Below are 227657 nucleotides of genomic sequence, written 5' to 3'. Positions count from 1 at the left end.
CCGGGGGCGGCATGGTGACGCCGCTGGGCTTCGCGCACCTGGCGCAGACCTCGCCGAAGGAGCGGCTGGGCCAGACCATGGGGTCGGCCGAAGTGGGCCGTGAACTGGGCGATGCAGGCGGCCCGTTGCTCGTCGGGGCCATCGCCGCGGCCGCCGGACTCACGCTCGGACTGGCCGGGCTCGCGGCCGTCCTGATCATTGTCGCGTTGGCCGCGCTTCGGCTGCGCTAGCGTCGTACGCTACCTCGCATGGGAGCCTTCACCGTCGAGCGGTCCACCGTGATCGACGCACCGGCCGAGACCGTCTTCGGCCTGATCAACAACTTCCATGAGTGGCGGCACTGGTCGCCCTGGGAGGGCCTCGATCCCGCTTTACACCGCGACTACAGCGGCCCCGCCGACGGTCGGGGTGCCACCTACTCGTGGCGCGGCAATCGCAAGGCCGGTGCCGGTCGGATGACGATCACCGACTCGGTCGCGGGCGATTGCGTCGATATCGACCTCGATTTCGAGAAGCCGATGGCCGCGCACAATCACGTGCGCTTCGATATCCGACCGGACGGCGAGGTTCTCCGCGTCACCTGGACCATGACCGGTGTGACCACCGGCTTCTTCGCCCTGATCGGGAAGGTGCTGCCGATGGACCGGTTCGTCGGTCGCGACTTCGAACGCGGTCTCGCCGCCCTGAAGGCCCGAGCCGAGTCGACGTAGGCGGGCCTACCCCAGCGAGACCTCGGTGACGCCGGGGCGGCCGCGCAAGGCGTCGAATCGTCCGGGAACGCAACTGAACACGATCACTTGCGCCGACTCCCCCGCCGCGACCAACGCATCCGCCATCGCGCTCAGGCGGGTGGGATCACTGTGCCCGAGCGCATCGTCGAAGATCACGGGTGCGCCGTCGACGCCGTCCACGAGACGCGCGCACGCGAGCCGGCTGAGCACCCCGAGCTGCTCCTGCGCACCGCCCGAGAGTGATTCGAACGGCACCGTCACCCCATCGACGGTGCGCGAGGCGATCGTCAGATCATCGCCGACGGTGATGGTGAGCGGGTCTCCGAATACGGTGCGCCCCAGCTCTTCCAACGCACGTTGATACGGCGCCTGTACGCGCGCGCGGCGGGCGTCGCGGTGAGCGGTGAGCGTGTCGTGCAACAGCGCCGCTGCGCGGGCCCGCTCCTCGACAGAGGCCAGGGCACGCTCTGCATGCACGAGCTCCGACTCGGCGGCATCGAGCCGGTCTCGCCGGCCATCGGCCTGGAAGAGTTGCAGCTGCGCGGCCAGACCCGCGAGCTGCTCGCGGGCCTCGGCCTCAGCGGCGCGGGCCTGCTCGGCCTCGGCGCGCGCGGCGCTCAGTCTGGCCACGAAGCCCGCGGCATCGGCCTCCTGCGCCGACCGCTCGTGCTCCGCCAACTCGGCCGCGGCCGCCGTCCGTGCGTCGGCGGCAGCATCGGCGGCCACGGCCAGTGCATCGTCGTCGGCATCGCGGCGTACCCGGTCGAGCTCGGCGGTGAATTCCGTTGCTGCGCTGTCAAAATGTTGCAATCGGTCGGCCGCTACCTGTGCGTCCGTGGCGGCGCGGTGCAGCTCCTGATGCTTCTGTCCCAGCTGTTCGCGGGTCTGCTTCTCCTCGCCCCGGGAGGCAACCTCAGCCTGTGTGGCCTCCATGAGATTCCGTTTGGCTATCTCGGCGTCGGCGGCGAGCAGCTCGGGATCGACCGCGGCCTCCAATTCGACGATCCGCGCCGCGGACTCGTCGGCCTGGGCCCGCAGCTCGACGAGCGTGGACTCTCCGAGGGCATGCGCAAGTGCGATCCGGGCCTCCTGCAGTTCGACCTCGACCGCCTCGCGCTGATCGTGCAGCTCCCTGGCCTCGGCGGCGTCGGCCGCCCCGGCCTCGCGACACGCGGCGAGCACCGCAGCATGCGCGGCCTTGACCTCGGCGGCGGCGTCGGCGCTCTCGCCGCGCTGAACCACTTCGATACGCACCGCACCGGGCACCTCGATGGCGGTGCCGTTGCCGGCCACTACCTCGACGGGTTCCTCGCCGATCAACTTCCCGTCGACCAAGACATCGGTGAAACCCAACCGCTCCAGGCGCAGCGTGGCGGCCAGAGCCGAGAATCGGGCCTGCGCTCGTTCGAGCCGTTGCTCAGCGGCGCTGACGGCCTGCAGCGCCCGGCGGTCCATCGGGTTGCCCGCCAGCCGGTTCCGCGCATCCTCGACATCCTTACCGAGGAGCTCGGCCTGTTCGATCCTGCTGCGCAGCCGCTGGTACAGGGCGGCCTCGCGGGCGTAATCGACGGCGTACTGCGCCTGCGCCTTCCGTTCCCGACGATCCGCCGCAACCGCGGTCAGCTCGTGCACCGTGGTCTCCAGCCACGCCGCCTCCGCCGCGAGTACTTCCCGGTCGGCGAGGGCCTTGTCGCGGAGCACGCGGACGTGCGCGGCCCGCTCCATGGCCTGCGCCTGCTGGGCGATCAACCGGCGCCGGCGGTTCGCCGCCTCACCTGCCTGCTGCTCCCGCAGCGTTGCCGATTCCAGGATCGCGCGGGCGTGCGTGACCCGGGACTGCAAGCCCGCGATCCGCTCCTGATCGGCGGCGACCGCCTCGAGCGACGCCGATGCGGCGATCCGCCGCTCCACGATCCCGCCGAGCCTGCCCGACGCGCCTGCATGCTGCTCGACGACGAGGTCGACCTCCCGCAGTGCCGCCTCGGCCTGCTCGAATGCGGTACGCGCGGCGGCCTCCCGGGTACGCGCCACCGTGAGCTCGCCCGTGGGGCGACCGGTGGGTGTGAAATATCGCGCACGCTCCTGCGCGACGGCCTCGGCCAGCCGCTCGGCGCCGGGCTCGTCCTCCCCCGCGCCGCCCGACGCGGAGTCGAGCGCCTTGGCGAACGCGGCGCTGTCGCGCAGGGAGGGTTGTCCGGGGCCCGGGCCCTGGAGCACGGTGAGGGCGGCGAGCAGGTCGGCGTCGACGTGGGTGCGCATCTGCTCGGCCACCCAGGCCTCCGCGCTGCCGCCGGTCAACTGCTGCGGGGTGGGTTCGAGCACGGTGAGGGTGGTGCCGGGCCGGCGGTGGTACTGCTTGGCATAGATGAACCGGTACGGCCCGACCGTCAGCTCGGCCTCGACGAAGGGCCCGGCGTCGCGATGCGCAGGGCACACGGCTTCGACGCGCTGCGACTTCGACGTGGCCTTCACGTCCAACAGCAACTGCAGGGCCTCGACCATCGATGACTTACCGGCTTCGTTCGGGCCGTGCAGCAGGGTGACGCCGGTCTCGGCGAAGTCGATCTCCCGCTGCTCCACACCGCGGAAATCCTTGACCGCCAATCGGTGCAGCCTCATGTGGTCACCTCCGGCCGGGTGAGCCGGTAGAGCAGAGCGAGAGCCCCGGAGGCATCCGCAGCGCGGTCTCCCCCGCTGCGCGCGACACCGAGCAGTTCCTCGGCCGCCGCTGCGGCGGGACCGGTGAGGTCGAGCGATTCGAGTTCGTCGTCGCCGGGAAGTACCGCGAGATCGGTCTTGCGCTGCCACAGCTCGACAGCCGCGAACCGGGCGCGAAGAGCCTCCAGCTCGGCATCGAGTGCCGCTTTGGCGGCCAGCCCCACGGTGCCCGTGAACCCGACCTTGACCACCGTGCGGTCCTTATCCGGGAGCCCGGACAGGGCGGCCACGGCCGCCGTGACATCGCGGTCACCGGACAGCGGGTACTCGCGGGCGGCGAACCGCCAGGATCCGACCCGAACCGGTGTCACCTCGGCGGGGCCGCCGTCCTCGGGAACATCGACCACCAGGACCGACCCCGAATCGCGTTCCTTGTGGTCGAAATTGGTGACCTCCGGGGCGCCCGAGTACCAGACTCCGGGCCGGACCTCCGTGACCGAATGCCGGTCACCGAGCGCGACGTACCGCAGTTCACCGGCATCGAGCCGGGCGCCGACCGCGGCGATATCGATGAGGCGCTGGTCCTGTGCCCCCACCGGTAGGGCGCCTCCATGCCCGACGGCGATCCGGATCACCCCGGCCGCAGGTGCCTGTGCGGCGCCGACCGCCTCGGTGAGTGGATCACTCGCGGGATGCTTGGAGAACCAGGGCGCGGCGAGCAGCTCGACGCCGGGGCGGACCATGTGCACGCCCGGGGTGTCCAGCACGATCACGTTCTCGGGCCGGTGCCGCGCGAACACCTCCGAGGTGTAGATCGACGCGGCATCGAGCGGATCGTGGTTTCCGGGCAGCAGGTACACGGGGACACCGATGGTGGCCACGCGATCCAGGCTGCGGGCGATCACCGCCGGGGCGAGCCGGTTGTCCTCGAAGACGTCTCCGCAGACCACCACGAACTCGGCCCGCTGCTCGGCGGCGACGGCACCCAGCCGCGAGATCGCATCGAGCCGGGCATCGGTGAACCGTGCCTGCGCGTCGGCGTCGAGAAAGTGCCTGGTCATGCCCAACTGCCAGTCCGCCGTGTGCACGAAGCGCATGTCCACCCCCTCGCCGTCCGTTCGAAGTCGATCGCGCCCCCAAGGGTAGTGACCCGCACCGACAAGTTCCGTGAGCACGCCTGCGGCGAGCCGCCGGCCGTGCTCGCTGCCGGTCAGCGGGGTGAACGCAACCGGTCGTACAGCTCGGCCAGCTCGTCCTGGGCCTCCGCGACATCACCCGCCTTCGTCCCGGTGCGCCGCAGCGCCGAGCGCAGCAGGGCCGGGTCGAGCAGCGTCATCGGGTCGACGGGGCTCGGCTCGGGCAGGGCCGGCAGATCCATCCCGTCGCCGTAGAACGCGGCCGCCCCGGCGTCCCATTCCTCGACCGCAGACGGCTCCGTCGGCGTGTGCGGCGGAGCGCAGGGCGCACCGTCGGACCTGACCGGCGATTCCCGCCCGGACGCGGCCACCCTGGCGAGCAGGCCCGCGAGCGGCACCCCGGCGAAGTCGAGGATCAGGCTCGGGTCGAGATCGGCCGCCGCACTGTACTCGTAGGTGAGGGCGAGCGCATGCACGCACGCGCCGCTCTCATCCGGGCACGCGCAACTGACCTCCACGTCCGATGCGGTCTCCGGCAGCACCAACTCCCCCAGGGTGCGACCGAGCTCTCCCCGGGTCACCGCCAGCAGCTCAGCGGTGGCCCCCTGCGCGAGCAGCAACGAGATCACAGCAGCCGGATCACCCGGGATCCGCGCCAGGCTCACGCCGAACGGATCGAGCTGGCTGCCCTGCACCGTCGCGGTGACCGACGCCGGCACCACAGCCAGCGAGAACACCTGGTGCTCCTGGTAGAGCCGCCGCGCGTACTGCACCTTGCGGCGCTCGGTGATCTCCTCGCGCTGCGCGATCAGCCGTCGGGTGAACCAGGTGCCGCCCATCGGCCGCGCCGTATCGCGTGCCCTTCTCGCCATCAGCGGGCCACCGCGTCCTCGCGCAGGGCGATCAGCTCGTACAGCTCATCGTTGTTCAGCTCGGTGAGCCAGGCCTCGCCCACCTGCACCGTCATGTCCGACAGTTCCCGCTTGGCGGCGATCACCCCGTCGATCCGCTCCTCCAGCGTTCCCGCACACACGAACTTGCGCACCTGCACCGCCTTCGTCTGCCCGATCCGGAAGGCCCGGTCCGTGGCCTGGTTCTCGACCGCGGGATTCCACCAGCGATCCACGTGCACCACATGATTCGCGGCCGTCAGGTTGAGCCCGGTGCCACCCGATTTCACGGTGGCCAGGAGCACGGGCGCACCGTCGCCGGCCTGGAACCGCTCGACCATCGCATCCCGGTCACGACGCGGTACGGAACCGTCGAGTACCGGCACCTCGGCGCCGAGGAGCCCGCTGAGCCACGGCTGCAGCATCCGGGCGAACTCGGCGTACTGGGTGAATACCAGCGCCCGCTCACCATCGGCGGCCACGGTCTCCAGGATGTCGGCGAGCAGTTCGACCTTGCCGGAGCGGTGCTGCCCGCGGCGCAGCAGCGGCGAACCGTCGTCGAGGTACTGCGCGGGGTGGTTGCACACCTGTTTGAGCCGAGTGAGCGAGGCGAGGACGAGACCACGGCGCGGCATCCCCTCCGACCGGCGTAGCTCCTCCACCAACCGGTTCAGCACCGCTTGGTACAGGCCTGCCTGCTCGGGAGTGAGCGAGGCGCGGATCGTGAACTCCGCCTTCTCCGGCAGCTCGGGCGCGATAGCGGGATCGGTCTTCACCCGGCGCAGGATGAACGGTGAGGTGAGCGTGGTGAGGCGCCGCGCGGCGGCCCGGTCCTGTTCGCGTTCGATGGGCATCGCGAACCGGTTCCGGAAGGTGCGCGCCGATCCGAGCAGGCCCGGATTGACCAGGTCGATCACGGCACGCAGGTCCTCGAGCCGGTTCTCGACCGGAGTGCCGGTGAGTGCCACCCGGTGCGCCGCGGGAATCGCCCGAAGCGCCTTCGCCGCAGCGGTGTTCACGTTCTTCACGTGCTGTGCTTCATCGACCACGATGCGGCCCCAGCGCAGCGCCGAGAGCTGCTCCCGGTCCCGCGAGGCGAGCGCGAACGTGGTGATCACGATGTCGGCGCCGGCCACCGCCTCCGCGAAGGCCGCACCGGCCGCGCGATCGGCGCCGTGGTGCACCAGCACGCGCAGGTCCGGCGCGAACCGCTGTGCCTCGGCGGCCCAGTTCCCCACCACCGACATCGGGCACACGATCAGTGTGGGATCGACGGGGCCCGCCTCGCGCTCGTGGCATAGCAGCGCCAACACTTGGATCGTCTTGCCCAACCCCATATCGTCTGCGAGTACCGCCCCGATCCCACTGCGCCACAAGGTGACCAGCCATTCGAGTCCGCGCAACTGATACGGACGCAGTTGCGCCTTCAGGCCCGACGGCGGGGCCACCGACGCGGGCGCGATGGTGCCGCCCCGGTACACCGAGTCGAGCCAGCCGAGGCCGTCGACCGCGACCAGTGGCGCGGGCAGCGCGGCGGGGTCGGCGATCAGCCCGAGCAGATCGCCGAGGTCGTGGGCGGTGCCGTCCTCCTTGGCCCGGCGCTGTTCGCCGACGAACCGTGCCGCCTGCGCCAGGGTGCGACGGTCCGCACGGACCCACCGGCCGCGTACCTTCACCAATCCCGACATGGTGTTGGCCAGCCCGGCCAGCTCACTCGCGGTGAGCACCGCATCGCCCACCGCGAGTTGCCAGGCGAAGTCCTTGATCTCGGCGAGACCGGCCTGCACGGTGAGTGCGGTGCGGCCCGGCTGCTCCCGGCCGGCGAGTCGCAACGCGGGCCGGACCGTGGCGATCGAGGTGGGGAGCAGCACCTCGTAGCCCGCCTTGGTCAATCCCGGAGCACCCTCGAGGAACAGCGCTTCCGCTTCCTCGGTGGTGAGCAGGAAATCCAGTGAGCCGCGATCCTGACGCACTCGTTTCAGGGGCGGGTACACCGCCAGTGCCCGTGCCAGTTCGCTCGCCAGGTCATCGAGGTCGACGGGACTCATCCGCACCGGATCGGCACGCACGGGTGCGGCGCCGGGCACCCGGCGGCACACCTCCAACCGCCACGGCGCATCCGGTGGGGCGGCGACCGGATCGATCTCGCCGGGCCGCTTACCATCGGGCTCGATGAGCCGCAGCACCAGCAGCGTCTCGGCCGAGCGGACGCTGCCCGACCATTCGGTCCACGCGGCGGGGGCGCCCGCATCGGAGACCTCGCCCGGGGGCAGTGGCTCACCGTCGACCAGTGCCCGCAGCGAGGGCGCGGCCACCCATTCCCACGGCCCGTCGCCGAGGCGGTTGCGCGCGTAGCGATCGGTGAGTTCGGCGGCCATATCGAGGGTCGCGGCCAGATCGCCGCCGCGACGCAACGCGGCGGGCATCGCGGCGGCTGCCGTCTGCACCCAGGTACGCCACTGCACGGACTCCAGCGGCGCCCACCGCACGAGCCAATCGCCGTCGTCGCTGCGCAGCACCGGGGTCACGGCCCCGACCGCGACGAACCGTTCGATCGACTTCGCCACCCAGCGCAGGTACCGCAGATCGCCGGCGCCGTCGTCGGGGCCCAGCCGGTCGAGCAGCGCGGCGGCACGTTCGGGCCCCAGAGTCAGGACCGGCGCGACGAGCTGTCCGCCCGGCCCCGGCACCGTGGTGGATCGGCGGGGCTTGCGGTCACCGAGGACTGCGGCGACGGGCGCAGGCATGACGGCCGGGTCGGGTTCGGCGGTCGGCTCACCGAGGTCGTCGGTGAACCACAGCGCCAGCCCGAGTCCGGGCCGCCAGAGCCCGTGCGCGGCGGACCGGGGACGGGGCACGACTACTCCGCCACGACGCGGTACGCCTCGTGCCGATGGCGCAGACGGTGCCGCAGGTGTGCCTGCACGGCCGGCCATTCGTGGCGCAGGATGGAGAAGAGCACCGCATCGAGCAGAGCGCCGTTGCGGTAGCGCTTGTTGCTGCGCAGCACCCCGTCTTGTTTGGCGCCGAGCCGGGCGATCGCCTCCCGCGACTGGGTGTTCACCCACTGCGTGCGCAGGCCGATGCATTCGCAGCCCAGCGTCTCGAAGGCGTGCTGCAGGAGCAGCAGTTTGGATTCGGCGTTCGTGCCCGTGCCGTGCGCGGAGGCCCGGTTCCAGGTGTAGCCGATCTCCATGCGCGGCACGTCGGGGTCGATGTCGTAGTACGTCGTCATACCGAGCACGCGGCCCTCGGTGTCGATGGCGGTGAACGGGATCATCTGGCCCTGCTGCTGTAGATCGAGGCGGCGGTCGATCTCGGCCTTCAGGCCGGAGGGGGCCGGCACCGAGGTGTACCAGCGGTCCCACATCCGACCGTCCTCGAGCGCGTCGATCAGACCGTCGTAGTGGTCGTGCGAGAGCGGTGCGAGGGTGACCAGGTGGCCGGTCAGGGTGACCGGCCGCAGCGGTGTGGAGAAGGCCATGCAGCGGAGACTACGCGGCGTCGCCGACAACCAGCTTCGCGAGCGCCGAGCGCAGATCGTCGGGGATCGACGTGGGGCGGCGGGTGACCCGGTCGACGAAGACGTGCACGAACCACCCCTCCGCGGCGAGCCGCCACGTCGGTTCGGCGGCCGCCGCGCCGCCCTCACCGAAGAGCGTCACGGCGTACCTCACGCTGGAGCCGCCCAACCTGGTGACCGCGAGCCCGGCCTTCACCTGCTCCGGGAATGCCAACGGGGCGTCGTAGCGGCAGTGAGATTCCACACAGAGCCCGATGGTGGCGCCACCGTGGATGTCGAGCCCGCCCTCGCGGATGAGGTAGGTGTTGATCACCGTGTCGAAATAGCTGTAGTACTCGACGTTGTTGACGTGCCCGTAGACGTCGTTGTCCTTCCACCGGGTGGGAATGACGAGGGTGTACGGCTGGTCGTCGATGCTCGGCACGGCTCGCACCCTACGCCGCAGTGCGGTCGCGGTCCGTCCGGACGGGGAATGAATATGGCGACGCAGTGGTAACAAGGGGAGGAGAGCGGGGCCCGCTACGGGCGCCGCAGCTACGGAGGTCACCATGGCGAATCAGCCCGCCCCCATCGAGCCCAACGTGCCCGCCACCCGCGACGGCGGCGGCGTCCTGGGCTCTGTCATCGACCGGGCCGCCCGGCTCCAGGCACCCGCGGTCGCGAAGTACGTCGCGGGCCTGCGCGAGGCGCATCCCGACGAGAGCCCGGCGCAGATCATCGGCCGGATCGAGAAGCGCTACCTCCTCACCGTGACCGGAACGGGTGGCGCCGCGGGCGCGACCGCGGCGGTTCCCGGCGTCGGCACACTGGCGGCGATCGGCACCGTCGGCGCCGAGACCGTGGTGTTCATGGAGGCCTCGGCCCTGTACGCCCTGGCCGTGGCGGAGGTCTACGGCATCTCCCCCGAAGATCGCGAGCTGCGCAAGGCCCTGGTGCTGACCGCGGTGCTGGGCGAGGCGGGGCTCGGTGCGCTGCGGGCCACCGTGGGCGCCAAGAACGCCTCGCTGATGAACCTCAAGCGCAATCCTGCGCAACTTCCCGGCCTCAGCGGCCTGAACAAGCAGCTGATGAAGATGTTCAGCCGCCGGTTCCTGGCGAAGAAGTCGCCACTGGTCCTGGGCAAACTCCTCCCCGCGGGCATCGGTGCCGTGGTGGGCGCCGGTGGCAACCGGGTACTGGGCAAGGGCGTGATCAAGAACTCCCGAAACGCGTTCGGCCCGGTCCCCACGGCGTGGCCGACCCCTGGCCTGCGGGTGATCGACGGATCGGCCACGGAGGCGGGCGGTACGGCGTTACCGGAGTAAGCCGTCACGGGTTTAACCCGGTGGACTACCCTGGACCACGCAGATTTGCGCCGACTGTGATCCGGTTCGGCGCGGGCATGATACGACGATGATGAATCGAGGCGAGGACCTGCCGTGAGCAGCAGTTCTGTATCGGATTTCGGCCAAAACGAGTGGCTGGTCGAGGAGATGTACGAGCGGTTCAAGGCCGACCCTAATTCGGTCGACCCGAGCTGGCACGATTTCCTCTCCACGTATCAGCCCGGCGCCGCCGCGGCGAATGGCAGCGCACCCGCTGCGGCCGCAGCGCCTGCGGCCCCCGCCGCTCCCGCTCCGGCGGCCGCGGCCCCGGCGGTGACCCCGCCCGCGAAGGCGGCCGAGTCCACGCTGACGCCGGCACCGTCGAAGCCGGTCACTCCCGCCCCGTCGTCCCCCGCGAAGCCGGCGCCGGCGCCGAAGACTCCCGCCACGGCGGAGTTCCCGGCCGAGGAGGAGCACCAGGTGCTCCGCGGCGCCGCGAATGCGGTGGTCAAGAACATGAACGCCAGCCGCGAGATCCCGACGGCCACGTCGGTGCGCGCGATGCCGGTGAAGGTGATGTTCGACAACCGCGTGGTGATCAACAACCACCTCGCGCGTACCCGCGGCGGCAAGATCAGCTTCACCCACATCCTCGGGTATGCGCTGGTCCAGGGCGTCAAGGCGTTCCCCAACATGAACCGGCACTTCGCCGAGATCGACGGTAAGCCGAACGCCGTCACACCACCGCATGTCAACCTGGGCATCGCGATCGACCTGGTGGGCAAGAACGGAAGCCGCAGCCTGGTGGTGGCCGGCGTCAAGAACGCCGAGACCATGGACTTCGCACAGTTCGTGGCCGCCTACGAGGACATCGTGCGCCGGGCCCGCAACGGCAAGTTGACCGCCGAGGACTTCGCCGGGGTCACCATCTCGCTGACCAACCCGGGCGGTATCGGCACGGTGCACTCGGTGCCCCGTCTGATGGTGGGCCAGGGCGCGATCATCGGCGTCGGTGCCATGGAGTACCCGGCCGAGTTCCAGGGCGCCAGCGAGGAGAAGATCGCCGATCTGGGAGTCGGCAAGCTCACCACGCTGACCTCGACCTACGACCACCGCATCATTCAGGGCGCCGAGTCGGGCGACTTCCTGCGCTACGTCCACGAGCTCACCCTGAGCGACGAGTTCTGGGACGACATCTTCCGCACCCTGCACGTGCCCTACGAGCCCGTGCGCTGGCGTCGCGACATCCCCCCGCACGGCATCGACAAGGACGCCCGCGTTCTTGAGCTGATCGCGGCCTACCGGGCCCGCGGCCACCTGATGGCCGATGTGGATCCGCTGCGGTTCAACAACGACAAGCTCGAATCGCACCCCGACCTGAACGTGCTCACCTACGAGCTGACGCTGTGGGATCTGGACCGCACGTTCAACGTGGGTGGTTTCCACGGCGAAGACCGGCTCAAGCTGCGCAAGGTGCTCTCGGTGCTGCGCGACGCCTACTGCCGGCACGTGGGTATCGAGTACGCGCACATCCTCGAGCCCGAGCAGCAGAAGTGGCTGCAGGAGCGCGTCGAGGCCAAGGATTCCAAGCCCTCGGTCGCCGAGCAGAAGTACATCCTGTCCAAGCTCAACGCCGCCGAGGCCTTCGAGACGTTCCTGCAGACCAAGTACGTCGGCCAGAAGCGGTTCTCGCTGGAGGGCGCCGAGTCGGTCATCCCGATGATGGACGCCGTCCTCGATCAGGCCGCCGAGCACTCGCTCGATGAGGTCGTGATCGGCATGCCGCACCGCGGCCGCCTCAACGTGCTGGCGAACATCGTCGGCAAGCCGTACAGCAAGATCTTCACCGAGTTCGAGGGCAACCTGAACCCGGCGCAGGCACACGGCTCGGGTGACGTGAAGTACCACCTCGGCGCCGAGGGCAAGTACTACCAGATGTTCGGCGAGAACGAGATCACCGTCTCGCTGGTCGCCAACCCGTCGCACCTCGAAGCGGTCGACCCCGTGCTCGAGGGCATCGTGCACGCCAAGCAGGACATGCTGAACCCGCCGGAGGGCACGCACCCCGTCATGCCGCTGATGCTGCACGGCGACGCCGCCTTCGCCGGTCAGGGCGTGGTGGCCGAGACGCTCAACATGGCGAACCTCGACGGCTTCTCCAACGGCGGCACCGTGCACATCGTGGTGAACAACCAGGTCGGCTTCACCACCTCGCCGGAGAACTCCCGCAGCTCGCAGTACTGCACCGATGTGGCGAAGATGATCGGCGCGCCGATCTTCCACGTCAACGGCGACGATCCCGAGGCCTGCGTGTGGGTGGCCAAGCTCGCCGTCGATTTCCGCGAGCGCTTCCACAAGGACGTCGTGATCGACCTCGTCTGCTACCGCCGCCGCGGCCACAACGAGGGCGACGATCCGTCGATGACCCAGCCCGGCATGTACGACGTGATCGACACCAAGCGCGGTGTCCGCAAGTCCTACACCGAGGCTCTGATCGGCCGTGGCGACATCTCCACCAAGGAGGCCGAGGACGCACTGCGCGACTACCAGGGCCAGCTGGAGCGGGTGTTCAACGAGGTCAAGGAGCTCGAGAAGTTCCAGGCCGAGCCCGCACCGTCGATCATCGCCGACCAGCCGCTGCCCAGCTCGCTGGTGACCGCCGTACCGCTGGAGCAATTGCAGCGGATCGGCGACGCCTACGGGAATGTGCCCGAGGGCTTCACCGTGCACCCGCGCGTGGCCCCCGTGGTCAAGCGTCGGTTCGAGATGTCGCGCGAGGGCGGCGTCGACTGGGCGTTCGGTGAGCTCCTCGCGTTCGGCACCCTGCTGGAGGAGGGCCGCACGGTCCGCCTGGCCGGCCAGGACAGCCGCCGCGGCACCTTCACGCAGCGTCACGCGGTGCTGATCGATCGCCAGTCCGGGCAGGAGTACACCCCGCTCGACAACCTCGGCCCCGACGGCACCCCGTCGCCCGGCAAGTTCATGGTCTACGACTCGGCGCTCACCGAGTTCGCGGGCCTGGGCTTCGAGTACGGCTACTCGGTGGCCGACGAGTCGGCGCTGGTGTGTTGGGAGGCGCAGTTCGGCGACTTCGTCAACGGCGCGCAGTCGATCATCGACGAATTCATCAGCTCGGGAGAGGCCAAGTGGGGCCAGACCTCGGGCGTCACGCTGCTGCTCCCCCACGGCCACGAGGGCCAGGGGCCCGACCACACCTCGGCCCGTATCGAGCGGTTCCTGCAGTTGTGCGCCGAGGGCTCGATGACGGTCGCGATGCCGTCGACCCCCGCGTCGTACTTCCACCTGTTGCGCCGCCACGCGCTCGACGGTGTGCGCCGCCCGATGGTGGTCGCGACGCCGAAGTCGATGCTGCGCAACAAGGCGGCGGTGAGCCCGCTGGAGGACTTCACCTCGGGCAAGTTCCGTTCGGTGATCGACGATCCGGCCTTCGAGGTCGACGGCGGCAACCGCGACGGCGTGTCCCAGCTCCTGCTGGTCTCCGGCAAGCTGTACTACGAGCTGGAGGCTCGCCGGAAGAAGGACAACCGCACCGACGTGGCGATCATCCGCATGGAGCAGCTCTACCCGCTGCCCTCGCGGCGCCTGCCGGCCACGCTGGACAAGTACCCCAACGCGAAGGACGTGCGCTGGGTGCAGGAGGAGCCGGCCAACCAAGGTGCGTGGCCGTTCTTCGGCCTGGAGCTGCCGCAGCTCGACGAGCGCCTCGTGGGCATCAAGCGCGTCTCGCGGCGCGCCATGTCGGCACCGTGCTCGGGTTCGTCGAAGGTGCACGCGGTGGAGCAGGCACAGATCATCGACGAGGCCTTCGCCTGATCGAATGAATCACCAACGCAGGGCCGGTCTTCCCACGTGGAGGGCCGGCCCTCGCCATTGGCGCGGACCGCGCCGCTCAGCTCACGCGGGAATGTCGAGCCCGACGGCGCCTGCCATTCCGAGGAACATCGTGGCGAGATGGTCGACCACCTCGTCGCGGGTCATGTCGGCGAAGCCGGCGTTCTCGTCGAGCCACTGCACCAGGGTCTCCTCGACCACCGCGATCCAGCCGTGCACGGCGAGCACGAACCGGGTCGACCGTTCGATGCCGATTCCCTCGGCCTGATCGACGAACTGGTTCACGATCTGCTCGCGCACCGACTTCACCGCGGTCCGGATGCGCGGCTCGGACCAGCTGACGCCGGCGAGCATCGGCAGCAGGGACTGCCGGTTCTGCATGATGTGGTCGACGTAGGTCCCGAGGGTGGCTGTGAGGATCGGCATGACCTCGGCGATGTCTTCCGGGTTCTTCTCGGGCGTCGCCACCTCGCCGACGATCCGCGCCTGCTCCTCGACCAGGGCCACTTGGAACTCGAGCTTGGAATCGAAGTAGTGGAAGAGCAACCCGGCCGAGACTCCGGCCTGGCTCGCGATCTCCTCGATGGACACCTGTTCCAGCGCCTGGTGCTTGAGGCTCGCCAGTCCCAGGTCGATGAATTGCTGCCGCCGCGCTTGCGGGCTCAGTCGGGTGCGCTTACGCCCCATCGCGGCTGCCACGGACTTTCTGGTCACCTACTGAATCCTACTCAATAGGTCGTTGACATTTGCCGGTTCCCATCCCTACTGTCGAGTAAGAACGCCGAACTTCGGCGCATCAGTGCAGCTCAGCTTGGACAATGTGAGGATTCCACCATGAAGAGTTTCCGCGGCAAGGTCGCCGTCATCACCGGCGCCGCCTCCGGTATGGGTCGCGAATTGGCCCTGCAGCTCGCCGACGAGGGCGCCAAGCTCTCCCTGTGCGACTACGACCCGGCCGGCCTGGAGGAGACCGCAGAGCTCGCCCGCGCCCGCGGCGCCGAGGTGCACACGAAGGTCGTCAACGTCGGTGAGCGCGAACAGCTGCTCGCCTACGCCGACGAGGTCGTCGAGCACTACGGGACGGTCAACCTGCTCTTCAACAACGCCGGAATCGCACACCACGAGCCGGTCGAGACCACGTCCTTCAAGGACTACGACCGGGTCATGGACATCGACTTCTGGGGCGTGGTGAACGGCACGAAGGCCTTCCTGCCTGCCCTGATCGCCTCGGGTGATGCGCATATCGTGAACACCAGCTCATTGTTCGGACTGCTGTCGGTGGGCGGGCAGAGCGCCTACAACGCCGCGAAGTTCGGGGTCCGGGGCTTCACCGAGGCACTGCGCATCGAGATGCTCTCGAGCGATCACAACGTTGGTGTCACCTGCGTGCACCCGGGTGGCATCAAGACCGCCATCGCCCGTAATGCCACGGTCGCCGAGGGCAAGAACGCCGCCGCCACTGCCGAGTTCTTCGACAAGTACCTCGCCCGCACCTCGGCGGAGTCCGCCGCCGATACGATTCTCAAGGGCGTCAAGCGCAATCGCGGCCGCGTGCTGGTGGGCACCGATGCCAAGATCATCGACGTGCTGGTCCGCCTCGGCGGCTCCGCGTACGAGCGGGTGAACGCGCTGCTCGATACTCAGCTCAAGAAGTTCGTCTAACCCGACGATCCTGACAATGACTGCCGCCCCGCATGATTCATGCGGGGCGGCAGTCATTTCGGGTCAGTGCAGCGGATGATCCGCGGCCCACTGGCCAGTCACCTCGTCGACCGTCTTCTCCCCTGAGCGCACCTTCTCGACCATGGCCGCCAGGTCGATCGTGGTCAGTTCGCCCGCGATCGCGGATAGCCGCTTATTCTGCTGCGATGTGAGACCGTCGCGCCGGAACAGCGGAACCACGGCGCGCGAGGGCACCGCCCCGTCCGGATCGGCGACCTGATTCAGCTTCTGCGCGGCCGCCGACAGTGTGCCCAGTTGCGCGAGACCGGCCCGGCCGTCGGTGACCTCACGCGCAGCCGCCGCATCGTCGTCGACCACGGTGACCGGCCCGACCGCGCAACCGTAGCGCCCCGCGATGTCGGCAGGGCTACCGCGCGGGACCGCGACCGGCCCGGCCAGGCCCTCACAATCGCGCAAGCTCGCGGGTTCCCCTCCCGTGCGGGTGTAAAGCATCGGCTGATCCAGCGCGAGCGTCGGATCGCCCAGGCCGAGCCCTTCGGGAAGTACCGCGCTTACGGCGACGAACTGCGCATCCCACTGCGCCTTCGCGTCCTTGGTCTCCTTCTTCTCGGCAGCCGGCTGCGGAACTCCCGGCCGGTACCGATCCCACAGCGCTCCGGTGAGCGCCGGGGCGACAGTGACCTCGCCGCGCTCCACGGCCGCCACCGCGGCGTCGCCGGGTCCGATGCCGAGCCGGACCTCCACCGGTGTGCCGATGCCACGCAGCGCGTTCGCGTAGATCACCCCCTCGATCCGGGACGCGATGTCGTCGGCGGTCGCCAAGGTCACGGTTCCCGTGCTGGCGCGCGGCCCGAGATCAGAGGCGTCACCTCCGTCGGAGCAGCCGGCGAGGGAGGCCGCGAGCAGGGTCGCGGCGCCGAGGCGCAGGATCGGACTTCTCACGCCCTCTTTCTACCCGGCGCCGCGCGCAGGTGTGGCATCCGCCTGCCCGTGCGCACCGCGGACGCCGTTCGCCGGGTCTAATATCAGCGCATGCCCTCGATGCCGTCCCTACCCCGGGCGGGTACACCGCGCCGCGACGCAGCCGTTCCGCGGGTTCCCGTCCCGGTCGCCCGAGCCGTCGTCGACTGCGGTGTCTACATCGATGGGGAGCGCCTTCCCGGCCGGTTCAGCTACGTCGAAGCGATCGAGGAGGTGCGCCGCCGCGGTGAGGGGTACGTCTGGGTCGGCATGCTCGACCCGGATCAGCATCAGATGGACGAGGTCGCCAGAGTCTTCGGACTGCACCCGCTGACCGTCGAAGACACGCTGGTCACGCACACCCGTCCGAAGGTCGATCGATTCGACGACGCCCTGTTCCTCATCCTCAAGACCGTGAATTACGTGGGCCACGACCGCACCGACCCGATGGCCCGATTGATCGAGACCGGCGAGGTGATGGTGCTGGTGGGGCCCGATCATGTGATCACGGTGCGGCACGGCGAGCACGGCAGCCTGCGCCGGGTGCGCCGGAACCTGGAGAGCAATCCCGGGCTGCTCAGGTTGGGCCCGTCGGCAGTGATGCACGCCGTCGCCGATCACGTGGTCGACACCTACGTCGCCGTCTCCGATCTGCTGGAGGATGACATCGATCGGGTCGAGGAGGACGTCTTCCGTGCCCGGGCCCGCACCCAGGTCGACGAGATCTATCAGATCAAGCGCGATGTGGTGGAGCTGCGCCGTGGAATCCATCCGCTCTCACACGCGCTCAAGCGCCTCACCTGCGATTTCGACGATATCGTTCCCAGCGAGATCCGGCGCTACTTCTCCGACGTCATGGACCATCAGGCGATGGTCGCCGATCACGTGGAGACCTACAACGACGTACTCAGTTCACTGATCGACGCCGCGGTCGCCAAGATCGGGATGCAGCAGAACGAGGACATGCGCAAGATGTCGGCCATCATCGGTCTGGTCGCCGTGCCCACGATGATCGCGGGAATCTACGGTATGAACTTCGACAACATGCCCGAACTGCATTGGAGCTACGCCTATTACGCGGTGCTCGCCGTCATGCTGCTGGCCTGTCTCGGCCTGTTCATCACCTTCCGCAGGATCAAGTGGCTGTGACACCTCCCCTGCGGTGACCTGAATCGTAGGTACGCTCGGCTCATGAACCGGGAGCTGTGGGACCGGCGCGGCGAAATGTGGGCCCGCGGGAACGACGGTGCCCCTGCGCACGTCTGGGTGATGCGCAGCGCGTTCTTCGGTCTCGTTGCGGCGGCCTGGTCGACGTGGGGAGGGACGGCCACGCAGTACCTTCCGGAGAATCCGGTCGCGGAGTTCGCCGCTCGGTCGTCGACCGAAGTACTGCTTGCGCTCTATCTGCTGTACGCCGCGCGATCGAAACCGAAGGCCATCGTCGCGGTGATCGTGATCATCGCGAGCGTGATCGGGGCGAAAGTGGTCGGCCGGCTATCGACCCAGTGGACGATGGCCAGAATGAGCGAGCCCGGCTATGACGGGAGCGCCGATTGGTGGTCGGACCCGGTCTACTGGTTCATCATCGTCGCCACCGGAATTTTCAGCTACGTGTTCATCTGGGCGGCCTGGGGCATTGCACGGCGTCGAAGTTCGGCGTGGCTGTGGTCGCTGCCCGTACCCGCACTGTTCACCGTGCTCGGCCCCTGGGTGCTGCAGACGAACTTCGACTGGTTCATCGAAACGGGGTGGCGCGTCCAACTGGCGAATGTCGTCGTCGCCGTCCTCCCGATCACTCTGTCGATCCTGGCCGGTTGGGCCGCGGACGTGGCGTTCGGGACGCCACCTCCCGCACAGGTCGCACCCGAGCCGACCACACCTGCGGGCATGGCCGAGGTGCCGCAGTCCGCTCCGCAGGGCGTCGCCGCCGATCCGCTGTTCGACGCACCACCGGCCGACGATCCCCTCTTCGACGCCCCAGACCGGGACTAGACCTCGCGCGCCGCGGGCCGCCCAGGATCGGCCGGGTCGATACCCGCCTCGGCCCAGGCCTCGCGCAGTGCCGCGGCGCCCTTGAGCCGCACCCACGCCGCCTCGTTGGCGGTGATCGGGTCGGCGCGCAGGAATCGGACGGGCTCGCCGTCGCGCTCCAGATCCGGCACGGCCGACTCGCCCAGCAACACGGCCGTGAACGGCGCCCCCGCCCAGAGCGGGGTGCCGAGGTCGACCAATGCATCCGGAGCCAGCACGAGGCCCTCCACGGCGGGCGAGGCGGCCAGGATCGCGACGGATCGATGCACTCCGTCGAGCGCGGCGCCGGGTCCGTCGGCGGCGGGGCGCAGTTCGAGGATCACTTCGGCACGTGGTCCGTCCTCGACCGCCACGATCGCGTTGGGGTCGGTCATCGGGTGCCGCGAGCAGCCGAGGCTCGCGAAGGCGACGGTGCGCGCCCCGGATCCGATCCAGCGCAGCACCGTCATCGGCTCCAGGCCGAGGAAAGTCACCGATGCGGCGACGGGCGGCGCGAAGTCGCGCCCGTCGTAGTACGCCGAAAGGTGTGCCCGGACGTCGTCCACCACGGAAGTCACGGCTCCGATCCTACGAGCCCGCCGGGGTCAGAAGAATTGGCCCGGTTGCCAGGGCTTGCGGGTGGTCCGCTCCCCTACCTCGTCGATGATCTCGGGGCTCCACTCGTGGCTGCGCACGAGCCGGTACCGCTCGCACGAGACGAAGACGTAGACCTCGGCATCGGTGGACTGCGCCATGATGCCGGCGTCGCGGGCCATCGCCACGACCGGACTGAATTCGTCGCGGTACCAGCGGTTCGCGACGTCCTCCCGGGAGAGGTACTGCCCCGTCTCCTGGACCAGCCGGAATCCCCACGCCTCCACCGATTCCGCGAGCACCGAGTAGTCCCACGCGTTGGTCATGCGCACGCGGTCGCGCGCCTCACCCGTCAACGGCACGCGTTCGAGGAACAGCCGGCGATGATCCTTGAGCAGGAGGTCCGAGCGAACCGAGATCCCGTCCGCGCCTACCCGGGTCATCACCTCGGTGACGTAGGCGTCGATCGTGGCGAAGCCGCGGGCGAAGGCGATCGACACGCGGTGATGGCCGTCCACCACGAAGTACATGTCGCCGACCTTCTTCACCTCGATCGGCGGCATCGCTTCGCCGCGACGTTGGGCGGCGGCGAGCCGCTGCCAGCGGGCCCGCAGCGCGGGTGTGCGGGGACGGAAGTAGCGGTCGAAATCTCGTGTGCGGTCGACGCTGCCGACGATCTGTGCGGTGGGGACCACCTGCAGGCCGAGATTGCGTTCGGTGACCATACCGAGCGCGCCGACCACCTCGTCGTAGGGCAGCACATCGTTGACGTCGCCGGGGCGGCGTCGGATCCACGACGCGAGCCGGGCTATTTCGGCGCGGCGCCGGGAGCGTTCGAAGTCGGATCGGGCGTCCGCATCGGGGAAGCCGGTATCACGCGCCACGTCGTCGCTCCCGGATGGTGTAGGCCCCGGGATCGCCGGGGGTGATGTCGAAATAGGTGTAGCCCACCGTGTTCAGGACCGGCACGGCACCGATGGTGAGGTCGGGGCCGGGCCTGCCGTGCGGGTGGACATGCCCGTGCACGAACACCTGCGGTCGCAGTCGGGACACGAGCGTACCCAGTGCCGTGAAACCGCGGTGCGGGGAGTCGTCGCCGTCGCCGACCCCGGCTGCAGGAGAATGAGTGAGCACCACGTCCACCGTACGACGGCCCAGTCGCGCGGCCTGGCGCAGGCGCCACGCGCGACGCGCCAATTGTCCCTGCGTCCACTGGTTCGCGCCGTCGTGGTACCGGATCGAACCGCCGAGGCCCGCCACGGTGAGACCGGCCACGGTCACCACTCGCCCGTCGGCGTTGACCCCGCCGCGCGGACCCGGTGGTTCCGCGGGCAGCCCACCGCGGAGGTAGCCACCGCGGGTGCGGCGGAATCCGCCGTGATCAGGATCGTGATTGCCGGGCACGAAGACGCAGGGCACGCCGTAGCGGTCCATGAGCGATTCCAGGTACGCCCCCGGAAGGTCACCGGCGCCGAGAATCAGATCGGGTCGCAACGTCGTCGAGGCCAGGGTGAGCCCGGGTACCTCCTCGTCGCTGACTGCCAGAACGCGCACTGCGGTGTTACAGAGCCAGATTGGTGCCGGTGGCACGGTCGAACACGGAGATCTTCGCGGGGTCGTAGTAGAGCTCGACCTCCGCACCCCGGGCGGCAGTGGAATCGGCGGAGAGACGAGCGACCACCTCGTCGACACCGTCGAGCGGGGCGGCCTGCTCGCCCGGGCTCAGATCGGCGAGCGCGTCCACCCGCCCCGTCTCGGCTGGGACACCGAAGTGCACGAACTTATCCGAGCCCATCGATTCGAGGACGTCGACCTTGGCGGTGAACGTGAGTCCGCCGACCCGCTGGTTGGGATCGAGCAGGCGAGCGTCCTCGAAGTGCTCGGGGCGGATACCGACGATCACGTCACCGGTCTTATTGCCCGCGGCAGCGGCCTTGTCCGCGAGTGTGGGCGCGTCGAGTAGCAGGATCTCCCCGAGCGCGGTGTTGATCCCCACGGAGGTGAGCCGTCCGGGCACGAAGTTCATCGCCGGCGAACCGATGAAGCCTGCGACGAACAGGTTCGACGGGCGGTCGTAGAGCTCCTGCGGGGCGCCGATCTGCTGGACGTCGCCGCTCTTGAGAACCACCACACGGTCGCCGAGGGTCATGGCCTCGGTCTGGTCGTGGGTCACGTAGACCATGGTGGTGCCGAGGCGCTTCTGCAGCCGGGAGACCTCGGTGCGCATCTGCACACGCAGCTTCGCGTCCAGGTTCGACAGCGGCTCGTCCATCAGGAAGGCCTTGGGGCTGCGGACGATTGCGCGGCCCATCGCGACTCGCTGCCGCTGGCCACCGGAGAGTTGGCTGGGACGGCGGTCGAGGTGCTGAGTCAGGTCGAGGGTGCGCGCGGCGTCCTCGACCTTGGCGTTGATCTCATCCTTGCCGAGTTTCGCCAGTTTCAGGGGAAAGGCGATGTTCTCGCGCACCGTCATATGCGGGTACAGCGCGTAGGACTGGAAGACCATGGCGATGTCGCGGTCCTTGGGCGCCTTCTCGTTCATCCGCGCGCCACCGATGCGCAGCTCGCCGCCCGAGATGTCCTCCAGGCCCGCGATCATGTTCAGCGTGGTCGACTTTCCGCAACCCGAAGGCCCGACCAGGATCACGAACTCGCCGTCGGCGATCTCCAGGTTGATGTCGCTGACGGCGGTGCTGCCGTCGGGGTAGGTCTTGTTGACGTGGTCCAGGACGATGTCAGCCATAGTTTTGCTCCTTGAGTACTTTCCGACGTCAGCCCTTGACCGCGCCGGAGGTCAACCCGGCAACGATCCGTCGCTGGAAGATCAGCACGAAGATGATGATGGGGATGGTCACGATCACGGCGGCCGCCGAGATGGAACCGGTGGGGGTCTCGAACTCGCTACTGCCGGTGAAGTTCACGATCGCCACCGGAGCGGTGATCGACGCGTCCGTCGCGGTCAGCGACAGCGCGAACAGCAGGTCGTTCCAGCAGAAGATGAACACCAGGATCGCGGCGGTCACCACACCGGGCGCGGCCAGCGGTGCGATCACGCGGCGGAACGCCTGCGCCGGAGTGGCGCCGTCCATTTTGGCGGCCTTCTCCAGTTCCCAGGGGATCTCTCGGAAGAACGCCGAGAGGGTGTACACCGTGAGCGGCAGGGCGAACGTGATGTACGGCAGGATCAGGCCCGGCCAGGTGTTGAACAGCCCCACCTTCCGCTCGATGTTGAACAGCGGCGTGATCAGCGAGACCTGCGGGAACATCGCGATGAGCAGCGCCGCGCCCACGAACAACTTCTTGCCGGGGAACTGCAACCGGGCCACCGCGTAGGCGGCGAACATGCCGATGATCACCGCGATCACGGTGGAGATCAGGGCGATGCCGATCGAGTTGATCAACGGCCGGACGAATCCGTTGCCGGAGAAGATCGCGGTGTAGTTGTCGAGGGTCGGATTCTTCGGAATGAACGACCCGTCGCCGACCGTGGCGATCGGCTTGAACGACAGCGAGATGATCCACAACACCGGGATCAGCGCATACGCGATCACCAGCAGATCGATCGCGCTCCAGGCCAGCTTGCGGCCGGCGGTATTGGCAGCCATGTACTTTCCCCTACCGTCGATCGTCGGAGTCGGCGCCCGGCACTGCGGTACCGAAGGCCTTGACGAAGATGAATGCGATGATCGCGACGCAGATGAAGATCAGTACCGAGATCGCCGACCCCACGCCCAGGTTGAACGCCTTGAACAGGTTGTCGTAGCCCAGGATCGAGACCGACCCCGTCCCGTTGCTGCCGTTGGTGAGGATGTAGATGTTGTCGAAGATCCGGAACGCGTCCAGCGTGCGGAACAGCAGCGCCACCAGGATCGCCGGCTTCATCAGCGGGATGATGATCTTGGTGAGCCTGGTCCACGGTCCGGCGCCGTCGAGCGCGGCGGCCTTGAGCAGGTCGTCGGGCACCAGGGCCAGACCCGACAGCAGCAACAGCGCCATGAACGGCGTGGTCTTCCACACCTCGGCCAGGATGATCACGGCCACCGACGGCCGCTGCTCGGTGAGCGGTGCGGTGCCATCGGGCAGCAGGTTCGCCAGATAGCCGGTATCGGGAGTCCAGGCATAGAACCAGGAGAACGCCGCGACCACCGTGACGATGCCGTAGGGGATCAACACGACGGTACGCACCACCCCCTTGCCGACGATGGTCCGGTGCATCACCAATGCGATGGCCATGCCCAGCACGAACTCGATCACCACCGACACCACGGTGATCAACGTGGTCATGCCCAACGCCTGCCACCAGTAGCCGTCCTGCAGCACGGTGGCGTAGTTGCCCAGGCCCACGAACTCGTCCTGCCCGGGCGCGGCCAGCGACGACTTCTGCAGGCTCAGCCAGAACGCGTAGATGATCGGGTACGCCGTGACCGCGAGCATCACGATCGCGGCGGGCGCGATCAGCATCAGGCCCAGACGCTTCTCCGCCCGCTGACCCTCACTCGCGGGTGCGGGCTCTATCCGTTCGACGGTGGCGGTCGCTCCGGATGTCATGGCACCAGGCCCTTTCCATTCATGGCCTTCTCAGCCGCATCAGCGAGCCGGTCCGCGAGCTGTTCGGGATCCCACGCCCCCACCGGGGCGAGCGTGGCCTGGAGCAGCGTGGACATCGCCTGATACTGGGGTGTGATCGGCCGCACCGCGGCGGTGTTGTCCTGCAATTGGTCCCGGATCAGGGTGGCCATCGGGTAGGCCTTGCGGAACTCGGGATCGTCATAGAGCTTCGGCAGGACCGGTGGGGTACCGCCCTTGACGGCGTACTTCCGCTCGGCGGCCTCGTTCGTGAGGCAGGCGAGCGCCTCGAAGGCCTGCTTCTCGTACCGGGTGGTCTTCGAGACGGCGAAATTGATGCCGCCCACGGTGGTCTTCGCGGGCTTACCGGGGATCACCGATGGGAAGGGGGCGAAGTCGAATTTCTGCCGGGTCAGGTTGTTGATCTCGCCCAGCTGCGCGACCGTCGGCTCGGGCGGATTCTTCTCGTCCTTGGGAGGATTGAGCAACGCGTCGTACTTGGTGAGCTCGGGCAGGAACGGCACCGAGCCCGCCGCGGCGTTCTGCTTGACGCCCGCGAAAACGAAGGGCCAGTTGACTTGGAAGATCGCCTTGCCCGACTCCATCGCCAGGCGCGACTCGCCCTCTTTGAGCTGGGTGAACGATGGATCGCGGCCGGGCGCAGTGGCCACGGCCTTCATGATCGAGAGCGCCTTGACCGTGGCGGCGCGGTGCTCCGGGGTGTCGGTGAGCGTCACCGTCTTTCCGTCGTCGGCCACCATCCGGCCACCGGCGCTTTCGAGCAGCGAGTTGAACCACACCACCACGCCCTCGTACTGCGCGGCCTGGGCCTCGATCTGTGTCGGGCCACCGAGTTGACCGGATTTCTCCGCGTATTGCACCACCTGGTCCCAGGTGAGCTTGGGGACACCGGGGCCGATCTTGCGGCCGAGCACCTTTTCCAGCGCGTCCTTGCGGTACCAGAGCAGTTGGGTGTTGGTCCAGGCCGGCGCCGCGTACTGCTTGTCCTGCCACATGGCGGTCTTGAGCGGGCCCGCGAGCACGGTCTTCTCCGCCGTCCGGGTCAGATTCTCGGGCAGCGGGAGAATCCAGCCCGCCTCCGCGAACTCCGCGGTCCAGTTCACGTCCAGCCCCATCAGGTCCATGGTGCGGTCGTTACCGGTCACCCGACGGGCCAGTTGCAGGCGCTGATCGTCGGCGCTCTTGGGAAGGGCGTGGCCGACCACGGTGTACCCGCTGGTCGAACAGTCTCCGGCCACCTCTTTGACGAGGGTGGCGCCGTCGGCGGGCGCGTACACGTTGAGGGTGACGCCGTCCTCCTTGGCCCCGCAGCCCGCCAGGATCGTCACCCCCATGGTGGCGGCGATTCCGGCCGCAGCCAGCTTCGCGGTACGCCCAGGGGCGAACCCTGATCTCGGTCCGGTGCTCACGCTCCGCCTCCTTATGCCGCCCCCGACCGGAGGCGTCGCAGACGAAAGTTAGCGGACGCGAGCGGTGAGGTGAACCACATTCGGCATTATCGTGCCAGATCGGGCGTCCGGATTGCGCAGAGCCCGGGAATCGCCCGACGGTGCCGTCACCCTGCGGTGTGCGGGGCGACGGCGGGCGGCTGTGCCAGTCGCTGCAGAACCTCACTGAACTCGGCGTCCGGATCGACCTCGATCCCGATCCCGCGGGCGGCACCGTCGAGCACGAACCAGGTGATGTCCGTGAGTGATTCGACTACCTCGGCGCGGGTGAGATCACGAACCCGATCCTCGCCGCGCACCCAACTCGTGAGGGTGGACTCCACCATCGTGAAGACGACGAACGGCACGGTGACGAATCCGGTGGCGTCGCGGCCGGTGAGCGCCGAGATCCCGTCGATGGTGGCGTGCGCCCGCGTCACGATGCGCTGTTTGAGATCGCTCATCGCGTCCGGAGCATCGGGGGCGGCATCGCTGGGCCCGGAGCGCAGCAGGTCCACCAGGCGAGGGTTGTCCTGCATCCACCCGGCCGCCGAGGCGACGGAACGGCGAAGGATCTCCCGCAGAGTGCCGGTGGAGACGTCGAGGTCGGCCTCGAGTTCGGCGGCGAAGGTATCGACGACATAGCCCCGCAGTGCTCGCGCCAACTCATCCTTACTCTTGAACTGGCGGTACACCACCGATTTCACGAGCCCGGCGCGCTCTGCGATGCGCTGCACCGCGATCGGAGCACCCGGTTCGGATTCCTCGACGAGTTGGGCCGCTGCACGCAGGATCAGATCGCGCCGCTGCGAATTGTGCGCACGCCAGCGCAGTTCGTACCCGGAGCCGGGTTCCTCGGTGGGCGTGGCCATACCGGCCGATGCTACGCGCCACACAAGCGCGCGCATCGGCCTTGATCACGCCGCCTGCGCTGGGCGGGTGGGTTCGCCGCGGTAGCGGGCGTGATGGCCGTCGATCTTGAGCAACTTCCAGATCCGCCGACCCGTCGGCGTCATCAAACCGAGGTCGTCGGCGAGGGCACGCATCTCGGCGAAGTAGTCGTTCAACAGAGCGCGGGCGATAGGGCCGCGCCAGAAGGCCTCACGCCTGACCTCGCGTGGCACGTCGAACAGCTCGAAGAATTCCTTGGGCGGAGTGAAGATCTCGCCCACCAGCCAGCGCATCGCGAGCGGGAAGGCCAGCGCGCAGATCCGCTTCTGCCGCTTCGTCATCCCCTGTAGATGCGCGTGCAGGAATTCGTGCGCGAAGGTGATGTGCCGGGCCTCCTCGGCGACGTGGATCTGCATGGTGCGCAACACGAGCGGCGGCAGTTCACCGCCGTGCCGCATGATCGCCTTCTGGTAGTGGTCGATCGGCTCTTCGCCGCCGAGAATGCCCATGAAGAGGATCACGTGGGCGTAGCCGCCCAGCACGCCGATCATCGGCGACGCGCGGCGGAATCGCTTGCGCATACCGGGCACGTCGACGTCGATGCGGTTCACCAGCTCCTGGAACATCTGGATGTGGTTGCACTCCTCCGTCATCTCGTGGAGGCAGTAGCGGAACTCCGGCGACTTGTTCGGGAGCTTCATGATGTATTGCATCATTCCGCGGATCAGGATCGATTCGAAGGCCGCTCCCACCTTGATGGTGTTGGCCATACGCCACTTCCCGATCTCGATCTGGCGCTCCAGTGGCAGGTCGCGGTACCACCGGGTGGCACCGAGCGAATCGAGAGTGGGCGGCAGCACCCAGCGCGGGTCGTTCGGATCGAGGCGGAGTTCGGGCGATTCCCAGTCGATATCGAGGTACGGATCGAATCGACGGTGCACCGATCCGTCGGACAGGTCGGCGAGGGTGTCGACGTACCCCTGGTCGAATGCGGTGGCGCCGGTGCGTCCCAGGATGTCAGCCATGAGAGTCCTCCTTGTGATTCCTATCACCTCCTCGCAATTTAGCAGGACTGTTGGACCCGGTAAATAGTTTCGCCGCGATCTGCGCCGCAACGACGAACGCCGCCCCGCCACGACTACGTGGCGGGGCGGCGTCATCGACCGCTGGTGCGGTTACTGGATGTTGAGGCGGGCGAGCATGTCCCGCGCCTGCTCCGCATGGTGCGGATCGCACAGCACGTCGTAGCGACCCGCCACGAGCTGCATCGTCGACGAGAAATCGCGAGTGCCGCGCGAAGCGGCGTACGGCACGGCGGTCGAGATGAGGCCGAAGACCACGCCGCCGATCACACCGGCGATCACGGTGGTCGCAAGCTGGCCCATCACCAGGCCGACGAGCAGACCGAAGAACAGGCCCAGCCAGGCACCGGATCCCGCACCCGCACCCAGCACGCGCCCCCACGTGAGACGGCCCGTGATCCGCTCGACCTGCATCAGGTCGACGCCCACGATGGTCACGTTCTGCACCGGGAACTCCTGATCGGAGAGGTAGTCCACGGCGCGCTGCGCCTCGGCGTAGGTGGTGTAGGAGCCGATCGGCCAGCCGTTCGGCTTGGTCGGGAGCCTCCGCCCGCCGGCACCTCCCGGCTGGTTCTGACCCCCGGGCCCGGACAACGGATTGGACATTTCGGCGCCCTCCTTCGTATGTGACGTCGGAATCGAAACTACCCTGAAGACCATGTCGGCTGTCTCCAGAGTATTCGTGGCGCGGCTCGCGGGCCTCCCGGTGGTGGGCCCGGACGGTGAATCCATCGGCCGAGTTCGAGACGCCGTGATCGGTCTACGGTCCGACCGGAAGGCACCGCGCGTCCTGGGACTGGCCGTGGAACTCGCCAACCGCCGCCGCATCTTCGTCCCGATTCTCCGCGTGACCAGCATCGAAGCAGCCGCGGTGACCCTCAATACCGGCTCGGTCAGCCTGCGCCGCCTGCATCTACGTCCGGGCGAGGCGCTCGTACTGGGGCAGGTGCTCGGTACCCGCGTCCGGGTCGACGAGCCCGGTGAGAGCTACGACGGTGCCGACGCCTCCGTCGTGGACGTCGGCATCGAGCAGACCCGGACGCGCGATTGGGTGGTGCACCGTCTCGCGGTCCGGGTACGCGGCCGGGGACTGGGCCGACGGGGTGGCGTCCACGTCGTCGATCTCTCGCATGTCACCGGTTTCACGACCACGGCGATCACGCGCACCGACCAGGATGTGGCGGAGGCGCTGACCATGTACGACGATATGCGCGCGACCGACGTGGCCCAGGCGTTGCGCGAGTTGCCGACCGATCGCATGCTCGCGATCGCCGCCGCGTTCGACGACGAGCGACTCGCCGACGTCCTGCAGGAGCTCGGCACCGACGATCAGACCGAGGTGATCGCGCACCTGTCCAAGGCCCGCGCCGCCGATGTTCTCGAGGCGATGGACCCCGACGATGCCGCCGACCTGCTCGGAGAGCTCCCGGTCCGGCAGCGCGAGGAACTACTGACGGTGATGGACCCCGAGGACTCGGGCACCGTCCGGCGGCTGCTCACCTTCTCCCCCTACACCGCCGGCGGCATGATGACGCCCGAGCCGATCGTGGTCACCCCGTCGACCACGGTGGCCGAGGCGCTGGCGCGGGCCCGCAACCCCGATATCACGCCGGCGTTGGCCAGCATGGTGTTCGTCGTACGGCCCCCGACGGCCACCCCCACAGGCCGCTACATCGGTGCGGTGCACCTGCAGAAGCTCCTGCGCGAGCCACCCGCGGATCTGGTGGGAGGCATCGTCGACACCGATCTGCCGAAGCTCAGTCCCGACGATCCGCTCGGTGACGTGACCCGGTATTTCGCGGCGTACAACCTGGTGGCGGGTCCGGTGATCGATGCGGAGAACCACATGTTGGGTGCGGTATCGGTGGACGACCTGCTCGACCACCTGCTGCCCGAAGACTGGCGCGACGAGGACGAGAACCGCGTGGAGGAGGCCCGATGACCGATCGCTCCCGGCTCGATACGCCGCGGCTCAATCGCAGCATCGGTCTCAACCTCGGCGAGGACATGATCGGCCAGGGCGCCGAGCGCGTCGCCCGATTCCTCGGTACCGGAAGGTATCTCGCGATCCAGACGGTGATCGTGGTGGTATGGATCGCGATCAACGTCAGCTGGGTGGCGTTCCGATTCGATCCGTATCCGTTCATCCTGCTCAACCTGGCCTTCTCGACCCAGGCCGCGTATGCGGCACCGCTGATCCTGCTGGCCCAGAACCGGCAGGAGAGCCGCGACCGGGTCTCGCTCGACGAGGACCGGATGCGCGCAGCACAGACTAAGGCGGATACCGAATTCCTTGCCCGCGAACTCGCTTCGGTACGACTGGCCGTCGGCGAGGCCGCCAGCCGCGATTACATCCGCCGCGAACTCGACGACGTGCACGAGAAGCTCGATGCACTGACGGCCCTGCTGCAATCGCTGGAGCATTCGCAGCACAAGCCGAAGGAGAAGTCCCATGCGCCAGACTGATCCGCGCGAGCTGCTGTATCCGGTGCTACCGCCGCAGACCTACCGGGAACTGGGCATCGCACCGCCGCCGCCACCGCGCACCGCGTACGGGCAGGGCGGTCCGGTGTCCGCGTCGGGTACCCCCTATCTCACCGGGAGCGCCGTGACCGGCGGTACCGCAACCTATCCCGCACCAGCCCCTCCTGCGGCACCGGTCGGCAGACAGGTTCCCCCGTACCCCGGCCCGGTGCGGCCCGCACCATCGGGCACCGACCGGACGATCTGGATCATCGTGGGCGCCACCGCGATGATCATCGCGATCATCGTCGGCGCCACGTGGATCATCCTGTCCTCCCGGGGAGGGGACGACGAGGCGCAGATCCGATCCGTCATCCAGGCCGAGACGGACGCGCAGAACAAGCGTGACCTGAATGCCCTCATCGCTACCCGCTGCGCGACGGATCAGGCTCTCCTGCAACAGCAATTCACGCAACAGACCTTCGCTGCAGAGGTCGACTCGCTGATCGGGCCGGGCGGCAGTTGGAAAGTGACGGTGAAATCGGTGGCGGTCGATGCCGGCTCCGGCACCGCGACCGCGGAAGAGACGATCGAGCCGGTGGGCCAGTCGGTGTCGCTGCCGCAGACCATTACTGACACCGCCACCCTCCGGAAGGAATCCGGAGGGTGGCGGGTGTGCGTCAGTTCGGCGACGGTGCGCTGATCAGTAGCGGTAGTGCTCGGGCTTGTACGGGCCCTCGACGTCGACGCCGATGTACTCGGCCTGCTCCTTGGTGAGCTTAGTGAGGGTGCCACCCAGTGCCTCGACGTGGATCTTGGCGACCTTCTCGTCGAGGTGCTTCGGCAGGCGGTAGACCTCGTTGTCGTACTCGTCGGGCTTGGTCCACAGCTCGATCTGCGCGATCACCTGGTTGCTGAAGCTGTTGGACATGACGAACGACGGGTGACCGGTCGCGTTGCCCAGGTTCAGCAGGCGGCCCTCGGAGAGCACGACGATCGACTTGCCGGTGTCACCGAAGGTCCACTGGTCTACCTGCGGCTTGATGTTCAGGCGCACGGCGCCCGACTTCTCCAGGCCCGCCATGTCGATCTCGTTGTCGAAGTGGCCGATGTTGCCCAGGATCGCGTGGTCCTTCATCGCCTTCATGTGCTCGAGCAGGATGATGTCCTTGTTGCCCGTCGAGGTGATCACGATGTCGGCGTCGCCGATGGCCTGCTCGACGGTGACCACGTCGAAGCCGTCCATCAGCGCCTGCAGGGCGTTGATGGGGTCGATCTCGGTGACCTGCACGCGCGCGCCCTGGCCCGCCAGGGACTCGGCGCAGCCCTTGCCCACATCGCCGTAGCCGGTGATGAGCACCTTCTTGCCGCCGATGAGCACGTCGGTGCCGCGGTTGATGCCGTCGATGAGGCTGTGGCGGGTGCCGTACTTGTTGTCGAACTTGCTCTTGGTGACCGAGTCGTTGACGTTGATCGCCGGGAAGGCAAGCTCGCCTGCGGCGGCGAACTGGTACAGCCGCAGCACGCCGGTGGTGGTCTCCTCGGTGACGCCCTTGACCGACTCGGCGATCGTCGACCACTTGGTGGCGTCCTTGGCCAGCGACTCGCGCAGCAGGGCCAGGAACACCTGGTACTCGGCGCTGTCGGCGTCCTCGTCAGTGGGCGGGACGACGCCCGCGGCCTCGAACTGCGCGCCGCGCAGCACCAGCATGGTGGCATCGCCACCGTCGTCGAGGATCATGTTGGCCGGCTCGTTCGGCCAGGTGAGCATCTGCTCGGCGCACCACCAGTACTCCTCCAGCGTCTCGCCCTTCCAGGCGAACACCGGCACACCCTGCGGCGCCTCCGGAGTGCCGTTCGGGCCCACCACCACTGCCGCAGCGGCCTCATCCTGGGTGGAGAAGATGTTGCAGGAGGCCCAGCGCACCTCGGCGCCGAGCGAGGCCAGCGTCTCGATCAGTACCGCCGTCTGCACCGTCATATGCAGCGAGCCCGAGATCCGAGCACCCTTGAGCGGCTGCACATCGGCGTACTCACGACGCAGCGCCATCAGTCCGGGCATCTCGTGCTCAGCCAGACGCAGCTGCTTGCGGCCCGACTCGGCGAGCGAGAGGTCCGCAACCTTGAAATCGATTCCGTTCGCCGTATCGGCGGTCAACGCAGTAGTCACGTTCCCCAGGCTATCGCTACCAGTGTGTTCAGCACCCGCCGCCCCGCTGCTCGACGCGGGTACGTGCGCCAGATTCCCGCTCCCGATATGCCTTCCCGCTCCCCTCACAACGGGGGCGGGAAGCCGAAACGGGAGCGGGACGACGATCACAGCGGAGAAGCCGCGGTAGACAGTCTGCCTACCGCGGCTTCGTCCACGAACGGCCTACCGCGGCTTCGTCCACGAACGGTCAGTCGGCCAGCGACTCGATGACCTCGCCTCGCTCGCGGCGGCCCAGCACCGAGTGGTTCTTCGAGTAGACGAAGTAGACGATCACGCCGAGCGCCATCCACACCACGAACCGGAACCACGTCTCCAACGACAGGTTGAGCATCAGCCAGCCGCAGGCGAGCACAGAGAGGATCGGCACCAGAGGTACGAGCGGGGCACGGAATCCGCGCTTGAGGTCCGGGCGCTGTTTCCGGAGCACGATCACGCCGATCGACACGAGCACGAACGCGAATAGGGTGCCGATGTTGATCAGCGAGGCCAGCTCGCTCAGCGGCACAAGACCGGCGAAGACCGCGACCACGACGCCGACGCCGACGGAGATCCGCACCGGGACACCTCGATCGGAGGTCTTGGCCAGCTGGCGCGGCAGCAGGCCGTCCCGGGCCATGGCGAACAGGACGCGGTTCTGGCCCATCAGCAGGACCATCACCACGGTGGTCAGGCCGGCCAAAGCGCCGATCGAGATGATCGTCGCGGCCCAATCGACCCCGTTCAGGGAGAACGCGTAGGCGAGGTTCTTCTCCTTGCCGTTGCCCGCGCTGGTCGCCAGATCCTTGTAGCTCGCCATACCGGTCACCACCACGGTGACGGCGATGTACAACACGGTGACGATCGCCAGCGACCCGAGAATGCCGCGCGGCACGTCACGCTGCGGACGCAGAGTCTCCTCCGCGGAGGTGGCGACGATGTCGAAGCCGATGAACGCGAAGAACACGATCGACGCGCCTGCGAGCACGCCGTACCAGCCGTAGGTCGACCCCGATCCGCCGCTGATCACCTGGAACAGCGTCGATGACCAGGAAGCCCCGCTGCTCTCACCGGGAACCGACTCGGGGACGAACGGGCTGTAGTTGGAGCCCTTGATGTAGAAGGCGCCCACCACGATGACGAGCAGCACCACGGCCACCTTGATCGCGGTGATCACTGCGGAGACGCGGGAGGAGACCTTGGCGCCGAAGGTCAGCAGCACCGTCAGCACCGCGACGATGAGCATCGCGCCCCAGTCCACCCGGACACCACCGATCTCCACGACCGGTGCCGCGGTCCCGAACACGGTGCCCACGTAGCTCGACCACCCGCTCGCGACGGCAGCCGCAGCGATGGAGAACTCCAGAACCAGGTCCCAGCCGATGATCCAAGCGGCGAATTCGCCGAAGGTGGCGTACGAGAATGTGTAGGCCGAGCCTGCCACCGGGAGCGTGGACGCGAACTCGGCATAGCAGAGTGCGGCGAGCCCGCATGCGACGGCCGCGATCACGAACGACACGGAGACCGCGGGTCCGGCGAAATCGCCGGCGGTCGAGGCACCGACCGTGAAGATGCCCGCGCCGACGACGACCGCGACCCCGAAGATCGTCAGATCCCAGGCGGTGAGCTGCTTCTTCAAGCGGGTGCCGACGACTTCGGTATCGGCGATGGACTGCTCCACCGTTTTGGTGCGCAGCAGCGGGTTAGACATGGGGTTCTCCCTCTCCGATTCCCGAACGTAAGATTTAGATCAAACACCACACCAGCCCCATCGCGCGACACTTTGCCCAGCGCACGACCTGGGAAACAAGAAAGTTAACCACACAAGTTACTCCTCGGTGTTACCGGCGAGTACGCGAAAGTCGTTGGCGTACTGGCAAGTAACCCTTACCGTCGGGCCTATGACCAAGACATTCGCGCACACCACCGATCAGACCGTGGCGCAGCTATTGGGCATCGTGGAGGGCGGCGACGACGTGCTGCTCACCCGCGATGGCAGGCCCCTCGCTGTGCTCACCGCCGCGATCCCCGCTCCCGAGGCGGTCTCGACGATGCAGACCTTCGACATTCCGGAGGCCTTCTACGAGAACCTTCCCGGCTACTGACCCCGGCGAGGCCCCGGGCCTAGTGGCCGCCCACCAGCGTGCGGAAGAACTCCGCCGCCGGTGAGTGCGCGGTCACCACGACCCCGGGATCCGATGCGGGCATCCACAGGCCACTACCGGCGGCGATGTCCACAGACCGGCCCGCACTGCGCACCGTGATCGTCCCGGCGGTCACCACGAGCAGCTGCGGGCCGCGTGCGTCCAGCTCCACCGACGCCGCGCGCTTGAGCGCTGTTCCATCCAGCCGCACCCGCGAGACACGGAACTCCGGCGCGGGCGTCGCGAACACCACCTCCGGTCCCACCACCGACGTGGTGGGCGCCAGCTCCGCGGGCTCGCGCGGGGCGAAATCCAAGACCCGCAACAGTTCCGGGACATCGACGTGCTTCGGCGTGAGCCCGCCACGCAGCACGTTGTCCGAGTTCGCCATCACCTCGACCGCGGCGCCACTGATGTAGGCGTGCAGATTCCCCGCCGCGAGGTACAGCGCCTCGCCGGGCTGCAACTCGATCCGGTTGAGCAGCAACGCAGCGAGTACCCCCGCATCGTCCGGGTAACGCTCCCCCAGCGTGAGCGCCAGCTTCGCCTCGCCCCGGAACCGGTCGGCGCCGGACTCCAGGTAGCGCACGCAGCCTGCCAAGACCTCGGGCACCAGCGAGGCCAGTGCGGGCTGCGGAAGCGTGATCCAGGTGGTCACCAGGGCGCGGAGGCCTTGCGAATCGGGCTGCCCGGCGAGCAGGCCCAGGTAGGTGTCCAGTTCGGGTACGGCCAGGGCACGCAGCAGTTCCATCGTGGCGGCCGGATCACGGAAACCGGCGAGCGCCTCGAACCGGCTCAGCGCGACCACCACCTCCGGCTTGTGGAAGGGATCGCGGTAATTGCGTTCGGGATCGTCGAGCGGAATGCCTGCGGCGTTCTCCCGAGCGAAACCCTCGCGCGCCTGCTCCGCGGAGGGATGCGCCTGCAACGACAACGGCTCGTCGGCCGCCAGCACCTTCACCAGGTACGGCAGGGTATCGCCGAACTCCGCTCGGCACGGCGCGCCGAGTTCACCCTCGGGGTCACCCGAGATGGTGCCGAGCAGATCCGTACCGTCGTCCAGCCGAGCCGGGTCGGCGGGGTGCGCACCGAACCAGAGCTCGGCTTCGGGATGATTCGACGGCACGGGACGGCCCTGCATCGCGGCCAACACCGTGCGCGAACCCCACGCGTACGGACGGATCACGCCCTCGACCCGCTGCATCACGCCTCCCCTGTCAGGCGCCGGTACACCGACGCGAGATCGAACCGTACCGCCAGAGACAGCAGATCGGTCGCCTCGACGCGTGGTGATCGTTCGCCCGCTTCTGCGCCGTCCTCATCGATCGGCAGCGACTCGACATCGGGAAGCGCGCGCATCCGCGCCGCCACCTGCGCCGCGCGATCGCGCACCGTGAGGATCAGCACCCGCAGCGGTACCTGCGCGGCGGGACCGTCCAAGAACGGGTCGTGGAACAGCGGGTCCACCGTGCTCGCGCCGAGCGCGCCGCCCGACGGTGCCGCGGCCAACTCGGGCGTGGCCAGTTCGACGTCGGCGAGGCCGACCGCGGCCACCACCTGACCGCCGAGCGTGAGTGCCTGCGATGCCGCATGTTCCGCGATAGCCAGCCCCGCGGCGGAATCTGCGGTGAGCGCCACCCTGCGGCCCGCGAGCCGTGCGGCGAGCTGCTTGGCCGGATTGGTCTCCAGGCCGCGATCGGGGTGCCCACGCAGCGCCTCCTCGTCGAGCGCGTCCGCGAGGGTGAACAGGTACCCACGGCCGGGCTCGGCGTCCTTGTCGGTGCCGCTGAGGCGGCCGATCACGGCCAGTAGCGCTGCGGCCACACCGACGAAGCCGAACCGCTCGGGCACCCGGAGCCGCGGGGAGAGATCGATCGCGCGACCGGCGGCCGCCTCGGCCACCGGCCCCTCCATGGGAACCGCTACTACCACGGTGGCTCCGCGACGGGCAGCGACGGCGATCGCCCGCGCCAGCACCAGATCGCCTGCGTCGAAGCCGCACACGATCACCACGTCGAGCGCGCCCACCCAGGGCGGCAGCTCGGTGGAGCGGACCAGCGGTACGTCGAGCCGACCCGCGGTGAGCGCCTCCACGAAGCCGGCTGCCGCCGCGGCCGGCCCGGCACCACAGACCACCACCACGGCGCGCGGCGCGAATCCGTCGAGTGGGGCGAGCGCACCGTCGTCGACCAACGACGCGACGGCCCGTACCTGGGCCCCGCCGAGGGCCGCCGACCGCAGATGTCCACCGACATCGGCGGCGATCAAGCCGGCGGGGTCATCGAGATCGGCCACCTCGGTCACGGTCTCCTCCGTCCTCGCCCGTTCGGAGTCAACACGCGTTTCCTTCCGCTCAGGCGCGCACAATCGCCAGGATGCGCTCGGTCAGCGCCTGCACCTCGTCGGGCGTGGCGGCCTCGACGTTGAGCCGCAGCAGCGGCTCGGTGTTGGACGCGCGAAGATTGAACCAGGCACCCGAATCCAACTGTACCGTCACGCCGTCCAGTTCATCCGTGCTCGCAGTCTCGTCCCGGAAGGCGTCCAGGACGGCCCGGGTGCGCTCGGCCTGATCGGCCACCGTCGAATTGATCTCTCCGGATGCGGCGTACCGGTCGTACCCGCTCATGAGCTCCGAGAGCGGCGCCGGTTGCTCGCCGAGGGCGGCCAGCACGTGCATCGCGGCCAGCATGCCGGAGTCGGCACCCCAGAACTCGCGGAAGTAGTAGTGCGCGGAGTGCTCACCACCGAATACGGCACCGGTCTGCGCCATCTGCGCCTTGATGAAGGAATGCCCCACGCGGGTGCGCACCGGGGTACCACCGTTCTCGACGATGATCTCGGGCACGGCCTTGCTGGTGATCAGGTTGTGGATCACGGTGGCGCCGGGGTTCTTCGCGAGCTCCCGCTCGGCGACCAGAGCGGTCACGGCGGAGGGCGAAACGGGCGCGCCCTTCTCGTCGACCACGAAGCAACGGTCGGCGTCGCCGTCGAAGGCGAGGCCGATATCAGCGCCCTGCTCGACGACGAACTTCTGGAGGTCGACGAGGTTCTTCGGATCGAGCGGGTTGGCCTCGTGATTGGGGAAGCGGCCATCGAGCTCGAAGTACAAGGGCCGCACATCCAGTGCGTCGACGGGGCCGAGCACGGACGGCACCGTGAAACCACCCATCCCGTTGCCGGCATCGACGGCCACCCGCAAGGGGCGCGAATCGGACAGATCCACGAGCCCCCGGAGGTACTCGCCGTACTCATCGAGGACGTCCCGCTCACTGATCCGGCCGGGCGCACCATCGAAGCCGGGCACTCCTTCGGCGACCTGCTCGGTGATCTGCCGCAGACCGCTCTCCTGCCCGACGGGCTTGGCACCGGCGCGGCACAGTTTGATGCCGTTGTACGCGGCGGGATTGTGCGAGGCGGTGAACATCGCGCCGGGGCAATCCAGCAGCCCGGACGCGAAATACAACTCGTCGGTGGAGGCGAGACCGATGAGAGTCGCATTCACGCCCTGCGCGATGGCTCCCTCGGCGAAGGCGGCGGACAGCGACGGCGAGGAATCGCGCATATCGTGCCCGATCACGATGTCGGTGGCGCCCTCGGTGCGCATCAGGGCGCCGAACGCGGCACCCACGTCACGGACGAAGTCCTCGTCGATCTGCTCGCCGACCAGACCGCGCACGTCGTACGCCTTGATCACAGCCTGTACCGACTCCAGCGGTCGCACCACGCCTTCGATCCTCCTCATATCGGTCGCACCCGGGCATCACGATGTGCCCGTGCGGACGCTTCACCCTATCGGTTCCGCCGGACACCAGTTGCAATCCGCAGGACGGGCCCTAGTCGACGGGATCGGGCAGCACCCGCAGATGACCCCGGCGCCCGGGGCGAGCGGCGTGCTTCGGGGCGCCGGCGGAACCCTGTCCTGCCGGCGGGACCTGGCTCATGCCGTCGTGGACGGGCCGCATGGCGCCGATCGGTGGGAGCGAGCGGGCCGGAACGTCACCACCGGGCACGTCGACCACGGGGCGTGGGCCGCGTTCGCGGGCGAGACCCGGTGCACCCTCGCGAACGGTGTCGGCGAGCGCGGTGAGGTCGTCGTCCAGGGCAGCCCCGCCCACCGAGGCGGCGCTGTACGCAGGGAGGTTGCGCAGCATCTCCCAGCCCCGCGGCGCAGTCATCCGGCTTGCGTGAAAGTCGCAGAGGTCCCAGGAATGCGGCTCACTGGTGGTGCCCAGGGGGCCCAGCACCGCGATCGACTGGCGATAGTCGAACGTCAGCGTGGCCACGGCGTGGTTCCTGCAGCCGGGGCGGCAGCACTGACGGACGGGGTTCACGAGAAGAAGGTTAACGCCTGTCGCGGGGGCCGGTCGCCTCGACACACCGCACGACGGTGCCCGACCGTCGTGACCGGGAGTCCGGGCCTACACTGAGCCGACGATGAGAGCACGGGTGGACCGGCGCGCACGATTGCGGCAGCGCGTCGCGAGGGATCGCCGCGACCACGGACTACGGGCGCCGCTGGTTCCGCGGGGCCTGCCCGCGTATCGGACCCGGGCCCAGGATTTCGATGAGGTAGTGCTCGACGCCTACGCCGAGATCGACGGTCTGTGGCACGACCGTCTCACCGACCTCGATATCGCAGTCGACGACGTGCCCGGCATCCTGCCGCGGGATCCGGATTCGGTGTCGTGGCCCGACGAGGTGGAGGCGGACGGACCGATCCCGTTGGCGCGCTTGGTCCCGGCGGGGATCGATCGGCGCGGAAATCACACCCGCGCGCGGCTGATCCTGTTCCGCAGGCCGCTCCAGCGACGGGCGAAGAATGATGCCGATCTCCTCGAGGAGATTCTCGCGATCCTGGTACACCAGATCAGCGATTACCTCGGGGTCACGGAGGAGACCCTGCTCGCCGGCCCGGACTCGATGTAGCGGACCGGCCGAACCGGGATCGTCAGATGATGCCGCGCTTGAGCTTGCGGCGTTCACGCTCGGAGAGACCGCCCCAGATGCCGAAGCGCTCATCCTTGGCGAGGGCGTACTCGAGGCACTCGTTGCGCACCTCGCAGCCCAGGCAGATGCGCTTGGCCTCGCGGGTCGAGCCGCCCTTCTCGGGGAAGAAGGCCTCGGGATCGGTCTGCGCGCACAGGGCGCGGTCCTGCCACTGATCCTCGATAGCCTCGTAGAGTTCCTCGAAACCCGTAGGCACCAGAGACAGATGCGCACGGCCGGACCCACCGGAGAAGCTTTCGAACGGTTCACGATGAGCGTCGATCGTCATCGGCCCGCCTCCCTCGTTGCTTTCGTGGTGTTCGTTGGTGTTTCGGTTTCTTCTGGTGCCCGCCGCCGATGATCCCGCAGCGCTGAATGACACTGTTGTGATTACACACGCGTAGGTCCGCCACGTCAAGCTGAACCCGAAAATTAGCTAATACCACCCGGTGAGCCCGAAACCAGACCTCGACACGAGGTAGAGATGTAATCCGCGTCACACCACGCCGGCGACTACCCTCGATGCGGTGAAGGTGACGGTGCTGGTGGGCGGTGTCGGCGGTGCGCGATTCCTGCAGGGTGCGCGAGAACGCTTCGGGATCACCCCGTTTCCCGGGAACGATGACGACACGACACGCGAGCACACGGTCACAGCGGTGGTGAACGTCGGCGACGACGCCTGGATGCACGGCGTCCGGATCTGTCCCGATCTCGACACCTGCATGTACACCCTTGGTGGCGGTATCGACACCGAGCGCGGTTGGGGCCACAAGAACGAGACCTGGAACGCCAAGGAGGAGCTGGCCAAGTACGGCGCCGATCCCGATTGGTTCGGCCTCGGTGACCGCGATCTCGCGACGCATCTCATCCGCACTCAGATGTTGTCCGCCGGGTATCCCCTCACCGAGGTGACGGCCGCACTGTGTAACCGATGGCAACCGGGGGTGCGCCTGCTGCCGGTGACCGATGCGCGGCACGAGACCCACGTGGTGATCGCCGATCCGGAATCCGACGACGGCGCCCGGCGCGCGATCCACTTCCAGGAGTGGTGGGTGCGATACCGCGCGAATGTCGACACCTTCGGCTTCGCCCAGGTGGGCGGCGGTGAGGGCGCCCCGGCCGGAGGAAAGGCACAGGTCACCAAGGCCGCCGTCGCCGCGATCGAGGATGCCGACGTGGTCTTCCTGGCCCCGTCGAACCCGGTGGTCTCGATCGGCGCGATCCTCTCGGTGGGCGGGGTGCGCGCCGCGCTGCGCACCACGTCGGCGAAGGTGGTCGGTGTCTCCCCGGTGATCGGTGGCGCCCCCCTGCGCGGCATGGCCGACCGATGCCTGGAGGTGTTGGGCATCGAGACCAGCGCCCAGGCCATCGGCGAGCACTTCGGTGCGCGCAGCGGCAACGGCATCCTGGATGGCTGGCTGGTGGCCGAGGAGGATTCCGGCGTCGCGATCGACGGTCTCCCCGTCGCGGCGATCCCCCTGCTGATGAGCTCACCGCAGGCCACGGCCGCCATGATCGACGCCGGCCTCGGACTGGTCGGCCTGTGACGCGCCCCGAACGCGATCACGGTGCCGCCGCGCTGGAGATCCTGCCGGTGTTCGGGATCGGCGAGGTCCGCACCGGAGACGATGTGGCGCAGGTGATCGCGGATGCGGCGCCGTGGCTCGCCGACGGCGATGTCGTGGTGATCACCTCGAAGATCTTCTCCAAGTCCGAGGGCCGGGTGCTGGCGGCGCCATCGGACCCGGACGAGCGGGATGCGTTCCGCCGCCGCCTGATCGCCGAGGAGGCTGTACGCGTACTCGCCACCAAGGGGCGCACCTGGATCACGGAGAACAAGCTGGGCATCGTGCAGGCAGCATCGGGGGTGGACGCCTCGAACGTGGCCGCCGACACCGTCGCTCTGCTCCCCGAAGACCCGGACGGCAGCGCCGCCGCGGTGCGGGCGAATCTTCGCGAACGCCTCGGCGTGGACGTGGCCGTGTTGGTCACCGACACCATGGGGCGTGCCTGGCGTACCGGGCAGACCGACGCCGCGATCGGCGCGGCCGGGATGGAGGTGCTGCACGGGTACGCCGGCGCCGTCGACGCGTACGGCAATGATCTGGTGGTCACCGAGATCGCCGTGGCCGATGAACTCGCCGCCGCAGCGGATCTGGTGAAGGGCAAACTGGGCGGTGTCCCGGTGGCCGTCGTCCGAGGTTTCCAGACTCGCTCCCCCGCAGCCGATTCACCGCTCGGCACCGCCCGCGGGCTGGTGCGCCCCGGCGAAGACGACCTGTTCCACACCGGTGTCGAGGCCGCCCGGCGGCAGGCACTGCTGCTGCGCCGCTCGGTACGTGCTTTCGCAGACGAGCCGGTTGCCGAGGAGGAGATGCGCGCTGCGGTGGCCGAGGCACTCACGGCGCCGGCGCCGCACCACACGCATCCCGTGCGGTTCGTCTGGGTGCGCGACCGCGCCCGCCGAGCGGCGCTGCTCGATGCCATGAAGGCCGCCTGGTCTGCGGATCTGACGGGCGACGGCCGATCGGCGGAGTCGGTCGCGAAGCGGGTGCGCCGCGGCCAGTTGCTCTACGACGCACCGGAACTGATCCTGCCGTTCATGGTGCCCGACGGCGCTCATGACTATCCCGACGCTCGCCGTACCGCCGCCGAGGAGACCATGTTCACGGTGGCGGTGGGCGCCGCGGTGCAGTCACTTCTCGTGGCGCTCGCCGTGCGCGGAATCGGCAGTTGCTGGGTGGGGTCGACCATCTTCGCCGCAGAGACCGTCCGGGAGATTCTGGACCTGCCCGCGGACTACCGGCCCGCCGGCGCCGTGGCCGTCGGCTATCCGACCGAGCCCGCGACGCCGCGCGAGCCACTCCCACCTGGAAACATGCTGATCGAAAGGTAGACCCCGGAATGTCGTTCGCCTCACTGCACGCCTCGGCCGTCGATGCACTCGCCCGCTTCGATGCCCGGACCGATGCCGACGACGCCCTTCGGCACACCATGCTCGCCTTCCTGGATGCGCAGCCGAGGGGATGTGCGCGGGCCAATGTGCCGGGGCACATCACCGCCTCGGTGGTGATCCTCAACGAGGCCCGCACGCACGTGGTGCTCACCCACCATCCGCGCGTCGGTGAATGGCTGCAATTGGGCGGCCACTGCGAAGAAGAGGACGCCTCGCTTCCGGGGGCGGCGCTCCGCGAAGGACTCGAGGAATCCGGGCTGAGCCGGCTGTCCGTCGAAGAGGATCTGCTGACCCTGCACACGCACCCGATCACCTGCTCGCTGGGCAAGCCCACCCGGCACCTCGATCTGCGGTTCCGGGCGATCGCACCCGGCGCGGGCGTCCCCGAGCTGGCGATCAGCGAGGAGTCGAACGATCTACGATGGTGGCCCGTCGACGCCCTCCCCGACTCCGCCGAGCGCACCACCGTGGCGCACCAGGTGCGCGCCGCCCTCGCCCGCGGCTGATCAGACCGGGCGGGAGGCGCGATCCCCCGCGGACGGGAAGTCGGCCGAACGAGCGACATCCGCCCACGTTTCGACCGCCGCGGTGCCACTGGTGTAAGCGGCAAGGAGGCGGTCGACGGCCTCGGCCCCCAGAGGTAGTCGCAACGGGACCTCGGCCGACGCAACGATGTCGGCGATGATGCGCGCAGCCCGCACCGGGTCGCCCTCCTGGCGTCCGTCGACGCCCGCGAGATCGGCAGCGACCCGTCCCACGGTGCTCGCGTACACGCCGGACTGCTCCGCGAAGCCCAGGGACCGAGTGGTGTTGAAGCCAGTGCGGAACCGTGACGGTTCGACCAGCATGACCCGGATCCCCAGCGGCGCCACCTCGCCTGCGAGCGCCTCGCTCCATCCCTCAAGTGCGAACTTGCTCGCCGAGTATGCGCCGACGCCGGGAAACGACAATCTTCCACCCTGACTGCTCAACTGCACGACGGTGCCGTATCCCTGGGCCCGCATGCCCGGAAGTACCGCTCGGGTGAGGGCGGCAGCGGCGAAGAAGTTCAGCTCCAATTGAGCGCGGAGATCGCTCATCGAAACCTCCTCAGCAGCACCGCAGATCGCGCGTCCGGCATTGTTGACCAGGACGCCGACCTCGCGGTCGCGCGCGATCATCACTGCATGATCGACTCCCTCCTGCTGTGCCAGGTCGGCCTCGACCACCTCCACGCGGCCCGGGTTCGCGGCGACAAGATCCACGACCCGCGAGGAGTCGCGCACAATGGCGATGACGGTGTGCCCCCGCGCCAACACCTCTGCCGCGATATCGCGCCCGAATCCCTGCGAGGCGCCGGTGATCATCCATGTCGTCCTGTTCGTGGTGTCCATGTCGTGGACGCTAGGACTTCGAGCGCGCTCCAACGCAAGCACAATTCCGTGGAAGACGGCTGTCGGATCGGGATACGGTCACTCCATGAAGCTGCCGATCGCCGTCCCCTCCGCCGGCGACCGGGTCCAGGTGTCGGCGCTCTCGCGGCGCGAGGACCTGTTCGCCGCGCTCGACCACGCCGCGGTGTGGCAGCACATCCCCGGCGGCGCTCCCGAGACACCCGAGGTCATGGCGGAGCGGCTCAGCGGCGCGGGCCGGCAACCGCTGCTGATCGATCACACGGGCACGGTGCTGGGCACCTCGTCGTACCTGCTCGACCCGGCCGATCCCGGCGGGATCGAGATCGGCGCAACGCTTCTCACCCCGGACGCCTGGGGAACCGGGATCAACTCCGCGGCGAAGGCACTGATGATCGACGCCGCCTTCGCCGCCGGGGCGCAATGGGTGCAGTTCCGGACCGACGAACGCAACGGGAGGTCCGCCGCAGCCATTCTCAAACTGCCTGGGGCGGTGGAGATCGCGTCCCGTCGCGAACCGCACATCGTCCGCTCGGACGGCACCGTCCGCACCAGCCGAGTGTTCCGGATCCCGCTGCGCCCGGCGTGATCAGGCGGCCGATGTCGCGCTCGGCCGCAATGCACGGATCAGTCCGGTATGGAGTTTCCGCCGACGTCACCGGCCGTTTCATGCGGTTACCGGACATTGCGAGTGTTTCGCGTCCAGCCGGTTCCGCCTGATCCGCCCGAACCGGCAGCAGCACGCGAGAAGAGGAGACCGAAACGTGGACGATGCGCTGGTGCTGGGAGTCAACGGGACGTTGATGCGTGGGCTCGACCTCAACCGGAATCTGCTCGATGCCGGGGCGCGGTTCGTGCGCGAGACCCGCACGGCGCCGATCTACCGCCTGCCGGCCGGGCTCACGATCGGCAGATCGTCCTCGACGACGACGCCGAGGTTCTCGGTGTGATCGGCGGCCTTTCCTCGTCGCGGGGCAGCGCGAGATCGCCGGCTACGACGGGTGGCGGCGCTATCTCGCCGCCATCCGTCCGGGGAGTGCCTGAGCCGCATGGCTTCCCGGGAAGGCGCCATCCACCTTGATCGGTGGATCACACCAGCGATTGTACGAGCACCATAGCGCCGATAGCAGCTATCGCCAGACCAGACACAAGGCGTAAGCGGCGCTGCGCACTCACGCTGGCCAACCGCTGGACGGCGGCTGCCGCCGTCACCGAGAGGAAAGCCAGCCAGACAAAGGCAACAAGCGCGTCGATTACTCCCAGCATCATGATCGATCCAAAGTCCAATGCAGGGGCGTACTGTGGCGCGACCAGCAAGAAGAACAAGCCGACCTTCGGGTTGAGCAGGCAGGAGACCAAGCCCATCGTGAGCGCTGACCTCTCCGCTCGCGATCGCTTCTCCTCATCCGCCTCTGCCGCAAGAGGAGCCCGGGCCAGCTCGCTGATTCCCAGATAGACGAGGTAGACGCCACCGAGAACGTGTAACACAGTGACGAGGCCTGGCCGCGACGAAATAAACCCAGCGAGGCCGAATCCGACCGCCATCGCCCAACAGAGAGACCCGGCCGACGAGCCCACCGCGACCATGACTCCCGCTCGGGGCCTATCCAGCGAAAGACGGAGAACCAGTAGAGAGTCCGGCCCCGGAACTATCGACAGCAGCAAGCACAACCCGGCGAACGTCAGCGCGGATTGCATTGTCACGATCAGCCGCCTGTCGTAATCCCTAACAGTTCCGCATGGTTCCGGACTTCACGACGTGCCGCAGCCAAGTCGTCCATTGCTAGACCGGGCATGACAGCGTCAATATAGTCGCTCATCGCCGCCTCCCGATCTATCGTGTCATGCCCTCGCCACTTCATCGCAACCCTCTTGTGCGCGCCTCGATCCGGCAAAACCATGCCGATTTCTTCCGCCGCCGCGAAGGCAAGGTCCGGGTTTATCAGGTACTGATAGTCCCGAGATCCAGGTTCTGGCGACAAGACTTCTACATCTAAGGATGCGATAGAATCTGCGCCAGACTCTAGTAGCGCTTTCATCGAGTCAACGTTCTCGCGTAGCATAGAGGAATCCATCCCGATGTGCCCAACCACGAACCCCACTTTCAGAACGAGGTCGTTGTTCTTGGCCGTTCGCATCGCGCGCTCGTTGTGCTTGAACATCTCCTCCGCGCGATAGCACGAGGTTCGATCGCTCGGGGGTGCGAGCGGCTTGCGCATCGCTTGCAACGACAAGGCAGTACCCGCGTCTAGCCCAACCATGAGTTGGCGTACATTAAGCGCCCTTAGGTTGGCGGCGTTACGTTCATTCGAGAGCCCATCGGCGCGAGCATATCCAACCATGACCGGCCGGTCACCCTCGTCACGATGTCGCCACCACAACGGGGGCTCGTTCGCCATGTCGCCAAGCAGACGGCCGAACGTCAGCGGAAGCTCATCCGCCGTCAAGTAGAGATAGTCGTAGCCGTGCTCGTCCGCGTGTTCAACCGTCTTCCACGCTTCCGCCGCAGATTCTACCGAATTCCGCCACAGCCCGCCGTACTGAATGGAGCAGAAGCTACACGCATCGTTACGCGCAAATTTGATACATCCCCTCGCAAATTCCACCGGCGTACCCGACCGTACTCGGCGGCCAGTGAGGCGTTCAAAAGTAGGAACAACCCTTCGTTCAAAATTGTCAGCATACAGAGACGTATGATCAAAATGCCTGTCCACCAGATCGAAATTGATATCCGTATAGATACCTTCCGGCCTCGCCTTGTTGATACTGACAACTTCTGCCGAATCACGGTATATCAATGACGGAAATCGCTCCGGTTCGATCGAGGTACCACTCGACAGCGCGCAGATAAACTCCGTGAACGCTCCGATTACTTCGTTTCCAAAGAAGGCGAAATCAATGACATCGGTTTGAGCATCCATGCATTCGCGCGGCAACGCCGTTAGATAATCATTCCCAAAAATGGTGACAACATCCGAATTTGCAGACTTAACCTTTCGCGCTAAACACAAGCCTGCTTCGTACGTCGCGGTAAGCGCACTGACGCAAAGCGCGAGCGTCCTGTCGGCGTGATCCACGACAAAATCGGCGATCACCGACCAGTCAACTACCGTTCCATCGAGATATACAGCCTCTACGCCGGGCACTTCCTCTATCGCCGACGCCAAGGTTAGGGCCCCGAGGTTGGGGAAGTCCGACCAATCAGTGTGCTCAATCGGACTCGTCACGGTGCATGCCGCGCCGTCCAACACCGTATTGGAGTTCGGAGGGCTTACTACAATCACCAGCTTCTGATCCACGGTACCTCCCAACCGGATCAGGCCCGGTGCCGGGAGCTCGACGCAGGGCTGAATCGTTACTTACGTCACATATTGATTGTGCCTCTGGCGATCACACCTGTCCAGCCTTATGCATCCTCGCTACGGCAGGCTCACGACGGCGAGCATGGCGCAGGCCCGCATGCCGTGTCGAGGTCGTGGCATCTGCGCAAGCCGCGACAAGTCCCCTGCCGGGCGACCTCAGCCGATCCGGATTCCCTTGCCCACGGTCACCACACCGCCGGCGGACACGTCGAAGCGTTCCCGCTCGCGGTCGAGGTTCACGCCCAGGATCTGGCCGCGACCCACCACTACGTTCTTGTCGAGAATCGCCTTGCGCACCACTGCACCGGGCTCGACCCGCACACCGGGCATCAGCACCGAGCCCTCCACCGTGGCCCCGTCGCCGATCGTGACGTTCGCGCCGATCACCGAATTGCGCACCGTCGCACCGGAGACGATGCTGCCGGCACCCACCATCGACTCCTGCGCGAGCCCGCCCCGGGCGAACTTCGCGGGCGGTAGGTTGTCGTTCTCGCACCGGATCGGCCACTGCCGGTTGTAGAGGTTGAAGATCGGGTACACCGACACCAGGTCCATGTGCGCGTCGTAGAAGGCGTCGATCGTCCCGACATCACGCCAGTAGCCGGCATCGCGCTCGGTGGCTCCAGGCACCTTGTTATCACTGAAGTCGTACACCGCGGCCTCGCCGCGGGCCACGAACGCAGGAATGATATCGCCGCCCATATCGTGGTCGGAGTCGGAATTCTCCGCGTCCGCGGTGATCGCCTCCACGAGGGCTTCGCGACTGAACACGTAGTTGCCCATCGAGGCGAAGGTGACGTCGGGATCGTCCGGGGTGCCGGGCGGATCGGCCGGCTTCTCCAGGAACTGCGTGATCCGGCCCGACTCGTCGGCCTCGATGCACCCGAAGGCCTTCGCCTCGGACCGAGGAACCCGGATACCCGCCACGGTGACTCCCGCCCCGGACTCGATGTGCGCCTGCACCATCTGCGACGGGTCCATCCGGTACACGTGGTCGGCGCCGAAGACCACGATGTATTCGGGATCGTCGTCCGAGATGAGGTTCATCGACTGGAAGATCGCATCGGCGCTGCCGGTGTACCAGCGCTTCCCCACTCGCTGCTGCGCGGGGACCGGGGTGATGTACTCGCCACGGAAACCGAACATGCGCCAGGTCTGGCTGATGTGCCGATCGAGCGAATGCGACTTGTACTGGGTGAGCACGCACAGTCGCTGATAGCCGGCGTTCACCAGATTCGAGAGCACGAAGTCGATCAGCCGATACGAGCCGCCGAAGGGCACCGCAGGTTTCGCCCGGTCTGCGGTCAGCGGGTAGAGGCGCTTACCCTCTCCGCCGGCGAGGACGATTCCGAGGACGCGCGGCTGTCTGCTCACGAGTGCAACGCTAACCCGTAACCGCGGGCCTGTGCAGGGTTCCGCGCCGTTCGAGACGAGCACCACCCGCGCACGACGAATCGCAGGCGGCCGGACTCCGAAGCGCAGGGAAACAGTGGACCGGTGCTGAGACGAACCGGGTGCACCCGGGCACGGCACCCTCTACCGTGGGCGCATGCGCGTTGCGATGATGACCAGGGAGTATCCGCCGGAGGTGTACGGCGGAGCGGGAGTACACGTCACCGAACTGGTCGCGCGGCTTCGTGAGCTGTGCACCGTGGACGTGCACTGCATGGGTCAGCAGCGCCCCGGCATGCAGGACGTGGCCGTCGCCACGCCCGACCCCGAACTCGGCGGGGCGAACACCGCCCTGCAGATGTTCTCGACCGATCTGCGGATGGCGGACGCGGCGCAGGGTGCGGACGTCGTGCACAGCCACACCTGGTACACCGGGCTCGCCGGACACATCGCCGGGCAGTTGTACGGGGTGCCGCACGTGCTCACCGCGCATTCACTGGAACCGCGGCGCCCGTGGAAGGCGGAACAGCTGGGCGGGGGCTATCGGCTCTCCAGCTGGGCCGAACGCAACGCCGTCGAGTACGCCGACGCGGTGATCGCGGTGAGTCGGGGCATGGCCGACGATGTGATCGATGCCTACCCCCGACTGGACACCTCGCGGGTCCACGTGGTGCGCAACGGGATCGACACCCAGGTGTGGCACCCGGTACCCGGCTTCGGTGAAGATTCCCCGCTCACCGCCCGGGGCGTGGACCCAGACCGCCCGATCGTTGCGTTCGTCGGTCGCATCACCCGGCAGAAGGGAGTCAAGCACCTGGTCGCCGCCGCGCACCGATTCGCACCCGATGTGCAGCTGGTGCTGTGCGCCGGCGCACCCGATACCCCGGAGATCGCGGCCGAGACGGCCCACGCGGTGGCCGAGCTCGCCCGCTCCCGCGAGGGTGTGCACTGGATCCAGGACATGCTGCCCACCCCGCAGGTACGTGAGATCCTCTCCGCCGCTACCGTCTTCGTGTGCCCGTCGGTGTACGAGCCGCTGGGCATCGTGAACCTCGAAGCCATGGCCTGCGCCACCGCGGTGGTCGCCTCCGACGTGGGCGGCATCCCCGAGGTCGTCGCCGACGGCTCGACGGGCACCCTCGTGCATTACGACAAGAACCACATCGCGACCTTCGAGGCCGACCTCGCCGACGCGGTGAACGCACTCGCCGCCGATGCCGGCCGGGCCGCGTCGTTCGGGGCGGCGGGACGCGAGCGCGCCATCGCCGAGTTCAGTTGGGAATCGATCGCCGCGCAGACGCTGGAGGTCTACCGGCACTGTCTGTCCCGCTGATCAGCGAACGCGGAACACGCTGACGGTGCCCGACGCGGTCACGTGTGCGGGTCCGTCGGCGGTGAGTCCGGCGAGCTGCGCCGCGCGCTCATCCGCGGAACCGTGATGCGCGCTCGGGCCCATCGCCACGAGGTCTCCGGCGGCGGCGGCGTCCAGTTCCATGACCCACTCGTGTCGTTCGCGGTCGAGGAGCTCGAACCGGTCGCGCAGCGCACCGTCGAGCCGGGCCACCTTGCCGTCTTCGACGGAGATCATTCCCAGTGGTCCGACCAACTCGCGCAGGTGTCGCGGCGTCGGGGTGAGCACCACCAGCAACCCACCGGGGGCGAGGACACGGGCGAACTCGGAGGCGTTGCGCGGAGCGAAGACCGAGAGAACGGCGCCGAGGGCACCGTCACCGATGGGGAGGCGGTCCCAGCCGTTGGCGACGATCGATCCGATCGACGGTCCGCGGCGTGCGGTGCGCCGCGCCGCGGGCTTGGACAGGTCGAGACCGATCCCGGCGCCCCCGCGCGCCGCCACCGCCCGGGCGAGGTACTCCCCCTCGCCGGCGCCGCAATCGAGGATCGGGCCGAGGCCGGCGGGCACGCTCGCGGCGGCCGTGGCGACCGCGTCGTGGAAGCGGCTGTAGTGGCCGGTCGCGAAGAACCGCTCGCGGGCGGCGATCATATCCGCATCATCGGCGATCAAATTCGCCGTGGCACCCGCCAATAGCGAGACGTACCCCTGCCGGGCGATGTCGAACGCATGGCCGCGAGGGCACACCAGAGTGCCGCCGTCGGCATCGAATTCGAGGCCGCAGTGCGGGCATGCCAATGCCGGTAGCACCGCGATCAGGCCGGACGGAACCTCGACCATCAATCACCCCCGATGGGAGAAAAGAGAAGATCCCACGCGGTTCGCCGCGCGGGATCTTCCGAGTATGTCGACTGAGAACGGATCGGCCGGCGTCAGCCGGTGACGCCGCGCAGTTCCTCCCCCAATGCTGCGGCTTCCTCCGCGGTGAGCTCCACCACGAGGCGTCCCCCGCCCTCAAGAGGTACGCGCATCACGATCCCGCGCCCCTCCTTGGTCGCCTCCAAGGGGCCGTCCCCCGTACGTGGCTTCATCGCCGCCATCCGTTGCTCCCTTCAGATACTTCACCCGCCCGGGCTAACCCGGTTCGAGTCCGCAGTACATTCTAGCCTGTGCGCTGCGGCGATCGAGCAGGACGCAGGTAATGCGCGCCTAGTCACCGCGTTCGGCACCGCCGTCGCGGCTGACGTCCGATCCGCGATCGGCGGCGAGCTGCGCGCGCAGCACGTCGATCTCGCGCGCCAACCGCTCGAGCGCCCAGTCGACCTCCTGCGGTTTGTACCCCCGTACCACCTGCTGGAATCGCAATGCGCGGATGTCCGCGCCGGTGACATCCTCGGCGGGCAGCACGGTGGGCGTGGCGTCGGTTTCGAGCGGCGGCGTCTCGTCGCCGCGGCCGAAGACCAGCGCCGCGACCCCGTACAGCACGGCGGCCACCGCCAGTAGGCCGAGGGCGTACAGCAGGATCACCATGGGCCCATCATGCCCGAACCTCCCGCAGGAACAGCACGCCGTCGGTCTCGGCGAGATGTTCCGCCTTCGACAGTGCCGCCAATCCGGAACGCTCACGCAGCGAGAGCGCGCTCACAGAGTTCAACGAGGGCGTCCTGCACCTCCGAGTCAGGAAGGTGAGCGAGCCCGCGCAGCGCGGGCCCGAGATCGCCGAGCTGCAGCCAGCCGGCGAGCCGGCGCGGCGTCGGGTCCGGCCCGAGGAGAAGGGGGAGCGCATCCGCGGCGATGGCGTCGAGGTCGGCGGTGGCTGCCATCGCGCGACGGAGCGCGGGGTCGCCGCCGATGCCGACTGCGCCGATGCGCCGGAAGGCGCGGATCGACTGCTCGACGTAGCCCGTGATGAGCGCGCTGCGCCGCGCGGCGGGGTCGGTCAGTGCGGCAGCGCCGTCCACGAGTGCGCGCAGCGCCTGCGCGTGCGGCGCGACGACGCCCCCGAGCAGGGCCTCCTTCGTGCGGAAGTAGTAGTAGACGTTCGCCTTCGTCACGCCGGCGCGGTCTGCAACCTGCTGCAGGGAGGTGCTGTCGAAGCCCCGCTCGGCGATCAGCGCCTCGGCCGCCGCCAGGATCGCCGCCCGGGTCCGTTCCGCCTGCTCCGCTCGCGTGCTCACGCCTCCGATGCTACCTTTGGTTAGCCGAGCGGCTAACGAAAGTAGGGAAATTCATGGCCACAGCACTCGTCACCGGCGGAACCGGCTTCGTCGGGGGATGGACGATCGCGGCGCTCCTCGACCGCGGCGACACCGTACGCACGACGGTGCGCGACGCGGCGAAGGCGGACGCCGTTCTCGCGCGGTTCCCGGATGCCGATGGGCGGCTCACCGTCGTCCAGGCTGACCTGCTCGGCGACGACGGCTGGACCGAGGCGACCGCCGGCTGCGACGTCGTGCACCACGTCGCCTCGCCGCTCACCGCCACGCGCGACGAGGAGCAGGTGATCCGCCCCGCGGTCGATGGGGTGCTTCGGGTGCTCAGGGCCGCACGGGATTCCGGCGTTCCACGGGTGGTGGCGACGTCGTCGTGTGGCGCGGTCTACTACGGCCACCCGTCGCGGGAGACGCCCTTCGACGAGTCGGACTGGACGAACGTCGACGGCGGGCCGATGAGCGCGTATGTGAAGTCCAAGGCGCTCGCCGAGCGCGCCGCGTGGGATTTCATGGAACGCGAGGGCGGCGACCTGTCGCTCACGACGGTCTGTCCGACCGGAATCTTCGGGCCGGCCCGGTCCGCCGACGCGACCTCGTCGCTGCGGCTGATCGACGGCCTGCTGTCCGGCCGGCCCCCGGCCGTCCCGAACGTGCGGCTGAACGTCGTCGACGTGCGCGACGTCGTCGACCTGCACCTGCGGGCTGCCGACGCCGAGTCGGCCGCGAACCGTCGCTACATCGCCGCGACGGACGGTGTGATCTCCATGCTCGACATCGCCCGCGAACTGCGCGCCCGCCTCGGCGACCGCGCGAAGCGGGTGCCGACCCGCGCGATCCCCGACGTGGTGCTGCGCCTCGTCGGGCGGTTCGATCCCGAGGTCGGCGACCTGGTTCCGCTCCTCGGGCAGACCCGCGCGGCGTCGAGCGCGCGGGCCCGCGACGAGCTCGGCTGGCGGCCCCGCGTCTGGCAGGACGCGGTGACCGCCTCCGCCGAGAGCCTGCTCGACCTCCGAGCGCGTAGGTGACGCCCGTGAGCTTCTCGGAGACGTGCCACAGCTCGGCCCAGGTGGCCTGATCCAGATCAAAGGCCGGTCGTAGGCGTGGTGCGCGCTCACCCGCCGCGCCCCCGGCCACCGGCACCAGGAGGGCGTACAGCAGGATCACCCTGGGGCCATCAAGCCCGAACCTCCCGCAGGAACAGCACGCCGTCGGTCTCGGCGAGATGTTCCGCCTCCAGTGGGAAGTACGCTCCGCGGGCATCGCGATCGGCGCGGGTCGCGAGGCCGCGCAGCCGCTCGGCCAGGTCAGCGCCGCGGTACAACTGGGCGTTCGGCCGCTGGGATCGGTACAGCTCGCCTTCGACGGTGCCGGGTCCCGGTTCACCGAGACCGTGCGCGGGCGCGGCGCCGATGTCGATGGCGATGGCGACGAACCGGTAGTCCGCTCCGAGACGCGTCTGCACCTGGGCACCGCCGCCGAACCACCACAGCTCGTGCGCGCCCATCGTCATGGTGCTCGGCTCTCGCTGGAGGTGCCGGTTGTGCGCAACGACGATGGTGCCTCCGCGACCGGCCTCGCGCTCGGCGATGGCGAGCAGGTGTTCGCCCATCATCACATCGCGCTGGGCGATGAGCCGGCTGAGCCGCTGCGCCCCGTCGGAGGCCATCGCGGCGTGGTATCGCAGTAGCCCCACGGCGGTCCGCATGTCGGCACGAAGCCACCACCAGCGCTCCGGATCGGCGGCGAGCAGCGGCGCTGCGGTGTCGGCGACACCGCACAGGTCGTCGGTGAGCAGGCGTAACCGGGCGACCTCGGCGGAGCCGCCGATCGAGCGCTCCGCGTGGTACATCGCCGCTTCCTCGGTCCACCGGGCCTCGTCACCGATCAGGTCCGCTATCTCACCCGGACTGCCCGCAGTGGCGCCCACCACCGCAGCGAGCGCGGCGTGTACCCGCAGAAGCGGATCCCTGGGGCTGGGCGCGGCCGCCATCTCCATCGGGCCGTCGAATCCGTAGAACCGGACCGGCTCGTCCAGGGTGCGGTTGATGTCCCGGAGCCAGCGGAGGAGTTCGCTCACCGCCTCCAATCGGTGGACGTACGGGTGACTGAGGCCGTCATCGAGTACCTGCTCCACCTCGATGTCGGCGCCCTGGATGTAGTCGTTCACCAGCGGTGCGCGATGGAAGTCCGACTCGACCGCGATCGATCGGAATCCACCGCGCATCACCAGATCGCGGACCACGGCGTTGCGCACCCGCAGGATGTCCTCGGATCCGTGCATGGGTTCCCCCAGGGCGAGCAGCCGGGGCGGATGCGGCAGGCCGGCGAGGAAGGAAACCATGTCCATGTGTTCACAAGTCACTTCCCCAATACTATCGTTGAAGTACCGATTGAAACTTGTGGTGCTTCCAGCAAGGACAATGACTCATAACCCTCAACGCAGACTTCGACCCATCGATCTCGCTCGCCCCCATGGTCTCTCGACCCAGGCCGTGCGGAATTACGAAGACCAGGGCGTGCTGCCCGCGGCGGAGCGCTCCGCGTCGGGCTACCGGTCGTACCGGCAACAGCACGTCACCGCGCTCGCCGCGTTCGTGGCGCTGACCCCGGGCTGCGGACACGCACGCGCCGCAGCGATCCTTCGAGCAGTCAACCGGGACGATCCGGACGCCGCGTTCGCTCTGCTCGACGAGGCGCACCGGGAACTCGCCGCCGACCGGGCGACACTGCGGCAGGTCCGAACGGCATTGGCCGGCGTCGGTCCCACCGACGGTGCCACCCCATCCGGTCCGGACGTGTTCGTCGGCGACGTGGCCCGGTCGATCGGCGTGGTTCCGGCGACCCTGCGGACCTGGGAGCGGGAGGGGATCGTGACTCCCGACCGTGATCGCGCGACCGGCTACCGGGTGTACTCACCCGCCGACCTGCGTGACGCCCGGATGGCCCAGCAGTTGCGGCGCGGTGGGTACTCGCTCGCGCATATCGCCACCCTCACCCGCCGGGTGCGCGAGGCCGGCGGCGTGGAACCGTTGCGCGACACCCTCGATGGCTGGCAGGCATCGCTCACCGCGCGTGGCCGAGCCCTGGTGTCCGGCGCCGCTGCACTCGACACACACCTGCGCGGATAGCGCTCAGTGCGGCTGGAGCCGGTCGACCGACCGCGCGGCCGCCACCGCCGGGGCCGCGGTCACGACCGCCGCGAGAACCGCCCAAACCACACCTATTCCGTCGGTGCCGGCCAGGACGACGAGGAACACCGAGTAGACGAACATCGTGCCGAACACCCCCACCGCGTACCGGCTGGTGAATCCGCTCGGCGCCGCCCGAGTTCGGCGCCGCGCGAGCACCACGTCGATGATCACCGCCGGGTAGAGCATCAGCGCGGCACCGAATCCTGCTTGCCGGAACCAATCCGGGCCACCCGCGGCCGGACCGAGCAGCACGGCAAGCGCGCCGACCACCGCGGCGATGCGAGTCAGGCTACGTCGGAGCCGGTACCGGTCGGACTGCGTCGCGACCGCTTCCTGGTGGACCCGCGCCAGCGTTCGACGGGCCTCCTCGGGCGTCATACCGCCCGCGCGGCGCATCGCCGTCTCCCCCTCGTCGTCGCCACTCATCGGAGCGAGTCGACGGGCGGGCGGTCGTCGAGTGTGACATCGGTGGTCACGGCGGTGAACCTGTCATCCGGCCCCGGCTGCACCAGGTACTGCGTGATGCCCACCCCGGAATCGTCGATACCGCAACGCCGCAAGGCGGTTCCGAGGATCTGCCGGCTCATCACCCCGAGGTCGCGCAGGTCCCGGTTGCGATGCTTGCGGACGGAGAGATTCACCTGGGCGATCCCGGCCAGGCCGTAACGGGTGTGCGCGTCGAGCAACAGACCGATCTCCACGCCGTAGCCGGGCGCGAACGGCACCGACGCGAGGAACTCGCGAGTGCCCGCATACTCGCCGCCCAGTGGTTGCACGATCGCGGTGAGTTCGGGACGCAATGCGGCGAGCACGGGCCGCGCGACGAGCTCGGTCACGCGGCCTCCGCCGGTGGGGTCCTCCCCGGCCTTGAACACGCGGAGCGGGCGCCGATAGTAGGCCTTGACCAGGTGCACACCGGAACCCAGCAACAGCGGGCCCAACAGCCGCGGCACGAACTGCGAGTCGGGTTCGATGAGGTCGGAGTCGATGAAGACGATCAGATCGCCCGACGAGGCCGCCACACCGCGCCACAGCGCCTCCCCCTTCCCGGAAACCGGGGCGAGGCCGGGTACCGCCTCCTCGCGCGAGATCACCGTCGCACCGGCGGCGCGGGCCCGCGCCGCGGTGCCGTCGGTCGAGCCCGAGTCCAGCACGATCAGTTCGTCGACGAGGGTGCCGACCAGCGGTGCGATCGACGCGACCACGGTGCCGACGGTGGCCTCCTCGTCGAGTGCGGGGAGCACCACGGACACCGTGCGACCCGCCTTGGCCGCGGTGAGCTGCTCGACGGACCAGGTGGGCTGCTCGAAGATCCGCTCGGAGGCACTCACGCGAGCCCCCGCACCACGCGGGCCGGAGGGCGGGTGCCGTCGATCGCAGCCACCATCTCGATCACCCGGCGCGTGTCGGCGACCTGGTGCACACGGAACATGCGAGCACCGTCGCGGGCTGCCAGCGCGGTGGCCGCGAGTGTTCCAGCGACCCGCTCCTCGAGGCCGGCATCGAGGGTCTCGCCGATGAAGTCCTTGTTGGACAGGGCCATCAGGACGGGCCATCCGGTATCGACCAACGCGTCGAGATGCCGCAGGAGGGCCAGGCCGTGATGGGTGTTCTTACCGAAGTCGTGGGTCGGATCGATCACGATGCCGTCCTCACGGACTCCGGCGGCGTAGGCGGCATCGGCCGCCGCAACCAGGTGATCGCGCACCTCGGCGACCACGTCCGGATACCGCACCCGATAGGGCCGTGAACGCGGCACCGCTCCTCCGGTGTGCGAGCACACCAGGCCCGCACCGGTTTCCGCCGCCACGCGCGGCAGATCGCGATCGGCACCCGCCCACGTGTCGTTGATCAGATCGGCGCCGGCGTCCACAGCGGCCTCGGCAACCGAGGACCGCCAGGTGTCCACGCTGATCAGCAGCTGCGGGTGCCGCTCGCGGACCTGCGCGATGAACGGGACGGTGCGGGCGATCTCCTCGGCGGCGTCCACGGTCTGCCCCGGGCCGGCCTTGACCCCGCCCACGTCGACGATGTCGGCGCCCTCGGCGACTGCCGCGTCTACCCGGTCCAGTGCCGCGTCCACGGCGAAGTAGCTTCCGCGGTCGTAGAACGAATCGGGAGTGCGGTTGATGATCGCCATCACCAGTGCCCGATCGACGGGCACCGGGCGCCCGCACAGTGTGGAACGCACCCCCGGGGTCGCCACGTCAGTTACGCAGATCCGGGACCTTGGCGGCCGCGACATCGGCGGCGAAGCCCTCGTACGCGGGCACGTATCCATCGGCGCCGCCGACGAAGACGTACAGCGGATCGTCGCCGGTGGACTCGAAGCCCTCCTTGCGCAGATCTCCCTTGAGGCTCTTGAAGGTGGAGGTCACCTCCAGGCTCGGGACGAGTCGCACGTACAGCGGAATCGCATAGCCGGGCAGGCGGTCCCGCAGCTCGGTGGCGAGCACCGCACCGTCGAAGTCCCAATCCTGCGCCAGCTTCACCGCGGCCATCCCGGCCTTACCGTCGGCACCGGGGATCGCGACGCCGTAGACGATCGCCCCCTCCACCTGGTCGGCCTCGTCCAGCGCGCCCTCGACCTCGGTCGTGGCGACGTTCTCGCCCTTCCAGCGGAAGGTGTCGCCGAGCCGGTCCACGAAGGCGATGTGGTCGAAGCCCTGGTTGGTCACCACGTCGCCCGTGTTGAACCACACGTCGCCGTCCTTGAATCCGTCGCGGATCAGCTTGGCGTCGTTGGCCTTACCGTCGGTGTATCCGTCGAAGGGGGCCGCCTTGGTGATCTTGGTGAGCAGCAGGCCGTTCTGCCCCTTCTTGACCCGCGTGAGCCGGCCGGCACCGTCGCGCAGCGGGCCGGCGGTGTCGATGTCGTACTCGACCACGGCGTGCGGCAGCGGGCACAGACCCACCGTGCCCTCGATGTTGAAGACGTTGACGAACGCGATGTTGGTCTCGCTGGCCGCGTAGAACTCCATGATCCGCTCGATACCGAAGCGCTCCTGGAACTCGCTCCAGATCTCCGGGCGCATACCGTTTCCCGCGGCCACGCGGATGGTGTTCGAACGGTCGCTGGGCTTGGCCGGCTGATTCAGCAGGTAGCGGCAGATCTCGCCGATGTAGATGAACATGGTCGCCGAATTCTCATTGGCCTCGTCCCAGAACTTCGACGCCGAGAACTTGCGCCCGATGGCGAGGGTGGCACCGGAAACCAGCACCGATCCGAGAGCGACGAGCGCTGCGTTGTTGTGATACAGCGGAAGCGGGCAGTACATCACGTCGTTGCCGCGCATACGAACCGCGGTGGCACCGAAGCCCGACATGCCCTTGAGCCAGCGGTAGTGGGTCATGATCGACGCCTTCGGCAGGCCGGTGGTGCCGGAGGTGAAGACGTAGAAGGCGCGGGTGCTGGCGGGCAGGGTCGAGGTGACCGCCGGGTTCTCGATCGCCGATGGATCCTGGGTGCGCACCGCGCGGGCCTGCTTGGCGAGGTCTTCGACCGTGAGCAACACGCCGTCGGCGGGTTTATCGGCGTCGTCGAGCGAATCGAAAGCCTCGAGGTCCTCCTCGTCCGTGACGATGGTGCCGGTGTCGAGGATGCCCAGGCTGTGGGCGAGAACGGCGCCGCGCTGGTTGTAGTTCACCAGGCCGGCGGTGGCGCCCACCTTCACGATGGCCAGCATCACCAGAACCATCTGCGGGTGGTTGTGCATCACGACGCCGACCACATCGCCCACCTTGACGCCGCGCTGCTGCAAGACCCGCGCGTAGGTGTTGACGGTGGCGTTGGCCTCGCCGTAGCTGATGCCCTCGCCACGGAAGCGCAGGAAGTCGCGCGACGGGTTCTGCGCCGCCCGCTTCTGGAACACCGAACCGATCGTCTGCTTGCTGTTCTGTGACCGCAGCAGGATCGATGGACCCTCCTTGACCAGGAGCGGCAGATCCGGCACCAGGAGTCGGAGGCCCTTGGCCAGATCGGTCAGTCCGACGGTGGTGTTCTTGTGCGCGGAATTCACGGCCGCGATCTTACCTGGCAGTAGGCAGGGCCCGGCAGGCGTCGAGCGCGTCCGTGACGCCGGTCGCCCGGTGCAGCTTCCCGAGGGCCGCGTCGCCGACGAATCCGCGAGCCGCCAGCTGGTCGATCCAGTCCAATAGCGGCGCGTAGAAGCCGTCGTGGTCGAGGATCACCACCGGCTTGTCGTGCATCGACAGGTAGCCGGCGGTCCAGGCCTCGAAGAACTCCTCCAGGGTGCCCACACCGCCCGGAAGCACGAGGAACGCCTCGGCGTTGTCGTCCATGAGCTGCTTGCGCTCGCGCATGGTGTCCACCACGAGCAACTCGTCGGCGTCGTGGTCGGCGACCTCCCGGTCGACCAGCGCCGTCGGAATCACGCCCAGAGTGTGCGCGCCACCGTCGCGCGCGGACTGCGCGACCGCGCCCATCATGGATACGTGGCCGCCGCCCCACACCAGGGAGTCACCGCCTGCCGCGATCGCGGCGCCCACCTCGTGGGCCAGCTGGATGTACTCGGCGGGGACGGCGCGTGAGGCGCAGAAGACGGCGATCGCGGTCACGTGGGGTCCACCTCGCTGGCGCCCGCCTCGCGCTCGCGTGCGGCGTCGGCGCGCACGATGATGTCGATCGCCTCCGCCACCGAGTCGGTGACGGTGATCAGGTCGGCGTCGCCGGGCGAGACCATGCCCTGCTCGGTCAGCGTGCCCCGGATCCAGTCCACGAGCCCGCCCCAATACGCGGAGCCCAGCAGCACGATCGGGAACCGGGTCACCTTGTGCGTCTGCACCAGGGTGAGCGCCTCGAAGAGCTCATCGAGGGTGCCGAAACCGCCGGGAAGGCAGACGAAGGCCTGCGCGTACTTGACGAACATGGTCTTGCGCACGAAGAAGTAGCGGAAGTTGATGCCGAGGTCGACCCAGTCGTTGAGCCCCTGCTCGAAGGGCAGCTCGATGCCGAGCCCCACCGAGAGGCCGTCGGCGTCCTTGGCGCCGCGGTTCGCGGCCTCCATCGCGCCCGGACCGCCGCCCGTGATCACGGCGTAGCCCGCGCGCACCAGTCCCGCGCCGAGCTCCCGGCCAGTGGCGTACTCGGGCGAATCCGGTGTGATCCGAGCGGAACCGAAGACGGTGACCGCCGGCGGCAGCTCCGCGAGTGCGCCGAAGCCCTCGACGAATTCGGCCTGGATCCGCATCACCCGCCAGGGGTCGCGGTGCAGCCAGTCGGCGTCGTCCGCGTTCGCGAGGAGCCTCTGGTCGGTGGTCGACGATTCCATCGCCGCCGCGCCCTGGACCCGGACGGGGCCGCGGTAGCGCAGGTAGTGGTCGTGGGAGGGCTTCTTATCGGAGGCCATGACGCACAACCTACCCAGCGAGGAAGGCGCGCAGCACGGCGGCCACCTCGGTGATCTGCGCGGTCTCGACCTGCTCGTCGCGCTTGTGCGCGTAGTTGGGGTCGCCCGGACCGAAGTTCACGGCGGGGATGCCCAGCGCGGCGAACCGCGAAACGTCGGTCCACCCGTACTTGGCGCGGAACCGCCCGCCCGCGGCCTCGACGAGCTTCGCCGCGGCGGGAGCGCCGAGCCCCGGTAGCGCGCCGGGCGCGGCGTCCGTGACCTCGAAGCCCAGCGCGCCGTCGGCGAGCGGCCCCGCCAGGACCTCGCGGACGTGGGCGACGGCCTCGTCGACGGTGCGGTCCGGCGCGAACCGGAAGTTGACGTCGACGAAGGCCTCGTCGGGCACGACGTTCCCGGCCACACCGCCCTCGATCTTCACGGCGCTCAGGCCCTCGCGGTACTCGCAGCCGTCGATGTCGACCGTGCGCGCGGTGTACGCCTGCAGAGCGGTGAGCACGGGGCCGAGCTTGTGGATCGCGTTGTCGCCCAGCCACGACCGCGCGCTGTGCGCGCGGACCCCGCCCGCCGTGATGCGCACCCGGATGGTGCCCTGGCAGCCCGCCTCGATGAGCCCGCCCGAGGGCTCACCGAGGATCGCGACGTCGGCGCGCAACCACTGCGGCAGCTCGCGCTCGATCCGCCCGAGCCCGTTGAACTCCGAGGAGATCTCCTCGCACTCGTAGAAGATCAGGGTGAGGTCGTAGGCGGGGTCGTCCAGGGTTGCGGCCAGGTGCAGGAAGACGGCGTCACCGCTCTTCATGTCGACGGTGCCGCAGCCGTGCAGGATGTCCACCGCCTCCCCCGTCGCTTCGCTCGCCCGGACCTCCCGGCGGCTGGGCACGTTATCGGCGATCGGCACGGTGTCGAGGTGCCCGGCCAGCATCACCCGCTGCGGCAGACCGCGATTCGTGCGGGCGAGCACGTTGTTGCCCACCCGGAGCACCTCGTAGTGGTCCAGTGCACGCAGCGCCGCTTCCACCTCGTCCGCGATCCGTTCCTCGTCATGGCTCACGCTGGGAATGTCCACCAGCGCAGCGGTGAGGTCGATCGGGTCCGAGGCGAGTTCGAGAGTCACCACACCAGGGTAGTGCTCAGATCCCGAGGATCGCCTTCGCGATGAGGAAGTACAGGATCAGGCCCGTCGCGTCGACGAAGGTGCTGATGAACGGGTTGGAGAAGACCGCCGGGTCGACGCCGATGGACTTCGCGACGATCGGCATCAGACCGCCGACCGTGGCCGACATGGTGCACACGCCGAACAGGGTGGCGCCGATCACCAGGCCCACGTCGGTACCGAACAGGACGCCGGCGATCACCGTGCCTAAACCGCCGAGGATCACGCCGAGGGTGGCGCCGACACGGATCTCGCGGCCCAGCACACGAAGTACATCCCGGGTCGTGATGTCACCGAGGGCGAGCGCGCGGGTCACGGTGGTCGCGGCCTGGTTCCCGGTGTTGCCGCCGGTACCGATGATGAGCGGCACGAAGAGCGAGAGCACCACCATCTCCTGCAGGCTGTCCTCGAACACCGAGAGCACCTTGACGGTGAGCGTCGCACCGATCGCCAGCACCAGCAGCCACACCACTCGCGATCGCACCAGCGTCCGCACGGGGGTCGACAGATAGGGCCGGTTCAGGGGCTCCACGCCGCCTTGGCGGGCGGCATCCTCGCTCTCCGCTTCCTCGAGGATGCGCAGCGCATCGTCGACGGTGAGGATGCCCACGATCCGGTGCTCGTCATCGACGATCGGCATCACCAGCAGGCGTTGTTCGGCGCAGCGCCGCGCCGCGTCCTCGGCGGACTCCCGAGCGTTGGCGGTGCCGGCGATGTTCATGATGTCGCGGACCGGCGTTTCCGGCGCGCTGCGCATCAGGCCGCGCAGCCCGACGATGCCCACCAGGATCCGGCCGCGCCCCACGACGGGGATGCCGTAGATCGTCTCGACGTCGTCGATGTGTGCCTTCACCTCGTCGAGGGCACTCTCGGCGGTGTCCTCCGGATGGACCGAGACGAACTCCGGCGTCATCTCGCGACCGACCGAGCCCTGGGGGTAGCCGAGCAGGGCGGCGGTCGCCGCGCGCTCGCTCTCCGGGAGACCGTGCAGGAGGCGGGCGGCCACGGTCGCGGGCAACTCGTCGAGCAGGGTGACGCGGTCGTCGGGGTCGAGTTCGGCGAACAGCCCGGTGACCTGCTCGTCCTGCAGATCGTGGATCAGCTCGCCTTGGAGTGGCGCATCGAGGGATTCGAAGACGTCGAGCGCATCGTCCTTCGCGAGCAACCGGAAGACCACGGCGCGGTCCTTGCGGTTGAGCCGCTCCAGCACATCAGCGAGGTCGTGCGCATTGAGCGGAGCGATCAGCGATGCGACCTCGGCGATGTCGCCGTCGTCCACAGCATCGTCGATCCGGTTGGCGAGTTTGGCCGCGTCCAGCGTCGTTGTCACTCGTTGCACGCTATCCGAAAGCGGCGGTTTTGCAGCGCTGAACCTGCTCGGGTGCGTCGCCGTGCCCGGATCCACCCGCCCAGTAGGCTGAGCGGGTGACGAATCGCGGAGCTGTTGCATACGGACTGGCCACCATCACCGACGACGGAACGGTGCTCGACACCTGGTTCCCCGCCCCGGAGCTGACCGATGGCGCCGGCACCACGGGGTCCGATCACGACCCCGCCGGCGCACCGGAGGAGTTGACCGCGCTCGCGGGCACCGACGCCGACCGCAAGGTGCGGCTGGTCGTCGTGAAGACCACGATCGCCGACCTCGCGGCAGCGCCGATCGACGCGCACGATGTATATCTGCGCCTGCATCTGCTCAGCCATCGGCTGGTCCAGCCGCACGGGCTCAGCTTGGAGGGGCAGTTCGGGCTCCTGGCCAACGTGGTGTGGACGAACTTCGGTCCGTGCGCGCCCGCCGGTTTCGAGTTGGTCCGCGCGGCGCTGCGCAAGCGCGGCCAGGTGACCGTGTACTCGCTCGACAAGTTCCCGCGGATGGTCGACTACGTGCTGCCCACGGGTGTGCGCATCGGTGACGCCGACCGTGTGCGGCTCGGCGCACACCTCGCCGAGGGCACCACCGTGATGCACGAGGGCTTCGTGAACTTCAACGCCGGCACCCTCGGCACCGCGATGGTCGAGGGCCGCATCTCCGCGGGCGTCGTGATCGGCGACCACTCCGATGTGGGCGGCGGCGCATCCACCATGGGCACCCTCTCCGGCGGCGGCAAGGAGATCATCAAGCTCGGCGAGCGGTGCCTACTGGGCGCCAACTCGGGCCTTGGAATCCCCCTCGGCGACGACTGTGTGCTGGAGGCGGGCCTCTACCTCACCGCCGGCACCAAGGTGACGGGTCCGGATGGCACGCAGGTCAAGGCCCGCGAGCTGGCCGGGCAGAGCAACCTGCTGTTCCGGCGCAACTCCGTGACCGGCGCCGTCGAGGTGGTGCCGTGGAAGAGCGAGGGCGTCGAGCTCAACGCCGCTCTCCACAAGAACTGACGCGGGTCAGTCACCCACGCGCAGCCGGCTGGCGGGCGAGGTGACGGTGCAGTCCGTCACGTCCCGCAGCCGGTCCACCCGGGCGGGGGCATCGCCGCGCAGGGCGATCCGCCAGTCTCCGGAGGAGAGTTGGTCGTTGTTCGCCACCTCGACCGCCAATTGCCGCGACGCCGGGGTGAAGCAGGCGGCCGAGATGCGCGCCGTGTCGACATCGGTCGCGCGGTTCAGCGGCACTATCCACGGCCGTGAGTTCACGTGCTCGCTCGGCGCGCCGACCACATCCATCGCCTGATCGACGGTCAGGCCGAGGAGGGTCCCCAAGCGGAAATCCTGCGGCCCGGCGGGCGTGCGCCCGAGGTCATCGATGAGGCCGGGGCGGCCCGCGACGAATCGAGACTCCACCAGCCACAGACCGGACCCGCCCAGCAGCACCATGACGATCACGATGACCACCGGGCGAACTCCCAGGTCCCTCACACTCAACATTCCACCAACCGCTACGACGCCTTCTTTTGCAATAGCGTACGCCATCGGTTCGGCGATCCGGACATCATTGCGCGCGAGGTGTGGGCGAGGTCGCGGGGACTCCGACGGTCCACGCACCGATACGGACGACCGGGCGCCCACCGGCCACGGCCCACCTTCGGGCACCGCTGCGTACCGATTCGACGGCGACCCAGGATCGCTCCGCCGCCGTCCCGTGCGCGCGCAACCAGGTGATGTAGGCGCGTGCGTCGTGTGCGGAGCACCCCTCCTTCGGGTGGGTGGCCGCGTACGCGACGAAACCGTGCGGCCAGGTGCCGAGCGTCCTCAGCGACGGACACGCACGGCCCGCTGAACCGGCGCGTTTGACCGCGAGTACCCGTGACGTGAGCGCCGCAGCTCGCGCGTCGAATCCCGCAGGCACCCGCGCCGCCAGCAGGTCGTCGAGCACGGCGCTCTGGCGGCGACGCAGGCGCTCGCGCGCGTCAGGACGAACCACAGCTACTCGAACTGCTGGAACTGCACGAGCTCGATCCGCCGCAGCTGCTCGCACTGCAGTTGGAGGCACTGCAGTTGGCGGCACTGCAGTTGGCGGCACTGCAGGTGGTTCCGGAGTCGTGACCGTGGTGGCCGGAATCGGCGGCGGAACTGCCGCCGGCGAAGAACCAGGACTCACTCGATCCGCGACGCCGGGTGCCCTTGCGCGCGTCGCCACCGGTGACCGCGGAAACGATCCCGATCACGAGCAGAACGACGACGATGACTGCGAAGATCTCCATCACTGCACCTCCCGGTTCACCCTAAGCCCGCTCAGCAGCCACCACCGCCGCCGCCGCAACCGCCGCAGGAACTACCGCCGCCGCAGGAGTGGCCGCCGCCCGAGTGCCCACCACCGGAGGAGTCGCCGCCGCCGAAGAAGAAGGCGGCACCCGAAGCACCGGCGGCCGCGCTGCGCCGGGCGGCACGACGAGAACCTTTGGCACCCTTCGGGCTGCGGGTCGCGATCACGGCGATCACCGCGAACACGAAGAGAATGAAGAACGGAATCACGATCGCCAGGACGTCCATCTCGACACCTCCGTCAGTCGTTCCCGAGAACCTCTCGTAGCGACAGCATCTCGTGCCGGACGGCGGTTTCGGTCACGGATTCGTCTCGTTCCAGCAACACTCCGGGAACCGGGCCCCCACCTGCGGCTTTCCACCCAAGAGAAGGCTGTGAATCCCGCCAGGCGGCAAGCAGATCGAGAACTTCCGGCCGAATCGGATCGGCATGGGTGTCCAGATACAGCGCACCATCGAAGCGACCACCGGCGATGTGCAGGTACACCACCGCGTCGAGCGGGTACCGCCGCAGTTCGGTGACGGGGTCGAGCCCGCGCGCCACACAGGAGGCGAACAGATTGGCCAGATCGAGTACAACACCCACCCCGGTCCGCTCGACCAGTTCGGCGAGGTAGTCCGGTTCGTCGTACTCGTCCTCGGGCCACCCGAAGAGCGCGGCGATGTTCTCCAGCGCCAGCGGGACCGGCAACGCGGCCTGGGCGGCGCGCACGTTCTCCACCAGCACGTCGAGCGCCTCCGCAGTGCGCGGCGCGGGCATGAGGTGTCCCGCTTCGAGTACTCGCTCGATCACCTCGCCGTGCGGGCCGTCACCGTCGTCGGCGCCCCGCTCGCCCGCGCGGACGAAGGCCACGTGCTCACTGACCAGTGGGGCGCCGAACGCGGTCGCGAGATCAGCGAGGCGCCGCAGCCGGCCCGGATCGGGCAGGTCCGCGCCGGCGAGACCCAGCGTCACGCCGTGCGGGATCACGGTGACCCCGCACTCGGCCAACGCGACCAGATCGGCCGGGAGCGCCGCGGGGTCCAGGTTCTCGGCGACCACTTCGGTGAATCCGATCTCGCCCGCCTGCGCCGCATCGAGCAGCATCCGGGCGATCTCCGGCCGCCAGGCCGCGGAGACGCCCGAGACGGTCATGCCGCGAGGCGCTGCGCGGCCGCGGCGATGCGCTCGTCGGTGGCGGTGAGAGCGATCCGGACGTGCTGCGCACCCTGCGGTCCGTAGAACTCGCCGGGGGCGACGAGGATACCGCGATCGGCGAACCAGTCCACGGTGTCCCGGCACGCCTCGCCGCGGGTGGACCACAGGTACAGCCCGGCCTCGGAATGATCGACCTGGAAGCCCGCACCGCGCACCGCGGCCAGCAGTACCTCACGGCGAGACGCGTAGCGGGCGCGCTGCTGCGCCTCGTGCTCGTCCACCGACAGTGCGTAGGTCATCGCCGCCTGCACGGGGAACGGCACGATCGCCCCCGCGTGCTTGCGCACCGCCGCGAGATCGGCGATCAGCGCGGGATCGCCCGCGAAGAACCCGGCCCGATAGGAGGCGAGGTTCGAGGTCTTCGACAGGGAGTGGATCGCGATCAGTCCGGTCAGGTCACCGTCGCAGACCCTCGGATCGAGAATCGAGACCGGTTCGGCGTCCCAGGCCAGACCGAGGTAGCACTCGTCCGAGGCGACGATCACCTCGCGCTCACGCGCCCACTGCACGACCTTGCGCAGGTGATCGACGCCGAGCACCGTGCCGGTGGGATTGGACGGGGAGTTGACGAAGACCAGCGCCGGACTCTCGGAGACGAGCTGGGCGGTACCGTCGGCCCGCACCGGCTTCGCCCCGGCCAGCAGCGCCCCCACTTCGTAGGTCGGGTACGCCACCTCGGGGATCACGACGGTGTCGCCGGACCCCAGCCCCAGAGCCGACGGAAGCTGTGCGATCGCTTCTTTCGTGCCGATCACGGGCAGGATCGCGTTCTCCGGGAGCGCGACGGAACCGTACCGCCGGTGCAGGGCAGCAGCGGCCGCGGTACGCAGCTCGATCGTGCCGATGGTGGCCGGGTAGCCCGGAAAGGCCGAGCCCTCGTACAGCGCGTGCCGGATCGGCTCGGCCACCGGATCGACCGGGGTGCCGACGCTGAGGTCGACGATGCCGCCGGGGTGCGCGGCCGCCCGCGCCTTCGCGGCGGCCAGCGTGTCCCAGGGGAAGTCGGGCAGACGGGCGGCCAGCGGCGAACGGTTCTGCACCGTGCGCGGCCCGTCAGTCCTCGGTGTTCATCGGCGGCAGCGCCTTGATGAACGGGTGATCGTAATCGATCTTGCCGGTCTTGGCGGCACCGCCGGGCGAACCGACCTCGTTGAAGAAATCGATGTTGGCGGTGACGTACTCGGACCACTCATCCGGGACGTCGTCCTCGTAGAAGATCGCCTCGACGGGGCAGACCGGCTCGCACGCACCGCAGTCGACGCACTCGTCCGGCTGGATGTACAGCATCCGGTTGCCCTCGTAGATACAGTCAACCGGGCACTCTTCGATGCATGCCTTGTCGAGCACATCCACACAGGGCTCTGCGATGGTGTACGTCACCTGATCACTCCTTCGGACACGTCGAGACCTACCGACAGTATTCCTGGCCGTTGGAACACGTCACAAAGAAGTGTCGCCTAACCTGCCGACGTGTGATTTCATTCACCGGTGCACGTAATCGTCGGGGTGTTCGGTCTCATTGTGTTCCTGCTGCTGGCGTTCCTGCCCACGCGGGACGTCGCCATGCTCAAGAAGAAGGCGCCGTACATCGCGCTGATGCTCGTGATCCAGTTCGGGCTGGGTCTGCTCATGCTCAAGACACCGGTGGGCAAGACGGTGATCGACGCGCTGGCGCGCGGGTTCAAGACCCTGTTGGGCTACGCCCACGAGGGCACGTCCTTCGTCTTCGGCGGCCTCGTCGACTACAAGACCAACCCCGACGGGGCGGGCCCGTTCTTCATGAACGTGCTGCTGCCGATCATCGTGATCTCCTCGCTCATCGGCATCCTGCAGTTTCTCAAGCTGCTGCCGCTGATCATCAAGTACCTCGGCCTGGCCATCTCGAAGGTCACCGGCATGCCGAAGTTGGAGTCCTTCAACGCCGTCAGCTCCGCGATCATCGGCCAGTCCGAGAACTTCATCGCGATCAAGAAGATCCTGCCGACGCTCCCGTCGAACCGCCTGTACACGCTCTCCGCGTCGGCGATGTCGACGGTGTCGATGTCGATCGTCGGCTCGTACATGGTGATGATCCAGCCCAAGTACGTGGTGGCGGCGATCGTGCTGAACCTGTTCGGCGCCTTCATCATCGTCTCGCTGCTCAATCCGTACGAGGTGGCGCCCGAGGACGACGTCTTCGCCGCACCGGAGCAGAAGAAGCAGTCCTTCTTCGAGATGCTCGGCGAGTACATCCTCGACGGCGCCAAGGTGGCACTCACGGTGGCGGCCATGCTGATCGGTTTCGTCGCGCTCATCGCACTCGTCAACGGAATCTTCGCGGCGATCTTCAACGGCACCACCTTCCAGGAGGTGCTGGGGCACGTCTTCGCGCCGCTCGCCTGGCTCACCGGCGTGCCGTGGAGCGAGTGCGTGCAGGCGGGCCAGATCATGGCCACCAAACTCGTGAGCAACGAGTTCGTCGCGATGCTGTCGTTCACCTCGCAGAACCCCGGCGGCGCCGTGGTGATGAGCGAGCGCGCCACCGCGATCGTGCAGACCTTCCTGGTCTCCTTCGCGAACTTCAGCTCGATCGGGATCATCGCCGGTGCCGCCAAGTCGCTCGCCCCGGACCAAGGCGATCAGATCGCCAAATTCGGCCTCAAGCTGCTCTACGGTGCCACGCTGGTCTCGTTCCTCAGCGCCACCGTGGTGGGCCTGATCTCCTGAGTCAGTCGTTCTTCTCCGGCTCCGCCGTCGGCGCGCCGGACAGGACGGCTTCGAGGCCGAGGATCTTGGCGCCGTCGGAGGCGCGCGATTCGACGGTGCGCAACGTCGCGAACTCACCCACGTACCCGGCGAATGCACCCACGACCGGGAGCCTGCTCACCTTGTCGAAGGTTGAGGCCGGCCGCGGCCGGGCGTCCAGTGCGGAGCGCGCCGACTTCACGGTGTGTACCACCTCGCGGACGGCGCCGATCGCGGAACCGATACCGCCGCGCAGCCGGTCGGTGGTCTCGCGCACCGGCACCAGTTCGCTCCACCCGGGGTTCTCGCCGAGCAGCGACCGGGCATCGATCTGCCTGCGCGCCAGCACCCGTGCCACCAGGTCGATCTGCTCGGAGACCTGATCGACGCCGTGCTCGCCGGCAACGCCGACCACCACGATGGTCTGGTTGGCGAAGCCCAGATAGGGCTGCAGCGGGAGCACCCGGGCGACGAAGCCGAGCGCATTCGGCCAGGCCACCGCGACGGTCGTCACAGCACCCACCGGGATCACCCACCAGCGCGACCGCCCGTCCGAATCGCGCCGCAGGTAGCCGTTGACCACCGGGATCGGGGTCATGCCCGCGAGCGTGGAGACGAACCTCGCGGTCACCACGGCGGGCCGCGTCACCGTCACGAAGACGCCCACCGTGCGTGCCAATTCCAGATCCGTGACATCACCCGTGACCGCGCCACCGCGCGGCTCCAGCGCGTTCACGCCGCACCCCGCTGAGCGTGCGTCGTCGTGCGCTCACGCGCCGGGCGCCCGATACCGTTGGCGATCGCGTGCAATTCGGCCACCGTCTTCTCCGATCCGTGTGACGAACCCGCCATCCGCGAGATCGTCTCCTCCATGAGCGTGCCACCCAGGTCGTTCGCGCCGCCCTGCAGCATGGCCTGAGTTCCCGCGGTACCCAGTTTCACCCAGGATGTCTGAACGTGCTCGATGCGCCCGTGCAGCATGACCCGGGCCAGGGCGTGCACGGCACGGTTATCGCGTTTGGTGGGCCCGGGACGGGCGGCGCCGGCGAGGTACAGCGGGGCGCTCTGGTGCACGAAGGGCAGCGGGACGAACTCGGTGAAGCCGCCGGTCCGGTCTTGGATGCCCTTGAGCACATTGAGATGCGTCACCCAGTGCGCCGGATTGTCGACGTGGCCGTACATCATCGTCGAGCTGGAGCGGATACCCACCTCATGTGCGGTGGTGACCACATCGATCCACGCCGAGGTGGGCAGCTTGCCCTTGGTGAGAACCCACCGCACCTCGTCGTCCAGGATCTCGGCGGCGGTACCCGGGATGGTGTCCAGACCCGCCTCGCGCAACCCGATCAGCCAGTCGCGCACGGACTCGCCGGACCGGGCCGCGCCGTTGACGATCTCCATCGGGCTGAACGCGTGCACATGCATGCCCGGCACCCGCTGCTTCACTGCGCGCACCAGATCGGCGTAGCCGGTGGCGGGCAGGTCGGGGTCGATACCGCCCTGCATGCACACCTCGGTGGCTCCCACCTGCCACGCCTCCTCAGCGCGGTCGGCGACCTCCTTCATCGACAGCGTGAACGCGTCGGCATCGCCCTTGCGTTGCGCGAAGGCGCAGAACCGGCAGCCGGTGTAGCAGATGTTGGTGAAGTTGATGTTCCGGTTGACCACGTAGGTCACGGTGTCGCCCACCGTATCTCGGCGCAGTTGGTCGGCGAGCGCGACCAGCGCTTCGAGGCCCTGCCCGTCCGCGTAGGCCAGCGCGCGGTACTGATCGTCGGACAGGCCGCCCGGGTTCTTCTCCGCCGCTCGCAGGGCCGACAGCACATCGGATTCCACCTTCTCGGGCGCGGAGAGCGAGAGCACCTGCTCGCGTACCGTCTCCCAATCACCGAAGGCCGAGCCCAGATCGGAGCGGGTGTCGGTGTTGCGGCCGTCAGTGTCGATGGCGGTATTGAGGTCGATGCGCCCGGACGACGCCCACTCCTCGTCGGGCTCCTGCCAGGGCAGGCCGACCGGGTACGCCTGCGGATCCGCGAGCCCCGTCGCCGGATCGGCGAGGGCGGCGACGTGCGGGGCCACCCGGGGGTCGATCCATGGGTTCCCGGCACGCACGTATTCGGGATGGACGGCCAGACGCTGCTGCAATCCGAATCCCGCCTCGGCCGTGAGGTTCCGCAGTGCGTCGAGGTCGGGCCACGGCCGCTCGGGGTTCACATGATCGGGTGTCACCGGCGAGACGCCGCCCCAGTCATCGATACCGGCCTCCAGCAGCAGGCGGCACTCCTCCCCCGACACCAGGTTCGGCGGAGCCTGTACGCGCATCTTCGGCCCCAGCACAAGGCGGGTCACGGCGATCGTCGCCCGGTACTCGTCGAGCCCCAGATCGGCCACGTTCCGCATGGCCGTGTCCGGCTTGGCGCGGAAGTTCTGGATGATCACCTCTTGAATGTGCCCGAAGGCCTTGTGCACCTTGCGGATCGCGAGGATCGACTCGGCGCGCTCTCGCTCGTTCTCGCCGATCCCCACCAGCAGACCGGTGGTGTAGGGCACCGACAGTCGGCCGGCGTCCTGCAGGACGCGCAGCCGCACCGCGGGATCCTTATCGGGAGAGCCGTAGTGCGCCTGCCCCTTCTCGGTGAACAGTCGCTCGGACGTGGTCTCCAGCATCATGCCCATCGACGCGGATACCGGCTTGAGACGGGTGAGCTCCTCCCAGCTGGTGACGCCCGGGTTCAGGTGCGGCAACAGGCCGGTCTCTTCAAGCACCCGGATCGACATGGCGCGCACGTAGTCCAGGGTGGAGTCGTAGCCGCGCTCGTCGAGCCAGACCCGCGCCGCTTCCCAGCGGTCCTCGGGGCGATCGCCCAGCGTGAACAACGCCTCCTGGCAGCCCAACTCGGCGCCGCGCCGCGCGATGTCGAGCACCTCGTCGGGTTCGAGGAAGGCGCCATGTCCCTCGGCGGCCAATTTGCCCGGCACCGTCACGAAGGTGCAGTAGTGGCACCGGTCGCGGCACAGCCGGGTGAGCGGGATGAACACGCTCTTGGAGTAGGTCACCTGCCCGACCCCGGCCTCGTCGACCAGTCCGGCCTCGCGCAAGCCCGCGTCCCGCACCCGGGAGGCCGAGACGCAGAGGTCCGCTAGATCGTCGCCGCGGGCGGCGAGCAACACCTGCGCCTCATCGACGTTGAGCGTGGCTCCGTCGCGCGCCCGGCGTAGGGCACGGCGCATCGCGGAGGGGGTCGGCTGGTACGGCTCCGCCGTTCGCTTCGGCACCGAGGGCATCGGTAGAAGCGCGGGAGTCGGCGTGTGGGCGTCCGTCACCTCTCCGATGATGCCAGGTACCCCGCGGCGACGGGCATTCCGATTCCGCAAACGAGCAGCAGCGGCAGTCTCCAGTCGGTGTACATGATGCTGTTCCCGGGCCCACCCAGCAAGAAGACGACAACGACGATCAGGAATGCGATCACGGGGATCGCAGCGAATCGGGCTTCTCCCCCGAGCCGTCCGCACGCGACGGAGATCCCGGCGAGCAGGGCGCCGAAGCCGATCGCGGAGATGGGCATCGGTACGGAGCCGATGTAGAGATGGAGGTACATCGTGGCACCCACCGCGCAGACCGCGCCGCCGAACGCGGCGAGGGCGTAGGCGAGCGCATCGAGTCCGCGGTTCATTCGAGCCCCGCGAAGAGGTCGCGTTCGAGACCGTCCGGACCCGGCGCGGCGGTGCCGCGGACCAGGATGTAGGCCTCCTCGGTGAGAACGGGTTGCGCGATGAGATTGGTGAGCGCGAAGGCGGTACCGCACGGCGCAACGGCGAGCTGTGTCGCGTGTGCACGCAACGCCGCGACCTTCCGGCCGGCCACGTCGCGGGTATCGATGAGCGCGGTGAGCGCGGCGTCGTCGTGGGCGGGCAGTGACGCGCTCTCCGGAACACTCCAGTCGCCCGGCAGCTCGGTCTCCGCGAATGCCGCGACGCCGCGGTCGATCTGCCCACGGCCCGCAACGGTCCAGTACAGCTTGGCGACCGCCCACTGCTCGCCCGGCAGACCGGACGCGGCCGCCGCGTCGACGGCGGCGGTGGTCACGGTGTGCGCGGCGATGTGGTCGGGGTGGCCGTAGCCGCCGACCTGGTCGTAGGTCACCACCACCTGGGGGCGCAGCTCGCGGATGATCCCGGCGAGCAGGGCCACGGGGCCATCGGCGGCGATCCGATCGGCGCTGGCGAACGCGCGCGGATGATCGGCGGCGGGTGTGCCCGCCATCCCGGAATCGCGCCACCGTCCGGCGCCTCCCAGGAACCGCGGACGGAGCACCGGACCGGCGGGCTCGCTGAGCGCGGCCAGCGCGCGGGTCAGTTCGGCGATCCGGTAACCGCCCAGTTGATCCGCCTGATCCGCGACGAGCTGTGCATAGGGCGGGTCCATCACCTCGCCCTCCTCGCCGAGCGTGCAGGTCACGACGGTGACTTCGGCTCCCTCGGAGAGATAGCGGGCGATGGTGCCGCCGGTGGTGATCGTCTCGTCGTCGGGGTGCGCGTGCACCAGCAGCAGGCGCCGGGTCACTTGGTGCGCTCCCACCGGTCGACGCCGGTGAACACTCCGTCCACCGGCGGGCCGTCGAGGGTGACGCCCTGCACGGTGGGGCCGGTCGCGGACAGTGTCACGTCCTGCAGGATCGGTAGGACGGTGGCCTTGGACCACAGGTCGGCGTCGATCGCTCCGAGATCGATGGGGCCGCCGCGCAGGCCGTCCAGGGCCAGTCCCTGGAGCGCGGGATCACACAGTCCGGCCAGGTTGCCGCCGACGGTGACCGCCTGCGGGTCGGTGGTGATGCTGGGCCGCGCGCTGGGGGTGGCGGTCGGCGTGGCATCGCTGGAGGAGCTCGGCGGCGGCGGGCATTCGACGCGGCTAGCGAGCCGCTCGACGGGGGTGGGCGCCAGGCCGGACCAGCCGACCACCGCATCGACCGAGCCGTCGAGCAGGGCAGTGCCGGTGAGCACCTGCGGTTCCCGGATCACGACGGAGGCGAACACTCCCATCGAACGCAGTTGATCGGTGGCATTACTCGCGACCGCGAAGGCCTCCTGGTTGCCCTGCGGCACGCCGATCCGCAAGAACATGGGCACACCGTCGCGCACGTACTGCTGCACGTTCTGGCCGGGCGAGGGCGACGGCGGGACGGGCAGCGCCGACGGGTCGGAACTGGTCGCGGGCGCGGGTGTGGCCGGGGTGACGGGTGTCGGCGCCGGGGTGGGCGGTGCGCTCTGGGTGGGCGGGATCGGCGCGTCCTGCAAGGTGTATCCGGCGGCGCCGAGGGCCTGTTCCAGTCGCCGCTTCGCCTCGGCCGGCGCGGGCGGGACGGGCATGGTGGGCGAGTAGCCGGGATCCGACGGTGCGAGTACCTGCGCGCGGGCGGGCCGGACGGTGTCGCCGCTGGACCCGACGGTGGTCAGCAGATCGACGTTGACGGCCTCGAGCAGGGCCCGCCGCACGGCCACGTCGGACAGGAACGGCGAGCGGGTGTTGAGGGTGAGCGAAAGCGTGCGCGGCGCGGGCTGTTCGGCGGCGCGCACCTGGTAGATCGACGTCAGCTGGGCCAGCAACGACGGCCCGCCGTGCACCGCGACCACCTGGACGTCGCCGGTGCGTACGGAATTGGCGAGTTGGGCATCGCTGCCGCCCTTGCGGAGCACGATGCGCTCGACGCGAGCCGGGTTCATCCAATAGCGATCGTTACGTTCGAGGGTCACCTCATCGCGGGCCACGTCGACCTTCTTGACCAGGTAGCCCGCGCCCGAGGCGGGGATCCGGTCGCGCATGGCGCCGTTGAACCCGCCGGGTGATCCCTTCACCAGGTGACTGGGGAGCAGATTCTGAAAGAGGGTGCGCCAGCCGGGTAGATCGTCCTTGAGGGTGACGATCACCCGCTTGCCGCCGGCACCGGACTGCACCGATTCGATCTGCCGGTACGGGGCCGAACCCACGGTGTCAGGGGCGGTGGTCATCGACTCCCACAGGTAGACGAAGTCCTCGGCGGCGATGGGAGCTCCGTCGGACCACTGCGCATCCTGCCGGATCGTGTACACGATCTGCTTCGGCGCAGGATGCTCGATGGTCGGCACCAGGTCGGTGTTCTGTTCCAGTTCGACGCGACCGTCCGGCCGCTTGACCTCGCGGAACACGCTGGGCAATGTCATCGAGGCCAGCGCTCGCGCGGCGGGCGAGCTGTTGGAAGCGAGATGCGGGTTGAAGCCGGCGCCGAGGCCGTCGATCGCGACCAGGATGGTGGCGCCGCTGACCACGGGAGCCTGCGGCGGGGCCGAGGTCTCCGATCCGGGGACGGCGGGGGGCGGATCCGCCACGCACCCGGTGAGCGTCGCCGCGAGCAGAGCCGACATCACCGTCAGCCCCATGGACCGTCGCCGCACCTTCGGCTCCCTCCTGCACGCTCGTCGCCCCGGCCCTCACCGCCGGGGCGTCGCCTCCACCGTAGTCGGGCGGATCAGCCCGCGGACTGGTCGCGCGACTTGGCACGCGAGCGCTCACGGGCGCGCTCGGTGGCGTTCAGGTGCACCTTACGCACCCGGACCACCTCGGGAGTGACCTCGACGCACTCGTCGCCGGCGCAGAACTCCATGGCGGCCTCGAGTTCGAGCTTGATGGGCTTGGCGAGGGTCTCCATCACGTCGGCGGAGGACTGACGCATATTGGTTAGCTTCTTCTCCTTGGTGACGTTGATGTCGAGGTCCTCGGCGCGGGGGTTGATGCCCACGACCATGCCCTCGTAGGTGTCGGCGCCGGGCTCGACGAAGAAGGTGCCGCGGTCGGCGAGCTGAATCATGGCGAACGGGGTCACGCTGCCCTGCCGGTCGGAGACCAGCGAGCCGGTGTGGCGGGCGCGGATCTCACCGGCCCACGGCGCGTACTCGTGGAAGACGGCGTTGGCGATGCCGGTGCCGCGGGTCTCGGTGAGGAAGTCGGTGCGGAAGCCGATGAGGCCGCGCGACGGGACGACGAACTCCATGCGGACCCAGCCGGTGCCCTGGTTGGCCATGGTCTCCATCCGGCCGCGACGGTTCGCCAGCAGCTGGGTGACCGAGCCGAGGTACTCCTCGGGCACGTCGATGGTCAGGTGCTCGAAGGGCTCGTGCACCTTGCCGTCGACCTTGCGGGTGACCACCTGGGGCTTGCCGACGGTGAGCTCGAAGCCCTCGCGACGCATCTGCTCGACCAGGATGGCCAGCGCCAGCTCGCCGCGGCCCTGCACCTCCCACTGGTCGGGCTTGCCGATGTCGAGCACCTTGAGCGAGACGTTGCCGATCAGCTCGGAGTCGAGGCGCGACTTCACCATCCGGGCGGTCAGCTTGTGCCCCGACACCTTGCCGACGAGCGGGCTGGTGTTGGTGCCGATGGTGACCGAGATGGCCGGCTGGTCGACGGTGATGCGCGGCAGCGCGACGGGGTTGTCCACGTCGGCGAGCGTGTCGCCGATCATGATCTCGGGGAAGCCCGCGACGGCCACGATATCGCCGGCGACGGCCTCCTCGGCGGGTTTGCGCTCGACACCGTCGGTGGCCAGCAGCTCGGTGACCTTGGCGTTGGTGACCACGGGCTCACCGTCGACCTCGCGCATCCAGGCGACGGTCTGGCCCTTGCGGAGAGTGCCGTTGTGGATGCGGACCAGGGCCAGTCGGCCGAGGAAGGCGGAGGCGTCGAGGTTGGTGACGTGGGCCTGCAGCGGCGCCGCGGGATCGCCCTTGGGCGCGGGGATGTGATCGTGCAGGATCTGGAACAGCTCGTCGAGGTTCTCGGCGTCGGGCACCTCGCCGTTGGCCGGGGCGGTGGTGCTGGCCTTGCCCTCGCGGCCGGAGGCGTAGACCACGGGGAGCTCCAGCGCGAGCTCGGCGGCCTGGGCGGCCTCGTCGGAGAGATCGGAGGCGAGGTCGAGGAGCAGGTCCTGCGACTCGGAGACGACCTCCTCGATCCGGGCGTCGGGGCGGTCCGTCTTGTTGACCACCAGGATCACGGGCAGCGAGGCCGCGAGCGCCTTGCGCATCACGAAACGGGTCTGCGGGAGCGGGCCCTCGGAGGCGTCGACGAGCAGCACCACGCCGTCGACCATGGACAGCCCGCGCTCGACCTCACCGCCGAAATCGGCGTGGCCGGGGGTGTCGATCACGTTGATGACGGTGACGGTGCCGTCCTGGTTCACCCGGTGCACGGCCGTGTTCTTGGCCAGGATGGTGATGCCCTTCTCCTTCTCCAGATCGCCCGAGTCCATGACGCGGTCGACGAGCTCGGCGCGCTCACCGAACGCGCCGGACTGTCGCAGCATGGCGTCGACCAGGGTGGTCTTCCCGTGGTCGACGTGCGCGACGATGGCGACGTTGCGGAAGCTGGGCTGAGCCACTGTTGTTCTCCTGGAGATGGTCGTCCGCGCCGGCGGGTTCTCACCTCGCGGACACGATGAAGGGGGCGTGCGTACACGCCTGGTCGTGACCAGGTTACTGGGCGAAGTGCCCTGGAGCCGCATCGCGGCGTCCGGATGTGACGGTTGGCATCCGGCGATTAGGTTGCGCTAACCTATTTATGTGAGTAAGACCAAGGCGCACAAACTCGTGGGCAGCAAGCCCAAGAAGAAGTGCTGCCGTAAGAAGACGCGGTGCATGAAGTGCCCCGTGGTCATCCACAAGCTCAACCGGTTGGCCGCGCACGGCGCCACCAAGAAGGAACTCGAGAAGTCCCTGAAGTCGGTGCGCGCCAATCCGGAACGCACACGCGTCGCCTAGGGTCGGCCGCACGTCTCAGCGCTGAGCGCGGCGCCCGAGGTTCTCAGCCCGCTCCGGAGACCGCTTGCCGCATCAGGGTGGTCAGCACCGCGGTGAGGACCTGCACCAGCTCGCGCGGGTCGGAGCGGTCGTCGGAATGCTGCCACCACGCCATGAGGAATTCGTTGAGCGACGGGATGAACGCCGCGTACACCCACGCCGGCACGTGTGCGGCGCCCGCGGTCACCGCGGCGCCCTGCAGCAGTTGCGCCCACTCGCGCCGGTTTCCCAGGCGGTGCTGCTCCATATCCGGACTGACACCCACCACCTCGACGAAGCCGATGCGGATACCGCGCGGATCCTCGAGGAGGACGGCGACATAGGCGTCGAGTGCGGCGGTCACCAGAGCGGTGGTGTCGCCCCGTCCTCCGTGCTCGCGGACGTGGGCGCCGATCGCCGCGAGCACGGCCTCGCGGGTCCGCGCCTGCACCAGGTCGTACACGTGCCGCAGGACCGCCTCGCGGTCGTCGAACAGCTCGTAGAAGTGACGCCGGGAGACACGGGCGTGCTCACAGATCATGGAGACGGTGGTGTGCCGGTAGCCACGGGAGGCGAACAGGTCGAGCGCGGATTCCTCGATCCGGGTTCGGCGGTCCTCCTGCCGCGTCTCGGCGTCGGCGCCGCCGTACGTGCGTCCCCGGCGGCACGTCGACCGCTCGTCCGGCGAGCGCGAACCTGATGGCTTCACGGACAGTGAATCTACCCGGGAAGTCATCGACCGCCCGACGGATCAGATCGGAAAGGGCCCTCCGATGCTGACCGGATTCTTCTGGTCGCCGAGCGCGCCGATACGCCACGACGAAGCGCCCGAGTGCGGCGGTGCAGTACGGGTGCATCGAGACAGCGCACGCGGCGTTCCCGACGGACGTAGCATCTGGCACATGAGCGCGGATCCTGGTCGATCGGCCTACGACTCCCCCGGCGAGGCCGCGGACGACGAGGCACCCTCGGAGAGCCTGGTCACGGTCCTCGTCGCGCTGGCGGCGAACGTCCTGATCGCGGTGGCGAAATCGGTCGCCGCGACGATCACGGGTTCGGCGGCGATGGTCGCGGAGGCGGCGCACTCCTGGGCCGACGCCGGCAACGAGGTGTTCCTCCTGATCGGTGCGCGCCGGGCGGAGAAACCGGCCGACGCGACGCATCCGCTGGGATACGGCCGCAGTGGCTATGTGTGGTCGATGTTCGCGGCGTTCGGCTTGTTCAGTGTGGGCGCGGCGGTGTCGGTGTGGCACGGCATCACCTCCCTGGACGCCCCGGAGGAAGCAGCCGATTACACGTGGGGTTACGCAGTCCTGGCGATCTCCTTCGTGTTGGAGAGCATCTCGTTCATCCAGGCGGTGCGGCAGACGAAGGCCGGTGCGGCGGAAAGGTTCCTGCATCCGCTGCGGTATGTGCGAATCACGTCGAATCCGGTGCTGCGGTCGGTGTTCGCGGAGGATCTCAGTGCGTTGATCGGGATCGTGATCGCGGCGTCGGCGATGGCTCTGCACCAGATCACCGGCAATCCGGTGTGGGACGCGATCGGTTCGATCCTGGTGGGCCTGCTGTTGGGCGCGGTCGCCATTTTCCTGATCAGCAGGAACATGGACTTCCTCACCGGGCAGGTGGCAACTCCCCTGGCCCGCAACCGAGCCCTCACCGCACTCCTCGCGCATCCCGATGTGACGCGGGTCAGCTTCCTGTACATGGAGTGGGTCGGTGCCGACAAACTCTTCCTCGTCGCTTCGGTCGATGTGGTGGGAGATCTGCCGGAAACCGCCGTAGCGGCACGCTTGGCGTCGATCTCGGACGAACTCCATCGGTTCGAGTGGATACAGCGGGGCGTGCTCACGCTCAGTCGCCCCGGAGACACCACTGCGTTGCACCCTGAGGCACTGCCCGACTGGTACCTCCCCGAGGCCGAGCGGGGCGTGTGATTCACGCCGCCTGCGGTGGTGCGGTGGACCGGTGCAGATGTCCTGTCGGGGTGCGGGTTTCGACGGTGTGCCGCCCGCTGTTGTCGTCGACGGTGCGGCTGGACCAACCGGCGGCTTCTTTGGCGTAGTTGCACGCCGCGCACAGCCCCTGCCCGTTGTCCAGGCTGGTGGCGCCGCCGTGCGCGTGTGCGGTGATGTGGTCGGTGTGGGCGATCGGGGCGTCGCAGTACGGGGTGCGGCAGTACCGATCCCGTGCGGCGATCAGCTCCGCTAGCCCGGCCGGGAACAGCCGCGACCGGGAATCGAGCCCGACGACGGCACCCGACTCCGGTCGCACGTAGAGCCGTTTGACCCACGCCACCGCATGCTCAGTGGCTCGCCCGACGAGGTGCCGTGCGATCTCACCCGGCAGTGTGCCGCCACCGGCCAGGTGCGCGGTTCCCGGCTGGTCGCCGAGCAGCACCGCTGCGGGCATGGTGAGGTTCACCGTGACGGGCAGACCGTCCGCGATGTCGCGGCCGGTGATCCTGGCGAAAGCCGTGTCGGCCATGATCTGTCCGCGACTGCGGCTCTCGCCTGGGGTGCCGAAGATGCTGTCGGCGGCCGTCTTCACCGCCGCATAGACGCCGACGGCTTGGGCGACCGGCAGCAGGATCGATACTCGCGCCATGCAGTCCGGTGCCGGACGGATCGTGACGCGACGATCTTTCGCCGCCAGCGCCGCACGATCGACCGTGGCCCGGGCATCGAGCCGATAAGCCACCTCTTTGACCTGATCCTGCAACCGTCTCAGCCCGAGCCCGGACGCCACGAAGCTCTCCCCGCACAACTCGTTGTCGGCTTCGGTCTTCAGGCGGGGTTCCAGGTGCGAGACCCCGGACACGATCACCTCCACCGCCTCCGGTGAGAGGTCACCATCACGCAACCGACCCAGCGTGGCGGGCAGGTCCCGTTCCAACACCGTCGCCCGCGACAGCATCCCCGCAGCCCGATGCGGCGAGACCTGCAACGCCAACGCCACCTCCGCCGCCACCCCGGCCTCCCAGCGGTCCTGCGGCACCCCGGCCGCGATCCGCTCACACACCCGCACCCGCAACAACGCGACGATCAACGGGTACTGATCGAACACCACCCGCGCACGCACCCGCTCCAACCCGACAAGCCCGGCAACCACCTCACCACCAGCCCCGGAAACCGAGCCGATATCTTCCTCGTCCATACCCGAACACTACGACCACCCACTGACACGTTGTGAACATGAAACCTCAAGCCAGACAACTCATTGAGCGATCATCGGCACCGGTTGGCCCCACGGCCTGTTTCAATGGATTCATGACCCACGACTTCCGATTCGGTGTGACCATGCGGTCGATCAGATCACGCACTGCCTGGATCGAAAAGTGCCGTCAGGCCGAAGCCCTCGGATTCGACGTGGTCGGCGTACCCGACCACCTGGGAACGTTGGCCCCGTTCCCAGCCCTGATGCTCGCGGCGGAGGCGACGGATCAGGTACGGCTCACCACCTTCGTGTTGAACGCGCCCTTCTACAGTCCGGCACTGCTCGCCCGCGATGCCGCCACCGTCGACCTGCTCTCCGATGGCCGCCTGGAGCTCGGACTGGGGGCCGGCTATGTGGAATCCGAATTCGACCGGGCGGCAATCCCTTTCCCGACAGCCCGCAGGCGTGTCGATCAGGTGGCCGAGACCGCGATGGCGCTCCGCGCACTGTTCACCGACGAATCGCATCGGCCACGCACCGCACAGCCCGGCGGACCGCCACTGCTGATCGCCGGGTGGGGCGATCGTCTCCTCGGCATCGCGGCGCACCATGCGGACATCGTCGCCCTGACCGGCGCCCGAACCGACGATGCCGGGCACCTCACCCTGGCCACCGAAGCGGAGACCGCGCGACGCGTCACGCGCTTGACCGATGCACTCGGCGAGCGCACCGGCACCGTCGAACTCAATATCCTGATCCAGGCACTGTTCTCGGACGTCACCGACGATGCGCTCGCACCGGTCCGCCCCCACCTCACGGCCGGCGTCGAGCGCCCCGAGGACTATCCGACGCTCCTCGTCGGGACACCGCAGGACATGGCCGACCGGCTATGGGAGCTACGGGAGCGCTACGGGATCACGTATTTCTCCGTGCTGGACAACAACATGGAAGCCTTCGCACCGCTGATCGCGCGGATGCGCTAGCTCGACGCCTTCACATCGGCATTGCGCACGAACAGCAGCCGGTCGCCGGCCTCGACGACCGAGACCGCGGGCGAATCGACGCGATAGAGATGCCCCTTGCGGACCACGCCCAGAACGATGTTCGGCAGATGTCGCGGCGAGCGTCCCACCTCGACGCGAGTCACCTCGCGCTCGGCGATGTTGAAACCGTCGCCGGGCGAAAGAAGGTCCTCGATCATCTCCACGACCGACGGCGTGGTGGTCGCCATGCCGAGCAGGCGGCCGGCCGTCTCCGAGGAGACGACCACCGAGTCGGCGCCGGACTGGCGCAGCAGATGCGTGTTCTCGGACTCGCGGACCGAGGCGACGATCTTCGCCTTGGGCGCCAGTTCGCGCGCAGTGAGCGTGACCATCACCGCGGCGTCATCGCGATTGGCGCCGATGATGATCGACTCCGCGCGGGGCGCACCCGCGAGCCGCAGCACGTCGGCTTTGGTGGCGTCACCGCGGACCGTGACGAGACCGTCGATCTCGGCGACCTCCAGGGCAGCCTGATCGGTGTCGACCACGACGATCTTGCTCGGCTCGATGCCGTCGTTGATCATCGCGCTTACCGCGGTCCGGCCCTTGGTGCCGTAGCCCACGACGATCGTGTGGTTGTGCACAGCAGACCTCCAACGTTGGATTTTGAACGCCTGGCGGGAACGCTCCGTAAGCACTTGGAGCGTGGTGCCGACCAAGACGATGAGGAACAGGATGCGCAGCGGCGTGACCAGCAGGACGTTGATCAGGCGCGCGGACTGGCTGATCGGCGTGATGTCGCCGTATCCGGTGGTCGACAGCGACACCGTCGCGTAGTACAGGCAGTCCAGGAACGTGAGCTGGGTCTTGCCCTGGTATCCGGCTTCGACCGCGGTATCGCGATACCCGTCCCGTTCGAGGTAGACGATGAACACCGCGAGGAACAGCGCACCGAGCGCGACCACGACACGCGCCCAGATGGCGCGCCACGGGTTGGTGTCGCCCGCGGGGATGCGCAGGACGTTGACCAGCGCGTGGTCCGGGAGATCCGTCAGCTCGGACTTGCTGCGGCGACGGAATGAGCTGCGTGCGGCCATACCTACCTGGGTGATCCTTCGTCAATCCTGGGTGCGACGTTTGCGACTACGTCCGGTTTAGCACGCGGCGCGAACCGACGTGGAATCTGCCACAATCTGGCCATGGTGTCTACCACAGACCGTGCTGCCCGGAAGAAGACCGATAGGGCCGCCCGCAGCATGGCCCTCTCCCTCGCGGGAATGGGCGTCGCGCATTTCATCGCTCCCAAGCCCTTCGACGGGATCGTGCCGCCGAATCTGCCCCTCGGGCTGACGCCGCGCAGGGCGACGCACCTGTCCGGCGTCGCGGAACTCGCCACCGCCGGTCTGCTGGCGGTGCCGCGCACCCGCCGGCTCGGCGGCGTGGCCGCGGCCGCCCTGTTCACCGCGGTGTTCCCGGCGAACGTCTACATGGCGCAGCAGTGGTCCGACAAGCCGTTGCCGCTGCGGCTCGGCGCGTACGGACGACTGCCGCTCCAGTTACCGATGATCGTGACGGCGGTGAAGATCGCCCGCGATAAGTCCTGAGCCGCGCTCAGTCCTCTGTCGCGGACCGTGCCTCGTCCGCTGTCGACGACGAGGTCCCGGAGGTGGATTGATCGCCGGCGGAGGCCGTGGCCGTCTCCGCCTTCGATGCCTCCGCCTTCGATGCCTCTGCCTTCGACGCCTCTGCCTTCGACGCCTCCGACTTCGACGCCTCTGTCTTCGACGATGCGGGTTCGGTGACCGTCGGCGCCGCCGCGGCATTCGCTCCGGCCGAGGGCGACGATTCCGTGGTCCCGCTCGTGGATGCCCAGGTGGCCGACGCCGTACCGCTCGACGGCGCACCCGATGAACCCGCCGAGCTCGACGGCGTGCTCGCAGCCGATGCGCTCGTCACCGGCGCTGCCGTCCCCGATGCGGCGGTCTCCGGTGCGGTCGTCGATGCTGCGGACGCCGCACCCGCCGACGATGTGGCGGCGGCCGCCACGGCCACCGGTTGCGGCGCACTGGTCGTGGCCGTGGGACGGACGCTCGGCGTGATGTACTTGCCATCGGGCCCGAGGGCGGCCTCGGGTGCGGTGGTGACCGAGACGGTGCCGTCGGCCAGGTACTGCTTGACCGCGTTGTCGACGGTCGCCTCACCCCGCCGGAACAGGCCGTGGTCGCCGCCGCCGACCGAGATCAGCATGCCGCGCACGGCATCCCGCATCGCGGCGACTCCCGAGTAGGGCGTGGCGGGATCGCCGTAGCTCTGCAACAGCAGCGGCGAGGTGGCGAGGTTGACCGAGTAGTCCGGAGCCCGGTTCGAACCCGCGAAGGCCATCACGTTGCCCATGGTGCGCATGAAGGCGCTCAGGGAGCTGGCGGTATCGGCGCCGGTCACGACGTTGAACAGCAGCCCACCTGCGGATATCAGCGCGGCCGGGAGGTAACTGACATCGATCTTGCCGGTCTGCGCCGCCTTGGCGGAGGCGTCGACGACGGCGGGGCCCATCCGGTCGTAGATGGTGACGGTGCCGTTGCCGGCGCCGATCGCCGCGCTCGTGCCCGGGAATGCCGAATCGGGCTTACCCTCGACCGTCATCCCGTAGATCTGCTGGGACAGCCCCGTCCACTGCGCGCGGTTGTACATCTTGCTGGTGGAGTTCAGCATGATGTTCGACGGCCCTCGGGTCGCCGTGATCACATCGGTCGGCGACAGCGCCCCGCTCATCAGTCCCACCGTGACGCGCACGTTGTAGGCGATCCGCTCGTACACCTGCCGGGCCGTGTTGTATGCGGGCAGGATCACGGCGGCGAAGGGGCGCAGGTTCTCGGGAAGATCCTCGGCGATCGCCGCGGGCGGCAGGTAGTTCGCCGCATACGCTTTCGGCGACGCCGACAGTCGGGCCGCGTTCCACTTCTCGAAGACCTGGAGCGGTGTGGAACCGAGTTTGACCTTGTCGTCGTTCGCCGCAGCCCATTCGAAGTACTGGCTCAGCCGGGCACGGAAGGCCTCGTTCTGCGCCGCAGCTGCCAGCAGTCCCCCGCCCACACCGATGGTCTTCGGGTTCATGTTGGAGTCGAGGATCAGGCGATCGACCGATCCCGGGAACATGCTCGCGAAGGCGGCCCCGAGCGAAGTGGCGGATTCTAGGGATCGTCGCAACACCGAGCCTGGTAGGGCCCACCATACGGAAGTGCTCCGCTGAGTATTCCAGCGGAGCGCTTCTGGGATCCGCGGTGCTCGTTGCATTACGTGCACGCATTCGCATATAATCATGCCTATGACGATGACGCGCACTGAGCACCTGGCACACGACCACTCCGACCATGCCCATGGACCCGACTGCGGCCACGAGGCTATCCAGCACGGCGATCACGTGGACTACGTCCACGATGGGCACCGTCACGCTCCGCATGGTGACCACTACGACGAGCACTGATCCAAACGCCGCACGATGTCCTACGCTCGCGATACGAGCGCGGGGCATCGGTGCTAGCGAGCTGTAATGAGGTCACGCAAACGCTCGGCTGGTGTCTTCCAGCCGAGCGTTTTGCGTGGTCGGCGATTGAGTTTCTGGGCGACGAGTTCGAGGTCTTCGCGGCCGTAGGCGCTCAGGTCGGTGCCTTTCGGGAAGTACTGGCGCAGTAGTCCATTGGTGTTCTCGTTGCTTCCGCGCTGCCAGGGTGAGTGGGGATCGCAGAAGTAGACCGGAACCCCGGTGGCGACCGTGAATTGTTGGTGGGCGGCCATCTCGCAGCCCTGGTCCCAGGTCAGTGATCCCCGCAAATGTCCTGGGAGATTTCCGATCAACGAAACCAGCACGTCACGGACTTCTTCGGCGGAGTGGCCGCCAGGCAGGTGGCCGAGCATGACGTAGCGGGTGGAGCGTTCGACGAGTGTGACGATCGCGGACTCGCTGCGAGTACCGACGATCAGGTCACCTTCCCAGTGGCCTGGCACGGCTCGATCCTCGACCTCGGCGGGCCGGTCGGAGATCATCACCATCTTGTCGACGAATCGTCTGGTGCGATGTTCGGCGCGGCGGTGGGGCTTGCGGCGGGTGCGGCCCGTTCGCAAGGCCATCGCGACTTCACGGCGCAGGCCGCCCCGAGCCTGAACGTAGATCGACTGGTAGATCGTCTCGACGCTCACACGCATACTTTGCTCGTTGGGGAACTCGGTCACTAGAGAGTGACATATCTGCTCTGGGGACCACTGGTCCTGCAGTTTGTTCTCGACGTAGTCCCGCAGCGGACCGGCCTGGGCCAGTTTCGCTGGCTTCGGCCGTGACCGGCTCTTTTCCCACCTGCGGTGCGCCTGATGCGGGCGATAGGCACCGTTGACAACGCCAGCGTCGATCTCCCGTTTGATCGTCGATGCTGGCCGGCCGAGCTCCCTGCCGATGGCCCGCAGCGATGCCCCCTCGCGGCGCATGTCAGCGATAGTTTCCCGCTCGGTCAAGGTCAGAAACCGTGGATGCAGGCTCCGCTGCCTCGGTGCATCCGATTCCACTCCGACCCACGTGACCGCACCTGTCAGGTAATCGATCTTGCGTCCGTCGGGATGGATACGAGTATCGCCAATCTTGCGCACCCCTCGATCCCAGTCCCCAGCAGTGCGAACGCTGACACCGACACGCCGAGCAGCGTCCGGCCGCAGCACCCCCTCACGGCGAAGCCGGTCGTACTCGGCCCGGCCGGGATGACCACCATTGCTAGTGCTCCCACGTCCACGCAGGCCCGCCCTGCGCATCCATCCAAACGCCGTATTCACTGTCACCCCCGCCGCCCTAGCAGCGACCGACACATTGCCGTCAGACACGTCCAATTCCTTGAAGAACCTCTTCTTCACCATCGGTGAATGCACGATCCCCGCAACTCCTTGCTATCCGCGGTGTTGCGGGGATCGCTAGAACCCACGAGTTCCCCACGAGGCCCCGTAGTACGAGATCGTGCTCAGTCCGGCCGCCTTACGGAACTCCTCCATATCGCGCGCGACGTTCTCGGTGGTCAGGTTCGGTAGATAGTCGGGATTGGCGGCGATGACCGCATCGCACTCCGCCGTGGTCGAGCAGCTCAGCGGCGTGGAGAACTGGAGACCGCGCGGCTGGATGGCGATCAGCGCGTTGTCGTCGAAGAGCCACTGGCCCGAGCGGCCCTTCGCGCTCCAGAAGTCGTACGCGTCTCCTCCCGGGCCGCCCGGGTTGCCGAGGATCACGCGGCTCGCGGCCTTGCCCTTCGGGAGAAATCCGCTGACCAGGAGGTCGATCTTCCCCGCCGCGGGATTGGTGTAGTCGAGCGGCACCGAGATCGTGGTGCACCGGGCTCGTTCACCGTCGGGGTTCACCGCGGTCACGGCCGACGGGCAATCACCCCAGCTCAGGTCTTCGACAGCCGCGTGGACGGCGCCGTACGCCCCGGCCGCGACCAGGGCGGCGGCCGCCGCGCTCGCGGCGGCCGTGCGCCGCACCAACGATGTGGACTTCGAACGGCCTTCATGCAGATTCGACATGGTCAATGCTCCGCTGCTCTCGAGTTGGGCACACGCATACCGGTTCGCGGCAGGTGTGCTGTGGAATAGCAAATCGACAACGATAGTATTCAACCAAATGCAGTGTCACGGAGGTGTTACGGAGAATTACCGTGGCGAAACAATTTTATTCGCCGAGATCGCTGCGCCCCGCGCTCGTGATCAGCAGTTCCAGTCCGGCGTGGTCGAGCAGGTCGGACGGTGAGACGGTCTCGCCGGACCGGACGTAGAAGAAGGCCGCCCGCACCTCGTCGACGGGAACGTCGCGGAGCCTCGCCCACGCCAGACGGTACGCGGCCAGCTGCACTGCGGCGGCGCGCTCATCGGCGGGCTCGGACGGCCGCACCCCGGTCTTCCAGTCGACCACGGTGAAACCACCTCCCGGATCGCGGAAGACGGCGTCCATCCGGCCCCGGACCACCGTGCCGGCCGCGGCGATCTCGAACGGTACCTCGATGTCGACGGGGGTGCGCGCCGCCCACTCGCTCTCTTCGAAACGCCGCTGCAGCAACGCCAGATTCTCGTCGGCACCGGCATCACCGTCGGCGGCGCCGGGCAACTCGTCGAAGTCCAACAGGCGCGATGCACCGTACCGGCGCTCCAGCCAGGCGTGGAAGGCCGTGCCGCGCCGGGCGTACGGGTTCGGCCGGTACGGTACGGGCCGCCGCAACCTGCGCGCGAAAGTCTCCGGGCTGCGCCGTAATTCCACCAGCTGACTCACCGAAACCTCGCGCGGCACGGCCACTTCGAGATCCATCGCCGCCTGCCGCGCACGCTCGGCGAGCAGAGCGGTCACATCCGCCGCCCAGCCGTGCGGATCCTCCCCGGGCGCCCGCGCATCCGCCTCGGTCCCGTCCGGATCGGCGAGGGCCGCCAGCACCAGCGCCGCCCCCGCATCCGCATCGGCCCGATGAGCGGCGAGAAAGTCTCGCGGCCACGGGGCCTGCACCGGCTCGGCCTCCAGCGGATTCTCCGCATCGTCGACGGGCGTCGCGGCCCAGTGACCGACCGCCTCGGGCGCGTGCTCGCGGGCACGATCGAGGAAGCGGGACGGCGCCTTCGCCGTCTTCACGTCCTCGCTCCAGTAGTGCCCCGACAGCAGCAGCGTGCCCTGTGTACGAGTGACCGCGACGTAGAACAGCCGCTCATCCTCGTGCATGTTCATCGCTTTGAGCGCCGCGCGGTGCGTATCGAGCGCATCCTCGAGGTCTTTGCGGTTGTTGCACTCGCTCAGGTCGAGCCGCGGCACCCCGTCGGACTCACCGGGTTCCGCGACATCGCCCCGCAACTCGGGCGGCAGCTCGGCGGGAGTAGACAGCCAAGTGGGCATCGCCCGGTTCGACGGGAAGATGCCCTCCGAGAGGTGCGGCACCGCGACCACGTCCCATTCGAGGCCCTTCGCCGAGTGCACGGTGAGCACCTGCACCCGGTCGGTGGCCACCTCGACGTCTCCCGGGGTAAGTCCGCCTTCCACCGCCTCGGCCGCGGCCAGGAAGGACAGCAGGCCGGGCAGCGTGGCCGTCGGCCGCTCGGCGTAGGACACCACCACATCGGCGAACGCGTCGAGATGCTCGCGTCCGGTGGCGCGCCCACCGAGCTGACGGGCCGCGCGGATCCGGGTCTCGATGCTCACCCCCAGAACGCGCTCGGCCTCGGCCACCACCTCCGGCAGCGGGTGACCGAGCCGCTCACGGACGTTGCGGATCTCCCGGTCGAGCGAGCGGATCTTCGCCAGACCGGCCGCCGAGTAATCGGAGTCCGGTCCGGGATCGGCGATCGCATCCCCCAGTCCGGCCGCGTCGAGCAGTTCTGCGGGCAGAGTGGCGTCCAATGCCTGATCGAGCTCGTCCGCCGTGGTCACCAGCCCCGTGGCCGCTCTGCCGGTGCCGTGCGCGATCCGCCTTGCCCGATTCCACAGCGCCCGCAGGTCGGCCGCGCCGAGCTGCCACCGAGGCCCGGTGAGCAGGCGCATCGCCGCAGTGCCGGCGAGCGGTTCAACGGCCAGCCGCAGCAGCGCCACCAGGTCCTGCACCTCGGGTGTGTGCAGCAGACCGCCGAGGCCCACCACCTCCACGGGCACGCCGCGCTCGCCCAGTGCGGCGGCCAGCCCCGCCGAATCGGCATTGCGGCGCACCAGGACCGCGACGGTCGGCGGCGGATCGCCGGCGTCGAGGCGGCCGCGCCACAGCGCGGTGATCGCATCGGCCACCCAGGTCCGCTCGTCGATCACCGTGGAGTGCAAGGCGATCCGCAGATCGCCCGACGGTGCGTCGGGCCGGGCACGGAGCTCGGAGACCGGGACGCCTCGACGTCGCAGATCCTCGGATACGGCGTTCGCCAGGCTGAGCGCGCCGGTGGGGTTGCGCCAGCTGGTGAGCAGCTCGCGGCGGGGCGCCGGCATCCCGTCGGCCTGCGGGAAGTCGGTGGCGAACCGGGGCAGGTTGGCCGCCGATGCGCCGCGCCAGCCGTAGATCGATTGGATCGGGTCACCCACCGCGGTCACCGCCGCGGCGCCGCCGGGCCCGCCGAACAAGGACGCCAGCAGCATGCGCTGCGCATGGCCGGTGTCCTGGTACTCGTCCAGCAGGACGGCGCCGAACCGCGAGCGTTCCAGCGCCGCCACATCAGGATTGGCCAGCGCCAGCTGCGCGGCCAGACCCATCTGGCTACCGAAGTCGAGCACCTCCCGCACCCGCATCTCGGCGGCCACCGCGCGGACGAGCGGGATCAGCGCACGCCGCTGCTCCTGCACGTCGGCGGCCTTGAGCAACGCCGCATTCGGGGCGGCGCGCTGGCGCGGGCCGGGCGGGAGCAGGCCGATCAGCCGTTCCAGCTCGTCGTCGCTCGCTTCCAGTTGGTCGGGGGTCACCAGGTGATCGGCGAGCGCGCCCGACAGACCCAGCACCTGTTCGGTGAGCGTGGCCGGATTCTTGTCGGTCTCGAGTGCCTCGTCCCAGCCGGTGACCACGTCGAAAGCGATCTGCCAGCGCTCGGTCTCCGACACCAGGCGCACGGTGGGCTCCACCGGGAGCAGCATGCCGTAATCGCCATGCAGCCGGCCCGCGTACGCGTGGTACGTGCTGATCTCGGGTTCGACGGTGCGCAGCAGCACCCGGAGCTCACCGCTCGGGTCGATCCGCTCCAGCGCGGGCGCCGCGCCGAGCCGGGAGAGCCGCTTGCGCACCCGGATCATCAACTGCTGTGCGGCCTTGCGGGTGAACGTGAGGCCCAGTACCTGGTCGGGCGTGACGTACCGGTTCGCGATCAGCCACACCACCCGTCCCGCCATGGTCTCGGTCTTCCCCGCCCCCGCACCCGCCACCACCAGGCACGGGCCGAGCGGCGCCTCGATCACCGCACGCTGCTCCTGCGTGGGAGCGAACGCCTGGCCCAGTTCGTAGGCGAGGTCCTCGGCCGAGATCAGCGGCGCGTGGGGGAAGTCCTGGGGCATCGGCTCAGTCATCGGTCACGCTCCGGCCCTTGTCGACCACGGGGCAGCACGACGCGACCGCGCAGTGCTGGCAGGAGGCGTTGAGCGTGGCCGCGAACTCCGGGCCGCGGGTCCGGCGCGCGGCCTCCCGGATTACACCGAGCCACTCGTCCACATCGGCGGGGGTGAGCGCGTCCTGCTCCCGTACCGTGGCGCCGGTCTTATTGTGCGGCTTGGCCACGTACAGCAGTTTCCCGCCGCCGGGAGTCTCGGGGACACCGCCGAGGCCGCCGTGCGCGATCGCCACCTGATACGTACGCAACTGCGCGTGCGCCTGCCCATCGGCCTGGCTGGGAAGAGTCCGCCCGGTCTTGACATCGACGACCACAGTGCGGCCCAGGGGATCGCGCTCGAGCCGGTCGACCCGGCCCCGGATCTGAACGTCGGGAGCACCGTCGGTCCCCTCGATCACGGTGTCGATCGGCACCTCGACCCCGGCCTCGGTGAGCTCGGATCGACTGCCCGCGAGCCACGCCCGGAACGATTCGAGCATTTCCTCGGTTCGGATCAGCTCGCGCCGGGCGAACCAGTCGGCCTCCAGATCGACCCGGTCCCAGACCTTCTCGAGCGAGCGTGTCACCTCGTCTTTCGGGATCCGGCCGGCGACCGCCTGCACCAGGGTGTGCACCAGGTTGCCGGTGGCCTGCTTCGCGGAATCACCGTCGCTGCCGCCGAACCGCTCCAGCATCCAGCGCAGCGCGCAGGCGGACAGCGCCTCCACGTTCGAGGGCGAGAGCGCGACCGGGCCGTCGTCGGGCTGCCAGAGCGGATCGTCGGTGCTCGCGCCGGCCAGGCCGTACCAGGAGTCGGGATGAGCACCGGGCACCCGGTCCGCGGCGAGCCGCGCGAGCTGTCGGGCGGCGTGCGCGCGCTCGGATTCCTCCCGCCGCGGATCGCACGCCGCGGCACGGAGCGTGGCTACCAGCGTGCGCAGGTCGAGCGACGCGGCGGGCTCGGATTCCACCGCGGGGGTGTAGGTTTCGGGGTCTTCTTCACCCGAAGGCGCGATGCCCTGCAGGAACCGCGAGGGCACCAGGTCACCATCGCCGTCCGCGGTGTCCACCGCGGTGATGAGCAGGGTGCGGCGAGCCCGCGAGCACGCGACCAACAACAGCCGCCGCTCCTCCGCGAGCAGCGGCAGCGACCGGGAGACGGTGGGCAATGCCGCCGGGTCGATACCGTCGAGCGCGTCGAGCAGCTCCTCGGTACCGAGTAGACCGCCGCGCCGGCGCAGATTCGGCCAGCGCCCCTCTTGGACGCCGGCGACCGCCACCACGTCCCACTCCCGGCCGGCGGCACCGTGTGCGGATACCACGGTGACGCCGGGGGTGGTGGGGGTCTCGCGTCGGCCCCCGCCCGACGCCCGCGGGATGTGCAATTGCTCGATGTACTCGATGAACCGGGCCGGTGACGCCGTGGGCAGAGTATCGGTGAAATCTGCCGCGGCATCGAATAATCCCATCACCGCATCCAGATCGCGGTCGGCCTGTTCGCCTACACTGCCGCCGCGCAAGGCGAGCGCGCCCCACCGGCCCGACAATCCGGTGACCGACCACGCGGCCCACAAGACCTCCTCGACCGTGCCCTCGACCGCGGCGGCGCGGGCGGCGTGCACCGCCGCGAGCACCCGCTCCACCGGTTCGGCCTCCAGCTCGGTCAGTGCGGCGCGATACGGCGCGAAGTCGACGGACCCCGCGACCACCGCGCCGAGGATCTCCGCGGAGCCGCGCTCGTCCGACGGGTCGGCGCGGCGCACCGCGCGGCGCACCCGCCGCAGCGTGAGCGGATCGCCGCCGCCGACCGGACCGGACAGCAGGGCCACCGCCTCGGCCGGATCGAGGGATTCCGGCTCGCACGCCGCGCGCACCGTCGACAGCAGGGCGTGTACCGCGCGCTGGCGCGCCAAGGGCACATCGTCCGCGGCGACGGTGACCGGGACGCCCGCGTACGCGAGAGCCCGGCGCAGGGGCGCGACCGAAGCCGACACCGACCGCACGACGATGGCCATGTCCTCCCAGGGCACACCGCCGAGGACGTGCTCACGGCGCAGCATCGCGGCGATCGCGTCGGCCTCCTTCGCCGCAGTGGAGAACAACCGCACCGCCGCCGAACCCGGCCGGGGCCGTTCCGGCGCGACCGATCCGAACCGGTTCGGCAGACGGGACGAGACCCGGTTCACCGTCGCGGTGATCTCCTCACCGAACCGGAAACTGCGCTCCAGCACGATGTCCCGCTCGGCGGGGACGTCGAGCGATTGCAGGAAACGGGTGCTGGCGCCGCGGAACGAGTTGATCGCCTGATCGGGATCGCCTGCGATCACGGTGAGCTCGGTGCCCGTGCCCAGCAACCGGATCAGCGCCGAGGCCAGCGGGTCCAGGTTCTGCGCATCGTCGACCAGGAGGAATCGGATCCGCTCGCGCTGCTGTGCGAGCAGCGCGTCGTCACCGGCCAGTGCCGTGACGGCGGCGTCGATCAACTCCGCCGCGTCGACCGCCGGGGCCACGGCGGTCGGACCGGCCAGCCCGACGGAGCCGCGCAGCAGCGTGGTCTGCTGATACTCGCGCAGCGCCGCCGCGGCGGCGGCCCATTCGGGCCTGTCGTAGCGGGCGGCGAGCTCGTCGATCTCCTCGGGACCGGCGCCGCGCTGGGCCGCCTGTGCGAACAGGTCACGCAGCGCCCCGGCGAATCCTCCGGTCACCAGCGCGGGCCGCAACCGCTCCGGCCAGAACGCTCCACCGTCGTCCACGTGTCCGCGTAGCAACTCGCGCACCACCGCGTCCTGCTCCGAACCGGTGATCAGGCGGGGCGGGGGCGCACCGGCGTGTGCGGCCTGGAGCCGCAGCACGGCGAAGGCCAGCGAGTGCACGGTGCGCACCAGCGGCTCCCCGGAGGCGTGCACCCCTGCGCGGCCGCGGTCGGCGAGCACGCGCGCCGACAGCTCACGGCGCAGTGCGACGGCCGACCGCTTGCTCCCGGTGAGGATGAGCACCGATTCCGGCTCGACGAACGGATCGGTGAGCTTGGCCACGGCGATATCGATCAGGGCCGAGGTCTTGCCGGTACCCGGACCGCCGCGGATCCGGTACGGCGCCCAGCCGCCCACGTCGAGTGCAAGTGCACCCGCCGCGGGCGCCACCAGCTCGGCGACCGGCCCGCCCCACTCCCGCACTGGCGGCGGCTGCGGCGCGGTGTACTGCAGCGACAGCCGCGGCCGGCGGACGCGCCCCGCGCCTCCGCTCGCTTCCGCCATGTGCCCTCCTTCACGCCGATCCCCTCGATCCCATCACAGACCACCGACACGCCTGTGGCGTGGGCGCGGCACAATGGGCGCATGCTGAACGTGCACCGGTACGGCTCCCCCGGCGCCCCTGCGGTGCTGGCCATCCACGGCGTCACCGGGCACGGCGCCCGCTGGCGCGGTTTTGCCGATACACAGCTCCCGGGCGCCCGGGTACTGGCACCCGATCTGCGCGGCCACGGCCGATCGCCGTGGACGCCGCCGTGGCACCTGGAACAGCATGTCGCTGATCTGGTGAGCGTGCTGGAGAGGCACGAGGTGCACGCCGAAGCTCCCGCCCTGGTGATCGGCCACTCCCTCGGTGGCGCACTGGCCTGCCGCCTCGCCGGCTCCCGGCCCGACCTGGTGCGCGCAGTGCTGCTGCTGGATCCGGCCCAGGGCCTCGACCCGGATCTGTGCGCCACGATCGCCGATCAGACCATCCGGTTCTTCGACTTCGCCTCGCCCGAAGAAGCACGGCAGGACAAGAAATCCGGCGCCTGGGCGCGGGTACCGGACGAGGTGCTCGACGCCGAGATCGCCGAACACCTGGTGCGCCGGGACTCCGGGCGCTGGGAGTGGGACATCAGCTGCGGCGCGGTCACGGCGCTGTGGGGCGAACTGGCGCGCACGCCGGTCGGCGTACCGCCGGGCATCCCCACCGTCGTGCTGCGCGCCGGCCGAGCCGACTTCGTGACCGGGAACCAGCTGGCCACCATGCCGCACGCCGAGGTGGTGACGGTCGATTCGGATCATATGGTGGCGCAGGAGATCCCGGCCGTCGCCGGCGGGTACGCGCGCCGCCTGCTGGAGTCGTAGATGGCGAAGGTCACCGAGGAACAGGTCGAGGCGGTGCGCGAGCGGATCGCCTCGATCCCGCCGGGCCGGGTGCGCACTTACGGCGACATCGCCGACGAGGTGGGCCTATCGTCGCCGCGGATCGTCGGCTGGGTGATGCGCACGGACGCCTCGGATCTGCCGTGGTACCGCGTGGTCCCCGCCTCCGGGCGGCCCGCGCCGCATATCGCCACCCGTCAGCTGGAACTGCTGCGGGCCGAGGGCGTGCTCGCCGACGGTGACCGGATCCCGTTGCGGGACTATCGAGTCTGAGCCTGCTCGAACCGGTGCACGATGAGGTCGATCACCTCGGGCGCGAGGCCGATCGGCGCGGTGACCGCATCGGCGCCGGCCGCCGTGAGCCGGGCATGGAAAACGCCGTCCGCCAACTGGTACGACGTGAGAATCAGTCGCCGGTCTCGATCGCGCAACCGGGCCACCTCCGTGTCCACCGTCGGGTCACCGGCGGCGAGGAATCCCACCGGGACCTCGGTGCCGATCCGGGCAGCGAGCAGCGCCGCCATGGTGCGGACGTCCTCGCGGGCCCGGGGATCGGACGAGCCGGTGGCACCGAGGAGTACCGCGTCGCCGGAGCGCCATCCGGCCTCGTCCAATCGGCGCAGCAGTGCGCCGATCAGACCGGGATCGGGCCCCAGCGCCGCAGTGAGCCGGGCATCGGGGTGAGCGCTGGCGGCGATATGTCGGGGCACATCGGTGTGCACGTGGTAGCCGCCGGCGAGGAAACAGGGCACCAGCACCGTCGGGCGATCCGACTGCACCAGCAGTTCCGACGGCGACGGGCCCAGCACATCGACGAAGCCCACCTCGACCGGGCCCGTGCGAGCGGCCACCGCGGCCGCGAGCGCGCGGATCATGGCGACGCCGTGCGCCGAGCGGGTGCCGTGCGCGACGAGGATCCGGCGGGGCGATCCGCTCAGAGCAGCCACCGAGCGATCTCGGTGATGTGTTCGAGACCGGGCAGCGCATCGGCCTCCGACCGCGGGTGCACCGCATGCACCGCGAGCCGGAAGATGAGCGCCCGCAGCACCATCTGCGGCCACTCGGGCAAATCTTTCCAGCGCAACAGCAGACCGTCGTCGGCGCCGCCCCACGCGAGGCCGTCGACCGCGACCACCGCGGCCGCCCAGGTTGCGGGCCGCCAGTACGGGGTGAAGTCGGTGAGGCCGGGGGCCGCGGCTCCGGCGAACAGCACAGCACCGGACAGGTCCCCATGCACCAGTTGGGGCTCGGCCTCCACCGGTCGGCGCAGCTCGGCCAATTCGTTCACCAGCTCGACGGCGCGCTCACGGTCCTCGGTCGCATCGTCGAGGACACCGAGCTTGCGCGCCATCGCCAGCGGATGGTCTTCCCACGCCGCGCGATCGGCGAATTGGAAGTAGTCGACGTCAGTGAACGGCGCGACCGCCGGGGCGATCAGGAATCGGGGCCGTTCGAGCTTCCTGGTGATCTCGTGCAGCCGGTTCGCCATCGAGATGATCTCGTCGAACCGCGGCTCCAAGGAGCCGGCGATGAACGTATCCGCGCGCCAGCCCGAGACCACGTAGCGGCCGTCCGTGGCGCGGAAGGGCCGGGCCAGCCTCATGCCGTCGACATAGAGATCTTCCCGGACCTTGGCCGACCAGGCCGCGCGGGCGTGGTCCGCGATGAGCGAGAGCACCACCTCGCCACAGCGCCAGCCACCGTCCCAGTCCGCCCCCAGGGCGATCGGCTCGATGCCGTCGAGTCCGAAGGTGGCGAGGACGTGCGCGGGAGGTTCGACTGGGCTCACACCAAGAATCTACCCGCGACCGGCCCGGGAACGGGCTAGGCGCGGCCCGGTTCGACGAGGAGAACCGGGATCAGCCGGTCGGTCTTCTCCTGGTACTCGGCGTACGGCGGGTAGGCGGCGACGGCGCGCTCCCACCACTGCTCCCGCTCGGCACCGTGGATCTCACGCACCGGTCCGGAGACGACAGTGGTGCCGTCCTGCACCTCGACGACCTCGTTGCTGAGCAGCGCCGAATACCAGACCGGGTGCTCCGGGGCACCGCCCTTGGAGGCGACGGCGGCGTACACCCCGTCGTGCTCGACACGCATCAGCGGCCGGCGGTACAGCTTGCCGGTCTTGGGACCGCGGTAGGTGAAGACCACCACCGCCTGCCCAGCGACGTGCACCGAAGCGGTGCTGCCGGTCTCGTCGATCTTCGCCAACTGGTCTGCCACCCAGCCGGACTTCTCCTGTGCAAAATCACCTTCGAGGGCCATGCCTCCACCCTAGGCGTAGCGACGGGATGATGGAGGGCGTGCAGTCCGATTCCGTCGCCCCCGTGGTCACCGTCACCGTCCAATTCCCCGACCTCACTCCGCCGGAGTTCGAGCGCGTTCGGGCCGGCCTGATCGCCGGTGTGCCGAGCCGGATCGTGGTGCCGCACGAGGCGCACCGGTGGTACGCCGCGGCATCCGACCCGGAGACCGTGCGCGCCCTGGTATCGGCGCTGCGTGCGGCCGCGGAGAGCAGGCCGCTCTCGTTCGACGACGAGGAGGCGCTCGACGATCTGGTCCAGGAGTACGCCGACTGGCTCGAGGAGTCCGAGGACATCGACGATGCGGCCCCCGGCCCGGTGGTGGCCTTCTCCGTGCACCTGCCTGCGCTGGACCGCGACGAGTTCGCCGGGCTCCTGGAATCACTGCGCGCGGAACACCCACGACGGATCGTGCTCGGCGAGCAGCGCGGCCACAGCCATCACGAACTCACGGATCGGCACACGATCGAGTCACGATTGCCGGGTCTGCGCGCGGCACTGCGCGGGGAGCCGGTGGACACCGTCGACACCCTGCCGCTGCTGGGCCTGCTCAACGACTACGCCGGGTGGCTCTCCGACCCGGCGAACGGAACGGACTGACGCCCGCCCGCATCCCAGGGAATTCACCTGATCCCCTAGCGCACTCGACACCGAACGCCTACGGTGGCTTCACCCACAAGTAAGCGGAGGTTCTCGTGTATCCCGGTGCATTCGCAAAGACCACCCCCGGCTGCCCCGCGGCGATCGACGCCGACACCGGCGAGTTCCTCAGCTACGCCCGCCTCGACGAGCAATCGACCCGGCTGGCGCACCATCTGCGCTCGGCGGGGCTCCGGCGGGGCGACACCGTGGCGATCGTGGCGGGAAACGATCTGCGGATCTTCGTGGCCTACTGGGCCGCGATCCGCAGCGGAATGTACGTGGCGGCGGTGAACTTCCACCTCACGCCCGCCGAGGTGAACTACATCCTGGCGGACTGCGAGGCGAAAGCGGTGTTCGCCGGGGCGTGCGTGACGGAGGCGGTATCGCAGGCGCGGCGAATCCCGGACCTTGCCGAACCCGGCCGCGCGATCTCCTGGGGCGGTCCGATCGAGGGCTTCGCCGACTTCGACGCGGTACTCGCGGCAGCGGATTCGTCCCCCCTCACCGACCAGCCCCGCGGCACCGACATGCTCTACTCCTCCGGAACCACCGGGCGCCCCAAGGGCATTCGCTTCCCACTGCCGGAGGGACAGGTGGACGAGGCCCCGGATGCGTACACCGCGATCTTCGCCCCGGCCTACGCTATGGACTCCGACACCGTCTACCTTTCCCCCGCACCTCTGTATCACGCTGCCCCACTGCGCTTCTGCGCCGTCACCATGTCGGTGGGCGGCACCGTGATCATGATGCACAGGTTCGACGCCGTCGACGCGCTGGCGCTGATCGAGAAGTACCGGGTGACGCACAGCCAGTGGGTTCCCACGATGTTCGTGCGCATGCTCAAGCTCGACCCTGAGGTGCGTGCGAAATACGACACCAGCAGCCTGAAGGTCGCCATCCACGCCGCCGCTCCCTGCCCGGCCGAGGTGAAGCGATCGATGATCGCGTGGTGGGGACCGGTGATCCACGAGTACTACGCCTCCACCGAAGCCGCCGGTGCCACCTTCATCACTCCGCAGGAAGCATTGGAGCGTCCCGGGTCGGTGGGCAAGGCCGGGCTCGGTGAGATCCGGATCTGCGGTGAGAACGGCGACGAGCTCCCCGCGGGCGAGGTGGGCACGATCTACTTCGAACGCGAGACGATGCCCTTCCAGTACCACAATGCGCCCGAGAAGACCCGGGCCGCACAGCATCCCGACCATCCGAACTGGGCCACCACCGGCGATGTCGGATACCTGGACACCGACGGCTACCTGTATCTCACCGATCGCCGCGATTTCACCATCATCACCGGCGGGGTGAACGTCTACCCGCAGGAGTCGGAGAACACACTGGTGATGCATCCGGCCGTCGCCGACGTCGCCGTGATCGGCGTTCCCGACGACGAGCTGGGCGAAATCGCTGTGGCCTGTGTGCAACTCGCCCCCGGGAACATCCCCTCGGATGAATTGGCCGCCGCCCTGATCGCGCACGCCGGCAGGGATCTGGCGCGCTACAAACTGCCGCGCGCGGTGCGATTCGTCCCTTCGCTGCCGCGTACCCCCACCGGCAAACTGGTCAAGCGGCTGATCAGCCTGGACTGATGATCAGTACACCGGTAGTGACGGATCCACCTGCCGGGCATAGGCGTTGATTCCGCCCTGCAGATGTACCGCGTCGCGGTACCCGGCGCCCTGCACCGCTGCGAGCACCTCGGCGGAGCGGATACCGGTCTTGCAGTAGAGCACCAGCTTTTTGTCGGCCGAGACCCGCTCCAGGCCCTCACCGGTCTCGAAGACCGACTTCGGTACCAGCTTCGCACCGTCGATATGCACGATGTCCCATTCGACAGGCTCACGCACGTCGATCAGCTCGTACTCCACGCCCTGCTCGCCCAGCTCGACCAACTCGGCCGGGGTGATGGTGCTCCCCGCGGCAGCGGCCTGAGCCTCGTCCGAGACCACCCCGCAGAACTCCTCGTAATCGATCAGCTCGGTGATCGCCGGTGAAGCGGGGTCCTTGCGGATCTTGATGGTGCGGTAGGTCATGTCGAGGGCGTCATAGACCATGAGCCGGCCGAGCAGCGAGTCGCCGATACCGGTGATCAGCTTGACCGCCTCGGTGCCCATGATCGCCCCGATCGAGGCGCACAGGATGCCGAGCACGCCGCCCTCGGCGCACGAGGGAACCATGCCGGGCGGTGGCGCCACCGGGTACAGGTCGCGGTAGTTCAGGCCCTGCTTCTCACCGTTCGGACCGTCGGGCGCATCCTCCCAGAACACCGACGCCTGCCCCTCGAACCGGAAGATCGAGCCCCAGACGTAGGGCTTGTGCGCCAGCACCGCTGCGTCGTTGACCAGGTAGCGGGTGGCGAAGTTGTCGGTGCCGTCGACAATCAGGTCGTACTGCTCGAAGAGCTGCACCGCGTTCTCGGGTTCGAGCCGTTCCTGATGCAGGTTCACCGTGACCAGCGGGTTGATCTCGGCGATGGAGTCGCGCGCGCTCTCGGCCTTGGGCCGGCCCAGGTCGGAGACGCCGTGGATCACCTGGCGCTGCAGGTTGGACGCGTCCACCTCGTCGAACTCGACGATCCCGATGGTTCCGATACCCGCCGCGGCGAGGTACAGCAGCGCGGGGCTGCCGAGACCGCCGGCACCGATCACCAAGACCTTGGCGTTCTTGAGACGCTTCTGCCCCTCGACGCCCATCTCGGGGATGATCAGGTGCCGCGAATAACGCGCGACTTCGTCACGGGTCAGTTCGGCGGCGGGTTCGACGAGCGGTGGCAACGTACTCACGTGAGGTGGAACGACACCGACTGCGATGGCATTCCCCGATTGTGAAGGCGGCTCAGCGCAGCACCGGGGCGACCCAGGCGTTGGGGCGACAGACCAGGTCGTTATCGAATCCCTCGGACCGGTCGAGGTTGAAGATATCGCGATTGGCCACCCCGAAGCTCTGCTGCATCATGATCGGCGCCAGCGCACCCTGCGCGGGGCAAGGCACGTGCTTGTCGTAACCGATGGCGTGGCCGACCTCGTGGTTGATCGCGTACTGGCGGTAGCCGGTGAGATCGCCCTCGAAGGCGGTCGCGCCACGCACCCAGCGCGCCAGGTTGATCACCACGCGCCCGAGCTCGCCGTTGTAACAGGACGATTCCAGTTGGATCGAGTAGCCGCAGGCCTGCCGCGTGGTCATCGGCGACGTGAGGGAGATCGTGAAGTCGGGTTTGCCCTCGGCGACGCGCCGGAAGGCGATCGCCGGATCGTGCACCCAGCTGCGCGGGTCACCGAGGGTACGGTCGATCATCTGCGCGAACGGCTGGTCACCGCCGAGTCCACCCATGTCGACGCCGTCCTCGACGGCCACCATGTAGGTGTACTCCTTCTGCTTGCCTTCGCCCACCTTCTTCGTCGCGCCGGGCACCACGTGCCACAGACCGGCCCCGTGTGTGGTGAAGTCACCGCCGATCGGCAGCTGCCCGGCGACCGGGACCGGACCGGGCACCGTCGTACCGGTGGGCGCGCCGACGATGGTCTTGCCCGGCGTCGGATTGCGGGACATGGACTCGGCCGTGTTGTCGACCGTGGCCGTCTTCGACTGGAACGGATTACCCCAGAAGGTCACGACCAGGGCGAACACGGTGAGCACCGCCAGCACCGGAACCGCGTAGGCACGCCAGCCGTAGGTGCTCAGGATCCGGGAGAGCGTGCTCTGCTTGCGATAGGCGCGCTCGCGCGGCGGCCGGTTCCGGTCGGCGGGCGAATTGATCGGGTCCCACTCCGCCCGCAGCGGCGCTCGCCCGTCGGGTCGAGGGCGCCTCGGGTTCGAAGGACTACTCACGTCGTCAACAATTCCACGAAGCGGACCGGGGGTGCAGAACCGACACGGCTTCTCAGCGGAAAACCGGCGCCGACTCCGCCGCGATGACGAGCTCGCGCACCAGGCGGGCCGTCTCCACCGGGCGTTCCATCTGGGCCACGTGACCCACGTCCTCGAACACGGTGAGCGTGCTGCCTCGGATGTGCCGCACCACCTTGGGCGCGACCCCGACGCTGACCAGCAGGTCGCGAGCTCCCCAGATCACGGCGGTCGGCACCGAGACCGCGCGCGCGGCCGCCCAGTGCGCAGCACCGAAATCGACGATCCAGCTCCGGACCAGCGCGTTGAAGCTGGCGGCCAGCGCGTCGGGCGCCCAGGGCATCGACGCCCGGGCGACCGCCTGATCGATCGCCTGGCTGCGCCGGACCGGGCCCATCGCGGCGGGATCGACGAGGATCTCGCGCAAGGTCTGGTCCACCTGCCGCTCCGGGTAGGCGCTGCCCACCAGCCGGAAACCCGCCGGACCCACCACCGGGATCCGAACCAGCGACAGCGGCAGGAACTGCAGGCGTCGTACTCGCGGCCGCAGATCCGGGAACGCGGGCGAGATCAGGCTGAGGCTGCGCAGCAGGTCGGGCCGGAGCATCGCCACCCGCACGGCGATGGCGCCGCCGAGCGAGTTCCCCACCAGATGCACAGCCCCGCCGCGCACGGCGACCAGGGTCTCGAGGTAGGCGATCACGATCTCCGCGAACGCCTCGATGCCGTAGTCGCCGTCGGCGGGCGGGTCCGAAAGCCCGAATCCCGGTAGGTCCGGGGCGTACGACGCGGCAACGGGAGCGAGGATCTGCCCCAGATCAGTCCAGTTGATCGACGACCCGCCCAGGCCGTGGATCATCATGACCGTGGGCCGGGGGTCCGACGGTGCGGTGACGGCGGCGGCCTCGTCGACGTGCCGGACGAACAGTCGCTGCCCGCGGACCGCGAGGAACTCGCCCGGCCAGACGTCGCTGGTCCGGTCCAGTTGAGCGAGTGCCGACACGGAGGTAGCTTGCCACGACCGCGCGGCGCTCGCGAGGGGCGCCGTCGTACGGGAGTATTGTCGGTAGGTCGGGGTGACGATCTTGCCCCGGGAACGGTGAGGTGGAACTGATGGCGGATCTGGGCGCGACGACCGCCGCGGGAGAATCCCGCGGAGCAGTGAATCCTGCCCCGCGACGCACCGCCAGGCTGCCACGCAGCGCCCGTCGGATCCAATTGCTGGAGGCCGCGAGCAGCGTCTTCGTCGATCTGGGCTACCACTCTGCGGGGATGGACGAGATCGCCGTCCGCGCCGGAGTCAGCAAGCCCGTGCTCTATCAGCACTTCCCCGGGAAGCTGGAGCTCTACGTCGCCGTGCTCAATGCGCACAGCGAAGCACTGGTGACCGGAGTCCGTGAGGCACTGAGCAGCTCCACCGACAACCACGCCCGCGTGATCGGTGCGGTCCGTTCGTTCTTCGACTTCGTCGACCGTGACAGCCAGGGCTACAAGCTGATCTTCGAGTCCGATGTGCTCGAGCCGGTGGTGCAGGAACGCGTCGAGGGTGCCGTCGACGCGTGCATCGATGCGGTCTACGACCTGGTGTCCGAGGATTCCGGCCTCGACCCGTACCGGGCCCGGATGCTCGCCGTGGGCCTCGTCGGCGCCAGCCAGGTCAGCGCCCGGTACTGGTTGTACGCCGACCGCCCCATCCCGAAGGAGGAGGCGGTCGCGACCACGGTCGAGCTGCTGTGGGGCGGCCTGAGCCACGTCCCGCTCCAAGCGGAGCGTCGCGGCCACTGAGCCCACCCGTCGCCGTCAGGCGACGCGGTGCATCATCATCTCGATCGGTCCCCGCGGGAAGCGGCGCGTCCATAGTGTCGACGCGACGAGCAAGCACGCCACCACCGCGAAGAAGACCAGCACGGTCAGCAGCAAGCGGTGCTCGCCGCCGTAGCGCGCGGCCAGTCCGAAACCCCAGCCGTAGCAGATCACCGAGGCGATGATGTTCTGCAGCACATAGCAACTCAGCGCTGTGGTACCGATCCGGCCCATCGCCCGGCCCGCGCGGCCCGTGCCACGACGCTGATAGAACTCGGCGATCAGGGCCAACAGTCCGAGCGCGACGATCGGCGCGATCACGTAGCGCCCCACGAAGACCGCGGGACCCGCCAGGCCCAGCGGTGCACCGAACACGCCGAAGGCGAGGTCGACGGGAGCCGCGAACGCGCCCAGCAGCATCAGCCTGCGGCGCAGTGCGGCGCCGTCCGGAGCGAACAGCCCGGACTGGAAAAGCCGTGCGCCGGTGAGGAACATCGCGATCGTGAGCGGGATCATGAAGATCGTCTCGGCGCGGAAGACCAGCGCGTGATCGGCGCGGAACAGCACGAGATCCCAGAACGAGCCGTCGGCGTACGGATTGACACCCTGGCGCCGGCCAGCGCCCGACCCGTCCGCGCTCCCGGGAAGCATCATCGCCACCACGGCCAGTGTCACCACCGCCAGATGCACCGCGATCGCGCCGACCACCCAGCGGGTGCGCGCCCGTGGCTGCAGGATCAGCAACGCCGATACCAGGAACGAGACGAGGGCGTAGCCCATGAGAACGTCGAACTCGGCGACCAGCAGGAAGTGCACCAGGCCGTCGAGCAGGAGCACCAGGGCGCGCCGCCAGTACCGTCCCGGCCACGGCCGGTCGTGCCGGGCGGCGGAGGCCTGCTGGATCGCCAGGCCCACGCCGAACATGAGGCTCAGCAGCCCGAGGAACTTGCCCTGCGCGAGCGTCTGCAGAATCCGGATGGGGAGCGACTCGGTGCCGACCGAATCGATGTAGCCCACCATGCCCGAGGGCTCGGTGAAGATCCAGATGTTGGTTCCCAGGGTGCCGAGGATCGCGATGCCGCGCGCCACGTCGAGCGAGGCGATGCGCCGCGACGAGGCGGTGGGGGCGGTGGTGGTCGTCATGATGACCACCCTTCCGAGAAAACAACGACTCGGCGACCGCCGTTCGGCGGTCGCCGGGCCCGTCGTTCGGTGGACCCTCCGGGCTGTTACTCGCCCGCAGTCTCGGCGGGTGCGGCGCCCTCGGTCTTCTTCGCGCCCGAGCGGCGGCGACGGCGGCGCTTGCGCGGCGCGGCGTCGTCTCCGTCGGCACGGGTCGACGGTGTCTCCTCCGCCGGCGCGCCCGCCTCCGCCGCAGCCGCGGCACCGTCGGCGGCGCGACCGCCACGCGTGCGGGTGCGCGTGCGGGTGCTGGTGCGCTTCTCCCGCGGCGTGCGCTCGACGACCTCGCCCTCGGCGCGTTTGCGCACGCCCGGCAGACTGCCCTTGACCTTCGGGTCGATGCCGAGGTCGGTGAACAGGTGCTCGCTGGAGCTGTAGGTCTCCACCGGCTCGGGCTTACCGAGGCCGAGGGCCTTGTCGATGAGCTCCCAGCGGTGCAGCTCGTCCCAGTCGACCAGCGTGACCGCGGTACCGGTCTTACCCGCACGACCGGTGCGGCCGATGCGGTGCACGTACGTCTTGTCGTCCTCGGGGCATTGGAAGTTGATGACGTGGGTGACGTCGTCGATATCGATACCGCGGGCGGCCACGTCGGTCGCGACCAGCACGTCGATCGAACCGTCGCGGAACTTGCCGAGCGCCTTCTCCCGCGCGACCTGGCCGAGGTCGCCGTGCACGGCACCGACCTTGAAGCCGCGCTCGCCGAGCTCGTCCGCCACCTTCTGCGCGGTGCGCTTGGTGCGGGTGAAGATCATCGTGGCGCCGCGGCCCTGCGCCTGCAGAACCTTCGCGACCAGCTCCGTCTTGTCCAGCGCGTGCGCGCGGTAGACGTACTGGGTGGTGCGCTCGTGCACGGCGGAATCGTCGTGATGCTCGGCGCGCACGTGCGTGGGCTGCTTGAGGAAGGTGCGGGCCAGCGTGATGATCGGGCCCGGCATGGTGGCCGAGAACAGCATCGTCTGCCGGTCGGTGGGAACCATGGTGAGAATGCGTTCGATATCGGGCAGGAAGCCCAGGTCGAGCATCTCGTCGGCCTCGTCGAGCACCAGGATCTGGATCTTGCCGAGCACGAGGTGGCCCTGGTTCGCCAGGTCCAGCAGGCGGCCCGGGGTGCCGACGACCACGTCGACCCCCTTCTGCAGCGCCTCGATCTGGGCCTCGTACGGTCGGCCGCCGTAGATCGAGGTGATCTTCAGGTCGCGCTCGCCCTTGGTGGTCTGCACGCGCACGCCATCGGAGGCCTGCGCCAGATCGTCGGTGACCTGCACGCACAGCTCGCGAGTGGGGACGATGATGAGGGCGCGCGGGGTGCCGTCGAGCGCCCGCAGCCCGTCTTCGCCGACATCGGCACGGGCCTGCGTGACGAGGCGGTCGAGCAGCGGGACGCCGAAGCCGTAGGTCTTACCCATGCCCGTGCGGGCCTGGCCGATGAGGTCGTTGCCGGCCAGCGCCAGCGGCAGCGTGAGCTCCTGGATCGCGAAGGTGCGCTCGATACCCCGCTTGCCCAGGGCGTCGACGATGCCCTGGTCGACGCCGAGCTCGGCGAAGCTGGGCGAGACGTGGTCGTCGCCGATCACGTGCACGTCCGGCAGGCCCTCCGCGGCGGCGGGCTCGGTATGGATGTCAGTGTTCGCAGTGGTGATGGTTCTGCCTTTCATCGGCGGCGAATGCGTCGCGTTCATGTCTCACGCGCGCACTTTCCGGCCGATGAATCCCCGGCCCCTGTCTCGGGCCGTCATCGTCGCTCGACGCCCTGCCGTTCGGCGACGGGGCGGAGTGCGCGCACAACTACCGGCGACCGAAACCGATCGCTGCCGACCATGCTACCCCGCCCGGCCCGTACCTCTAGCATGTGCAGCATGAGCGAGCAGGCGCAGGCCCCGGGCATCACCGACGAACACCCCGGCGTCTCGGCGCTGCTCGCGGTCCTGGCCTACGGCGAGCTGGCGGCTTTCGAGCGCCTCGCCAAGGAGTCCGAGATGGCACCCGACCTGCGCGGCCGGATCGCCGTCGGCTCCATGGCCGCCACCCAGATGCGCAACTTCGAGAAGCTGGCCGCCGAGCTCGAATCCCGCGGCCAAGACGTGGTGGAGGCGACCGCGCCGTTCCAGCCGGTGATCTCCCGCTACCACGCGCGCACCACTCCGCGGAATTGGAACGAGGCACTGGTCAAGGCGTACATCGGCGATGGATTGGCCGCCGACTTCTACTCCGAGATCGCCCGCGCGCTGCCCGACGAGGCCTCGGCCGCGGTCAGCGAGGTGCTCGCCGACACCAGCGAATCGGACTTCGTGGTGCAGCGGGTGCGCGATGCGATCACGGCCAATCCGGCGCTGCGCTCACCGCTCACGCTGTGGGGACGGCGGCTGCTCTCCGATGCCATCACCCAGGCCCAGGAGGTCCTGGCGACCCGCGACGAGCTGTCGGCGCTGATCTTCGAATCCTCGGCCGACCTGCCCGGGATCGCCCAGTTCTTCGAGTCCCTGCAGACCCGGCACGCCGAGCGGATGGCCACGTTGGGGCTGGGCTAACTGCTGTCAGCAGAACCGGCGCACTCCCGCCTCGCGTGGGCGGATAACCTCGTGGCATGGAGATCAAGATCGGTATCGCGGACTCGAACCGCGAACTCGTGGTGCAGAGCAAGGATTCGGCGGACGACGTGAAGAAGGCCGTCACCGACGTCTTCGGTGGCAGCTCCGCGGTGCTCGCCCTCACCGATGAGAAGGGCAAGCAGTACCTGGTTCCCGCCGCCCGCGTGGCGTACGTCGAGATCGGCAGCAACGAGAACCGCTCGGTCGGTTTCGCCGCTCAGTAGTCGTCCCACGTCCCGCTACGCTCGGTGCCGTGGTGAAACCCGAGCGCCGGACCCGAGTCGACCTCGCCGTGACGGCCGCGATCGTGGTCGCGGTCCTGATCGCGGGCCTGGCCGTGTGGAACTTCAGTTCGGCCCGCAAGACCGTGAGCGAGACCGTGCCGGCACCGTCGGCCGAGGCGACCCCCTTGGCCGAACTCCCCGCCGCACTGCGTCCCACCTGGACGAGAACGGCCGATCGGCCCGCACTCTCGATGGCCGGCGGGGTGGTCCTGGCCAGCGGCGGCGAGGTCTCGGGCCACGATCCCGCGACCGGTGCGCGCACCTGGCGCTACCAGCGCGACACCGATACCTGCGGCCTGTCCACCAACGCCGGGTTGGTGCTGGCCTACTACCCCGACGCCCGCGGCTGCGGCGAGATCACCGCACTCGACCCGGGCACCGGACAGCGCAAATACACCCGATCCGGACAGCAGGATCCCGATATCACCACCGCGTCCGACGGCAGTTACGCGGTCGCGCAGGGGCCGCGTCGGGTGGACGCCTTCCGGTCTGACCTGGTCTCCACGGTGCAGTACGGCCGCCCCGATGTGCCGGTCAACCCCGGTGTACAGCCCCGCTCGGGCTGCACCCTCGGCTCGGCATTGCCCGCCAGCCCCTCACTCGTGGTGCTGGAGAGCTGCCCCACCGAACCGAATCCGCGACTCACCGTGGTCGGTATCGCCCCCAAGGACGCCGATCGGCCGCAGGAGACCTCCTCGGTGGTCGCGCCCGCGCTGGGCACCGCGAGCACCTCCGAGGACGACCGCCCACGACTCCTGGCCGCCACCCGCGACGGTGCCGCCGCGTACGTCCCCGCCCACGACGGGCAGCCCGCACGGGTGGTCACCGTGGGATACCGCGGCGAGGTGCGCCAGTCGGTGGACATCACCACCACACCGGGCGGTGCGCCGCGCAGCGTTCCCGTGGTCGCCGAAGCCGGGGTGGTCTCGTTCTTCACCGGCACCTCGACCGTGGTGATCGATGCGTCGACGCTGATCGCGCAGATGGTGATCCCCGGAACCCTCGGCCCCGGAACGCTGATCGGTGGACAGATCGTGGTGCCCGGCCCCACCTCACTGGCGGCGTACAACCTGGCCGGCCGCAATCAGGTACGGCTGGCACCGATCCCGCGGCCCGGGTACACCGGCGGGCCCGTATTGCTCGCCCTCGCGGGCGAGACCATCGTCGCCCAGTGGGGGAAGACGGTGCAGGCGTACGCGCCCGCCTGAGCGGTCAGGGAGCCTCGGGCTCCCAGGTGACCAACGGCGCACCGTCACGCACGTGCGCGTCGAGGCTCTTCGCCAGATCGCGGTAGGCGGTGGCGCCCTTGTTCTTCCGGCCCGCGAGCACGGTGCGCCCGGCCGCGTTGGCCTCCGCGAACCGGACGGTGCGCGGGATCGGTGGCGACAGCACCGCGAGGTCGTAGCGGTCCGCGACATCGGAGAGGATGTCGCGACTGTGGGTGGTGCGCGCGTCGTACAGCGTGGCGATCGCCCCGAGCATCGTCAGCTCCGGATTGGTGATCGCCTGGACGTCGCGCACCGTCTTGAGCAGCTGCCCCACGCCGCGGTGCGCGAGGGTCTCGCACTGCAGCGGGATCGCGACCGCATCGGCGGCCGTGAGCCCGTTGAGGGTGAGCACGCCCAGGCTGGGCGGGCAGTCGATGATCACGACATCGAACCGGTCCGCGACCTCGGCGAGCGCCCGCTTGAGCGCGTACTCGCGGCCCGCCCGCATGAGCAACAGGGCCTCGGCGCCGGCCAGGTCGAGGGTGGCGGGGAGCACGGTGACGCCGTCCTCCGCTTCGACGAGCACCTCGTCGATCGCCTTGTCGCCCAACAGCACATCGTGCACGCTGTGCTGGATCCGATCGGGATTGTGGCCGAGCGAGAAGGTCAGGCAGCCCTGCGGATCCAGGTCGACGACGAGGACCCGCGCGCCGAGCTCGGCCAGGGCGGCGCCGAGACTGGCGACGGTGGTGGTCTTGGCCACGCCGCCCTTCTGGTTCGCGACGGCCAGGACGTACGGGCCACGACCGGTCACTGGTGTCATGCTGCGACCCTACCCAGTCGTGCGCCACGATGGTGCAGTGAGCAATGCACCGCAGCACCGCCTCGTCTACATCCGCCACGGCGAGACCGCATGGTCGCGTTCGGGCCGGCACACCGGCATCACTGACGTACCGCTCACGCCCACCGGCGAGGAGCAGGCCCGAGCGCTCGCACCGGTGGTCGCCGCACTACGGCTGCGGCAACCGACCGTATGGGTGAGCCCGCGCGAGCGCGCCGCCCGGACCGCCGAACTCGCCGGCCTGACCGTGACCGGGATCGAACCGGAGTTGGCCGAGTGGGATTACGGCGACTACGAGGGGGTGACCAGCGTGGAGATCCGGCGAGATGTGGCCGGGTGGACGGTGTGGGACGCGCCGATCCCGGGCGGCGAGTCGATCGACGCGGTCGCCGCGCGCGCCGACGACGTGCTGGCCAAAGCACGGGACGCGATGGCCGACGGCGATGTGGTGCTCGTGGCGCACGGGCATATCGGCCGGGTACTGGCGGCGCGGTTCCTCGACGCCGACGCCCGGTTCGGCCGGCATCTGCCGGTGCTGCCGGCGTCGGCATCGGTGTTCGCCTTCGATCACGACGGGGTGCCGCAGCTGCAGCAGTTCGGCCGCACCGGATACGACGCGGTGGGATACGAGGGACGCTGAGCTACTCGTCGCGCCGGTACTCGCCCTCCAGCCACGCCACCGTCGGTGGGCTGAACATGAGGCCGAGGACCACCACGGCGACGATGATCATCGGGACGCCGACCTCGGGGCGTCCCTGCGAGAAGGCGCCGCTGATCCCGGCGAAGCCGAGCAGCAGATTGGTCAGTACGCCCAGGGTGCGGCCCCAGCGCTTGCCCTGCAACAAGGCGATACCGCCGGCCAGGACGGCGGAACCGATCGGCAGCATCCAGAACGCCATGCCGTAGGCGCCGCGGCTGCTCTCGGCGGCGCCCGTGATGCCGCGGATCAACTCGAGCACGCCCCACCCCAGCGCGACGATCCCTTCGAGGCCGACGATGACACCCGCGGCGCGGACGGTGCCGGGGGCGGCGGTGGTGCTGGCGCTGGCGGCGGGGCGGCGTCCGCCGCGGGAGGAAGTCACCGGCCCAGGGTATCGGGCCGCCTCGGTACGCTGAGCCGTGTGCGCGCCCTGCTGATCGTCAATCCCAACGCCACGGCCATCACGCCCGCGGGCCGCGACCTGGTCGCGCTGGCGCTGTCCGCGAAGCTCGACATCACCCTGGTGCAGACACAGCAGCGCGGTCACGCCACCGAGCTGGCGGCCCAGGCGCGGGCGAACGGCACCGATCTGGTGATCGTGCACGGCGGCGACGGCACGGTGAACGAGGTGGTGTGCGGGATTCTCGGGCGCGAGGGGATGCCCGACGGGCCGCCCGCGGTGCCCGCCGACGAACTGCCGGCGATCGCGGTGATCCCGGGCGGCAGCGCGAACGTCTTCGCGCGCTCGCTCGCCGTCCCGCGCGACCCCGAGCAAGCCACCGTCCATCTCATGGATCTGTTGGAGCGCCGCAGTTTCCGGACCATCGGGCTGGGCTGCGCGGACGACCGCTGGTTCCTGTTCAACGCCGGGGTCGGAGTGGACGCCGAAGTGATCGCGAACATGGAGGCCCTGCGTGAGAAGGGCAAGGCGGCCACTCCGTCGCGCTATGTGCGCACGTCGGTCAAGACCTTCTTCTCGGCGTCACGGCGCGAGCCGCAGCTGACCGTCCACCTCCCCGGCGCGGATCCGGGCACCTGGGAGGACATCGACGGCGTGCACTTCGCGTTCGTCTCGAACGCGAGCCCGTGGACCTTTCTCAACAACCGCGCGGTGTTCACCAACCCCGGTACCGACTACGGCACCGGCCTGGGGATCTTCGCCTCCCGGTCGATGCGCACGCTCCCGAACCTGCTGCTGGTGCGGCAGATGCTGTCCGCACGCCGGACCGAGGGGCCGAAGGTGCGACACCTGATCCGGCACGACGATCTGCGGGAAGTGCGCGTGAGCAGCGCGGTTCCGGTGCCGGCGCAGGTGGACGGCGACCACCTCGGTGACCGCACCGACGTGCGCTTCTGGTACTCCCCCGAGCGCATCCGGGTAGTCGCGGATCTGCCGCCGCTGCCCCGCGTTCGCTGACCCGATCGCCTCACGGTGACGGGCCGATCGACGTCCGATTCCCGGCCGCGGTGAAACGCTCGCGTTGACCGGAGGCGATCGCCGCGATTGCGGCGTACCTCACGCTTTGCCAGAAAACCATTGCAAAACCGCAGCGTGTGGAGTTATTCTTGCGGGCAGTCCGCTGAACCGGCAGCAGTGTAGTACACCGCCCGAAGGCAGGCTCTCACCGCCCCCGCTGTGAGATCCCCCACCTCCGAGCCGGAATCTATTGACTCCTGCTGAGAACGTGGAAATATTTGAAACGTAACAGCGCGGAAACAGTTCGGTTCCCTCCGCGTTAACAGCCCGAGAACTTACGAGTGGTGCACGTGCGCCCGAAGGAGAGTACTGACATGGATTGGCGCCATAAGGCCATCTGTCGCGACGAGGATCCCGAGCTGTTCTTCCCCGTGGGTAACAGTGGTCCGGCCATCGCGCAGATCGCGGACGCCAAGCTGGTCTGCAACCGGTGCCCCGTGACCGCCGAGTGCCTGTCCTGGGCCCTCGAGTCGGGCCAGGACGCCGGCGTCTGGGGCGGTATGAGCGAGGACGAGCGCCGCGCGCTCAAGCGCCGTAACGCGCGCACCCGCACCCGCACCGCGGTCTAAACAGCCGTACTCGAAGAAGCCCGGTGGCCGAGGCCACCGGGCTTCTTCGTGCCGCCGACCCCCCTCAGGCCGGTTGCAGCGGCACCGTGAGTACGGCGTCGGTGCCGCCCGCGGTCCTCGCGGCCAGCGTGATCTCGCCGCCGAGTTCCGAGGCGACCAAGGTACGGACGATCTGCAGGCCGAGCCGGTCCGACTCGCCGAGCGCGAACCCGTCGGGGATTCCGGCACCGTCGTCCCGGACGGTCACCCGCAGGCGGCGCGTCGACCGGTCGGCGAGCAGCTCGACGGTGCCCGTCTCCCCCACCCCGTAACCGTGCTCGATCGCGTTCTGGATCAGCTCGGTGACCACCATCACCAGCGGCATGGCACGGTCGGCGTCGAGATAGCCGAAATCTCCGCGGCGCAGCACCGTGACCGCGGCGGTGGCACCGCCCGATGCGGGTGCCACGTCGACCATGATCGGGATCAGCCGGTCGATCACGTCGTCGATGTTCACCTGCTCGTCGACACTCATCGACAGAGTCTCGTGAACCAGAGCGATCGACGCGACCCGCCGCACCGACTCGTGGAGCGCCCGCTTCGCCTCATCGTTGCGGGTCCGGCGCGCCTGCAGCCGCAGCAGTGCCGAGACCGACTGCAGATTGTTCTTCACCCGGTGATGGATCTCGCGGATGGTGGCGTCCTTGGAGATCAGCGCGCGGTCGCGGCGCTTGAGCTCGGACACATCGCGCAACAGCACCGCGGCCCCGCCCGGACGACCGCCGGGCCAGAGCCCGAGCACGCGCATCACCACGGTGACGCCCGCGGTGGTGAGCTCCACGCGGGCCCCGTCGCCCCGGGTGAGCGCACCATCGAGGGCGGCGAGCAGCTCCTCGGATTCGAAGCGGTCACCGACCAGCCGCGCGGAGAGGTCGGCGAGATCGCTGCCCTCCAGCTCGGTGAACGCACCCATCCGGCGGTACGCCGACTGCGCGTTCGGGCTGGCGAACACGACCCGCCCCTCCTGGTCCACACGGATGAAGCCGTCGCCGGCGCGGGGCGAGGCCTCCCCCGTCGGGTGGTCCTCCGGTTCCGGGAACGCGCCCTCGGCGACCATCTTGCACAGGTCGTCGGCGCATTCGGTGTAGGCCACCTCGAGCGGACTGGGGGTGCGCGGATGGGTCACGTTGAAGTCGCGGGTGAGCACGGCCATCACCTCGCCGCCCCACAGCACCGGCACGGCCTGCCGCCGCACCCGCACCGGCCCGGTCCAGGTGGGCGTGACTCCGCGGACCAGCACCGCGCCCTCGTAGGCGGCGTGCAGCGTGGGAGCCTGCCAGGGTTCGACGGTGACCCCTACCCCGTCGTCGTTGTAGACGGTGGGCGTGGTGTTGGGCCGGCACTGCGCGATGCACACGTAGCCGGGCTCCGCGGATTCCGACTCATCGGGGTCCTCGCGCACCCATAGCCGCAGGTCGGCGAAGGAGAGATCGGCGAGAAGCTGCCACTCGGCGACGATCCGCTGGAGGTGCCGGGCGGCCCGGCCGGGAAGATCGGTGTGTATCGCCAGGAGGTCGGCGAGCGATGCCATGGGCGGCCCTTTTTCGTCGTGACGGTCCGTCGTGAAACAATAGCGGGTATTGAGATTCGCCCGAGGCCAGGAAGGAGACCGCCATGGGAAAGCGTGGACGTAAGAAGCGCGGCCGCAAGAAGAACGCAGCCAACCACGGCAAGCGCCCGAACTCCTGATCGCTCAGGTTCGCGAGCTTTTCGAGAACGAGGGCCCGTCGGCACATCGCCGACGGGCCCTCGTTCCGTCTCCGGTCACTCCGAGCGGTAGCGGACCTCGGTATGCCGCAGGGTGATCGTCAATCGCTCGCGCAGCCCCTCGGGCGCCCGGTCACCGCCGCACTTGCGGCCCACCAGCGCCTTGATCTGCTGTTCGATCCCGTAGTGCGACAGACACTGCGAGCAACCGTCGATGTGCGCCTTGAGCCGGGCCTTGGCCTCGGCATCGCACTCGTTGTCGAGGAGCAGCCAGATATCGGCCATCACCGCGGAGCAGTCGAGCTCCAGGTCCGGATTGCCGTCCGCCGAGTACGTCACTTCTCACCCTCCTGATCGGTGCCGCCATCCGTATCGGCGGCACCGGCCCGCAGGAAGCCGCGCTCGCGCGCGACCCCTTCCAATTCGGTGCGGAGCTGCCGTCGGCCGCGGTGCAGCCGCGACATCACGGTGCCGATGGGCGTTCCCATGATCTCCGCGATCTCCTTGTACGGGAATCCCTCCACGTCGGCGTAGTACACCGCCATGCGGAAGTCCTCGGGGAGCTTCGCCAGCGCTTGTTTGATCTCGTCGTCGGGCAGCGCGTCCAGTGCCTCGATCTCCGCCGAGCGCAGTCCGGTGGAGCTGTGCTCCGCCGTGGCCGCGAGCTGCCAATCGGTGATCTCGTCCGTGGGGTACTGCGCGGGCTGCCGCTGCTTCTTGCGGTAACCGTTGATGTAGGTATTGGTGAGGATCCGGTACAGCCACGCCTTGAGATTGGTGCCCTTGCGGAAGCTGCGGAAGGCGCTGTAGGCCTTCACATAGGTCTCCTGCACCAGATCCTCGGCGTCGGCGGGATTGCGCGTCATTCGCAGCGCCGCTCCGTACAACTGGTCCAACAGGGGCAGCGCCTCGGCTTCGAACCGGGCCGTGAGCTGCTCTTCCGACTCGACCTCGGTGTCGGGTTCGCCGCTCGCCTGGTCCAGCTCGGTCACATCCGTGATGTCGCCGTCCGTCATGCCACCGAAGGCTACCGGTCGCTCGAGAACCGCTCCTGCGCTACCTGCACTCACGAACTCTGCAACAGCATCGCGCCCGGCCTTGTTCCCGGCGCTCACGAGTCAGTTCAGCGTGAACCGAACCATGGGCAGACTCTCGACCGGCGCACCCGTGGCCTGTTCGATGGCGCCGCGCAGGCGACGCCATGCCGCAGGATGACTGCGCTGGTAGCGCTCGAGCACTTGGTCGGAAGCCTCTCGGTCGAGCAGGTCGGCGTGTGCGGGACGCCGGTGCCGTCCGAGCGTGAGCGCGCATTCCGGGGTGGCGCGCAGGTTCCGGTACCACTGCGCGCGTTCGCCGAAGCCGCTACACACGATCACCTCGTCCGGGCCGGGCCGGTCGACCACTTCGACCACCGCGTACCGGGGCTCGCCGGTGGTGCGGCCGGTGTGCTCGATCAGCACCATCCGCCCACCGAGCAGAGCGCCCAGGTCGTGCCGGTACAGCCAGATCGGAGCGCGCGCCAGGGCTCGCGTCTGCAGCGCCTTCGTCGCGAGTGCAGACAGCAGATCGCTGATTCGTCCCATGAATCGACCGTATCGCTGGGCTATCAAGAGCTCGGCACCACCCGGGCGCATCTCCTCGTACTCCCCTCCACCACGACCGGTCCCCGCGGCGACGCACAGGGGGCCAGAACGCGGAGGAGGGGATAACGCGGGTCTCTAGGATCAACTGACATGGGGAAGAAGAACGCCGCGGCAACGCCGGCGATCGCGGCGCTGCAGGCCGCGGGGATCGCGTTCGCGACCCACGAGTACACCCACGACCCGCGCGCGGAATCCTTCGGCGGCGAGGCGGCGCAGGCGCTCGGGCACGACCCGGCGCGGGTGTTCAAGACGCTCGTGATCACCGACGGCACGCGGCTCGCCGTGGCGATCGTGCCCACGTCCGGCAAGCTCAGCCTCAAGGCGGCGGGCGCCGCACTCAACCTGCACCGTCCGTCGATGGCTGATCCGGCGGACGTCCGCCGGGTGACCGGATACGTGCTGGGCGGCGTCTCACCGCTCGGGCAGCGCAAGCGGTTACCGACCGCCCTCGACGAGTCGGCCCTCGCCTTCGCGACCGTCTTCTGCTCCGCGGGGCGACGGGGCCTGGAGGTCGAGCTGGCACCATCGGACCTGGTGACTGTGACATCCGCGGTGGTGGCGCCGCTCGCCGCACCGTGATAATCAGGGGGTGAGCGCGGCCGCGCACGGATTGTCGGCGGCCGGTCACGGGAAGTAGGTTGCAAGGCATGGCCAGCTACTTCGTCACGGGCGGGACCGGCTTCATCGGTCGCGCCGTTGTGGCGCGCCTCGCCGCCGCCGACCGCGACGCGACGATCTACGTGCTGGTCCGCGATCAGTCACTGCCCCGGTTCGAGCGCCTGATCGCCGATCTGGGCCACGAATCGGCGCCCCAGGTGGTACCGGTGCCCGGCGACATCACCGAGCCCGGTCTGGGCATCTCCCCCGGCGATCTGCCCGCCGGTGTGGACCACGTGATCCACCTCGCCGCCCTGTACGACATGGAGGCACCCGAGGAGGCCCAGCAGATCACCAACGTCGACGGCACCCGGAACGTGATCGACGTGACCCGGGCGCTCGGCGCCACTCTGCATCACGTCTCGTCGCTGGCCGTGGCCGGCAACTACGAGGGCCGGTACGCGGAGACCGACTTCGACGTGGGGCAGAGCTTCCCCAGCCCGTACCACCGCACCAAGTACGAGGCCGAACAGCTGGTGCGCGAATCCGATGTGCCGTGGCAGGTGTACCGCCCCTCGATCGTGGTCGGTGATTCGGTGACCGGCGCCGGCGACAAGATCGACGGGCCCTACTACTTCTTCCCGTTCCTGCGCCTGATGGGCACCATCCCGCACCACTTGCGGGTGCCCTTCGCCAACCTCGGCTACACCAACATCGTGCCGGTCGACTTCGTGGCCTCGGCCCTGGTCGCGTTGGTGACCACCCCGGCACCGCCGGGCACTGTGTACCACCTGGCCGACCCCAAGGGCCAGAGCATGACCACGCTGTACGACGCGGTCGCACCGGCCTTCTCGGGCCCGAAGACGGTCTCGCTCCCCGGCGCACCGCTCGGCGAGTTCGCGGCGCGCGTGGGCCGCCGCAACGAGGTCCGCGCCCTACGCGACACCGTGGCCCGGCAGTTGGGCATTCCCCCGTCGGTCCTGGACTACCCGTTCTACAACACGCGGTTCGACTCGGCCGCCACGCACGCCATCCTGCGTCGGCTCGGAGTACGACTGCCGCGCCTGAAGTCGTACGGCCCCAGGATCTTCCAGTACTGGGCGCAGAATCTCGACCCGGCACGCAACCGGCGCGACGATCCCCGCGGCCCCCTGGTGGGCAAGCACATCCTGCTCACCGGCGGCTCATCGGGCATCGGCAAGGAAGCCGCGAAGCAGGCGGCGGCCAAGGGCGCCCACGTGTTCATCGTGGCGCGCAAGCCGGAGGACCTGGCCGAAGCGGTGGCCGAAATCGAGGCCGAGCCCGGGATTCCCGGCGTCCCGAAGGGCACGGTGCGCGCCTACCAGTGCGATGTGACCGACCCCGAGGCGGTGCGCACCACGGTGCAGCAGATCCTCGCCGAACACGGCCACGTGGATGTGCTGGTCAACGGTGCCGGCCGATCGATCCGGCGATCCACGATCAACTCCGTGGACCGCGCCCACGACTATCAGCGGACCATGGCGGTCAACTACTTCGGCGCCGTGTATCTGATCCTGGAACTGTTGCCGCACATGACCGCCCGCAAGTCCGGTCATGTAGTGAATCTGTCGTCGATCGGCGTGCAGGTTCGCGGACCGCGGTTCGCGGCGTACATCGCGTCCAAATCAGCGCTGGAGGCGTTCAGCGATATCACCGCCTCGGAGACGGTGTCGGATCACGTGACCTTCACCAACATTCACATGCCGCTGACCCGCACCCGGATGATCGAGCCGACCGAAGGCTACGACAACGCCATGGCCCTGTCGGTCGAGAAGGCCGGCCAGATCGTGGTGCGGGCGATCGTCGAACGGCCGCGCCGGATCGACACCCCGCTCGGCACACTCGCCCAGTTCGGCCAGTTCCTGTCCCCGCGGATCTCCGCGGCCGCGCAGCACCAGGGCTACCTGTTGTTCCCGGAGTCGGCCGCGGCCGAGGGACGCGAACGTGACGTCAATGCCATCGAAGCGGTTGTGGCCGAGGTGGATACGCCGCGCGGGCGGCTCGCCGCCACCAAGGATCTATCGAAGGACCTGTCCACCGCGGTGGCCAGCCCGCTGTTCGGCATCTCCGGCGACCAGGGCCTGCGTCGGCTGGCCCGCAAGACCCTCAACCGGCTGCCCGGTATCAACTGGTAACGCACGATCGGTGATCGCGGCTCGGGCCGGACGCGCCCGAGTGCGGCTGTTCGCGCCGCAGTCGCGCCGACAGCGCACGCCCATCGCGGCGGACGCCTATCGTTGGAGAGAACCTGTTTTCCATCCCCCACGAGGAGATCCCACAATGGTCGACGTCCAGTACGCAGTCACGAACCCGGCGACCGGTGAGGTGCTCGAAACCTACCCCACCGCGGAGCCGGCCGAGATCGAGGCCGCGCTGGCCGCGGCCTCGCACGCGGCGCGGACCTGGCCCCTGGAATCGACCGTGGCCGACCGCGCAGCGCTGATCCGCCGGGTGGCCGAGTTGCACACCGAACGACGGCAGATGCTGGCCGAGATCATCCAGCGCGAGATGGGCAAGCCCCTGGAGGACGCGCTCGGCGAGGTCGACTTCTCGGCCGCGATCTACACCTACTACGCCGACAACGCGGAACAGTTGCTCGCCGACCAGCCCGTGCAGTTGTTGGAGGGGGACGGCTCCGCCGTGATCCGGCGCGGCCCGATCGGCGTGCTGCTGGGCATCATGCCGTGGAACTTCCCCTATTACCAGGTGGCCCGGTTCGCCGGCCCGAACCTGGCCGCGGGCAACACCATCCTGCTCAAGCATGCGCCGCAGTGCCCGGAGTCGGCCGAGGCGATGCAGCTGATCTTCAACGAGGCCGGGCTTCCGTCGGGCGCGTACGTGAACATCCGCGCCACGAACGAGCAGGCGGCCGAGATCATCGCCGATCCCCGGGTCGCCGCCGTCTCGCTGACCGGTTCCGAACGCGCGGGTGCTGCGGTCGCCGAGGTGGCCGGGCGGAACCTGAAGAAGTGCGTGCTGGAGCTGGGCGGCTCGGATCCGTTCATCCTGCTGTCCACCGACGATCTGGACGCCACCGTCGAATCGGCGGTGGCGGCGCGGCTGGACAACACCGGTCAGTCCTGCAATGCCGCGAAGCGGTTCATCGTGACCGGTGAGCTGTACGACGACTTCCTCGCGAAGTTCACCGAAAAGATCCTGGCCGCCACCGACTCGATCGCCCCGCTCTCGTCCGAGCGGGCCGCCGAGAATCTGGAGAAGCAGCTCGCGGAAGCCGTGACCGGCGGCGCCACCCTCGCGATCGTCGGCGAGCGGCGCGGCGCGCACTTCCCGCCGGCCGTGCTCACCGGTGTCACCGAGGACAACCCGGCGTTCCGTCAGGAGCTGTTCGGTCCCGTCGCCACGGTGTACCGGGTGGAGGGCGAGGCCGAGGCCGTCGCGCTGGCCAACGACACTCCGTTCGGTCTGGGCTCGTACGTCTTCACCACCGATCCGGAGCAGGCCGCCCGGGTGGCCGACCGGATCGAGGCGGGCATGGTGTTCGTCAACGGTGTGCTCGCCGAGGGAGCGGAACTGCCCTTCGGCGGTATCAAGCGCTCGGGTTTCGGCCGCGAGATGGGTCCCCTGGGCATCGAGGAATTCCTCAACAAGAAGCTGATCCGCACCGTGAAGTAGGACGACTGCCATAGAGTTCAGTGCGGTGGGCACACACCGCGCCCACCGCACTGATCGGCATATCGCCGGGCGTCAGAATATTAGATTCCAGGCCTGACTGGATTATTCTTCAGAGATTCTTCGCGAGACTTCTGAATCTCTTGGGTATTCATACTGTCGAGCGCCTTCTTTATCTCACCGGTAATCGTGCCATCGCAGGCGTTAAAGAATTCCATAATCGCCGCGCCGAGTTGAGCCCCCGCTGCGCCGTCCTTTCCACCTCGTTCGGTGTAGACCTTGATGGCTGCGATGCCCGCCTTCTCGGCGTTTGTGTCCGAGCTGGCGGCCGTCACGTTGCGCCAGTCCGCACACTGTGCAGGCTCGGCATTCGCGGCCGGAGCCACAACCGCACTGACGCCTGAAGCAAGAATTCCAGCCAGAATGGCGCCCGAGAACGCCTTGGTGATGATGCTCAAAGTTCACTCTCCTTATACGTGTCAGAACATCGGGTGATTGTCGCGCAGCAATTGCAGGCGATCATTATCTCCTTCCCGGGAACCCGCCCAGGAAGTCCGCTCAAATGCACTTATTAGACGCCCTACGAATGCTGTTTGAAACGTTAACTGACGACCAATTGCAGTCTCAAGCATCATGGCACAACGTTATTGAATCGTGATCTCTTACGTGTTCGTTAATCCTATAAATCCGACAATCAGATTCATATCCCTTCAGATAGTCTGCGTAACGAATGTTTTCCCAGACTGCCGATGCCCCACGCCTGCCCAGTCGCTGCGCTGCGGCCCGGGCTCCGACTAGTACGAGACCGTTACCTCACGACGACGACGCTGAGACCTCATCAGATGAGGGTTGAGGTCATGCGACGACTGGTCATCATCCTCATCGGAACAGCACTGTTGGCCCTCGCCGGCGGACCGCCGGCGGGGGCGATCATCGGCGGGAAGGTCGCCCCGGAGGCGCCGCCGTCCCTTGGCTCTCTGCAGGTCGAGCTGCCCGGCGATGCGGTGACCCCCGATAACCACCGCTGCGGCACGACGCTGATCGCACCGCAGTGGGTGGTCACCGCGAGCCACTGCGCGATCCTCGGCAACGCCGGCGATGCGGCCACCGGCCCGATGCGCGCCTCCGTGCGGATCGGGTCGACGAACACGGGCACGGGCGGTGAACTGGTGGGTGTCGATCGCTTCTATCGCCTGGGCACCCCGACCGAAGCGCGCGAAGACGGATACGACTGGCTGCTCCGCGATATCGCGCTGCTACGGCTCGAACGACCGGTGCGTGCCACCCCGATCCCCATCGCATCGAAGACCCCCGCCGCGGGCACGCCCGCCCGGATCATGGGGTGGGGCTCCACGTGTTCGGATCCGGCGAAGATGCGTGATCCCCAGTGTTATCCGAGCGAGCTCCGCACCGCCGAGACCGCAGTGCAGGATGCCCGCGCCTGCCCGAACATCCAGGGCTCGGATACGCCGCGCCCGCTGTGCATCGGCGGCAAGGACGGGCGGCCGACCATCGGCAACGCCGATTCCGGCTCGCCGGCCCTGGTGCAGGAGAACGGCGCATGGGTCATCGCGGGCGTGGTCAGCGGTCCGGGCACGAACGACGACAAGGGGCCCGGTCTCTACATGGACCTCACCCAGCAGCGGGACTGGATCGACAGCATCATCAACAACACGATCGTCCCCGACGCGCCGCCGACCCCGGACGTCGCCGGCGCGGTGCTCCTGGGCAACTGCATCGGCTCGATCGTGCGGCCGCCCGGGGCCACTCCGGATGCCCCCGCCATGGTGCTCACCAATGGGCACTGCGTCAGCGGCGACCGGCCGGCGCCGGGTGGGGCAACGGTGAACCAGCCCTCGAACCGCACCATGCTGGCGGCGGGCCGCACCGGCGAGTCGGTGACCACGGTGCGCGCCGATCGTCTCGTCTACGCCACCATGAGCCGCACCGATGTCGCGGTCTACCGCCTCGACTCGACCTATGCCCAGGTGGCCGCGCGCGGCGCCACCGTCTTCGATCTCGCGACGACACCCATCCGTCCCGGAGATCGGTTCTCCATGAACACCGGTGCCGCACGCAAGTCCTGTTCGGCCGAGGCCGTGGTACCGACTGTGCGAGAAGGCGACTGGGAACAGCGAGACTCGGTGCGGTATCGGGACTGCTCGTCGGTGCCCGGCGAGTCCGGATCGCCGCTGATCTCACCCGACGGCCGCACCGTGGTCGGCGTCAACAACAGCTCCAACACCGACGGCGAGAAGTGCACCGACGACAACCCGTGCGAGATCGCGGCCGACGGCACCGTGACCGCGGTCAAGGGGCGCTCCTACGGCCAGCAGATCGACGCGCTCGCACGGTGCCTGACCCGGGACTCGATCGACCTCTCCCGGCCCGGTTGCGACCTACCAGGTGCGGCCTGACTCCGGCTACAGCAAGCTCAACTGTCCCGGTTCACTGCCCGGTTCGGCACGCCGGATCAACTCAGGGCCATCGTTCTTGACAGTGTTGACCAGCGCGGAGACGGGCCGGATCTCGATCCTCTCGGCCACGTCGAGCCCCGGCGGCAGCAACAGATCCGGGTCGGCGGGGCCGTCGGGGCTGAGCCACTCGTCGAACCGCTCGGGCGTGAGCACGAGCGGCATCCGGTCGTGCACCGCGCGCAGCGGGCCCACCGCATCGGTGGTGAGCACCGTGGCCGATAGGGTCGGCGGAACGTCCAGTCCCGCTCCGGCCGGACGCCACACCGACCACCGGCCGGCGATGTACATGCGGGTGCCGTCCACCGGCGTGAGGTACATCGGCTGCTTACGTGGCTTCCTGACCTGCTCGGGGTCGTCGAGCACCTGCCATTCGTACCAGCCGTCCATCGGGATCAGGCACCGCTTGGTCTTCAGCGCGGCGCGGAAGGCCGGCTTCTCGGCCACCGACTCCGCTCGCGCGTTGAACAGCGGCGGCCCACTGAGGGTCTTCTGCCAGGACGGCAGCAACCCCCATCGCATGGCACGCAGCCGCCGCGTGGCGGCATCGTCGGGCTGCTCCCGCGAATGCCGGGCGACCACCGCGACCACCGTGGTCGTGGGGGCCACGTTGTAGCCGGGCACATCGAGCTCGGTGCCCTCGGTTTCATCGACCGCGTCGATCTCCGCCGCGAGCAGCGCGGGGTCGGTGGTGACCGCGTATCGTCCGCACATCTACTGCCCCTCGAAACTGTCGAAGACGCGGCGCGGCCCCGCGCCGGTGGTGGCGAGCGCATCGTGCGGGTTCGCCAGCGAGCACGAAGCCATCGAGAGGCAACCGCAGCCGATGCAGTCGGTGAGGTTGTCGCGCAACCGGGTCAGCTCATCGATCCGGTGCGAGAGGTCGTCATGCCAGTGCCGCGACAGCCGCTCCCAGTCCTTCTTGGTGGGCGTACGACCGTCCGGCAGGGTGGCCAGCGCCTCGCGGATCGTGGCCAGCGGAATCCCGACCCGGTGGCTGATCCGGATGAAAGCGACGCGGCGCAGCGTCTCGCGCGAGAACCTGCGCTGATTCCCCGCGGTGCGACGCGAGGTGATCAGGCCCTCGCGCTCGTAGAAGTGCAGCGCGGAGACCGCCACGCCGCTGCGCGCGGCGAGCTGGCCGACGCTGAATTCCCGGGTGGACTCCACCCCGCCAGACTACCTGGACAATTGTTCAGGGATCAGCGGGCCGCGGGCTTCGGTGCGGCCGACGCGGCAGGCGCGGGCTTCGCCGACGGTGCCGGAGCGCCGGGCTTGGCCGACGGTGCCGGAGCGCCGGGCTTCGCCGACGGTGCCGGAGCGCCGGGCTTCGCCGACGGTGCCGGAGCGCCGGGCTTCGCCGACGGCGAGGTGGCGGCCGGGGCTTCGGGCTGCGGGGGCTTCGAGAGAATCGCGATCTGGGTGGTCAGCAGGTCGACCGCCACCTGATCGTCGGCACCGATGTACGGCGACGGTTCACGCGACTCCTTGCCGCCGCGCAGCGCCATCGTGACGCCGTTGACCACGGCGGTGTACTGGCGCGAGGTCAGGTACTGGACCTGGCTGCCACGCTTGGACTTCTGCACGAACTCCAACCCCAGGCCGTCCGGCGCACCGGTCACGGCGATGGTGCGCACGCTGACCTCGTTGACGATATCGCCGTTGAACGCCTTGAAGGTGGCGCACTTCGGGAGCGCGGCGCGCTGCGGCGCCAGGTCGACGGCGAACTTCGAGACCACCATCGACCAGGTCGTGCCGCGCACCGAGCCGTTGGTCTGCGCGGTGTCGGTCCCCTTGGGGATCGGGAAGCCGGCGTAGAGCGCCTTGCACTCAGCGGGCTCGACCCGCGCCTTGCTCAGCGACGCCCAGGCGGCGTTCCAGCCCGCGGCCGCACCGGAGAGCACGGCACCGGAGAAGTTCACCGAATCCGGGAGATTGCCCGAGCCGATCACCAGCTCACCCGCCTTGTTGGCGGGCGGCTGCGCAGGCTTGGGCGGATCGGCGACGGCCGACGGCGCCAGGACCGTGGCGACGGTGGCCACGGCGGCGACGGAGGCGGCGACCCCCACGGACAGAGAAGTGCGCTTCATCGAGTTCTCCCGGCGGTGTTTCCTAGGCGACTTTCTGCCGAGCAAGGTAGCACGGAGATCAGGACACCCTCATGTGCAAGGATGGGCTGGTGGAGCTGTGGAATGCGCCCCTCGCGCCGGGTCCGGTCACGGGCACCGTCGCGCTGCCCGGCTCCAAGTCGATCACCAATCGCGCGTACATCCTTGCCGCACAAGCATCGTCGGCATCGACGCTGACGAACACCCTGCGCAGCCGCGACACCGACCTGATGGCCCGCGGCCTGACCGCACTGGGCGTGGACGTGAATTTCCTTACCGACACCACGGTTGCGGTGACGGGGGGCGCTCTGCACGGCGCCGCGGTGGATTGCGGCCTCGCCGGCACGGTGATGCGTTTCCTGCCCCCGCTCGCCGCAGGGGCACGCGGCAGTTCCCGGTTCGACGGTGACCCGCAGGCTCGGATCCGGCCGCTGGGCACCGTGCTCGACGCGCTCCGCGGCCTCGGCGCCCGGATCGACGGCGACGGCCTGCCCTTCACGATGCACGGCGAAGGACCTATCCGCGGTGGCACCGTGACCATCGACGCGTCCGCGAGCTCGCAGTTCGTCTCCGGCCTACTGCTCAGCGGGCCGAGCTTCGCCGAGGGCGTCACGGTGCACCACGACGGGAAGCCCGTTCCCTCGATGCCGCACATCGAGATGACCGTCGACATGCTCCGCGCCGCCGGCGCCGATGTCGACACCGCCGAACCGAACACCTGGCGGGTGGCACCGGGCGGGCTCCACGCGCACGACTGGACGGTGGAGCCGGATCTGTCGAACGCCACCGTCTTCCTCGCCGCCGCCGCGATCACCGGCGGCGCCGTCACGGTCCCGCATTGGAACCCGCAGTCCACCCAGCCGGGCGTCCAATTCGCCGACATCCTGGCGGAGATGGGCGCCGAGGTGACCCACGCCGATGGCGCGCTCACGGGCCGAGGCACCGGCGGTCTGCACGGCGTCGACTGGGACCTGCGCGATATCGGCGAGCTCACGCCCACCGTCGCCGCCCTGGCCGCGCTCGCGGATACGCCCTCGCATCTGCGCGGCATCGCCCACCTGCGCGGCCACGAGACCGACCGCCTCGCGGCACTGACGGCCGAGATCAGCGCCCTCGGCGGACACTGCACCGAGACCGAGGACGGCCTGCGCATCGAGCCCGCGACGCTGCACGGCGGACTCTGGCACAGCTACGCCGACCACCGGATGGCCACCGCGGGCGCGATCCTCGGCCTGGTCACCACCGGTGTGCAGGTGGAGGACATCGCGACCACCGCCAAAACCATGCCTGATTTCCCCGCGATGTGGGAGGGCCTGCTGGGCCTTCGGGACGGGGCCTCGTCCTGAGTCGCCGCGAATACGACGAGTCCGATGTCCGGGTGCGACCGGGCAAGAGCAGCCGTCCGCGCACCAAGACCCGGCCCGACCACAGCGATGCCGCGACCGCGATGGTGGTCTCGGTGGACCGGGGCCGCTGGGGCTGCGCGCTCGACGGTGACCCCGAGCGGATCATCGTCGCCATGCGCGCCCGGGAGCTGGGCCGCTCCCCCATCGTCGTCGGCGATTCCGTGGGCGTGGTGGGCGACCTGTCCGGGCGCAAGGACACCCTGGCGCGGATCGTGCGGGTCGATGAGCGGTCGACTGTGCTACGCCGTACCGCCGACGACACCGATCCGTATGAGCGGATCGTGGTGGCGAACGCACAGCAGCTCCTCATCGTGACGGCGCTCGCCGATCCGCCGCCACGCACCGGGTTCGTCGAGCGCACGCTGATCGCCGCCTATGCGGGCGGCCTCACTCCGGTGCTGTGCCTGACCAAGAGCGATCTGGCCGATCCAGACGAATTCACCGCCCAGTTCGCCGATCTCGACCTTCAGGTGCTGGTCGCCGGCCGGGGCGATCCACTCGATGAGGCGCACGATCTGCTCACCGGGCACGTCACCGCGCTCATCGGGCACAGCGGCGTGGGCAAGTCGACGCTGGTCAATCGGCTGGTGCCCGATGCGAATCGCGCGACCGGTGTGGTCTCGGGCGTGGGCAAGGGCCGGCACACCTCGACGCAGTCGGTGGCGCTATGGCTACCCGACGGCGGGTGGGTGGTGGACACCCCCGGCATCCGCAGCTTCGGGCTGGCGCACATCTCCACCGACGACGTGCTGGCGGCCTTCCCCGATCTCGCGGAGGCGACCGCCGACTGTCCCCGGGGATGCACGCATCTCGGCCCGCCCGCCGACCCCGAGTGCGCCCTGGATCACCTGGACGGGACGGCGCACCGCCGGGCGATGGCGGTCCGCGGCCTGCTCGCGGACCTGTCCGCCACCCCCGACTGGGCCTGACGCCCGGCCGGACCCGTCGGCCTAGGCGTCGGCGCGCTTGGGCAGCTTCCAGCCCGGCCGCGGGAAGTGACAGGTGTAGCCGTCGGGGAACTTCTCCAGATAGTCCTGGTGCTCCGGCTCGGCCTGCCAGAACGGGCCGGCGGGCTCGATCGTCGTGACGGCCTTGCCCGGCCACAGCCCGGAGGCGTCGACATCGGCGATGGTCTCGCGCGCGATCTCCTCCTGCGCGGCGCTCAGCGGGAAGATCGCGGAACGGTAGCTCGACCCGATGTCGTTACCCTGCCGGTCCTTCGTGGACGGGTCATGGATCTGGAAGAAGAACTCCAGGATGCTGCGGTAGTCGGTGGCGTTCGGATCGAACACGATCTCGACCGCTTCCGCGTGGCCGGGGTGATTGCGGTAGGTGGCGTTCGGATTGCTGCCGCCCGTGTAGCCGACGCGGGTCGCGAGGACGCCGGGCTGCCTGCGGATCAGATCCTGCATACCCCAGAAGCAGCCGCCCGCGAGGACAGCGGTCTCCGTGCCGTCGGTGATGGTGATGGTGCCGGTGTCGGTCATGAGCTCCCTCTCCGGCGGCCCGATCGGGTTCTGCCGCCGACTACTCCAACAGCGACGGTACGCCGGCCATTCCGGTGCGCGCGAGGATCACAACCCGAGCGTCAGGTAGGTGCTGTTGGGGTCGACGATGTAGTCGCCGAACGGGCCGGTCTCGGTGAATCCGTGGGCACGGTACAGCGCGCGGGCGGGAGCGAAGAACTCCTGACTGCCGGTCTCCAGCGAGATCCGGGCGATACCACGGGCGCGCGCGTCGTCGATCGCGAAGACCAGCAGCCGCCGCCCGATTCCCCGCCCCCGGGTGTCCGGCGCGACCCGCATGCTCTTGAGTTCCTCGTGCCCGGGTTGGAAGGCGGCCAGCGCCACGGTGCCCAGCAACGCGCCGTCCTCGTGCAGTGTCCACAGCCGGACCGCCGGATCCTGCAGGTCGGCCAAGCCCAGGGCGTGCTGGCTCTCCGGCGGGGCCGTCGGTGCCATATCGGCGAGGTGCGCCGTGAGGAACTCCGCGAGCGCCGGGTCAGCGAAATCGGCGCGCGAGATCGCCTGTGTCACCGGCCCGCGGCGCGCACCGCGGGCGAGGTGGCGAGGTAGGCCACGGCCTGCTCCGTGGAGCCGATGCTGTCCGGGTGGAAACGGGGATTGAAGTAGAGCAGCGTGGACCACACGACCGAGCGGATGGGCGGGACGATGCCCTTGTGCGATGCGCGCAGGTACTGCCACAGGAACGACGGAAGGTTCTGCCGCCGGCCCGTGCTGGCCCGGTCGACGAACCGGGACGCCCGCGGGAAGAAGGTGAGCATGAAGAACACGATCGTGAGCATCGCGCGGCAGCGGTGCAGGTAGCTGGGGTCGAAGTACATCGCCACGTCGTGCGCGACGGCGCGGTGCTCGACCTCCTCGGCGCCGTGCCACCGGCAGATGTCGGCCATCACCGGGTCGAGCTCGTACTCATGCCAGCGATTGTTCAGCACGAACACGCCGAGGATCGCGGTGTAGTGTTCGACCGCCGCGATCAGCCACAACCGCTGCACGAGATCGTTGTAGCGCGCCTTGCCCGACCGGTAGTCGCGCGGTCCCAGCATGCGCCGGAACGCGAACTCCATCTGGCGCAGGAACGGCCCGGTGTCCACACCGAGCCGTTCGAGATACTCGCCGACGGCGGCGTCGTGCGAGGCCGCGTGCATCGCCTCCTGGCCGATGAAGCCGCGCACGGTGCGGGCCAGCTCCTCGTCCTTGATGTACGGCAGTGCTTCGGTGTAGGCCTCGCAGAACCATCGCTCGCCCTCGGGTAGCACCATGTGCAGGACACCCGCGATCCCCTTGCTCGCGAAGGGTTCTCCGGCGATCCACTCCAGGGGCGTCTGCGACCAGTCGAAGGTCACGTCCCGTGCGTGCAGCTCCAGGGACTCGTGCTTCACCGCTCCCGACATCGCAGCCTCCAGCATTCCTACATGAGAGAATAATAGAGACTTTCTATCATGTCGGTCCGTGATGTCAAGAGGGTTGCTACTCGACGGCCGCCTGCGCCGCGTCGATCATCGCGTCGACACTGGTGAGCTTCACCCGGGGGCGCTCCAGCGGCGCCGCGAGCGCGGTCTCGTGCTGATCGATCGCCACCCAGCCGTCGTACTCGACGAGGTTCGGCACCCGTTCGGTGATGATCGACTCCACTTGTGCCCCATCGAATTCGCTGCGCGCGAGGGTGCCGGCGGCGGCATCGGCGAGGAGCACCGAGACGGTGTCGCGGGCGCAATCCCGATTCGTCGGGATCACCCCCGACGGTCCGCGCTTGATCCAGCCGACCACGTAGTGACCGGGCAGCGGCGCACCGTCGTAGCCCACGATGCGGCTGTCGGCGTTGCGGAACACGCCGCGCTCGGTATCGAACGGGATTCCCGGGATCGGCGTGCCGTGGTAGCCGACGGCGTGCACCACCAAGCCGGCGGCGTGCTCGGTGACCTGCCCGGTGGGTTGCGCCTCGACCGTGCCGTCCTCGCCCTCGACCAGTTCGTTCGTGGCGATCGAGACGGTGTCGACCTTGCCCTCGCCGCCGATACCGACCACCGACCGGAGGAACTTGAGCACGATGCGGCGATCCGCGCCCGACGGTTCCTGCGCCGCGAGTCTGCGCAGCTGCTTGAGGTTGTTGCGCTCTACCGGCGGCCGCGCCTTATCGCGCTCCTTGTCTTCGGCCGGAACGTCGGCGGGGTCGACGATCACATCGACCCCGGGCAGTTTGCCGAGTTCGGCGATCTCGGACGGAGTGAAAGCCGCGTGCTCCGCGCCGCGGCGGCCGAGCACGACGACCTCCCGCACCGCGGAGCCGCGCAGCGCATCGAGAGCGTGATCGGCCATATCCGTGCCGGCGAGCTGTTCCACATCGGTCACTAGGATGCGCGCGGCGTCAAGCGCCACATTGCCGTTACCGATCACCACGGCCCGGTCGACGCCGAGGTCGACGTCCAGATCGCAGCGGTCGGGATGGCCGTTGTACCACCCCACGAAGTCGCTGGACGGATGGTTACCGGGGAGCCAGGCACCGTCGACCTCGAGGCGGCGGCCGCCCGAGGCACCGATCGCGTAGATCACCGCGTCGTACCACTGCGCCAATTCGGCGGCGGTGATGTCGGTGGCCACCTCGACGTTGCCGAAGTAGCGGAAGTTCTCGTGCTGCGCGGTGCGGTCGAAGATCTTGGTGACCGACTTGATCGCGGGGTGATCGGGGGCGACACCGTACCTGACCAGGCCGAAAGGAGTCGGAAGCCGGTCGAAGACATCGACCGTGACCTCGATATCGTCCTGTTCGAGCAGGTTTCCGGCGGCGAAGAACCCCGACGGCCCGGATCCCACGATCGCTACGCGCAGCGGCGCCATTGACAGACCTCCCATCGACAACCCGGACATCGACGTTCCGGACGGCTCGACGAACCAATCTACGCCTCGGACGGTTCCCGCCCCAGGATCGTCGAGACGTGGATTCAGTCGGTGAGGGAGCCGCGGCGCGCGCGGCGCCGGTCACGGCGGCGCTGGTGCCGCTCCTCGACGCGCTTGCGGCCGAGCTCGGCGATGGCGGTACGCAGGCCCACCCGCTGCACCGTCTCCTGGGCCGCGTGCGCGGCCTCCTGTGCGTGCACCAGCTTCTCGTGCGCGTTCTCCTGCGCATGCACCAGTCGCTCGTGTGCGTTCTCCTGGGCGTGCACGAACCGCTCGTGCGCGGCCTCCTGCGCGTGCGCGAGGCGCTCGCGCGCAGCGGCGAAGCGCAGCTCGGATGCCGTCTCGGGCGCATCGTCGGACGTGGCGCGCAGCCACCGGTCGGGCAGCGAGAGTTTGGCGATGGTGCGCTGGGACAGGTAGTACTGCCGCAGCAGTGGCCCCTCGGTGTACGGCAGGTCGTACTTCTCGCAGATCTCCCGCACCCGCACGCTGATCTCGGAAAGCCGGTTCGACGGCAGGTCCGGGAACATGTGGTGCTCGATCTGGTAGCTGAGGTTGCCCGTGAGGAAGTCCATCGTGCGGCCACCGGAGATGTTCGCGCTGCCCAGCATCTGGCGCAGGTACCACTCGCCCGGGGTCTCATCGACGATGGACTCGGTGGTGAACTTCTCGGCGCCGTCGGGGAAGTGCCCGCAGAAGATGACCACGTAGGTCCACACATTGCGGATCACGTTCGCGGTGAGGTTCGCGCTCAGGGTACGGCCGAACGAGCCGCCGACGGCCTTGCTGATCGTGGGGTAGATCAGGAAATCCTTGCCCAGCTGCCGCGCGGCTTTGATCCCCATCTCGCGCAGCTGCTTGCGAGTCTCCGACCAGGGCTTGTTCCCCGCGAAGGCCTGGGCCAGCTCGATATCGTGCAGGGCGATGCCCCACTCGAAGGTGAGCCCCAGGAACAGGTTGTTGAGGAACTGCGCCGACCGCTTCGCCTGCCACTGCTCGTCGCGGGTCACCCGCAGAACGCCGTAGCCCACGTCGAGGTCCTTGCCCACGACGTTGGTGTACTTGTGGTGCAGGAAGTTGTGCGAGTGCTTCCAGTGCGCTCCGGGGCACGCCATATCCCACTCCCACGTGGTGGAGTGGATCTCGGGATCGTTCATCCAATCCCATTGCCCGTGCATCACATTGTGCCCGAGCTCCATGTTCTCGATGATCTTGGCGAGCCCGAGCATGCCCGCGCCGGCGCTCCAGAACCACCGGTTCTTGGAGCCCAGGATCGCGATCCGACCGGCCGCCTCGAGAGCGCGCTGCGCCCGGATCACGCCGCGGATGTACCGCGCGTCCCGTTCGCCGCGCGAACTCTCGACATCGGCCCGGATCGCGTCGAGTTCCCGCGCGAGCTGCTCGATGTCGGCGTCATCGAGGTGTGCGTACTCGCCGACATCTGTGATAGCCACGTCTCTAAGGCTACGCCGTGTGCGCTGCGATCTCGCCCGCTACTTGCTCGCCGCCAACTCCTGGACGTGGCTGCGCAGGCCACGACGGTTGCCCTCGGCGTCGATCTCGCCCTTGACCACGGTGGTCACGCCGGTCTCGTCGTAGAAGCGCTTGTTCGAGTGGGTCTCGGGCGCATCGTCGACGGTGGCCTTGAGGTACTTGTCGGGCAGCGACAGCTTGATGATCGTGCGCCACGACTCCGCGTACTGCCGCCAGATCGACCCCGTGTTGTACGGCAGGTCGTACTTCTCACAGATCTCCTGGACCCGCGCCGCGAGGTAGTTGTACCGGTTCGACGGCAGGTCCGGGTACAGGTGGTGCTCGATCTGCCGGCCCAGGTGGCCGGAGATGAAGTGCAGGGCGTTGCTGCCCTCGAAGTTCGCGGTGCCCAGCATCTGGCGCAGGTACCACTCGGGGAGGGTCTCGTTGTCGATGTCCTCGATGGTGAACTTCTCGGCGTCGTCCGGGAAATGACCGCAGAAGATGGTCATGTGGTCCCACACGTCGCGCACGGTGTTGGCGACGTAGTTGGCCGATGCCGCCTTCTTGTAGCCGCGGGCGCCGGTGAACGGGACGGCCATGGCCGGGAACAGGACGTAGTCCTTGGCGGTCTGCTTGCCGATCTTGGTGAGCACGATCTTCAGGCGCCGGCGGAACTCGGGCCAGTCGTAGTTGGCGTACTGCTCACCGCCGTTGAACATGGCCTTCATCGCGTTCATCAGCTCGAGGTGCTGGACGGCCTTGCCGTACTGGAAGCCGGTCGCCAGGATCACGTTGTACACCGGGTTGAACAGCATGTACGGCTCCCACGGCTGATCGCGCGTGACGCGCAGGATGCCGTAGCCGATGTCGTCGTCCATATCGGTGACGTTGGTGTACTTGTGGTGCATGTAGTTGTGGGTGTGGCGCCAGAACTTGCCGTCCGAGGCGGAGTCCCACTCCCAGTTGGCCGAGTGGATCTCCGGATCGTTCATCCAGTCCCACTGGCCGTGCATGATGTTGTGGCCGAGCTCGTTGTTCTCAATGACCTTGGCGTACGACAGGCACGCGGCGGAGGCGGCCCACGCGGCCTTGCCCTTCCACCCCTTCATGCCGGCGGCCAGGCCGAAGACGCGACCGGCGGTCTCGGCGACGCGCTGGCTCTTGATGACGCGGCGGATGTACTTGGCATCCTCCTCGCCGCGGCTCTCCTCGATCTCACGACGCAGCGCGTCCAACTCTGCACCGAGCGCCTCGATGTCGGCGTCGGTGAGGTGCGCGTACTCCGCGATGTCAGTGATAGCCACGAGGCGATCCCCAATCGGTCAGACCGCATGCGGCGGCCGTCGTCTTCGAACGATGTCGAGAGTAACAGCCCCGTGGGACGAAATCACGATTGTTGTCCCACGTGGGGTCCATGTCACATCGCGGACGCGCACTCGTCGCAGGTCGGTCACACCGCACAGGCGCCGACTTGCGTCGGTTCCGGGACGTGGCTGGTTCCGGGCTGGGACATGCGCTCAGCACTGTGGGTGATGTCGCAAACACCGTGCGGCAGTCACCTACAGAAGGAGAACGCAGCATGCGTACCACCACTACCTCGCCCCGCACCCGCATCCTCACCGCCGTGGCCGGTTCGGCCGTCGCCGCGGGCGCCGTGATCGGCGGGTTCGCGCTCACCGGCACCGCGAACGCCGAGCCGGGCAGCGGAACGGCTGCCGCCGCTCCGGCTGCCGACAACCTCCCCAAGTGCACGGCGTTCATCAACCCCGATGGCACGATCAAGGCCGACCGGGACGCCGCCTGCCTGCCGGTGGATCCCTTCACCGAGCCCGGCCTGACGCTGGAGCAGCGCAAGGCACTGATCAACACCGACGCCGGCACCCGGGCGAGCGGCTCCGCGCAGGAGGATTTCGCGAAGCTGGATCAGATGTTCGGCGGCAAGTAGGACACATCGCCGCCCCGGGCCCGCCGCGCACCGTCACGGTGCCCGGGCGGGCTCGGCTGCGGCGTCAGCGACGGCCGCGCAGGGCGTGGACCGCCTCGCGAGCGGCCTTGAGGCCGAACCGGCGGCCGGTGCGCTCATCGAGCCGCGGCTGCGCGAATTCGGTGCCCGCGAACATCGCCTCGCTCGCGGTCTCGGGGGCGTCGTCGGCGGTGTCGCGCAGGTACTTGTCCGGGAGCGACAGCTTGGCGATGGTGCGCCAGGACTTGTAGTACTGCACGTGCAGCGGGCCGATCGTGTACGGCAGGTCGTACTTCTCGCAGAGCGCGCGCACGCGAACGCCGATCTCCGCCAACCGGTTCGACGGCAGGTCGGGAAACAGGTGATGCTCGATCTGGTAGCTCAGATTGCCCGAGAGGAAGTCGATCACCGGGCCGCCGGAGAGGTTGGCACTGCCCAGCATCTGGCGCAGGTACCACTGCGCCTGCGTCTCGTTATCGACGTCCTGCTTGGTGAACTTCTCGGCACCGTCAGGGAAGTGGCCGCAGAAGATCACCGCGTTGGTCCACACGTTGCGGATCACATTGGCGGTGATCGTGGCGGTGAGCGCCGTACGCCAGCCGCGCTTGCCGCCGAACGGGACGCCCACCAGAGGCGAGGCCGCGTAGTCCTTGAGCGCCTGCCGGCCGATCTTGCGGCCCACGTCGGCGGCGTCGGCCTTGAAACCCGCGCGGTCGAACCAGGGCTTGTTCCACTTGGTGGCGGCACGCCCGAGCTCAAGGTGCTGGATCGCCACGCCGTACTCGAAGAGCAGCATCAAAAGCGTGTTGTAGACCAGGTTTCCGGCGTTGAACGGGGTCCACGGCTGGTCTCGGGTCACGCGGAGCGTCTTGTAGCCCACGTCGTCGTCCATATCGAGGACGTTGGTGTACTTGTGGTGCACGTAATTGTGGGTGTGCTTCCACAGCCGGGAGGTGCCGGCGTTGTCCCACTCCCATGTGGTCGAGTGCACCTCGGGATCGTTCATCCAGTCCCACTGCCCGTGCATGATGTTGTGCCCGAGCTCCATGTTCTCGATGATCTTCGCCAGCCCCAGCGAGAGCGCCGACCCCCACCAGAAGCCGCGCTTGTGCGCGCCCAGCAGCATCAGTCGGCCCGCCACCTCCAGACCGCGCTGCGCCGCGATGGTGCGCTGCAGGTATCGGACGTCCGACTCGCCGCGGACGGCCTCGATATCGCGCCGGATCGCGTCGAGCTCGGCCCCCAACGCCTCCACGTCCGCGTCCGTGAGGTGCGCGTACTCGGGGATGTCGGTGATCGCCATGCGGGGCCGTCCTTCGTGGTCGGTCGAAGCCGTCTCTAACCTACGCAACCGTAAGTTACGGCGCCGTAGGCTGTCAACGCATGTGATCGACCTGGCGAAAGCCCCCGGTCAGACGTCGAGCGAGCAGTCTCCCACCGCCACCGAGATACAGGTCTGGATGCGCTCGCCCTCGGTGTGCAGATCGCCACTGCGGAGATCGCGGACCTGACCGTCGGCGAGCTGCACCACGCAGGTCTGACAGATGCCCATGCGGCAACCGAACGGCATCTGCACACCCGCGGCCTCGCCCGCCTCCAGCAGCGTGGTGGCACCGTCGACCTCGGTGGTCTTGCCCGCCTTGAGGAAGGTGACATCGCCGCCCGAGGCCGAGACATCGGCACGCTCGACGGTGAACCGCTCCTGATGCAGGCGCGACTCGATACCGCGGTCCTTCCAGGCCACCTCCATGTCGTTGAGGAAGACGCCGGGGCCGCAGATCCAGGTCTGCCGGTCCTGCCAGTCCGGGACCACCTCACCGAGATTCTGTGGCGTGAGCCGGCCCGCGTCGCGGGTGTACCTCAGCTGCACGGTCACGTTGTCGTGATTGGCGTCGAAGGCCTCGAGCTCGTCACGGAACAGCGCTGCATCGGCGTTCGGGGCGGAGTGCACGGCCACGATGTCGGTGCCGGCGGGGATACCGCGGCGCTCCAGGGTGCGCAGCATGGCCATCACCGGGGTGATGCCGCTGCCCGCGGTGAGGAACAGGACCTTCGGCGGCAGCGGGTTGGGCAGAGTGAAATCGCCCGACGGTGCCTGCAACCGCACGATGGTGCCCTCGGAGACGCCCGAGACGAGATGGTTCGACAGGAAGCCCTCGCTCATGGCCTTCACGGTGATCGACACCTCGCGCGGGCCGCGGCCGGTCCCCATATCGGGAACCGAGGTGAGCGAGTATGAGCGCCAGGTCCACTTGCCTCCGACGAGCACGCCGATGCCCACGTACTGGCCGGCTTCGTACTTGGTGTTGAAGCCCCAGCCGGTCTCGATGGTGAGCGTCACCGATTCGTCGGTCTCCTGCTGGACGCCGACGATCTTGCCGCGCAGCTCACGCGCCGACCAGAGCGGGTTGATCAGGTGCAGGTAGTCGTCGGGCAGCAGCGGGGTGGTCAGCCGTGCCACCGCACCGCGCACCAGATTGGTACGCGGATGCTCGGCGGAGACGTTCTTGGCCGGGGCTTCGAGCCAGTCACGGAAAGCACGGAACGAATTGCTCATGCCGCTGAGACTAGAGGGCCGCAGGCCGATGGGACAATTCCTGTGAACTTGTCCCAGGCTGATCGTCCCGGTTCTCCGCCGTCAGCGCGGCGGGGTGGCCGCTCCCCCGCCCACCGGCTGGAGATCCGAACCGACCTCGGTCAGCTGCCAGTCCTTGCCCTTGTCCAACGTGATGGTGAAGGACGCGGGCTTCGGTTCCTGGTTCGGCGACTGCACGGTGCTGGTCTGCGTGCTGATGTACACCGCCACGACGTACACCTCACCCGCCTGAGACCGGGTGACCGAATCGAGCAGCGTGCCCTTGGAGACCCATTGCAACGGCTGCATGAGCTGAGAGATCGCGCCCACCGAGGCTTCCAGTTTCGCCTTCAGCTCGGGCGAGACGCCCGTGGTGAGCGCCACGCGCCACGGCCCCAGATCGCGGTAGTCGAAGGTCGACGTGGCGACGGCGTAGTCCGCCGCGACCTTCTCCGCGTGCATCCGGTCGGCGTTCGCCGCATTCCGGCGGTCGAGCTCCTCACGCTGCGAATTCCACAGCAGGCCAAAGGCGACCGCGGCGGCGAGCAGGGCCATCACGAGCACCGTGACCGTGACCGTGGTGGTCACCGACGGCTGCGAGCGCGGCGTCTGCGACGGGGCCCGGTCGGCGTGGTCACCGTCTGTGGTCGTCGTGCTCACTGGTCGAATCGGCCCATCGTCGCAGTACCCGTCATCATTTTTCCGCACCCTACCAAACCGTCGCGCGCCAACAGCGGCTCCGGAAAGCCGGCCGGACCCGGGTCACAGCAGTTCGAGCAGGAACGGCAGTTCCTGCGTCGCATACCAGGCCAGATCGTGATCCTCGGCATCGCCGACCGCCAGCTCGGCGTCCTCGTCGCCCAGATCCGCGGCATCGACCACCTGCGCCGCACGGGTCACCGCCGGCTCCGCCTCCGAGACGTCCACGTGCACGGCGAGCACGTCCTTGAGCCGGATCGGCTCGCTCACCTTGAGCACCGCATCATCGAGATCGGGGCGCTCCTTCGCGGCCGGCACGTCGACCGTGATCACTACGCGGCGAACGGGATCCGGGTCCGCTCCGTCCGGCGCCGCGGCCGGCGCATCCTCGTCGTCGACGGCCAGCAGGCGCAGGGAGGCCCGCGCGGCGTGGCGCATCGCCGCCTCGGCCAACTCCTCCTCGTCGCCCGCCGTATACGCCTCGCGCAGCGCGGGCGTCACACCGAACACCGTGCCGCCCAACGGGAACAGCTCGCCATCGCGCTGCAGCACCTGCAGGCCGGCCAGAGTGGAGGGCACGTACACCCGGACTGTCATCGATCGCCTTTCGCTGACGACGCCAGCTCATCCAGCGCCTCGTAGAGGAATTCGGTCATCGAGATCACGTCCCACATGCCATCACGGTCGGCATTGAGACCGAAGTACACCTTTCCGTTGTACGACGTGATGCCGATCGACACCACTTGGTTCGCGATGAGCGGAGGCACCGGGTACACCTGCTCGACCTCGACTCCGGCCAGGAAGACCGGTGTCTGCGGGCCCGGAGCATTGGTCACCAGGATGTTGAACGAGCGCGGCGAGACGCTCATCGCGGTGCGCGCGCCCAGCGCGTGCAGGGTGGACGGGGTGAAGCCGCCGCTGGTCGCGAGGGCCCGCGCCGCCACCTGACGGTTCCGGTCCACCTGCGCCGCGGCACCGTGCGCGATCTGCCGCATCCGCACCACCGCATTGCCCTCGGCGACCGGTAGCCGGACGATGTACGCCCGTACCTGCTCGCCCACGCCCAAGCCCACATCATCGACCGCGATCGGTTCCAGCACCCGCACCTCGGTACCGGCACTGATCGGCTCCCCTCGCGAGATCAGCCAGGTGCGTAGGCCGCCCGCCACCACCGACAGCAGAAGATCGTTGACGGTGCAGCCGAACGCCGCGCGCAGCCGCCGGAATTCGTCGAGATCCATCGTGGCCACCGCGAACCTGCGGCTCCGCGAGATCGGCACGTTGAGCGAGCGCACCGGCGTCACCGCGGTACGCGCACGCACCAGACTCGATGCCCGCTCGATCACATCGGCGGCGTTCTCCTGCAGGCCGCCGATCGAGTCCGCGACCTCGCCCACCATCGCCTGGATCATCGATGCGGTCCGCGCCGGGCGGGACAGCAGATCGATCACCGCACCCATCACCAGCTCGCCGTCGCTCGGCTCGTGCTGCCCCATCCACAGGTCCTCGGGCGGCTCGGGACGGCGCGGATCGGAGGTGAGCAGCAACTGCATCAGGTCGACGTTGGCACGACCGTCGACGAGCGCGAGGTGGGTCTTGGTGAACACCGCCAGCCGGTCTCCGCCCAGACCCTCGATGAGGTACACCTCCCACAGCGGCCGCTCCCGGTCCAAGGGCCGCGAGTTCAACCGGGCCACCAGATCGTGGAGCTGATCGTCGCTGCCCGGCTGCGGCAGCGCGGACACCCGCACGTGGTAGGTGATGTCGAAGTCGCGGTCCTCCACCCACACCGGCCGCGCGATACCCAGCGGCACGCTGCGCACCTTCTGCCGGTACCGCGGCACCTCGGCCGGCCGCTCTTCGATCGCCGCGAGCAGATGTTCGTAGTCGAATCCCCCGGCCGGGCGCTGCATGATGGCGAGCGACCCGACGTGCGTGGGCGTCGTCGAGTCCTCCAGCGCGTAGAACTCCGCATCGGACTGGCCGAGCCTGCCCTTCATCCACGCCTCCCCACCGTTGCACCTGCTCCGTCGCGTTTTCCGCGTCAGCATACGCTGAGCGGCCCGCCGCCCGGTGGGATCCTGACGCCGCCCTGATGCGTCTAACCGATATGGGGGCAATCATCGTCGCGCCAGGTGGCGGAACGCGCACACGGCACTGCACACCGCAGCGTGCAACCGAGATCGCGGCCGATCCGTCCTGGTCCGGATTCGGCATCCTCCGCGCACCGAACGCCGAGCCCGCGGCGGTGCCGTTCGGTGCGCGTCGCGATCCCGCACCCCCGGCGCCGCCCGTCCCGGCGCCACCCGCCGCACGCCGGACCGAGGGCACGCTCGCCCCGGCACCGGCCGGACCGGTGGCCGCGGTGCACCCGGACGCGCGCCGATTCGTCCTGTCCACGCTGCGGCCGCTCTTCGAAGTACTGGAGCGGCGCCGGCCTGCGAAGCACCTCACGGCGATCGCCTCGGGCACCGTGGTCGATGTGCTGCGGGTACTCGCCGAGGCCGAGGCCGCGCAGGTGACCGGTTGGGGCCGCGTGCACGTCGCCGCGCCGCGTGTGCTGGCACCCCGGCCCCGTCCCCGCACCGACGATCCCGAGATCGGTGCCGAGGTGTTCCTCACCTACAGCCGCGGCGACCGGATCCTCGCCGCCGCCGGACGAGTGGAGTCCACTTCCGGACGATGGCGCTGGGTCGCTTTCACCACGGCCGCGTGACGCGGCGCCGCATGCTTCGGTGTCGGTGCGGCACCGGTTCGCCCGAACCCGCCCGCCACGACCCGACCGAGCGGTACACAGGGGCATGTCGATCAGTTCGCTGCGCGCCGCGTTCCGCTACCGGGTTGCCCGCCATCTCGTCATCGGTCCCGGGCTCCTGGCGTGGGGCAGGCCCAGGATCACCGGCCAGGACTACATCCCGCGCAAGGGCGCAGTGATTCTCGCGGCGAACCACCTCGCGGTCTCGGACTCGTTCTACGTGGTGCTCGCAGCGCGGCGGCCCGTGATGTTCCTGGCGAAGGCCGACTACTTCACCCAGCCCGGGTTGATGGGCAAGGCCAAGAAGACCTTCTTCGCCGGTATGGGACAGATCCCCGTCGACCGCAGCGGCGGCGCGGCATCGTCGCCCGCGCTGGAGGCCGCGACGAAGATCGTGGAGCACGGCGGCGCGTGGGGTATCCACCCGGAAGGCACCCGCTCCCCCGACGGCCGGCTGTACAAGGGCAAGACCGGCGCCGTCCGCGTCGCCCTGGCGACCGGGACCCCGATCATCCCGATCGCTTTGTGCAACACCGAGAACCGCACACTGAAGAACTTCTGGCGGCGCGATCCGGTCACCGTCGACGTGCTGCCCCCGCTCGACCTGAGCGACGCGAGCCCCGACGACGAGGCCTCCGTGCGCCGCGCCACCGATCAGCTGATGGACATTCTCGGCAAGCACACCGGCCAGGAACAGGTGGCCGAATACGCCAAACCCGGCGGCAAGTGACCGCCGGGCCGGGTACCGCGCTGCGCGCTACTTGCGGCGGTGCTTCGGGCGGCGCCCCGCGGGTGCCGACTTCGCCGACTTGTTCGCCTCGCGCTGCGCGGCGCGGCGCTCCGCGCGGGTGCCCACCGGCTCGTCGGCGGCCTGCGACAGATCCGTCGCCTCCCCCTGCTCGGACGGACCCGTCAGGGTGATCTTCTCCGGATCGGTCTCGGCCACCGGGGCATTGACCTGCGCGGTGCCGCCGCCGGGCGTGCCCGCCTCGCCGGTCGCGTCGGGTTCCTGGACCTGCACCTTGAACAGGGTGGCGACCGACTCCTCCTTGAGTCCCTCCAGCATGCCGTTGAACATGTCGAAGCCCTCGCGCTGGTACTCGACCACGGGATCGCGCTGGGCGATCTGGCGCAGGCCGATGCCCTCCTTGAGGTAGTCCATCTCGTAGAGGTGTTCGCGCCACTTCTGATCGAGCACGGACAGCAGCACCGAACGTTCGACCTGACGCATCGTGCCCTCGCCCGCCGCGGTCTCGATCCGCTCCTGATGCTTGTCGTAGGCGTCGTGGATGTCGTCGAGGAGCACCGTACGCAGCTCGTCGCGGGTGATCTCGTCGCGATCGCCGTTCTCGTCCTCGCCGACGACCTTCTTCCAGTCCAGCTCGATCGGGTACAGCGTGCGCAGCGCTTCCCACAGCTCGTCGAGGTCCCAGTCCTCCACGTACCCGGTGGCGGTCGCGCCGTCCACATACGCCGAGACCACGTCGTCGGTCATGTGATTGACCTGATCGAAGAGGTCCTCGCCCGACAGGATCTTGCGGCGCTCGTCGTAGATCACCTTGCGCTGCTCGTTCTGCACGTCGTCGTACTTGAGGACGTTCTTGCGGATCTCGAAGTTCTGCTGCTCGACCTGTGTCTGCGCGCTGCGAATCGCGCGGGAGACGAACTTGTTGTCGATCGGCACGTCGTCGGGCAGGTTGACGCGGTTCATCCACGCCTCGATCTGCGCGCCGTTGAAGCGCCGCATCAGCTCATCGCCGAGAGAGAGGTAGAACCGGGACTCACCCGGGTCGCCCTGGCGGCCGGAGCGACCGCGGAGCTGGTTGTCGATGCGACGCGACTCGTGCCGCTCGGTGCCGAGCACGTAGAGCCCGCCGGCCTCGCGGACCTTGTCGCCCGCCTCCTTGGAGTCCTGCTTCACCTGCTCGATGGTCTCGTCCCACGCCGCCTCGTACTCCTCGGGCGTGGTCACCGGATCGAGGCCGCGTTCGCGCAGCGCCAGGTCGGCGAGGATGTCCGGGTTGCCGCCGAGCACCACGTCGGTGCCGCGGCCGGCCATGTTGGTGGCCACGGTGACCGCGCCGGGCGTGCCCGCCTTGGCGATGATCGCCGCCTCCTGCTCGTGGAACTTCGCATTGAGCACCGTGTGCTTGATCTTGCGCTTCTCCAGCTGCCGCGACAGGTACTCCGAACGCTCCACCGAGGTGGTACCGATCAGCACCGGCTGGCCGGCCTCGTGCCGCTCGGCGATGTCGTCGACGATCGCCGCGAACTTCGCCTCCTCGGTCTTGTAGATGAGGTCGGTCTGGTCCTTGCGGATCATCGGCTTATTGGTGGGGATCGGGATGACGCCCAACTTGTAGATCTGGTGCAGTTCCGCGGCCTCGGTCTCGGCGGTACCGGTCATACCCGAGAGCTTGTCGTAGAGGCGGAAGTAGTTCTGCAGCGTGATGGTGGCCAGGGTCTGGTTCTCCGCCTGGATCTCCACGCCCTCCTTCGCCTCGAGCGCCTGGTGCATGCCCTCGTTGAAGCGGCGGCCGGCCAGCACGCGGCCGGTGAACTCGTCGACGATGAGCACCTCGCCCGACCGGACGATGTAGTCCTTGTCGCGCTCGTACAGCTCTTTGGCCTTGATCGCGTTGTTGAGGTAGCTCACCAGCAGCGAGTTGGCGGAGTCGTACAGGTTGTCGATGCCCAGCTGGTCCTCGACCAGTTCCACGCCGGCCTCGTTCACACCGATGGTCTTCTTACGGATGTCCACCTCGTAGTGGACGTCCTTCTCCATCTGCGGAACGATCCGGGCGAACTCGGTGTACCACTTCGACGAGCCGTCGGCGGGACCCGAGATGATCAGCGGGGTGCGGGCCTCGTCGATGAGGATCGAGTCGACCTCGTCGACGATGGCGTAGTTGTGCCCGCGCTGGACCAGTTCGTCCACGCTGTGCGCCATGTTGTCGCGCAGGTAGTCGAAACCGAACTCGTTGTTGGTGCCGTAGGTGATGTCGGCGGCGTAGGCCTGCCGGCGGCGATCCGGATCCTGCCCGGACAGGATGCAGTCCACCTCGAGGCCGAGGAAGCGGTGGACCCGGCCCATCCAGTCCGCGTCGCGCTTGGCGAGGTAGTCGTTGGTGGTGACCAGGTGCACCCCGTCACCGGTGAGCGCGTTGGCGTAGGCCGCCATTACCGAGGTCAGGGTCTTGCCCTCGCCGGTCTTCATCTCGGCGATATCGCCCTGGTGCAGCGCGCCCGCACCCATGATCTGCACGTGGTACGGCTTCTGCCCGAGAACCCGCCAGGACGCCTCACGGGCCGTCGCGAAGGCCTCCGGAAGGATGTCGTCGAGGGTCTCGCCCTGCTCCAGACGCTTCTTGAAGATGTCCGTCTTGGCCTGCAGTTTCTCGTCGGAGAGCGCCTCGTACTCGTCGTTCAGGCTCTCCACGTAGGAGGCCAGGCCGTCGAGCCGCTTGACCATCCGGCCTTCGCCGAACCGCAGCACCTTGGAGAGAACCACTGAGCAACCTCAATCTCAATCACGCGGAGGATCCCGCAAGCGGAAAGATCCCGGCCGCCGTCACGGCGACCGGGATCCATCGTAGGCGAAACGTCAGGTCAGGCGGAGGAGGCCGTAGTCGAAAGCCTTACGGCGGTACACCACGGACGGCTTCTCGGTCTCCTTGTCGAAGAACAGGAAGAAGTCGTGACCGACCAACTCCATCTGATAGAGCGCATCATCGACCGTCATCGGGGTACCCGGATGGTCCTTGATGCGCACCACCTGACCGGGGAGGTGGTCCTCGACCAGCGCCGCGTACGGATCGTCGTCGGTCTCCGACGATGCGTCGGGGAGGGCGGACGGGGCCGTGGCCTCCGAGACCGACACCGGCGTGCGATTGCCGTAGTGCACCTTCTTGCGATCGGAGGCCTTGCGGATGCGCGATTGCACCTTGGTGAGGGCGGTCTCGAACGCGGCGTAGAAGTTGTCGGCCGCGGCCTCGGCCCGGGCGACGCCGCCCTTGCCGCGCACGGTGAGCTCGAGCCGCTGGCAGATCTTGGACTGCCGCGGGTTCGGTTCGTGGAACAGGCTCACCTCGAACAGGGTGATGGTGGAGCGGAACTTCTCGAGGCGCGCCAGCTTATCGCCGATGTAGACGCGGAAGTGCTCGGGCACATCCACGTTCCGGCCGTCGATGGCCAGGGGGGCGTTGGGGGTGAGGTACTCCTTGTCGCGCTCGTCAGCGATGTGGCTGGGTTCGCGGAACGGATCCACCTCGACGGTGCTCGCGCCATTGCGGTTGGTGTCACGGGAAGAAAGAAGGGTCATTGAGAATGCCTTTCATGCGGGCCCCCACGGTGCGCACGATCGGATCACCAGTCCGTCGCCACTTCGGCGCTCACGTCTGCGGGCTCAGATCTTCTGCGCCGGGCGGTTTGCCGGGCGCCAGGAGGGTGGAACATCACCTCCGATCCGTAGAACCGGTCGGGCACCGTATCCGGGTGCTCGCTGGTAGTACCCGAACATAGCCCGGTCGCCGCCGGCTCGCCACCGTTTGCGCACTCTGAATTCACCGTGTCTTCACGCGGCCGCGATCGTGACCGCCGCCGCCACGACCACCCCGCGGCGGGCGAGCACCGCCGCCGCTTCGGCGAGCGTTGCGCCCGTGGTAATCACGTCGTCGACGAGGACCACGGCGCCCGCGGGCGGGCGACGCACCAGCCGCACCGTGCCCTCGGCGAGGTCCGACCGCGCGGCCGCACTCAACCCCACCGAGTCGGGCCGGCCCACCGAGCGGAGCACCGGCGCCACCGCGATCGGGCACACCGGCGCGGCGGCGCGGGCCGCCGCACGACAGACCGCGGTGACCACATCGCCCCCGCGCCGCCGCGCCGCCCATCGGGTGGTCGGCGCCGGCACCAGGACCAGTGGGTCGGTCACCTCGTGCCAAGCCCGCAAGCGCAGCACACCGTGCGCCAGCGCGCGCCCCAGCGGCTCCGCGAGGTCGCCCCGGCCGCGCTCCTTGAGGTGCAGCACCGCACAGCGCCGCGGACCGTCGTACCGGCCCAGCGTCCACACCGGCACCCCGGTATCGACGGTGCTGCGGATCCGGGCGGGGACGTCGTGCAGGGCCGCCTCGCACCGCCCGCACCAGCGCACCCCCGGCGCACCGCAGCCGCCGCAGGTGCGCGGGATCGCCAGATCGACCAGATCGTCGAGGGCGCCCAGGAACGCGTGTGCGGGCCGCATCGTTCCCCCGATCGTCGCGGGTGGCTCCGCTACCCCGGCAGCACCGGGTTCGCCCGGCCCCCCGCCAGGCGATCCACCTGACTCCAGTATTGCGCGCCCGAATCGGTACCGACGCCGATGCTCCACACTCCGGACGAATCGGTGGCGTAGACCCGGCTGGTCGACGCGGCGACCATGGACACCGGCGGCGACAGGTTGCGGCTGGGCACGGCGAGCGATTCGCCGTAGTCGTAGTGCACCGTGAGCACCGGCGATTCGGTGGTACTGCGGCCGACCACGAAAGCGTCGCCGGTCTGCCAGTCGATCGACGACGGCGCCAGGTCACGGTCGGTGACCACCTGCTGCAGGCGGGAGATCATGGACTGCCCGTCGGGCTTGGTCAGGACCACGCCGACCAATGCCTTCCCACCCGCGATGAGCGCGACCCGCACGCCGTCGCGGGCCAGCCGCAGTTCGGTGATCGGCCCCGGCGCGGCCGCGGCGACCTCAGCCGAATCCACATCGGAGGAGGTGACCTCGCCGGTGGTCTGGTCCTGCCGCAGCCGCACCACGCGGTTGCCGTCGAGCACCGTCCACACCGTCGCATCGTCGGGCATCCAGGTCGGCCTGGTCATCGCGCCCGCGCTGAGTACCTGGGTGGGGACGCCGCCGTACGGGCCGATGGTCAGCGAGGTACCCGGGCCGCCGCGCGGACCGGAGTCGAGCACCGCAGCCACCTGCCGGCCCGACGCCGACAGACCCACCGAGCGGATCGCGGTGCTCTCGCCGAGCGGCCCCGCGACCGGGGTGACCGCCGCCCCGGACACCTTCACGAACCTGCCGTCGAGCACGCCGTGCAGCCCCACCGCCAGATCCGACGAGGCGTTCGGGCTGCTGGAGGCCACGTCGTTCGGGTTCCATCCGGCCTGGTGTTTGTCGTCGATCGCCGTGCCATCGACGGTGATCACATAGGGCCCCTGCACATCGGCGCCGGCCAGGGTCCACACCACCTGCCCGGCGAGCAGCCGGCCCACATCGGGATCCATCCGTGGCAAGCCGGTGAAATCGACCCGCACGCCGGCGTAGCCGACCCCCGGATCACGCTGTGCGCCCTGCGCATCGGTGATCGGTCCCCGCACCGCAGCGGTGTTACCGAACGGATTGAACACCGCGCCCACCAGGCTCGACCGCGGGCCGCGCACCAGCAGCATGAGCAGATCGGCGGGCAACTTGGCTCGGGGGCTGGCCAACCAGCGCGCGTCCGGCACCAGCGTGCGGCCGGTCGGATCCGGGAAGTACAAAAGATAGCGGTTGTAGACCGAACGGAACTGCTCGGTGTCGATCACCAGCATCGGGGTCTCGCCGACCGAGCTGATGCCCTGGATCCGCCACTGCCCGTCGGTCTGCACCAGTTGCACGTTCTGCGTGATCGACTGGGTGGTGGGTTCGAACGTGCCGTCGGGCCCGAGGAAACCGGTGGCCTGCGCGCGGATCGTCGCCTTGATCAGGTCGGTGGTGCGCTCGGTGGGCAGCACGTCGATGTTCTTGACCACCACCGCCTGCTGCGGCACCTGCCACGCCGCAGCCGGCACCAGGAACTTGCGCGACGCGGCGTAGTTGTTGTCCGCCATCGCATTGGCCTTGAGGAAGTCGCGGACGATCGCCTCGGGCGCCGCATCCTTGCGCGGAGTGATGTTGCGGTCCACCGCCTGCTGCGCGCCCAGATCGCCGATCACCCGCGGATTCGAGCTCTCCGGGATGGTCGCGCAGCCGGACACGACGAGGCTCACGGCGAGGACCGCGGCCAGCAGCCGCATGATCCGGGATTCACGCATCGTCGTCTCCCTCCGTCGCGGGACGCCGGAACGTGGGTTTCAGCGGCAAGGGACTCACCAGCACCCGGCTGCCGCGCTCGCGCGGCAGCGTGAGCCGGAAGCAGGCGCCGTTGCCGGGCTCGCCCCAGGCCTCAAGGCGGCCGCTGTGCAGCCGCGCGTCCTCGATACTGATCGCCAAGCCCAGCCCGGTGCCACCGGAGCGGCGCACCCGCGACGGGTCGGAGCGCCAGAATCGGTTGAACACCAGCTTCTCCTCGCCGGGACGCAGGCCCACGCCGTAGTCGCGGACGGTGACCGCGACGGCATCGTCGTCGGCCCGCATGGTGAGGATGACGGGCTTGCCCTCGCTGTGGTCGATCGCGTTCGCGAGCAGGTTGCGCAGCACCCGCTCGACCCGGCGGGCATCGGCGTCCACGATCACCGGATCGTCCGGCAGGTCCACGATGAGCTCGGTGTCGGACTCATCGGCGAGGTGACGCACCGTGGACACGGCCGCGGTGATCGGTACCTCGATGTCGATCTTCTCCGAGTGCAGTTCGGCGACGCCCGCATCGTGTCGGGAGATCTCCAGCAGTTCGGCCAGTAGCAGCTCGAACCGGTCCAACTCGGTGACCATGAGTTCGGTGGTACGGCGCAGTCCGGGGTCGAGCTCGTCGGCGGAATCGGCGATCATGTCGGCCGCCATCCGGACCGTGGTGAGCGGGGTGCGCAGCTCATGCGAGACATCGGAGGTGAACTGGCGCTGGAGGTTTCCGAACTCCTCCAGCTGACTGATCTGCTTCGAGAGCGATTCGGCCATATCGTTGAAGCTCATCGCCAGGCGCGCGATGTCGTCCTCGCCGCGCACCGGCATCCGCTCCTTGAGCCGGCCCTCGGCGAACCGCACCGCGATCCGCGAGGCCGACCGGACGGGCAGCACCACCTGCCGCGCGACCAGCAGGCTCACCGCGGCCAGCAGCACCAGCAGCACCACGGCGCCGGTGAGCAGCGTGCGCTGCATCAGGCTCAGGGTGTTCTCCTCCTGCGCCAGCGGGAAGACCAGGTACAGCTCCAGCCCCTGGATCGACGACTGCACGGGGGTGCCGATCACCAGCACCTTGCCGTACCGGCCCGTGCTGTCGGTGACCGTGGCGTGCTGGTAGGCGGTCTGTCCGCTGCGCACGAAGGTCTGCAGCGTCTGCGGGACCTCGCTCTCGGAGCCCACGACCGTCGGGGTCCGCCCGGCGCCGTGCGGGACGATGAGCACCGGGTCGTAACTGCCCGACCGGGCGGCCGACGGGGTGATCTCCGAACCCTGATTGACCAAGGTCGCGCGGACCTGCCGCAACGAGGCCTCGACGCCCTCGGTGCGGGGCTCTGCGCGGCTGAGCGCCAGCTCCACGATCTGCTTGACCCGCGCGGTCTCCTCCTGGCCGGCATTGAGTTTGGCTTGGATGAGCTGGTTGGTCAGCTGCGACATGAGCACGAAGCCCAGCAGCAACAACACCGTCAGGCTCAAGGCGAGTGTGGAGGTGACGACCCGCCACTGCAATGAACGGCGCCACACCCGCCCGGCGTAGGCGAGCGACTGTCCGGCGAACCGGGCCAGCTCGGCGAGGAGATCACGGGGATCGCGCGGCAGATCGCGCAAGTCCTGCAGGCGGGGACGCTTCACCATGCGCTGCTCACGATGCGCCTCACGCCGGACCGGCCTTGTAGCCGACTCCCCTCAGCGTGAGCACGATCTCCGGGTTCTCCGGATCCTTCTCGATCTTCGCGCGCAGACGCTGGATGTGGACGTTGACCAGCCGGGTGTCGGCCGGGTGCCGGTAACCCCACACCTGTTCGAGCAGCACGTCGCGGGTGAACACCTGGCGCGGCTTGCGGGCCATCGTGACCAGCAGGTCGAACTCGGTGGGGGTGAGCGGCACGACCTCGCCGTCACGGGTGACCTTGTGCGCGGGGACGTCGATGATCACGTTGCCGATGGAGAGCAACTCGCTGGGCTCGTCGGCGGTGCGACGCAGCCGGGCACGCACCCGCGCCACCAGCTCCTTCGGCTTGAACGGCTTGATCACGTAGTCGTCGGCACCGGATTCGAGTCCGAGCACCACGTCGACGGTGTCGGCCTTCGCGGTCAGCATCACGATCGGCACGTTGGAGTCGGCGCGCAGCACGCGGGCCACGTCGATGCCGTTCATACCGGGCAGCATGAGGTCGAGCAGCACCAGGTCGGGCCGGAACTCGCGGGCGGCGCCGAGCGCCTGCGTGCCGTCACCGACCACCATGGAGTCGAAGCCCTCGTTGCGCAGCACGATGGTCAGCATCTCCGCCAGCGCCGGATCGTCGTCGATCACCAGGATGCGGGGTTTCATGCTGTCCATATTGTCACCGCGGACAAAGTTCGCGCCGCTGCGACACCTAGCATTGCCGCCTATGGGAACTCTGGTGGCCGTCGAAGGGCTAGACGGGGCGGGGAAGAACACGCTGACCCGCGCCGTGACGCAGCGGCTCACGGACCGCGGATTGACGGTCGCGGCGCTCGCCTTCCCGCGGTACGGCCGGTCGATCCACGCCGATCTCGCGGCCGAGGCACTGCACGGTGGACACGGTGACGCGACCGCATCGGTGTACGGGATGGGCTTGCTGTTCGCGCTGGACCGGCGGGGCGCCGCGGACGAGATCCGCGGCCTGCTCGCCGGGCACGACGTGGTGCTGCTGGATCGGTACGCGGCCTCGTCGGCGGCGTACAGCGCGGCCCGGCTCGGCGAGGACGCCCACGGTGCGGTCGCCACCTGGGTGCGCGAGCTGGAGTTCGAGCGGTTCGGCGTACCGGTACCCGACCTGCAGGTGTACCTCGACGTGCCGGTCGCCGTGGCCGCGGCGCGGGCGAAAGGACGCGAGGCGCACGATGCCACGCGCGCCCGCGACGTCTACGAGAAGGACGCCGGGCTCCAGGCGCGGACCGGCGCGGTCTACGCCGGGCTGGCCGCCGCACAGTGGGTGTCGCCGTGGCGGGTGCACGGCGTCGACGATGCGCCGGAGCTCCTGGCCGACGCGATCGCGAACCCTTCCTAAGAAGTCTCTGAAGTCCCATCCGTCTCTCGCGCCGCGCAGTAACGTCCCGCTTTCAGGGGATGTGACCACGCACGAGAGGGGGCGACGTGCGAGTTCTCGGTGCCGGCGCCGCTTCGGCGGCCTTCGCCGTGGCACTGCTCGGGGTCTCGGGCGCGGACAGCGCACCGTCGCACCCGATCGCCGCGCCGAGTTCCCCGGCCCCGGTGGCCGCACCCGCCCCGGTGGTGGCCTCCCCGACGGCTGCGCGGCCGGTGCGCCATGTGCCCGCGCCGCCGAAGCCGGAGGCGGTGCAGCTCCCGCCCGGCCCCCTGGGCATTCCCGGCGCGGCGTACGCGGCCTATCAGCTCGCCGCTGATCGCATGGCGCTGGAGGCCCCCGCGTGCGGCATCGAATGGAACCTGGTGGCCGCGGTCGGGCGCATCGAATCCGGACACGCCGACGGCGGCAACGTGGATGCGACCGGTCGCACACTCACCCCGATCGAAGGTCCACTGCTCGACGGCACGCTGCCCGGCAACGCCGTGATCCGCGCCGGCACCGGATTCGCCCGCGCGCTCGGACCGATGCAGTTCCTCCCGACCACCTGGGCACTGTTCGGCGGGGACGCGAACGGCGACGGTGCCGCCGACGTGAACAACCTGCGCGACGCCGCGTACGGCGCCGCACGGTACCTGTGTTCCAGTGCGTCCGGCCTGGCCGCCGAGCCGGCCCAGCGGATCGCGGTGTTCGCCTACAACGCATCGGTGCCGTACGTGGACAACGTGGTGGCGTGGTCGAAGGCGTATCGGGACCGGGCGATCCCCGTCGGCGGCATCCCGGACATGACCGCACCCGTCGCGCCGCCGTCGGCGCTGCCCACACCGCTCCCGCCGGCCCGGGTGGTCGTGGTCGGGTGCGGCCGACCCGACGGTGCCCCGCTGTCCCGGCCCGGAGCCTCGTCTCCCCCATCCGTCCCGCCGGGTTCGTCTCCGTCCTCGGCGGTACCGAGTTCGACGGCGCCCCGTTCCGCCGTACCGGGTTCGTCGGCACCCCGTTCCACCGGGCCGAGCTCCCCGGCACTGCGCACCACCGTGCCGAGTTCCACGGCGCGACCGGGCGGGAGCCCGCGGCCCTCGGGGCCCGCGGCCCCGGCGTCCCCGCCAGCGGCCGCGGTCACCACAGTCGTGGACTGTCCGTCCACTGCCGCAGCACCGTCGTCCCAACCGGCACCGTCGTCCCAACCGGCACCGTCGTCCCGGCCTGCACCGTCGTCGAGCGCGGCGCGGACCCCGGCACCGTCGGCCCGGCGACCGGCACCGTCGAGCGCTCCGGTGATGCCGGCACCGCCGTCACCGTCGGTCCCGGTGCGGCCGCGCTAGGCCGATTTCCCGGCACCGATACCATGGAACGGCTATGACTGCGGTAACGGAAGACGCGATCCGGTCGGCCCTGGCCACCGTGAACGACCCCGAGATCGGGAAGCCGATCACCGATCTGGGGATGGTGAAGTCGGTCGCGGTGCAATCCGACTCGTCGGTGGACGTCGAGGTGTACCTGACCACCTCCGCCTGCCCCATGCGCACCCAGATCGTGGACCGCGTGCAGGCGGCGGTGGCCGACGTGCCCGGCACCGGCGCAGTGCGCGTCGAGCTCGATGTGATGAACGATGAGCAGCGCGCCGAACTGCGGAAGACGGTGCGCGGCGACAAGGCCGAGCCGGTGATCCCGTTCGCACAGCCGGGTTCGCTGACCCGCGTCTATGCCGTCGCGTCCGGCAAGGGCGGCGTCGGCAAGAGCTCGGTGACGGTGAACCTGGCCGCCGCGATGGCGGCACGGGGGCTGTCGGTGGGTGTGCTGGACGCCGACATCTACGGTCACTCGGTGCCGCGGATGATGGGTACCGATGCGCGGCCCACCCAGGTGGATTCGATGATCATGCCGCCGCAGGCGCACGGCGTGAAGGTGATCTCGGTAGCGATGTTCACCAGCGGGAATACCCCCGTGGTGTGGCGCGGCCCGATGCTGCACCGCGCGCTGCAGCAGTTCCTGGCCGACGTGTTCTGGGGCGATCTGGACGTGCTGCTCCTCGACCTGCCCCCCGGTACCGGCGATGTCGCGATCTCCATCGCGCAGCTCATCCCCGGCGCGGAGATCCTGGTGGTGACCACGCCGCAGACCGCGGCCGCCGAAGTGGCCGAGCGGGCCGGCGCCATCGCCCTGCAGACCCGCCAGCGGGTGGCCGGCGTGATCGAGAACATGGCCGGGCTGACCCTGCCCGACGGGACCGTGATGGACGTCTTCGGCTCTGGTGGTGGCGAGCAGGTCGCCGCTCGGCTCACCCGCGCCGTCGGCGCCGATGTGCCACTGCTGGGCCAGATCCCACTCGATCCTCAGCTCCGCGAGGCCGGTGACGCGGGCACCCCCGTGGTGCTCTCCGATCCCGACTCGCCCACCGGTTCCGCACTGCGCTCCATCGCGGAGAAGTTGGCGGTGCGCAAACGCGGCCTCGCCGGTATGAGCCTCGGCATCGATACCACCCGCCACCTGTGAACCTGATCCCCTCCGCTCCGCCGATGGCGGACTACCTTCGACTGCGGGCGGATTCGGGGCTCTCTCCGCGGACCGCCGCGCAGGCCGAGGGCGCGCTGGCGAACAGCTGGCGCTGGTGTCACGCGATGGTCGACGGCGAGGTGGTGGCGATGGGTCGCATCCTGGGCGACGGTGGCTGGTACTTCCACATCGCCGATATGGCCACCCTGCCCGCGTTCCAGGGCCGCGGTATCGGGCGGGCGATCCTGGAATGGTTGCTCGCCGAGATCCGTACGCATGCACCGGAAGACCCCTACATCACGCTCATGGCCGATGAGCCCGGTCGCCCGCTGTACCGCCGTCTCGGCTTCGTCGAGACCGCTCCGCGCAGCCTCGGCATGTGGCTGCCCGGTTGATGCACCGTTCCTCCCGCTGCCGGAGCGCCATCCGCACCCGTTGCGCGCTGCCGCGCCCTTCACGCGAGGTGCGCAAACGCGAAACGGGTGCGGGTACCTAGGCGCTGACTACGCCGTGCCGGCTCAACGCAGGCAGCAGCAAGTCCCGCAAACGGCCGGGCCTGGCCAGTACCCGCCACCCCCATCGGATCACCTCGAACCCGGCAGCTTCGAAGGCCTCCTGCCGTTCCTTCTCCCGCTCCAGCGCGTGCTCCCGCAGGCGGGTATCCACGCCGTACTTGCCACGGCCGTCGAATTCACCCGCGACCCGGCCCCATTCGAAGTCGGTGAAGTACGTCGCACCATCGATCCGGTGCTCGACCTGCAACTGCGGCGTCGGCAAACCCCAACTGTGCATCTGCACCCGAGACCACGATTCACCGGGCGACTCGCTGCAGGTCACCGATAACTCAACGGCACGCCGCGCCACCGCGACTCCCCGTCGACGGCCCAGGAACTCGAGACACTCCGCGAGCTCTTCCAGCGCCGTGGGCTTCGGATGCCCGGGCTCGAGCACGCGTGGCACCAGCCGCACGGCGTCGATCGCGCACACCGCCCGCTCAAGATCACCGGTCATCGCCACATCGATGGCCGTGCGTGCGCGGCTCGTGACCGCGACACCGCCGACGGTGCACGTATCGTCCGGACGGAGCGGCCTGGGATGCAGGTACACATGCGCCCGAACACCGCCGCCGCTCGGTCGGTCGATCGTCAGGTGTACCTGATTGCGGCGCGGTCGCAAGTACGGGATGCCGTGCAACACCGCCGCGCTCTCGTGGCTGACGACTCCGCCTCGCCGCCGCGCCGTAGCGATCACAGTGGTCCGGTACCGCTCCCACTCGGTTTCGGACTTCGCTGCGCTGTACCACCCCGGCGCCGGCCGGTACAGCTCACCGCTGCGCACGGCGTTGGTCAACCGATCACTGGACCATCCGGTGGCGAGCAGGTGCGCCCGCGGAACCATCTCCCCCATGTGCGACAGTCAACGCCGCCGCACTGCCCGTTTCTGCCGCCACGCGTGATTCATCCACAGGATCCGCGATATCCACAGGCCATCCGCTCCTGATTCGCGCTCTCGCGGCCCGCGCGCGTGGGGCGACGACGTGTTCCGGGTGCGGGAGTGGTTCTAGGTGGCGTCGGGGTCGAAGGGCGGGCGTTCGCCGGGGGTGAGCGGTTCGTGGATGCGCGGCATCGTGGGCATGGGGCCCGCGGGGACTTCGAGCGGCGTGGTGTCCACGGCCGGCGCGGGCGACGAGACCGTGCCGTTGATGATCTTCGACACGTTGAGGGAATCGGCGGTCGAGCGCACCTGGTCGCCCATCTGGCGGATCACGGTGTCGTCACCGTTGAGCAGGTGCTTGGTGACGATGGCGGTGGGCGTCATGCCCCGCAGATTCTGGATCTGTTGCAGCGGCTCGCGGATGGAGTCGAAATCCGAGCCCATATCGTCTTTGAGCTGCTGAGTCGCGCCGGTGGCGTATTCGCGCACCTGGCGCAGCGCCGTGAAGAACCAATTCACGGCGCCCGGCAGTCGCTCCGGGCCCAGGATCACCAGGCCCACCACGACCAGCATGAGGATCTCCCCCATACCGAGATTCGAGAACACCCTGCCATGGTAGCGGGGTTCGTCGTCAGGCCGGGCCGGGCGTCACCTTGATCGGTACCTGTCGGCCGTCCCGCGCGACGGTGAGTGTGGTCTCGTTGCCCACCCCCACGGTGCGGATCTCGACGGCGAGGGTCGCGTAGTCGACGACCTCCTTGTCGCCGACCTTGGTGATCACGTCGCCCTCGCGGATTCCCGCGCGCTCGGCGGCGCCGCCCTTCTTGACGTTCTCGACGCGAAGGCCGCTGGCATCGTCGTTGAAGTTCATCTTGCCGTTCAGCCCGAGGTCGGCGTGCACCACCTTCTCGCCGCGGATGATCGACTGCGCGATCGGCTGGAAGACGTTCGAGGAGATCGCGAAGCCGAGGCCCTCCGAGCCACCCGATTCGGTGCGGATGAGGGTGTTCATCCCGATCTGCCCGCCCTTGAGGTCGATGAGCGGGCCGCCGGAGTTACCGGGGTTGATCGATGCATCCGTCTGCACGGCGTCGAAGACCACCAGCGGGCCGGGGCCCTGCGGCGGCTCCAGCACGGGCCGGTGCACGGCGGAGACGACGCCGGTGGTCACCGTCTGGCGCAGTCCGCGGGGCGAGCCGATCGCGACCACGTCCTGTCCGGGAACGAGCTGATCGGAGTCGCCGATGGTGATCTGCTGGAGACCGTCGACGTCGACCTTGACCACGGCGATATCGGTGCCGGGGTCGGAGCCGACGAGTTTGGCCGGCACGCGGCGACCGGTCGAGAACACCACCTCGATCTTGGAATCCTTGCTCGACTCCGCCATGTCGACCACGTGGTGGTTGGTGATGATGTAGCCGCCGCGGCTGTCGATGATCGACCCCGACCCGAGCGAGCCGTCGGTCTTGGTGGTGATCTCCAGCGTGACCACGCTGGCGGCCAGCTTGGCGGCGAGTTCGGCGTAGGGGCCCTGGTCGGGGATCTTCGCATCGTCGACCGGCAGCGCAACCCGGCTGTCGGTGAGCTTCTCGATGGTGGTGCCCGTGATCCGGCCGATGGCGCCGCCCAGCAGGCCGCCGACCAGGCCGATCACCAGTGCCAGCGAGCCCAGCACGATGAGCGCTGTGGGGGCGATGCGGCGGCCGAAGAGCACATCGCTGACGCCGAGCTTGTCGGGATCGGGCTGCGGTTCGGGCCGAGGCGGCGCGTCGAGGCCCGGCTCACCGAGCGAGGCGGCGCTGTCGGTATCGCGCCACGGATCCTTCGGCTCCTCCTCGGGCTCCGGTTCGAGGGAACCGGCGTAGGGATCGCGCTGCAACGTGTCGACGCTGCCGGGCGGGCGGGAGAAGGCCTCGGTCAGCACCGGGTCCGGTGCGGCGGCGCGGGGCTGCGGCCGCGCACCGTCGACCGCGCGGCCCTTGGGCTCGAACGATCCGGCCACGCCGTCGGGCCTGCCGAAGACCACCTGCTCGCCCTCGGAGACCGACGGGCGGTGCGTGGGCCGCGGTGCGAGCCGCGGGCGCTCCCCATCGCCGGGGGGGAAGAGACTGGCCGCTCGAGTCAGACGTCACGACTGGAAATCTACCGAGCGTTCCGCCGCCGACCGCGCTTGTTGCGCTCGTCGCGTCGCGATGACTCGGGGGTGAAGGTGGGGAACCCCTCGAACGGGGCCGCCGCGCCACCGGGCTTGCAGCATTCGGTGGGGATCTGCGCGAGCTGGCCGAGCAGTCGGTTCGGGACGCTGATCTCGCCCGACTCGCGGAGCGTGTTGCGCACCTGGCGCTGCGCGTCCACCTCGGCCGCGCACATCGGGCACTGCGCGATGTGGGTGCCGGCGCGCAGATGCGCGTTCATCCGTAGCTCACCATCGACGAAGGCGACCACGGCCTCGAAGGCCAGGTGCTCGGTCGATGAGAACTCGCCGGGGCGGCGGGCGAAGGCCCGCTTGAAGCTGCCGCTGAGGTGCTCCATCGCCCCTCCCCTCTCGTCCGTACTCGGTGGATGTGACCGTGTCTTCACACTACCTGCCACTGTACGGACAACGAAGGGACCGAGGCTTCGGTTCCCGAGTGTGACGAGCTCGGCCGGGCTCAGTAGGCCAGCGATGCGCTGCTGGTCAGGCCCTGATTCTCGAGCGCCTCGCGGATCGACTTGCGGCCGCGGTGGATGCGCGAGCGCACGGTGCCGAGCTTGACGCCCAGCGTGGCAGCGACCTCTTCGTAGGAAAGGCCTTCGATGTCGGCGAGCACCACGGCGGCACGGAACTCGGGCGAGAGCGCGTCGAGCGCCACCTGCAGCTGCGGATTGAGGTTGGCGTCGGCGTAGATCTGCCCCGGGTCCGGATCACCGGAGGGAACCCGCTCGTAGTCCTCGGGCAGCGCCTCCATGCGGATGCGGTTGCGGCGTCGGACCATGTCCAGGAACAGGTTGGTGGTGATGCGGTGCAGCCAGCCCTCGAAGGTGCCGGGCTCGTAGCTCTGCAGGCTGCGGAAGACGCGGATGAAGGTGTCCTGCGTGAGGTCTTCGGCGTCCTGCGCGTTGCCGGAGAGGCGGTAGGCAAGCCGGTACACGCGATCGGCGTGCTCCCGGACCAGCTCATCCCATGACGGCATATCCGAGCGGTCACCCGTCGCATCGAATGCGGCGGTGCCCGCGGTCTCGGTCGCGCGCTCATCGTCGAACATCGCGTACTGGGCCGTCTGCTCGTGCTGGGGTCCGGCCTTTCGGGCCAGGGCCATTGCTCTCCTCCTCGTGCCCGCGCCGGGCGGCGGGGCTCCTCTTGCAAGAACTCCCGAACCGCCCGTTTTGTTCCGGTCTTGTTCAGGCCGGACATCGGGCGGCGGGTGCTCCTCGCTGACCGATACCTTTCCGTGGCGGGTTGTGGTGGTGCTGATTCCTCCCTGAGTGTTGCCTGTGCATCCTTCGCTGTTGCTCACGAACGCGTCACGGTCCGGTGACGGGCAGGCGACCGGTTAGGCTTTTCCCGTGTCCAACGACTCGAACGCCGCCGCCACATCCGCCCTGGTGACCTATGCCGAGAACGCCATCGTCGAGGACGAGGCGATGGCATCGGCCCGGGAGCGAGCCGCCGACCTGGGCGTCGACGCGGTCGCCCCGTCGGTGGGCGCGCTGCTGTCGGTGCTGGCCGCGGCGGGCGGTGCGAAGTCGGTGGTGGAGGTGGGTACCGGCGCGGGGATCAGCGGGCTGTGGCTGCTCTCGGGCATGCGCCCCGATTCGGTGCTCACCACGATCGAGACCGAGCAGGAGTTCCAGGCCGCGGCGAAGATCGGTTTCCAGCAGGCCGGGGTGGCGGCCAACCGCACCCGGCTGATCAACGGGCACGCCCTCGACGTGCTGCCCCGGCTCGCCGACGAGGCCTACGACCTGATCTTCATCGACGGTGAGCCCGTCGACCATCCCCGGTACGTGGCCGACGCGGTGCGCCTGCTCCGCCCCGGCGGTGTGCTGGTGGTCAACCTCGGCGATGCGGGCTACCGGGTGCCCGATCCGGAGGCGGTCGACGACGAGGCGATCGCCGCGCGCGAGGCGACGCAGCTCATCGCGGCGGACGAGTCTCTGCTTCCGGTGGTACTCCCCCTGGCCGGCGGCCTGGTGGCCGCCGCGAAGGCTTTCGTCGACGAGGGCTGATCAGGCGTCCACGCCGACGGGGCGCATCAGCGTGGGGTACTTCGGCGGCAGGCCGTCGCCGGTGGAGATGCCGCGGACCCGGCGCACCACCCACGGGTAGGCGAAGTCGCGGCGCCATTTGCGTTTGATCTCGCGGTCCTCGGCGGCGCTGATCTCGGGCGCGGGGCCGAGGTCCGGCTTCTCCAGCGCATGCGGCACGCCGAGCACGTCGAGCACCTCGATGGCCATCCGCAGGTGGCCGGGCTCGGACATGTGGATGCGATCGAACTCCCACATCCGTAGGTCGCGGTACTCCGTCATGCGCCAGTAGTCGAGCAGCAGGGCGCCGCGCCGCTCGGCGATCTCGCGCACCAGCTCGTTGTAGATGGCGAACCGGCCGCGGAGCGCGCCGAAGATGCCGCTGCCGTGGCTATCGGCGGCGGTCCACATCAGCACCGTGGAGCCCGCGTCGATCAGCGTGCCGATGAGCTCGTCGTAGGTCGCGATCACCTCGTCGATGTCGACCTGCGGGCGGATCAGATCGTTGGCACCGGCGTACACGGTCACCAGATCGGGCCGCAGAGCGAGCGCGGGTTCGAGCTGCTCGTCGACGATCTGGCCCATCTTCTTGCCGCGGATCGCCAGGTTGGCGTAGCCGAACTCCGGGTCACGCGCGGCCATCACCTCGGCCACACGGTCCGACCAGCCGCGGTACTCGTGGGTGCCCGTCGGATCGGGGTCACCGACCCCCTCGGTGAAGGAGTCGCCGATCGCGACGTACCGCTGGTACTCAGACATCGGTGGAGAATCGCACTCCACCGTCGGGGAGCTCGACCCCGGGCCAGATCCGCACCCCGTCGAGCAGTTCGCAGCGCGCCCCGATGGACGCACCGTCGCCGATCACGGCGTCGCGGACGCGGGCCCGCGGCCCGATGTGGGCGCCGAAGCCGATGATCGAGCGCTCGACGATGGCGCCGGCCTCCACCCGGACACCGTCGAAGACCACGGCACCGTCGAGCCGGGCCCCGGCGCCGATCTCGGCGCCGCGGCCGACCACGGTGCCGCCGATCACGAGCGCACCGGGCGCGACGGAGGCGCCGGGGTGGATCAGGCATTCACCGCGGGCACCGTCGAGGGCGGCCGAGGGCGCGATCCCGCGCACCAGATCGGAGCTGCCGGCCACGAAGTCCTCCGGGGTGCCCATATCGCGCCAGTAGCCGTAGTCCACGTGGCCGTACAGCTTGCGGCCGTCGTTGAGCAGCGCGGGGAACACCTCGCGTTCTACGGACACCGGTCGGCCGGAGGGGATCTCCTCGATCACCGAGCGCTTGAAGACGTAGCAGCCGGCGTTGATCTGATCGGTCGGCGGATCCTGGGTCTTCTCCAGGAAGGCGGTGACGCGGCCATCGGCGTCGGTGGGCACGCAGCCGAAGGCGCGGGGGTCGGGGACGCGCACCAGGTGCATGGTGACGTCGGCGTTCTTTTCCCGGTGGGTCTGGACGACGGCGCGGATATCGCTGCCGCCCAGGACGTCGCCGTTGAAGACGAGCACGTCGTCGGCACGCAGCGCGGGAAGCACGTTGCGGATGCCGCCGCCGGTACCCAGCGGCTCGGTCTCCACCACGTACGAAAGCTCCAGCCCCAGTTCGGAACCGTCGCCGAAGTACTCCTCGAAGACCTCGGCCTTGAACGAGGTGCCGAGCACCACGCGCCGGATTCCGGCGTCGCGGATCCGGGAGAGCAGGTGGGTGAGGAAGGGTTTGCCCGCGGTGGGCAACATCGGCTTGGGCGCCGACAGGGTCAACGGACGCAGCCGGGTTCCCTTGCCGCCGACCAGGATCACGGCCTCGACGTCGCTGAGGTCCTGCACCGGTTCGCTCATCTACTCCCCTTCTCGGTTGCGCGACGCGCAGATACGGCCGCGAGCACGCTGATCTTCGAGCGCGCAGCGAGCCCCACCTTCATCGCCGCGCGCAGGGGCGCGGCTGCCCGACCGGGGTGCCGGTCGGCGAAGAACCGGTAGGCGGATTCGTGGTGCGCCGGGAGCATCAGCTCGGGCACTTTGCCCGCCGCGTGCCCCTTGGCGTGCACGATCTCCGCCGACGGGACGTAGACGTTGCGCCAACCCGCGCGCGCGAGCCGGTCGCCGAAGTCGACGTCCTCCATGTACATGAAGTAGCGGTCGTCGAAGCCGCCGATCGATTCGAAGGCGGCCGGCCGCACCAGTAGGCAGGAGCCCGAGAGCCAGCCCGCCTCGCGTTCGATGACCTCGGCCTGGGCCTGCTGGTAGGCGCGGGTCCACGGGTTCGACTTCCACACGGTGCCGAGCAGCGCGTGCCCGATGCCGGACACCAGGTTCGGGACGCTGCGCGCCGACGGGTACACGGTGCCGTCGGGATCGTGGATGAGCGGGCCGAGCGCGCCGGCGTCGGGGTGCCGGTGCGCGGCGGCCACGAGTTCGTCGATGGAGCCGGGGCCGAAGACCACATCGGGGTTGCTGATGAGCAGGAAATCGGGGTTCTGGTCCAGCCGAGTGACGGCGTAATTGATGGCGCCGCCGTAGCCGAGGTTGGCGCCGGTGCGCAGCAGCTCGGCCTCGGGGTGGTTCTCGGCGGCGGCCTCGACGGAACCGTCGATCGAGCCGTTGTCGGCCATCACCACCTGCGGCGTCGGGCCGGAGAACGCACCGTCGATGCTGCTCAGGAAGTGCTCGAGGTGCTCGCCCGGAGAGTAGGTGACGGTGACCACGGCGAGGGTGATCGCGCGCGCGAGGGTCGGGTTGTCGGTACCGGGCACGCGGTCAGGCTACCGGGTCGTCGGGTACTGCCGTTCCGAGCGCCCGGTCCAGCGCGTCGCGCCAGTCGGGCAGGGGCGTCAGGCCCGCGGCGGCCCAGGCGACGGGCGAGAGCACGGAATAGGCGGGGCGGGGCGCGGGGCGGGGGAAGTCGGCCGTGGTGCACGGTGTGACCCGCTCGGGGTCGGCACCGGTGCGGGCGAAGACGCCGCGGGCCACGTCGAACCAGGTGGCCGTGCCGCCGCCGGCGGCGTGCAGGACGGTGCCGGGGCGGCCGGGCTCGGCACTGAACAGGTCCGCCAGGTCGAGGAGCCCGGCGGCGAGGTCGGGGGCGTAGGTGGGTGAGCCGGTCTGGTCGGCGACCACCGCCGGATCGGCACCCTGGTCGGCGAGGCGGCCCATCGTGCCGACGAAGTCGGGGGCCCACGCCGTGTGCCCGTCCGGGCCGGCGGTGCGTCCGGTGTACACCCAGGCCGTGCGCACCACGACGGTGCGCGGGTCGGCGGCGCGGGCGGCGCGCTCACCGTCGAGCTTGGTCCGGCCGTAGACGCTCGCGGGACCGGTCGGGTCGCCGGGCTCCCAGGGATGCGCGGGCGTGGGAGCGGGCCCGAAGACGTAGTCGGTGGAGATGTGGACGAGCCGGGCGCCGGTCTGTGCGCATCGCCGGGCGAGCCGGCCCGGGACGCGCTCATTGAGCAGGGCGGCGGCGTCGGGTTCGGACTCGGCGGCGTCGACGGCGGTGTGCGCGACGCAGTTGATGAGCAGCGTGTCGACGTCCAGGTCGAGCGCGGCGACCGCCTGTGACGAGGTCACGTCGAGATCGGCGCGGGTGAGGCCGCGTACCGCCAGGCCGCGGTCGGCGGCGGCCGCGACCAGGGCGGATCCGAGCTGACCGGCGGCGCCGGTGATCACGATGTTCACGTCGCAAAAGGCTACGCGACGGCGTGCTGCGGCGGTGTTCCCAGGGAGCATCGGTACCGTTATGGGAATGTGACCCACGGTTCGCGCAGCGGACCTGGCGATACTGGTTCGCGCAGCGGACCTTGCGATACTGACTCGCGGGCTGAGCCCTGCGATACTGCAGTCTCGACCGACGTGTGCACGAAGGAGAGTTGGTGAGCGACAGCCCTGGTCCCCGCGGAGCGCGGCATTCCCGCGGCGGCGATAAGCCGCCTCGGCGCAGGCGCAGCGTGCGCGCGGAGAACGAGGGTGCCGATGCGAACGGCACCACCGGCGCTTCCGGCTCCCGCCGCGTACCCGGCGCGGCGGATCTGTCCGATGCCGCTCGCGCCCGGATCCATCGGACCGGCAAGACCGCGATCGTCCTGCTGGCCGCCGTCGTGCTCATCGCCACGGGCGTCGCGTGGACGCAGTTCTACCAACTGGGCGGCGATATCGCCCGCACCGGCGGCCTCGACTCGCAGCCCGACGGCGCCACCGACATCCTGTTGGTGGGCACGGATTCGCGGACCGATGCCAAGGGCAATCCGCTCACCGAGAAGGAATTGGCGCGGCTGAACGCCGGTGTCGACGACGGCACCCTCAACACCGACACGATCATCTTGATCCGCATTCCGAACAACGGGAAGTCGGCGACCGCGATCTCGATCCCCCGTGACGCCTACGTGGCGATTCCCGATCAGGGCAAGGGCAAGATCAACTCGGCCTTCGCGGGTGCCGCGAACGTGACCCGCGACAAACTGCTGACGGAGGGCAAGTCCGAGAAGGACGCGATTCAGGCCGGCAACGAAGAGGGCCGCAAGGCGCTGCGCGAGACCGTCGCCAACCTCACCGGTGTCTCGGTCGACAACTACGCGGAGATCGGCCTGGTCGGCTTCTCCCGCCTCACCGACGCCGTGGGCGGCGTGGAGGTGTGCCTCAAGCGTCCGGTGAACGACTCCTACTCGGGCGCCCGGTTCCGCGCCGGCAGGCAGACGCTCAAGGGCCCGCAGGCGCTCAGCTTCGTGCGGCAGCGGCACGGCCTGCCGCGGGGCGACCTGGATCGCATCACCCGCCAGCAGGTGTTCATGGCCTCGCTGGCGAACAAGATCCTCTCCGCCGGAACGCTGACCAATCCGAGCAAGGTGAACCAGTTGCAGAACGCGGTCACCACCTCGGTGACGCTGGACGCGAACTGGGACGTGATGAACTTCGCCAAAGAACTCGCGAACCTCTCGGCCGGCAGCGTGAAGTTCGCGACGGTGCCCGTGGTCCGCGATGACGGCTGGAGCGATGACGGGCAGCAGTCCGTGGTGGTGGTCGATCCGAAGCAGGTGCAGGCCTACGTCCGCTCGCTGCTCGGCGATAAGCCCGGTGCCACCTCCGCGAAGCCCACCACCAGCAGCGCGCCCGCCGTGCCCTCGGTGAACCGTGCGGCCACCACCGTCGACGTGGTGAACGGCGGCTCCACGCCGGGCCTGGCGAGCAGCGTCTCCTCGTTCCTCACCGGCGAGAAGTTCCAGCAGGGCACCACGGGCAATGCGTCGAACTCCGAGTCGTCGGCCAGCGGCAAGAGCGCGGTGCTGGCCTCGTCGGCGAACGATCAGCCGGCGAAGGCGGTGGCGGCGCTGCTCGGCGGCCTGCCCGTGATCGCCAGTTCGTCGGTGCAGCAGGGCCGGGTGAAGGTGCTGCTCAAGGACGGCTACAAGGGGCCGGGATCGTCGAGTGATACCGAGGGCACCGCGGCGAGCACCACCACGTCGATCCCGCCGGGGATGACCGAGGCGATGGATCCGAGCGAGGCCGCGCGCGTGAGCTCACTGCTGAACCGCCCGGGTTACACCGCATCTCAGGACGGGGGCGTGCCGTGCGTGGACTGACCGTGACCGATCAGCTGCTGGTGCCGATCGTGGAGGCCGACCCGTCGACCCCGCGGTTCACCTGGTACGACGATGCCACGGGTGCCCGGATGGGTCTCTCGGCCATCACACTGGGCAATTGGGCGGCCAAGTGCGGCAACCTGCTTCGGGATCAGTACGGCGTGGGGCCGGGCGATACCGTGGGCGTGCTGCTGCCGGCGCACTGGCAGACGGCGGGAATCCTGTTCGGCGCGTGGTGGGCCGGGTGCGAGGTGCGGTTCTCCGAATCGGGCCGGGTCACCTTCGCCGCACCGGATGCGCTCGGTAGCGCCGACGGTGACGAGATCCTCGCGGTGGGACTGGACGCCTTCGGTCAGCCGGTGCCCGATCTGCCGCCCGGGATCGACGACTACACCACCGAGGTGCGCGGGCACGGTGATGCGTTCACACCCGGTTCCGCGGGAACAGCATTCGACGGCGATCCGGTGGAGATCGTGCTCGCCCGCTCCACGGCGCTCGCGGCCTCGGCCGGGTACGCCAAGGGCGACCGGGTACTCTCGACCCGACAGTGGCGCACCGTCGACGATGTGTACGCCGGCCTGCTGGCCCCGTTCGCGGCGCCCGCGTCGGTGATCCATGTGTCGAATCCGAACCCGGACACGCTGATGGAGAAGTTCTCCGTGGAGAAGGCGACCGCACGGGTCGCGTGAGTATCGCCTAGTTCTTGACGTCCACCACGATCCGGCCCGGACCGGTGAGCGTGGAATCGGTGTAGCGCTGGTTGTTCCCGGTGAGCTGCACGGCCACCTGGAGCTGAGCCTCGAACCGGCAGGTGATCACGGCGCGGCTGATGGCGCCGCCCGGTCCGGCAACGGTGGCGGGTCCCGTGTAGGCGGGCCGGCCCTCGTCGTCCATCATCGCGACCGGTTCCGCGGTGAGCACCAGGAATTCGCCCGGCCCGGTAGCGGGGTTGCCCGAGCCGCAGTCGGCCACGGGTCCGGCGGTGCGACTGATCCGGTAGGGCGGTGCGGCGCCGGTGAACTGGAGGACGAGCCGGTCACCGTCGTCGCGCCGGCCCAGCCGCAGGTCGGCGAGCATGGTGCCCGACGATCCGGTCGTCGTCGCCGCGCTGGGTGCGGTGGTCGTGGTGGCACCGGACGGCGCGGCCGTGACGGTGACGGTGGAGGTGGGCGGTGATTTCACGCCCGACGGGGCGGTGACCGGCTTGCTGTCGAAGCACGCGCTGAGGGAGGCGGCGAGGACGAGCACTGTCGCCGTCGCGGTCATGGTCCTGAAGTACGAATTCGCCCCCGTCATCCGTTCAGGCTAGGCCCGATCCGGACGACGGGGGCGAATCGTTATCGAATCTTGGTCGACTCGGTGCCGATCAGCGCAGCAACTGGCGGCTCATCACGACGCGCTGCACCTGGTTGGTGCCCTCGTAGATCTGAGTGATCTTGGCGTCGCGCATCATTCGCTCGACCGGGAAGTCGCGGGTGTAGCCGGCGCCGCCGAGCAACTGGACGGCGTCGGTGGTGACGTCCATCGCGACATCGGAGGCGAAGCACTTCGACGCGGAGCTGATGAAGCCGAGGTTCTTCTCGCCGCGCTCGGCGCGGGCTGCGGCGGTGTACACCATGAGGCGGGCGGCCTCGAGGCGCATCGCCATATCGGCCACCATGAACTGGATGCCCTGGAAGTCGGAGATCGACGTGCCGAACTGCTTGCGCTCCTTGATGTAGTCGATCGCTACGTCGAGGGCCCCCTGCGCGATGCCGACAGCCTGCGCGCCGATGGTCGGGCGGGTGTGGTCGAGGGTCTGCAGCGCGGTCTTGAAGCCGGTGCCCTCCTCGCCGATCATGCGCATCGCGGGGATGCGGCACTCCTCGAAGGCCAGTTCGGCGGTGGGGCTGCCCTTGATGCCGAGCTTGTGCTCGTACCCGGTGACGGAGAAGCCGGGGTCGTCCTTGTGCACGATGAACGAGCTGATGCCGTTGGCGCCCTTCTCGGGGTCGGTGACGGCCATGACGGTGTACCAGGTGGACTTGCCGCCGTTGGTGATCCAGCACTTGGAGCCGTTAAGCACCCAGTCGTCGCCGTCCTTGCGGGCGCGGGTGCGCATCGAAGCGGCGTCGGAGCCGGCCTCGCGCTCGGAGAGGGCGTAGGAGGCCATGGCCTCGCCGCTGGCGAGCGACGGGAGCACGTGCTGCTTGAGCTCCTCGGAGCCGTTGAGGATCAGGCCCATGGTGCCGAGCTTGTTGACGGCGGGGATCAGCGAGGAGCTGCCGCAGACGCGGGCCACCTCCTCGATCACAATGCAGGTGGCGACGGAGTCCGCACCCTGACCGCCGTACTCCTCGGGCACATGGATGGCGTTGAAGCCGCTGGCGACCAGGGCGTCGAGGGCCTCCTGCGGGAACCGCTCCTTCTCATCGACGTCCTTGGCGTGCGGTGCGATATCGCGCTCCGCCAGCGCCCGGATCGCCGTGCGCAGCTCCTCGTGCTCTTCGGGGAGCTGGAACAGATCGAAGTCGGGATTGCCTGCCATTGACGGCCTCCATCAGCAAGTACGGGTCGTTTCCGCAGATGAGTCTATCCGGGCCGATACCAGGGTCAGTTAGTCGCCCGTAACTAGATGCGGCCCCATCGGTTGTTCCCGGGAACAACGCGCGGTCGGTTGTTCCCGGGAACAACGTCGGCGCCGATGCCCGATTCGTCGCGTTGACGAGGACGCGATGTCCGCATTCGTTAGCTACGATCGCTACCTGACAGGTGAGGGAAGGGCTGGGAATGGCGAGAGGCCGAGGTCGGCGCGGGGCACCGGGATGCTCACCGAAGGACGTCGATGCCGCCCTCAACGGGCTGCTCGCGGTGAGCAGCGCGGAGGAGGCGCGCACCCTGACCGGGCTGGTGGCGGCCGCCGCGCGAATGCGGGGGCGCCCGCTGTCGATCGAGTTCGACGATGACCTGCCCGCCGGAGTGTTCGGCTGGTGGCTCGCCAAGGCCGGCGACGATGTGATCATGGTGCCGTCCGGCCTGCCCTCGCAGGGACACACCATCGCGCACGAGCTGGGCCACGTGCTGCTCGGCCATCGCGGTGGCACCGAGCTCACCGAGTTGCTCGGGCCCGGCCGCCCCTCGGCCGAGGTCGTGGAGTTCATGCTGTGTCGGGAGTCGGACCAGGGCGCGGTCGCCGAGGAGGCGGCCGCGGAGATGTTCGCCCGGCGGCTGCTGAGCAGGGTGCGGCAGACGCAGCGCGTCGCCGATCCGCGATCCGCCATCCTGCTCAGCGATTTCCTGAGGTAGGTCATGTTCTCGATGGTGTTCGCCGCCGTGCTGTGGGCGGTAGGGGCGCAGCGGTTCTGGCGCCTGTCGACGGGGCGCTACTCACCGGTGGTGCTCGGCCAGGCGATTCTCTACTGGGGCTTCGCCGCTCACGTCACGCTCAACATCGCTGCGGTCGAATCGGCACTGCACGGTGTGATCGGCAACGGCACGGTACCGATGAAGTTCGCTTCCGACGCCGCCGCCGCGATGGGCGCCGCGATCGTCGCCTCGGCGGCGATTCCGGCGTTCGTCGGGCAGGCGCGGCGGTGGATCGCGATCCACGTCGGGTTGGCGACCACCGGTTTTCTCGCCGCGGCGGCCCTGTTCTTCTCGGCGAGGCCGCGCCTGCCGGTGATGGACGATGCCGATCTCGAGCGGGTCGCGGTGCGACAAGGCGGCGGATACGGCCTCTCCTACGTGGTGTCCGAAATCTACCCGCTGATAGCGGCGTTCGCGATCTTCCTGGTGTTCGTGCCGCTGCTGAAGATGGTGCGCTCGCCGCGGGATTACGGCGTGATCCTCATCTGCATCGGTGCGGCCGTGAGCACCGTGTACGCGGCGATCCGCGGAACCTACGCATTAGCGGCGCCGTACGTCCACGGCGACGCTCAGATCGTCTTCGACATCACCCCGATCCTGGCGTACACGGGAGCACTCGGGTTGCTCAGCGGCGTCATCTATTCCACGGTGTACGACTGGATCCGCGCCACCCGCGGGCTGCGCCGGATCACCGGTCTGCACGACTATCTGGTCACGCTGTGGCCGGGCGTGAAACGGGAGTCCTGGTCGCGCGCGACGCGGATCGAGCGGGCCGAGGACCGATCGGTCGAGGTGCTCGACGCGCTGTACATGGAGGGCCGCTCCCGGAGCATCGACGCCGCCGGTGCGCGCCGGACCCCGGACGAGGTGGCCACATGGCTGGTGACTCTGGGGTCCGAGGCGATGTCGATCGATGCCCTCGCGGCGCCGGAGGGAACAGACGCGCTGGACTGGGTGCAGAGCATCGCCGATGAGTGGAGGACGAAGTGACGGACGGCACGGTCGCGCAGGAGGACTCGTCGACGCGGGTCGCGAAGGTGATCACCGAGGTCGGCGCACCGTGGGTGTCGAACATCCTGGGCAGCATCGCCGTCGGCGTACTGGCCGGGTCGGTGGCGTGGGGCGTGGTGCTGGCGCTGCTCACGGCGATCGCGCCGATGGCGCTGATCTTCGGGGCGATGAAGGTGCGTGGCGGGGGCGATCATCACGTCTCGGATCGCTCGCAGCGGCCGCTGATCCTGTTGCTGATCCTGGCGATTCAGGTGATCGGTGTGGTCGTGGAGATCGCGGCCGGGGCGCCCGCGGTGGTGATCGCTTTCACCGTGGTCGGGGTGGTCACGCTGGTGGTGACCGGGGTGATCACCGCGGCGCTGAAGTGGAAGGTCAGCTTGCACGTGGCGGTGGCCACGAGCATCGTCGTGTTCTTGGCGCTGGCCGGTCACTCGTGGCTGTGGCTACTGCTTCTCGTGTGGGTGGCGCTTGTCGGCTGGTCGCGGGTGACACTGAAGGCGCACACGCCGATGCAGGTGCTGGTGGGGTTCGTGTGCGGCGTGGTCTCGGCCGCGGCGGCGCTGCCGATCCTGTGATGCCCCTGGCTGCAGATCTTTACGAGCCGGCGGTCCATTCGGCGTAGCGGCGGTACGGGTCGTAGCGGCGGGCCGCGACGCCCCGGTTCCCCGAATCGCGGACCGCGGCACCGGCGATGATGTCGGACCGGATCTGTTCGCTCAGTTCGTCGTCCGCGAAGTAGTCGAGCGGCACGTGGAAGAAACCGGCGAGTTCCAGGAGCACACCGAGACCGGGATTCGCGCGCTTGCCCGACATCAATTGGCTCAGATGACCCGTGGTCATGGACCCGCCGGCGCGCCGGATCGCGTCCACCGCCTCGGTGGGCGTGAATGGCTCCCGGCCGCGCGGATAGACGTAGTCGAAGAGGAATCGCAGCCGCTCCGAGAGCGGCCTCGACGGCGATGCCTGACTCACGCCATCCCTCCCCTCGTGGTTTCTCAGCCGATGCGCGTAGCGAGTCTACCGAGTCCACTCACTGTTTGCAGGATGCAAGCAGCGTTCAGACCAGTGTGGATACCGGTGGCAACTTGCTGTAGCGTGCTGGATGGGCGGAGTTCCCGCCCGCGGCACCGACGGGCCCACACGGGGGACGCCCGCCGGCACGACTGACGGGGCTTCGATCGGCCCGCAGGCGCGACGGTGACCCGCTCACCGGAATGGGGTGAGCGGTTCATCGGCCGACTGCACTGCGCCGATCCGCCGCCTGCTCGACAATGCAGTCATGACGTTCTCGACGACGATCGGCGCTGCGCGGGTGGATCAGGTGACGGAGCTGGATCGATGGGCGTTCGCGCCCGCCGGCCTGTTTCCGGCGATTCCCGATGGCCTGGCGGCACAGGCGCGCGCTGTGTTGGGCGACGGATACATCGACCCGGACAACGGCGATCTGCTGCTGGCGATCCACACCTACGTGATCCGCCTGGGCGAGACCGTGATCGTGGTGGATACCGGCAATGGAAACGACAAGGAGCGGCCGAACCTGCTGCCGCACCACATGTTCCACACCGACTTCCTGGCGCGGCTCGCCGCCACCGGCGTGACGCCCGACGACGTGGATGTCGTGGTCAGCACACATCTGCATCCCGATCACTGCGGCTGGAACACCCGACTTCGGGGCGACACCTGGGTACCCACGTTCCCCAACGCCGCCTACCTGTTCGCGGCATCGGACCTGGACGGGTTGACGGAGCTCGCCGCGAGCGGCGAACTCGACGGCGTTCTCGCCGATCTCGCACGCACCTATGCCGATAGCGTGGAACCCGTGCTCCGAGAGGGGCGGTGGCGCACCGTCGCCGACGGCGAGGCGATCGCGGCGCATGACGGCACCGAAGTGGTGGTGCGGGCGACACCCGGCCACACCGCAGGTCACCTCGCGGTCGAGATCCTCACGCCCGAGGGCGGAGCGATCATCGCCGGTGACGCGATCCACCACCCGATCCAGTTGCTTCATCCGGAGCTCGTGCAGGGCGGCGACGCCGATCCGGAGCAGGCCCGCGCCACCCGAGAGTCGTTGTTGCAACGGTGCGCCGCCGACGATCTCCTTCTGCTGCCAGCACATTTCACCGAGCACGCACCCTTCCGGGTGGCATTCCAGGACGGGCGGCCCGCGGTCACCGCGGCGCCCGCCTGAGTCTGGTCGACGGTGCGAGCGATCCCTTCCGGGTGACCATCGAGGACAGGCGGCCCCCGGTCACCACGGTGCTGGAAACCTCTTCGGGGTCAGGACGTTCGGTGTCGGCCCGCAACCGCTCATGACCGAAGTCCCGCTGGCGAGCGAGGCCGACCCACACTTGTCGAACAGAGCCGCCGCGGCGACGCCGGCGATCGCACCATTTCCTCCCCGATGTTCGGTCGGCCACCGCAGCCCCGCGAGCCTCAATCGCCCCATTGCTACCGTAGAAATAGTGTTCGAATTGTGTTGCAGTCTCGAAACTTCCGAGTAGAATAGGAAGCAGGAGGGAGGCGGCGATGACCGAGACGGTGTGCACGTCAGCGCAGTATTTGGATGCGCTCGCCGCCTTCGAACACGCCACTGAAATCCTGGCCTCCGCGGATCCGGTGCTGCTGTCCGCACCGGAGGTGTTGGACTCGTTGTCGCGGCTGGAAGTTGCGGTGCGGAAGGTGCCGGTGGCGCAGCACGCGCTGGTGCAGGTCGCACACGAGCAGGGCCTGCCCGGCAGCCTCGGCTACACCGGCCTCAAGGAAATGTTGGTGGATCGGTTACGGCTCGCCGGCGCCGAAGCCCGCGACCGGGTTGCCGGTGCGCGGGGCCGGGCGATCGAGCACCTGCCCTGTGGTGTTGCGCAGCCGCGGTTCGCGTTGACGTTGGCGGCGCAGCGGCAGGGGGCGATCAGTGAACGGCACGCCCTGACGATCGAGCAGGTGTTCCGCACCTGCCCACCCAGTGTGGACAAGCCCGACGTTCTGGAAGACATCCTGGTGACCGCCGCCCGGGAAGTCACCCCCGAAGAAGTAGGCAAAGTCGGCCGCCGAGCGATCGAGCTGCTCGACCCCGACGGTGCGGAACCGAACCCGGAGAAGGCCCGCCGCGCCCGGGGGTTGGAGATCGGCTGTCAGGATAAGAATCTGGTCTCCGACTTCGGCGGCACCCTCTCCGCCGAATGCCGGGCACTGATGGAAGCGGTGTTCGCGAAATACGCCCGCCCCGGGGTGCACAACCCGGACGACCCCGACAGCCCCGCGGAGGGCGCCACCGCCGAGGAACTCTCGGAGGCGGCGCAGCGGGATCACCGCAGCCTCGCCCAACGCCAACACGACGCGTTGACGCACGCCCTGCGAGTCGCGGTCTCGTCCGGCGAATTCGGTCAGCATCGCGGACTGCCGTGCGTTCCGATCACACCATGAGGATCGATCAGCTCGAATCCGAGGTCGGGATCGCGACCACCGCCACCGGCGGACGACTGTCGGTCACAGACGCCATCCGCATGGCCGGGACGAACCCGAAATACTTCCTCCTCCTGGACCTGCACCAACGCCCCCTGTTCCTCGGGCGGGAGAAGCGTCTCGCCACCGCGGATCAGCGGATCGCGCTCTACGGCAGCGAAAAGGGCTGCTCCGCACCGGGCTGTGACGCGCCGGCGACGCGGACGCAGGTGCATCACGTCACCGAATGGCAGAACGGCGGCCGCACCGACGTCACCGGCCTCACCCTCGCCTGCGATGCCCACCACAGCAAAGTCTCGCCCGCACCGTCCGGGATGGAGACCATCGTCGTGCCCGCCGGTGAGTACGCCGGGCGGATCGGGTGGCGCCGCAACACCACCGCCGGCCCCCACAAGGTCAACCACAACCACCACACTGCCGAGCTGTATTACCAAGCCCTCGAACGCTGGCACCGCACCCGCGAACAACTCCGCCGACAATGGCGCACGCAGGACCTGCGGGAACAGTACGAGGACCGCATCGGCACCACCTACACCGACATCGACGCCCTCCTCGACAGCCCCCACGGCCCACCCCTACTCGAAACACTCCTGCACGAACACGACACCGACAACACCTGGCGCGGGGCGCCGCCGGATGCACTACCCGACGCCGCCTGACTGTCGGACGGCGGCGACTCGGAGGGCGATCGTTCCGCTTAGCGCGGTAGGCGGCTGAAGCTGCGGTGCACCACACCGCTCTGCGGGCTCACCACCGATTCGATGATGAACCGTTCCTGCACCCCTTCGAGGCCGTCCCACAGCCGCTCGCCACGGCCGAGCACGATGGGCACCTCCACCAGGTGCATGTGGTCGATGAGGTCGGCGGCGAGGAACTGGCGCACCGTCGCCACTCCCCCGCCGATCCGCACGTCCAGCCCGTCGGCGGCCTCGCGGGCCTGGGCCAGCGCCTCGGCAGGTGAGGCGTCGATGAAATGGAAGACGGTGCCATCGCCCATCTCGATGGACGGCCGCGGGTGGTGCGTGAGTACGAAGACGGGGGTCTTGAAGGGCGTCTCCTCGCCCCACCAGCCGCGCCACGACTCGTCCTCCCACGGACCGCGCTGCGGGCCGAACTTGTTGCGGCCCATGATCTCGGCGCCGATCCCATCACCCCATGCGGAGGCGAAGGCATCGTCCACACCGAGTGCTGCGGGCTCGAGGCCGTGGATCGCGGCGCCCCTACGGGTGCCGAAGAACCACTGCATGAGCGCGCCGTCGGCGTGCCCGAACGGCGTCTCCATACTCTGCCCCTCGCCCGCGCCGAAGCCATCGAGAGAGATCGAGAAGTTGTGTACCCGCGCCTGTCCGCTCACGCGCTCAGGCTAGCGAGACAGGTCAGCCTTCGAGGAGTTTCTTGCGCAGCGCCTCATCCTTGGCGAGCACCATCTTCTCCAGGCCGTCCTGGAACGCGACCATCCGCTGCCGCAGGGAGGGGTCGGCCGATCCCAGGATGCGCACGGCCAGGAGGCCGGCGTTGCGGGCGCCGCCGACGGACACCGTCGCCACCGGAATCCCGGCGGGCATCTGGACGATCGACAGCAGCGAATCCATCCCGTCCAGGTGCTTCAGCGGCACGGGCACGCCGATCACGGGCAGCGGGGTCGCGGAGGCGACCATGCCGGGCAGGTGCGCGGCACCGCCGGCACCGGCGATGATCACCTCGATCCCCCGCCCCGCAGCAGCCGAGGCGTAATCGAGCATCCGCTGCGGCGTCCGATGCGCCGAGACCACCCCCACCTCGAATCGCACGCCGAATTCGGCGAGCGCCTCGGCAGCGGCCTCCATCACGGGCCAGTCGGAATCACTGCCCATGATCAGCCCCACACGCGGACCAGCAGTCTCAGCCATGCACACTCCATCCATCGGTCCACTCCGCGGTCGCCATCCAGTGCGCCGCGCGTTCCGCTCGCTCCCGCAGCTCCGCCACGTAGGCGGGATCGTCCCGGTCACCGTCGAGAGCCCCGACGATATTGATGTGCCCCACCTTGCGGTCGGGCCGGAACTCCTTGCCGTACATGTGCACGTGCGCCTCGGGCATCCGCGCCATGAGATGGTGCAGCCGCTCGTCCACACTCATCTCCGGATTCACCGGGGCCCCCAGCACATTCGCCATTACCGTCAGCGGCGCGGTCGCGGCGGTGTCGCCCAGCGGGTAGTCGAGCACGGCCCGCAGATGCTGCTCGAACTGGCTGGTGACGCAGCCGTTCATCGACCAGTGCCCGGAGTTGTGCGGGCGCATCGCCAGCTCGTTCACCAGCATCTCGCCCGACGGGGTCTGGAACAGCTCCACCGCCATCACACCCACCACACCCAGCTCGTTCGCCAGCCGCAGCGCCAGCGATTCGGCGAACGCCGCCTCGTCGTCCGACAGCCCCGGCGCGGGCGCCAGCACCACCGCGCACTGCCCATTGCGCTGCACCGTCTCCACCACGGGCCACGCGGCACCCTGCCCGAACGGGGAGCGGGCGACCATCGCCGACAGCTCCCGCGCCAACTCCACCCGCTGTTCCGCCAGCAGCGAGACCCCGGCCTCCAACTGCGCAGCGGCCACGGAAAGGGCCTCATCAAGCGAGTCCGGCAGCCACACCCCGCGCCCGTCGTACCCGCCGCGCACGGCCTTGAGCACCACCGCACCGGGGTACCGCTCCCAGAACGCCCGCACATCGTCGACCGACTCTATCTCCGCATACCCGGGCACCGGCGCACCCAACTCGGCCAGGCGCCGCCGCATGGCCAGCTTGTCCTGCGCGTACAGCAGCGCCTGCGGCGGCGGGTTCACGGTGACACCCTCGGCTTGCAGGGCCAACAGGTGCTCCGTGGGCACACCCTCATGGTCGAAGGTGAGCACGTGCGCTCCGGTGGCCACGCGGCGCAGATCGTCGATCTCGTCGTGATCGCCCAGCACCACATCGGGCGCGACCTGCGGTGCCGGCTCGTCGGGCGAGGCCGCGAGAACCCGCAGGCTCTGCCCCAGCGCGACCGCCGCCTGATGCGTCATCCGCGCGAGCTGTCCGCCGCCCACCATCGCGACCACGGGCCTCCGCACACCTGTCATGGGTCCATAATCGCAGGCCGTCAGCCAGCAGCGAACATGGGCGGCCCCCTGTCCGACCTGGTCACACTCGCAAAGGTATGCTCAGTAGTTCCGCTAGACTGGCCGTCGTGGCTTTCATCGAGTCGATCATGGATCGCACCCCGGCACCCCTGCGTGGTCTCGTCATGCAGCATCACGAGCTGATCAAGTTCGCGATCGTCGGTGCCACCACCTGCGTCTTCGACCTCGCCATCTTCTACAGCCTGGTGTTCACCGTGCTCGACGAGAAGCCGACGGTCGCCAAGATCTTCTCCGGTGTCTGCGCCGTGATCCTCTCTTACATCCTCAATCGGGAGTGGAGCTTCAAGAACCGTGGCGGTCGGGAGCGGCACCACGAGGCTCTGCTGTTCTTCGTGATCTCGGGCATCGGCGTGCTGATCATGGCCGCCCCCATCTTCATCGCGAACAACGTGTTCAACCTGCGCGCCACCGATTCGAAGACCACCTTGATCGTGGTCGATTTCGTGCTCAACTACATCGTGGGCAACCTGCTCCAGATGGCCTTCCGCTTCTGGGCGCTGCGCCGCTGGGCCTTCCCCGAGGACATGAGCGACGCCCCCGAGCAGGAGTCCATTCCCGCCGAGGCGACCGACCCCGAGCGCGACGCCGCCGCCGAGCGGTAACACCCCGCACCACCGGCAGGGGTCGTCGTGCGCCTGCGCATCCTCCGTTCCACCATCGCCGTCGTCGCGGTGGCGGTGCTCTTCCTCGGCCTGCCGCTGATGGTCTCCACGTGGCTGTGGCTGGACAACTCCGCCCGCACCGATCTCCAGCACCGGCTGCAGCGCGCTTCCTCAGACGTCCTGTCCCGCGAGCAGTCCGGCCGCGTCGGTGACCCTCCCGCCGATCAGCTCCGGCTCCTGGTGCCCGAGGGCGGGCGCCTCGTGCTCGACTACACCGACGCCGCGGGGCGGCCCCGCGAGCTGGCCATCGGCGCCCCGATCGCCGATCCCATGGTGGAGAGCCTGAACCTCGGCGACGCCGGCACGCTGCGCATCGAGAAGCCCATGGCGCAGGTGCGCTCCGAGCAGTACCAGATCGTGACGATCGAGGCCGTGGTCATCGCGCTGGCGGTCACCGCCGGATTCGTGGTCGCCGCGATCACCGCGAGCCGCGTCGCCGACCCCGTGCAAGACGTGGCCGAGCGCGCCCAGCGCCTCGCGCGCGGCGATTTCCGCGCCGATCCGCAGCGGCACGGCATCGAGGAGCTCGATCGCGTGCTCGATGTGCTCGACGCCGCCACCGTCGAGATCGCCGACCGGCTCCAGCGCGAGCGGCAGATCGTCGGCGAGGTCTCGCATCAACTCCGCAGCCGCCTGACCGCGGTGCACATCCGGCTCGACGAGCTCACCCTGCACGACGATCCCGCCGTGGTGGCCGAGGCACAGGCCGCGCTCGATCAGGTCGACCGGCTCACCGCATCGGTCACCGAGATGGTCGAGGCCTCGCGGACCGTCTCGCATCCGCGGGCCGAGGTGGACGTGCGTGCCGTGCTGACACCGCTGGTCGCCGACCTCGCGCCGTCGTTCGCGCGGTTCGGCCGGCGACTGCAGGTGGTCGACGCGGTCGACGGTCCGCTGATCGCGTGGGCCACCGCGGCACGACTCCGCGAGGCGACGGCCGTGCTCATCGACAACGCGCGCGACCACGGCTCCGGAACGGCGACGGTCACGCTGGGCACCGCCGGGGCGCACACGGTGCTGGTGACGGTGGCCGACGAGGGCTCGGGCATCGCCGACGCCGACGCGCAACGGATCTTCCGGCGCGGCGTCTCCGGCGGCGACGGTACCGGGGTGGGCCTCGCGCTCGCCCGCGCCTTCATCGAGGGCGACGGTGGCCGCCTGCAGCTGCAGAGCCGGCGCCCCACCACCTTCGCCATCTTCCTGCCGACCGCTCCCGAGAACCCCGCGCCGCCGCGCGAGCCCGAACCCCGCTGAGCTCCGGGGCGACCTACTCCGCGTCGAAGCGGAAGCCGACACCGCGAACGGTGACGATGCGCCGCGGGCCGTGCGGCCCGGTGTCGTCGCCGATCTTCCGGCGCAACCAGGAGATGTGCATATCGAGGGTCTTCGATCCCCGCAGATCGGAGTCGCCCCACACGTCCGCGAGGATGTCCTCGCGGGAGAGCAGTTGGCCCGCACGCTCCATGAGGAAGCGCAGCAGCTCGAACTCCTTGTTGGCCAGGGCCACATCGGACCCGTCCACCGTGACCCGTCGCGCCTTGGCGTCGAGCCGGATTCCGCCCGCGTCGAGCACATCGCCGGTGTCCGGGGCGGGCGCGCTGCGCCGCAGCAGCGCCCGGGTACGGGCCATCAACTCGAACATCCGGAAGGGCTTGCCCACGTAGTCGTCCGCGCCGGCGTCGAGGCCGACCACGAAGTCCATCTCGTCGGTGCGCGCGGTGAGCATGAGCACCGCCACCTCGGGCCGTGCGGCCCGCACTTCGCGGCACACCTCCAACCCGTCGAGCTCGGGCAGCCCCAGGTCGAGGATGAGCAGCGCGAACTCCTCGTCCAGCGCGCGGCGCACCGCATCGGTGCCGGTGGCGGCCACCGTGACGTCGTATCCCTCGCGAGTGAGAGCGCGCGCGAGCGGCGATGCGATCGCCTCGTCGTCCTCGGCCAGCAGAACCCGTGTGGTCATGACCGCCCAGGTTACTCCGCCCGCCACCGATCACCGCGACGCTCGTACTCCGCCGAGGCCCGGTCGGCCGCGTCATCGAGGGCATCGACCAGCAACGCATGCACCGCCGCGATGCGCGGGACGTCGGGGAAGTCGAGTGGATCGTCGCCCGCGGATTCCACGGTGAGGACCCCGGAGCGCAGCGCCCGGTCGACCAGCCGCTGGTGGTACTGCACCGAATTGATCCGGCGCAGTGGGATATCGATGCCGCGGCGGCGCAGGATCCCCGCGCGGAACATGATCCGCAGGTCGGTGACCACGAGGTGGGTGGCGCGCCGCACCACCCAGGGGCGCACCGTCCACCACCCGACGATCAGCGTCCACACGGCGACGATGGCCAGGCTGAGCCAGCCTGCGGTCTGGCCGGAGATGTTCGCGCGCGTCACCAGGCCACCGGCGACGCCCGCGAGCGCCGATGCCAGGAACAGCACCAGCACGGGCCCGACCATCCGCTTGGCGTGCGGACGGATGTGCAGCAGCACCCGCTCGTCGTCGACGAGCACCTTGTCCGGGAAGCCCATGTGCGCAGCCTAGGTGCGGGCGGGACGCAGGTGCGTGACGTCACCGGCAGAGAGCACATGCCGGAGCCCGTCGTCGTCGGCCACCACGATGCGGCCCTCCACGTCCACATCGACCGCGGTGCCCACCAGGGTCTCGTCGCCGGGGAGCGAGACGGTCACCCGCTGCCCGACGGTGACGCAGACGTCCAGGTACTCACTCCGCGCGGCGGCGGGATCGCTCGCCCACGTGGTCAGGCCCGCATCGAGATGACGCAGGTAGGCGATGGCGAGGGCGGTGCGATCGGGATCCTCGGCGCCGGCGAGCAGCAGCGAGGTCGCGGTCTCCACCGGCACATCGGCGGCGGCGAGCGTGGTGTTCAGGCCCGTCCCGATCACGGCGACCAGGCCGCCGTGCGGATCGGTCGCGAGCTCGGAGAGGATGCCGGCCGCTTTGCCGCCGCGCTTGCCCGGGACGGCGCTGAGCAGCACGTCGTTGGGCCACTTGAGCCCGGCCTCGACGCCCGTCTCCTCGCGGACCGCGCGGACCGCGGCCACACCGGTCACCAGGGACAGCCACCCGGCGCGCGGCGCCGCGGCGGCGGGGACGGCGACGGTGACGGAGATGGAGAGCTGGGTGCCGGCGGGCGCGGACCAGGGCCGCAGGTGTCGGCCGCGGCCCGCGGTCTGCACATCGGCGATGAGTACACGCCCGGGTTCGTCGCCCGCGCGGACCCCGTCGGCGAGGTCGGCGTTGGTGGAACCGGTGCTCGGCACCACCGCCACGTCGTACCAGCGCGTTCCGCGCACGGCCGCGGCGATCGCCGCCTGATCGGGGAGCATCGGGGCCCTCTCCTTCACCCGGGCAGGATCGCGCGTGTCGGCCGGTGAGGCGACCCTGCAGTTCGGCACCGACTCTATTGGTTAGAGTCGGGGGTATGACGAGTGCCTCCACCACCGACGGCGCGGCTCCCGGCGCTGACGGCGCCGAGCCCAGCATCCACACCACCGCTGGCAAGCTGGCCGACTTCCGCAAGCGTGACGCGCAGGCCCTGGCCCCCATGGGGCAGGCCGCGATCGACCGCGTGCACGAGAAGGGCCGCCTCACCGCCCGCGAGCGCGTCCTGGCGCTGCTCGACGAGGGTTCCTTCGTCGAGCTCGACAAGCTGGCGCAGCACCGCTCCACCAACTTCGGCATGGGCGCCAAGCGCCCCGTGGGCGACGGCGTGGTGGCCGGCTACGGCACCATCGACGGCCGCGAGGTGTGCGTCTTCAGCCAGGACTCCACCGTCTTCGGCGGCTCGCTCGGCGAGGTCTACGGCGACAAGATCGTCAAGGTCATGGACCTGGCCACTAAGACCGGCCGCCCGCTGGTGGGCATCATCGACGGTGCCGGCGCGCGCATCCAGGAGGGCGTGGTCTCGCTCGCCCTGTACTCGAAGATCTTCTTCCGCAACACCCAGGCGTCGGGCGTCATCCCGCAGATCTCGGTGATCATGGGCGCGGCCGCCGGTGGCCACGTGTACTCCCCCGCCCTCACCGACTTCGTGGTCATGGTCGATCACGAGAGCCAGATGTTCATCACCGGCCCGGACGTGATCAAGTCCGTGACCGGCGAGGAGGTCACCAAGGAGGAGCTGGGCGGCGCCCAGACCCACATGAGCAAGTCGGGCACCGCGCACTACGTGGCCTCCGGCGAGCAGGACGCACTCGACTACGTGCGCGAGCTGATGACCTACCTCCCCTCGAACAACCGCGCCGAGGCGCCGCGCTTCGTGCCGACCGACCCGCTCACCGGGTCGATCGAGGAGTCGGTCAACGACGAGGACCGCGAGCTCGACACGCTGATCCCGGATTCGCCGAACCAGCCGTACGACATGCACGAGGTGATCCGCCGCCTGCTCGACGACGACGAGTTCCTCGAGATCCAGCCGCAGCGCGCGATGAACATCATCGTGGGCTTCGGCCGGATCGACGGCCGCAGCGTGGGCCTGGTGGCGAACCAGCCCACCCAGCTGGCCGGTTGCCTCGACATCGACGCCTCGGAGAAGGCCGCGCGCTTCGTGCGGTTCTGCGATGCCTTCAACATCCCGATCATCACCCTGGTCGACGTGCCCGGCTTCCTGCCGGGTACGGGCCAGGAGTACGACGGCATCATCCGCCGCGGTGCGAAGCTGCTCTACGCCTACGGCGAGGCCACCGTCCCGAAGATCACCGTGGTCACCCGCAAGGCCTACGGCGGCGCGTACTGCGTGATGGGCAGCAAGGACATGGGCGCCGATATCAACCTGGCGTGGCCCACCGCCCAGTTCGCGGTGATGGGCGCCTCGGGCGCCGTCGGCTTCGTGTACCGCAAGGAGCTGGCCGAGGCCGCCGAGAAGGGCGAGGACGTCGACGCCCTGCGCCTGAAGCTCCAGGAGGAGTACGAGGACACCCTGGTCAACCCGTACGTGGCGGCCGAGCGCGGCTACGTCGACGCGGTGATCCCGCCCTCGCACACCCGCGGCCAGATCGTGACGGCGCTCAACATGCTCGAGCGCAAGGTGGCGATCACGCTGCCGAAGAAGCACGGGAACATCCCGCTGTGAGCGCCGATAAGCCGGTGGAGGCCGCGAAGGTCCCCGAGGCCGAGGCGGAGAAGCTGCGCGCGGCGATCCGGTTCGAGCGGGGCAACCCGTCGGCAGCCGACGTCGCCGCCATCGTGACGGTGCTCGCCGCGGCGTCGGGTTCGGCTCCGCGGAGTTCCGCCGAGCTGAAGTCGCTGTGGGGCGACACCCGGGAACGCCTGCGGCCGCAGTACTTCAACGGTCCCAACGCCTTCACCAGCCAGACCCCTCTGTTTTGGACCAAGGGCTCGTAACCGGCCCGGTCGGGCTGGTGCTCGCGTCGGCCTCGCCGGCGCGTCTGGGCGTGCTCCGCGCGGCCGGGGTCGAACCGGCCGTGATCGTCTCGCAGGTCGACGAGGATGCGATCCTCGCCGAACTGGGATCCGATGCGGCGCATGAGGATGCGGTGACCGCGCTGGCTCGCGCCAAGGCCCACGATGTGGCCGCCCGGGTCACGGACGATCCGTCTGCGCGGGCCCGTCGCACCGTGATCGTGGGCTGCGACTCGATGCTCTCGATCGGCGGAGCCCTAGTCGGCAAGCCGCACACCCCGGCGGTCGCCCGCGAGCGATGGGGCGCGATGCGCGGCCGCGCGGGTCGCCTGCTGACGGGCCACTGTGTCCTGCTCCTCGACGGCGACGGTGCGCCGCCCCGCGAGGCCACCGGCACGGGCGGTACCACGCTGCGATTCGGCGCACCGTCGGACGCCGAGATCGACGCCTACGTGGCCACCGGTGAACCGCTCGAAGTGGCGGGCGCGTTCACCCTGGACGGTCTCGGCGGCTGGTTCATCGAGGGGATCGACGGCGACCCGAGTTCGGTGATCGGCATTTCATTGCCATTGATGCGCCGGCTGTTGAGCGAACTCGGGGTCGGCGTGGTCGACCTGTGGCGGGGAGTGCCGGATCCGGCGTGATGCGGGGTGGCGGACGTCACAGTTTCGGCGTGTTTCATGCGTAAGCATTGCGTTAACTCCACGGAGCCAGAACGTTTCCCCAGCTCGGAACACTCAGCAACTCGCGAGTAACAAAACACCGTTCAGTCAGCGAAGATTCACCGAACCAGCACTCGCGCCGGTTAACGCAACCTGGGTCAACCCCGAATGACAGTGACGATCGACACCACTCTTTCGGCTCGCGAAAGGAATGGACGGCGTTTTAGCGTCATGGCATCACCAGGAACCGCCTACAGGTAGGAACCGCGCCATGACCGCACCGCTTCGCCGACTCGCATCGTCCGAGCGTGGCTTCGTGGGCGCCTACCCCACCACCGTCGCCTTCGAGCTGACCCTGCTCGGCGACCTCGATCTCGCGGCCCTCAGTGATGCGTTCACCGCGCTCCGTTCGGCGCACCCCGCGCTCGACGCCGTCGTCCTGCCCGAGGGGGACGACTTCGTCTTCGCCGCGCCCGCCGACGCTGCGGGCGCGCGCCTGACCGTCGAGTGGGTCGACGCCCTGCCTCCGGTCGGCGCCACGCCGCTGATCGATCCCGCGACGGCGCTGGGCCGGTTGCACGTGGTCACCGCCGACGCCCGGCACCGCGTCAGCCTGGCCGTCAATCACGCGCTCGGCGACGGTACCTACCTGTTCACCCTGCTCTCGCAGCTCTGGTCGCACTACACGGCCCTGGTGGGCTCGCGCACCATCGAGCGAGTCACCCCGCATGATTTCCCCACCTCCGCGCAGGACATCCTGCGCGACGTACCGACCGGGACCGATACCGGTCGCGATCGCCTCGACGGCATCCGCTGGTTCGGCGCCGCCCCCACCCTGCCGGCCGGGCCCTCGCCCCGCCTGCCCGAGGTCGCCTCGCTGCGGTTCTCCGAGGAGGTCACCGCGGGGTTCGCGGCAGCCGCCACCGGTGTGGGCGTGAACGCACTGCTCTCCGGCGTGCTGCTGTGCGCTGAGCGGTCGGGCTTCGTGGACGCCGATCCCGCCGATGCCATCCGGATCGGCGCCATGACGCTGGTGGACCTGCGCCGCCGGGTGCAGCCCGCACTGGCGCCCACCGCGGTCACCAACTTCGTGGGCGCCTCCTTCGCCGCGCCCGAGCTGACCGCCCTGGCCGATCCGATCGGTGTGGGCATCGCCGTCGCCGACGCCGTGCGTGCCGATGTCGCCACCGGTCGCAGCCTCAATGTGCTGGCCGCGCCCGCGGCTCCAGGCCCCGCCGAACCGCCGGTGGTACTGAGCAACCTCGGCGCGCTCGCACTCGACCTCCCGGAGAACGTGGTCGCCGAGCATCTCCGCCCGATCATCTCGATGGATTCGACGGCCCTGCACGGTCCGGGCGGTGAGCGCCGCCCGTCGCCGTCGGCCACTATCTTCCAGGCCTCGACCTTCCGCGGCCGGCTCGGCATCGAAGCGATCACCTTGGGCGGCACCGCCTCCCCTGCCGCCCGCGCCGCCGTCGCCGACCGGATCACCGCCCTCGTCCACGCCGCCGCCCGCCTCGCCCCCGCGGCGTGACCGGATCGAATCAGGAGACGCCATGCAGACCTACCGCGCACTGACCTTCTCGGAGGCCTCGTTCGTCCGCCCCACCTCGCGCGAAGTGATCGGCACGTCTTTCGAGCTGCGCGGCACCGTCGACAGCACGGCGCTGCGCGCGGCCTACGGCGCTCTGCTCGAGGAGTACCCGGTGCTCTCGGCCCGGATCGTCACGCTCGGCGGCAAACCGCACTTCGCCCCGGGCGATCCGGCGGTGGCCTCCGCCATCGGCTTCCAGGACGTCGCCGCACCGTGGACCGGCTACGACCAGACGCCACCGTGGTTCGTCGGCAGCGAGCAACTCTCCGCCATCACCCTCACGGGCCTCGGCGAGAGCTACCGCCTCACCCTCTGGGCCAGCCACGCCGCCACCGACGGCTCCGGCATCGTGGCCATCGCGACCCGCCTGTTCGAGCTGTACACCGCCTTCGCCAGTGGCGCGACCCCGATCGTGCGCACCGCCCGCGACTTCCCGTCCGAGCCACACCTGGTCATGGCCGCCCGCGGGCACACCCCCGGCGAACTCGACTACGAGGAGCGACTGGCGGGCACCAGCTGGCACGGCGCCGTCCCCGCTCCGGCCGAGCCCGCCGCACCGCAGACGCCGGACAGCGACGACGCGATCCGCGTCCGCTTCGATACCGCCGCCACCGCGGCCCTGGCGGCCACCGCCCGCGCACACGGATTCTCCGCGCACGCACTGGTGAGCGGCCTCATCGCCCGCGCGGAACTCGCCGAATCCGACGACGACGCGGCGTTGGCGCTGCTCACCCCGGTGGACTTCCGTGGCCGCATCGATCCGCCCATCCCGCTGCGCTCGGTGACCGCGCTGTGCGGTTTCTCCTACGTCGCCGTGCGCGACGATGCGGTGGAGGCGATCGCTCGCATCGTCGCCGACACCATCCGCTCCGACGTCCGCGACGGAACCGTGCTGCGCACCGCGGTGAGCCCGATGCCCGACCTCGCGACGCGCCGCCACGGCCCGCCCGTCCTGATCAGCAACCTGGGCGAGTTCCCCGCGCTCACGGTGCCCGGGTCGCTGGAGGTGCTGGACTTCCACTCGCAGATCGTGCGCAGTGCCGCCGGGATCCGTGAGTACGCCGCCACCTGGCAGGGTGACGGTGCGCCGCCCGCCCCGATCGGCTCGTCCTACCTGATCTCCACCTTCGGAGGTCGCCTGTCGATCGAGATGCGCGTGCTCCCCGGAACTCTCGGCGCCGAGGCCCGCACCCGCATTCTGAGCCGCATCGAGGCCGGCGCGCACGCGCTGCTCGAGGTCGGGACGGCCGCGTGAGCGTTCCCCTCGCCGACACCGAGTCGCCGCCGGCACCGCCGGTGGCGCTTCTGGTCGATGTCGCCCTGCAGCTCGGTGTGTACTTCGCGCTGCGCTACCTGGTGGGTGTCGGCCAGCTGATCGCGCTGCTCGCGGGCACCACTGTGGTGGCCACCCGGATCCTGGTGCGCACGTTCCGGCGGCGTGCCACCGATCCGCTGGAGATCTTCACCCTCACCCTGCTCGCCTGCTCCATCGTGGCCGCCGCCATCTCGGGCAGCCCGCGTGTGATCCTGCTGGTGGAGACCAGCATCGGCGGCCTGATGTTCGTGGCGATCGTCGCCGGCCTGGTGCTGCGCCGCCGGGCGGTGGCCACCCTGATCATGCGGCTCACGGTCCGCGGCGACACCGAGCGCGCGCAGGCCTGGAACCGCCGGGTGCGGGTGGCGCCGGACACCGTGCGCGCCGTCTCCGCGATCGACCCGCTCTGGCTGGTCGCGGTCGCCGTGAGCACCGGCGCCTCGGTGACCGCGGCGCTGGCCCTGCCCATCGACTACGCGGTGGTCGCCTGTCAGGTGATCCCCCTGCTGGTCGCCGTGCCGATCGCGCCGATCACCCTGCTGCTGCTCCGCCCCGTCCGGGCGGCGCTGGCTACCACTGCCACTGACGACCGTCCCCTGGCCCCGTCACCGAAGAACGTCGAAAGGACGAACCGATCATGAAGGTGTGCATCCTCGCTATGGGCAGCCGAGGCGATGTCCAACCCACGATCGCGATCGGGCTGGCGCTGCAGAGCCGCGGGCACGATGTGACGATCGCCGCGATGGGTGATCCGCTGGTGAAGCTGATCCGCTCCGCGGGTATCGACGCGCACCGGCTCAACGAGATCGTCCCCGACTACGACGACGACTACCGCGAGGTGATCCACCGACCGGTGGAGCGGATGCGGGCCTACGGCCGGTTCCTGGTGCGCAACATCGCCACCATCTCGTACGAGATCGAGACCGTGTGCCGCGACGCCGATGTGGTGCTGACCCATTCGGACGCGGTCGATTTCGCGCTGCCCATCACTCGCCGCACCGGCGCCTCGATCATCAGCTACCGATTCTTCCCTGGAACCACCAACAGCGTGTACCCGATGACGCAGTACACCCCGGCCGGGTTGACCAGCGATGTGCTGTCGCGGTCGCCGCGCATGGTCAAGCGGGCCACCTGGGCGCTCGGCGACTCGTTCACCTGGACGCACGTGCGCGCCGCCGTCAACTTCCACCGCATGTCGGTCGGCGAGGCGCCGTACCGCTCGCGGCGCGCGAAGAACCGCGACGCCCACGAGATCGTCGATCTGCAGCTCTACGACCCCGCCCTCACCCCCGATCTGGTGCCCGAGTTCAGCCGCACCCGGCCGATGCTCGGTTTCCTGGAGGTGCCCTCGGACGCGTGGCTGCGCGAGGGCAAGCAGTCCCGCACCGACGCCGACCTGATGGACTGGATCAAGGCCGGCGATGCGCCGATCTACTGGGGCTTCGGCAGCATGCGGATCGCCGACCCCGACGGCAAGGCCCGCATCTTCGCGCAGGTCTGCAAGGAGCGGGGCCGGCGCGGACTCATCGTCTCCGGCTGGAGCGATCTCACCAGTGAGGACCTCGGCGACCACATGCGGGTCGTCAACGAGGTCGTGCACTCGGAGGTACTCCCGCACTGCGCCGCCGCCGTGCACCACGGCGGCGCCGGCACCACCGCCGCATCGCTGCGCGCCGGCCTGCCCACCCTGATCTGCCCGGTGCTCGCCGATCAGCCCTTCTGGGGCGCGCGGGTCACCGACCTCGGCGTCGGCGCCTGCCTCCCGATGCGCAACGTCACCCCGGAACGGTTGCACGCCGCCTTCGACAAGCTGCTCGATCCGGCCACCCGCCGCCGCGCGCAGCGCACCTCGTCGTTGATCGACCTCGGTGACATCCCCGCCCGCCGGGCCGCGCTGATCATCGAGTCCATCGCCGAGGACGACGGGGTCGATGTCGCGGGCAGACTGGTCGAGACCATCGCGGCACCCGCCACCGTCGACTTCACGGCCCCGGCACCGGTGCCGCTCGCCCCGGCGGAGGTGTGAGATGGCCCGTCGTGCACTGACTCCCCTGGAGGTGCCGTACGTGGTCACCAACACCACCTCCAGCGGCAGCTTCCTCGCCCGCGGCCCGATCGATGCCGCCCGGCTGGCGCGCGCCTACGCCGCGCTGCGCCGCGAGTACCCGGAGCTCACCGGCCGGATCGAGGCCACTGCGTTCGGTTTCGACCTGGTCACCCCCGACGTCCCGGTGGACGAGGACGCCGCCCCGATCCTGGTCGAGGAGCGTGCGTTCGTGGCGGGCGATGTGGCCCTCGGCGTGCAGCCCGATACGGGTATCTCCGCGGTGCAATTGGTCTCGGACGGCGACCTGCACCGGGTGACGCTGGGCGTCAACCACGCCGTCGCGGACGGGGCGCACGCGCTCTTCCTGAATCTACGGCTGTGGCAGCTGTACACCGACCCGTCGTCCTTCGCCGGGCCGGTCACCGAGCTGCCGGCGGCGCCGCTCGATCTGGCCGGCCGGCTCGGCGATGTCTCCGGCGCACCGAGATTCACCGCAGCCGCGGTCGAATCCGCGGGCGTCGTGCCCACGGCGGCGACGGTCGACGGCGGCGCCTTCGGCTTCGATCGGATCCAGATCGACGCCGCCGCCACCGATGCGCTGCGCCGTCGCGCCAAGGCCGCGGGCCTGAGCGTGCACGGGCTGCTCGCCGGACTGATCGTGACCGCCGAGCGGGCCGAACTCGACCGGCCCGCCGAGGAGGCGGTGAGCATGGCCGTGTTCAGCCCCGTCGACCTGCGCGGACGGTGCGATCCCCCCGTCGAGGCGGCAGCGGTGACGAACTTCGCCGGCTCGTCGACGGCACCGGTCGCGGTGCGCGGTGACGCCGTGCCCGAGGAGATCGGCCGGATCGTGCTGGACCGGCTCAAGTCCGACCTCGCCGACGGAACCGTCGCCGCCGCTCTCACCGGCGCCGCAGGCGTGCAGGTGACCGGCGGAGCGCCGGTACGGCTGAGCAACATCGGCGCGATACCGGAACCGGCCACCCCCGAGGGGGTCGAGGTGCTCGACTTCCACACCAGCTCCGAGGTCGATATCGAGCGGGTCCGGGCACTGGTGCACAGTGCACCGCCCGAGGCGCTCGCCCCGCTGGTGGGGCTGCACTATCACGCTCTCACCTTCGGCGGCCGGCTCTCGATCGAACTCCGTTACGCCCCCGGCACATTGACCGACGAGGCAGTGCGGCGCATCCGTTCCCGCATCGAGACCGCGCTCACCGAGCCCGTGGGAGCGGCCGCATGAGTCGACCCGCGGCGACCGATCTGCTTGCCTTCGTCGACCAGGGCGCGGCGGCGGGAACCCGTGCCACGGGCCGTAACTCGCTGATTCAGATCGTCTGGATCTACGACCACGGCGTCGACCTCGAAGGCCTGGAGACCTTCCGGCGGGCACTGGCCCGCGGCCTGCTCGGCCGCCGGGTCGCCGCCTCCCCGCTTCCCTTCGGCCGCGACCGCTGGGTGGCCAGTTCCGCCGCTCCGCAGATCGCTGTGGTGGCACAGCCACGGCCTCGGGAGGAGATCGACACCTGGGTCGACCAGCGTGCCGCCGTACCGATCGACCCGTGGTCCGGGCCGGGCTGGCATCTCGGCGTCCTCCCGCTCACGGATGGCGGATCGGCTGTGACGCTGGTGGTCTCGCACGTCCTGGCCGACGGTGTGGGCGCCGCCACCGCTGCGGCCGAGGCCGCCCTGGGCACGGCCCGGGAGCTGCCCTACCCGCGGGAGGCCGCACCGGTGTGGCGGTCGGCGCCCCGCGATGCCGCACTGACCGCCCGCCAGCTTCCCGCGGCCGTACGGGCCGTCGCCGCGGCGTCCAAGCTCGCGAAGGGCCGGCTGGCGCCGTCCGTCGCCGCGGCACCGCCGCACCCCGTCGGGCCCGACCGGTGGACCGTCGCGCACCTGGACCGGACCGCGCTCGCCGCCCGCGCCGCCGCACTCGGCGGTACCGAGACCACCCTGCTGTTCGGCGTCACGGGAGCGATCGCCGACGCGCTGGGCTGGGTGCAGCCCGCCGACGGTGCCGCCGTACTGGGCCTGTCCGTGAACCGGCGCACCGACGGTGACCTACGCGGTAATGCGATCGTCGACGCCGAGATCACCGTCGACCCGGGCGCCGGTCCGGAAGGCATCGCGGCACTGCGCGGTTCGGTCAAACAGACTCTCGCCGGCCTGGGTGACGAGGGCCGCTACGACGTCTTCGGTCCGCTCATCACCCTGCTGCCCCGGCGCACCCTCGCCGCGTTGATCGATGCACCGCCGGATCCTGCGCGCCCGGTCACCACCTGCGCCGGCGTGGGCGCGCTCCCCGCACCGGTCCGTGCCCCGGATGGGACCCCCGCCGATCGCGCCTGGTTCCGCCTCGCCTGGTCGAACCTGCCCGGCAGGGAGACCGGCCCCCGTCCGCCGTACCTGTACGTGGGATGGACCGGTACCGACGACGAGACCTCCCTCTTCGCGGCGACCAACCTCGCCGCCGCGGAGGACCTGTCGGCGGTGGTCGACGGTGCAGTAGCGGAATTGGTACACCGCTCCCCCGTCTGAGCCGACGCCCGTCCTCCGCGACCGCTAGGCTTGCGGGCGTGGCCATCGAGACCGATCCCAGCCCCGAGCTGCAGGACTACGCGCACCCCGAACGCCTCGTCACCGCCGATTGGCTGAGCGGGCACCTCGGTGTGCCGGGCCTGAAGGTGATCGAGTCCGATGAGGACGTGCTGCTCTACGACATCGGGCACATCCCCACGGCGCAGAAGGTCGATTGGCATCTGCACCTCAACGACGCCGTCACCCGCGACTACATCGACGGCGAGGCCTTCGCGGAATTGATGCGCAGCAAGGGCATCAACCGCGACGACACGGTGGTGATCTACGGCGACAAGTCGAACTGGTGGGCCGCCTACGCGCTGTGGGTGTTCACCCTGTTCGGCCATCCGGACGTGCGCCTGCTCGACGGCGGCCGCGATCTGTGGATCAGCGACGGCCGCGATGTCTCGCTGGACCGCCCCGACTACCCACGCAGTGACTACCCGGTGGTCGAGCGCGACGACGCGCGGATCCGCGCGTTCGCCGACGAGGTGCGGGCCGATCTGGGCCGCCGTGCCCTCGTCGACGTGCGGTCACCGCAGGAGTACACGGGCGAGCGCACGCATATGCCCGACTATCCGGAGGAGGGGGCGCTGCGCGGCGGCCACATCCCCACCGCTGTGTCGATCCCGTGGGCCAAGGCCGCCCGCGCCGATGGACGGTTCCTGCCGCACGCCGAGCTCAGCGCGGTGTACGGCGATCTGGATCCGGCGGCTCCCGTGACGGCGTACTGCCGGATCGGTGAGCGTTCGAGTCACACGTGGTTCGTGCTGACGCACCTGCTGGGGTTCACCGACGTCAAGAACTACGACGGCTCGTGGACCGAGTGGGGCAACACCGTGCGGGCACCGATCACGCGGGGCGCCGAGCCGGGCTCCGTACCGGGCTCGTGAGCGCGGCGGACGGCCGGGCCGCGACCCCGGCCGCGCTGCAGGAGATCATCGACGATTTCGCCGCTGTCGGCGAGCCGGACCGCCTCGAACTGCTGTTGGAGTTCTCGCGGGAGCTGCCGGAGCTGCCGGAGCACCTGACCGCGGCCGCCATGGAACCGGTGCCGGAATGCCAGTCGCCGCTCTTCCTCGACGTGGACGCCTCGGATCCCGCGGCGGTGCGGCTGTACTTCAGCGCCCCGCCCGAGGCTCCCACCACGCGCGGCTTCGCGTCGATCCTGGCGCAGGGCCTCGACGGGCAGTCCGCCGCCGCCATCGCCGCGGTGCCCGACGATTTCCACCACGCCCTCGGGCTGGACTCGGTGGTCAGTCCGCTGCGCCTGCGTGGCATGTCGGCGATGCTGACGCGGATCAAGCGGCGCCTCGCGGCGTAGTCTCGCGAGCAGCCATGCAGTTCACCGAGATCGACGCCTACCCGCTGCGCCCCGGCGAGCTCCGCAATTGGGTCCCCACGACCGGGCCGGCGGCGCAGTGGCGCGATGACCCGCGGGCCACCTCGCACGTGCACGAGGCGCATCTGCGGGGCGCCGAGGCGGTGCTGCGGCGCCGGCACATCGACGGCGGCCGCGAGTCCTGGTTGGGCCTGGGCGTCGAATTCGACGAGCCGCTGTCGATCCCGGGCCTGCGCACCGCGCTGCGGGCCTGGATCGACCGGCACGAGGTGCTGCGCACGCACGTCTTCCTGGAGGACGGTGCGCCGCGCCGGCGCAGCGCGCAGATCGACACCGTCGATCTGAAGGTGCAGACGGTGGGCACGTACAACTCCACCGAACCGCTCGCGGAACAGCTGCTCGGCGAGTTCGACCGGGCGACGGCCCCACTGACCTGGCCCGCATACATGTTCTCCACCGTGGCGCGCGAGGACTCGTTCACCCTCTTCTTCGCCGCCGATCACTCTCTGCTGGACGGCTATTCGCTGATCCTGAGCCCGTACGAACTGCGCGAACTGTATCGGCAGGCGGTGCACGGCGACGAACCGAAGCTGATCCCCGCGGGTAGCTACGTCAACTATTCGGACACCGACCGGCAGTCCGCCGACCGGGCCACCGCCGCCCATCCCGCCGCGATGCTCTGGGACGAGTACCTCACCGAGACCGGCTATCAGCCCTCACCGTTCCCGATGCCACTGCTGCCGCCCAGCGCCAAGGTGCTCGCCGACGAGACCCTCGCCGCGCTCACCCTCGATCCCGACGGTGTGCCCCGGATGCCGCAGAACGCCCTGAACTTCCACCTGCTCGACGACGAGCGGGCCAACAACTTCACCCGGGTCTGCTCCGAGGCCGGTGCCAGCCTGGTGACCGGCGTCCTCGCCTGTATGGCGAAGATCAACACCGACCTCGGCTTCGGTCCGATCTTCCGCTGCGCGGTCACCCGGCACACCCGTGACGCCGAGCAGTGGATCGCGGCGCTCGGCTGGTTCGTGGGCATCGCGCCGTTCCGGCTCGACACCACGGGCGCTCGCACCTTCGGCGAGCTGGCCCAGCGGGCACAGGAGCAGTGGCGGCATTCGAAGACCGGCAGCACCCTGCCCTACCTACGGATCGGCGAGGTGCTGGCGCAGGAGCCCGGTCATGCCCAGGCCCCGCCGCCGCGTTTCGTCGTGTCCTTCATGGACACCCGGTCGGCACCCGGATCGGCGATCAACGATGCCGGCGGTGCGAGTGCGCTGCGCTCACGCGACTACTCCCTCGATGACGTCTATCTGTGGATGCTGCGCACCCCGTCGGGACTGCACGTCGCGGCCCGGTTCCCCGGCTTCGACACCGCGCGCCGCAGCCTCACGCTGTACCTCGGCGCGCTACGGTCGATGTTGACCGAGATCGGCGACGCAACGGTTACCCGTGGGTAACCCGACTGCGGGGGTACTGTCGCGTGCGCCACAGCGGGCGAGGCATAGACTTCGTCTGGAGCCTGGCCCGACAACGGGTGTAACAGACGGCTGCGCGCCCACCCCGGCGCAGCCTGGAACGAGGAGATTGAGTGGCAGCGCACGCCGAGAAGAAGATCGAGAAGGTGCTCATCGCCAACCGCGGTGAGATCGCGGTCCGCGTGATCCGGGCGGCCCGGGACGCCGGCCTGACCAGCGTCGCCGTCTACGCCGAGCCGGATGCGAACGCGAAGTTCGTACGCCTGGCCGATGAGGCCTTCGCCCTGGGCGGCCAGACCTCCGCCGAGTCGTACCTGGTGTTCGACAAGATCCTGGACGCGGCGAAGAAGTCCGGAGCCGACGCGGTCCATCCCGGCTACGGCTTCCTGTCGGAGAACGCCGACTTCGCCCAGGCCGTGCTCGATGCGGGCCTGACCTGGATCGGCCCGTCGCCGTCCTCGATCCGCGACCTCGGCGACAAGGTGACCGCACGGCACATCGCCGAGCGCGCCAATGCACCGATGGCCCCGGGCACCAAGGACCCGGTCAAGGACGCCGACGAGGTCGTCGCCTTCGCCAAGGAGTACGGCGTGCCGGTCGCCATCAAGGCGGCGTTCGGTGGCGGCGGCCGCGGTATGAAGGTCGCCTACACCATCGACGAGATCCCCGAGCTGTTCGAGTCGGCCACCCGCGAGGCCGTGGCCGCCTTCGGTCGCGGCGAGTGCTTCGTGGAGCGTTACCTGGACAAGGCCCGCCACGTCGAGGCACAGGTCATCGCCGATCAGCACGGCAACGTGGTCGTTGCCGGTACCCGCGACTGCTCGCTGCAGCGCCGCTTCCAGAAGCTGGTCGAGGAGGCTCCCGCGCCCTTCCTCACCGACGAGCAGCGCGCCCGTATTCATCAGTCCGCCAAGGACATCTGCCGCGAGGCCGGCTACTACGGCGCCGGCACCGTCGAGTTCCTGGTCGCGGCCGACGGCCTGGTCAGCTTCCTCGAGGTGAACACCCGCCTGCAGGTCGAGCACCCGGTCACCGAGGAGACCGCCGGCATCGACCTGGTGCGCCAGCAGTTCCGCATCGCCGAGGGCAAGGAACTGACGATCACGGAGGATCCCACTCCGCGCGGCCACAGCTTCGAGTTCCGGATCAACGGCGAGGACGCCGGCCGCGGCTTCCTGCCCGCCCCCGGCCCGATCAGCGTCTACCGCGAGCCCACCGGCCCCGGCGTCCGCGTCGATTCCGGTGTGGATCAGGGCGATGTGATCGGCGGCCAGTTCGACTCGATGCTGGCCAAGCTCATCGTGACCGGCGCGACCCGCGAGGAGGCGCTCGAGCGCTCGCGGCGCGCGCTGGCCGAGTTCGAGGTCGAGGGCCTCGCCACGGTCATCCCGTTCCACCGGCACATCGTGTCCAACCCCGCCTTCATCGGCGACGGTGAGAAGTTCGACGTGTACACCAAGTGGATCGAGACCGATTGGGAGAACCCGATCGAGCCGTACACCGGTGGCCAGGCGCTGGAGGAAGACGATTCGCTCCCCCGCCAGAACGTGGTCGTCGTCGTCGACGGCCGCCGCGTCGAGGTCTCGCTGCCCGGCGAGCTCTCGCTCGGCGGCGGGGGCGGCAACACCGGTGGCGCCGGCGTGATCCGCCGCAAGCCCAAGCCGCGCACCCGTGACCGCAATGCCGGCGTCGCCGCGACCGGTGATTCGGTCACCGCGCCGATGCAGGGCACCGTCGTGAAGGTCTCCGTCGAGGAGGGCCAGGAGGTCAAGGCGGGCGATCTGGTCGTGGTGCTCGAGGCCATGAAGATGGAGAACCCCGTGGCCGCCCATAAGGACGGCATCGTGACGGGCCTCTCGGTCGAGCCCGGCACCGCGGTCACCCAGGGCACCGTGCTGCTCGAGCTGAAGTCCTCGGAGTAGCACCCGCTCGTGGAGCCGATCGGACTGAACGTCGGGGCGTGGTACCTCACGGAACTGCGCCCCGACGCCTGGTCGGCCGACGAGGCCTATGCCTGGGCCGTCCGGGTGAACACCACCGGGGATTCGACCGGCGAGGTCACCCTGTACCCGTCGGGCGAGATCTCCGTCGATGGCCCCGATTCCGAGGGACTGCGCACCGCCCGTGATGCGGTGGCGCGCTTCGGCGCCTCTCTCTGAGATTTCGCTCTAGCGAATTCCCCACGCTCAGCGCGGCTGCGCGCGATGATCTGTGCATGGCGAAGAAGAAGGAGCCCGAGAAGGTTCCCCCATCGATCTCGGATTCGATGACCGGTCTGGTCGATTCGGTGCGTTCCGCTGCCACTCGCGCGATGGACAACACCGGGCGCACCGTGAACAGTGTGGGCAAGCTGAGCACCATTCCGCCCGACACCATCGAGCTGATCTCCGAGTTGCCGAAGATGATGCTGGCGATGGCCGACATGATCGAACGGGCGAACAACGTGATCGACCGGGTCGAGCGGATGACCGCTGTCGCCGATCCCGCCCTCAACACCCTCGACGCGGTACTGCCGCCGCTGGTCGAGGTGACCAATAAGCTCACCGATGTCCAGAAGGGCGTCAACCGGCTTCCCGGCGTCAGTCACCTCCGCAAGGCCACCGGCCTCAGCGGCGATTGACCTTCCTTCCGCCCGGGGAAGAAATGGACGCGGCAAGCACATTCCTGACGCACACTCTGCAATGCACACGCCCCGTCCTCAGCGAAGGCACCCGGTGTAGGTAGCGCTATAGCAATACGCGAGACGCGAACGACAAGGCATGAGTATTCTCGTGACGCGAAAGTCCGTCGACCTTGGGGGGGATACGTGGCTGCACCACAGTGGATCGAGCAATCGCAGTATCCGCCGGCGAAGTCCTCCTCCACGAACGGGTTGGCGATCGGTGCTCTCATTGCCGGCATCATTTGTGCCCCACTGGGAATCGTTCTTGGGCACATAGCGCTGCGACAGATCAACCGGTCCGGCGAGCGCAGTCGCGGACTCGCAGTCGCGGGTCTTGTCGTTGGTTATGTGCTCACTGGTCTGATCGCGGTGTCGATCGTTGTTCTTGCGACCTTGGTCAGTAGCGTCAGTGCCGCTTCGATCGCGGGCTTCGTATCGGCCTGGACCTGGTCGATGGCCTGACGTCGCGGACCGATCAGACCGGCAGCACTCCGATCGAGCAATCTTCACGCGCCCCGGAGTCCGGCGCCGGGCGCGGAGTCATTCCGCCGCGCCGTACTGCGTGACGAGCCGGGCGGCTCTGTTGCGAAGAGCCTCACGGAGGGAGTTCGGCGCCAGAACGATCGCTTCCGTGTCGAGCTGCCACACCGCCCACACCGCATGACGGAGATCTTCGAAGGTCACGTCCATTCGCGCCCACCCTTCCGGCTCACACACTTCGGCGCGGACCGCCCGGGCAGTGGCCAGGAGTTCCTCCCGTCGTGAGATTCGAACTCGGACGGTCACCGAGATGTGCCCCTCCGACAGGAATCGCGCGGTGCGCTCGGCCCAGATTCGGTCGAGCTCGACCTGGTCAGGGCGCTGCGCCGACTCGGAGAGCGCCTCTGCTCGAAGCATGCGTGAGAGGCGGTACGTGCGATCTTCGCCGGATCTGGAGGCTACGAGGTACGTGCGGTCTCTCACGGTGACCAGGCCGATAGGGTCGACCACTCTGGCATTGGCCGGCGTGCCGCCGATCGCGTATTCAAAGCGGAGCTTGCGGCCGGTCAGCACGGCCCTACGTACCTCGCGCATCACGCCGTCGGCCAGGTCTTCGGTGAACGCGCGGCGGGACAGTAGGTCGGTCTCAGGCTCGATCAAGAACCTTTGGGCAGCGCCGTCGACGCTCTCACGGTGCCCCTCGGGGAGAGCATCCACCACCTTGCGCATTGCCGAAGCCAGCGGCGCGCTCAGCCCGAACACCTGCTGCCCACGGCGGGATCCCGCGGTGAGCAGGGCGAGCGCCTCATCGTGGTTCAGTCCGATCAGCTCCGTCCGGAAGCCGGGCAGGAGCGAGTAGCCACCGGACCGACCGCGATCGGCGTAGACGGGCACACCCGCCGTCGAGAGCGCGTCGATGTCGCGTTGCACGGTGCGCGTCGATACTTCGAGCTGATCGGCCAGTTGATCTGCGGTCATTCTGCCGCGCTGGCGCAACAGCAGCACCAAGGAGACGAGCCGGTCCGCACGCATAGGTCATTCTCTCGCGGAATCACGACAGAAGGTGTCGTAATTCGTTGCAAACCTTGATGGACAAGCACCTCAGAAGTGCACAGCACATCAACGATCGGAGCAGACATGGAACGCAGCGCAGTGAATCCAGTGACATGGTCGCAGGAGATGGGCTTCAACCAGGGCGAGGTTGTGGTTGGCGAGACTCGGACCTTGTACATCTCAGGACAAACCGCGATGAGCGCGGACGGGCGGCCCGAACACGATGGGGACATCGCTGCCCAGTTGGCACTGGCGATAGCCAACCTTGAGGCAGTCCTCTCCGAGGCCGACATGTCTCTCGCGAACCTGGTGCGGCTGAACGTCTACACCACCGATGTCGACGCATTGTTCCCGCATTACGGCCTCCTCGCCAGCAAGTTGGGGGCCGCGCGAGTCGCGCCGACAACCACGATGCTCGGCGTCAGCAGGCTGGCAATCCCCGGCCAGATGATTGAGCTCGACGGAACCGCCGTCGCCTAGCGAGGCGGAACGCCCACCACTGCCCTGGCCCGTCAACGAGGCAAGGGGCGGCAGGCAGTCAAGGGAGCAATCATGCTGCACGTCAAGACCATCGGGATCTACGGTTTCAGCTTGCCAACGTTCATGGAGACGCTGCACACCGCAGGCGTGAGTCAGCTCATCGATGTGCGGCAACGTCGTGGCGTTCGTGGAGCCGTGTCAACGCTCCCTGAATCTTGACCCCCTCCGGTTCCCGGAAAGTTGACCCCCTGGCAGGGATCTGGTCGTTAGTCGCGGTCTTTGCCGAGGAGTTCTCGGCGGGAGCGGGTGCGGTAGCTGTCGCCGGAGAGGGTGAGTACTTCGGCGTGGTGAACCAGCCGGTCGATCATCGCGGCTGCGACGACGTCGTCGGAGAAGGTCTCGCCCCAGCGGCCGAAGGGCAGGTTGCTGGTGACCATGATCGAGCCTTGCTCGTAACGAGTGGAGACGAGCTGGAAGAACAGGTTTGCCGCGTCCGGGTCGAAAGGGATGTAGCCCAACTCGTCGACGATGATCAACTTGTAGCGGCGGATCTTCTTCAGCTCGGCCTCGAGCCGGCCGGCCTGATGCGCTGCGGTCAGGCGGGCGATCCAGTTCGTCGCCGTGTCGAAGAGCACGCTGTAGCCGTTCTGCGCGGCCTTCACCCCGAGTCCGATGGCGAGGTGGGTCTTCCCGATTCCCGGTGGGCCGAGCAGGATCACGTTCTCATTCTTGGCGACGAAGGTGCCGGTCGCCAAGTGCGCGAGCACGTCCCGCCGCAGGCTGGGCAGGTGGTCGAGGTTGAAGTCTTCCAAGGTCTTCACCGCCGGGAAGTGGGCAGTGCGGATCCGCATCGTCGTCCCGGCGGCCTCGCGGTCGGCGACCTGCCGGGCCAGGACCGCGGCGAGGTATTCCTCGTGCGCCCAGTTCTCCGTCCTGGCCTGGTCAGCGAGGTCCTCCCAGACCCGCCCGATCGTCGGGGTCTTCAAGGCGCGGGCGAGGTAGGCCAGCTGGGAGCTGACCTTCTCCGCCCGCTCCGGCAACAGTGCGACGATGCTGCCGTCGTCGATCTCCGCCGCTTTCGCGGCGGTCGCTGTCTTCGCTGGGCTCATAGATTCTGCCTCTCAATCGGTTCTGGTTGATTAGGTTCTTCGCCCGCAGCCGCTTTCATTGCGGGCGCGGTGAAGTCGGGGACTCCGAACAGGGCGTCGTAGTCCGGCAGTGCCCGCAAGGCGACTGGGTGCCCGTCGTGGTGCTGGCGCGGCGAGGCCTGCCGGCCGATCTCCTGGTAACGAGCTCGGAGCAACTGGGCTGTGGCAACGTGCTGCGGGTCGGTGACGTTGGTGTGCTTGGCCCAGGAGCGGCGGTGCAGCGCAACCGGCTGACCGTCGCAGGCGGCCACCACCTGGGTCGGAGTGGCGGCGATGTCGACGAATTTGCCGATCACCCTCGGGTCGATCGAGTAGTCGTTGCCGTCGACCCTCACGTAGTAGTCCCGGCCGAGACGAATCCGCTGCCGTAGCCCAGCCATCGGGGCCATCGGCGGCAGGACGGTCATCGCCGCGAAGTCAGTGGTGAATGCTTCCGCCGGCCTTGTGCCGGTCGCCCGGACCAATCTGCGGTTCGCAGTCTGGGTGAGCCATTCGGTCATCTGGGCGTTGAAATCGGCTGGGCTGGTGAAGACCCGACCCGGCAGGAACGAGGTCTCCAGATACTGGTTCGCTCGCTCGACGATGCCCTTGAACTCCGGATCCCGCGCCGGTGCCAGCACGATCCTCGTGGCCAGGGTGCCGGCAAACCCAGCGACCTCCACTGTTGGTTTGCCGGTGCCGCCGATCGCGGCCTCTCGGTCCCAGACCAAGCTCTTCGGGACCCGGCCCCAGCCCTCGATGAGCTGCCACATCCCCGAAAGCAGATCGCCGCCCTGCCGAGAGGGCAGCATCACCGCCGAAATGTGCCGCGAGAACCCGAGCACCATCACCAGCACCGGCAAAACCCGGTCCTGACCAGGCCCGACCGGGATCTTCACGTCCGGGAACCACAAGTCGCACTGCGCGATCTTGCCCGGCTCGTACGTGATCCGGTCGCTCGGATCGATGCCCTTGTATTCCGGACGCAGCAGCGCGAGGCGCTTCTTCAAGGGCGAAAGCGAATAGGGCCACCCGATGCGCTGGGCGATCACCGGTGCCGGCATCGTCGGCCACGACTGCAGCAACGCTCGAATCTGCGGCTCATACGGATCGACCACAGAGCCCTTCGGAGCCCGCTGATACTGCGGCGGCCGATCCGACGCCAACGCCGCCCGCACCGTATTTCGAGCCACCCCCAGCTGCCGGGAAATCACCTTGATCGGCATGCCCTCGGCCTGATGCAACCGGCGGATCTCCGCCCAGTCCTCCACAGTGATCATCCCTCCAACCTGCCGGGAGGGGGTCAACTTTCAGGGAACCCCTGGGGGTCAGTCTTCAGGAACCGTCGACAAGCCGAGTACGCCTGGGCGAACTCCCGGCGACTGCAGTCGGCGCTCGCGGATGCCGGAATCGACTACCGACATCACCGGGAACTCGCTCCGACGACAGAACTGCGCCAACTCCAGTACGCCGCAGACTCGCGACAGGGGGTCGGCAAACGTCATCGCCGAGTCCTGGACGCCGACTACGTGCGCCGGTATACCGCCGAAATACTGGACAAAGCCGATCTCGAGATCGTTGTCGCGGAGTTGCCGGCAACGGCGCCGGCCGCGCTGCTGTGCGTCGAGCGTGATCCCGAGGCGTGTCACCGGGCACTGATCGCCCACCGGCTCAGCCTTCGATTCGCGCTGACGGTCGAGCATCTGAAGCCGACCTGATGGACGAGTTGGACGCACGCCTGGAACGAATCGGTCAACACCGATTCCGGGCAAAGTTTCATCTCTACGGCCGAGATCGTGCCGTCCTGGAGCGACGGGGCCTCGCTGCGGTTCGTCAGCAAGCGCGTGAGTTGATCGAAAAACGGCTCGCGCCAGCCGAACCGCGCAACGACGGCAAACAGACTCCGTATCGCGGTCACCCGGTCTTCATCGCCCAACACGCCACCGCCACGTGCTGCCGCACTTGTCTTCAGCGTTGGCACGACATCCCGTCCGGGCGTGAACTCGACGAGGCCGAAATCGGCTATGTCGTCGAGGCGATCTGTCGGTGGATCACCGCCCAAAGCTCACGATTGTGAGACTGTCGACGTCGATGAGCATCAAGCCCGCCGTCGCGACCGTGCTGTCGATATCACCAGACATAACGTCGCGGCCCGGGTTTCGCGTTGGAATCCGCCCTAGTCCTCGCCGATGTGGTGCGCGCGTTCACCCTGCGGGCCGTAGATGCCGAGGTACTCGACGGGCTTGCCATCGGCGCTGCCGAACCAGTGGGGTAGCCGGGTGTCGAATTCGATCACCTCGCCGGGCTTGATCACCATGTCCTTCTCGCCGAGGATCAGCCGCAGGTTCCCGTCGAGCACATACACCCAGTGATACCCCGGATGGGACACCTGGGTCTGCGTCTGGGCTCCGGGCCGGGGACGGATGACCTCCTTGAAGGTGCGCAGTCCCCCGGCTCGACGGGTCAGCGGAACGATGGTGCGGTCGCCGTGCCGCACGGGCTTGAGCCGCACTCGCGGATCACCGGTCTCCGGGGCATCGACCAACTCGTCGAGGGGCAGCCCGTACGTCCGGGCGAGCGGGAGCAGCAGCTCCAGAGTGGGCTTGCGGGTACCGCCCTCCAATCGGGACAGCGTGCTCACCGAGATCCCGGTCGCTTCGGCGACGGCGGTGAGGGTGATGTCGCGCTCCTGGCGGATCGCACGCAGCCGCGGCCCCACCTGCGCGAGCACGGGATCGGTCGTCTCCGTCATACCTCCAGTGTGCCCCACTTCCATGCGGAACCAGCAATGAAACTTGCCAAAACACCGGCTAGCGGACCGCGGTCCGCTACGCTACGGTGGTGAGGTCGCCCGGAACGGCCGGGCAGAGCTCACCGAGAGGACATCCCATGAAGATCGGCGTCATCGAGGGTTCCATCCGCGACGGCCGCAAGGCCGAGCAGATCGGCCAGTGGGTCGCGGCCGCGACCGGCGCGCGCGAGGGCGTCGAGGTCACCGTGCTCGACCTCAAGGAATTCGACGTTCCGCTGCTCACATCGGCCACCGTCCCCGGCGCCGCGAACCGTCAGTACGACGATGCCGCGGTCACCGCCTGGGGTCAGGCGATCGATGCGCAGGACGGCTTCATCTTCGTCACCCCCGAGTACAACCACTCGGTGCCCGGCGCATTCAAGAACGCCTTCGATTCGATCGGCCCGGAGTGGGCCGGCAAGACCGTCGCCTTCGTGGCCTACGGTGCCGACGGCGGCGTCCGCGCGGTGGAGCACTGGCGCCAGATCACCGCCAACTTCTCCATGGTCGATGCCCGCTCGCAGGTGAGCCTCGGCCTGTTCACCGACTTCGACGGCGAGGGCAACTTCGCCCCGCTCGACCGGCGCCAGGCCGAGTTGCAGGGCGTGCTCGACGAGCTCACCGCCGCCACCGCCCGCAACCTGGGCTGAACCGCACCGTCGGGCCCCGGATCCGGCGCGTTCCGGGGCCTGACGCAGGCACTCCCGATCGATTAGACTTCCAATCGTAACGATCGCAAAGGGAGTCCCCCATGAGTTTCGATCTCATCGTCCGCGACGGCCTCTGGTTCGACGGGACCGGCACCACCCCGACGGTCGCGAACCTCGGCATCCGAGACGGCCGGGTGGCCACTGTCTCGGCAGAGCCGCTCGACGAGACCGGGTGCCCGGAGGTGATCGACGCGGCCGGGAAATGGGTACTGCCCGGATTCGTGGACATCCACACGCACTACGACGCCGAGGTGTTGCTGAACCCGGGCCTCGATGAGTCCGTCCGGCACGGCGTGACCACCGTGGTACTCGGCTGCTGCTCGATGTCCACGGTGTACGCCCAACCGCAGGACGCCGCCGACCTGTTCAGCCGGGTCGAGGCCGTGCCCCGCAAGCACGTCATCGCCGCACTCGAGGACTTCCAGGACTGGACCGATCCCGAGGGCTACATCAAACGCCTCGACTCGCTGCCGCTCGGCCCCAATGTGGCCTCGTTCCTAGGACATTCGGATCTGCGGACCGCGGTCATGGGCCTCGGCCGCTCCACCGACACCTGGACGTTCCCGTCGCGGGCGGAACTGGGCCGGATGGCCGAGATGCTCGACCGTGCACTCGATGCCGGCATGCTGGGCATGTCGGGCATGGACGCCCCGATCGACAAGCTCGACGGTGACCGCTACCGCTCCCGCGCCCTCCCCTCCACGTACGCGTGGTGGCACGAGCGCTGGCAGCTGATCAACGTGCTCCGCAAACGCGGGCGAATCCTGCAGAGCGCCCCCAACATCAACAACCCGCTTACCGTGGTGATGTTCTTCCTCGCCTCCAGCGGCCGTCTGCTCGGGCGGCGCGGCACGGTGCCGGTGAGCCTGCTGGTGGCGGCGGATTCCAAGTCCGCACGAGGCGCGCACCGCGTGTTCAGTGCCGCTGCGGCGCTGGGCAACCGGATCTTCGGGTCCAAGGTCGCCTTCCAGCACCTGCCGCTGCCCTTCACCCTGTACTCGGACGGCATCGACCTGCCCGTGTTCGAGGAGTTCGGCGCCGGGACCGCGGCGCTGCACATCCGGGATCAGTTGCAGCGCAACGAGCTCATGGCCGATATCGAGTACCGCCGCCGGTTCCGCCGCGAGTTCGCGCTCAAGAAGCACAAGCCCGGACTGTGGCACAAGGACTTTCACGACGCGGTGATCGTCGAGTGCCCGGACGGAACGCTGGTGGGCAAGAGCTTCGGTGAGATCGCCGACGAACGCAACGTCGCGCCGCTCGACGCCTTCCTCGATGTCTTGGTCGACAACGGCGAGAAGAACGTCCGGTGGACCACCACGGTGGGCAACGACCGCCCAGCGGTGCTCGACGAGATGGCCGCGGACCCGAATCTGCACCTCGGCTTCTCGGACGCCGGAGCGCATCTGCGCAATATGGCCTTCTACAACTTCCCGCTCCGCTTCCTCAAGCGCATGCGCGACGCCGACGAGGCCGGCCGAACGGTGCTCCCCCTCGGCCGTGCGGTGCATCGCCTCACCGGCGAGCTGGGCACCTGGTTCGGACTCGACGCCGGCTACCTCCGCACGGGGGACCGCGCCGACTTCGTGATCGTCGATCCGGAGCGCCTCGATGACACCGTCGACGCCTATAACGAAGCCGAAGCCCCGTTCTTCGACGGCCTCTCGCGCATGGTCAATCGCAACGACGCCACCGTGGTCGCCACCGCCGTCGGCGGCCGCGTGGTCTTCCGGCTCGGCGAGTTCGTGGCCGGTTACGGCCGGGACCAGCAAACGGGACACTATCTGCGCGCCGGAGTCGCCTGATCGCAGCCACCCCCTTGCCTGTGACCCGAGACACGCGATACTCTGAATCCGAATTCGGAACTTGGAGGATCATGGCCTACCGGCAGACCGAACGCGTGGCCTCGCGACTGGCCCAGCGTCGGGCCGATATCGTCGATGCGGCCTGCCTCCTGGTGAGCGAGGGCGGATTCGGCCACGCCAAGGTAGGGGCCATCGCGCAGGCCGCCGGAGTCGGCGTGGGTTCGGTCTACAGCCACTTCGACGGGATCGACGGTCTGCACGCCGAAGTCTTCGCCCACTTCGCCGAGCGCGAATTGCAGCGCACCGCCGCCGATCTCGGTGCCCCCACCAACCCCCGCGAGGCATTGATCCACCTGGTCCGCGGGTTCGGCACTCGCGCTCTGCGAGCCCCGGTGCTCGCGTGGGCGCTGCTGCTCGAACCGGCGGGCACCGTCATCGAAGAACTGCGCCGCAGCTACCGCGACGGCCACGCCGCACTCGCCGCCGAGCGGATCGCCGCGGGCGTCGAATCCGGCGATTTCCCGGCGCAGGACGCCCGCGTCACGGGTGCGGCGATCGTCGGCGCCATCGCCGAGACGCTCGTGCGGCCGCTGTCGCCCGGTTCCGCGGACCCGGACGCCGCACCCGACAACACCATCGATGAGGCGATCGCCTTCTGCCTCCGCGCCGTCGGCGCGACATCCGTGTGACCCGTCAGGAGATGATGACGATGCCCGCCACCCACGAGGTCTTCAACCAGGCCACCCCCCTCGTCGATTACGACGCCGCGCAGTACCCGCCCCTGCTCGACGCGGTCCGCTCGGCCGGTGCCACCGACTCGCTGGAAGAGATCCACGCCACCGGCCGCCGAGCGGGAAGCGCCGAGGCGATCGCGTGGGGCGAACAGGCCAATGCCCATCCGCCCGTGCTGAAGACGCACGACCGATTCGGCAACCGGATCGACGAGGTGACCTACGACCCGGCCTACCACCAGCTGATGTCCGCCGCGATCGAGCAGGGCCTGCACGCCGCGCCGTGGGAATCGGACAGCCCGCATGCGCATCTGACCCGCGCGGCCAAGTTCTCCGTCTGGACCTCGGTCGACGCCGGACACACCTGCCCCATCTCGATGACCTACGCCGCGGTACCCGCGCTGCGCCACACGCCGGAGCTGGCCGCGCAGTACGAGCCGCTGCTGGCCGCCCGCGTCTACGACCCGGTGTTGCGCGTGCCCACCACCAAGCGGGGCCTCACGGCGGGTATGTCGATGACGGAGAAGCAGGGCGGCTCCGATGTCCGCGCGGGTACCACCCGCGCCGCGCCGCAGCCCGACGGCTCCTACCTACTGACCGGCCACAAGTGGTTCACCTCCGCCCCCATGTCGGACATGTTCCTCACCCTGGCGCAGGCGCCGGGCGGGCTGAGTTGTGTTCTGGTGCCGCGCATCCTGCCCGACGGCTCGCGTAACCGGTTCCACCTGCAGCGCCTGAAGGACAAGTTGGGCAACCACAGCAACGCCAGCTCGGAGATCGAATACGACGGTGCCGTCGGTCATCTGGTCGGCGAGGAGGGCGCCGGCGTGCGCACCATCGTGGAGATGGTGAACATGACCCGCCTCGACTGCACGATCGGATCGGCTGCGCTGATGCGGATCGGCACCCAGCAGGCCGCGCACCACGTGGCGCATCGGAACGCCTTCGGCGCCGTGCTCATCGATCAGCCCCTGATGCGGAACGTGCTCGCGGATCTGGCCGTCGAAGCCGAGGCTGCGACCACCGTCGCGATGTGGCTGGCCGAGCTCACCGATCTCGCACAGGCCGGCGCGACGATGGCCGACGGCTCACCGGCCGCGGACCTGCGCCGGATCGCCTTGGCCATCAGCAAGTTCCACGTGTGCAAGCGCGGCCCGATCCATGCGGCCGAGGCAATCGAATGCTTCGGCGGCAACGGCTACGTGGAGGAGTCGGGGATGCCGAAGCTGTACCGCGAGGCGCCGCTGCTGTCCATCTGGGAAGGCTCGGGCAACGTGGCCGCGCTCGACGTGCTGCGGGCCGCCGGTCGCCAGCCCGCCACCGTCGCAGCGCTGTTCGGCTTCCTCGACGGTGCCGCGGGTGCGGATGAGCGGCTCGATGCGGCGGTGATCCGGCTCAAGGACGAGCTGTCAGATGTCGATCAGTTGGAGTACCGCGCCCGGCGCGTGGTCGAGGCCGCGGCGCTGGCGATCCAGGGCGCGCTATTGGTCACTCGCGGCGAGCAGGCCGCCGCCGACGCCTTCTGCGCCACCCGTCTGGGAGCCGATTGGGGCGGGGTCTTCGGCACGCTCCCCCGCGGTCTCGACGTGGGCACGCTGATCGCCCGCGCCACACCCAAGGTCGGCTAGCTCACGGCCAGGTGATCACACCGCGCTGGAACGTCTGGGAGAAACTACTGCCGTTGCGGACCTCGGGCCCGGTCGGGTAGCCGTACTTACCGGATTCGCGCTTCTCGGCGCTCCACTTCACCAGGATCTCGCCCCACACGGGCCAGGTGCCGCTGGCCGGTGACCAGTAGATGACGCCGCCCTGGAAGGCGTTCATCGCACCGGTCACGGTGCTGAACGGGCCGCGCGCATGGATCTCGTCGGTGATCGGGAAGCCCAGCGGGCCGCGCTCCCAGTTGTTCTCACCCCACTTCGCCCGAATGGCACCGCCGATCTGGTGCGCATTGCCGCCGTCGACGGCGGGGTGCCAGTAGAACGAGGTGTTCTCCTTGAAGGTCTGGAACTTGCCGCCGCGGGCGGCGTTCGACTCGGGGATCAGGGGCACGCCCCAGCGCGCCCATCCGCCGGTGGCGAAGTAGGACGTTTCGATCTGGCCCTTGACCCAGAACCGGCCCACCTGCTGATCGGCCTTGGCGACGGCGGTCACGGCGCCGCTGATGCCGACGGTGAGCGCGGCCGCCGCGACGGCGACGCGCAAGGCGGTGCGGCGGTGGCTGAGATGCGTGGCGTGCGTGGTCATGCCTACTCCTTAGTTTCAACCTCTCTTTCATCATGAATCACATCAGTCACACAGGCAACAACAAGGAAGGGCGTGTCGGCGGTGACGGGCACCACCGACACGCCCTCGGGCCGGTTCCGGGTAGACCGCTCAGGCGGTCAGTAGGACGGTCAGTAGGACGGTCAGTAGGACCAAGCCTTGAGCGCATCGGTGTTGCGTGCGGCGGGCGGTCCGAAGACCTTGACGTCGTCCTCCGACCGGTAGGGATTCCAGTCGTCGCCGGGTACACCGGTCTTGATGAAGCTCAGCCACCGGCCATGGATATCGTCGGCCAGGGACTGCGGGGCGCCATCACCTGCGTACAGGGTGAAGCCCGGATCGCCGATGTTGTCGAACGCGAAGCCCAGGTCGAGGGTGTGCATCGGCGACTTGGTGTGAATGCTGGACGGCCAGGTGAAGTAGTACGCGTAGCAGTTCTCGAGCTGACCGGTCTGCGCCGCGTAGGTGGGACCGCCGAAGGCGCCGTCGGAGAGCAACTCCAGGAAGATCTCGCCGGCCGACAGGCTGTCGCCGTAGACCTTCTTGTAGGCCGTGACCACCGGATCGGTCACCCCCAGCGGGCGCAGCAGGACGTCGAGCGTCTTGAGGGTGTGCTCCCCGGGAACGAACTCGCCGAACACCCGCCAGAAGTCGGATTCCTTCTGATTGTTGCCGATCAGCATCTTCACGGGCACCGGCCCGCGATTGAGCCGGCTGGCGGGGTTGACCGGCACCAGATCGTTGTCGACCACCGGCGGGAACAGCGTGAGCACGTTGTGCGGGCTCAGCTTGTGCAGCACCTTGGCCACCGCGGCGGCCTGTTCCCGCGGATCCTTCTCGCGCAGCGCAGCAGCGGTCAGGTGCAGGCCCAGCGCGGCCTTGAGCGGCTCGGCCGCCTGCTTCGCGGTCTCGATCGGCGCCGCGACACCGATACCCGACTCGCAGATCACCTGATGGAACAGTGATCCCGCGTACTTCGTGGTGGCCAGCGTGGACACGCTCATCGAGCCCGCGGATTCACCGCCGATGGTGACCCGCTTCGGATCGCCGCCGAAGGCGGAGATGTTGTCCTGCACCCACTGCAGCGCCAGGATCTGGTCGTGCAGGCCGCGGTTGTCCGGCGCATCGGGCAGGTGGGTGAACCCCTCCAGGCCCACGCGGTAGTTGGCCGAGACGTAGACCACCCCGTCGCGGGCGAAACTCGTGCCGTCGAACAGCGACTGCGCCGTGCTGCCCATCGCGAACGAACCGCCGTAGAACCACACGTACACCGGCAGGTCCGCGCCCGGCTGGGCGTCCGGCGGGGTCCACACGTTCAGCGTCAGCCAGTTGTCACCCTCGATCACCGGATAGGTGTACGGCGCGGGCAACTCCATCGACGCGGGCGGCGTCGGACCGAACTCCGTGGCGGCGAATACACCGGACAACCGGTCGGCCGGCTCCGGCAACGCGAATCGCAGCTCGCCCACCGGTGGCTTCCCGTAGGGAATGCCGAGGTACCGCGAGACACCCCCCACCGATGCGCCACTGATCTTGCCGGCCGGACTCTCGACCTGGGGCTCGCCCATCTCCACCACCTTCACCTGGGCCGCCCGCACTACGGGTCGACCCGTTCGGACATCTGTCGTTGCGATTCAATCAGAAATTCCCCGGCACACCGGGGCTTGCGACGGAACCGGGACAATCGCGGACAACTTCATCTGTCGGACGCCTGCGCCATGATGGACCCATGCCGGATGCCCTCCGGGCGTTCACGCCCGCCACCGCTGAGTGGTTCGACGAGTCGTTCGCCGCACCCACCGCGGCACAGGCACAGGCGTGGGCGTCGATCGCGAAGGGCCGCAACACCCTGGTCGTCGCGCCGACCGGTTCCGGCAAGACGCTCTCGGCGTTCCTCTGGGCGCTGGACCGGCTGGCGGAGACGGCACCACCGGAACGGCCCAGCGGAACCTCGGTGCTCTACATCTCCCCACTCAAGGCGCTCGCGGTCGACGTGGAGCGGAACCTGCGCGCACCCCTATCCGGCATCGCCCGCGTGCGAGCACGCCGGGGCGAGCCCGCGCCCGAGATCAGCGTGGGAGTGCGATCGGGCGACACCCCGGCCCAGCAACGGCGGAAACTGATCCGCACGCCACCCGACGTGCTGATCACCACGCCCGAGTCACTGTTCCTCATGCTCACCTCACAGGCCCGCGAGACGCTGGCGGGCGTGCACACGGTGATCGTCGACGAGGTGCACGCGGTCGCGGGCACCAAACGCGGCACGCACCTGGCGCTGTCGTTGGAGCGGCTCGACGCACTGCTGGAACGGCCCGCGCAACGGATCGGGCTCTCGGCCACCGTGGAGCCCGCGCAGGAGGTGGCGGCCTTCCTCGGCGGCCCGCGCCCGGCCACCGTGGTGCGGCCACCCTCGGAGAAGGAGTTCGACCTGACCGTCACCGTCCCGGTGCCGGACATGACCGAACTCGACGTGATCCCGGGCGACGAAGACGAGCCGGTGCAACAGGGTTCCCTGTGGCCGCACGTCGAGGCCGCGATCGTCGACCTCATCGGGCGGCACCGGTCCACCATCGTCTTCGCCAACTCCCGGCGGCTGGCGGAGCGGCTCACCGCGCGGATCAATGAGTTGGCCGCGGGCGTGCACACGGGCGCACCGAATCCCACCGTGGCCGGGGGTGCTCCCGCGCAGGTGCTCGCCAGCGGCCAGAGTCATGGGGCGGAGGCTGTGCTCGCACGCGCTCACCACGGTTCGGTGAGCAAGGAGCAGCGCGCGATCATCGAGGACGATCTGAAATCGGGGCGGCTGCGCTGCGTGGTGGCCACATCCAGCCTGGAGCTCGGGATCGACATGGGCGCTGTCGATCTGGTGATCCAGGTGGAGGCACCACCATCGGTGGCGGCCGGCCTGCAGCGCGTCGGTCGCGCAGGGCACCAGGTGGGCGAGCCCAGCCGCGGCGTCTTCTTTCCCAAGCATCGCACTGATCTGTTGCACAGCACCGTCACCGTGCAGCGGATGCGCGAGGGCGCGATCGAGAAGCTCTCCGTGCCGCGTAATCCGCTCGACGTGCTGGCGCAACAGACCGTGGCGGCCGCGGCGATGGACGTGCTCGATGTGCACGACTGGCTCGCGCTGGTACGCCGCGCGCATCCCTATGCGGCACTCCCGGATTCCGCCTACGAGGCGGTTCTCGATCTGCTCTCCGGTCGGTATCCGTCGGAGGACTTCGGCGAGCTTCGGCCAAGGCTGGTGTGGGATCGCGACGCCGGCACACTCACCGGCCGGCCTGGGGCCGGGCGGCTCGCCGTGACCTCGGGCGGCGCGATTCCCGACCGCGGCCTGTTCGGGGTGTTCATGGTGGGCGAGAAGGCCTCCCGCGTGGGCGAGCTCGACGAGGAGATGGTCTACGAGTCCCGGGTGGGCGATGTCTTCGCCCTGGGCGCTACCTCCTGGCGGATCGAAGAGATCACCCACGACCGGGTACTGGTCTCCCCCGCCTTCGGCCAGCCGGGCCGGCTGCCCTTCTGGGTGGGAGACACCGTGGGCCGCCCCGCCGAACTCGGTCGCGCCATCGGGCGGTTCACCCGCGAATTCACCGCGCTCTCCGGCCCCGACCGGTCGGCACAGGCGGGAGCCGTGGGCCTCGGCGATTGGGCCACCGACAACCTCGTCGCCCTGCTCGATGAGCAGGAGCAGGCGACCGGCGTACTGCCTACCGACCGCACCCTCGTCGTCGAGCGCTTCCGGGACGAGCTCGGCGACTGGCGGGTGGCGCTGCACTCCCCGCTCAGTATGCGGGTGCACGCACCCTGGGGCCTCGCTATCGGAGCACGGCTGACCGAGCGGTACGGCATCAGCGGCGCGGTGACCGCCACCGACGACGGGATCGTGGTGCGGCTACCCGATACCGACGATGCACCGCCCGGCGCTGAGCTGTTCCGGTTCGATCCCGACGAGATCGACGGCCTGGTCACCGATGCCGTGGGATCGAGTGCGCTGTTCGCTTCCCGGTTCCGCGAGTGCGCGGCCCGCGCCTTGCTGTTACCGCGCCGCGATCCGGGCAAGCGGTCACCCCTGTGGCAACAGCGGCAACGCGCCAGCCAGTTGCTGGAGGTGGCACGCAACTACTCGCAGTTCCCGATCGTGCTGGAGGCCGTGCGGGAATGTCTGCAGGATGTGTACGACGTGCCGGAACTCGTCGCCGTGCATCGCAGTCTGCAGTCTCGGGCGCTGCGGATCGCGGAGGTCGAGACGGTGACGCCGTCACCGTTCGCGGCGTCGCTGCTGTTCAGTTACGTGGGGGCGTTCATGTACGAGGGCGATGCGCCGCTCGCGGAACGCCGCGCCGCGGTATTGAGCCTGGACCCGGCGGTGCTCTCGCAGTTGCTCGGCCGCGTCGAGCTCACCGAGCTGCTGGATGCCGACATCCTCGACGAGGTGGCGGCGCAGCTGCAACGCACCGCATCCGGCTACCGCGCGCGCACCCTGGAGCAGGTGGCCGATCTGATCCGCGAGCTCGGTCCGCTCGGCCGTGCCGAGATCGCCGACCGGTCCGAAGGCGTCGATCCGGTGCGCGCGGTCGATGAACTGATCGACGCGGGAAGAGCGTTCGGCTATGGCGACGGCTGGATCGCCGCCGTGGAAGACGCCGCACGGCTGCGAGACGGCCTCGGGGTGCCGCTGCAACCCGGCATCGCGCAGGCGTTCACCGAGGCGGTGCCCGATCCGATCGGCGATCTGGTCGCCCGGTACGCGCGCCGGCATGGGCCGTTCACCGCTATCCAGGTGGCCCGCCGGTACGGACTCGGCGTGGCGGTCGTGCACCGCGCACTCGCCGACCTGGTCTCCGGCCGCCGTGTGGTGGAGGGCCGGTTCATCGCGCTGGACGAGACCGAAGCCGGCGACTCCCCGCAGTTCTGCGACGCCGAGGTCCTCCGCCGGATTCGGCAGCGCAGCCTGGCCCGGCTGCGGCACGACGTCGAACCCGTTCCCGAGCGGGCCTACGCCGAGTTCCTCGCCGCATGGCATCACCTGCGCGCGCCGCTGCGCGGCGTCGACGGCGTGGCCACGGTGGTCGACCAGCTCGCCGGGGTGCCGATTCCGGCGTCGGCGTGGGAGACGCTCGTACTGCCGCAGCGGGTACACGATTACACGCCCGCGATGCTCGACGAGCTCACCGGCACCGGCGAGGTGGTGTGGACCGGGCACGGCGCGATCGGTGCCCAGGACGGCTGGATCGCCTTCCACCCGGCGGATCTGGCTCCGCTCACGGTGGCGCCGCCGGATGCGCTGGACCTCACCGATGCGCACGTGGCGATCGAGGACGCGGTGCGCGGAGGTGGCGCCTACTTCTACCGCCAGCTGGCCGGTGCGACGCCCGAGGCGCTGTGGGATCTGGTGTGGGCGGGCAGGCTCACCGGCGATACCTTCGCACCGGTGCGGGCCCGATTGGCGGGCGGACGTCGTGCGACGGCGCACCGGTCGCCGCGGCGGCCGCCGCGAGCGCGGTTCCGGATGCCGGTCGAGCAGTCGCCGCCGATGGTCGGGGGCCGATGGTCGCTGCCGCCGGCACCCCCTGAAGCGGACGATCCGACGGTCCGCTCGCACACCCTCGCCGAACAGCTCCTGGAACGGTACGGCGTGGTGACCCGCGGCGCCGTGATGGCCGAACATGTCGAGGGCGGATTCGCACGGGTGTACCGCACCCTGGCGGCGTTCGAGGAGTCCGGGAAGGCCCGGCGCGGCTATTTCATCGAGCGACTCGGGGCGGCCCAATTCGCGCGGAACGGCACCGTCGACGCGCTGCGCGATGCGGCGACGGCGCTGCAGCGCTCGGACGAGCGGGGCGAGCCCGCGCCACCGCTGGTGCTCGCGGCCACCGATCCGGCGAACCCCTTCGGTGCCGCGCTGCCCTGGCCGGAACGATCGCCGTCGGGTGATACCCCCGGGGCCAGGCCGGGCCGCAAGCCCGGCGCCGTCGTCGTGCTCGCCGACGGCGCACTCGCCGCCTTCGTCGAGCGCGGAGGCCGCACCCTGCTCACCTTCACCGATGCCCCGGAGGCGGCGTTCGCGGCGCTCGCGGAGGCGGCGCCGCGGCTCGGCGGCCTCACCATCGACAAGATCGACGGTGCACCGGCGCTCACCTCCCCGCTGGCCGGCGCACTCGCCGCCGCCGGTTTCGCAAAGACTCCGAAGGGACTGCGGGTGCGCTGAGGCCGTCCGGGAGGATGGACGCCATGAGCAGCGCGCAGCCTCCCGTCGACCGGTACGCCCAGCACCTCGGGATCGAGGTGACCGGCCACGGCGGCGGGCGCGCGGAGGCCCTGGTCACGGTGGCCGAGGATCATCTCAATCCGCACGAGACCACGCACGGGGCGTTCATCTTCGCGGTGGTGGGCACGGCGGTGGCCGCGGCCGCCAACGACGACGAGCACACCGGCGTGGCCAGCTCCATCCACATCGATTACCTGCGCCCCACCCGCCTCGGAGACACCTTGCACGCCACGGCCGAGGTGGCCGAACGGCTACCGAAGGAGGACATCTTCGTGGTGCGGGTGACCGATCCGGACGGCGAGGTGGTGGCCCGGGCCACCGCCCGGTTCACGCGCCGGGTGCGGGCCGAATAGCCGGACCGGTCGGCGACCGCGCGCCGCGGGTTCCCGGATGGACGCGCCGGACCGATTCAGCGCGCGAGCTGCTCGGCCCGCCGCACCAATCCGTCGGCGTGGCCGTCGAAGCCGCGCCGCAGGAACCGTCCGAGCGTGGCCCCCACGACGAGTGAGAGCGCACCGTCGATCCGGAAGTGCGAGGTGTAGCGCGAGCGCCCCTCGCCCGTCTCCTCGACGCGCTGGTCACGAATGCTGCGCACCAGGCCGCCGGGCGCGGGTTTCATCGAGTACGAGAACCCCTTCCCGGCATCGACCGTGACCACGAACTCGGTCTGCGACATCAGCCTGCCCGCTATCAACGCGACCCGCATCGCGAATCGGCCACCCGGTCGCAGATCGCAGGTCGCGGACGGTACGAACGGGTTCCACTGTCCGTAGTCGTCGAAGTCGGTGAGTACCTGCCACACCAGGGCGGCGGGTGCATCGATATCGCGCGTGTGGTCGATCACGAAGGGCATGCCGACAATCTAGAACAGGTTCCATCGGATGCGAGCCGGGTCACAGTCAATTCGATTGAGGAATATCTTCGCGAACGTTACAGTTGCACCCTGCACGTTATTGCTTAGAAATTTGAAGGAAGAAGGTAGCGATGTCGGACACCGTGGAGGCACCGCCACATCAGTCATCGTCGGCCCCCATGACCCACCGGGAGATCCTCGAGGTCATGGCGGGACTCCTGGCCGCACTGTTCACCGCTCTGCTCAGCACCACCATCGTGTCCACGGCCCTGCCGCGGATCATCGCCGACCTGCACGCCTCGCAGACCGCGTTCTCCTGGGTCATCACCACCGCGCTGCTGGCCAACGCCGCGTCGACCCCGATCTGGGGCAAGCTGGCCGACCTGTTCAACAAGAAGGTCCTCGTCCAAGCCGCGATCGTGATCTTCGTGGCGGGCTCGGCGATCGCCGGTGCCGCGCCCAACGTCGAGGTGCTGCTGGGCGCTCGCGTCATCCAGGGCATCGGCATGGGCGGCCTCACCGCCCTGGTCGTGGCCATCATCGGCAGCATCATCCCGCCACGAGAACGTGGGCGGTACTCCGGCTACATGGGCGCCGTCATGGCCGTCTCCATGTCGGGTGGCCCGATCCTGGGCGGCGTGATCACCGATCACATCGGGTGGCGCTGGTGCTTCTACGTCAGCGTCCCCCTCGCCGTGGGCGCGCTCGTCCTGATCCAGCGCACACTGCACCTGCCCACCCAACGCAAGGACGACGTGTCCATCGACTGGCTGGGCGCCACCCTGCTCACCGCGGGCGTGTCCGTCCTGTTGATCTGGGTCTCGTTCGCCGGCAAGAACTACGACTGGATCTCCGGCACCTCGGCGGCGTACCTGATCGTCGGCTTCCTGCTGCTGGCGCTCACCGTCTACGTCGAGTCGCGCGCCAAGGATCCGATCATCCCGCTGCACATCATCACCGAGCGCACCACCGCGCTCGCGATCATCGCCTCCATCGCGGTCGGCGTCGGCATGTTCGGCGCCACGTCGTTCCTCGGCCTGTACTTCCAGACCTCGCGCGGCTACTCCCCCACCATGGCGGGCGTCCTCACCATTCCGATGGTGCTCGGAATGCTGGTCTCGTCGGTGGTTTCGGGCCAATTGATCACCCGCACCGGCACGTGGAAGCCCTTCGTGGTGGGCGGCGCGTTCGTCATGGTCGCCGGTTTCACCCTGCTCGGCACCATCGACCACGAGACGCCGCTGAGCACCGTGATGCTCTACATCGCGATCGTCGGCCTCGGCGTCGGCTCGCTGATGCAGAACCTGGTGCTGGCGGTGCAGAACACGGTCAGCGTGCAGAACATCGGTTCCGCGTCGAGTTCGGTCGCGTTCTTCCGCACGTTCGGCGGTGCGATCGGGGTCTCCGCCCTGGGCGCGGTACTCGCCTCCCGGGTCGCCGACCTCACCCGCAGCGGCCTGGCGACGCTGGGCATTCACGCCCCCGCGGGCGGCTCGGGCAGTGGAGCGCAGCTCGACCTGACGACCCTGCCCGGCCCGGTCCAGGAGATCATCCGGGCCTCCTACGGGGACGCGACCGGCCGGATCTTCCTGGTCGCCGCGGCCTGCGCCGTCGTCACCCTGATCGCGGTGACGCTGCTGCCCAACAAGCCGCTGCGCACCACACTCGACATGGAACCGGCGGACGGAAACACCAACTGACGTGGTACTGAAGTTTCCATTGTGACGAGGGAGGCGGCATAATCGTGCGCATGACGCGTAACACCGCCTTCCTCGCCCTCCCGCTCGTCGCGGGTGCCGCACTCGTCACCGCCGGATGCGCCGGTTACGCCGGCGCCGATCCCGCCGCACCGTCGAAGTCCGGGTCGGCCTCCGCCACCGCGACCAAGGCACCCGCCAAGCCCGGCACCCTCGTCGGAGAGCAGTGGCGCCTCAAGACCGATCCCACCGCGTGGTTCCGTGTACTGGGCTCGAACATCTCCGGCAACGACTCCTGCAATTCGTTCACGGGCACCGCGTCGGCGCTGACCAACGCCCCCGACAAGGTGGACTTCGGCGCCGGTGTCGCCGCCACGCAGAAGTACTGCGCCGACCCCAAGGGCACCCAGACCGCGATCCGCGAAGCCCTCACCGGCCTGCGGCAGTGGTCGCGTCAGGGCACCGAGATGGTGCTCACCGATGTCGCGAACAACCGCACGTGGACCTTCGTCTTCACCGGCTCGGGTAGCTCGGCCGCACCGTCGGCGAGCAAGGCCCCGTCGTCCGGCCACGCGCCCGCGACCACCAAGGCGCCGTCGACCAGCAGCTCCGCGTCGGTCACCAGCGCAGCGCCCGCGCGCTAGGGCTCAGTCCATCGCGCCCGCGGCCCACATGGCCGCGGCGATCTCCACCCGGTTGCGCGCGCCCAGCCGCTGCCCGATCGCACTCAGGTGCGTCTTCACCGTGCCCAGGCTGATCACCAGCTCGTCCGCGATCTCCGCGTTGGTCCGGCCCCGCGCCACGCACGCGGCCACCTCCCGTTCGCGCGGGGTGAGTTCCGCGATCGCCCCGGCCGCGGCCGGCTCCCGGGATCCGGCGCGCCGGTTCCGGGCCAGCAGGTCCACGGTGAGCTCCGGACTGATCAGCGCGTCGCCCTCGGCGGCGGCGCGCACGGCGGCGAGCAGCAGATCGGGGCCGGCATCCTTGAGCAAGAACCCCGAAGCCCCGGCCGCGAGCGAGTCGTCGACGTAGTCCGGTTCACCGAACGTCGTGACCATCACCGCGCGGACGCCGGTCCCCGCGACCCGCCGGCACACCTCGATACCCTCGAGCTGTGGCATCCGGATGTCGAGCAGCGCCACATCGGGTCTACAGCGCGCGATCACCGAGATCGCCTCCACCCCGTCGGCCGCCTGCCCCACCACCTCGATGTCCGCGGCGCCGCCCAGGATCATCGCGAACCCCATCCGGACCATCTCCTGGTCGTCCGCGAGTACCACTCTGATCGGCACCTCAGGCACCTCCCGCGATCGGCAGGCGAGCAGTGAGCCGCCATCCGGGACCGTCGGGCCCCGAGGTCACGGTGCCGCCGACGGTGGCCGCGCGTTCGGCCAGTCCGATCAGCCCCGTCCCACCGCCCGGCCCGGGACCGGGTGGTGCCGAATCCACGGCGCCGTCGTCGACCACGTCGACCCGCAAGTCGCTGTCCGCCCGGTCCACGGTGACCCGCACCGGGCTGCCCGGTGCGTGCCGCCGGGCGTTGGTGAGCCCCTCCGTGACCACGCGGTGCGCGATCAGGCGCACCAAGGCGGGCACGTCGCCGCCGGACGCCGCCGGGTCGACGGCGATCTCGACGCCGTCCTGCGCGAGGTCGCCGAAGGCCTCCGCCAGGGCCGAACCGGAGGCCGACGGTGCGAGCGGAACGGGTGTGTCGCCGGGCTCGCGGAGGGTGTCCACCATGGCGCGGATATCGGCGAGCGCACGCGCCCCGCTGCGTTCGATCCGCGACAGCGTGCCGTCGGTGTCGCCGTTCGCGGCGATCCCGGCCTGGGCGAGCACCACGATCCCGGTCACCTCATGCGCGATCACGTCGTGCAGCTCGCGGGCCATGGCCGTGCGCTCGGTCATCCGGACCTCCAGTCGCGTCGCATCGAGCCTGCGTTCGGCGGTGCGATGCCGGTGCCCGAACATGATGGACACGTTCACCGCACCGGCGGCCAGGAAGGCCACCACCCAGATGCTCGAATCATCCAGGGCGAGGGGAACCACCGGCAGCACGGCCAGCATCCCCGCGAAGGCCTCGATCGCACCGTCGGTGGCGGTATCGGCGTAGGAGGCCACGATCCCGGCGGCGATCACGAACACCCAGCAGGCACCGGCCGGCCAGATCGTGGTGTGCGGGGTCAGCGCGCCCACGATGAAGATCCCGGCGGCCAGCACGATCCCGCCCCAGGCCAGTGCACCGGGCCAGCCGTGCATCACCGCCAGCAGGGTGATCACCGCCCCCAGGGTGCCGACCGTGTTCACGGTCAGTGACAGCGACGACGAGTCGGCGACCAACGAGAGCATCGTGCCGATGAACCAGCCGCTCACGAGTAACCCGATCACGACGATCCGGTTGGCCCGCGTCATCACCATGTTCGTCACCCGGCTCCCACCGTGTCGAGTGCGCGCTCGTCGGGTCGCCTGCGGCGAAGCGGGGGCACCGTCCGCCAGGTGACCGCGCGCAGCAGCCATTCCAGGGGACCGTAACGCAGCCGGGACAGCCATATCCGGCTGATCGCGGACTGCGCGGCGATGATGCCGATCGCGGCCAGCATCAGTGCGGGCATCGACGTCTGCGGGCCGAGCGCGCCGGCGCGCAGCAGGACGGCGACCACGACCGACGCGGTCACGTAGTTGGTGAGCGACATACGGCCGAGCGGCTCGAAGCAGGCGCGCAGGGCTCGCCGCACGGACGGCAGCCGCCAGAGGAGGGCGAGCAGTCCGATGTACAGCAGCGCCATCGCCAGCCCGGCGCTGATGCCTCCCTTGGCGAACCGGGGGTCGCCTCCGCCCGCGTGCAGGTAGGCGCTCATGAGCGGCACGGCGGCCACACCGCCCACCACCGCCATGGCGACCCCGGGCATGGGCGAGGCCTCGATGCGCGCGGGCAGCCCCAGGCCGGCCGCTGCGGCACCGAGCAGGAGCAGGCTGGGCAGCGGGCCGATCACCGCGCCCACGTCGCTGAAGGACAGCCCCGTCAGGAATGTTCCGATGATGAGGTTCACCCACGCCGGCGCCCACACCACCAACGGGATCACGAGCGCTCCCCCGATGGCGTACTCCCGCAGGATGTCTCCCGAGAAGACGAGGGCGTGCAGTACACCGGCGGCGCCCAGGCCGATCATGCGCAACACCAGTGGCTTCCACGGCGCGACCGAACGCCGCCGGGCACCGTCGGCGATGAGGTACAGCGAGATGCCGAAGAGCAGCGAGAAGATCGGAACGAACCGCGCCTGGACGGTGTAGTCGAGTACGGTCCGGCCCGGCTGCGGCGCCGCCTCCACCATGCTGAGGATGTTGACCAGGATGATGCCCAGTAGCGCGAAACCGCGGAGGGAATCGAGAAACCGGTACCGGGCCATGTCACGACTGTGCCCGGCGGGCGGGTGCCGCGGAATCCGGCGAACGGCTGGTTCACCCCCGCCCGGTGTCGTCCGAACGGCCGAGGCGTGGCGGGTGCCGCCCCGGCGCCAAGGGGGCTACCGGATCGCCCGGGTGTCCTTCCCCGGTACCGGAACGGGCTCGAGGATCTCGGCGCGCGCCTCCGGTGCGGCGGCGCGGAGCGCATCGGCGCCGGCGTCGTCGGGCATCGCCTGCGAGCGCACCTCCGCGTCGACACGGGCGCGGTAGGTCTCCAGCTCCCGGGCGATATCGGCGGCCGACCATCCGAGTACCGGCGCGATCAGTGCGGCGACCTCCGCCATGGAGTCCACTCCGCGATCGGGGTACTCGATCGAGATGCGGGTACGGCGGGCCAGCACGTCCTCGAGGTGCAGGGCACCCTCGGCGAGTGCCGCGTAGACCGCCTCCACTCGCAGGTACTGCGGGGCGGCGGCGATCGGCTCCAGGAGGCCGGGGTCGGCGTCGGCGAGCGCGAGCACATCGCCGATGAGCGACCCGTAGCGGTTGAGCAGGTGCGTCACTCGGTGCGGGTGCACATCGTGTTCAGCCGCGATCGATGTGGTCTGGTTGCTCAGTGCGAAGTAGCCGTCGGCGCCGGCGAGTGGCACCTTCTCGGTGCACGACGGTGCCACCTTGTGCGGCAGGTAGGCCTCGGCGGCGTCCACGGCGTCGGCGGCCATCACCCGGTACGTGGTGTACTTGCCGCCCGCGATGGTGACCAGGCCGGGAGCGATCGCCGCGACCGCGTGCTCGCGCGAGAGCTTGCTGGTCTCATCGGACTCCCCGGCCAGCAGCGGGCGCAGCCCCGCGTAGACACCGGTGATGTCATCGTGGGTGAGCTCGGTGATGAGCACCTTGTTGACGTGGTTGAGGATGTAGTCGATGTCGGTCGCCGTGGCGGCGGGGTGCGCCAGGTCGAGGTTCCAGTCGGTATCGGTGGTCCCGATGATCCAGTGGATGCCCCACGGGATCACGAACAGAACGCTCTTCTCGGTCCGCAGGATCAGCGCCACATCGCTGACGATGCGATCGCGCGGCACCAGGATGTGCACGCCCTTCGACGCCCGGACCCGGAAGCGGCCCTTCTGGTGGGAGAGCGCCTGCAACTCGTCGGTCCAGACGCCCGTGGCATTGATGACCACGGTGGAGCGCACCTCGGTGGTGGCGCCGGTCTCGCTATCGCGCACCAGGACGCCCGACACGCGGTCGGCTTCGCGCAGGAAGTCGACCACCTGAGTGGACGTGCGGACCACCGCGCCGTAGTTGGCGGCGGTGCGGGCCACGGTCATGGTGTGCCGGGCATCGTCGACCACGGTGTCGAAGTAGCGGATGCCGCCGACCAGGGCGTCGCGGCGCAGTCCGGGCGAGAGCCGCAGCGCACCCGAGCGGGTGAGGTGCTTCTGGGCGGGCACGGTCTTCGCACCGCCCATGGTGTCGTAGAGGAACATGCCGGCGGCCATGTAGGGCCGCTCGATCACACGCTTGGTGAGCGGGAACAGGAAGGGCAGCGGCTTGACCAGGTGCGGGGCCAGCGTCGAGAGCGAGAGCTCGCGCTCGTGCAGGGCCTCGCGCACCAGGCCGAACTCCAGCTGCTCCAGATACCGCAGGCCGCCGTGGAACATCTTCGAGCTGCGCGAACTGGTGCCGGACGCGAAGTCGCGGGCTTCCACGAGGGCCACCTTGAGGCCGCGGGTCGCCGCGTCGAGGGCCGCTCCCACGCCGACGATGCCGCCGCCGATCACCACGACGTCGAACTCTTCGGAGCCCAGCTTCTCCCAGGCCTGTGCCCGGTACGCCGGCGAAAGCAGCGTGGAGGCCGGTGAGAGCCCTCCGAGACCGCTTGGAGTTGTGACGTTTCAGGGTTGGCAGCGTTCATACGGCATCACCATGTCAGTATTCGTTCGTGGCAGTTTCCCATCGTGACCCGCAGTTCGTCGCCGCCATCGATCAGGGCACCAGTTCCACCCGGTGCATCATCTTCGATCGGGGCGGCACCATCGTGGCCGCCGAACAACGGGAGCACGACCAGATCTTCCCACGTAACGGCTGGGTCGAGCACGACGCCACGCAGATATGGGTCAATACGCGACAGGTGTGCGCACAAGCCCTGGCGACGGCCGATCTCACCGCGGCGGACATCGCCGCGGTCGGCATCACCAACCAACGCGAGACGGTCGTGGTGTGGGATCGCGCGACGGGCGAACCGATCTACAACGCGATCGTGTGGCAGGACACGCGGACGGAGGCGATGTGCGAGGAACTGGCGTCCGTCGGGCTCGATGAGCCCGACCGCGACCGGTTCAAGCCCTCCTGCGGCTTGCCCCTCGCCTCGTACTTCTCCGGGCCGAAGATCGCCTGGATCCTCGACACCGTGCCGGGCGCCCGCGAGCGGGCCGAACGCGGCGAACTGTGCGCGGGCACCATCGACTCGTGGCTGGTGTGGAATCTGACCACCGACGATGCCGGGAGCGCCGAGCCAGGCCGGCCGATGCACATCACCGACATCACGAACGCCTCGCGCACCATGCTGATGAATCTGGCCGACGGCGCGTGGGACCCGGCCACCTGCGCCGCCATGGGCATTCCCATGGCGATGCTGCCCGAGATCCGCTCCAGTGCCGAGGTGTACGGCGTGGTGCGCGAGCGGGGCGTGTTCGGTGGAGTGCCGATCGCGGGCATCCTCGGCGACCAGCAGGCCGCGATGTTCGGACAGGCCGCGCTCGACGAGGGGGGCCTGCTGCACGGGTAGGTGACAAGTTGGTCAGGCCGCGTGTGGCGCGGCCGGGTTCATGGTGGACTCGAATGCGATGGGTGTCAATCGTCCAAGGCGGCGTTGTCGGCGCCGGCGGTGGTAGGTCCGTTCGATCCAGGTGATGATCGCGGTCCGCAGTTCCTGCCGGGTGGCCCAGCAGTGGCGGTCGAGGACGTTGTTCTGCAGCAGGCTGAAGAACGACTCCATCGCGGCATTGTCGCCGCAGGAGGCGACTCGGCCCATTGATCCGCGTAGTCCGTGATATTCCAAGGCACGTCGGAATTTTCGGCTCCGGAATTGCGATCCTCTGTCACTATGAACTATGCATCCGGTGACATCACCGCGCATCGCGACAGCGTTGTTGAGGGCGTTGACGGCGAGCCGGGCCTTCATCCTCGAGTCGACGGAGTAGCCGACGATCCGCCCGGAGTAGGCATCTTTGATCGCACACAGATACAGCTTCCCTTCCCGAGCCCTGTGTTCAGTGATATCTGTGAGCCACAACCGATTCGGTGCATCTGCGGTGAACCGGTGACGAGTCCTGCCGTGCTCGTCGGTGACGGTGCATAGATCGTCGTGGACCGCGGGCCCGGGTTTGCCGCCCTTGCTCGAGCGTTTCTTTCCGAAGACGCTCCACCACCGGTTGTCGCGGCAGATCCGCCACGCAGTGCGGTCCGCCATAGGCTCACCGGCAGCGCGGGCCTCGTCTGCGAGTAACCGGTGACCGAACTCCGGATCATCAACGCTGGCGTCGAACAGGGCGTTCGCGCGATACGCCTCGACCAGCTCCGTCGCGGGGACCGGGGCGGCGAGCCAACGGTAGTAAGGCTGACGGGAGAGCTTCAAAACCCGGCACGACACCGTGACGGGAACACCGTCGTCGGCGAGCTCTTTCACGAGCGGGTACATCATTTTCCCGGCAGGTTCGCCTGCGACAGATACGCAGCCGCACGACGCAGGACCTCATTCTCCTGCTCAAGGAGCCGAATCCGCTTACGCATTTGCCTCTCGGTCGCCGACTGCGCCGCACTGCTCCCGGACTTGGAGCCGGCCTCGACATCGGCGGTCTTCACCCAGTTCATCAGGCACGACTCGCTAATGCCGAAGTCGGCAGCGATCTGCTTGAGACGGACTCCCGGCTCACGATTACGCGCGACACGGACCACATCGTCGCGGAACTCCTTCGGATACGGCTTAGGCACAGTGCACATCCTTCCAGCGGCACCCCTCGGCACCACAGATCAGATGTCACCTACCCGTGCAGCAGGCCCGTGCGTGACGTACACCGTCGTGGTGCCGAGGCGCTGCTGGAGCTGCGCGATCTCCGAGCGGGTCTTGACGCGCAGCTTGGCATCGAGGTTGGACAGGGGCTCATCCATCAGGAAGACCTGCGGATTCCGCACGATGGCCCGCCCCATGGCGACCCGCTGACGCTGTCCACCCGAGAGAGCCCGGGGCTTGCGGTCGAGGAATTCGGTGAGATCGAGCAGGCGCGCGGCTTCATTGATCCGCTCGGCGATGGCCTCCTTGCCGTAGCCCGCGACCCGCAGCCCGTAGCCCATGTTCCCGGCCACGGTCATATGCGGATACAGGGCGTAGTTCTGGAAAACCATGGCGATATCGCGCCGCTTCGGGGGCAACGCCGTGACGTCACGGCCTCCGATATGCACCGAACCGAAGTCGACATCGTCCAGCCCGGCGAGCATGCGCAGGGATGTCGACTTCCCGCATCCCGAAGGCCCGACCAATGCGACGAACTCGCCGTCCTCGATATCGAGGTTCAAGTTGTCCACGGCCGGCACCGGACTGCCCGGGTAGACCTTCGACACGTCCTTGTAGCTAACACTCCCCACGATTCTTCCTCTCTCGAGCCTGCCGGTACTCCATGCGGAGTCCTGTGCGACCGCAACCGAAGCATGACAGACAGAATCCGAGCCTGGAACATTTTCGCACAACATTTCTCGATTGCACACGCGTCTGTTTCCAAGTGCGCTACCGTGTCCAGGGGTTTAGGTAGACTGTGACCCAGAACACAAGATAGAAAGTGTGACTAACTGCTCGTTTTTGTGGTCCGCCGTTGAGACCACGTGCAGGCGCAGCTGCCACGACGAAAGGAACCGGATGGAGACCACGGGAGCGGCGGGACTCAGCCGCCGGAGCGTGCTGAAAGGCGCACTCGCTGCGTCGACGTTGGCCGCACTCGCGCCGACCCTCGCATCATGCGGTCGCTCGGACTCACCACGCCCCCTCCACCTGGGGTCGCGGAACTCGGACTCGAAGGCCAAAGCAGGTATGGCGGCGCTCGTGGGCGCATTCACCGAACGTACGTCGATTCCGGTATCTGTGAACGTGGTCGATACGGTCTCGTTCCAGGAGAACCTCAACAACTATCTCCAGGGTGCGCCGGACGACGTGTTCACCTGGATGTCGGGTTACCGGATGCGCTACATCGCCAATAAGAAGCTGGTCTCTCCGTTGGATGCGGTCTGGCCCGCCATCGACCGTGGCTTCGACAGTTCGTTCAAGGGCGCGGCGACCGACAACGGTCACGCCTACCTCGTGCCCCTGACGTACTACCCGTGGGCGATCTACTACCGCAAGAGTGTGTGGCAACGCTATGGCTACCAGCCGCCGCGCACCCACGCCGACTTCATCGATCTGTGCAAGCGGATGAAGGCGGACGGCATCGTTCCGCTGGGATTCGCCGCGCGGCAGGGGTGGACCACGTTCGGCATGTTCGACTACCTCAATCTGCGGATCAACGGTCCCGATTTCCACCGCAGCCTGCTGGCCGGCGAGATCTCCTGGACCGACAACCGGGTCTACGCGACCTTCGACGCCTGGCGCGAATTCCTACCGTTCCAGCAGGAACAACCGCTGGGGCGCACCATCGCGGAGGCGCACACCGCACTGCTCAACCGCAAGGTGGGAATGATGGTCACGGGATTGTTCGTTTCGGAGCAGTTCCCCGCGGGCCCCGACCTCGACGACCTGGACTTCTGCCCGTTCCCGGAGTTCGACAGCGCCATCGGCGCCGGAGCGGTCGAGGCACCCCTCGACGGACTCATGATGAGTGCGAACCCCCGGAACCGGGAGGCCGCCACGCAGTTCCTCGAATACGCCGCCTCGGCGGAAGCGGGCATCAAGTACAGCAGCGGGCTCGCGATGTCGATTCCTGCTCACAAGGACATCTCGCTCGCCGACTACTCGCCGCTCATCCAGAAGGCAGCCGCGCTGGTGAAGAACAGCAATTCGATCACGCAGTTCCTCGACCGGGACACACGACCGGACTTCTCATCGATCGTGATCATCCCTTCATTGCAACAGTTCATCCGGGCCCCACAGGATCTCCGTTCGGTGCTCGCGAGCATCGAGAAGCAGAAGAAGGCGGTGTTCGACCGATGACCGAACTTCAGTCCACTCCGGCGGGTGCGCCCGCACCCGCCGTACAACGCGATCGCCGAGATCGCATCACGCTCTCGTGGATGCTGGGAGTGCCGCTCCTGATCGTCATCGGTGTCGTCCTCATCCCGACGGTGCTCACGATCATCCTCTCGTTCAGCAGTTGGGACGGTATCGGAGGTGTCGATTCGATCACGTGGATCGGCACGCAGAACTATACGAACGCGGTGGAGGCATATCCACCGTTCCAACAGGCTCTGCACAACAATGTCCTCTGGCTGGTGTTCCTCTTCGTGGGCCCGACGATTCTCGGAATCCTGCTGGCGGTCGTACTGGATAGGAACATCGCCGGCACGAGGATCTACCAGAGCGTGCTGTTCACGCCGGTCGTACTGTCCATGGCATTGGTCGGAATCATCTGGCAGTTCGTCTATTCCACGGACTACGGCGTGCTCAACTCGGTCCTCGGATCGGATACCGATTGGCTCGGTGATCCCGACTACAACATCTGGGCCGTCATGATTGCGGCGGGGTGGCGGCACACCGGCTACATCATGATCCTCTACATCGCGGGACTGAAGGCGATCGACGGCTCGGTGCGGGAGGCCGCGAAAGTCGATGGTGCCGGGCCGATCAGGACCTTCTTCCAAATCGTGTTCCCCCTGATGTTGCCCACGAACCTCATGGTCGCGGTGGTCACCGTCATCGAGTCGATTCGTGCATTCGACCTCGTATGGGTCATCAACCGAGGACGGAACGGTCTGGAGCTCATTTCGACCCTCGTGACATCGAACATCATCGGCGAGGCCGGCCGCGTGGGATTCGGATCCGCGCTCGCCGTTGTCATGTTGCTGATATCGGCGGTCTTTATCGCCGCCTACGTCTGGATCATTACTCGTGGAGACGGGACCGAAGAATGACACTCAGTAGCTCTACCGGCGCAACCACCCGGAACGCCGGAACGCCTGCCGCACAGTCGGTATACATGCGCAGAGGGCGGTCGCGTTCGACCGCGGCCACCGCACGCACCGTGGCGACGCAGCTCTTGCTCGTCACCTTCGCGATCGTGTGGATGGCTCCGCTCGCGTGGGCCGTGTACAGCTCCTTCCGCGATTACGACTACGTCCAGGAGAAGGGCCAGCTGTCGACCGGCGGCTACACGCTGGAGAACTACGCCAACGCGTGGACGATCGGCAACATCCCGCACTTCTTCCTCAACTCGGTGCTCATCACCGTTCCCGCAGTGATCCTCATCCTCGCCCTCGGCTCGATGGCGGCTTTCGTCATCGCGCGCTACTCGTGGAAGCTGAACATCGCCGCCCTGCTCGTGTTCGTCACAGCGAACCTTCTTCCGCCGCAGACGCTTCTGGCGCCGCTGTTCCGGATGTTCAACGCCTTCCCCCTGCCCGAGTGGCTCAGCAGCTCGGGAAGTCTCTACGACACCTACTGGGGCGTGATCATCGCGAACCTGGCGTTCCAGTTGGGTTTCTGCGTCTTCGTCTTGAGCAACTACATGAAGATGCTGCCCAAGGCGCTCACCGAAGCAGCGGAGATCGACGGTGCGGGCGCGTTTCGCCAGTACGCCCAGATCATCCTCCCGCTGTGCCGACCCGCTCTGGCGGCGCTGGCGACGCTGTTCGCGACCTGGGTCTACAACGACTTCTTCTGGGCATTGGCCCTCATGGTGACCGCCGATAAGTACCCGGTGACGACGGCACTGCAAAGCCTTGAGGGTGCCTACTTCACCGACTCCAACATGATGTCCGCCGGTGCCGTGCTGGTGGCGCTACCGACCGTTCTGGTCTACATGGCGCTCCAGCGACACTTCATCTCCGGGCTCACCATGGGAGCCAACAAGTAGCACGATCCGCTCCGGTGCGAGTCTTGGACCGCGCCGGAGCGCTTCGCCCAGACCAACGACATGTGCCCTTCCCCGATGCGGGGAAGGGCACATGTCGTTGGCGGAGCGGGCCGTCGCTGCGGCCTAACCGGAGGTCCCGCGGCCCTCTGGGGCGATACCGAGGAAGTCGAACGCGAATCGCATCCGCTGCCCCGCGGGCAGGCGGTACTCCGGATGGGGCAGCGATCCCCACGAATCGTCACCGCCCACTCCCCGGCGCATCAGTGCCGGACGAAGGATCGTGCGGCGGATCGGCGGGAGGTCTTCGGGGTGACGGGCATTCTCCACCTCGTACGGCGTCCACGGCGTGACCGCGAGCTCCATGCTCTCGCGCCCCTCGAGACGCATTCCGTACCCGTGCTCGTCGGTCACCTCGGCCCATCTGACTCCTGTCCGGTTCCCCGCTTCCTGCGGGCGGATGTAGGGGGTCAGTGCTTCGCGGGTGTCGATCGAATGGATTCCCAGACGCGCGGCGGCGCGACGATCGACGTAGCACTCGTGGGGTCCGTCTCCGAACCAGGTCAAGCGGTGATACGGCGCCGGAAGCGCCAACGACATACCGAACTCCGGCATATCGGGAAGGCCCGGAGCGGGGTCGACGTCCACTTGCACCGCTACCCTCCCGTCGGGAGTCACTGTGTACTCCACCGAGCACGTGCTCTCCGGAGAGGTCGGCAGGATGTAGCGGCAGCGGACCATGACCGCGCCGTCGTCGGCCCTCTCCACTGACGTTCGCCCCGCTCCGGCGTCGGGGCGCGGGTACCGACTCGCCACGAGCCACATACCGTCCCGCGCAGGCATTTTCCAGCCTCGCTCGTTGGACGTGGGCGCGTGCCAGAAGTTCGGCAGAGGCATGGAATCGAGCAGCTCGCGATAGGTATCACCCTCGCCCACGCGGTACGAAACCAGGCCTCCGTGCAGCACCGAGAACAGGACGTCGAAGCCCTCGCCCCGGACACCGATGTTGTGACGTCCCTCGATGAGTTCGAGGCTTCCCTGCGGCGGCCGACCGTCGGGCACACGACGGCGATTCGGGAACACTCGCTGGTCAGCGGCCACCACATGATCCGCACCGGCCCAGTCGGTGGCCGTTCGCAACCGGAGCGAGACGTCGACCGCGGCATCGAGCTGCGCGGTGTCGACGA

At 68.9% G+C, this 227657-nt stretch carries 222 protein-coding genes and 2 pseudogenes (2 of these 224 running past the window's edge); 95 read left to right on the top strand and 129 right to left on the bottom strand.

Annotation, left to right across the window (positions count from 1 at the left end):
- Positions 1-230: the final stretch of an MFS transporter gene (locus TPAU_RS06095; protein ID WP_013125889.1), read on the top strand. Its footprint begins 904 nt before the window's first position; only the last 230 of its 1134 coding nucleotides appear in the window; the start codon falls outside the window, past its left edge; the stop codon is at positions 228-230.
- 18 nt (positions 231-248) lie between these two features.
- Positions 249-710 carry an SRPBCC family protein gene (locus TPAU_RS06090; RefSeq protein ID WP_013125888.1) on the top strand — a complete coding sequence of 154 codons (462 nt, stop codon included), beginning with the start codon at positions 249-251 and terminating at the stop codon, positions 708-710.
- 6 nt (positions 711-716) lie between these two features.
- Here the strand turns inward: TPAU_RS06090 and TPAU_RS06085 are convergent, their stop codons facing one another.
- From TPAU_RS06085 to TPAU_RS06060, 6 genes are all read right to left on the bottom strand, one after another.
- The gene (locus TPAU_RS06085; protein WP_013125887.1) at positions 717-3350 is read right to left on the bottom strand and encodes an AAA family ATPase; all 2634 of its coding nucleotides are present in this window, start codon (positions 3348-3350) and stop codon (positions 717-719) included.
- Complete coding sequence (locus TPAU_RS06080) at positions 3347-4486, bottom strand: metallophosphoesterase family protein (RefSeq protein ID WP_013125886.1); 1140 nt, start codon at positions 4484-4486, stop codon at positions 3347-3349. Before TPAU_RS06080 ends, TPAU_RS06085 begins: the two co-directional genes overlap by 4 nt.
- 113 nt (positions 4487-4599) lie before the next feature.
- Positions 4600-5364 carry a hypothetical protein gene (locus TPAU_RS06075; RefSeq protein WP_049825792.1) on the bottom strand — a complete coding sequence of 255 codons (765 nt, stop codon included), beginning with the start codon at positions 5362-5364 and terminating at the stop codon, positions 4600-4602.
- Between the two features lie 32 nt (positions 5365-5396).
- On the bottom strand, positions 5397-8273 hold the full coding sequence (locus TPAU_RS06070; RefSeq protein ID WP_013125884.1) for a DEAD/DEAH box helicase: 2877 nt from the start codon (positions 8271-8273) through the stop codon (positions 5397-5399).
- Positions 8274-8275: 2 nt separating this feature from the next.
- Positions 8276-8899: a GNAT family N-acetyltransferase gene (locus TPAU_RS06065; RefSeq protein ID WP_013125883.1), complete on the bottom strand. Its 624-nt coding sequence runs from the start codon at positions 8897-8899 to the stop codon at positions 8276-8278.
- 10 nt (positions 8900-8909) lie between these two features.
- Positions 8910-9362, bottom strand: a complete 453-nt coding sequence (locus tag TPAU_RS06060; protein ID WP_013125882.1) for an acyl-CoA thioesterase — start codon at positions 9360-9362, stop codon at positions 8910-8912.
- A 124-nt stretch (positions 9363-9486) separates the two neighbouring features.
- Here TPAU_RS06060 and TPAU_RS06055 point away from each other — a divergent pair, with 124 nt between their 5' ends.
- Both TPAU_RS06055 and TPAU_RS06050 read left to right on the top strand, forming a co-directional pair.
- On the top strand, positions 9487-10242 hold the full coding sequence (locus TPAU_RS06055) for a hypothetical protein (protein ID WP_013125881.1): 756 nt from the start codon (positions 9487-9489) through the stop codon (positions 10240-10242).
- Between the two features lie 114 nt (positions 10243-10356).
- Positions 10357-14076, top strand: coding sequence for a multifunctional oxoglutarate decarboxylase/oxoglutarate dehydrogenase thiamine pyrophosphate-binding subunit/dihydrolipoyllysine-residue succinyltransferase subunit (locus tag TPAU_RS06050; RefSeq protein WP_013125880.1), 3720 nt, complete (start codon positions 10357-10359; stop codon positions 14074-14076).
- Positions 14077-14157: 81 nt separating this feature from the next.
- Here the strand turns inward: TPAU_RS06050 and TPAU_RS06045 are convergent, their stop codons facing one another.
- Positions 14158-14808, bottom strand: a complete 651-nt coding sequence (locus TPAU_RS06045; RefSeq protein WP_013125879.1) for a TetR/AcrR family transcriptional regulator — start codon at positions 14806-14808, stop codon at positions 14158-14160.
- A 120-nt stretch (positions 14809-14928) separates the two neighbouring features.
- On the opposite strand from TPAU_RS06045, the gene TPAU_RS06040 reads away from it, so the two are divergent.
- Positions 14929-15756, top strand: a complete 828-nt coding sequence (locus tag TPAU_RS06040) for an SDR family NAD(P)-dependent oxidoreductase (RefSeq protein WP_013125878.1) — start codon at positions 14929-14931, stop codon at positions 15754-15756.
- A gap of 63 nt (positions 15757-15819) precedes the next feature.
- On the opposite strand, the gene TPAU_RS06035 is transcribed toward TPAU_RS06040, so the two are convergent.
- The gene (locus tag TPAU_RS06035; RefSeq protein WP_013125877.1) at positions 15820-16719 is read right to left on the bottom strand and encodes a type 2 periplasmic-binding domain-containing protein; all 900 of its coding nucleotides are present in this window, start codon (positions 16717-16719) and stop codon (positions 15820-15822) included.
- A 90-nt stretch (positions 16720-16809) separates the two neighbouring features.
- Between TPAU_RS06035 and corA the strand changes: the two genes are divergently transcribed.
- Both corA and TPAU_RS06025 read left to right on the top strand, forming a co-directional pair.
- Positions 16810-17886, top strand: a complete 1077-nt coding sequence (gene corA, locus TPAU_RS06030; protein WP_013125876.1) for a magnesium/cobalt transporter CorA — start codon at positions 16810-16812, stop codon at positions 17884-17886.
- A 42-nt stretch (positions 17887-17928) separates the two neighbouring features.
- Positions 17929-18729 (top strand): hypothetical protein, encoded by an 801-nt coding sequence (locus TPAU_RS06025; protein ID WP_013125875.1) that lies wholly within the window; start codon positions 17929-17931, stop codon positions 18727-18729.
- Here TPAU_RS06025 and TPAU_RS06020 read toward each other — a convergent pair.
- The 10 genes from TPAU_RS06020 to TPAU_RS05975 form a co-directional block, all read right to left on the bottom strand.
- Positions 18726-19325, bottom strand: coding sequence for a suppressor of fused domain protein (locus tag TPAU_RS06020; protein WP_013125874.1), 600 nt, complete (start codon positions 19323-19325; stop codon positions 18726-18728). The genes TPAU_RS06025 and TPAU_RS06020 overlap by 4 nt on opposite strands.
- 27 nt (positions 19326-19352) lie before the next feature.
- A complete protein-coding gene (locus TPAU_RS06015; RefSeq protein ID WP_013125873.1) occupies positions 19353-20225 on the bottom strand; it encodes a ParB N-terminal domain-containing protein in 873 nt (290 codons plus the stop codon).
- Complete coding sequence (locus tag TPAU_RS06010; RefSeq protein ID WP_013125872.1) at positions 20215-20895, bottom strand: metallophosphoesterase family protein; 681 nt, start codon at positions 20893-20895, stop codon at positions 20215-20217. Before TPAU_RS06010 ends, TPAU_RS06015 begins: the two co-directional genes overlap by 11 nt.
- Before the next feature lie 7 nt (positions 20896-20902).
- Positions 20903-22084: an ABC transporter ATP-binding protein gene (locus TPAU_RS06005; protein WP_013125871.1), complete on the bottom strand. Its 1182-nt coding sequence runs from the start codon at positions 22082-22084 to the stop codon at positions 20903-20905.
- Between the two features lie 28 nt (positions 22085-22112).
- A complete protein-coding gene (locus TPAU_RS06000) occupies positions 22113-22946 on the bottom strand; it encodes a carbohydrate ABC transporter permease (protein ID WP_013125870.1) in 834 nt (277 codons plus the stop codon).
- A 10-nt stretch (positions 22947-22956) separates the two neighbouring features.
- On the bottom strand, positions 22957-23889 hold the full coding sequence (locus TPAU_RS05995; RefSeq protein ID WP_013125869.1) for a carbohydrate ABC transporter permease: 933 nt from the start codon (positions 23887-23889) through the stop codon (positions 22957-22959).
- Positions 23886-25337, bottom strand: coding sequence for an extracellular solute-binding protein (locus TPAU_RS05990; protein ID WP_013125868.1), 1452 nt, complete (start codon positions 25335-25337; stop codon positions 23886-23888). The genes TPAU_RS05995 and TPAU_RS05990 overlap by 4 nt, the downstream gene beginning before the upstream one ends.
- 146 nt (positions 25338-25483) lie before the next feature.
- A complete protein-coding gene (locus TPAU_RS05985; RefSeq protein ID WP_041944312.1) occupies positions 25484-26227 on the bottom strand; it encodes a TetR/AcrR family transcriptional regulator in 744 nt (247 codons plus the stop codon).
- 45 nt (positions 26228-26272) lie between these two features.
- Positions 26273-27271 (bottom strand): AurF N-oxygenase family protein, encoded by a 999-nt coding sequence (locus TPAU_RS05980; RefSeq protein ID WP_013125866.1) that lies wholly within the window; start codon positions 27269-27271, stop codon positions 26273-26275.
- Positions 27272-27421: 150 nt separating this feature from the next.
- Positions 27422-27934, bottom strand: a complete 513-nt coding sequence (locus TPAU_RS05975) for a general stress protein (protein ID WP_013125865.1) — start codon at positions 27932-27934, stop codon at positions 27422-27424.
- A gap of 52 nt (positions 27935-27986) precedes the next feature.
- Between TPAU_RS05975 and TPAU_RS05970 the strand changes: the two genes are divergently transcribed.
- The 3 genes from TPAU_RS05970 to TPAU_RS05960 are packed head-to-tail and all read left to right on the top strand — an operon-like array spanning position 27987 to position 30494.
- Entirely contained in the window at positions 27987-29270 is a 1284-nt protein-coding gene (locus TPAU_RS05970) for a magnesium transporter MgtE N-terminal domain-containing protein (protein WP_013125864.1), read from the top strand.
- Complete coding sequence (locus tag TPAU_RS05965; RefSeq protein WP_013125863.1) at positions 29267-29794, top strand: DUF1003 domain-containing protein; 528 nt, start codon at positions 29267-29269, stop codon at positions 29792-29794. The genes TPAU_RS05970 and TPAU_RS05965 overlap by 4 nt, the downstream gene beginning before the upstream one ends.
- Entirely contained in the window at positions 29781-30494 is a 714-nt protein-coding gene (locus tag TPAU_RS05960) for an Rv0361 family membrane protein (protein ID WP_013125862.1), read from the top strand. The genes TPAU_RS05965 and TPAU_RS05960 overlap by 14 nt, the downstream gene beginning before the upstream one ends.
- On the opposite strand, the gene ahcY is transcribed toward TPAU_RS05960, so the two are convergent.
- Positions 30495-31970 (bottom strand): adenosylhomocysteinase, encoded by a 1476-nt coding sequence (ahcY, locus tag TPAU_RS05955; RefSeq protein ID WP_041944766.1) that lies wholly within the window; start codon positions 31968-31970, stop codon positions 30495-30497.
- A 220-nt stretch (positions 31971-32190) separates the two neighbouring features.
- Entirely contained in the window at positions 32191-33690 is a 1500-nt protein-coding gene (locus TPAU_RS05950; RefSeq protein WP_013125860.1) for an amino acid permease, read from the bottom strand.
- A 190-nt stretch (positions 33691-33880) separates the two neighbouring features.
- Between TPAU_RS05950 and TPAU_RS05945 the strand changes: the two genes are divergently transcribed.
- Positions 33881-34084: a hypothetical protein gene (locus TPAU_RS05945; protein ID WP_013125859.1), complete on the top strand. Its 204-nt coding sequence runs from the start codon at positions 33881-33883 to the stop codon at positions 34082-34084.
- Between the two features lie 19 nt (positions 34085-34103).
- On the opposite strand, the gene manA is transcribed toward TPAU_RS05945, so the two are convergent.
- The 4 genes from manA to TPAU_RS05925 form a co-directional block, all read right to left on the bottom strand.
- Complete coding sequence (manA, locus tag TPAU_RS05940; protein WP_013125858.1) at positions 34104-35327, bottom strand: mannose-6-phosphate isomerase, class I; 1224 nt, start codon at positions 35325-35327, stop codon at positions 34104-34106.
- The gene (locus TPAU_RS05935) at positions 35327-36427 is read right to left on the bottom strand and encodes a hypothetical protein (RefSeq protein WP_013125857.1); all 1101 of its coding nucleotides are present in this window, start codon (positions 36425-36427) and stop codon (positions 35327-35329) included. The genes manA and TPAU_RS05935 overlap by 1 nt, the downstream gene beginning before the upstream one ends.
- 49 nt (positions 36428-36476) lie before the next feature.
- Positions 36477-37847, bottom strand: a complete 1371-nt coding sequence (locus TPAU_RS05930) for a phosphomannomutase/phosphoglucomutase (RefSeq protein WP_013125856.1) — start codon at positions 37845-37847, stop codon at positions 36477-36479.
- Between the two features lie 109 nt (positions 37848-37956).
- Positions 37957-38454 (bottom strand): DUF3499 domain-containing protein, encoded by a 498-nt coding sequence (locus tag TPAU_RS05925; RefSeq protein WP_083773777.1) that lies wholly within the window; start codon positions 38452-38454, stop codon positions 37957-37959.
- 103 nt (positions 38455-38557) lie between these two features.
- On the opposite strand from TPAU_RS05925, the gene TPAU_RS05920 reads away from it, so the two are divergent.
- Positions 38558-39049: a metallopeptidase family protein gene (locus TPAU_RS05920; protein ID WP_013125854.1), complete on the top strand. Its 492-nt coding sequence runs from the start codon at positions 38558-38560 to the stop codon at positions 39047-39049.
- A gap of 22 nt (positions 39050-39071) precedes the next feature.
- Here the strand turns inward: TPAU_RS05920 and TPAU_RS22275 are convergent, their stop codons facing one another.
- A complete protein-coding gene (locus TPAU_RS22275; RefSeq protein WP_013125853.1) occupies positions 39072-39398 on the bottom strand; it encodes a WhiB family transcriptional regulator in 327 nt (108 codons plus the stop codon).
- A 238-nt stretch (positions 39399-39636) separates the two neighbouring features.
- Between TPAU_RS22275 and cofD the strand changes: the two genes are divergently transcribed.
- From cofD to TPAU_RS05900, 3 genes are read left to right on the top strand one after another with little or no spacing between them, the layout of a single operon-like run.
- Positions 39637-40656 carry a 2-phospho-L-lactate transferase gene (cofD, locus tag TPAU_RS05910; protein WP_041944310.1) on the top strand — a complete coding sequence of 340 codons (1020 nt, stop codon included), beginning with the start codon at positions 39637-39639 and terminating at the stop codon, positions 40654-40656.
- Positions 40653-42005: a coenzyme F420-0:L-glutamate ligase gene (locus tag TPAU_RS05905; RefSeq protein WP_013125851.1), complete on the top strand. Its 1353-nt coding sequence runs from the start codon at positions 40653-40655 to the stop codon at positions 42003-42005. Before cofD ends, TPAU_RS05905 begins: the two co-directional genes overlap by 4 nt.
- A gap of 8 nt (positions 42006-42013) precedes the next feature.
- Complete coding sequence (locus tag TPAU_RS05900) at positions 42014-42571, top strand: NUDIX hydrolase (protein WP_013125850.1); 558 nt, start codon at positions 42014-42016, stop codon at positions 42569-42571.
- On the opposite strand, the gene TPAU_RS05895 is transcribed toward TPAU_RS05900, so the two are convergent.
- Entirely contained in the window at positions 42572-43438 is an 867-nt protein-coding gene (locus TPAU_RS05895; protein ID WP_041944309.1) for an SDR family NAD(P)-dependent oxidoreductase, read from the bottom strand.
- An 85-nt stretch (positions 43439-43523) separates the two neighbouring features.
- Here TPAU_RS05895 and TPAU_RS21820 point away from each other — a divergent pair, with 85 nt between their 5' ends.
- Positions 43524-44045 carry a GNAT family N-acetyltransferase gene (locus tag TPAU_RS21820; RefSeq protein WP_013125848.1) on the top strand — a complete coding sequence of 174 codons (522 nt, stop codon included), beginning with the start codon at positions 43524-43526 and terminating at the stop codon, positions 44043-44045.
- A 175-nt stretch (positions 44046-44220) separates the two neighbouring features.
- Positions 44221-44406 carry an allophanate hydrolase-related protein gene (locus TPAU_RS23290; RefSeq protein ID WP_013125847.1) on the top strand — a complete coding sequence of 62 codons (186 nt, stop codon included), beginning with the start codon at positions 44221-44223 and terminating at the stop codon, positions 44404-44406.
- A gap of 139 nt (positions 44407-44545) precedes the next feature.
- On the opposite strand, the gene TPAU_RS05880 is transcribed toward TPAU_RS23290, so the two are convergent.
- The 3 genes from TPAU_RS05880 to glgC all read right to left on the bottom strand — a co-directional run bounded on the left by TPAU_RS05880 (position 44546) and on the right by glgC (position 48192).
- On the bottom strand, positions 44546-45154 hold the full coding sequence (locus tag TPAU_RS05880; protein ID WP_245537889.1) for a LysE family translocator: 609 nt from the start codon (positions 45152-45154) through the stop codon (positions 44546-44548).
- Between the two features lie 8 nt (positions 45155-45162).
- Entirely contained in the window at positions 45163-46755 is a 1593-nt protein-coding gene (locus TPAU_RS22870) for a B12-binding domain-containing radical SAM protein (RefSeq protein ID WP_013125845.1), read from the bottom strand.
- A 219-nt stretch (positions 46756-46974) separates the two neighbouring features.
- Entirely contained in the window at positions 46975-48192 is a 1218-nt protein-coding gene (glgC, locus tag TPAU_RS05870; RefSeq protein WP_041944308.1) for a glucose-1-phosphate adenylyltransferase, read from the bottom strand.
- Positions 48193-48367: 175 nt separating this feature from the next.
- Between glgC and glgA the strand changes: the two genes are divergently transcribed.
- Positions 48368-49543, top strand: a complete 1176-nt coding sequence (gene glgA / locus TPAU_RS05865; RefSeq protein ID WP_041944307.1) for a glycogen synthase — start codon at positions 48368-48370, stop codon at positions 49541-49543.
- On the opposite strand, the gene TPAU_RS05860 is transcribed toward glgA, so the two are convergent.
- The 4 genes from TPAU_RS05860 to TPAU_RS21810 form a co-directional block, all read right to left on the bottom strand.
- On the bottom strand, positions 49544-50401 hold the full coding sequence (locus TPAU_RS05860) for a putative RNA methyltransferase (protein WP_013125842.1): 858 nt from the start codon (positions 50399-50401) through the stop codon (positions 49544-49546). It abuts the gene before it with no gap.
- Between the two features lie 92 nt (positions 50402-50493).
- Positions 50494-50661, bottom strand: a complete 168-nt coding sequence (locus TPAU_RS22265; protein WP_013125841.1) for a DUF3117 domain-containing protein — start codon at positions 50659-50661, stop codon at positions 50494-50496.
- A gap of 109 nt (positions 50662-50770) precedes the next feature.
- A complete protein-coding gene (locus tag TPAU_RS05855; protein WP_013125840.1) occupies positions 50771-51091 on the bottom strand; it encodes a DivIVA domain-containing protein in 321 nt (106 codons plus the stop codon).
- Positions 51092-51183: 92 nt separating this feature from the next.
- Positions 51184-51738, bottom strand: coding sequence for a TetR/AcrR family transcriptional regulator (locus TPAU_RS21810; RefSeq protein ID WP_013125839.1), 555 nt, complete (start codon positions 51736-51738; stop codon positions 51184-51186).
- A 53-nt stretch (positions 51739-51791) separates the two neighbouring features.
- On the opposite strand from TPAU_RS21810, the gene TPAU_RS05845 reads away from it, so the two are divergent.
- Positions 51792-52799, top strand: a complete 1008-nt coding sequence (locus TPAU_RS05845) for an NAD-dependent epimerase/dehydratase family protein (RefSeq protein ID WP_013125838.1) — start codon at positions 51792-51794, stop codon at positions 52797-52799.
- 149 nt (positions 52800-52948) lie between these two features.
- Here the strand turns inward: TPAU_RS05845 and TPAU_RS05840 are convergent, their stop codons facing one another.
- Entirely contained in the window at positions 52949-54136 is a 1188-nt protein-coding gene (locus TPAU_RS05840; protein WP_147291063.1) for an erythromycin esterase family protein, read from the bottom strand.
- 58 nt (positions 54137-54194) lie between these two features.
- Between TPAU_RS05840 and TPAU_RS05835 the strand changes: the two genes are divergently transcribed.
- Complete coding sequence (locus tag TPAU_RS05835) at positions 54195-54902, top strand: MerR family transcriptional regulator (RefSeq protein WP_013125836.1); 708 nt, start codon at positions 54195-54197, stop codon at positions 54900-54902.
- Between the two features lie 3 nt (positions 54903-54905).
- Here TPAU_RS05835 and TPAU_RS05830 read toward each other — a convergent pair whose 3' ends face one another.
- The 8 genes from TPAU_RS05830 to mgtE are packed head-to-tail and all read right to left on the bottom strand — an operon-like array spanning position 54906 to position 62820.
- Positions 54906-55391 carry a hypothetical protein gene (locus tag TPAU_RS05830; protein WP_013125835.1) on the bottom strand — a complete coding sequence of 162 codons (486 nt, stop codon included), beginning with the start codon at positions 55389-55391 and terminating at the stop codon, positions 54906-54908.
- Positions 55388-56296, bottom strand: a complete 909-nt coding sequence (locus tag TPAU_RS05825) for a glucosyl-3-phosphoglycerate synthase (RefSeq protein WP_013125834.1) — start codon at positions 56294-56296, stop codon at positions 55388-55390. The genes TPAU_RS05830 and TPAU_RS05825 overlap by 4 nt, the downstream gene beginning before the upstream one ends.
- Complete coding sequence (gene folP / locus TPAU_RS23420) at positions 56293-57210, bottom strand: dihydropteroate synthase (RefSeq protein WP_049825944.1); 918 nt, start codon at positions 57208-57210, stop codon at positions 56293-56295. The genes TPAU_RS05825 and folP overlap by 4 nt, the downstream gene beginning before the upstream one ends.
- Positions 57173-58984, bottom strand: a complete 1812-nt coding sequence (locus TPAU_RS05815; RefSeq protein ID WP_013125832.1) for a long-chain-acyl-CoA synthetase — start codon at positions 58982-58984, stop codon at positions 57173-57175. The genes folP and TPAU_RS05815 overlap by 38 nt, the downstream gene beginning before the upstream one ends.
- Before the next feature lie 10 nt (positions 58985-58994).
- A complete protein-coding gene (locus tag TPAU_RS05810; RefSeq protein WP_013125831.1) occupies positions 58995-59543 on the bottom strand; it encodes an LOG family protein in 549 nt (182 codons plus the stop codon).
- Positions 59540-60334, bottom strand: a complete 795-nt coding sequence (locus TPAU_RS05805; RefSeq protein WP_013125830.1) for an LOG family protein — start codon at positions 60332-60334, stop codon at positions 59540-59542. Before TPAU_RS05805 ends, TPAU_RS05810 begins: the two co-directional genes overlap by 4 nt.
- A gap of 10 nt (positions 60335-60344) precedes the next feature.
- Positions 60345-61454: a succinyl-diaminopimelate desuccinylase gene (gene dapE, locus TPAU_RS05800; protein WP_013125829.1), complete on the bottom strand. Its 1110-nt coding sequence runs from the start codon at positions 61452-61454 to the stop codon at positions 60345-60347.
- A gap of 13 nt (positions 61455-61467) precedes the next feature.
- Positions 61468-62820: a magnesium transporter gene (gene mgtE, locus TPAU_RS05795; protein WP_013125828.1), complete on the bottom strand. Its 1353-nt coding sequence runs from the start codon at positions 62818-62820 to the stop codon at positions 61468-61470.
- 95 nt (positions 62821-62915) lie between these two features.
- Between mgtE and dapD the strand changes: the two genes are divergently transcribed.
- On the top strand, positions 62916-63866 hold the full coding sequence (gene dapD, locus TPAU_RS05790; RefSeq protein WP_013125827.1) for a 2,3,4,5-tetrahydropyridine-2,6-dicarboxylate N-succinyltransferase: 951 nt from the start codon (positions 62916-62918) through the stop codon (positions 63864-63866).
- Positions 63867-63872: 6 nt separating this feature from the next.
- Here dapD and TPAU_RS05785 read toward each other — a convergent pair whose 3' ends face one another.
- The 6 genes from TPAU_RS05785 to fdxA form a co-directional block, all read right to left on the bottom strand.
- On the bottom strand, positions 63873-64343 hold the full coding sequence (locus TPAU_RS05785; RefSeq protein WP_147291061.1) for a hypothetical protein: 471 nt from the start codon (positions 64341-64343) through the stop codon (positions 63873-63875).
- Positions 64344-64416: 73 nt separating this feature from the next.
- Entirely contained in the window at positions 64417-64848 is a 432-nt protein-coding gene (locus TPAU_RS05780) for an SCO6045 C-terminal-like domain-containing protein (RefSeq protein ID WP_013125825.1), read from the bottom strand.
- A 311-nt stretch (positions 64849-65159) separates the two neighbouring features.
- Positions 65160-65417, bottom strand: coding sequence for a hypothetical protein (locus TPAU_RS05770; RefSeq protein ID WP_013125823.1), 258 nt, complete (start codon positions 65415-65417; stop codon positions 65160-65162).
- Between the two features lie 13 nt (positions 65418-65430).
- Positions 65431-66324 (bottom strand): MbnB/TglH/ChrH family RiPP precursor modification enzyme, encoded by an 894-nt coding sequence (locus TPAU_RS05765; RefSeq protein WP_013125822.1) that lies wholly within the window; start codon positions 66322-66324, stop codon positions 65431-65433.
- Complete coding sequence (gene dapC, locus TPAU_RS05760) at positions 66321-67427, bottom strand: succinyldiaminopimelate transaminase (RefSeq protein ID WP_013125821.1); 1107 nt, start codon at positions 67425-67427, stop codon at positions 66321-66323. Before dapC ends, TPAU_RS05765 begins: the two co-directional genes overlap by 4 nt.
- Before the next feature lie 13 nt (positions 67428-67440).
- Complete coding sequence (fdxA, locus tag TPAU_RS05755) at positions 67441-67767, bottom strand: ferredoxin (protein WP_013125820.1); 327 nt, start codon at positions 67765-67767, stop codon at positions 67441-67443.
- Between the two features lie 108 nt (positions 67768-67875).
- On the opposite strand from fdxA, the gene TPAU_RS05750 reads away from it, so the two are divergent.
- Positions 67876-69093, top strand: a complete 1218-nt coding sequence (locus TPAU_RS05750) for a NupC/NupG family nucleoside CNT transporter (protein WP_013125819.1) — start codon at positions 67876-67878, stop codon at positions 69091-69093.
- Between the two features lies 1 nt (position 69094).
- On the opposite strand, the gene TPAU_RS21805 is transcribed toward TPAU_RS05750, so the two are convergent.
- The 6 genes from TPAU_RS21805 to typA all read right to left on the bottom strand — a co-directional run bounded on the left by TPAU_RS21805 (position 69095) and on the right by typA (position 77522).
- The gene (locus TPAU_RS21805; protein ID WP_013125818.1) at positions 69095-69847 is read right to left on the bottom strand and encodes a hypothetical protein; all 753 of its coding nucleotides are present in this window, start codon (positions 69845-69847) and stop codon (positions 69095-69097) included.
- Positions 69844-72396, bottom strand: coding sequence for a bifunctional FO biosynthesis protein CofGH (locus TPAU_RS05740; RefSeq protein WP_041944303.1), 2553 nt, complete (start codon positions 72394-72396; stop codon positions 69844-69846). The genes TPAU_RS21805 and TPAU_RS05740 overlap by 4 nt, the downstream gene beginning before the upstream one ends.
- 35 nt (positions 72397-72431) lie before the next feature.
- Positions 72432-72785, bottom strand: a complete 354-nt coding sequence (locus TPAU_RS05735) for a hypothetical protein (protein ID WP_013125816.1) — start codon at positions 72783-72785, stop codon at positions 72432-72434.
- Positions 72782-73675, bottom strand: a complete 894-nt coding sequence (gene mshB, locus TPAU_RS05730; RefSeq protein WP_013125815.1) for an N-acetyl-1-D-myo-inositol-2-amino-2-deoxy-alpha-D-glucopyranoside deacetylase — start codon at positions 73673-73675, stop codon at positions 72782-72784. The genes TPAU_RS05735 and mshB overlap by 4 nt, the downstream gene beginning before the upstream one ends.
- Complete coding sequence (locus TPAU_RS05725; protein WP_049825788.1) at positions 73672-75525, bottom strand: ABC transporter family substrate-binding protein; 1854 nt, start codon at positions 75523-75525, stop codon at positions 73672-73674. Before TPAU_RS05725 ends, mshB begins: the two co-directional genes overlap by 4 nt.
- Positions 75526-75614: 89 nt before the next feature.
- Positions 75615-77522 carry a translational GTPase TypA gene (typA, locus tag TPAU_RS05720; protein ID WP_013125813.1) on the bottom strand — a complete coding sequence of 636 codons (1908 nt, stop codon included), beginning with the start codon at positions 77520-77522 and terminating at the stop codon, positions 75615-75617.
- A gap of 181 nt (positions 77523-77703) precedes the next feature.
- On the opposite strand from typA, the gene TPAU_RS05715 reads away from it, so the two are divergent.
- Positions 77704-77901, top strand: a complete 198-nt coding sequence (locus tag TPAU_RS05715; protein WP_013125812.1) for a hypothetical protein — start codon at positions 77704-77706, stop codon at positions 77899-77901.
- 43 nt (positions 77902-77944) lie between these two features.
- On the opposite strand, the gene TPAU_RS21800 is transcribed toward TPAU_RS05715, so the two are convergent.
- Positions 77945-78628 carry a TetR/AcrR family transcriptional regulator gene (locus TPAU_RS21800; RefSeq protein WP_049825787.1) on the bottom strand — a complete coding sequence of 228 codons (684 nt, stop codon included), beginning with the start codon at positions 78626-78628 and terminating at the stop codon, positions 77945-77947.
- Between the two features lie 193 nt (positions 78629-78821).
- Here TPAU_RS21800 and TPAU_RS05705 point away from each other — a divergent pair, with 193 nt between their 5' ends.
- A complete protein-coding gene (locus TPAU_RS05705; RefSeq protein ID WP_013125810.1) occupies positions 78822-79856 on the top strand; it encodes a cation diffusion facilitator family transporter in 1035 nt (344 codons plus the stop codon).
- A gap of 1 nt (position 79857) precedes the next feature.
- Here TPAU_RS05705 and TPAU_RS05700 read toward each other — a convergent pair whose 3' ends face one another.
- On the bottom strand, positions 79858-81075 hold the full coding sequence (locus TPAU_RS05700) for an HNH endonuclease (protein ID WP_013125809.1): 1218 nt from the start codon (positions 81073-81075) through the stop codon (positions 79858-79860).
- 113 nt (positions 81076-81188) lie between these two features.
- Between TPAU_RS05700 and TPAU_RS05695 the strand changes: the two genes are divergently transcribed.
- On the top strand, positions 81189-82058 hold the full coding sequence (locus TPAU_RS05695; protein WP_013125808.1) for a TIGR03621 family F420-dependent LLM class oxidoreductase: 870 nt from the start codon (positions 81189-81191) through the stop codon (positions 82056-82058).
- Here the strand turns inward: TPAU_RS05695 and TPAU_RS05690 are convergent.
- Positions 82055-83155, bottom strand: a complete 1101-nt coding sequence (locus TPAU_RS05690; protein WP_013125807.1) for a potassium channel family protein — start codon at positions 83153-83155, stop codon at positions 82055-82057. The two genes, TPAU_RS05695 and TPAU_RS05690, sit on opposite strands and share 4 nt — an antisense overlap.
- Before the next feature lie 102 nt (positions 83156-83257).
- Between TPAU_RS05690 and TPAU_RS05685 the strand changes: the two genes are divergently transcribed.
- A complete protein-coding gene (locus TPAU_RS05685; protein WP_013125806.1) occupies positions 83258-83662 on the top strand; it encodes a DoxX family protein in 405 nt (134 codons plus the stop codon).
- Positions 83663-83669: 7 nt separating this feature from the next.
- Here TPAU_RS05685 and TPAU_RS05680 read toward each other — a convergent pair whose 3' ends face one another.
- Positions 83670-85214, bottom strand: a complete 1545-nt coding sequence (locus tag TPAU_RS05680) for an alpha/beta hydrolase (RefSeq protein ID WP_013125805.1) — start codon at positions 85212-85214, stop codon at positions 83670-83672.
- Between the two features lie 175 nt (positions 85215-85389).
- Here TPAU_RS05680 and TPAU_RS05675 point away from each other — a divergent pair, with 175 nt between their 5' ends.
- Entirely contained in the window at positions 85390-85542 is a 153-nt protein-coding gene (locus TPAU_RS05675; RefSeq protein WP_041944754.1) for a hypothetical protein, read from the top strand.
- A 53-nt stretch (positions 85543-85595) separates the two neighbouring features.
- Here TPAU_RS05675 and TPAU_RS05670 read toward each other — a convergent pair whose 3' ends face one another.
- From TPAU_RS05670 to TPAU_RS05655, 4 genes are all read right to left on the bottom strand, one after another.
- Positions 85596-86855: an IS30 family transposase gene (locus TPAU_RS05670; protein WP_425358565.1), complete on the bottom strand. Its 1260-nt coding sequence runs from the start codon at positions 86853-86855 to the stop codon at positions 85596-85598.
- A gap of 156 nt (positions 86856-87011) precedes the next feature.
- Positions 87012-87614 (bottom strand): alpha/beta fold hydrolase, encoded by a 603-nt coding sequence (locus tag TPAU_RS05665; protein WP_013125803.1) that lies wholly within the window; start codon positions 87612-87614, stop codon positions 87012-87014.
- Positions 87615-87759: 145 nt separating this feature from the next.
- Positions 87760-91095 carry an ATP-dependent DNA helicase gene (locus tag TPAU_RS05660; RefSeq protein ID WP_013125802.1) on the bottom strand — a complete coding sequence of 1112 codons (3336 nt, stop codon included), beginning with the start codon at positions 91093-91095 and terminating at the stop codon, positions 87760-87762.
- On the bottom strand, positions 91088-94372 hold the full coding sequence (locus tag TPAU_RS05655; protein ID WP_013125801.1) for an ATP-dependent helicase: 3285 nt from the start codon (positions 94370-94372) through the stop codon (positions 91088-91090). The genes TPAU_RS05660 and TPAU_RS05655 overlap by 8 nt, the downstream gene beginning before the upstream one ends.
- Positions 94373-94453: 81 nt before the next feature.
- Here TPAU_RS05655 and TPAU_RS05650 point away from each other — a divergent pair, with 81 nt between their 5' ends.
- Together TPAU_RS05650 and TPAU_RS05645 are read left to right on the top strand one after the other, a co-directional pair.
- Complete coding sequence (locus tag TPAU_RS05650; RefSeq protein ID WP_013125800.1) at positions 94454-95218, top strand: alpha/beta hydrolase; 765 nt, start codon at positions 94454-94456, stop codon at positions 95216-95218.
- Positions 95219-95509: an MGMT family protein gene (locus TPAU_RS05645; protein ID WP_013125799.1), complete on the top strand. Its 291-nt coding sequence runs from the start codon at positions 95219-95221 to the stop codon at positions 95507-95509.
- On the opposite strand, the gene TPAU_RS05640 is transcribed toward TPAU_RS05645, so the two are convergent.
- The 3 genes from TPAU_RS05640 to TPAU_RS05630 are packed head-to-tail and all read right to left on the bottom strand — an operon-like array spanning position 95497 to position 97501.
- On the bottom strand, positions 95497-96183 hold the full coding sequence (locus TPAU_RS05640) for a sirohydrochlorin chelatase (RefSeq protein ID WP_013125798.1): 687 nt from the start codon (positions 96181-96183) through the stop codon (positions 95497-95499). The two genes, TPAU_RS05645 and TPAU_RS05640, sit on opposite strands and share 13 nt — an antisense overlap.
- Positions 96171-97025, bottom strand: coding sequence for a TIGR02569 family protein (locus TPAU_RS05635; protein WP_013125797.1), 855 nt, complete (start codon positions 97023-97025; stop codon positions 96171-96173). Before TPAU_RS05635 ends, TPAU_RS05640 begins: the two co-directional genes overlap by 13 nt.
- Positions 97026-97060: 35 nt before the next feature.
- On the bottom strand, positions 97061-97501 hold the full coding sequence (locus TPAU_RS05630) for a nitroreductase/quinone reductase family protein (protein WP_013125796.1): 441 nt from the start codon (positions 97499-97501) through the stop codon (positions 97061-97063).
- Positions 97502-97539: 38 nt separating this feature from the next.
- On the opposite strand from TPAU_RS05630, the gene TPAU_RS05625 reads away from it, so the two are divergent.
- Together TPAU_RS05625 and TPAU_RS05620 are read left to right on the top strand one after the other, a co-directional pair.
- Positions 97540-98139, top strand: a complete 600-nt coding sequence (locus TPAU_RS05625; RefSeq protein WP_147291060.1) for a hypothetical protein — start codon at positions 97540-97542, stop codon at positions 98137-98139.
- A 95-nt stretch (positions 98140-98234) separates the two neighbouring features.
- Positions 98235-99764, top strand: a complete 1530-nt coding sequence (locus tag TPAU_RS05620) for an acyl-CoA synthetase (RefSeq protein WP_013125794.1) — start codon at positions 98235-98237, stop codon at positions 99762-99764.
- A gap of 3 nt (positions 99765-99767) precedes the next feature.
- Here TPAU_RS05620 and moeZ read toward each other — a convergent pair whose 3' ends face one another.
- From moeZ to TPAU_RS05605, 3 genes are all read right to left on the bottom strand, one after another.
- A complete protein-coding gene (gene moeZ, locus TPAU_RS05615; RefSeq protein ID WP_049825942.1) occupies positions 99768-100949 on the bottom strand; it encodes an adenylyltransferase/sulfurtransferase MoeZ in 1182 nt (393 codons plus the stop codon).
- 61 nt (positions 100950-101010) lie between these two features.
- Positions 101011-102003, bottom strand: a complete 993-nt coding sequence (locus tag TPAU_RS05610) for a DUF3152 domain-containing protein (RefSeq protein ID WP_013125792.1) — start codon at positions 102001-102003, stop codon at positions 101011-101013.
- Between the two features lie 52 nt (positions 102004-102055).
- Positions 102056-103024 (bottom strand): alpha/beta fold hydrolase, encoded by a 969-nt coding sequence (locus TPAU_RS05605; RefSeq protein WP_013125791.1) that lies wholly within the window; start codon positions 103022-103024, stop codon positions 102056-102058.
- Between the two features lie 110 nt (positions 103025-103134).
- Between TPAU_RS05605 and fasR the strand changes: the two genes are divergently transcribed.
- Positions 103135-103806 carry an HTH-type transcriptional activator FasR gene (gene fasR, locus TPAU_RS05600; RefSeq protein ID WP_013125790.1) on the top strand — a complete coding sequence of 224 codons (672 nt, stop codon included), beginning with the start codon at positions 103135-103137 and terminating at the stop codon, positions 103804-103806.
- 15 nt (positions 103807-103821) lie between these two features.
- On the opposite strand, the gene TPAU_RS05595 is transcribed toward fasR, so the two are convergent.
- Both TPAU_RS05595 and TPAU_RS05590 read right to left on the bottom strand, forming a co-directional pair.
- Complete coding sequence (locus tag TPAU_RS05595; RefSeq protein WP_013125789.1) at positions 103822-104967, bottom strand: DUF418 domain-containing protein; 1146 nt, start codon at positions 104965-104967, stop codon at positions 103822-103824.
- Positions 104968-105053: 86 nt separating this feature from the next.
- On the bottom strand, positions 105054-106664 hold the full coding sequence (locus tag TPAU_RS05590; RefSeq protein WP_013125788.1) for a DEAD/DEAH box helicase: 1611 nt from the start codon (positions 106662-106664) through the stop codon (positions 105054-105056).
- Positions 106665-106865: 201 nt separating this feature from the next.
- Between TPAU_RS05590 and TPAU_RS05585 the strand changes: the two genes are divergently transcribed.
- Genes TPAU_RS05585 through TPAU_RS05575 form a run of 3 tightly spaced genes read left to right on the top strand, consistent with a single transcriptional unit; the run spans position 106866 to position 109089 of the window.
- Positions 106866-107537 carry a ferritin-like fold-containing protein gene (locus tag TPAU_RS05585; RefSeq protein ID WP_013125787.1) on the top strand — a complete coding sequence of 224 codons (672 nt, stop codon included), beginning with the start codon at positions 106866-106868 and terminating at the stop codon, positions 107535-107537.
- A 56-nt stretch (positions 107538-107593) separates the two neighbouring features.
- Complete coding sequence (locus TPAU_RS05580) at positions 107594-107821, top strand: DUF3107 domain-containing protein (RefSeq protein ID WP_013125786.1); 228 nt, start codon at positions 107594-107596, stop codon at positions 107819-107821.
- 29 nt (positions 107822-107850) lie between these two features.
- On the top strand, positions 107851-109089 hold the full coding sequence (locus tag TPAU_RS05575; RefSeq protein WP_013125785.1) for an Rv3212 family protein: 1239 nt from the start codon (positions 107851-107853) through the stop codon (positions 109087-109089).
- Between the two features lie 4 nt (positions 109090-109093).
- On the opposite strand, the gene TPAU_RS05570 is transcribed toward TPAU_RS05575, so the two are convergent.
- Positions 109094-109912: a ParA family protein gene (locus TPAU_RS05570; protein WP_013125784.1), complete on the bottom strand. Its 819-nt coding sequence runs from the start codon at positions 109910-109912 to the stop codon at positions 109094-109096.
- Between the two features lie 37 nt (positions 109913-109949).
- On the opposite strand from TPAU_RS05570, the gene TPAU_RS05565 reads away from it, so the two are divergent.
- Complete coding sequence (locus TPAU_RS05565; protein ID WP_013125783.1) at positions 109950-110570, top strand: histidine phosphatase family protein; 621 nt, start codon at positions 109950-109952, stop codon at positions 110568-110570.
- A gap of 1 nt (position 110571) precedes the next feature.
- Here TPAU_RS05565 and TPAU_RS05560 read toward each other — a convergent pair whose 3' ends face one another.
- A complete protein-coding gene (locus TPAU_RS05560; RefSeq protein ID WP_013125782.1) occupies positions 110572-111012 on the bottom strand; it encodes a hypothetical protein in 441 nt (146 codons plus the stop codon).
- Positions 111013-111051: 39 nt separating this feature from the next.
- Between TPAU_RS05560 and TPAU_RS05555 the strand changes: the two genes are divergently transcribed.
- Complete coding sequence (locus tag TPAU_RS05555; protein ID WP_013125781.1) at positions 111052-112047, top strand: diacylglycerol/lipid kinase family protein; 996 nt, start codon at positions 111052-111054, stop codon at positions 112045-112047.
- Positions 112048-112421: 374 nt separating this feature from the next.
- Entirely contained in the window at positions 112422-112676 is a 255-nt protein-coding gene (locus TPAU_RS05550) for a WhiB family transcriptional regulator (RefSeq protein WP_013125780.1), read from the top strand.
- 64 nt (positions 112677-112740) lie between these two features.
- Here TPAU_RS05550 and TPAU_RS05545 read toward each other — a convergent pair whose 3' ends face one another.
- The gene (locus TPAU_RS05545) at positions 112741-114246 is read right to left on the bottom strand and encodes a sensor histidine kinase (protein WP_013125779.1); all 1506 of its coding nucleotides are present in this window, start codon (positions 114244-114246) and stop codon (positions 112741-112743) included.
- 83 nt (positions 114247-114329) lie between these two features.
- Between TPAU_RS05545 and TPAU_RS23815 the strand changes: the two genes are divergently transcribed.
- Positions 114330-114404: a 50S ribosomal protein bL37 gene (locus TPAU_RS23815; protein WP_371820987.1), complete on the top strand. Its 75-nt coding sequence runs from the start codon at positions 114330-114332 to the stop codon at positions 114402-114404.
- 75 nt (positions 114405-114479) lie between these two features.
- On the opposite strand, the gene rsrA is transcribed toward TPAU_RS23815, so the two are convergent.
- The 3 genes from rsrA to TPAU_RS05530 all read right to left on the bottom strand — a co-directional run bounded on the left by rsrA (position 114480) and on the right by TPAU_RS05530 (position 116005).
- Positions 114480-114761 (bottom strand): mycothiol system anti-sigma-R factor, encoded by a 282-nt coding sequence (gene rsrA / locus TPAU_RS05540; RefSeq protein WP_013125778.1) that lies wholly within the window; start codon positions 114759-114761, stop codon positions 114480-114482.
- Positions 114758-115438: a sigma-70 family RNA polymerase sigma factor gene (locus TPAU_RS05535; protein WP_013125777.1), complete on the bottom strand. Its 681-nt coding sequence runs from the start codon at positions 115436-115438 to the stop codon at positions 114758-114760. The genes rsrA and TPAU_RS05535 overlap by 4 nt, the downstream gene beginning before the upstream one ends.
- 102 nt (positions 115439-115540) lie before the next feature.
- Positions 115541-116005 (bottom strand): nitroreductase family deazaflavin-dependent oxidoreductase, encoded by a 465-nt coding sequence (locus TPAU_RS05530; protein WP_041944300.1) that lies wholly within the window; start codon positions 116003-116005, stop codon positions 115541-115543.
- 150 nt (positions 116006-116155) lie between these two features.
- Here TPAU_RS05530 and ybaK point away from each other — a divergent pair, with 150 nt between their 5' ends.
- From ybaK to TPAU_RS05515, 3 genes are all read left to right on the top strand, one after another.
- Positions 116156-116644: a Cys-tRNA(Pro) deacylase gene (ybaK, locus tag TPAU_RS05525; RefSeq protein WP_013125775.1), complete on the top strand. Its 489-nt coding sequence runs from the start codon at positions 116156-116158 to the stop codon at positions 116642-116644.
- Between the two features lie 68 nt (positions 116645-116712).
- A complete protein-coding gene (locus TPAU_RS05520) occupies positions 116713-118818 on the top strand; it encodes an SDR family oxidoreductase (RefSeq protein WP_013125774.1) in 2106 nt (701 codons plus the stop codon).
- A gap of 145 nt (positions 118819-118963) precedes the next feature.
- On the top strand, positions 118964-120316 hold the full coding sequence (locus TPAU_RS05515; RefSeq protein ID WP_013125773.1) for an NAD-dependent succinate-semialdehyde dehydrogenase: 1353 nt from the start codon (positions 118964-118966) through the stop codon (positions 120314-120316).
- A gap of 80 nt (positions 120317-120396) precedes the next feature.
- Here the strand turns inward: TPAU_RS05515 and TPAU_RS05510 are convergent, their stop codons facing one another.
- Entirely contained in the window at positions 120397-120771 is a 375-nt protein-coding gene (locus TPAU_RS05510; protein ID WP_013125772.1) for a hypothetical protein, read from the bottom strand.
- A gap of 399 nt (positions 120772-121170) precedes the next feature.
- Here TPAU_RS05510 and TPAU_RS05505 point away from each other — a divergent pair, with 399 nt between their 5' ends.
- On the top strand, positions 121171-122730 hold the full coding sequence (locus TPAU_RS05505) for a trypsin-like serine protease (RefSeq protein ID WP_013125771.1): 1560 nt from the start codon (positions 121171-121173) through the stop codon (positions 122728-122730).
- A 6-nt stretch (positions 122731-122736) separates the two neighbouring features.
- Here the strand turns inward: TPAU_RS05505 and TPAU_RS05500 are convergent, their stop codons facing one another.
- From TPAU_RS05500 to TPAU_RS05490, 3 genes are read right to left on the bottom strand one after another with little or no spacing between them, the layout of a single operon-like run.
- A complete protein-coding gene (locus TPAU_RS05500; protein ID WP_013125770.1) occupies positions 122737-123501 on the bottom strand; it encodes an SOS response-associated peptidase in 765 nt (254 codons plus the stop codon).
- Positions 123502-123957 carry a redox-sensitive transcriptional activator SoxR gene (soxR, locus tag TPAU_RS05495; RefSeq protein ID WP_013125769.1) on the bottom strand — a complete coding sequence of 152 codons (456 nt, stop codon included), beginning with the start codon at positions 123955-123957 and terminating at the stop codon, positions 123502-123504.
- A 32-nt stretch (positions 123958-123989) separates the two neighbouring features.
- Entirely contained in the window at positions 123990-124877 is an 888-nt protein-coding gene (locus tag TPAU_RS05490) for a hypothetical protein (protein ID WP_013125768.1), read from the bottom strand.
- Positions 124878-124948: 71 nt separating this feature from the next.
- Here TPAU_RS05490 and aroA point away from each other — a divergent pair, with 71 nt between their 5' ends.
- Both aroA and rsgA read left to right on the top strand, forming a co-directional pair.
- Positions 124949-126241, top strand: coding sequence for a 3-phosphoshikimate 1-carboxyvinyltransferase (aroA, locus tag TPAU_RS05485; protein ID WP_013125767.1), 1293 nt, complete (start codon positions 124949-124951; stop codon positions 126239-126241).
- On the top strand, positions 126238-127230 hold the full coding sequence (gene rsgA, locus TPAU_RS05480) for a ribosome small subunit-dependent GTPase A (protein WP_013125766.1): 993 nt from the start codon (positions 126238-126240) through the stop codon (positions 127228-127230). Before aroA ends, rsgA begins: the two co-directional genes overlap by 4 nt.
- A gap of 21 nt (positions 127231-127251) precedes the next feature.
- Here the strand turns inward: rsgA and msrA are convergent, their stop codons facing one another.
- The 6 genes from msrA to TPAU_RS05450 form a co-directional block, all read right to left on the bottom strand.
- The gene (msrA, locus tag TPAU_RS05475) at positions 127252-127788 is read right to left on the bottom strand and encodes a peptide-methionine (S)-S-oxide reductase MsrA (protein ID WP_013125765.1); all 537 of its coding nucleotides are present in this window, start codon (positions 127786-127788) and stop codon (positions 127252-127254) included.
- 87 nt (positions 127789-127875) lie between these two features.
- Entirely contained in the window at positions 127876-128337 is a 462-nt protein-coding gene (locus TPAU_RS05470; RefSeq protein WP_013125764.1) for a GNAT family N-acetyltransferase, read from the bottom strand.
- Complete coding sequence (locus TPAU_RS05465) at positions 128334-129230, bottom strand: metal-dependent hydrolase (protein WP_245537848.1); 897 nt, start codon at positions 129228-129230, stop codon at positions 128334-128336. Before TPAU_RS05465 ends, TPAU_RS05470 begins: the two co-directional genes overlap by 4 nt.
- Positions 129231-129291: 61 nt before the next feature.
- On the bottom strand, positions 129292-130659 hold the full coding sequence (locus TPAU_RS05460) for a ferredoxin--NADP reductase domain-containing protein (protein ID WP_013125762.1): 1368 nt from the start codon (positions 130657-130659) through the stop codon (positions 129292-129294).
- Positions 130660-130763: 104 nt separating this feature from the next.
- Positions 130764-132173: a fatty acid desaturase family protein gene (locus tag TPAU_RS05455; protein ID WP_013125761.1), complete on the bottom strand. Its 1410-nt coding sequence runs from the start codon at positions 132171-132173 to the stop codon at positions 130764-130766.
- A gap of 39 nt (positions 132174-132212) precedes the next feature.
- Positions 132213-133499: a fatty acid desaturase family protein gene (locus TPAU_RS05450; protein ID WP_013125760.1), complete on the bottom strand. Its 1287-nt coding sequence runs from the start codon at positions 133497-133499 to the stop codon at positions 132213-132215.
- A 275-nt stretch (positions 133500-133774) separates the two neighbouring features.
- On the opposite strand from TPAU_RS05450, the gene TPAU_RS05445 reads away from it, so the two are divergent.
- Positions 133775-134140 carry a hypothetical protein gene (locus TPAU_RS05445; protein ID WP_013125759.1) on the top strand — a complete coding sequence of 122 codons (366 nt, stop codon included), beginning with the start codon at positions 133775-133777 and terminating at the stop codon, positions 134138-134140.
- 64 nt (positions 134141-134204) lie between these two features.
- On the opposite strand, the gene TPAU_RS05440 is transcribed toward TPAU_RS05445, so the two are convergent.
- The 5 genes from TPAU_RS05440 to TPAU_RS05420 all read right to left on the bottom strand — a co-directional run bounded on the left by TPAU_RS05440 (position 134205) and on the right by TPAU_RS05420 (position 139432).
- Positions 134205-135461: a fatty acid desaturase family protein gene (locus TPAU_RS05440; protein WP_013125758.1), complete on the bottom strand. Its 1257-nt coding sequence runs from the start codon at positions 135459-135461 to the stop codon at positions 134205-134207.
- A gap of 108 nt (positions 135462-135569) precedes the next feature.
- Complete coding sequence (locus TPAU_RS05435; protein WP_013125757.1) at positions 135570-136715, bottom strand: ferredoxin reductase; 1146 nt, start codon at positions 136713-136715, stop codon at positions 135570-135572.
- 81 nt (positions 136716-136796) lie between these two features.
- Entirely contained in the window at positions 136797-137393 is a 597-nt protein-coding gene (locus TPAU_RS23095) for a hypothetical protein (RefSeq protein WP_013125756.1), read from the bottom strand.
- 102 nt (positions 137394-137495) lie between these two features.
- Entirely contained in the window at positions 137496-138029 is a 534-nt protein-coding gene (locus tag TPAU_RS05425) for a DUF6912 family protein (protein WP_013125755.1), read from the bottom strand.
- Complete coding sequence (locus TPAU_RS05420) at positions 138026-139432, bottom strand: WS/DGAT/MGAT family O-acyltransferase (protein WP_013125754.1); 1407 nt, start codon at positions 139430-139432, stop codon at positions 138026-138028. Before TPAU_RS05420 ends, TPAU_RS05425 begins: the two co-directional genes overlap by 4 nt.
- A gap of 95 nt (positions 139433-139527) precedes the next feature.
- Between TPAU_RS05420 and TPAU_RS21795 the strand changes: the two genes are divergently transcribed.
- Entirely contained in the window at positions 139528-140148 is a 621-nt protein-coding gene (locus TPAU_RS21795) for an Rv3235 family protein (protein WP_013125753.1), read from the top strand.
- 85 nt (positions 140149-140233) lie between these two features.
- Complete coding sequence (locus TPAU_RS05410; protein WP_013125752.1) at positions 140234-140917, top strand: lysophospholipid acyltransferase family protein; 684 nt, start codon at positions 140234-140236, stop codon at positions 140915-140917.
- 27 nt (positions 140918-140944) lie between these two features.
- Here the strand turns inward: TPAU_RS05410 and secA are convergent, their stop codons facing one another.
- The 6 genes from secA to mtrA form a co-directional block, all read right to left on the bottom strand.
- Positions 140945-143659: a preprotein translocase subunit SecA gene (secA, locus tag TPAU_RS05405; RefSeq protein ID WP_049825940.1), complete on the bottom strand. Its 2715-nt coding sequence runs from the start codon at positions 143657-143659 to the stop codon at positions 140945-140947.
- 132 nt (positions 143660-143791) lie between these two features.
- Entirely contained in the window at positions 143792-144508 is a 717-nt protein-coding gene (hpf, locus tag TPAU_RS05400) for a ribosome hibernation-promoting factor, HPF/YfiA family (RefSeq protein ID WP_013125750.1), read from the bottom strand.
- Positions 144509-144760: 252 nt separating this feature from the next.
- Positions 144761-145429, bottom strand: a complete 669-nt coding sequence (locus TPAU_RS05395) for a ComF family protein (RefSeq protein WP_013125749.1) — start codon at positions 145427-145429, stop codon at positions 144761-144763.
- A 29-nt stretch (positions 145430-145458) separates the two neighbouring features.
- Positions 145459-147243 (bottom strand): MtrAB system accessory lipoprotein LpqB, encoded by a 1785-nt coding sequence (lpqB, locus tag TPAU_RS05390; RefSeq protein ID WP_013125748.1) that lies wholly within the window; start codon positions 147241-147243, stop codon positions 145459-145461.
- Positions 147236-148900, bottom strand: coding sequence for an MtrAB system histidine kinase MtrB (gene mtrB, locus TPAU_RS05385; RefSeq protein WP_013125747.1), 1665 nt, complete (start codon positions 148898-148900; stop codon positions 147236-147238). The genes lpqB and mtrB overlap by 8 nt, the downstream gene beginning before the upstream one ends.
- A gap of 19 nt (positions 148901-148919) precedes the next feature.
- Entirely contained in the window at positions 148920-149606 is a 687-nt protein-coding gene (mtrA, locus tag TPAU_RS05380) for an MtrAB system response regulator MtrA (protein ID WP_013125746.1), read from the bottom strand.
- 52 nt (positions 149607-149658) lie between these two features.
- Here mtrA and TPAU_RS05375 point away from each other — a divergent pair, with 52 nt between their 5' ends.
- The 4 genes from TPAU_RS05375 to TPAU_RS05360 all read left to right on the top strand — a co-directional run bounded on the left by TPAU_RS05375 (position 149659) and on the right by TPAU_RS05360 (position 153224).
- Positions 149659-150300 (top strand): dTMP kinase, encoded by a 642-nt coding sequence (locus tag TPAU_RS05375; RefSeq protein ID WP_013125745.1) that lies wholly within the window; start codon positions 149659-149661, stop codon positions 150298-150300.
- Positions 150301-150386: 86 nt separating this feature from the next.
- Positions 150387-151658, top strand: coding sequence for a lytic transglycosylase domain-containing protein (locus TPAU_RS05370; protein ID WP_013125744.1), 1272 nt, complete (start codon positions 150387-150389; stop codon positions 151656-151658).
- Between the two features lie 34 nt (positions 151659-151692).
- Positions 151693-152829, top strand: coding sequence for an Mrp/NBP35 family ATP-binding protein (locus TPAU_RS05365; protein WP_013125743.1), 1137 nt, complete (start codon positions 151693-151695; stop codon positions 152827-152829).
- Between the two features lie 23 nt (positions 152830-152852).
- A complete protein-coding gene (locus TPAU_RS05360) occupies positions 152853-153224 on the top strand; it encodes a GNAT family N-acetyltransferase (protein ID WP_049825939.1) in 372 nt (123 codons plus the stop codon).
- A gap of 97 nt (positions 153225-153321) precedes the next feature.
- Here TPAU_RS05360 and TPAU_RS23090 read toward each other — a convergent pair whose 3' ends face one another.
- The 5 genes from TPAU_RS23090 to sigE all read right to left on the bottom strand — a co-directional run bounded on the left by TPAU_RS23090 (position 153322) and on the right by sigE (position 157508).
- Positions 153322-154236, bottom strand: a complete 915-nt coding sequence (locus tag TPAU_RS23090; protein ID WP_013125741.1) for a hypothetical protein — start codon at positions 154234-154236, stop codon at positions 153322-153324.
- Positions 154237-154389: 153 nt separating this feature from the next.
- Positions 154390-154869, bottom strand: a complete 480-nt coding sequence (gene tatB, locus TPAU_RS05350) for a Sec-independent protein translocase protein TatB (protein WP_013125740.1) — start codon at positions 154867-154869, stop codon at positions 154390-154392.
- A gap of 25 nt (positions 154870-154894) precedes the next feature.
- Complete coding sequence (locus tag TPAU_RS05345; RefSeq protein ID WP_049825782.1) at positions 154895-156289, bottom strand: S1C family serine protease; 1395 nt, start codon at positions 156287-156289, stop codon at positions 154895-154897.
- Between the two features lie 116 nt (positions 156290-156405).
- Positions 156406-156795, bottom strand: coding sequence for a hypothetical protein (locus TPAU_RS05340; RefSeq protein ID WP_013125738.1), 390 nt, complete (start codon positions 156793-156795; stop codon positions 156406-156408).
- 119 nt (positions 156796-156914) lie between these two features.
- The gene (sigE, locus tag TPAU_RS05335; RefSeq protein WP_049825938.1) at positions 156915-157508 is read right to left on the bottom strand and encodes an RNA polymerase sigma factor SigE; all 594 of its coding nucleotides are present in this window, start codon (positions 157506-157508) and stop codon (positions 156915-156917) included.
- Between the two features lie 301 nt (positions 157509-157809).
- On the opposite strand from sigE, the gene TPAU_RS05330 reads away from it, so the two are divergent.
- Positions 157810-158472, top strand: coding sequence for an O-methyltransferase (locus TPAU_RS05330; RefSeq protein WP_013125736.1), 663 nt, complete (start codon positions 157810-157812; stop codon positions 158470-158472).
- Here the strand turns inward: TPAU_RS05330 and TPAU_RS05325 are convergent, their stop codons facing one another.
- From TPAU_RS05325 to rfbD, 4 genes are read right to left on the bottom strand one after another with little or no spacing between them, the layout of a single operon-like run.
- Positions 158473-159249, bottom strand: a complete 777-nt coding sequence (locus TPAU_RS05325) for an SGNH/GDSL hydrolase family protein (protein ID WP_013125735.1) — start codon at positions 159247-159249, stop codon at positions 158473-158475.
- Positions 159242-160333 carry a mannose-1-phosphate guanylyltransferase gene (gene manB, locus TPAU_RS05320; protein WP_013125734.1) on the bottom strand — a complete coding sequence of 364 codons (1092 nt, stop codon included), beginning with the start codon at positions 160331-160333 and terminating at the stop codon, positions 159242-159244. The genes TPAU_RS05325 and manB overlap by 8 nt, the downstream gene beginning before the upstream one ends.
- The gene (locus TPAU_RS05315; protein ID WP_013125733.1) at positions 160330-161247 is read right to left on the bottom strand and encodes a glycosyltransferase family 2 protein; all 918 of its coding nucleotides are present in this window, start codon (positions 161245-161247) and stop codon (positions 160330-160332) included. Before TPAU_RS05315 ends, manB begins: the two co-directional genes overlap by 4 nt.
- A 4-nt stretch (positions 161248-161251) precedes the next feature.
- Entirely contained in the window at positions 161252-162217 is a 966-nt protein-coding gene (gene rfbD / locus TPAU_RS05310; RefSeq protein ID WP_013125732.1) for a dTDP-4-dehydrorhamnose reductase, read from the bottom strand.
- A 143-nt stretch (positions 162218-162360) separates the two neighbouring features.
- Here rfbD and TPAU_RS05305 point away from each other — a divergent pair, with 143 nt between their 5' ends.
- Complete coding sequence (locus tag TPAU_RS05305; RefSeq protein WP_013125731.1) at positions 162361-164064, top strand: LCP family protein; 1704 nt, start codon at positions 162361-162363, stop codon at positions 164062-164064.
- A complete protein-coding gene (locus tag TPAU_RS05300; RefSeq protein ID WP_245537847.1) occupies positions 164052-164753 on the top strand; it encodes a TIGR03089 family protein in 702 nt (233 codons plus the stop codon). Before TPAU_RS05305 ends, TPAU_RS05300 begins: the two co-directional genes overlap by 13 nt.
- 7 nt (positions 164754-164760) lie before the next feature.
- On the opposite strand, the gene TPAU_RS22845 is transcribed toward TPAU_RS05300, so the two are convergent.
- Positions 164761-165360, bottom strand: a complete 600-nt coding sequence (locus TPAU_RS22845) for an AMIN-like domain-containing (lipo)protein (protein WP_013125729.1) — start codon at positions 165358-165360, stop codon at positions 164761-164763.
- A 70-nt stretch (positions 165361-165430) separates the two neighbouring features.
- Positions 165431-166591, bottom strand: coding sequence for an acyl-CoA dehydrogenase (locus TPAU_RS05285; RefSeq protein WP_013125728.1), 1161 nt, complete (start codon positions 166589-166591; stop codon positions 165431-165433).
- 242 nt (positions 166592-166833) lie between these two features.
- On the opposite strand from TPAU_RS05285, the gene TPAU_RS05280 reads away from it, so the two are divergent.
- Genes TPAU_RS05280 through TPAU_RS05270 form a run of 3 tightly spaced genes read left to right on the top strand, consistent with a single transcriptional unit; the run spans position 166834 to position 168995 of the window.
- Positions 166834-167349, top strand: coding sequence for a hypothetical protein (locus TPAU_RS05280; protein WP_013125727.1), 516 nt, complete (start codon positions 166834-166836; stop codon positions 167347-167349).
- 3 nt (positions 167350-167352) lie between these two features.
- Positions 167353-168399: a hypothetical protein gene (locus TPAU_RS05275; protein WP_013125726.1), complete on the top strand. Its 1047-nt coding sequence runs from the start codon at positions 167353-167355 to the stop codon at positions 168397-168399.
- Entirely contained in the window at positions 168396-168995 is a 600-nt protein-coding gene (locus tag TPAU_RS05270; protein WP_013125725.1) for a phosphatase PAP2 family protein, read from the top strand. The genes TPAU_RS05275 and TPAU_RS05270 overlap by 4 nt, the downstream gene beginning before the upstream one ends.
- Before the next feature lie 19 nt (positions 168996-169014).
- Here the strand turns inward: TPAU_RS05270 and TPAU_RS05265 are convergent, their stop codons facing one another.
- Positions 169015-169392, bottom strand: coding sequence for a helix-turn-helix domain-containing protein (locus TPAU_RS05265; RefSeq protein ID WP_013125724.1), 378 nt, complete (start codon positions 169390-169392; stop codon positions 169015-169017).
- Between the two features lie 307 nt (positions 169393-169699).
- Here TPAU_RS05265 and TPAU_RS05260 point away from each other — a divergent pair, with 307 nt between their 5' ends.
- The 3 genes from TPAU_RS05260 (at position 169700) to TPAU_RS23410 (ending at position 172541) form a co-directional block, all read left to right on the top strand.
- Positions 169700-170608, top strand: coding sequence for an MBL fold metallo-hydrolase (locus TPAU_RS05260; RefSeq protein WP_041944738.1), 909 nt, complete (start codon positions 169700-169702; stop codon positions 170606-170608).
- A gap of 338 nt (positions 170609-170946) precedes the next feature.
- Complete coding sequence (locus TPAU_RS23415) at positions 170947-171843, top strand: DUF222 domain-containing protein (protein WP_049825780.1); 897 nt, start codon at positions 170947-170949, stop codon at positions 171841-171843.
- Complete coding sequence (locus TPAU_RS23410; protein ID WP_049825779.1) at positions 171840-172541, top strand: HNH endonuclease signature motif containing protein; 702 nt, start codon at positions 171840-171842, stop codon at positions 172539-172541. The genes TPAU_RS23415 and TPAU_RS23410 overlap by 4 nt, the downstream gene beginning before the upstream one ends.
- Before the next feature lie 38 nt (positions 172542-172579).
- Here the strand turns inward: TPAU_RS23410 and TPAU_RS05245 are convergent, their stop codons facing one another.
- The 3 genes from TPAU_RS05245 to TPAU_RS05235 are packed head-to-tail and all read right to left on the bottom strand — an operon-like array spanning position 172580 to position 174978.
- A complete protein-coding gene (locus TPAU_RS05245; protein WP_013125722.1) occupies positions 172580-173236 on the bottom strand; it encodes a dihydrofolate reductase family protein in 657 nt (218 codons plus the stop codon).
- A gap of 22 nt (positions 173237-173258) precedes the next feature.
- The gene (purE, locus tag TPAU_RS05240) at positions 173259-173771 is read right to left on the bottom strand and encodes a 5-(carboxyamino)imidazole ribonucleotide mutase (RefSeq protein ID WP_013125721.1); all 513 of its coding nucleotides are present in this window, start codon (positions 173769-173771) and stop codon (positions 173259-173261) included.
- The gene (locus tag TPAU_RS05235) at positions 173764-174978 is read right to left on the bottom strand and encodes a 5-(carboxyamino)imidazole ribonucleotide synthase (protein ID WP_049825778.1); all 1215 of its coding nucleotides are present in this window, start codon (positions 174976-174978) and stop codon (positions 173764-173766) included. The genes purE and TPAU_RS05235 overlap by 8 nt, the downstream gene beginning before the upstream one ends.
- A gap of 107 nt (positions 174979-175085) precedes the next feature.
- Here TPAU_RS05235 and TPAU_RS05230 point away from each other — a divergent pair, with 107 nt between their 5' ends.
- Together TPAU_RS05230 and TPAU_RS05225 are read left to right on the top strand one after the other, a co-directional pair.
- A complete protein-coding gene (locus TPAU_RS05230) occupies positions 175086-175640 on the top strand; it encodes a GtrA family protein (protein WP_086012694.1) in 555 nt (184 codons plus the stop codon).
- Positions 175641-175667: 27 nt separating this feature from the next.
- Positions 175668-176954 (top strand): HAMP domain-containing sensor histidine kinase, encoded by a 1287-nt coding sequence (locus TPAU_RS05225; RefSeq protein ID WP_013125718.1) that lies wholly within the window; start codon positions 175668-175670, stop codon positions 176952-176954.
- Positions 176955-176967: 13 nt separating this feature from the next.
- Here the strand turns inward: TPAU_RS05225 and TPAU_RS05220 are convergent, their stop codons facing one another.
- From TPAU_RS05220 to TPAU_RS05210, 3 genes are read right to left on the bottom strand one after another with little or no spacing between them, the layout of a single operon-like run.
- A complete protein-coding gene (locus tag TPAU_RS05220; RefSeq protein WP_013125717.1) occupies positions 176968-177660 on the bottom strand; it encodes a response regulator transcription factor in 693 nt (230 codons plus the stop codon).
- Between the two features lie 11 nt (positions 177661-177671).
- Positions 177672-178220 carry a PH domain-containing protein gene (locus tag TPAU_RS05215; RefSeq protein ID WP_013125716.1) on the bottom strand — a complete coding sequence of 183 codons (549 nt, stop codon included), beginning with the start codon at positions 178218-178220 and terminating at the stop codon, positions 177672-177674.
- Positions 178221-178229: 9 nt separating this feature from the next.
- Positions 178230-179057, bottom strand: a complete 828-nt coding sequence (locus TPAU_RS05210; RefSeq protein WP_342612043.1) for a biotin--[acetyl-CoA-carboxylase] ligase — start codon at positions 179055-179057, stop codon at positions 178230-178232.
- Positions 179058-179134: 77 nt separating this feature from the next.
- On the opposite strand from TPAU_RS05210, the gene TPAU_RS05205 reads away from it, so the two are divergent.
- From TPAU_RS05205 to TPAU_RS05130, 16 genes are all read left to right on the top strand, one after another.
- Positions 179135-180784 (top strand): acyl-CoA carboxylase subunit beta, encoded by a 1650-nt coding sequence (locus tag TPAU_RS05205; RefSeq protein ID WP_013125714.1) that lies wholly within the window; start codon positions 179135-179137, stop codon positions 180782-180784.
- Positions 180781-181056 carry an acyl-CoA carboxylase subunit epsilon gene (locus TPAU_RS05200; protein WP_013125713.1) on the top strand — a complete coding sequence of 92 codons (276 nt, stop codon included), beginning with the start codon at positions 180781-180783 and terminating at the stop codon, positions 181054-181056. Before TPAU_RS05205 ends, TPAU_RS05200 begins: the two co-directional genes overlap by 4 nt.
- 17 nt (positions 181057-181073) lie before the next feature.
- The gene (locus TPAU_RS05195; RefSeq protein ID WP_013125712.1) at positions 181074-181718 is read left to right on the top strand and encodes a Maf family protein; all 645 of its coding nucleotides are present in this window, start codon (positions 181074-181076) and stop codon (positions 181716-181718) included.
- Positions 181719-182007: 289 nt separating this feature from the next.
- The gene (locus tag TPAU_RS05190) at positions 182008-183270 is read left to right on the top strand and encodes a phthiocerol/phthiodiolone dimycocerosyl transferase family protein (protein ID WP_013125711.1); all 1263 of its coding nucleotides are present in this window, start codon (positions 182008-182010) and stop codon (positions 183268-183270) included.
- A 22-nt stretch (positions 183271-183292) separates the two neighbouring features.
- Positions 183293-184585, top strand: coding sequence for a phthiocerol/phthiodiolone dimycocerosyl transferase family protein (locus tag TPAU_RS05185; RefSeq protein WP_013125710.1), 1293 nt, complete (start codon positions 183293-183295; stop codon positions 184583-184585).
- Entirely contained in the window at positions 184582-185286 is a 705-nt protein-coding gene (locus TPAU_RS05180; RefSeq protein WP_013125709.1) for a VC0807 family protein, read from the top strand. Before TPAU_RS05185 ends, TPAU_RS05180 begins: the two co-directional genes overlap by 4 nt.
- A complete protein-coding gene (locus TPAU_RS05175) occupies positions 185283-186671 on the top strand; it encodes a glycosyltransferase (protein WP_013125708.1) in 1389 nt (462 codons plus the stop codon). Before TPAU_RS05180 ends, TPAU_RS05175 begins: the two co-directional genes overlap by 4 nt.
- A gap of 1 nt (position 186672) precedes the next feature.
- Positions 186673-187932 (top strand): phthiocerol/phthiodiolone dimycocerosyl transferase family protein, encoded by a 1260-nt coding sequence (locus TPAU_RS05170; RefSeq protein WP_013125707.1) that lies wholly within the window; start codon positions 186673-186675, stop codon positions 187930-187932.
- Positions 187929-189230, top strand: a complete 1302-nt coding sequence (locus TPAU_RS05165) for a hypothetical protein (RefSeq protein ID WP_013125706.1) — start codon at positions 187929-187931, stop codon at positions 189228-189230. Before TPAU_RS05170 ends, TPAU_RS05165 begins: the two co-directional genes overlap by 4 nt.
- Before the next feature lie 38 nt (positions 189231-189268).
- A complete protein-coding gene (locus TPAU_RS05160; protein ID WP_013125705.1) occupies positions 189269-190162 on the top strand; it encodes a sulfurtransferase in 894 nt (297 codons plus the stop codon).
- Positions 190159-190593, top strand: coding sequence for a SufE family protein (locus TPAU_RS05155; protein WP_013125704.1), 435 nt, complete (start codon positions 190159-190161; stop codon positions 190591-190593). Before TPAU_RS05160 ends, TPAU_RS05155 begins: the two co-directional genes overlap by 4 nt.
- Positions 190594-190607: 14 nt before the next feature.
- Entirely contained in the window at positions 190608-192068 is a 1461-nt protein-coding gene (locus TPAU_RS05150; protein WP_013125703.1) for a condensation domain-containing protein, read from the top strand.
- Between the two features lie 131 nt (positions 192069-192199).
- Positions 192200-194008 carry an acetyl/propionyl/methylcrotonyl-CoA carboxylase subunit alpha gene (locus TPAU_RS05145; RefSeq protein WP_013125702.1) on the top strand — a complete coding sequence of 603 codons (1809 nt, stop codon included), beginning with the start codon at positions 192200-192202 and terminating at the stop codon, positions 194006-194008.
- A gap of 9 nt (positions 194009-194017) precedes the next feature.
- The gene (locus TPAU_RS05140) at positions 194018-194245 is read left to right on the top strand and encodes a hypothetical protein (protein ID WP_013125701.1); all 228 of its coding nucleotides are present in this window, start codon (positions 194018-194020) and stop codon (positions 194243-194245) included.
- A gap of 56 nt (positions 194246-194301) precedes the next feature.
- Positions 194302-194706 carry a hypothetical protein gene (locus tag TPAU_RS21785; protein ID WP_013125700.1) on the top strand — a complete coding sequence of 135 codons (405 nt, stop codon included), beginning with the start codon at positions 194302-194304 and terminating at the stop codon, positions 194704-194706.
- Positions 194707-194892: 186 nt separating this feature from the next.
- The gene (locus TPAU_RS05130; RefSeq protein WP_049825777.1) at positions 194893-195210 is read left to right on the top strand and encodes a DUF4190 domain-containing protein; all 318 of its coding nucleotides are present in this window, start codon (positions 194893-194895) and stop codon (positions 195208-195210) included.
- Between the two features lie 78 nt (positions 195211-195288).
- Here the strand turns inward: TPAU_RS05130 and TPAU_RS05125 are convergent, their stop codons facing one another.
- Positions 195289-196260, bottom strand: a complete 972-nt coding sequence (locus TPAU_RS05125) for a helix-turn-helix transcriptional regulator (protein ID WP_013125699.1) — start codon at positions 196258-196260, stop codon at positions 195289-195291.
- Between the two features lie 105 nt (positions 196261-196365).
- Between TPAU_RS05125 and TPAU_RS05120 the strand changes: the two genes are divergently transcribed.
- Positions 196366-196761 (top strand): RidA family protein, encoded by a 396-nt coding sequence (locus TPAU_RS05120; protein WP_013125698.1) that lies wholly within the window; start codon positions 196366-196368, stop codon positions 196759-196761.
- A gap of 72 nt (positions 196762-196833) precedes the next feature.
- The gene (locus tag TPAU_RS23085; protein WP_013125697.1) at positions 196834-196980 is read left to right on the top strand and encodes a hypothetical protein; all 147 of its coding nucleotides are present in this window, start codon (positions 196834-196836) and stop codon (positions 196978-196980) included.
- 47 nt (positions 196981-197027) lie between these two features.
- On the opposite strand, the gene istB is transcribed toward TPAU_RS23085, so the two are convergent.
- Positions 197028-197870, bottom strand: coding sequence for an IS21-like element helper ATPase IstB (gene istB, locus TPAU_RS05115; RefSeq protein WP_013125696.1), 843 nt, complete (start codon positions 197868-197870; stop codon positions 197028-197030).
- Entirely contained in the window at positions 197867-199168 is a 1302-nt protein-coding gene (gene istA / locus TPAU_RS05110; RefSeq protein ID WP_115329542.1) for an IS21 family transposase, read from the bottom strand. Before istA ends, istB begins: the two co-directional genes overlap by 4 nt.
- Here istA and TPAU_RS22255 point away from each other — a divergent pair.
- The gene (locus TPAU_RS22255) at positions 199127-199606 is read left to right on the top strand and encodes a DUF488 domain-containing protein (RefSeq protein WP_115329794.1); all 480 of its coding nucleotides are present in this window, start codon (positions 199127-199129) and stop codon (positions 199604-199606) included. The two genes, istA and TPAU_RS22255, sit on opposite strands and share 42 nt — an antisense overlap.
- Entirely contained in the window at positions 199606-199965 is a 360-nt protein-coding gene (locus TPAU_RS22250) for a DUF4186 domain-containing protein (RefSeq protein ID WP_013125693.1), read from the top strand. Before TPAU_RS22255 ends, TPAU_RS22250 begins: the two co-directional genes overlap by 1 nt.
- A gap of 99 nt (positions 199966-200064) precedes the next feature.
- Here the strand turns inward: TPAU_RS22250 and TPAU_RS05095 are convergent, their stop codons facing one another.
- Entirely contained in the window at positions 200065-200640 is a 576-nt protein-coding gene (locus TPAU_RS05095; RefSeq protein WP_013125692.1) for a helix-turn-helix domain-containing protein, read from the bottom strand.
- A gap of 137 nt (positions 200641-200777) precedes the next feature.
- On the opposite strand from TPAU_RS05095, the gene TPAU_RS05090 reads away from it, so the two are divergent.
- The 4 genes from TPAU_RS05090 to TPAU_RS05075 all read left to right on the top strand — a co-directional run bounded on the left by TPAU_RS05090 (position 200778) and on the right by TPAU_RS05075 (position 205553).
- On the top strand, positions 200778-201329 hold the full coding sequence (locus TPAU_RS05090) for an NADPH-dependent FMN reductase (RefSeq protein WP_013125691.1): 552 nt from the start codon (positions 200778-200780) through the stop codon (positions 201327-201329).
- A gap of 101 nt (positions 201330-201430) precedes the next feature.
- Positions 201431-203194 carry an N-acyl-D-amino-acid deacylase family protein gene (locus tag TPAU_RS05085; protein ID WP_013125690.1) on the top strand — a complete coding sequence of 588 codons (1764 nt, stop codon included), beginning with the start codon at positions 201431-201433 and terminating at the stop codon, positions 203192-203194.
- Positions 203195-203265: 71 nt separating this feature from the next.
- The gene (locus tag TPAU_RS05080) at positions 203266-203883 is read left to right on the top strand and encodes a TetR/AcrR family transcriptional regulator (RefSeq protein WP_013125689.1); all 618 of its coding nucleotides are present in this window, start codon (positions 203266-203268) and stop codon (positions 203881-203883) included.
- Positions 203884-203903: 20 nt separating this feature from the next.
- Complete coding sequence (locus tag TPAU_RS05075; RefSeq protein WP_013125688.1) at positions 203904-205553, top strand: acyl-CoA dehydrogenase family protein; 1650 nt, start codon at positions 203904-203906, stop codon at positions 205551-205553.
- A gap of 1 nt (position 205554) precedes the next feature.
- Here the strand turns inward: TPAU_RS05075 and TPAU_RS05070 are convergent, their stop codons facing one another.
- The gene (locus TPAU_RS05070) at positions 205555-206172 is read right to left on the bottom strand and encodes an LGFP repeat-containing protein (protein WP_013125687.1); all 618 of its coding nucleotides are present in this window, start codon (positions 206170-206172) and stop codon (positions 205555-205557) included.
- Between the two features lie 161 nt (positions 206173-206333).
- Entirely contained in the window at positions 206334-207758 is a 1425-nt protein-coding gene (locus tag TPAU_RS05065) for a carboxylesterase/lipase family protein (RefSeq protein ID WP_013125686.1), read from the bottom strand.
- Between the two features lie 161 nt (positions 207759-207919).
- Here TPAU_RS05065 and TPAU_RS05060 point away from each other — a divergent pair, with 161 nt between their 5' ends.
- The gene (locus TPAU_RS05060) at positions 207920-212401 is read left to right on the top strand and encodes an ATP-dependent helicase (protein ID WP_013125685.1); all 4482 of its coding nucleotides are present in this window, start codon (positions 207920-207922) and stop codon (positions 212399-212401) included.
- A gap of 23 nt (positions 212402-212424) precedes the next feature.
- Positions 212425-212814, top strand: coding sequence for a PaaI family thioesterase (locus TPAU_RS05055; protein ID WP_013125684.1), 390 nt, complete (start codon positions 212425-212427; stop codon positions 212812-212814).
- A 56-nt stretch (positions 212815-212870) separates the two neighbouring features.
- On the opposite strand, the gene TPAU_RS05050 is transcribed toward TPAU_RS05055, so the two are convergent.
- Positions 212871-213314 (bottom strand): SRPBCC domain-containing protein, encoded by a 444-nt coding sequence (locus TPAU_RS05050; RefSeq protein WP_013125683.1) that lies wholly within the window; start codon positions 213312-213314, stop codon positions 212871-212873.
- A gap of 131 nt (positions 213315-213445) precedes the next feature.
- Here TPAU_RS05050 and TPAU_RS05045 point away from each other — a divergent pair, with 131 nt between their 5' ends.
- Together TPAU_RS05045 and TPAU_RS05040 are read left to right on the top strand one after the other, a co-directional pair.
- Positions 213446-215014 carry an MDR family MFS transporter gene (locus TPAU_RS05045; protein ID WP_013125682.1) on the top strand — a complete coding sequence of 523 codons (1569 nt, stop codon included), beginning with the start codon at positions 213446-213448 and terminating at the stop codon, positions 215012-215014.
- Between the two features lie 50 nt (positions 215015-215064).
- Positions 215065-215655: an META domain-containing protein gene (locus TPAU_RS05040; protein ID WP_147291058.1), complete on the top strand. Its 591-nt coding sequence runs from the start codon at positions 215065-215067 to the stop codon at positions 215653-215655.
- 3 nt (positions 215656-215658) lie between these two features.
- Here the strand turns inward: TPAU_RS05040 and TPAU_RS05035 are convergent, their stop codons facing one another.
- The 4 genes from TPAU_RS05035 to TPAU_RS05020 all read right to left on the bottom strand — a co-directional run bounded on the left by TPAU_RS05035 (position 215659) and on the right by TPAU_RS05020 (position 220266).
- Entirely contained in the window at positions 215659-216303 is a 645-nt protein-coding gene (locus TPAU_RS05035) for a response regulator (RefSeq protein WP_013125680.1), read from the bottom strand.
- Position 216304: 1 nt separating this feature from the next.
- The gene (locus tag TPAU_RS21780; protein ID WP_013125679.1) at positions 216305-217429 is read right to left on the bottom strand and encodes a sensor histidine kinase; all 1125 of its coding nucleotides are present in this window, start codon (positions 217427-217429) and stop codon (positions 216305-216307) included.
- A gap of 5 nt (positions 217430-217434) precedes the next feature.
- Positions 217435-218418, bottom strand: coding sequence for a DUF418 domain-containing protein (locus tag TPAU_RS05025; protein ID WP_013125678.1), 984 nt, complete (start codon positions 218416-218418; stop codon positions 217435-217437).
- A 117-nt stretch (positions 218419-218535) separates the two neighbouring features.
- Complete coding sequence (locus tag TPAU_RS05020; RefSeq protein ID WP_013125677.1) at positions 218536-220266, bottom strand: glycerol-3-phosphate dehydrogenase/oxidase; 1731 nt, start codon at positions 220264-220266, stop codon at positions 218536-218538.
- A 95-nt stretch (positions 220267-220361) separates the two neighbouring features.
- On the opposite strand from TPAU_RS05020, the pseudogene TPAU_RS05015 reads away from it, so the two are divergent.
- Positions 220362-221189 (top strand): annotated as a pseudogene (locus tag TPAU_RS05015) (FGGY family carbohydrate kinase); the annotation flags it as partial.
- 30 nt (positions 221190-221219) lie between these two features.
- Here TPAU_RS05015 and TPAU_RS05010 read toward each other — a convergent pair.
- A protein-coding gene (locus TPAU_RS05010) for an IS3 family transposase (RefSeq protein ID WP_245537794.1) occupies positions 221220-222412 on the bottom strand; the annotation gives its coding sequence in 2 pieces (ribosomal slippage) (positions 221220-222125 and positions 222128-222412; 1191 coding nt in all).
- A 69-nt stretch (positions 222413-222481) separates the two neighbouring features.
- A pseudogene (locus tag TPAU_RS05000) lies at positions 222482-223063 on the bottom strand (ABC transporter ATP-binding protein); the annotation flags it as partial.
- A gap of 268 nt (positions 223064-223331) precedes the next feature.
- Here TPAU_RS05000 and TPAU_RS04995 point away from each other — a divergent pair.
- The 3 genes from TPAU_RS04995 (at position 223332) to TPAU_RS04985 (ending at position 226473) form a co-directional block, all read left to right on the top strand.
- Positions 223332-224615: an ABC transporter substrate-binding protein gene (locus tag TPAU_RS04995; protein ID WP_013125674.1), complete on the top strand. Its 1284-nt coding sequence runs from the start codon at positions 223332-223334 to the stop codon at positions 224613-224615.
- Complete coding sequence (locus TPAU_RS04990; protein ID WP_013125673.1) at positions 224612-225532, top strand: carbohydrate ABC transporter permease; 921 nt, start codon at positions 224612-224614, stop codon at positions 225530-225532. Before TPAU_RS04995 ends, TPAU_RS04990 begins: the two co-directional genes overlap by 4 nt.
- Positions 225533-225597: 65 nt before the next feature.
- Complete coding sequence (locus tag TPAU_RS04985; RefSeq protein ID WP_049825775.1) at positions 225598-226473, top strand: carbohydrate ABC transporter permease; 876 nt, start codon at positions 225598-225600, stop codon at positions 226471-226473.
- A 123-nt stretch (positions 226474-226596) separates the two neighbouring features.
- On the opposite strand, the gene lacZ is transcribed toward TPAU_RS04985, so the two are convergent.
- Positions 226597-227657, bottom strand: partial view of a beta-galactosidase, LacZ type gene (lacZ, locus tag TPAU_RS04980; protein ID WP_013125671.1) — the 3' end only. The gene runs 1978 nt beyond the window's last position; 1061 of the gene's 3039 nt are visible here — the last part of the coding sequence; the start codon falls outside the window, past its right edge — the gene reads right to left on this strand; the stop codon is at positions 226597-226599.

The sequence above is a fragment of the Tsukamurella paurometabola DSM 20162 genome, assembly GCF_000092225.1.
Lineage (GTDB): Bacteria > Actinomycetota > Actinomycetes > Mycobacteriales > Mycobacteriaceae > Tsukamurella > Tsukamurella paurometabola.
This window is presented reverse-complemented; position numbering and strand designations above follow the sequence as displayed.

What these genes read in the sequence shown, in the direction of transcription:
- TPAU_RS05805 (WP_013125830.1), bottom strand. Translation starts at nt 60,334, where the DNA reads ATGGCCTCCGATAAGAAGCCCTCCCACGACCACTACCTGCGCTACCGC.
- TPAU_RS23085 (WP_013125697.1), top strand. Translation starts at nt 196,834, where the DNA reads ATGCTGCACGTCAAGACCATCGGGATCTACGGTTTCAGCTTGCCAACG.
- TPAU_RS05285 (WP_013125728.1), bottom strand. Translation starts at nt 166,591, where the DNA reads ATGGCAGGCAATCCCGACTTCGATCTGTTCCAGCTCCCCGAAGAGCAC.
- TPAU_RS05445 (WP_013125759.1), top strand. Translation starts at nt 133,775, where the DNA reads ATGCGTACCACCACTACCTCGCCCCGCACCCGCATCCTCACCGCCGTG.
- TPAU_RS05590 (WP_013125788.1), bottom strand. Translation starts at nt 106,664, where the DNA reads ATGAAAGGCAGAACCATCACCACTGCGAACACTGACATCCATACCGAG.
- TPAU_RS05275 (WP_013125726.1), top strand. Translation starts at nt 167,353, where the DNA reads ATGTTCTCGATGGTGTTCGCCGCCGTGCTGTGGGCGGTAGGGGCGCAG.
- TPAU_RS05435 (WP_013125757.1), bottom strand. Translation starts at nt 136,715, where the DNA reads ATGAGCAATTCGTTCCGTGCTTTCCGTGACTGGCTCGAAGCCCCGGCC.
- TPAU_RS05835 (WP_013125836.1), top strand. Translation starts at nt 54,195, where the DNA reads ATGACTCATAACCCTCAACGCAGACTTCGACCCATCGATCTCGCTCGC.
- TPAU_RS05570 (WP_013125784.1), bottom strand. Translation starts at nt 109,912, where the DNA reads ATGACACCAGTGACCGGTCGTGGCCCGTACGTCCTGGCCGTCGCGAAC.
- TPAU_RS05095 (WP_013125692.1), bottom strand. Translation starts at nt 200,640, where the DNA reads ATGACGGAGACGACCGATCCCGTGCTCGCGCAGGTGGGGCCGCGGCTG.
- TPAU_RS05410 (WP_013125752.1), top strand. Translation starts at nt 140,234, where the DNA reads ATGTCGATCAGTTCGCTGCGCGCCGCGTTCCGCTACCGGGTTGCCCGC.
- TPAU_RS05725 (WP_049825788.1), bottom strand. Translation starts at nt 75,525, where the DNA reads ATGGGGCTGACGGTGATGTCGGCTCTGCTCGCGGCGACGCTCACCGGG.
- TPAU_RS05420 (WP_013125754.1), bottom strand. Translation starts at nt 139,432, where the DNA reads ATGAAGGGCAGGCTCGGCCAGTCCGATGCGGAGTTCTACGCGCTGGAG.
- TPAU_RS06005 (WP_013125871.1), bottom strand. Translation starts at nt 22,084, where the DNA reads ATGGCTGACATCGTCCTGGACCACGTCAACAAGACCTACCCCGACGGC.
- secA (WP_049825940.1), bottom strand. Translation starts at nt 143,659, where the DNA reads ATGGTCAAGCGGCTCGACGGCCTGGCCTCCTACGTGGAGAGCCTGAAC.
- istB (WP_013125696.1), bottom strand. Translation starts at nt 197,870, where the DNA reads ATGAGCCCAGCGAAGACAGCGACCGCCGCGAAAGCGGCGGAGATCGAC.
- TPAU_RS21795 (WP_013125753.1), top strand. Translation starts at nt 139,528, where the DNA reads ATGCGTCTAACCGATATGGGGGCAATCATCGTCGCGCCAGGTGGCGGA.
- TPAU_RS06065 (WP_013125883.1), bottom strand. Translation starts at nt 8,899, where the DNA reads ATGGCCTTCTCCACACCGCTGCGGCCGGTCACCCTGACCGGCCACCTG.
- TPAU_RS05630 (WP_013125796.1), bottom strand. Translation starts at nt 97,501, where the DNA reads ATGGCCCTCGAAGGTGATTTTGCACAGGAGAAGTCCGGCTGGGTGGCA.
- TPAU_RS05845 (WP_013125838.1), top strand. Translation starts at nt 51,792, where the DNA reads ATGGCCACAGCACTCGTCACCGGCGGAACCGGCTTCGTCGGGGGATGG.
- TPAU_RS05530 (WP_041944300.1), bottom strand. Translation starts at nt 116,005, where the DNA reads ATGGGACGAATCAGCGATCTGCTGTCTGCACTCGCGACGAAGGCGCTG.
- TPAU_RS05700 (WP_013125809.1), bottom strand. Translation starts at nt 81,075, where the DNA reads ATGGACGAGGAAGATATCGGCTCGGTTTCCGGGGCTGGTGGTGAGGTG.
- TPAU_RS05060 (WP_013125685.1), top strand. Translation starts at nt 207,920, where the DNA reads ATGCCGGATGCCCTCCGGGCGTTCACGCCCGCCACCGCTGAGTGGTTC.
- TPAU_RS05440 (WP_013125758.1), bottom strand. Translation starts at nt 135,461, where the DNA reads ATGGCGATCACCGACATCCCCGAGTACGCGCACCTCACGGACGCGGAC.
- TPAU_RS05365 (WP_013125743.1), top strand. Translation starts at nt 151,693, where the DNA reads ATGACTGCGGTAACGGAAGACGCGATCCGGTCGGCCCTGGCCACCGTG.
- TPAU_RS05690 (WP_013125807.1), bottom strand. Translation starts at nt 83,155, where the DNA reads ATGGCCGCACGCAGCTCATTCCGTCGCCGCAGCAAGTCCGAGCTGACG.
- TPAU_RS05025 (WP_013125678.1), bottom strand. Translation starts at nt 218,418, where the DNA reads ATGGCCCGGTACCGGTTTCTCGATTCCCTCCGCGGTTTCGCGCTACTG.
- TPAU_RS05375 (WP_013125745.1), top strand. Translation starts at nt 149,659, where the DNA reads ATGGGAACTCTGGTGGCCGTCGAAGGGCTAGACGGGGCGGGGAAGAAC.
- hpf (WP_013125750.1), bottom strand. Translation starts at nt 144,508, where the DNA reads ATGACCCTTCTTTCTTCCCGTGACACCAACCGCAATGGCGCGAGCACC.
- TPAU_RS05340 (WP_013125738.1), bottom strand. Translation starts at nt 156,795, where the DNA reads ATGGAGCACCTCAGCGGCAGCTTCAAGCGGGCCTTCGCCCGCCGCCCC.
- TPAU_RS05190 (WP_013125711.1), top strand. Translation starts at nt 182,008, where the DNA reads ATGACCGCACCGCTTCGCCGACTCGCATCGTCCGAGCGTGGCTTCGTG.
- TPAU_RS05085 (WP_013125690.1), top strand. Translation starts at nt 201,431, where the DNA reads ATGAGTTTCGATCTCATCGTCCGCGACGGCCTCTGGTTCGACGGGACC.
- TPAU_RS05075 (WP_013125688.1), top strand. Translation starts at nt 203,904, where the DNA reads ATGCCCGCCACCCACGAGGTCTTCAACCAGGCCACCCCCCTCGTCGAT.
- sigE (WP_049825938.1), bottom strand. Translation starts at nt 157,508, where the DNA reads ATGTTCGACGATGAGCGCGCGACCGAGACCGCGGGCACCGCCGCATTC.
- TPAU_RS05490 (WP_013125768.1), bottom strand. Translation starts at nt 124,877, where the DNA reads ATGAAGCGCACTTCTCTGTCCGTGGGGGTCGCCGCCTCCGTCGCCGCC.
- TPAU_RS05695 (WP_013125808.1), top strand. Translation starts at nt 81,189, where the DNA reads ATGACCCACGACTTCCGATTCGGTGTGACCATGCGGTCGATCAGATCA.
- istA (WP_115329542.1), bottom strand. Translation starts at nt 199,168, where the DNA reads ATGATCACTGTGGAGGACTGGGCGGAGATCCGCCGGTTGCATCAGGCC.
- TPAU_RS05945 (WP_013125859.1), top strand. Translation starts at nt 33,881, where the DNA reads ATGACCAAGACATTCGCGCACACCACCGATCAGACCGTGGCGCAGCTA.
- TPAU_RS05535 (WP_013125777.1), bottom strand. Translation starts at nt 115,438, where the DNA reads ATGACGGACGGCGACATCACGGATGTGACCGAGCTGGACCAGGCGAGC.
- TPAU_RS23410 (WP_049825779.1), top strand. Translation starts at nt 171,840, where the DNA reads ATGAGGATCGATCAGCTCGAATCCGAGGTCGGGATCGCGACCACCGCC.
- TPAU_RS05830 (WP_013125835.1), bottom strand. Translation starts at nt 55,391, where the DNA reads ATGAGTGGCGACGACGAGGGGGAGACGGCGATGCGCCGCGCGGGCGGT.
- fasR (WP_013125790.1), top strand. Translation starts at nt 103,135, where the DNA reads ATGGCGGATCTGGGCGCGACGACCGCCGCGGGAGAATCCCGCGGAGCA.
- TPAU_RS05120 (WP_013125698.1), top strand. Translation starts at nt 196,366, where the DNA reads ATGGAACGCAGCGCAGTGAATCCAGTGACATGGTCGCAGGAGATGGGC.
- TPAU_RS21820 (WP_013125848.1), top strand. Translation starts at nt 43,524, where the DNA reads ATGAAGCTGCCGATCGCCGTCCCCTCCGCCGGCGACCGGGTCCAGGTG.
- TPAU_RS05970 (WP_013125864.1), top strand. Translation starts at nt 27,987, where the DNA reads ATGTCGGCTGTCTCCAGAGTATTCGTGGCGCGGCTCGCGGGCCTCCCG.
- TPAU_RS05185 (WP_013125710.1), top strand. Translation starts at nt 183,293, where the DNA reads ATGCAGACCTACCGCGCACTGACCTTCTCGGAGGCCTCGTTCGTCCGC.
- TPAU_RS22275 (WP_013125853.1), bottom strand. Translation starts at nt 39,398, where the DNA reads ATGACGATCGACGCTCATCGTGAACCGTTCGAAAGCTTCTCCGGTGGG.
- TPAU_RS05545 (WP_013125779.1), bottom strand. Translation starts at nt 114,246, where the DNA reads ATGGCATCGCTCGCCGACCTCCTGGCGATACACACCGATCTTCCCGGC.
- TPAU_RS06000 (WP_013125870.1), bottom strand. Translation starts at nt 22,946, where the DNA reads ATGGCTGCCAATACCGCCGGCCGCAAGCTGGCCTGGAGCGCGATCGAT.
- msrA (WP_013125765.1), bottom strand. Translation starts at nt 127,788, where the DNA reads ATGACCGACACCGGCACCATCACCATCACCGACGGCACGGAGACCGCT.
- TPAU_RS05965 (WP_013125863.1), top strand. Translation starts at nt 29,267, where the DNA reads ATGACCGATCGCTCCCGGCTCGATACGCCGCGGCTCAATCGCAGCATC.
- TPAU_RS05080 (WP_013125689.1), top strand. Translation starts at nt 203,266, where the DNA reads ATGGCCTACCGGCAGACCGAACGCGTGGCCTCGCGACTGGCCCAGCGT.
- manB (WP_013125734.1), bottom strand. Translation starts at nt 160,333, where the DNA reads ATGAGCGAACCGGTGCAGGACCTCAGCGACGTCGAGGCCGTGATCCTG.
- TPAU_RS05740 (WP_041944303.1), bottom strand. Translation starts at nt 72,396, where the DNA reads ATGCCCTCGGTGCCGAAGCGAACGGCGGAGCCGTACCAGCCGACCCCC.
- TPAU_RS05205 (WP_013125714.1), top strand. Translation starts at nt 179,135, where the DNA reads ATGACGAGTGCCTCCACCACCGACGGCGCGGCTCCCGGCGCTGACGGC.
- TPAU_RS05995 (WP_013125869.1), bottom strand. Translation starts at nt 23,889, where the DNA reads ATGACATCCGGAGCGACCGCCACCGTCGAACGGATAGAGCCCGCACCC.
- TPAU_RS06080 (WP_013125886.1), bottom strand. Translation starts at nt 4,486, where the DNA reads ATGCGCTTCGTGCACACGGCGGACTGGCAGTTGGGCATGACCAGGCAC.
- TPAU_RS06075 (WP_049825792.1), bottom strand. Translation starts at nt 5,364, where the DNA reads ATGGGCGGCACCTGGTTCACCCGACGGCTGATCGCGCAGCGCGAGGAG.
- TPAU_RS05650 (WP_013125800.1), top strand. Translation starts at nt 94,454, where the DNA reads ATGCTGAACGTGCACCGGTACGGCTCCCCCGGCGCCCCTGCGGTGCTG.
- TPAU_RS05920 (WP_013125854.1), top strand. Translation starts at nt 38,558, where the DNA reads ATGAGAGCACGGGTGGACCGGCGCGCACGATTGCGGCAGCGCGTCGCG.
- TPAU_RS05125 (WP_013125699.1), bottom strand. Translation starts at nt 196,260, where the DNA reads ATGCGTGCGGACCGGCTCGTCTCCTTGGTGCTGCTGTTGCGCCAGCGC.
- corA (WP_013125876.1), top strand. Translation starts at nt 16,810, where the DNA reads ATGCCCTCGATGCCGTCCCTACCCCGGGCGGGTACACCGCGCCGCGAC.
- TPAU_RS05680 (WP_013125805.1), bottom strand. Translation starts at nt 85,214, where the DNA reads ATGTTCCCGGGATCGGTCGATCGCCTGATCCTCGACTCCAACATGAAC.
- lpqB (WP_013125748.1), bottom strand. Translation starts at nt 147,243, where the DNA reads ATGCGTGAATCCCGGATCATGCGGCTGCTGGCCGCGGTCCTCGCCGTG.
- TPAU_RS05655 (WP_013125801.1), bottom strand. Translation starts at nt 94,372, where the DNA reads ATGGCGGAAGCGAGCGGAGGCGCGGGGCGCGTCCGCCGGCCGCGGCTG.
- TPAU_RS05860 (WP_013125842.1), bottom strand. Translation starts at nt 50,401, where the DNA reads ATGGTCGAGGTTCCGTCCGGCCTGATCGCGGTGCTACCGGCATTGGCA.
- TPAU_RS05660 (WP_013125802.1), bottom strand. Translation starts at nt 91,095, where the DNA reads ATGACTGAGCCGATGCCCCAGGACTTCCCCCACGCGCCGCTGATCTCG.
- TPAU_RS05645 (WP_013125799.1), top strand. Translation starts at nt 95,219, where the DNA reads ATGGCGAAGGTCACCGAGGAACAGGTCGAGGCGGTGCGCGAGCGGATC.
- TPAU_RS05855 (WP_013125840.1), bottom strand. Translation starts at nt 51,091, where the DNA reads ATGGTGATCCTGCTGTACGCCCTCGGCCTACTGGCGGTGGCCGCCGTG.
- TPAU_RS05215 (WP_013125716.1), bottom strand. Translation starts at nt 178,220, where the DNA reads ATGGGCTTCCCGGACAAGGTGCTCGTCGACGACGAGCGGGTGCTGCTG.
- mtrA (WP_013125746.1), bottom strand. Translation starts at nt 149,606, where the DNA reads ATGGACAGCATGAAACCCCGCATCCTGGTGATCGACGACGATCCGGCG.
- TPAU_RS05070 (WP_013125687.1), bottom strand. Translation starts at nt 206,172, where the DNA reads ATGACCACGCACGCCACGCATCTCAGCCACCGCCGCACCGCCTTGCGC.
- TPAU_RS05675 (WP_041944754.1), top strand. Translation starts at nt 85,390, where the DNA reads ATGACGCGCACTGAGCACCTGGCACACGACCACTCCGACCATGCCCAT.
- TPAU_RS06085 (WP_013125887.1), bottom strand. Translation starts at nt 3,350, where the DNA reads ATGAGGCTGCACCGATTGGCGGTCAAGGATTTCCGCGGTGTGGAGCAG.
- TPAU_RS05880 (WP_245537889.1), bottom strand. Translation starts at nt 45,154, where the DNA reads ATGCAATCCGCGCTGACGTTCGCCGGGTTGTGCTTGCTGCTGTCGATA.
- TPAU_RS04985 (WP_049825775.1), top strand. Translation starts at nt 225,598, where the DNA reads ATGCGCAGAGGGCGGTCGCGTTCGACCGCGGCCACCGCACGCACCGTG.
- TPAU_RS05520 (WP_013125774.1), top strand. Translation starts at nt 116,713, where the DNA reads ATGGCCAGCTACTTCGTCACGGGCGGGACCGGCTTCATCGGTCGCGCC.
- TPAU_RS05670 (WP_425358565.1), bottom strand. Translation starts at nt 86,855, where the DNA reads ATGCGCAGGGCGGGCCTGCGTGGACGTGGGAGCACTAGCAATGGTGGT.
- folP (WP_049825944.1), bottom strand. Translation starts at nt 57,210, where the DNA reads ATGTCGCGGCCGCCAAGGTCCCGGATCTGCGTAACTGACGTGGCGACC.
- TPAU_RS05425 (WP_013125755.1), bottom strand. Translation starts at nt 138,029, where the DNA reads ATGACAGTCCGGGTGTACGTGCCCTCCACTCTGGCCGGCCTGCAGGTG.
- TPAU_RS05665 (WP_013125803.1), bottom strand. Translation starts at nt 87,614, where the DNA reads ATGTCGAATCTGCATGAAGGCCGTTCGAAGTCCACATCGTTGGTGCGG.
- TPAU_RS05460 (WP_013125762.1), bottom strand. Translation starts at nt 130,659, where the DNA reads ATGGCGCCGCTGCGCGTAGCGATCGTGGGATCCGGGCCGTCGGGGTTC.
- TPAU_RS06055 (WP_013125881.1), top strand. Translation starts at nt 9,487, where the DNA reads ATGGCGAATCAGCCCGCCCCCATCGAGCCCAACGTGCCCGCCACCCGC.
- TPAU_RS05505 (WP_013125771.1), top strand. Translation starts at nt 121,171, where the DNA reads ATGCGACGACTGGTCATCATCCTCATCGGAACAGCACTGTTGGCCCTC.
- TPAU_RS04990 (WP_013125673.1), top strand. Translation starts at nt 224,612, where the DNA reads ATGACCGAACTTCAGTCCACTCCGGCGGGTGCGCCCGCACCCGCCGTA.
- TPAU_RS06090 (WP_013125888.1), top strand. Translation starts at nt 249, where the DNA reads ATGGGAGCCTTCACCGTCGAGCGGTCCACCGTGATCGACGCACCGGCC.
- purE (WP_013125721.1), bottom strand. Translation starts at nt 173,771, where the DNA reads ATGGCTGAGACTGCTGGTCCGCGTGTGGGGCTGATCATGGGCAGTGAT.
- TPAU_RS05765 (WP_013125822.1), bottom strand. Translation starts at nt 66,324, where the DNA reads ATGACCGTCTCGGGCGTCTCCGCGGCCTGGCGGCCGGAGATCGCCCGG.
- TPAU_RS05175 (WP_013125708.1), top strand. Translation starts at nt 185,283, where the DNA reads ATGAAGGTGTGCATCCTCGCTATGGGCAGCCGAGGCGATGTCCAACCC.
- manA (WP_013125858.1), bottom strand. Translation starts at nt 35,327, where the DNA reads ATGCAGCGGGTCGAGGGCGTGATCCGTCCGTACGCGTGGGGTTCGCGC.
- TPAU_RS05235 (WP_049825778.1), bottom strand. Translation starts at nt 174,978, where the DNA reads ATGACAGGTGTGCGGAGGCCCGTGGTCGCGATGGTGGGCGGCGGACAG.
- TPAU_RS05165 (WP_013125706.1), top strand. Translation starts at nt 187,929, where the DNA reads ATGAGTCGACCCGCGGCGACCGATCTGCTTGCCTTCGTCGACCAGGGC.
- TPAU_RS05360 (WP_049825939.1), top strand. Translation starts at nt 152,853, where the DNA reads ATGGCGGACTACCTTCGACTGCGGGCGGATTCGGGGCTCTCTCCGCGG.
- TPAU_RS05500 (WP_013125770.1), bottom strand. Translation starts at nt 123,501, where the DNA reads ATGTGCGGACGATACGCGGTCACCACCGACCCCGCGCTGCTCGCGGCG.
- TPAU_RS05900 (WP_013125850.1), top strand. Translation starts at nt 42,014, where the DNA reads ATGTCGTTCGCCTCACTGCACGCCTCGGCCGTCGATGCACTCGCCCGC.
- TPAU_RS05465 (WP_245537848.1), bottom strand. Translation starts at nt 129,230, where the DNA reads ATGCTGGAGGCTGCGATGTCGGGAGCGGTGAAGCACGAGTCCCTGGAG.
- glgA (WP_041944307.1), top strand. Translation starts at nt 48,368, where the DNA reads ATGCGCGTTGCGATGATGACCAGGGAGTATCCGCCGGAGGTGTACGGC.
- TPAU_RS21780 (WP_013125679.1), bottom strand. Translation starts at nt 217,429, where the DNA reads ATGGTGATGACGCGGGCCAACCGGATCGTCGTGATCGGGTTACTCGTG.
- TPAU_RS05220 (WP_013125717.1), bottom strand. Translation starts at nt 177,660, where the DNA reads ATGACCACACGGGTTCTGCTGGCCGAGGACGACGAGGCGATCGCATCG.
- TPAU_RS05960 (WP_013125862.1), top strand. Translation starts at nt 29,781, where the DNA reads ATGCGCCAGACTGATCCGCGCGAGCTGCTGTATCCGGTGCTACCGCCG.
- TPAU_RS05045 (WP_013125682.1), top strand. Translation starts at nt 213,446, where the DNA reads ATGTCGGACACCGTGGAGGCACCGCCACATCAGTCATCGTCGGCCCCC.
- TPAU_RS05055 (WP_013125684.1), top strand. Translation starts at nt 212,425, where the DNA reads ATGAGCAGCGCGCAGCCTCCCGTCGACCGGTACGCCCAGCACCTCGGG.
- TPAU_RS22255 (WP_115329794.1), top strand. Translation starts at nt 199,127, where the DNA reads ATGCAACCGGCGGATCTCCGCCCAGTCCTCCACAGTGATCATCCCTCC.
- TPAU_RS05515 (WP_013125773.1), top strand. Translation starts at nt 118,964, where the DNA reads ATGGTCGACGTCCAGTACGCAGTCACGAACCCGGCGACCGGTGAGGTG.
- TPAU_RS22250 (WP_013125693.1), top strand. Translation starts at nt 199,606, where the DNA reads ATGGACGAGTTGGACGCACGCCTGGAACGAATCGGTCAACACCGATTC.
- TPAU_RS05980 (WP_013125866.1), bottom strand. Translation starts at nt 27,271, where the DNA reads ATGGCTGACATCCTGGGACGCACCGGCGCCACCGCATTCGACCAGGGG.
- TPAU_RS05150 (WP_013125703.1), top strand. Translation starts at nt 190,608, where the DNA reads ATGCAGTTCACCGAGATCGACGCCTACCCGCTGCGCCCCGGCGAGCTC.
- TPAU_RS05325 (WP_013125735.1), bottom strand. Translation starts at nt 159,249, where the DNA reads ATGTCTGAGTACCAGCGGTACGTCGCGATCGGCGACTCCTTCACCGAG.
- mtrB (WP_013125747.1), bottom strand. Translation starts at nt 148,900, where the DNA reads ATGGTGAAGCGTCCCCGCCTGCAGGACTTGCGCGATCTGCCGCGCGAT.
- TPAU_RS22265 (WP_013125841.1), bottom strand. Translation starts at nt 50,661, where the DNA reads ATGGCGGCGATGAAGCCACGTACGGGGGACGGCCCCTTGGAGGCGACC.
- TPAU_RS05050 (WP_013125683.1), bottom strand. Translation starts at nt 213,314, where the DNA reads ATGCCCTTCGTGATCGACCACACGCGCGATATCGATGCACCCGCCGCC.
- TPAU_RS23090 (WP_013125741.1), bottom strand. Translation starts at nt 154,236, where the DNA reads ATGGGGGAGATGGTTCCGCGGGCGCACCTGCTCGCCACCGGATGGTCC.
- TPAU_RS22845 (WP_013125729.1), bottom strand. Translation starts at nt 165,360, where the DNA reads ATGACGGGGGCGAATTCGTACTTCAGGACCATGACCGCGACGGCGACA.
- TPAU_RS05065 (WP_013125686.1), bottom strand. Translation starts at nt 207,758, where the DNA reads ATGGGCGAGCCCCAGGTCGAGAGTCCGGCCGGCAAGATCAGTGGCGCA.
- rfbD (WP_013125732.1), bottom strand. Translation starts at nt 162,217, where the DNA reads ATGCTCCCTGGGAACACCGCCGCAGCACGCCGTCGCGTAGCCTTTTGC.
- TPAU_RS05170 (WP_013125707.1), top strand. Translation starts at nt 186,673, where the DNA reads ATGGCCCGTCGTGCACTGACTCCCCTGGAGGTGCCGTACGTGGTCACC.
- TPAU_RS05260 (WP_041944738.1), top strand. Translation starts at nt 169,700, where the DNA reads ATGACGTTCTCGACGACGATCGGCGCTGCGCGGGTGGATCAGGTGACG.
- TPAU_RS05895 (WP_041944309.1), bottom strand. Translation starts at nt 43,438, where the DNA reads ATGGACACCACGAACAGGACGACATGGATGATCACCGGCGCCTCGCAG.
- TPAU_RS05595 (WP_013125789.1), bottom strand. Translation starts at nt 104,967, where the DNA reads ATGACGACCACCACCGCCCCCACCGCCTCGTCGCGGCGCATCGCCTCG.
- TPAU_RS05735 (WP_013125816.1), bottom strand. Translation starts at nt 72,785, where the DNA reads ATGAACCGCGGACTCGATGCGCTCGCCTACGCCCTCGCCGCGTTCGGC.
- TPAU_RS05090 (WP_013125691.1), top strand. Translation starts at nt 200,778, where the DNA reads ATGAAGATCGGCGTCATCGAGGGTTCCATCCGCGACGGCCGCAAGGCC.
- TPAU_RS21785 (WP_013125700.1), top strand. Translation starts at nt 194,302, where the DNA reads ATGGCGAAGAAGAAGGAGCCCGAGAAGGTTCCCCCATCGATCTCGGAT.
- TPAU_RS05705 (WP_013125810.1), top strand. Translation starts at nt 78,822, where the DNA reads ATGAGCGCGGATCCTGGTCGATCGGCCTACGACTCCCCCGGCGAGGCC.
- TPAU_RS05985 (WP_041944312.1), bottom strand. Translation starts at nt 26,227, where the DNA reads ATGGCCACGCCCACCGAGGAACCCGGCTCCGGGTACGAACTGCGCTGG.
- TPAU_RS23415 (WP_049825780.1), top strand. Translation starts at nt 170,947, where the DNA reads ATGACCGAGACGGTGTGCACGTCAGCGCAGTATTTGGATGCGCTCGCC.
- TPAU_RS04995 (WP_013125674.1), top strand. Translation starts at nt 223,332, where the DNA reads ATGGAGACCACGGGAGCGGCGGGACTCAGCCGCCGGAGCGTGCTGAAA.
- TPAU_RS06040 (WP_013125878.1), top strand. Translation starts at nt 14,929, where the DNA reads ATGAAGAGTTTCCGCGGCAAGGTCGCCGTCATCACCGGCGCCGCCTCC.
- ybaK (WP_013125775.1), top strand. Translation starts at nt 116,156, where the DNA reads ATGGGGAAGAAGAACGCCGCGGCAACGCCGGCGATCGCGGCGCTGCAG.
- TPAU_RS05770 (WP_013125823.1), bottom strand. Translation starts at nt 65,417, where the DNA reads ATGGACGTCCTGGCGATCGTGATTCCGTTCTTCATTCTCTTCGTGTTC.
- TPAU_RS05975 (WP_013125865.1), bottom strand. Translation starts at nt 27,934, where the DNA reads ATGTCCAATCCGTTGTCCGGGCCCGGGGGTCAGAACCAGCCGGGAGGT.
- TPAU_RS05585 (WP_013125787.1), top strand. Translation starts at nt 106,866, where the DNA reads ATGAGCGAGCAGGCGCAGGCCCCGGGCATCACCGACGAACACCCCGGC.
- TPAU_RS05280 (WP_013125727.1), top strand. Translation starts at nt 166,834, where the DNA reads ATGGCGAGAGGCCGAGGTCGGCGCGGGGCACCGGGATGCTCACCGAAG.
- TPAU_RS06025 (WP_013125875.1), top strand. Translation starts at nt 17,929, where the DNA reads ATGAACCGGGAGCTGTGGGACCGGCGCGGCGAAATGTGGGCCCGCGGG.
- TPAU_RS05685 (WP_013125806.1), top strand. Translation starts at nt 83,258, where the DNA reads ATGGTGTCTACCACAGACCGTGCTGCCCGGAAGAAGACCGATAGGGCC.
- TPAU_RS05395 (WP_013125749.1), bottom strand. Translation starts at nt 145,429, where the DNA reads ATGCGGCCCGCACACGCGTTCCTGGGCGCCCTCGACGATCTGGTCGAT.
- TPAU_RS05580 (WP_013125786.1), top strand. Translation starts at nt 107,594, where the DNA reads ATGGAGATCAAGATCGGTATCGCGGACTCGAACCGCGAACTCGTGGTG.
- TPAU_RS05040 (WP_147291058.1), top strand. Translation starts at nt 215,065, where the DNA reads ATGACGCGTAACACCGCCTTCCTCGCCCTCCCGCTCGTCGCGGGTGCC.
- aroA (WP_013125767.1), top strand. Translation starts at nt 124,949, where the DNA reads ATGTGCAAGGATGGGCTGGTGGAGCTGTGGAATGCGCCCCTCGCGCCG.
- TPAU_RS05950 (WP_013125860.1), bottom strand. Translation starts at nt 33,690, where the DNA reads ATGTCTAACCCGCTGCTGCGCACCAAAACGGTGGAGCAGTCCATCGCC.
- TPAU_RS05550 (WP_013125780.1), top strand. Translation starts at nt 112,422, where the DNA reads ATGGATTGGCGCCATAAGGCCATCTGTCGCGACGAGGATCCCGAGCTG.